The sequence below is a fragment of the uncultured Roseobacter sp. genome (assembly GCF_947501835.1).
In the GTDB taxonomy this organism is placed as follows: Bacteria; Pseudomonadota; Alphaproteobacteria; order Rhodobacterales; family Rhodobacteraceae; genus Roseobacter.
Map to the genome: position 1 here is coordinate 55082 of NZ_CANMXR010000006.1, position 230686 is coordinate 285767.

The 230686-nt window shown below is 57.8% G+C and carries 210 protein-coding genes, 1 tRNA gene and 1 pseudogene (2 of these 212 cut by a window edge); 120 read left to right on the forward strand and 92 right to left on the reverse strand.

The genetic code is table 11. The features are described from left to right. On the forward strand, positions 1–129 hold the final stretch of the coding sequence (locus Q1A20_RS13565) for an undecaprenyl-diphosphate phosphatase (RefSeq protein ID WP_299917119.1). The gene continues 675 nt to the left of window position 1, outside the view; 129 of the gene's 804 nt are visible here — the last part of the coding sequence; the start codon falls outside the window, past its left edge; it ends in the stop codon at positions 127–129. Here Q1A20_RS13565 and Q1A20_RS13570 read toward each other — a convergent pair. Next, on the reverse strand, positions 126–1109 hold the full coding sequence (locus Q1A20_RS13570; protein ID WP_299917121.1) for a complex I NDUFA9 subunit family protein: 984 nt from the start codon (positions 1107–1109) through the stop codon (positions 126–128). The two genes, Q1A20_RS13565 and Q1A20_RS13570, sit on opposite strands and share 4 nt — an antisense overlap. 218 nt (positions 1110–1327) lie before the next feature. Here Q1A20_RS13570 and Q1A20_RS13575 point away from each other — a divergent pair. Next, positions 1328–1413: transfer RNA gene (locus tag Q1A20_RS13575), tRNA-Leu, on the forward strand. 492 nt (positions 1414–1905) lie between these two features. Here the strand turns inward: Q1A20_RS13575 and Q1A20_RS13580 are convergent. Both Q1A20_RS13580 and Q1A20_RS13585 read right to left on the reverse strand, forming a co-directional pair. Beyond that, positions 1906–2343: a response regulator gene (locus Q1A20_RS13580; protein WP_298969223.1), complete on the reverse strand. Its 438-nt coding sequence runs from the start codon at positions 2341–2343 to the stop codon at positions 1906–1908. 10 nt (positions 2344–2353) lie between these two features. Continuing rightward, positions 2354–4156 (reverse strand): CHASE domain-containing protein, encoded by a 1803-nt coding sequence (locus Q1A20_RS13585; RefSeq protein ID WP_299401900.1) that lies wholly within the window; start codon positions 4154–4156, stop codon positions 2354–2356. A gap of 589 nt (positions 4157–4745) precedes the next feature. Here Q1A20_RS13585 and Q1A20_RS13590 point away from each other — a divergent pair. The 11 genes from Q1A20_RS13590 to Q1A20_RS13640 all read left to right on the forward strand — a co-directional run bounded on the left by Q1A20_RS13590 (position 4746) and on the right by Q1A20_RS13640 (position 17658). Further along, positions 4746–5072, forward strand: coding sequence for a hypothetical protein (locus tag Q1A20_RS13590; protein WP_299917123.1), 327 nt, complete (start codon positions 4746–4748; stop codon positions 5070–5072). 264 nt (positions 5073–5336) lie between these two features. After that, positions 5337–6815, forward strand: a complete 1479-nt coding sequence (locus Q1A20_RS13595) for a LuxR C-terminal-related transcriptional regulator (protein ID WP_299401902.1) — start codon at positions 5337–5339, stop codon at positions 6813–6815. An 89-nt stretch (positions 6816–6904) separates the two neighbouring features. Next, entirely contained in the window at positions 6905–7927 is a 1023-nt protein-coding gene (locus Q1A20_RS13600) for an ABC transporter permease (protein WP_299401903.1), read from the forward strand. Further along, the gene (locus Q1A20_RS13605; protein ID WP_299401904.1) at positions 7924–8805 is read left to right on the forward strand and encodes an ABC transporter permease; all 882 of its coding nucleotides are present in this window, start codon (positions 7924–7926) and stop codon (positions 8803–8805) included. The genes Q1A20_RS13600 and Q1A20_RS13605 overlap by 4 nt, the downstream gene beginning before the upstream one ends. Next, positions 8802–10502 (forward strand): ABC transporter ATP-binding protein, encoded by a 1701-nt coding sequence (locus Q1A20_RS13610; protein ID WP_299401905.1) that lies wholly within the window; start codon positions 8802–8804, stop codon positions 10500–10502. The genes Q1A20_RS13605 and Q1A20_RS13610 overlap by 4 nt, the downstream gene beginning before the upstream one ends. Then, positions 10503–12047 carry a hydantoinase/oxoprolinase family protein gene (locus Q1A20_RS13615; protein ID WP_299401906.1) on the forward strand — a complete coding sequence of 515 codons (1545 nt, stop codon included), beginning with the start codon at positions 10503–10505 and terminating at the stop codon, positions 12045–12047. Further along, entirely contained in the window at positions 12040–13131 is a 1092-nt protein-coding gene (locus Q1A20_RS13620; protein WP_299401907.1) for a DUF917 domain-containing protein, read from the forward strand. The genes Q1A20_RS13615 and Q1A20_RS13620 overlap by 8 nt, the downstream gene beginning before the upstream one ends. After that, positions 13131–14225, forward strand: coding sequence for a DUF917 domain-containing protein (locus Q1A20_RS13625; protein ID WP_299917126.1), 1095 nt, complete (start codon positions 13131–13133; stop codon positions 14223–14225). Before Q1A20_RS13620 ends, Q1A20_RS13625 begins: the two co-directional genes overlap by 1 nt. Before the next feature lie 19 nt (positions 14226–14244). Continuing rightward, on the forward strand, positions 14245–15816 hold the full coding sequence (locus Q1A20_RS13630; protein ID WP_299401909.1) for an ABC transporter substrate-binding protein: 1572 nt from the start codon (positions 14245–14247) through the stop codon (positions 15814–15816). Positions 15817–16374: 558 nt separating this feature from the next. Continuing rightward, positions 16375–17082 carry a hypothetical protein gene (locus Q1A20_RS13635; RefSeq protein ID WP_298969231.1) on the forward strand — a complete coding sequence of 236 codons (708 nt, stop codon included), beginning with the start codon at positions 16375–16377 and terminating at the stop codon, positions 17080–17082. A 267-nt stretch (positions 17083–17349) separates the two neighbouring features. Next, entirely contained in the window at positions 17350–17658 is a 309-nt protein-coding gene (locus tag Q1A20_RS13640; RefSeq protein ID WP_299401911.1) for a hypothetical protein, read from the forward strand. Here Q1A20_RS13640 and nagA read toward each other — a convergent pair. From nagA to Q1A20_RS13660, 4 genes are read right to left on the reverse strand one after another with little or no spacing between them, the layout of a single operon-like run. Next, positions 17601–18752, reverse strand: coding sequence for an N-acetylglucosamine-6-phosphate deacetylase (nagA, locus tag Q1A20_RS13645; protein WP_299917129.1), 1152 nt, complete (start codon positions 18750–18752; stop codon positions 17601–17603). The genes Q1A20_RS13640 and nagA overlap by 58 nt on opposite strands. Continuing rightward, positions 18749–19780: an SIS domain-containing protein gene (locus Q1A20_RS13650; RefSeq protein WP_299917131.1), complete on the reverse strand. Its 1032-nt coding sequence runs from the start codon at positions 19778–19780 to the stop codon at positions 18749–18751. The genes nagA and Q1A20_RS13650 overlap by 4 nt, the downstream gene beginning before the upstream one ends. A 9-nt stretch (positions 19781–19789) precedes the next feature. Then, positions 19790–20548 (reverse strand): GntR family transcriptional regulator, encoded by a 759-nt coding sequence (locus Q1A20_RS13655; protein ID WP_298969236.1) that lies wholly within the window; start codon positions 20546–20548, stop codon positions 19790–19792. After that, positions 20545–21441: a BadF/BadG/BcrA/BcrD ATPase family protein gene (locus Q1A20_RS13660; RefSeq protein WP_299401914.1), complete on the reverse strand. Its 897-nt coding sequence runs from the start codon at positions 21439–21441 to the stop codon at positions 20545–20547. The genes Q1A20_RS13655 and Q1A20_RS13660 overlap by 4 nt, the downstream gene beginning before the upstream one ends. 152 nt (positions 21442–21593) lie before the next feature. On the opposite strand from Q1A20_RS13660, the gene Q1A20_RS13665 reads away from it, so the two are divergent. The 9 genes and pseudogenes from Q1A20_RS13665 (at position 21594) to Q1A20_RS13705 (ending at position 30198) form a co-directional block, all read left to right on the forward strand. Further along, the gene (locus Q1A20_RS13665; protein ID WP_299401915.1) at positions 21594–22490 is read left to right on the forward strand and encodes an N-acetylmuramic acid 6-phosphate etherase; all 897 of its coding nucleotides are present in this window, start codon (positions 21594–21596) and stop codon (positions 22488–22490) included. A 14-nt stretch (positions 22491–22504) separates the two neighbouring features. Beyond that, positions 22505–23758 carry an ABC transporter substrate-binding protein gene (locus tag Q1A20_RS13670; protein WP_299917133.1) on the forward strand — a complete coding sequence of 418 codons (1254 nt, stop codon included), beginning with the start codon at positions 22505–22507 and terminating at the stop codon, positions 23756–23758. A 197-nt stretch (positions 23759–23955) separates the two neighbouring features. Next, positions 23956–24882 carry a carbohydrate ABC transporter permease gene (locus Q1A20_RS13675; RefSeq protein ID WP_299401917.1) on the forward strand — a complete coding sequence of 309 codons (927 nt, stop codon included), beginning with the start codon at positions 23956–23958 and terminating at the stop codon, positions 24880–24882. Positions 24883–24892: 10 nt separating this feature from the next. Further along, complete coding sequence (locus Q1A20_RS13680) at positions 24893–25732, forward strand: carbohydrate ABC transporter permease (RefSeq protein ID WP_299917135.1); 840 nt, start codon at positions 24893–24895, stop codon at positions 25730–25732. Next, positions 25729–26754 (forward strand): Gfo/Idh/MocA family oxidoreductase, encoded by a 1026-nt coding sequence (locus Q1A20_RS13685; RefSeq protein WP_299917138.1) that lies wholly within the window; start codon positions 25729–25731, stop codon positions 26752–26754. Before Q1A20_RS13680 ends, Q1A20_RS13685 begins: the two co-directional genes overlap by 4 nt. Beyond that, on the forward strand, positions 26751–27752 hold the full coding sequence (locus Q1A20_RS13690; protein WP_299401920.1) for an ABC transporter ATP-binding protein: 1002 nt from the start codon (positions 26751–26753) through the stop codon (positions 27750–27752). Before Q1A20_RS13685 ends, Q1A20_RS13690 begins: the two co-directional genes overlap by 4 nt. Before the next feature lie 176 nt (positions 27753–27928). Beyond that, a pseudogene (locus Q1A20_RS13695) lies at positions 27929–28017 on the forward strand (transposase); the annotation flags it as partial. 346 nt (positions 28018–28363) lie between these two features. Then, on the forward strand, positions 28364–28738 hold the full coding sequence (locus tag Q1A20_RS13700) for a c-type cytochrome (RefSeq protein ID WP_299917140.1): 375 nt from the start codon (positions 28364–28366) through the stop codon (positions 28736–28738). 167 nt (positions 28739–28905) lie between these two features. Continuing rightward, on the forward strand, positions 28906–30198 hold the full coding sequence (locus Q1A20_RS13705; protein WP_299917142.1) for a PQQ-dependent sugar dehydrogenase: 1293 nt from the start codon (positions 28906–28908) through the stop codon (positions 30196–30198). A gap of 34 nt (positions 30199–30232) precedes the next feature. On the opposite strand, the gene Q1A20_RS13710 is transcribed toward Q1A20_RS13705, so the two are convergent. Together Q1A20_RS13710 and Q1A20_RS13715 are read right to left on the reverse strand one after the other, a co-directional pair. Further along, complete coding sequence (locus Q1A20_RS13710; RefSeq protein WP_299917144.1) at positions 30233–30619, reverse strand: hypothetical protein; 387 nt, start codon at positions 30617–30619, stop codon at positions 30233–30235. A 567-nt stretch (positions 30620–31186) separates the two neighbouring features. Next, positions 31187–32098, reverse strand: coding sequence for an AraC family transcriptional regulator (locus tag Q1A20_RS13715; RefSeq protein WP_299917146.1), 912 nt, complete (start codon positions 32096–32098; stop codon positions 31187–31189). 202 nt (positions 32099–32300) lie between these two features. On the opposite strand from Q1A20_RS13715, the gene Q1A20_RS13720 reads away from it, so the two are divergent. The 4 genes from Q1A20_RS13720 to Q1A20_RS13735 all read left to right on the forward strand — a co-directional run bounded on the left by Q1A20_RS13720 (position 32301) and on the right by Q1A20_RS13735 (position 34665). Then, entirely contained in the window at positions 32301–33155 is an 855-nt protein-coding gene (locus tag Q1A20_RS13720) for an SDR family NAD(P)-dependent oxidoreductase (RefSeq protein ID WP_299917147.1), read from the forward strand. 73 nt (positions 33156–33228) lie between these two features. After that, positions 33229–33726, forward strand: coding sequence for a carboxymuconolactone decarboxylase family protein (locus tag Q1A20_RS13725; protein WP_299401925.1), 498 nt, complete (start codon positions 33229–33231; stop codon positions 33724–33726). A 53-nt stretch (positions 33727–33779) separates the two neighbouring features. Further along, positions 33780–34097, forward strand: a complete 318-nt coding sequence (locus Q1A20_RS13730; RefSeq protein WP_299401926.1) for an Atu4866 domain-containing protein — start codon at positions 33780–33782, stop codon at positions 34095–34097. Positions 34098–34146: 49 nt separating this feature from the next. After that, positions 34147–34665: a nuclear transport factor 2 family protein gene (locus Q1A20_RS13735; protein WP_299401927.1), complete on the forward strand. Its 519-nt coding sequence runs from the start codon at positions 34147–34149 to the stop codon at positions 34663–34665. Between the two features lie 25 nt (positions 34666–34690). Here the strand turns inward: Q1A20_RS13735 and Q1A20_RS13740 are convergent, their stop codons facing one another. After that, the gene (locus tag Q1A20_RS13740; RefSeq protein WP_367180902.1) at positions 34691–35221 is read right to left on the reverse strand and encodes an Rrf2 family transcriptional regulator; all 531 of its coding nucleotides are present in this window, start codon (positions 35219–35221) and stop codon (positions 34691–34693) included. Here Q1A20_RS13740 and Q1A20_RS13745 point away from each other — a divergent pair. Both Q1A20_RS13745 and Q1A20_RS13750 read left to right on the forward strand, forming a co-directional pair. Further along, on the forward strand, positions 35209–36672 hold the full coding sequence (locus tag Q1A20_RS13745) for an MFS transporter (RefSeq protein ID WP_299401929.1): 1464 nt from the start codon (positions 35209–35211) through the stop codon (positions 36670–36672). The two genes, Q1A20_RS13740 and Q1A20_RS13745, sit on opposite strands and share 13 nt — an antisense overlap. Continuing rightward, a complete protein-coding gene (locus Q1A20_RS13750; protein WP_299401930.1) occupies positions 36669–37229 on the forward strand; it encodes a bifunctional 2-polyprenyl-6-hydroxyphenol methylase/3-demethylubiquinol 3-O-methyltransferase UbiG in 561 nt (186 codons plus the stop codon). The genes Q1A20_RS13745 and Q1A20_RS13750 overlap by 4 nt, the downstream gene beginning before the upstream one ends. Positions 37230–37637: 408 nt before the next feature. Here the strand turns inward: Q1A20_RS13750 and Q1A20_RS13755 are convergent, their stop codons facing one another. Continuing rightward, positions 37638–38561 (reverse strand): LysR family transcriptional regulator, encoded by a 924-nt coding sequence (locus Q1A20_RS13755; RefSeq protein WP_299917150.1) that lies wholly within the window; start codon positions 38559–38561, stop codon positions 37638–37640. A gap of 92 nt (positions 38562–38653) precedes the next feature. On the opposite strand from Q1A20_RS13755, the gene Q1A20_RS13760 reads away from it, so the two are divergent. From Q1A20_RS13760 to Q1A20_RS13780, 5 genes are all read left to right on the forward strand, one after another. Further along, positions 38654–39061, forward strand: a complete 408-nt coding sequence (locus Q1A20_RS13760; RefSeq protein WP_299401932.1) for a RidA family protein — start codon at positions 38654–38656, stop codon at positions 39059–39061. 162 nt (positions 39062–39223) lie between these two features. Beyond that, positions 39224–40054 carry an alpha/beta hydrolase gene (locus Q1A20_RS13765; protein ID WP_299401933.1) on the forward strand — a complete coding sequence of 277 codons (831 nt, stop codon included), beginning with the start codon at positions 39224–39226 and terminating at the stop codon, positions 40052–40054. Between the two features lie 444 nt (positions 40055–40498). Then, the gene (locus tag Q1A20_RS13770) at positions 40499–40978 is read left to right on the forward strand and encodes a hypothetical protein (RefSeq protein ID WP_299401934.1); all 480 of its coding nucleotides are present in this window, start codon (positions 40499–40501) and stop codon (positions 40976–40978) included. Between the two features lie 217 nt (positions 40979–41195). After that, on the forward strand, positions 41196–41519 hold the full coding sequence (locus Q1A20_RS13775) for a hypothetical protein (protein WP_299401935.1): 324 nt from the start codon (positions 41196–41198) through the stop codon (positions 41517–41519). Between the two features lie 373 nt (positions 41520–41892). Then, positions 41893–42663: a class I SAM-dependent methyltransferase gene (locus Q1A20_RS13780; protein WP_299401936.1), complete on the forward strand. Its 771-nt coding sequence runs from the start codon at positions 41893–41895 to the stop codon at positions 42661–42663. Between the two features lie 508 nt (positions 42664–43171). Here the strand turns inward: Q1A20_RS13780 and Q1A20_RS13785 are convergent. The 4 genes from Q1A20_RS13785 to Q1A20_RS13800 all read right to left on the reverse strand — a co-directional run bounded on the left by Q1A20_RS13785 (position 43172) and on the right by Q1A20_RS13800 (position 47285). Then, positions 43172–44317, reverse strand: a complete 1146-nt coding sequence (locus Q1A20_RS13785; protein WP_299401937.1) for an aldo/keto reductase — start codon at positions 44315–44317, stop codon at positions 43172–43174. A gap of 153 nt (positions 44318–44470) precedes the next feature. Beyond that, positions 44471–44989 (reverse strand): nuclear transport factor 2 family protein, encoded by a 519-nt coding sequence (locus Q1A20_RS13790; protein ID WP_299401938.1) that lies wholly within the window; start codon positions 44987–44989, stop codon positions 44471–44473. Between the two features lie 241 nt (positions 44990–45230). After that, positions 45231–46130: a helix-turn-helix transcriptional regulator gene (locus Q1A20_RS13795; protein ID WP_299917156.1), complete on the reverse strand. Its 900-nt coding sequence runs from the start codon at positions 46128–46130 to the stop codon at positions 45231–45233. A gap of 249 nt (positions 46131–46379) precedes the next feature. Next, positions 46380–47285, reverse strand: coding sequence for a LysR family transcriptional regulator (locus Q1A20_RS13800; protein ID WP_298969283.1), 906 nt, complete (start codon positions 47283–47285; stop codon positions 46380–46382). Between the two features lie 124 nt (positions 47286–47409). On the opposite strand from Q1A20_RS13800, the gene Q1A20_RS13805 reads away from it, so the two are divergent. The 11 genes from Q1A20_RS13805 to Q1A20_RS13855 all read left to right on the forward strand — a co-directional run bounded on the left by Q1A20_RS13805 (position 47410) and on the right by Q1A20_RS13855 (position 59289). After that, positions 47410–48372, forward strand: coding sequence for a tripartite tricarboxylate transporter substrate binding protein (locus Q1A20_RS13805; protein ID WP_298969284.1), 963 nt, complete (start codon positions 47410–47412; stop codon positions 48370–48372). Between the two features lie 44 nt (positions 48373–48416). Further along, a complete protein-coding gene (locus tag Q1A20_RS13810) occupies positions 48417–48848 on the forward strand; it encodes a tripartite tricarboxylate transporter TctB family protein (RefSeq protein WP_298969285.1) in 432 nt (143 codons plus the stop codon). 4 nt (positions 48849–48852) lie between these two features. Beyond that, positions 48853–50358, forward strand: a complete 1506-nt coding sequence (locus Q1A20_RS13815; protein ID WP_298969287.1) for a tripartite tricarboxylate transporter permease — start codon at positions 48853–48855, stop codon at positions 50356–50358. After that, the gene (locus Q1A20_RS13820) at positions 50358–51554 is read left to right on the forward strand and encodes a CoA transferase (protein WP_299917159.1); all 1197 of its coding nucleotides are present in this window, start codon (positions 50358–50360) and stop codon (positions 51552–51554) included. Before Q1A20_RS13815 ends, Q1A20_RS13820 begins: the two co-directional genes overlap by 1 nt. Before the next feature lie 342 nt (positions 51555–51896). Beyond that, entirely contained in the window at positions 51897–52991 is a 1095-nt protein-coding gene (locus tag Q1A20_RS13825) for an SMP-30/gluconolactonase/LRE family protein (protein ID WP_299917161.1), read from the forward strand. Between the two features lie 261 nt (positions 52992–53252). Beyond that, positions 53253–53693 (forward strand): hypothetical protein, encoded by a 441-nt coding sequence (locus Q1A20_RS13830; protein WP_299401946.1) that lies wholly within the window; start codon positions 53253–53255, stop codon positions 53691–53693. Positions 53694–53804: 111 nt separating this feature from the next. After that, complete coding sequence (locus Q1A20_RS13835; RefSeq protein ID WP_299401947.1) at positions 53805–55349, forward strand: alpha/beta hydrolase; 1545 nt, start codon at positions 53805–53807, stop codon at positions 55347–55349. A gap of 160 nt (positions 55350–55509) precedes the next feature. Next, positions 55510–55695 carry a hypothetical protein gene (locus tag Q1A20_RS13840; protein ID WP_299401948.1) on the forward strand — a complete coding sequence of 62 codons (186 nt, stop codon included), beginning with the start codon at positions 55510–55512 and terminating at the stop codon, positions 55693–55695. Between the two features lie 417 nt (positions 55696–56112). Next, entirely contained in the window at positions 56113–56676 is a 564-nt protein-coding gene (locus Q1A20_RS13845) for a hypothetical protein (RefSeq protein WP_299401949.1), read from the forward strand. Between the two features lie 350 nt (positions 56677–57026). Then, complete coding sequence (locus Q1A20_RS13850; RefSeq protein WP_299401950.1) at positions 57027–58685, forward strand: hypothetical protein; 1659 nt, start codon at positions 57027–57029, stop codon at positions 58683–58685. 241 nt (positions 58686–58926) lie between these two features. Beyond that, positions 58927–59289: a RidA family protein gene (locus Q1A20_RS13855; RefSeq protein ID WP_299401951.1), complete on the forward strand. Its 363-nt coding sequence runs from the start codon at positions 58927–58929 to the stop codon at positions 59287–59289. A gap of 115 nt (positions 59290–59404) precedes the next feature. Here Q1A20_RS13855 and Q1A20_RS13860 read toward each other — a convergent pair whose 3' ends face one another. From Q1A20_RS13860 to Q1A20_RS13880, 5 genes are all read right to left on the reverse strand, one after another. Then, positions 59405–59890, reverse strand: a complete 486-nt coding sequence (locus tag Q1A20_RS13860) for a hypothetical protein (RefSeq protein ID WP_299401952.1) — start codon at positions 59888–59890, stop codon at positions 59405–59407. A gap of 25 nt (positions 59891–59915) precedes the next feature. After that, positions 59916–60707 (reverse strand): endonuclease/exonuclease/phosphatase family protein, encoded by a 792-nt coding sequence (locus Q1A20_RS13865; RefSeq protein WP_299401953.1) that lies wholly within the window; start codon positions 60705–60707, stop codon positions 59916–59918. Positions 60708–61311: 604 nt separating this feature from the next. Next, the gene (locus Q1A20_RS13870; protein WP_299401954.1) at positions 61312–61836 is read right to left on the reverse strand and encodes a DinB family protein; all 525 of its coding nucleotides are present in this window, start codon (positions 61834–61836) and stop codon (positions 61312–61314) included. 161 nt (positions 61837–61997) lie between these two features. Beyond that, complete coding sequence (locus Q1A20_RS13875; protein ID WP_299401955.1) at positions 61998–62486, reverse strand: GNAT family N-acetyltransferase; 489 nt, start codon at positions 62484–62486, stop codon at positions 61998–62000. 177 nt (positions 62487–62663) lie between these two features. Beyond that, on the reverse strand, positions 62664–62963 hold the full coding sequence (locus Q1A20_RS13880; RefSeq protein ID WP_299401956.1) for a hypothetical protein: 300 nt from the start codon (positions 62961–62963) through the stop codon (positions 62664–62666). A 91-nt stretch (positions 62964–63054) separates the two neighbouring features. On the opposite strand from Q1A20_RS13880, the gene Q1A20_RS13885 reads away from it, so the two are divergent. Next, positions 63055–63954, forward strand: coding sequence for a LysR family transcriptional regulator (locus tag Q1A20_RS13885; protein ID WP_299401957.1), 900 nt, complete (start codon positions 63055–63057; stop codon positions 63952–63954). A 254-nt stretch (positions 63955–64208) separates the two neighbouring features. Here the strand turns inward: Q1A20_RS13885 and Q1A20_RS13890 are convergent, their stop codons facing one another. Then, complete coding sequence (locus Q1A20_RS13890) at positions 64209–64505, reverse strand: AzlD domain-containing protein (protein ID WP_299401958.1); 297 nt, start codon at positions 64503–64505, stop codon at positions 64209–64211. Further along, the gene (locus tag Q1A20_RS13895; RefSeq protein WP_299917165.1) at positions 64502–65326 is read right to left on the reverse strand and encodes an AzlC family ABC transporter permease; all 825 of its coding nucleotides are present in this window, start codon (positions 65324–65326) and stop codon (positions 64502–64504) included. Before Q1A20_RS13895 ends, Q1A20_RS13890 begins: the two co-directional genes overlap by 4 nt. On the opposite strand from Q1A20_RS13895, the gene Q1A20_RS13900 reads away from it, so the two are divergent. Continuing rightward, the gene (locus Q1A20_RS13900; RefSeq protein WP_299917166.1) at positions 65285–65737 is read left to right on the forward strand and encodes an Lrp/AsnC family transcriptional regulator; all 453 of its coding nucleotides are present in this window, start codon (positions 65285–65287) and stop codon (positions 65735–65737) included. The two genes, Q1A20_RS13895 and Q1A20_RS13900, sit on opposite strands and share 42 nt — an antisense overlap. 351 nt (positions 65738–66088) lie before the next feature. Here the strand turns inward: Q1A20_RS13900 and Q1A20_RS13905 are convergent, their stop codons facing one another. Beyond that, positions 66089–66730: a helix-turn-helix domain-containing protein gene (locus Q1A20_RS13905; RefSeq protein ID WP_299917167.1), complete on the reverse strand. Its 642-nt coding sequence runs from the start codon at positions 66728–66730 to the stop codon at positions 66089–66091. 122 nt (positions 66731–66852) lie between these two features. Here Q1A20_RS13905 and Q1A20_RS13910 point away from each other — a divergent pair, with 122 nt between their 5' ends. The 3 genes from Q1A20_RS13910 (at position 66853) to Q1A20_RS13920 (ending at position 69200) form a co-directional block, all read left to right on the forward strand. After that, on the forward strand, positions 66853–67743 hold the full coding sequence (locus tag Q1A20_RS13910) for an SRPBCC family protein (RefSeq protein ID WP_299917168.1): 891 nt from the start codon (positions 66853–66855) through the stop codon (positions 67741–67743). A gap of 76 nt (positions 67744–67819) precedes the next feature. Further along, the gene (locus Q1A20_RS13915) at positions 67820–68278 is read left to right on the forward strand and encodes a DUF2267 domain-containing protein (protein WP_299917169.1); all 459 of its coding nucleotides are present in this window, start codon (positions 67820–67822) and stop codon (positions 68276–68278) included. 433 nt (positions 68279–68711) lie between these two features. After that, the gene (locus Q1A20_RS13920) at positions 68712–69200 is read left to right on the forward strand and encodes a GNAT family N-acetyltransferase (protein WP_299917170.1); all 489 of its coding nucleotides are present in this window, start codon (positions 68712–68714) and stop codon (positions 69198–69200) included. 118 nt (positions 69201–69318) lie between these two features. On the opposite strand, the gene Q1A20_RS13925 is transcribed toward Q1A20_RS13920, so the two are convergent. From Q1A20_RS13925 to Q1A20_RS13935, 3 genes are read right to left on the reverse strand one after another with little or no spacing between them, the layout of a single operon-like run. Further along, positions 69319–70113, reverse strand: coding sequence for a metal ABC transporter permease (locus Q1A20_RS13925; RefSeq protein WP_299401965.1), 795 nt, complete (start codon positions 70111–70113; stop codon positions 69319–69321). Then, positions 70113–70862 carry a metal ABC transporter ATP-binding protein gene (locus Q1A20_RS13930; RefSeq protein ID WP_299917172.1) on the reverse strand — a complete coding sequence of 250 codons (750 nt, stop codon included), beginning with the start codon at positions 70860–70862 and terminating at the stop codon, positions 70113–70115. The genes Q1A20_RS13925 and Q1A20_RS13930 overlap by 1 nt, the downstream gene beginning before the upstream one ends. Next, positions 70859–71374 carry a Fur family transcriptional regulator gene (locus Q1A20_RS13935; protein WP_299401967.1) on the reverse strand — a complete coding sequence of 172 codons (516 nt, stop codon included), beginning with the start codon at positions 71372–71374 and terminating at the stop codon, positions 70859–70861. The genes Q1A20_RS13930 and Q1A20_RS13935 overlap by 4 nt, the downstream gene beginning before the upstream one ends. Positions 71375–71430: 56 nt before the next feature. On the opposite strand from Q1A20_RS13935, the gene Q1A20_RS13940 reads away from it, so the two are divergent. Beyond that, entirely contained in the window at positions 71431–72501 is a 1071-nt protein-coding gene (locus Q1A20_RS13940) for a zinc ABC transporter substrate-binding protein (protein ID WP_299401968.1), read from the forward strand. 292 nt (positions 72502–72793) lie between these two features. Here the strand turns inward: Q1A20_RS13940 and Q1A20_RS13945 are convergent, their stop codons facing one another. Then, positions 72794–73522 carry a TetR family transcriptional regulator gene (locus tag Q1A20_RS13945; RefSeq protein ID WP_299401969.1) on the reverse strand — a complete coding sequence of 243 codons (729 nt, stop codon included), beginning with the start codon at positions 73520–73522 and terminating at the stop codon, positions 72794–72796. 19 nt (positions 73523–73541) lie between these two features. Between Q1A20_RS13945 and Q1A20_RS13950 the strand changes: the two genes are divergently transcribed. Continuing rightward, positions 73542–74750: an acyltransferase family protein gene (locus Q1A20_RS13950; RefSeq protein WP_299401970.1), complete on the forward strand. Its 1209-nt coding sequence runs from the start codon at positions 73542–73544 to the stop codon at positions 74748–74750. Positions 74751–75014: 264 nt separating this feature from the next. On the opposite strand, the gene Q1A20_RS13955 is transcribed toward Q1A20_RS13950, so the two are convergent. Next, complete coding sequence (locus Q1A20_RS13955; protein WP_299917175.1) at positions 75015–76037, reverse strand: permease; 1023 nt, start codon at positions 76035–76037, stop codon at positions 75015–75017. Between the two features lie 85 nt (positions 76038–76122). Between Q1A20_RS13955 and Q1A20_RS13960 the strand changes: the two genes are divergently transcribed. Beyond that, positions 76123–76980 (forward strand): LysR substrate-binding domain-containing protein, encoded by an 858-nt coding sequence (locus Q1A20_RS13960; RefSeq protein ID WP_299401972.1) that lies wholly within the window; start codon positions 76123–76125, stop codon positions 76978–76980. A 241-nt stretch (positions 76981–77221) separates the two neighbouring features. On the opposite strand, the gene Q1A20_RS13965 is transcribed toward Q1A20_RS13960, so the two are convergent. The 4 genes from Q1A20_RS13965 to Q1A20_RS13980 form a co-directional block, all read right to left on the reverse strand. Next, positions 77222–77800, reverse strand: coding sequence for a dihydrofolate reductase family protein (locus tag Q1A20_RS13965; RefSeq protein WP_299401973.1), 579 nt, complete (start codon positions 77798–77800; stop codon positions 77222–77224). 1 nt (position 77801) lies between these two features. After that, complete coding sequence (locus tag Q1A20_RS13970; protein WP_299401974.1) at positions 77802–78299, reverse strand: SRPBCC domain-containing protein; 498 nt, start codon at positions 78297–78299, stop codon at positions 77802–77804. Continuing rightward, entirely contained in the window at positions 78299–78631 is a 333-nt protein-coding gene (locus tag Q1A20_RS13975) for a helix-turn-helix transcriptional regulator (RefSeq protein ID WP_299401975.1), read from the reverse strand. The genes Q1A20_RS13970 and Q1A20_RS13975 overlap by 1 nt, the downstream gene beginning before the upstream one ends. A gap of 198 nt (positions 78632–78829) precedes the next feature. Then, positions 78830–79738 (reverse strand): hydrogen peroxide-inducible genes activator, encoded by a 909-nt coding sequence (locus Q1A20_RS13980; protein WP_299401976.1) that lies wholly within the window; start codon positions 79736–79738, stop codon positions 78830–78832. Between the two features lie 103 nt (positions 79739–79841). Here Q1A20_RS13980 and katG point away from each other — a divergent pair, with 103 nt between their 5' ends. Next, the gene (katG, locus tag Q1A20_RS13985) at positions 79842–82019 is read left to right on the forward strand and encodes a catalase/peroxidase HPI (protein WP_299917179.1); all 2178 of its coding nucleotides are present in this window, start codon (positions 79842–79844) and stop codon (positions 82017–82019) included. Between the two features lie 155 nt (positions 82020–82174). Here the strand turns inward: katG and Q1A20_RS13990 are convergent, their stop codons facing one another. Next, positions 82175–83752: an ABC-F family ATP-binding cassette domain-containing protein gene (locus tag Q1A20_RS13990; RefSeq protein ID WP_299917181.1), complete on the reverse strand. Its 1578-nt coding sequence runs from the start codon at positions 83750–83752 to the stop codon at positions 82175–82177. Between the two features lie 408 nt (positions 83753–84160). After that, positions 84161–85009: a phytanoyl-CoA dioxygenase family protein gene (locus tag Q1A20_RS13995; protein ID WP_299401979.1), complete on the reverse strand. Its 849-nt coding sequence runs from the start codon at positions 85007–85009 to the stop codon at positions 84161–84163. Between the two features lie 110 nt (positions 85010–85119). On the opposite strand from Q1A20_RS13995, the gene Q1A20_RS14000 reads away from it, so the two are divergent. Further along, complete coding sequence (locus Q1A20_RS14000; RefSeq protein WP_299917183.1) at positions 85120–86013, forward strand: LysR family transcriptional regulator; 894 nt, start codon at positions 85120–85122, stop codon at positions 86011–86013. On the opposite strand, the gene Q1A20_RS14005 is transcribed toward Q1A20_RS14000, so the two are convergent. Together Q1A20_RS14005 and Q1A20_RS14010 are read right to left on the reverse strand one after the other, a co-directional pair. Continuing rightward, positions 86002–86850, reverse strand: coding sequence for an IclR family transcriptional regulator (locus tag Q1A20_RS14005; RefSeq protein WP_367180912.1), 849 nt, complete (start codon positions 86848–86850; stop codon positions 86002–86004). The genes Q1A20_RS14000 and Q1A20_RS14005 overlap by 12 nt on opposite strands. Before the next feature lie 21 nt (positions 86851–86871). Beyond that, positions 86872–87708 carry an amidohydrolase gene (locus Q1A20_RS14010; protein WP_299917185.1) on the reverse strand — a complete coding sequence of 279 codons (837 nt, stop codon included), beginning with the start codon at positions 87706–87708 and terminating at the stop codon, positions 86872–86874. Positions 87709–87841: 133 nt separating this feature from the next. Between Q1A20_RS14010 and Q1A20_RS14015 the strand changes: the two genes are divergently transcribed. The 7 genes from Q1A20_RS14015 to Q1A20_RS14045 all read left to right on the forward strand — a co-directional run bounded on the left by Q1A20_RS14015 (position 87842) and on the right by Q1A20_RS14045 (position 94606). Beyond that, positions 87842–89155, forward strand: coding sequence for a sugar ABC transporter substrate-binding protein (locus Q1A20_RS14015; protein WP_299917186.1), 1314 nt, complete (start codon positions 87842–87844; stop codon positions 89153–89155). Positions 89156–89230: 75 nt separating this feature from the next. After that, entirely contained in the window at positions 89231–90127 is an 897-nt protein-coding gene (locus Q1A20_RS14020; RefSeq protein WP_299401983.1) for a carbohydrate ABC transporter permease, read from the forward strand. Positions 90128–90132: 5 nt separating this feature from the next. Beyond that, positions 90133–90999 (forward strand): carbohydrate ABC transporter permease, encoded by an 867-nt coding sequence (locus tag Q1A20_RS14025; protein ID WP_299917187.1) that lies wholly within the window; start codon positions 90133–90135, stop codon positions 90997–90999. Positions 91000–91001: 2 nt separating this feature from the next. Next, positions 91002–92093: an ABC transporter ATP-binding protein gene (locus tag Q1A20_RS14030; RefSeq protein WP_299401984.1), complete on the forward strand. Its 1092-nt coding sequence runs from the start codon at positions 91002–91004 to the stop codon at positions 92091–92093. A gap of 5 nt (positions 92094–92098) precedes the next feature. Continuing rightward, on the forward strand, positions 92099–93208 hold the full coding sequence (locus Q1A20_RS14035; protein ID WP_299917188.1) for a mandelate racemase/muconate lactonizing enzyme family protein: 1110 nt from the start codon (positions 92099–92101) through the stop codon (positions 93206–93208). A gap of 11 nt (positions 93209–93219) precedes the next feature. Further along, positions 93220–93549: an L-rhamnose mutarotase gene (locus tag Q1A20_RS14040; RefSeq protein WP_299401986.1), complete on the forward strand. Its 330-nt coding sequence runs from the start codon at positions 93220–93222 to the stop codon at positions 93547–93549. 4 nt (positions 93550–93553) lie between these two features. Then, positions 93554–94606: a Gfo/Idh/MocA family oxidoreductase gene (locus Q1A20_RS14045; protein WP_299917189.1), complete on the forward strand. Its 1053-nt coding sequence runs from the start codon at positions 93554–93556 to the stop codon at positions 94604–94606. 103 nt (positions 94607–94709) lie between these two features. Here Q1A20_RS14045 and Q1A20_RS14050 read toward each other — a convergent pair whose 3' ends face one another. From Q1A20_RS14050 to Q1A20_RS14085, 8 genes are all read right to left on the reverse strand, one after another. Next, the gene (locus tag Q1A20_RS14050) at positions 94710–95717 is read right to left on the reverse strand and encodes a LacI family DNA-binding transcriptional regulator (RefSeq protein WP_299917190.1); all 1008 of its coding nucleotides are present in this window, start codon (positions 95715–95717) and stop codon (positions 94710–94712) included. Positions 95718–95754: 37 nt separating this feature from the next. Beyond that, positions 95755–96705: a ribokinase gene (locus Q1A20_RS14055; RefSeq protein WP_299917191.1), complete on the reverse strand. Its 951-nt coding sequence runs from the start codon at positions 96703–96705 to the stop codon at positions 95755–95757. Further along, positions 96702–97112 (reverse strand): D-ribose pyranase, encoded by a 411-nt coding sequence (gene rbsD, locus Q1A20_RS14060; RefSeq protein ID WP_299401990.1) that lies wholly within the window; start codon positions 97110–97112, stop codon positions 96702–96704. The genes Q1A20_RS14055 and rbsD overlap by 4 nt, the downstream gene beginning before the upstream one ends. Then, on the reverse strand, positions 97109–98062 hold the full coding sequence (locus Q1A20_RS14065) for an ABC transporter permease (protein WP_299401991.1): 954 nt from the start codon (positions 98060–98062) through the stop codon (positions 97109–97111). Before Q1A20_RS14065 ends, rbsD begins: the two co-directional genes overlap by 4 nt. A gap of 41 nt (positions 98063–98103) precedes the next feature. Continuing rightward, positions 98104–99645 (reverse strand): sugar ABC transporter ATP-binding protein, encoded by a 1542-nt coding sequence (locus Q1A20_RS14070; protein WP_299401992.1) that lies wholly within the window; start codon positions 99643–99645, stop codon positions 98104–98106. A gap of 70 nt (positions 99646–99715) precedes the next feature. After that, positions 99716–100636, reverse strand: coding sequence for a sugar ABC transporter substrate-binding protein (locus Q1A20_RS14075; protein WP_299401993.1), 921 nt, complete (start codon positions 100634–100636; stop codon positions 99716–99718). Positions 100637–101169: 533 nt separating this feature from the next. After that, positions 101170–102357 carry a glycosyltransferase family 4 protein gene (locus Q1A20_RS14080; protein WP_299917194.1) on the reverse strand — a complete coding sequence of 396 codons (1188 nt, stop codon included), beginning with the start codon at positions 102355–102357 and terminating at the stop codon, positions 101170–101172. Positions 102358–103102: 745 nt separating this feature from the next. After that, positions 103103–104551, reverse strand: coding sequence for an FAD-dependent oxidoreductase (locus Q1A20_RS14085; protein ID WP_299917196.1), 1449 nt, complete (start codon positions 104549–104551; stop codon positions 103103–103105). 121 nt (positions 104552–104672) lie between these two features. Here Q1A20_RS14085 and Q1A20_RS14090 point away from each other — a divergent pair, with 121 nt between their 5' ends. Both Q1A20_RS14090 and Q1A20_RS14095 read left to right on the forward strand, forming a co-directional pair. After that, the gene (locus tag Q1A20_RS14090; RefSeq protein ID WP_299917198.1) at positions 104673–105695 is read left to right on the forward strand and encodes a polysaccharide deacetylase family protein; all 1023 of its coding nucleotides are present in this window, start codon (positions 104673–104675) and stop codon (positions 105693–105695) included. Continuing rightward, complete coding sequence (locus tag Q1A20_RS14095; RefSeq protein ID WP_299401998.1) at positions 105695–106939, forward strand: glycosyltransferase family 4 protein; 1245 nt, start codon at positions 105695–105697, stop codon at positions 106937–106939. The genes Q1A20_RS14090 and Q1A20_RS14095 overlap by 1 nt, the downstream gene beginning before the upstream one ends. Positions 106940–107202: 263 nt before the next feature. On the opposite strand, the gene Q1A20_RS14100 is transcribed toward Q1A20_RS14095, so the two are convergent. Both Q1A20_RS14100 and Q1A20_RS14105 read right to left on the reverse strand, forming a co-directional pair. Beyond that, on the reverse strand, positions 107203–108114 hold the full coding sequence (locus Q1A20_RS14100) for a bifunctional 2-polyprenyl-6-hydroxyphenol methylase/3-demethylubiquinol 3-O-methyltransferase UbiG (protein ID WP_299401999.1): 912 nt from the start codon (positions 108112–108114) through the stop codon (positions 107203–107205). Between the two features lie 1287 nt (positions 108115–109401). After that, the gene (locus Q1A20_RS14105; RefSeq protein ID WP_367180905.1) at positions 109402–111348 is read right to left on the reverse strand and encodes a putative bifunctional diguanylate cyclase/phosphodiesterase; all 1947 of its coding nucleotides are present in this window, start codon (positions 111346–111348) and stop codon (positions 109402–109404) included. 706 nt (positions 111349–112054) lie between these two features. Between Q1A20_RS14105 and Q1A20_RS14110 the strand changes: the two genes are divergently transcribed. Next, positions 112055–112675 (forward strand): DUF2268 domain-containing putative Zn-dependent protease, encoded by a 621-nt coding sequence (locus Q1A20_RS14110; protein WP_299917202.1) that lies wholly within the window; start codon positions 112055–112057, stop codon positions 112673–112675. A 146-nt stretch (positions 112676–112821) separates the two neighbouring features. Here Q1A20_RS14110 and Q1A20_RS14115 read toward each other — a convergent pair whose 3' ends face one another. Further along, the gene (locus Q1A20_RS14115) at positions 112822–116919 is read right to left on the reverse strand and encodes an AMP-binding protein (RefSeq protein ID WP_299917204.1); all 4098 of its coding nucleotides are present in this window, start codon (positions 116917–116919) and stop codon (positions 112822–112824) included. Between the two features lie 241 nt (positions 116920–117160). After that, positions 117161–118627 (reverse strand): aldo/keto reductase, encoded by a 1467-nt coding sequence (locus Q1A20_RS14120; RefSeq protein WP_299402003.1) that lies wholly within the window; start codon positions 118625–118627, stop codon positions 117161–117163. 110 nt (positions 118628–118737) lie between these two features. Between Q1A20_RS14120 and Q1A20_RS14125 the strand changes: the two genes are divergently transcribed. From Q1A20_RS14125 to Q1A20_RS14155, 7 genes are read left to right on the forward strand one after another with little or no spacing between them, the layout of a single operon-like run. Beyond that, entirely contained in the window at positions 118738–119121 is a 384-nt protein-coding gene (locus Q1A20_RS14125; RefSeq protein ID WP_299402004.1) for a TIGR04076 family protein, read from the forward strand. Continuing rightward, positions 119118–120200: an aldo/keto reductase gene (locus tag Q1A20_RS14130; protein ID WP_299402005.1), complete on the forward strand. Its 1083-nt coding sequence runs from the start codon at positions 119118–119120 to the stop codon at positions 120198–120200. The genes Q1A20_RS14125 and Q1A20_RS14130 overlap by 4 nt, the downstream gene beginning before the upstream one ends. Then, on the forward strand, positions 120193–120966 hold the full coding sequence (locus tag Q1A20_RS14135) for an ABC transporter ATP-binding protein (RefSeq protein ID WP_299402006.1): 774 nt from the start codon (positions 120193–120195) through the stop codon (positions 120964–120966). The genes Q1A20_RS14130 and Q1A20_RS14135 overlap by 8 nt, the downstream gene beginning before the upstream one ends. After that, positions 120959–121690 (forward strand): ABC transporter ATP-binding protein, encoded by a 732-nt coding sequence (locus tag Q1A20_RS14140; protein WP_299402007.1) that lies wholly within the window; start codon positions 120959–120961, stop codon positions 121688–121690. The genes Q1A20_RS14135 and Q1A20_RS14140 overlap by 8 nt, the downstream gene beginning before the upstream one ends. After that, positions 121687–122601, forward strand: a complete 915-nt coding sequence (locus tag Q1A20_RS14145; protein WP_299402008.1) for a branched-chain amino acid ABC transporter permease — start codon at positions 121687–121689, stop codon at positions 122599–122601. The genes Q1A20_RS14140 and Q1A20_RS14145 overlap by 4 nt, the downstream gene beginning before the upstream one ends. Further along, positions 122598–123566, forward strand: a complete 969-nt coding sequence (locus Q1A20_RS14150; protein WP_299402009.1) for a branched-chain amino acid ABC transporter permease — start codon at positions 122598–122600, stop codon at positions 123564–123566. The genes Q1A20_RS14145 and Q1A20_RS14150 overlap by 4 nt, the downstream gene beginning before the upstream one ends. Before the next feature lies 1 nt (position 123567). After that, positions 123568–124830 carry an ABC transporter substrate-binding protein gene (locus Q1A20_RS14155; RefSeq protein WP_299402010.1) on the forward strand — a complete coding sequence of 421 codons (1263 nt, stop codon included), beginning with the start codon at positions 123568–123570 and terminating at the stop codon, positions 124828–124830. A 117-nt stretch (positions 124831–124947) separates the two neighbouring features. Here the strand turns inward: Q1A20_RS14155 and Q1A20_RS14160 are convergent, their stop codons facing one another. The 4 genes from Q1A20_RS14160 to Q1A20_RS14175 are packed head-to-tail and all read right to left on the reverse strand — an operon-like array spanning position 124948 to position 128446. Continuing rightward, positions 124948–126111, reverse strand: a complete 1164-nt coding sequence (locus Q1A20_RS14160; RefSeq protein ID WP_299402011.1) for a DegT/DnrJ/EryC1/StrS aminotransferase family protein — start codon at positions 126109–126111, stop codon at positions 124948–124950. A gap of 13 nt (positions 126112–126124) precedes the next feature. Next, entirely contained in the window at positions 126125–126823 is a 699-nt protein-coding gene (locus tag Q1A20_RS14165; RefSeq protein WP_299917209.1) for a PIG-L deacetylase family protein, read from the reverse strand. Continuing rightward, entirely contained in the window at positions 126813–127736 is a 924-nt protein-coding gene (locus Q1A20_RS14170) for a formyltransferase family protein (RefSeq protein ID WP_299917211.1), read from the reverse strand. The genes Q1A20_RS14165 and Q1A20_RS14170 overlap by 11 nt, the downstream gene beginning before the upstream one ends. Further along, positions 127733–128446, reverse strand: a complete 714-nt coding sequence (locus tag Q1A20_RS14175; protein WP_299917213.1) for a sugar transferase — start codon at positions 128444–128446, stop codon at positions 127733–127735. The genes Q1A20_RS14170 and Q1A20_RS14175 overlap by 4 nt, the downstream gene beginning before the upstream one ends. Positions 128447–128726: 280 nt before the next feature. Here Q1A20_RS14175 and Q1A20_RS14180 point away from each other — a divergent pair, with 280 nt between their 5' ends. The 16 genes from Q1A20_RS14180 (at position 128727) to Q1A20_RS14255 (ending at position 149497) form a co-directional block, all read left to right on the forward strand. Further along, complete coding sequence (locus tag Q1A20_RS14180) at positions 128727–129845, forward strand: glycosyltransferase (RefSeq protein ID WP_299917215.1); 1119 nt, start codon at positions 128727–128729, stop codon at positions 129843–129845. Between the two features lie 101 nt (positions 129846–129946). Next, complete coding sequence (locus tag Q1A20_RS14185; RefSeq protein ID WP_299917217.1) at positions 129947–131818, forward strand: AAA family ATPase; 1872 nt, start codon at positions 129947–129949, stop codon at positions 131816–131818. Then, positions 131818–133206 (forward strand): hypothetical protein, encoded by a 1389-nt coding sequence (locus tag Q1A20_RS14190; protein WP_299402021.1) that lies wholly within the window; start codon positions 131818–131820, stop codon positions 133204–133206. The genes Q1A20_RS14185 and Q1A20_RS14190 overlap by 1 nt, the downstream gene beginning before the upstream one ends. A 296-nt stretch (positions 133207–133502) precedes the next feature. Beyond that, positions 133503–134723, forward strand: coding sequence for a polysaccharide biosynthesis/export family protein (locus tag Q1A20_RS14195; RefSeq protein WP_299917218.1), 1221 nt, complete (start codon positions 133503–133505; stop codon positions 134721–134723). Positions 134724–134796: 73 nt separating this feature from the next. Beyond that, positions 134797–135738 (forward strand): sulfotransferase, encoded by a 942-nt coding sequence (locus Q1A20_RS14200; protein ID WP_299402025.1) that lies wholly within the window; start codon positions 134797–134799, stop codon positions 135736–135738. A gap of 593 nt (positions 135739–136331) precedes the next feature. Continuing rightward, positions 136332–138443 carry a nucleoside-diphosphate sugar epimerase/dehydratase gene (locus tag Q1A20_RS14205; protein ID WP_299402027.1) on the forward strand — a complete coding sequence of 704 codons (2112 nt, stop codon included), beginning with the start codon at positions 136332–136334 and terminating at the stop codon, positions 138441–138443. After that, positions 138440–139708: a glycosyltransferase family 4 protein gene (locus Q1A20_RS14210; RefSeq protein ID WP_299402029.1), complete on the forward strand. Its 1269-nt coding sequence runs from the start codon at positions 138440–138442 to the stop codon at positions 139706–139708. Before Q1A20_RS14205 ends, Q1A20_RS14210 begins: the two co-directional genes overlap by 4 nt. A 23-nt stretch (positions 139709–139731) precedes the next feature. Beyond that, positions 139732–140142, forward strand: a complete 411-nt coding sequence (locus tag Q1A20_RS14215) for a GtrA family protein (RefSeq protein WP_299917221.1) — start codon at positions 139732–139734, stop codon at positions 140140–140142. Further along, positions 140129–141778 carry a hypothetical protein gene (locus tag Q1A20_RS14220; RefSeq protein WP_299402032.1) on the forward strand — a complete coding sequence of 550 codons (1650 nt, stop codon included), beginning with the start codon at positions 140129–140131 and terminating at the stop codon, positions 141776–141778. The genes Q1A20_RS14215 and Q1A20_RS14220 overlap by 14 nt, the downstream gene beginning before the upstream one ends. Positions 141779–141887: 109 nt before the next feature. Then, positions 141888–142694 carry a glucose-1-phosphate cytidylyltransferase gene (rfbF, locus tag Q1A20_RS14225; RefSeq protein ID WP_298969407.1) on the forward strand — a complete coding sequence of 269 codons (807 nt, stop codon included), beginning with the start codon at positions 141888–141890 and terminating at the stop codon, positions 142692–142694. Positions 142695–142704: 10 nt separating this feature from the next. Continuing rightward, positions 142705–143841: a CDP-glucose 4,6-dehydratase gene (gene rfbG, locus Q1A20_RS14230; RefSeq protein ID WP_299402034.1), complete on the forward strand. Its 1137-nt coding sequence runs from the start codon at positions 142705–142707 to the stop codon at positions 143839–143841. 30 nt (positions 143842–143871) lie between these two features. Further along, positions 143872–145080: an aminotransferase class I/II-fold pyridoxal phosphate-dependent enzyme gene (locus tag Q1A20_RS14235; protein WP_299402036.1), complete on the forward strand. Its 1209-nt coding sequence runs from the start codon at positions 143872–143874 to the stop codon at positions 145078–145080. Between the two features lie 59 nt (positions 145081–145139). Beyond that, positions 145140–146384, forward strand: coding sequence for a class I SAM-dependent methyltransferase (locus Q1A20_RS14240; RefSeq protein WP_299917224.1), 1245 nt, complete (start codon positions 145140–145142; stop codon positions 146382–146384). 9 nt (positions 146385–146393) lie between these two features. Beyond that, positions 146394–147365: an NAD(P)-dependent oxidoreductase gene (locus tag Q1A20_RS14245; RefSeq protein WP_299917226.1), complete on the forward strand. Its 972-nt coding sequence runs from the start codon at positions 146394–146396 to the stop codon at positions 147363–147365. After that, positions 147305–148339 (forward strand): glycosyltransferase, encoded by a 1035-nt coding sequence (locus Q1A20_RS14250; RefSeq protein ID WP_299402043.1) that lies wholly within the window; start codon positions 147305–147307, stop codon positions 148337–148339. Before Q1A20_RS14245 ends, Q1A20_RS14250 begins: the two co-directional genes overlap by 61 nt. A 15-nt stretch (positions 148340–148354) precedes the next feature. After that, positions 148355–149497 carry a glycosyltransferase family 4 protein gene (locus tag Q1A20_RS14255; RefSeq protein WP_299917228.1) on the forward strand — a complete coding sequence of 381 codons (1143 nt, stop codon included), beginning with the start codon at positions 148355–148357 and terminating at the stop codon, positions 149495–149497. Here the strand turns inward: Q1A20_RS14255 and Q1A20_RS14260 are convergent. The 3 genes from Q1A20_RS14260 to Q1A20_RS14270 form a co-directional block, all read right to left on the reverse strand. Next, a complete protein-coding gene (locus Q1A20_RS14260) occupies positions 149458–150117 on the reverse strand; it encodes an HAD family hydrolase (RefSeq protein WP_299917229.1) in 660 nt (219 codons plus the stop codon). The two genes, Q1A20_RS14255 and Q1A20_RS14260, sit on opposite strands and share 40 nt — an antisense overlap. Next, positions 150117–151088, reverse strand: coding sequence for an ATP-grasp domain-containing protein (locus Q1A20_RS14265; protein WP_299917230.1), 972 nt, complete (start codon positions 151086–151088; stop codon positions 150117–150119). Before Q1A20_RS14265 ends, Q1A20_RS14260 begins: the two co-directional genes overlap by 1 nt. 291 nt (positions 151089–151379) lie before the next feature. Further along, entirely contained in the window at positions 151380–153035 is a 1656-nt protein-coding gene (locus Q1A20_RS14270; RefSeq protein WP_299917231.1) for a hypothetical protein, read from the reverse strand. Between the two features lie 879 nt (positions 153036–153914). On the opposite strand from Q1A20_RS14270, the gene Q1A20_RS14275 reads away from it, so the two are divergent. Beyond that, on the forward strand, positions 153915–155240 hold the full coding sequence (locus Q1A20_RS14275) for a lipopolysaccharide biosynthesis protein (RefSeq protein ID WP_299402053.1): 1326 nt from the start codon (positions 153915–153917) through the stop codon (positions 155238–155240). A 155-nt stretch (positions 155241–155395) separates the two neighbouring features. On the opposite strand, the gene Q1A20_RS14280 is transcribed toward Q1A20_RS14275, so the two are convergent. Both Q1A20_RS14280 and Q1A20_RS14285 read right to left on the reverse strand, forming a co-directional pair. Then, on the reverse strand, positions 155396–156460 hold the full coding sequence (locus Q1A20_RS14280) for an O-antigen ligase (RefSeq protein WP_299403189.1): 1065 nt from the start codon (positions 156458–156460) through the stop codon (positions 155396–155398). Positions 156461–157025: 565 nt separating this feature from the next. Further along, a complete protein-coding gene (locus Q1A20_RS14285; protein WP_298969418.1) occupies positions 157026–158402 on the reverse strand; it encodes a S8 family serine peptidase in 1377 nt (458 codons plus the stop codon). A gap of 314 nt (positions 158403–158716) precedes the next feature. Between Q1A20_RS14285 and Q1A20_RS14290 the strand changes: the two genes are divergently transcribed. From Q1A20_RS14290 to Q1A20_RS14300, 3 genes are read left to right on the forward strand one after another with little or no spacing between them, the layout of a single operon-like run. Beyond that, positions 158717–160471, forward strand: a complete 1755-nt coding sequence (locus Q1A20_RS14290) for a tetratricopeptide repeat protein (protein WP_299917232.1) — start codon at positions 158717–158719, stop codon at positions 160469–160471. 30 nt (positions 160472–160501) lie between these two features. After that, entirely contained in the window at positions 160502–161602 is a 1101-nt protein-coding gene (locus Q1A20_RS14295; protein ID WP_299917233.1) for a hypothetical protein, read from the forward strand. 4 nt (positions 161603–161606) lie between these two features. Further along, the gene (locus Q1A20_RS14300) at positions 161607–162206 is read left to right on the forward strand and encodes a TetR/AcrR family transcriptional regulator (RefSeq protein ID WP_299917235.1); all 600 of its coding nucleotides are present in this window, start codon (positions 161607–161609) and stop codon (positions 162204–162206) included. Between the two features lie 66 nt (positions 162207–162272). On the opposite strand, the gene Q1A20_RS14305 is transcribed toward Q1A20_RS14300, so the two are convergent. Further along, positions 162273–163433: a hypothetical protein gene (locus Q1A20_RS14305; RefSeq protein ID WP_299917237.1), complete on the reverse strand. Its 1161-nt coding sequence runs from the start codon at positions 163431–163433 to the stop codon at positions 162273–162275. Positions 163434–163578: 145 nt separating this feature from the next. On the opposite strand from Q1A20_RS14305, the gene Q1A20_RS14310 reads away from it, so the two are divergent. The 6 genes from Q1A20_RS14310 to Q1A20_RS14335 are packed head-to-tail and all read left to right on the forward strand — an operon-like array spanning position 163579 to position 170125. Beyond that, the gene (locus tag Q1A20_RS14310) at positions 163579–164760 is read left to right on the forward strand and encodes a thiolase family protein (protein ID WP_299917239.1); all 1182 of its coding nucleotides are present in this window, start codon (positions 163579–163581) and stop codon (positions 164758–164760) included. Further along, positions 164757–165137, forward strand: a complete 381-nt coding sequence (locus Q1A20_RS14315) for a hypothetical protein (protein ID WP_299402066.1) — start codon at positions 164757–164759, stop codon at positions 165135–165137. Before Q1A20_RS14310 ends, Q1A20_RS14315 begins: the two co-directional genes overlap by 4 nt. Continuing rightward, positions 165134–166804: an AMP-binding protein gene (locus Q1A20_RS14320; protein WP_299917241.1), complete on the forward strand. Its 1671-nt coding sequence runs from the start codon at positions 165134–165136 to the stop codon at positions 166802–166804. Before Q1A20_RS14315 ends, Q1A20_RS14320 begins: the two co-directional genes overlap by 4 nt. Then, on the forward strand, positions 166801–168273 hold the full coding sequence (locus Q1A20_RS14325; RefSeq protein WP_299917243.1) for an aldehyde dehydrogenase family protein: 1473 nt from the start codon (positions 166801–166803) through the stop codon (positions 168271–168273). The genes Q1A20_RS14320 and Q1A20_RS14325 overlap by 4 nt, the downstream gene beginning before the upstream one ends. Positions 168274–168286: 13 nt before the next feature. Beyond that, entirely contained in the window at positions 168287–169033 is a 747-nt protein-coding gene (locus Q1A20_RS14330) for a GntR family transcriptional regulator (RefSeq protein ID WP_298969427.1), read from the forward strand. Between the two features lie 12 nt (positions 169034–169045). Next, positions 169046–170125: a nucleoside hydrolase gene (locus Q1A20_RS14335; RefSeq protein ID WP_299402072.1), complete on the forward strand. Its 1080-nt coding sequence runs from the start codon at positions 169046–169048 to the stop codon at positions 170123–170125. Here Q1A20_RS14335 and Q1A20_RS14340 read toward each other — a convergent pair. The 17 genes from Q1A20_RS14340 to Q1A20_RS14420 form a co-directional block, all read right to left on the reverse strand. After that, a complete protein-coding gene (locus Q1A20_RS14340) occupies positions 170118–171539 on the reverse strand; it encodes a hypothetical protein (RefSeq protein WP_299917244.1) in 1422 nt (473 codons plus the stop codon). The two genes, Q1A20_RS14335 and Q1A20_RS14340, sit on opposite strands and share 8 nt — an antisense overlap. 10 nt (positions 171540–171549) lie before the next feature. Beyond that, the gene (locus tag Q1A20_RS14345) at positions 171550–172314 is read right to left on the reverse strand and encodes an SDR family oxidoreductase (protein ID WP_299917246.1); all 765 of its coding nucleotides are present in this window, start codon (positions 172312–172314) and stop codon (positions 171550–171552) included. Next, positions 172315–173220, reverse strand: coding sequence for a tagatose 1,6-diphosphate aldolase (locus tag Q1A20_RS14350; RefSeq protein ID WP_299917248.1), 906 nt, complete (start codon positions 173218–173220; stop codon positions 172315–172317). A gap of 3 nt (positions 173221–173223) precedes the next feature. Then, a complete protein-coding gene (locus tag Q1A20_RS14355) occupies positions 173224–174240 on the reverse strand; it encodes a dihydroxyacetone kinase subunit DhaK (protein ID WP_299917249.1) in 1017 nt (338 codons plus the stop codon). Continuing rightward, entirely contained in the window at positions 174237–174758 is a 522-nt protein-coding gene (locus Q1A20_RS14360) for a DAK2 domain-containing protein (RefSeq protein WP_299917250.1), read from the reverse strand. Before Q1A20_RS14360 ends, Q1A20_RS14355 begins: the two co-directional genes overlap by 4 nt. Beyond that, entirely contained in the window at positions 174755–175591 is an 837-nt protein-coding gene (locus Q1A20_RS14365) for a sugar phosphate isomerase/epimerase (protein WP_299917252.1), read from the reverse strand. The genes Q1A20_RS14360 and Q1A20_RS14365 overlap by 4 nt, the downstream gene beginning before the upstream one ends. Beyond that, positions 175588–176349 (reverse strand): hypothetical protein, encoded by a 762-nt coding sequence (locus tag Q1A20_RS14370; protein ID WP_299917254.1) that lies wholly within the window; start codon positions 176347–176349, stop codon positions 175588–175590. Before Q1A20_RS14370 ends, Q1A20_RS14365 begins: the two co-directional genes overlap by 4 nt. Further along, positions 176349–177386 carry an ABC transporter ATP-binding protein gene (locus Q1A20_RS14375; RefSeq protein ID WP_299917255.1) on the reverse strand — a complete coding sequence of 346 codons (1038 nt, stop codon included), beginning with the start codon at positions 177384–177386 and terminating at the stop codon, positions 176349–176351. Before Q1A20_RS14375 ends, Q1A20_RS14370 begins: the two co-directional genes overlap by 1 nt. After that, positions 177383–178207 carry an ABC transporter permease gene (locus tag Q1A20_RS14380; protein ID WP_299402085.1) on the reverse strand — a complete coding sequence of 275 codons (825 nt, stop codon included), beginning with the start codon at positions 178205–178207 and terminating at the stop codon, positions 177383–177385. Before Q1A20_RS14380 ends, Q1A20_RS14375 begins: the two co-directional genes overlap by 4 nt. 3 nt (positions 178208–178210) lie before the next feature. Continuing rightward, on the reverse strand, positions 178211–179068 hold the full coding sequence (locus Q1A20_RS14385; RefSeq protein ID WP_299917256.1) for an ABC transporter permease: 858 nt from the start codon (positions 179066–179068) through the stop codon (positions 178211–178213). An 80-nt stretch (positions 179069–179148) separates the two neighbouring features. Beyond that, positions 179149–180381 (reverse strand): ABC transporter substrate-binding protein, encoded by a 1233-nt coding sequence (locus Q1A20_RS14390; RefSeq protein ID WP_299917257.1) that lies wholly within the window; start codon positions 180379–180381, stop codon positions 179149–179151. 319 nt (positions 180382–180700) lie between these two features. Further along, positions 180701–180868, reverse strand: a complete 168-nt coding sequence (locus Q1A20_RS14395) for a hypothetical protein (protein ID WP_299402088.1) — start codon at positions 180866–180868, stop codon at positions 180701–180703. 132 nt (positions 180869–181000) lie between these two features. Then, complete coding sequence (locus Q1A20_RS14400; RefSeq protein WP_299402089.1) at positions 181001–182371, reverse strand: HlyD family type I secretion periplasmic adaptor subunit; 1371 nt, start codon at positions 182369–182371, stop codon at positions 181001–181003. Beyond that, positions 182368–184113 (reverse strand): type I secretion system permease/ATPase, encoded by a 1746-nt coding sequence (locus Q1A20_RS14405; protein ID WP_299402090.1) that lies wholly within the window; start codon positions 184111–184113, stop codon positions 182368–182370. The genes Q1A20_RS14400 and Q1A20_RS14405 overlap by 4 nt, the downstream gene beginning before the upstream one ends. A gap of 61 nt (positions 184114–184174) precedes the next feature. Next, positions 184175–187369 carry a CHRD domain-containing protein gene (locus Q1A20_RS14410; RefSeq protein WP_299402092.1) on the reverse strand — a complete coding sequence of 1065 codons (3195 nt, stop codon included), beginning with the start codon at positions 187367–187369 and terminating at the stop codon, positions 184175–184177. A gap of 402 nt (positions 187370–187771) precedes the next feature. Beyond that, the gene (locus Q1A20_RS14415; RefSeq protein ID WP_299917259.1) at positions 187772–188863 is read right to left on the reverse strand and encodes a LysR family transcriptional regulator; all 1092 of its coding nucleotides are present in this window, start codon (positions 188861–188863) and stop codon (positions 187772–187774) included. 161 nt (positions 188864–189024) lie between these two features. Then, positions 189025–191583 (reverse strand): GGDEF and EAL domain-containing protein, encoded by a 2559-nt coding sequence (locus tag Q1A20_RS14420; protein WP_299917261.1) that lies wholly within the window; start codon positions 191581–191583, stop codon positions 189025–189027. Positions 191584–191971: 388 nt separating this feature from the next. Between Q1A20_RS14420 and Q1A20_RS14425 the strand changes: the two genes are divergently transcribed. Then, positions 191972–192592 carry a GNAT family protein gene (locus tag Q1A20_RS14425; RefSeq protein WP_298969446.1) on the forward strand — a complete coding sequence of 207 codons (621 nt, stop codon included), beginning with the start codon at positions 191972–191974 and terminating at the stop codon, positions 192590–192592. Then, complete coding sequence (locus Q1A20_RS14430) at positions 192585–194375, forward strand: tetratricopeptide repeat protein (protein WP_298969447.1); 1791 nt, start codon at positions 192585–192587, stop codon at positions 194373–194375. Before Q1A20_RS14425 ends, Q1A20_RS14430 begins: the two co-directional genes overlap by 8 nt. Positions 194376–194396: 21 nt before the next feature. Here the strand turns inward: Q1A20_RS14430 and Q1A20_RS14435 are convergent, their stop codons facing one another. The 4 genes from Q1A20_RS14435 to Q1A20_RS14450 all read right to left on the reverse strand — a co-directional run bounded on the left by Q1A20_RS14435 (position 194397) and on the right by Q1A20_RS14450 (position 198290). Beyond that, entirely contained in the window at positions 194397–194885 is a 489-nt protein-coding gene (locus Q1A20_RS14435) for a pentapeptide repeat-containing protein (RefSeq protein WP_298969448.1), read from the reverse strand. Between the two features lie 75 nt (positions 194886–194960). Continuing rightward, entirely contained in the window at positions 194961–196217 is a 1257-nt protein-coding gene (locus Q1A20_RS14440; RefSeq protein WP_299402100.1) for a hypothetical protein, read from the reverse strand. Positions 196218–196278: 61 nt separating this feature from the next. Further along, positions 196279–197067, reverse strand: a complete 789-nt coding sequence (locus tag Q1A20_RS14445; RefSeq protein WP_299402102.1) for a TfuA-like protein — start codon at positions 197065–197067, stop codon at positions 196279–196281. Beyond that, a complete protein-coding gene (locus Q1A20_RS14450) occupies positions 197064–198290 on the reverse strand; it encodes a YcaO-like family protein (RefSeq protein ID WP_299402104.1) in 1227 nt (408 codons plus the stop codon). The genes Q1A20_RS14445 and Q1A20_RS14450 overlap by 4 nt, the downstream gene beginning before the upstream one ends. 194 nt (positions 198291–198484) lie before the next feature. Between Q1A20_RS14450 and Q1A20_RS14455 the strand changes: the two genes are divergently transcribed. The 8 genes from Q1A20_RS14455 (at position 198485) to Q1A20_RS14490 (ending at position 207252) form a co-directional block, all read left to right on the forward strand. Beyond that, on the forward strand, positions 198485–199318 hold the full coding sequence (locus tag Q1A20_RS14455) for a LysR family transcriptional regulator (RefSeq protein WP_299917263.1): 834 nt from the start codon (positions 198485–198487) through the stop codon (positions 199316–199318). Positions 199319–199417: 99 nt separating this feature from the next. Beyond that, positions 199418–200668: a 3-sulfinopropanoyl-CoA desulfinase gene (gene acdA / locus Q1A20_RS14460; RefSeq protein WP_299917264.1), complete on the forward strand. Its 1251-nt coding sequence runs from the start codon at positions 199418–199420 to the stop codon at positions 200666–200668. Positions 200669–200785: 117 nt separating this feature from the next. Further along, positions 200786–202201: a tetratricopeptide repeat protein gene (locus Q1A20_RS14465; RefSeq protein WP_299402109.1), complete on the forward strand. Its 1416-nt coding sequence runs from the start codon at positions 200786–200788 to the stop codon at positions 202199–202201. Positions 202202–202323: 122 nt separating this feature from the next. Beyond that, a complete protein-coding gene (locus Q1A20_RS14470) occupies positions 202324–203001 on the forward strand; it encodes a GntR family transcriptional regulator (protein ID WP_298969455.1) in 678 nt (225 codons plus the stop codon). Between the two features lie 85 nt (positions 203002–203086). Next, on the forward strand, positions 203087–203956 hold the full coding sequence (locus Q1A20_RS14475) for a glycosyltransferase family 2 protein (protein ID WP_299402111.1): 870 nt from the start codon (positions 203087–203089) through the stop codon (positions 203954–203956). Between the two features lie 77 nt (positions 203957–204033). Continuing rightward, the gene (locus Q1A20_RS14480) at positions 204034–204399 is read left to right on the forward strand and encodes a 2OG-Fe(II) oxygenase family protein (RefSeq protein ID WP_299402112.1); all 366 of its coding nucleotides are present in this window, start codon (positions 204034–204036) and stop codon (positions 204397–204399) included. Positions 204400–204698: 299 nt separating this feature from the next. Then, positions 204699–206474 (forward strand): aspartate--tRNA ligase, encoded by a 1776-nt coding sequence (aspS, locus tag Q1A20_RS14485; RefSeq protein WP_299402113.1) that lies wholly within the window; start codon positions 204699–204701, stop codon positions 206472–206474. A 52-nt stretch (positions 206475–206526) separates the two neighbouring features. After that, positions 206527–207252, forward strand: coding sequence for a GNAT family protein (locus tag Q1A20_RS14490; RefSeq protein WP_299917267.1), 726 nt, complete (start codon positions 206527–206529; stop codon positions 207250–207252). On the opposite strand, the gene Q1A20_RS14495 is transcribed toward Q1A20_RS14490, so the two are convergent. After that, complete coding sequence (locus tag Q1A20_RS14495) at positions 207249–207968, reverse strand: response regulator (protein WP_299402115.1); 720 nt, start codon at positions 207966–207968, stop codon at positions 207249–207251. The two genes, Q1A20_RS14490 and Q1A20_RS14495, sit on opposite strands and share 4 nt — an antisense overlap. Before the next feature lie 149 nt (positions 207969–208117). Here Q1A20_RS14495 and mce point away from each other — a divergent pair, with 149 nt between their 5' ends. Further along, positions 208118–208522: a methylmalonyl-CoA epimerase gene (mce, locus tag Q1A20_RS14500; RefSeq protein WP_299402116.1), complete on the forward strand. Its 405-nt coding sequence runs from the start codon at positions 208118–208120 to the stop codon at positions 208520–208522. A gap of 22 nt (positions 208523–208544) precedes the next feature. Then, positions 208545–208841, forward strand: a complete 297-nt coding sequence (locus tag Q1A20_RS14505) for a DUF1467 family protein (protein WP_298969461.1) — start codon at positions 208545–208547, stop codon at positions 208839–208841. On the opposite strand, the gene Q1A20_RS14510 is transcribed toward Q1A20_RS14505, so the two are convergent. The 4 genes from Q1A20_RS14510 to Q1A20_RS14525 all read right to left on the reverse strand — a co-directional run bounded on the left by Q1A20_RS14510 (position 208795) and on the right by Q1A20_RS14525 (position 211768). Further along, positions 208795–209496 carry an EI24 domain-containing protein gene (locus tag Q1A20_RS14510; RefSeq protein ID WP_299402117.1) on the reverse strand — a complete coding sequence of 234 codons (702 nt, stop codon included), beginning with the start codon at positions 209494–209496 and terminating at the stop codon, positions 208795–208797. The genes Q1A20_RS14505 and Q1A20_RS14510 overlap by 47 nt on opposite strands. Further along, positions 209493–210071 (reverse strand): nitroreductase, encoded by a 579-nt coding sequence (locus tag Q1A20_RS14515; RefSeq protein WP_299402119.1) that lies wholly within the window; start codon positions 210069–210071, stop codon positions 209493–209495. Before Q1A20_RS14515 ends, Q1A20_RS14510 begins: the two co-directional genes overlap by 4 nt. 18 nt (positions 210072–210089) lie before the next feature. Continuing rightward, a complete protein-coding gene (locus Q1A20_RS14520; RefSeq protein WP_299402120.1) occupies positions 210090–211190 on the reverse strand; it encodes a class II histone deacetylase in 1101 nt (366 codons plus the stop codon). Between the two features lie 98 nt (positions 211191–211288). Further along, complete coding sequence (locus tag Q1A20_RS14525) at positions 211289–211768, reverse strand: VOC family protein (protein WP_299402121.1); 480 nt, start codon at positions 211766–211768, stop codon at positions 211289–211291. A 193-nt stretch (positions 211769–211961) separates the two neighbouring features. On the opposite strand from Q1A20_RS14525, the gene Q1A20_RS14530 reads away from it, so the two are divergent. Continuing rightward, the gene (locus tag Q1A20_RS14530) at positions 211962–212483 is read left to right on the forward strand and encodes a hypothetical protein (protein ID WP_299402122.1); all 522 of its coding nucleotides are present in this window, start codon (positions 211962–211964) and stop codon (positions 212481–212483) included. A gap of 5 nt (positions 212484–212488) precedes the next feature. Here Q1A20_RS14530 and trpS read toward each other — a convergent pair whose 3' ends face one another. Further along, positions 212489–213505 (reverse strand): tryptophan--tRNA ligase, encoded by a 1017-nt coding sequence (trpS, locus tag Q1A20_RS14535; protein ID WP_299402124.1) that lies wholly within the window; start codon positions 213503–213505, stop codon positions 212489–212491. Positions 213506–213582: 77 nt separating this feature from the next. On the opposite strand from trpS, the gene Q1A20_RS14540 reads away from it, so the two are divergent. Next, positions 213583–214269, forward strand: coding sequence for a rhomboid family intramembrane serine protease (locus tag Q1A20_RS14540; RefSeq protein ID WP_299402126.1), 687 nt, complete (start codon positions 213583–213585; stop codon positions 214267–214269). A 9-nt stretch (positions 214270–214278) separates the two neighbouring features. On the opposite strand, the gene murJ is transcribed toward Q1A20_RS14540, so the two are convergent. Genes murJ through Q1A20_RS14555 form a run of 3 tightly spaced genes read right to left on the reverse strand, consistent with a single transcriptional unit; the run spans position 214279 to position 219788 of the window. Further along, a complete protein-coding gene (murJ, locus tag Q1A20_RS14545; RefSeq protein ID WP_299402127.1) occupies positions 214279–215823 on the reverse strand; it encodes a murein biosynthesis integral membrane protein MurJ in 1545 nt (514 codons plus the stop codon). Further along, positions 215820–218597 carry a [protein-PII] uridylyltransferase gene (locus Q1A20_RS14550; protein WP_299402129.1) on the reverse strand — a complete coding sequence of 926 codons (2778 nt, stop codon included), beginning with the start codon at positions 218595–218597 and terminating at the stop codon, positions 215820–215822. The genes murJ and Q1A20_RS14550 overlap by 4 nt, the downstream gene beginning before the upstream one ends. 9 nt (positions 218598–218606) lie before the next feature. Further along, positions 218607–219788, reverse strand: a complete 1182-nt coding sequence (locus Q1A20_RS14555; RefSeq protein WP_299402131.1) for a penicillin-binding protein activator — start codon at positions 219786–219788, stop codon at positions 218607–218609. Positions 219789–219872: 84 nt separating this feature from the next. Here Q1A20_RS14555 and rsmI point away from each other — a divergent pair, with 84 nt between their 5' ends. The 3 genes from rsmI (at position 219873) to gshB (ending at position 222122) form a co-directional block, all read left to right on the forward strand. Next, a complete protein-coding gene (gene rsmI, locus Q1A20_RS14560; protein WP_299917272.1) occupies positions 219873–220730 on the forward strand; it encodes a 16S rRNA (cytidine(1402)-2'-O)-methyltransferase in 858 nt (285 codons plus the stop codon). Between the two features lie 4 nt (positions 220731–220734). Next, positions 220735–221115 (forward strand): YraN family protein, encoded by a 381-nt coding sequence (locus Q1A20_RS14565; protein WP_299917275.1) that lies wholly within the window; start codon positions 220735–220737, stop codon positions 221113–221115. A gap of 71 nt (positions 221116–221186) precedes the next feature. Next, positions 221187–222122, forward strand: a complete 936-nt coding sequence (gshB, locus tag Q1A20_RS14570; protein ID WP_298969473.1) for a glutathione synthase — start codon at positions 221187–221189, stop codon at positions 222120–222122. Here gshB and Q1A20_RS14575 read toward each other — a convergent pair. The 4 genes from Q1A20_RS14575 to cobU form a co-directional block, all read right to left on the reverse strand. Further along, positions 222119–223633: a YifB family Mg chelatase-like AAA ATPase gene (locus Q1A20_RS14575; protein ID WP_299402136.1), complete on the reverse strand. Its 1515-nt coding sequence runs from the start codon at positions 223631–223633 to the stop codon at positions 222119–222121. The two genes, gshB and Q1A20_RS14575, sit on opposite strands and share 4 nt — an antisense overlap. A 69-nt stretch (positions 223634–223702) precedes the next feature. Continuing rightward, positions 223703–224383 carry a glutathione S-transferase gene (locus Q1A20_RS14580; protein WP_299917277.1) on the reverse strand — a complete coding sequence of 227 codons (681 nt, stop codon included), beginning with the start codon at positions 224381–224383 and terminating at the stop codon, positions 223703–223705. A 59-nt stretch (positions 224384–224442) separates the two neighbouring features. After that, complete coding sequence (locus Q1A20_RS14585) at positions 224443–225024, reverse strand: histidine phosphatase family protein (RefSeq protein WP_299917280.1); 582 nt, start codon at positions 225022–225024, stop codon at positions 224443–224445. Continuing rightward, positions 225021–225542, reverse strand: a complete 522-nt coding sequence (gene cobU / locus Q1A20_RS14590) for a bifunctional adenosylcobinamide kinase/adenosylcobinamide-phosphate guanylyltransferase (RefSeq protein ID WP_299917371.1) — start codon at positions 225540–225542, stop codon at positions 225021–225023. The genes Q1A20_RS14585 and cobU overlap by 4 nt, the downstream gene beginning before the upstream one ends. Positions 225543–225639: 97 nt before the next feature. Between cobU and Q1A20_RS14595 the strand changes: the two genes are divergently transcribed. The 6 genes from Q1A20_RS14595 to Q1A20_RS14620 form a co-directional block, all read left to right on the forward strand. Further along, positions 225640–226518: an RNA polymerase factor sigma-32 gene (locus Q1A20_RS14595; RefSeq protein WP_298969478.1), complete on the forward strand. Its 879-nt coding sequence runs from the start codon at positions 225640–225642 to the stop codon at positions 226516–226518. Next, positions 226515–227327 carry a ChaN family lipoprotein gene (locus Q1A20_RS14600; RefSeq protein ID WP_299917282.1) on the forward strand — a complete coding sequence of 271 codons (813 nt, stop codon included), beginning with the start codon at positions 226515–226517 and terminating at the stop codon, positions 227325–227327. Before Q1A20_RS14595 ends, Q1A20_RS14600 begins: the two co-directional genes overlap by 4 nt. Positions 227328–227399: 72 nt before the next feature. Then, entirely contained in the window at positions 227400–228593 is a 1194-nt protein-coding gene (gene coaBC, locus Q1A20_RS14605; protein ID WP_299402145.1) for a bifunctional phosphopantothenoylcysteine decarboxylase/phosphopantothenate--cysteine ligase CoaBC, read from the forward strand. 29 nt (positions 228594–228622) lie between these two features. After that, positions 228623–229075, forward strand: coding sequence for a dUTP diphosphatase (gene dut, locus Q1A20_RS14610; RefSeq protein ID WP_299402147.1), 453 nt, complete (start codon positions 228623–228625; stop codon positions 229073–229075). After that, complete coding sequence (locus Q1A20_RS14615) at positions 229075–230136, forward strand: molybdopterin-synthase adenylyltransferase MoeB (protein ID WP_299402149.1); 1062 nt, start codon at positions 229075–229077, stop codon at positions 230134–230136. Before dut ends, Q1A20_RS14615 begins: the two co-directional genes overlap by 1 nt. An 84-nt stretch (positions 230137–230220) precedes the next feature. Next, positions 230221–230686: the beginning of a M3 family metallopeptidase gene (locus tag Q1A20_RS14620; RefSeq protein WP_299402151.1), read on the forward strand. 1550 nt of this gene lie beyond the right edge of the window; the window shows 466 of its 2016 coding nt (coding positions 1–466); the start codon lies at positions 230221–230223; its stop codon lies off the right edge, out of view.

Genomic DNA, 230686 nt, shown 5'->3' on the forward strand with positions numbered 1-230686 from the left:
TTTGCTTTTTTCGCAGCATTGCTCGCGCTGATCCTGATGATGCGATTGCTGCGCAGCGTCAGCTTCACACCCTATGTGATCTACCGCGTCATTCTTGGCATTGTACTATTGTTTTACGCTTATGCCTAAGTGCGCAGGTTCTTGGCCGATTCCTTGATCGCATCGTATTGGCCCGACGGTCTGAAACGCCACAGATAATCCGGCAGAACCGATGCCATGGAAACCGGCGTGATACCGAGATCGGCAAAGCTTTTTGCATCATCACTTACGACATTGTCCTTGGCCAGATTACGCACCTGATCCCGTGTGATCATCGAATTTGTGAAAAGACCGACCGTCAGTGTCTGCAGCATATCAAAGCCAAACGCCATGATCCGCGCAATGAAGAACGGGATATTCAGCACCAGCCGACGCCGGTGAATAACAGCGAGCATTTGCTGCATCAACGACCTGAAGCTTGCGACATCCGGCCCACCCAGCTCGTAAACTCCTGGAGCGGCTTTGCCGGTCACTGCAAGCTCCGCCGCTTTTGCGACATCATCTACGAAAACGGGCTGGAAACGCGTATCGGCCCCCACCACCGGGAGCACAGGCCCCAAGCGGCTCATGGATGCAAAACGATTGAAGAATTGGTCTTCGGGGCCAAAAATGATCGATGGACGCAAGATCACGGCCTGCGGCATATGCTCCAAAACACCCGCCTCGCCCTCGGCCTTGGTGCGGGCATAGTCGCTCTCGGACCCTGCATCGGCACCAATGGCGGAGATATGGACAAGGCGCGCGACCTGCTCCTCGGCTGCGATGCGCGCCACCCGCGCAGCACCCTCTGCCTGCACACTGTCAAAACCGTTCTTGCCACTTTCCGCGAGAATACCGACGCAGTTCACCACGGCATCTGCACCCGCCATGACCGCACGCACAGATGCGTCATCACGAATGTTGCACAACACCGGCTCCACCTGACCCACGACACCATAGGGCTTTACGAAAATCGCCTCGTTTGGGCGTCGCACAGCCACTCGCACGCGCCAGCCCGCCTTGGCCATACGCCGCGCTATATAACGCCCGACAAAGCCGGAACCCCCATAAATCGTGATCAGTTTCGACATGATAGGCCTCATTTAACGATGTCTTACTGGATGTACCTCTGCGCATCCCATGAGACAAGGCGCAAATCGGCGCATGGTCAGTGACGAAATCGACCAAGCTTGCGCATTTCGCTGCTTGTTTCCGGCCTTTCGCGGTTGATCGAGATACGTCGGTCATTTCGACAATTTCCGTTTGACACCTACACAGCTTGGGCTTAAACGCGAGCTCCACGACACCTGCCCAGGTGGCGGAATGGTAGACGCGCTAGCTTCAGGTGCTAGTGTCCGTATGGACGTGGAGGTTCGAGTCCTCTCCTGGGCACCAATTCCCTGAAATATTTTTTTTATATAAATATATTAGGAGATTTGGATTGATTTCGATCCACCTCGTCATCCGCCTTTTGTTGTGAAAATCAGAGCTTTTCGATTTGGCGGGACATATGGGGACAAAGCGCTAAGTTTTGACCTGATTTAGGGTAACATGAATTCACGTCCGCTGGTTGCCGTACACGCTGAGCCGTTACAGACGCTTCAATCGGTGGTCGGGCAGGTTAATGAGCTCAGAGAGTAAGTCGAGCGATTTTGTAAGACGCCCGTAGTCGTCATGGGGTGGTCTTGGGGCACGTGGCTCGGGTGTTTATTTGCAGCGCAAAACGAGACTTTGGTTCGCAAGCTATTCTTGGTGAGGAGCGGACCCTTCGAGGCGAGCTGCGCCTTGGATATCCGCACAACAAAGAGTTCTCGTCTTTTGAACAAAGAGCGCGACGAATTGAAGACACTCAGTCTTAAGAATGGTGACCCGGTTGTTGTCGCGCGCTCATGGAGCTTGCAAAGCGATCGGTCGGACAGGATGTTCACAGATGTCCCAATACTGTTGCAGAGACTTGATGACCTCGGTCATTTCAGCAGATCCTCCAGGCTTGACAACATAACCACTCGCATAGTTGCCGTATGCCAGCTCAATGTCTCTCGGATCGTCAGATGTTGTCACAACGACAACTCTTGACGAAGCCAGATGCTCACTTGCCCGCAGTTCCTTCAGGAACTCATGGCCGTTCATGCGTGGCATGTTAATATCAAGGAGGATCACATATGGATCCTGAACTCGCCTGTCTGCATTTTGTTCGTTTAGGATTTCCAGTGCTTCAACGCCATCCTTTGCGCGAACGACCGAGCTGCTGGTTCCAGTAGTCCGCAGGGCGCGTTGAAACAACAAAACATCCACGTCATCATCTTCGACCAAGAGTATGTTCATTTTTTGCCCCTCACGCCGCGACCCTGGCGCCCTGGACCACATCGGATTTCGGGTCCTTTGGCCACTGGAAAAAGAACCTCGCGCCTGCACCAATATTCGAGATAAGCTTCACCTCGCCACCGTGTACCTCAACGGCTTTTTTGACGACGGCCAGCCCGACTCCAGTGCTCTCAGGCGCGTCTCCAGTTCGGAGGGTCTGAAACATCTCGAAAATACGATCATGGTATTTTTGATCGATACCAGGGCCGTTGTCGGCGACTGAAAATTGCAAGAAATCTGATGTTTTTTGGCACGTGATGAAGATTCTTAAATCGGCCACCGCCTCGTGGTACTTCACTGCATTTCCCACAAGATTTTCGATAACCCGCCTTAGCCCGACTGGATCGACACTGACCGTGTTCACAGAACTGTTGAGCTCAACCTGATGTGATGCAAGCCCGAAATCGGACGCAAGAGACGTTATCAATTCGCTCAGGTCGAGGGGGCTGCAGTCTTCCGATTGCGCGCCAACCCTTGAAAATTCAATAATGCCGTTTGTCAGGTCGGTCATGCGCTGCACTCGGTCCAGGATGAGGTCAAGGCTCATTGCGATTTCCGGGTTTGCACTCGGTGAGGAAAGATAGTCTTCCAGATCCTCTTTCAGCATCTCCGTCAGTCCACCGATGCCGCGTATGGGTGTCTTCAGATCATGAGATGCAGCATATGCGTACCGTTCCAGCTCCTCGTTGCTTCTCACCAGTTTCTGCTGCTCAATTCGCAAATCTTCTGTCACCTTGTCGGCGTAGGCGACAGCATTGCGGTTTGCGCGCGCCATCATGATCAGAAGCGAGAGAATAAGCGCTTCGATGACAATCCCTCCAACCAGGATCACGGTTGGTTGCACGTAGCTGTTGTTCTCTCGAAAAGCGAGGTTTGACCGGATGTCCAGAGTCCAGGAGCGTCCGTAAAAATTGAGCTGTACCTCTTCGGTAAACATCGGCGCCGGGTCGTGAAGGTCTTCGGCGGACGAGTGTTCATCATAGATTGTCTGGCCTGCATCGCTGATGCTTATGCTGGTATGGCGCAAGTCCTTGGCCAGCAGCCCGTCCAGCAGTTTGCGGACCACAAATGGCGCGTAGACGACGCCGTCGATCTGGTTCTGCCGGTCGCCAAGTTCGGTGGGCACACCGCCTCTGTAGAAGGGCGCGTAGAACAGGAAACCTGGCATGGCACCGGCATCCTGCACAAGTACGATAGGCCCGGTGATCTGGGCATCACCCGTGTCGCGGCTCGCGAGGGCTGCCGTTCGTCTATTCAGTTCATGTGCCACATCCAGACCCACCGCCGCCGCGTTGATTTCCTCTGGCTCAATAAACGAAATTGGCATGTACGTAGGATGATCGTGCGGCGGGAAGATATTGAAATTCGGCTGTTCGGAGCGACGCTGGTCAAGATATGTGTTGAGCGATTGATCTGAAAGAAAGTGGATCACACCAATACCATTGATGCCAGGGTACTTCTCATCGATACGCAGATGTGTCGCAAAGGTTCGCCATTGCGCACGTGTCATGTCGCCATCGTGAGACTCCATGGCGGCGACACCGGCCCAGAGGGCATCTTCGTACTTCAGCATCCTGTCCCGGAGCAGGCCGACAATGTGATCGCGCGAGGCATCAAATCTCTGCTCGATCCGGCTTTCAGCCTGCTTCTTTGAGAAGTGCCAAGCACTGAACGTCAGGGCCATCGACAATGCTACGACGAGAACGTGCAGGATCGAGATCCGAATGTTGACAAGGGGCGGTATCGTCATCTGCTGCCACTGTGTTCTTTTCATCGGACATTCATGATCGAAAACATATAATTTCAGATAAACGTCTGGTCAGAGAGTGGAATTTGTATCGCCGTCGCCGAATTGTTTTCACAGGGTCGGTCTTTGCCCTCGCATTGAATGATCGGTCTGACGAAATGGGCTGCATCGTTGCAATGCGTGCGCTGCGTCGGCGAATGGATGCTGCGTCAGCAATAGCTGTAACTGCACAAATCCGGTTTGCCCAGCACAGCAGCCATTAACGCGTCGTTAATGTCGGAGTCGGCAGGACGCCCAAATGAATGTTTGGAAAGTCTGCATCCGCCAGATCCGCAACTAACTAACAAACGGCAAGGGTACGTCCGCGTTGATAACGAGGCCGAAGCGCAAGCGTTGGTTGGCATGGACCACGCCCACTTGTTCCCGAAGCAATGCATGTGGCCTTGAAGCCCAGATAAGTGGGTTTGCTGGAGTAACTAGGCGGCACAGCAGTGTTGATGTTGTGATTGTTGTTAATGTCCGTTTCGAGCCAACCCGCCACCGAAATCAAATCGCCTTGACCCACAACTAAAGTATCTATCGGCTTGGCTTCGAAACTCTGTCGAGGGCTTGGAAGATGGCGAAAGAGAAGAAATCCTATGACCTGGTGGTGAGTATCACCGAAGAAGTGACAAAGGAAAAAATCATGGGCGTGGTCGAACGCGCGGCTGTGGCGACCGGACTCTACATCTCGCGCATAGGGGGCTACTCGCGCGTAAAGTATCCCAATTCCGTGCATTGGCACTTCAAGAGGGACAAGAAGGAACCCGGTTTGATCGACGCCACTTTCTGGAAGGAAGGGACGAAATTCTGGCTTATTGTCAGAAACAATGAACCTCAATGGGTTCATGATACCGCACCGCTGCTTCAGAAGGCGCTCGAAGGCGAGTTGGCAGAACTCTAGCCAATGTCCGCTGCGAGCCCAAAGAAACGCATGCTTCACAACTCGCGAGTGTCCGTTGTGGGGCACCCGCCAATTCCACGACTAACGTTTCAAACCAATATTTTGAAATCACTTCGACCCATCGGCGCACTCGCGGCAATTCTTCGATCAGCCGACGACGCACATAGGTTCAAGATCGATACCTCTTGATGGACATAGTCTTGCGGTTTGCGGCCAGTGTCCGATCACCTTGAAAAACCCTACCACTCCGAGTCTACTGCCAGAATGCCGGTAGCTGACGCATCAGAGGCTCGTAAAGAGTTCATCAGGGGTGGCGGGCTTATTTACCCGTTTCGCCACGGATACGCCAAGCTTGCGCATCTCCTCGACAAGTTGCAGCCTGATGAGTGGCGTCAGGACGAGGCAGTGCTGGGTGGTCTGGTCATGCACCTCTTGAAGTCCGGTCAGGCCTCCCGCGCGAAATCCTATTTGCATGCTGTCAACTTGGAGTTTGAGAAGACCTATCAGTTCGAGTTGCTGGATCTGTTGCTGGCCCTTCATCTTGGTGAACCTGTCAGCGACAACAAACTCGCGTCATGGCGCAGGCTGGAACGCGCCCTGCCGATCTCAAACGCATTGCTGCAGGGGCTCTATTACAACGCCATGATGGCGATGCTTGTGCGCCTGCTGCGGCTGGAGGACGCTCGGGTGGCCGGTCAGCAGGCGATCTCGTGCTACCGCGAGGATGGTCATTCCTATCTGGAGCACTTCATTCATATCCATCTGGCTGATCTCGATGTCGTGGACGGCCGATTGCGGCGCGCGGCGCGCGGGCTGCGGACGGCGGAGCGGTGTCTGGAAGTGTCGCGCACCCGATACGGAAACGAAGAAGAGGTCATTGAGGTCATCCGCCTGGCAATCGAGTATGAGCGCGGAAATCTGGAACGCGTCCGGCAACGCGCGCCCGATCTGCGCAACAGCCTGTTGATCGGCGACAGTTGGTCAGAGCTTTTCTACCAGCTGGCGCGCATCGGTGTTATGAGCACTTACTTCCTGAAGGGCCGACAGGCCGCGCAGATTGAGCTCGAGACATATCAAGCCGACTATGCGCGGCGTCACAGCGGCGCCCCGCTCACCATTGATGTGCTGCAGGCGCAGGTATCGCATCTTGAATGGCATCCCAACGAAGCTGAGCGGCAGCTTGAGGCACTTGATGCCGCCCCGATCCACAGTTCGATTGGTCAAATTGTTCGGGATGAGCTGCAAACAGCATTGCGTCTCAAGGAGCTTACCCCCTCCGCCACGCCAAGAGGCGCCATTGTGACTGCGCTTCAACATGCGCAACGCGTGCGCGGGAAACTTCGACGACAGCATATCGAACACGCGATGAGGCTGGCGCTGGAGGAACGGCAGATCGCGCCGTTTATCGAACACAGGGACGTTTTTCTGGGCGCAAGTGCGCGCTTGACCTCCGGCCAATTCCTGCGCGGCAACATCCCCCTGTCTCGTCTGGCCAGACAAATTGTACGGGCCGTCGAGCAAAGCTATGTGATACCTGAAGAACTAAAGGCTCTAGGCTTTAACAGCCGGCAATACCGAGTCGCCGCAGCACTGCAATCGGGCTTATCTAACAAGCAGGTTGCCCGACAACTGGGCATTTCAGAGGCAACGGTGAAGTATCATCTGACATCCGTCTACCGACTGGCGGGTGTTTCGAATAGAATTCAACTTATTGATTTAATGTCAAATTTAGAAGTTTTTTAATATTCCTAGACTTTTTAGATCAGTATTCGACTAAATTCAGGATGCCTGCGTTGGTATCCGTCGTCCAAGGTTTCCCTGGGGAAATCTTGATGTTTGCTTATCTTTTCAGACGCACATTTACGCTTCTTTTTGTCCTCTTGGGACTCGCCGTTCTGATTTTCGTGATCGCGCGGATTGTTCCGGGCGATCCTGCGCGTATCGCGCTGGGGCCTTTGGCGACCGCTGAACAGGTCTCTCAGTTGCAAGAGGAAATGGGCCTCAATGATCCCTATCCGGTGCAGCTGTGGACCTATCTGAGCGGGCTGGTCCAAGGCGATCTGGGCAAGTCGCTTTTGACGTCGCGCCCGGTGATGGATGACATCATGGGTGCTTTGCCCGCCACGTTCGAGCTCGTGCTTTTCACGGTCGTTCTGCAGGTTCTGATTTCGATCCCGCTTGGGGTTATCGCCGCCATTTACCGCAATACATGGATTGATGGCGTTCTACGGGTGATTTCCCTTTTGGGTGTGGTCACCCCGGGGTTCGTCCTGGCGATTATTCTGCAACTGATTGCAGCGCATTACTTGGGATTCTTCCCTGTGACGGGACGCCTCGACCCGGGTATCGGTTTTTCCGCAGATGTGACGGGGCTTCTGACCATTGATGGGCTGATTGCTGGACGCTTCGACGTCGTTGTCGACGCGCTGCGGCATTTGTTCCTGCCGACGATTGCTTTGGCTGCTGCTGGCATCGGGCAAGTGATGCGTATCACCCGCACAGCGATGATCGAGGTCGCCTCGCGCGATTTCGTCGAGGCATCGCGGGCTTACGGCATACCAGAACGCGTGGTGACGTTCCGCTACATGCTACGCGTTGCCTCGGTGGCACCGTTGACCATTCTCGGGCTGGAATTCGCCTCACTTATCGGCAATGCCTTCATTGTCGAGTTCGTCTTCTCCTGGCCCGGCATTGCCAGCTACGGTGTGCGCACGATCCTGCAGAAAGATCTCAATGCGGTGATCGGGGTTGTTCTCGTCTCCGGCGTATTCTTCGTCGTCGCCAACCTGACCATCGATCTGCTGCTTGGCATCCTCGATCCCCGACACCGCATTCGGGCGGCGCGTGGGTCATGAGCGCGATGAACGACCCCGACGCCCCGGCCCACGGACTGACTGCGCGCCAGATGGCTCTATATCGGTTCCGCCGCAACCCTTTGGCGGTTATCGGAGCGCTGATCGTGTTCAGCGTTATCCTTGCGGCGGTTTTCGCGCCCTGGATCGCCCCGTCGCCGGAAAGTGCGGGGTCCTTTGTCGATTTTCGCAACCGGCACAGCCCACCGAACTGGGATAACCTCATGGGTACCGACAACGTCGGGCGCGACGTGTTCAGCCGGGTCATCTTTGGCTACCGGGTCTCGCTCGGACTGGTCGTGGGTGTTCTGGGGGTTGCGGTGCCGTTCGGCGTTGTACTCGGCCTCTGCGCTGGGTATTTCGGTGGCTGGACGGAAACCATCATCATGCGGTTCACCGACATCATGCTGGCCCTGCCGCCGCTTGCTATGGCGCTGGCAATCACCGCGGTTCTGTCGCCAAATCTGATCAATGCGATGATCGCGATCACGCTTCTCTGGTGGACCTGGCACACCCGGCTGATCTACCGGATCGTGAAAGGCCAGATGAACGAAGACTACGTCGAGGCCGCGCGCGTCGCCGGGGCGTCTCACACCCATATCCTGTTCCGGGAATTGCTCCCCAACTGCTTTTCTGCGGTGGCCGTCAAAATCTCGCTTGATGCGGGTTTTGTCATCCTCTTTGGCGCAGCACTCTCATTTCTCGGGCTGGGCGTGCAACCTCCGACCCCGGACCTTGGCACGATGGTCGCCACCGGGTCCGAGTATCTGCCCGAGATGTGGTGGCAAGCGGTGATGCCTGGCCTGGCAATTCTCTACGCGATCCTCGGTTTCAACCTCTTGGGCGACGGGTTGCGCGACATGCTGGATGTCGAACTATGAACCCGCTTCTGGATATCCGCGACCTGTGCATCGGGTTCGACGCCTACGGCCAGCACCGGCGTGTGCTGCACAACGTCGATTTGCATGTGAACGAAGGCGAGCGGGTTTCGCTGATCGGGCAGTCCGGCTCGGGCAAGACCGTGACCATGCGCACGATCATCGGGACCCTGCCGATGCCGCCGGGCAAGGTCGAACAGGGCAGCATCCACTACAACGGTCAATCCCTGCTCGATCTGAACAAGCAGGACCGTAATCGGCTGAAAGGCACAGGCATCTCGATTGTCCTGCAGGACCCGATGCTGTCGTTCAACCCGGTGCTGACCATCGGGCGGCAGATGGACGATGTCATCCGCTACGGCGACCTGCGCCTTGGAGCCTCGCGCTCTCGGGCAGACCGTAGGGCCCATATGATCGAGACACTGAAAAAGGTGCAGCTCAGGGATGGCGGCCGTGTCCTCGACAGCTATCCGATGATGCTGTCGGGCGGGATGCGCCAACGTGTGTTGATCGGGATGGCCCTGTTGAACAAGCCGCGCCTGCTGATCGCGGATGAGCCGGGTACCGCGCTCGACGTGACCACACAGGACGAAATTCTCGCGCTACTCAACCGGCTGGTGGCGGAAGAGGGGCTGTCGCTCCTGTTGATCACCCACAACCTCGGCGTGGTGCGCGAGATGGCTGACCGGGTCTACGTGATGGAGCGCGGGCATATCGTCGAAACCGGCACGCGCGACGAGATCTTTGACGCGCCGAAGCACGCCTACACCCGCGAATTGATGGCCGCAGTGCCGCCGCTTTATGGCGATGGCGTCAAGACCACCGAACATGAGGGTACTCAGCCGATTGTCGATGTTGCATCCGTGTCAAAGGACTTCGAGACGCGCAGCGGCTGGCTCAATCGGGTCACCGGCAGTTTCCGCGCGGTGAACGACGTGTCACTGACCGTCCGGCAGGGCGACATCTTCGGGATCGCTGGTGAAAGCGGCTCCGGCAAGACGACGCTGGCCAAGATCATCATGGGGCTGACCGCCCCCACTAGGGGCGCGGTGCAGATCGACGGACGATCGCTGGACGGGTTCGCGGGCACGCAGGAGTTTCGCAAGCTCATACAGATCGTCTATCAAAATCCGGGCTCGTCGCTGAACCCGCGCCGAACGGTGGGCGATCAACTGGCGGTCCCGCTGAAGTTCACCGGCTTTGACAAGCCGTCAATCAATCGCCGCATTTCAGAACTGCTCGACCTCGTGGAACTGCCGCAGAACTATTCGGCCATGTATCCGCATGAATTGTCCGGCGGGCAAAAGCAGCGGGTCGCCATCGCGCGCGCGCTGTCGGTGAACCCAAAGATCCTTGTGCTGGACGAACCAACCTCGGCGCTTGACGTTCTTGTGCAATCCACGGTGATCGACCTATTGCATGATCTGCGGCGCGAATTTGATCTGACCTATATCTTCATCAGCCACGACCTCAGCCTTATGCGCAATTTCTGCAACCGCGTCGCTGTCATGTTGCGCGGTGAGGTCGTCGAAACCGGTCCGGTCGCGGATATTTTCGACACGCCGGGCCATCCTTACACGCGCGCACTGCTGTCGGCGATTCCTGTGATCTCGCCTGAAGAAGACGCGCTCAAACCCATTGTCAGCAAAGAGGAGCGGGCCGCTGTGCTTGCCACCTCAACAGAACTGGAGGACACCTAGATGTTTCGAATTGGCGTCGATGTTGGCGGCACGAATACGGATGCTGTCGTGATGCAGGGCGACAGGATTCTGTCCGGTGTGAAATCCCCCACGACCGAAGACGTGATGGGGGGCGTGGTCGATGCGGTCGAACGCGCGATAGCCGACGCTGGCATCGAAAAGTCAGGTGTCACAGCGGTGATGATTGGCACAACCCACTTCACCAACGCCGTGGTCGAGCGCCGTCATATTGCGCGGACAGCCGCCGTCCGTCTTTGCCTGCCCGCCGCGCAGTGCCTGCCGCCGATGGTGGACTGGCCCGATGACATGCGCGAGGCCGTCGGTGGCCACTTCTGGATGGCAAAAGGTGGCAACGAATTCGACGGGCGAACGATTTCCGAGTTGGACATGGCCGAGCTTGACACCATCGCCGCCGAGATCGGCGAAGCGGGGATCGACACCATTGCCATCACATCCGTGTTTTCGCCGGTCAGCGACGAGATGGAGCGCGCAGCGATGGCGCGTCTTGCCGAGCGCCTGCCAGATGCCAGCTTCACTTTGTCGAGTGAGATCGGACGTCTGGGCATTCTGGAACGCGAGAATGCAGCAATCATGAATGCATCGCTGCGCGCCCTTTCAGAACGGACCGTGGATGCCTTTGGTCGGGCGCTGGAAAAGGTGGGCGTGACCTGCCCCTATTTCATCACCCAGAATGACGGCACGCTGATGAACCGCAGTTTCGTGCAATCGTACCCCGTGCTGACCTTTGCGTCCGGCCCCACCAACTCTATGCGCGGCGCTGCCTTCCTGTCCGGCAAGACCGAGGCCATCGTTGTGGATGTGGGCGGAACAACCACCGACGTCGGCGCTTTGGTCAAAGGCTTCCCGCGCCCGGCCAGCACCACGGTTGATGTGGGCGGGGTCCGCACGAATTTCCGCATGCCCGATGTCTTTGCCATTGGACTGGGCGGCGGTACGATTGTCAGCGCCGAGGGAGAACCTCTGAGCGTTGGCCCGAAATCCGTCGGCTACCGATTGACGCAAGAGGCCCTGATCTTTGGCGGCAAAACCTTGACCACCTCCGATATCGCCGTGGGCCTTGGTCTGGCGGACTTCGGCGACACATCTGCGCTCTCTGGCGTGTCACCGGATCACATGATGGCCGTCAAGGCGCATACGGACACCATGCTGCTGAACGCGGTCGAACGGATGCGCGTGTCGCCCGACCCGATCCCGGTGCTGGCGGTGGGGGGCGGGTCCATCCTTGTGCCGGAACAGGTGGGCGACTTGCCGGTGATCCGCCCTGAACATTTTTCTGTCGCGAATGCGGTTGGTGCAGCTATTGGCCAGATTTCAGGCGAGGTGGATCGCATTTTCTCGCTGGAAAGCAAATCACGCGAGGAGGCTCTGAAAGACGCCCGCAAGGAAGCGACTGACAAGGCCATTGCCGCCGGTGCCAAGCCCGACAGCATCGAGCTTTTGGATCAGGAGGACGTGCCGCTTGCCTATCTTCCCGGTAATGCCACGCGGATCCGTCTCAAAGTCGTCGGTGACATGAATGGCTGAGCGGTTAAGAGAAGTCACCGATGCCGATCTCGATGCGATCGAGATCGGAGCGGCCATCCTTGGAACGGGGGGTGGCGGCAACCCCTATATCGGCAAGCTGCGCTGCCGTGAGGAGTTGAGAAAGGGGAGACGCATTCCGGTGATCCCGCTGGAGGAACTGCCAGACGACGCGCTGGTCGTGTCGCTGGGCGGCATCGGCGCGCCGGTGGTGGGCGTCGAAAAGATCGAGGAAGGCGAGGAGTGCCTGCGCGCCCTGCGCGCGGTCGAACGCGAAGTGGGAAAACCGGTGGATGCGCTGATTTCGGTCGAGATTGGCGGCGCCAACTCGATGGAGCCGATGTTGACAGCGGCGCAAGCTGGATTGCCAGTGGTAGACGGCGACGGCATGGGCCGGGCCTTTCCCGAGATGCAGATGTGCACTTGGTCGATCTACGGACACCGCGAGGCCCCGGCCGCCATGGCTGACGAAAAGGGGTCCATCGTGGTGATCCGTGACACGCCCGACGACATCTGGCTGGAACGCATCGCGCGCGCGGTTGTGGTAACCATGGGGGCTGCGGCGGGTCTTGCCACGCGACCCATGCGCGGCGATTTCGTCAAACGCGCCGCCATTCCGGGGACAATCACGCAGGCGCTCAACCTGGGCCGCGCCGTGCTGAAAGCGCATCGGACCAACGCCGACCCGGTTCAGACGGTCATCAATCAGGAGCGTGGCCGGTTGCTGATGACGGCCAAAATCGTCGATCTTGAACGGCACCTCAAAGGGGGCTTTGCGGTGGGCCATCTCGCGCTGGAAGGGTTTGGTGCTTTTGCGGGCGACACCGGATGGATCGATCTGCAGAACGAGTTTCTGGTCTTTCGACGCAATGGAAATGTCGAGGTCTGCACACCCGATCTGGTTGTCGTGCTCGACAGTGACACCGGGCTGCCGATCACCACCGAAATGCTGCGCTACGGACAGCGGGTCGCCGTGCTGGGCCTTCCGGCCCACCCGCTCATGCGCTCACCCGAAGCACTGGCCGTCGTGGGGCCTGCGGCCTTTGGATATGACGACATCACGTTCACGCCCATGGAGACGTCGTAATGGAAAAAATCAAGACGATCACACGCGCGGACATGGCGGATGTTGCCCTGGGTGGAGCCTTTCTCGGCACCGGAGGCGGTGGAGACCCCTACATTGGCAAGCTTATGGCAGAGCAGGCCATTGGCGAAAACGGCCCGGTCCCGGTCATCGGTATCGATGCGCTTGACGATGATGCTCTGATTGTGCCGGTCGCAATGATGGGGGCGCCAACAGTCATGCTCGAAAAGCTCCCGCGCGGCGACGAGGCGATCTCAGCCCTACGCTCGCTGGAGGCGGTGCTTGGCCGCAAGGCAGATGCCATTTTTTGCATCGAGGCCGGTGGATTGAATTCGACCATTCCCATCGCGGTCGCAGCTGCGGCAGGTTTGCCCATCGTGGACGGTGATGGCATGGGGCGTGCCTTTCCTGAACTGCAGATGGTGTCGATGACGATGTTTGATGTCCACGCTTGCCCGATGGCCATGGCAGACGAGAAGGGCAACGCGCTGGTGCTCAACACCGTCGATAATCTGTCGACGGAGAAGTTCGCCCGCGTCATTACCGTTGAAATGGGGGGCGCCGGGCTAATCGCACTTTACCCGATGACAGGGGCGCAGGCGAAACGCGCAATCCTGCGGGACTCCCTGTCGCTGATCGCCTGCATCGGGCGGATCATCACAGCTGAACAAAGCGCCAATCGCAACCCTGCCGACAGGCTGGCCGCCGATCTGGGCGGCATGCGCCTCTTCGAGGGACGCGTCACAGATGTGGACCGGCGCACCGAAGGTGGCTTTGCCCGCGGTCAGGCGGTGATCGAAGGGCTGGAAGCCTATCAAGGCCGCAGCCTGACACTGAAATTCCAGAACGAGTTCCTGTTGGCGGAGGAAGACGGCACGCCTGCCGCGATTACGCCTGATCTGATTTGCCTTCTCGATCTGGAAACCGGGCAACCGATCACGACAGAACAGATGGCCTATGGCTACCGCGTGATCGTGTTCGGCCTGCCCAGCGATCCGAAATGGCGCACGGATCACGGGCTGGAATTGGTTGGGCCAAAATACTTTGGTTACGACATTTCCTACCAACCCATCGAAGAAATTAACGCAAAAAACTGACAGAACGGAGGTAACTACAATGCAAACCCTGAGATCAAAAGGCATAAGTGCGGTGGCCGCATCGGCCTTACTGCTTGGCGCAGGCATGGCTTCGGCTGATAATGTCATCACGGTCAATGCGACCCAGATTTTCGGCACCGTCGATCCGGCAAAGATCAACGACTACACCGAATACATGGCCGGCGTGAACCTCTACGAGGCGCTGACAACGCTGGATGGAAGCGGCGCGATTCAGCCGCTTCTGGCCGAAAGCTGGACGGCGTCCGAGGACGGGCTGACATGGACCTTTACGCTGAAAGAAGACGCTACCTTTCAAGACGGCAGCACCATCGAAGCCAAGGACGTCGTGTGGAGTGTCGACCGCTTGCTTTCCATCAACGAGGGGCCTGCCTATCTGTTCGAGGGGATCCTCAGTGTCGGGTCCGTCACCGAGGTTGACGCGCGCACGGTGCAGTTCCAGTTGGAAAAAACCTATGCGCCCTTCTTGACGACAACCCCTATTCTATTCGTCGTGAACGCTGACCTTGCATCGGAGAATGCAACCGACGACGACCTGTGGGCGCAGGACTTTGTCGCCAGCAACTCGGTCGGGGCCGGAGCCTACATGCTCGACAGCTGGGAACGCGGTGCCGGCATGACGATCAAGGCCTACGAGGGGTATCATCTGGGCTGGGATGAACAGAGGATCGACGAAGTACGCTTTGTCATTACCAATGAAGAGGCAACCGTGAAGGCGCTCGCTGCTGCCGGTACGCTGTCGATGTCCGCCGACAGCCAGGCGCAGGAAACATTTGACAGCATCGGCGCGCTCGAAGACTACCGGATCGAGGAATACGCGACGGCCGTGAATTTCTACTTCAAGCTCAACAACAACCGGGCCCCCACGGATGATGTAAACATCCGCAAGGCGATCGCCTATGCCACGGATTACGAAACCATTCGCGAGTTGATCCTGCCGGGTGAGCCGCTGTCCGGCCCCATGGCGCCAATCTTTGCCGACGCCTTTGCGGATGACATTCCAATGCCGGAGTTCAACCTCGAAAAGGCGCGCGAATATGTCGAGGCATCCAGCTACGCTGGGCAAGGTCCGATTGATGTGGAAATCATGTATGTTGCCGGCCTTGCTTTCGAAGAAGAGATTGGCCTGCTGATGAAATCGATCCTCGACACCATCGGCTTCAACACCATTCTTCGCCCCGAACCGTGGAACCGGATGACGGAACTTGCGGGCGATGTGGCCACGACGCCTGCGATCAACCAAGTGTTCTATGGCGCCACCTATCCGTCGCCTGACACATTCTTCTTTCCTCAATACCACAGCCGCGCGGCGGGGACCTGGGCGTCTATGGAATGGGTGCTGAGCGACGAGGTTGACGCGATGATCGATGCCGCGCGCGCCACGGCGGACGTAGAAGAGCAAAACGCGATCTACAAGGACTTGCAGCGCAGGCTGGTCAAAGATCAGGTGGGGGTCTTCCTGCTGACCCAGCGCAGCCAGCAAGCGTTCCACAACTGCCTGCAGGGCTTCACATGGGTGCCGATGCAGAGTTTTGAGTATAACTTCCACACCATGAAGTGGGTCTGCGAATAACACCATCTCCCCATTCAGGCGCTTCATTCACTGGGCGCCCGAATGGACAACTCCAAACAGACGACGGAAAGAGGCTGGGAGATAGGCTGTGCTCTCGACATTAAATACCGCCGCACGCGTCGCTGGCGCATTCGGATGCAGACCTTGAACGATGAATTCCGAAAGGCAGGTCAGTCCTGCGCTGCTGCCCCCAAAGCTCGTGTATGGTATTCGCTAGGGGTGTCTTTTCTAATTGGCGACCAATTTTTACGAGGCCATTCTTGACGGACGATGCAGGAATCTCAAGCACATCTCTTTCAACCCCCGCCAAGCGTGCGTTGGCTAAGAATGACATTCACACCATGACTGAGTTGCGACTGCTGTTAGACGAGCATGGGCGGGAGTACATAAGGACCAGGATGTTTGGCATTGGGGTGGTTATCGCACGCGAAATCCTGCGGTTTCTGAACGAATGCTGGGGCAACGTAAGGTCCGCGTTGAGGAAGGTTTCCGACTTTCTGGCACTGCAACACATTTTGAATTACGTGTCTCAGAGCGAATAACTGATCGGGTCTTACAATGGTGTTCAAAATCACAATCGGCGAGCACGCATCAAAAGCTGTCGCCGATGCGGATCTGCGCATTGATGGGAAGCTCATGCAGAGTTGGTCACCACCGGTCCGCAATGAGGCACAACTTCTTACAGAGGTGCAGTTTGATAAAAAGACACTCGACGCTCACCGTCTTGAAATGGAGCTTAAGAAAGTAGTGGTTTCAGACATTGAGGTCCACAGCTCGCTGCAAGGTACATTTTCACTCTCTGCTGTTGGAACCGTGATCAACCACTTCAGGCACAGAGGAATACGGACCGCTCTAGTAATACACAGAGACCTCGGCGATATAGCTGGAAAACAGGGAAGTACGACTTCTATACGAGTTTTGGGGGATGACCTAGCTAATCTAAGCTGGCCCAACCCGACGAAATACCCGGACAGTTTCGACATCCTCAGGCAGTTAGAGGACGCAGTTGATCATCTTCGGCGCGAAATAAGGTCGATAAACGACCCGGCACTAGCAAATGCTCGTGTAAGATCAGCAAGGGCACACTTGGATTCACTCTCAGCTTTCTTGAATGACGACGCAGGAATGAGCCCTGACGAGGTGCCTGCAGAAGTTCCAAGGAATCTCAAAGACCGCCTTGCCGAGGTTAACTGGGCGAACATATCGACACATTCCCAAAAATGGGCTGATACAATTGTCAGATTAATCGACAAGCTCTTCTCATAGTGTTCGCGGGTTGAACGAACTAGGCAAATCCCACTGAGAAGCGAACGTACCAGGATTGGTGCGGACGCGTAATAGCGTGTTTCAATCTTTGTGCGCCAAACTATGGACATTCGCCAACCAACTCGAAAGCTGGGTAAGAAGTCGCGTTCCAGCTAGCCATAGCGAAGCGTTGGAAGGGATGCTGGTTCAGGCTTCTCAAGGAAACCGACATGTGTCTGACTCTCGCGTCCTAGTCGGCGAGGTCAGTCAGAAAGCGAAACGTCAAACATGCTTCGAATTGCATTCCTCGCAGCCGCAACTGCTATGCCCCTGTCGGCACCAGCACACGCCCACCACAGTGGCCTCTACGAATACAGGGCCAAGATAGTCCGCGTCTATGATGCGGATGCGGTCTGGGCCAATATCGACCTTGGCTTCAATGTCACACTGAACAACCAGCCGCTGCGCCTCCATCGTGTCGATACGCCAGAGGTGATCCGCAATCACGTTGTCGACGCGGTTAGGATCAACTACGCCGCCTATATGCCATTCAGCAGCTTCAATCGTTTGCTGGTTGCAAAATTATCCCTGGAATAAATAGCTAAACCTTCGGCATGCTTTAACTGCCCAAGGGCTCCGGGATCTCGCAGCAACGAGGTGGGTGCTGATGTTGCCCGGCGAACCGCCTGTTCCTCGGACTCTCCCGCCTGAGCGATCATGACGGATATCGCGCGTGGCAGATCGAGGTCCGCGCCTGCCAGGGTCCCGTCTTCTAATGTCAGGCGGTGATCCTTTCGGAAAACGTCACGGTCATTGAGCGAGAACTGTTTGATGTCGGACCCGGCTGTGGCCATTGCATCGCTCACAAGAAAAACGCCGTCTGAATTCTTGCTGGCGGCCAGAGCAATACGAATAGCTGCGGGATGCACGTGGATTCCATCGGCAATCAAACCCGCATACACGTCATCGCGCGACAGTGTGGCACCGACCAGCCCCGGTTCGCGATTTCCGATCTGGCTCATTGCGTTAAACAGATGCGTCACACAGCGCGCGCCCGCATCGAAGGCATGCATGCACGTCGCATAATCAGCGTTTGTATGGCCGAGGGAAACGACTATTCCCGCATTCGACAGTTCTTTGATCTGGGCGCAGGAGGTGCTTTCGGGCGCGACCGTCACCATCACATTGGCGAGCCGGTCCGCGGCATCTAACAAAAGCGACATATCTTCGTCCGTCATTACGCGGATCAGATTTGGATCATGAGCCCCTTTTCGAGCGACAGACAAGTGCGGGCCCTCAAGGTGAATGCCGATGATGCCCCTCACTTTCTGGGCGATGAATTGCTCCACAGCATCAATCGCCGCGGAGGTGCGTTCTGGCGTATCCGTAATCAGGGTCGGCAGCAGAGCGATGGCGCCGGTTGTCGCGTGGGCTTCCGCGATAGTGTTCAGGGCGTCGACGGTTTGGTGATCATTGAACATCACCCCGCCACCACCGTTGACCTGCAAGTCGACAAAACCAGGGGTTATGATCCCGCCCTGCAAATGTTCGGTCGGACAATCCTGCGGAAGACTGTCTCGGGGGCAGGTGGTCAGAGCGCCGTCTCTGTCAACCACCAGAGCGTGATTGTCATAAAGCGTCTGTCCGTCGTGGATCCTGGCGCCGACAAAGGCCTTGGCAATGCCGTTCATACCGTTTCAGTCACTTTCTTGAGGTGACGTGGTGCGTCCGGGTTGATCCCGCGCGCGGCGGCCGTCTGTTCCACCATGGCGTAGAAGCTGGCGATCAGCGCGATGGGGTCGGTCAATGCGTGACCGGTGCGTGTTGCGGGGAGGGCGGTGGCGGCGCGCACCTTAGAACTGGTTGCGAAGACATTTGCACCTTTGGCGGCGACTTCATCCGCGACCGAGGCAAGGGCATCTTCGGCCTGGTCATTCGATGCCAGGGCAATCACCGGGAAACCGCCATCGATGATAGAAACGGGGCCATGCAGCACCTCGGCGGAAGAATAGGACTCGGCGTGGATTTGACAGGTTTCCTTAAACTTCAACGCCGCTTCGTTGGAAATGGCATAAGAGGGGCCACGCCCCAGACAATAGATCGAGCTGCGCCCCCCCAAGGCGGCCCGCACCTCGGGCCAGTCATTGTTGACCGCTTTTTCCAAGGCATCGGGGAGGCCCCGGATGGCGGAGCGCAAGGCGTCGTCTCTGGCCCATTCGGCGAGCAGCCAGATGCCTGCAACGGCAGAGTTTACAAAGGTTTTGGTGGCGGCCACGCTGAGTTCAGGGCCTGCGTGCAAATCTAACGTATGATCGGCGACTTGCGCCAGGGGGCTGTCCGGCTGATTGGTCATCGCGATAGACAAGGCCCCGCCCGCGCGCGCCATCTTTGCCATCTGTACGATGTCCGGGCTTTTGCCGGATTGCGATACCGACAAGCAAACAGAGCCATCAAGGGCCAGCTTGCGATTATAAATGGATGCGACGGAGGGTCCGATGGAGGCGATCGGTGTTCCCATAAGCAGCTCAGAGCAATATTTGAGATAGGTCGCCACATGGTCCGAAGAACCTCGAGCAACGCTCACCATAAAGGCAGGCTTGCGGGTGCGCACCGCGTCTGCGGCGCGGGAAATGGCGTCCTCGCCGTTTTGCAGAAGTCGATCTACTGCCAGCGGGATTTCCAGAACTTCACGGCGCATTTGGGTCTGGGGGATAGACATCTTGCTGTCCTACTCTTTTGCTAGTCGGAGCTCGGCCACAAAATTGTAGGCATCTCCGCGGTAAATGGATTGGGTGAATTCAACGATGCGCCCATCCGAGAGGTAAGAGGTCCGCTCGATCCGCAGACCAGCCATGCCCGGTTCGACCTCAAGCAGTGTTGCGTTTTCTGCCTCCAGATTAATGGCCGAAATTTTTTGAAGCGCGCGCACAGGGCGTAACCCCATTTCTGCAAGGACTTCGTAGAGAGACGTCTTGACCAACACCGGGTTGGGCAGGATGTCGGTCGAGAGGGAGGCGCGTTCGATTGCCATGGGCTTATTGTCAGCCGTCCGAAGTCGCGCAATACGAGACACAGATGCGTCGGGCGACAATGCGAGGGCCAGCACTTCGTCCGGAGAGGGCATAAAAACGCCCCGTTCAAGCCAAATGCTTGCTGATGCCATACCGCGCCGGGACATGTCTTCGCTGAACGAGGTCAGCCGTGACAGTGATTGTTCGATTTGCGGCGTGTCCGAAGCGACGAAAGATCCAGAGCCCTGTTTCTGGACGATAATGCCCTCTTCGGCGAGCTCGTGAATGGCCTTTCGAACCGTGACGCGCGACAGCTCCGTGATGCTGGCGATCTCACGCTCGGGCGGCAGTGAGTTGCCAGCTTTAAGCACGCCCTGATCCACGCCATCGCTGAGCCGCTGGCGTAATTGCACGTAACGCGGCCCGCCATCCGGGCGCAGCCAATTACTCGGTGCGAGGAATTCGGCAATACTCATGTGGTGCTGCTCCGGGTTTCGGTGAGGGATGATTTGGCGAGATAATAGGCGCCGTCCAGCGCCGTGCCGCGTGACTGGATTTGTCCGCTCAGGGCGTCCGGCGGCAGGTAACGCGCATAACGGGGGCCGACGCCGCCGGTCAGGCATAAGGCGTTTCCGGGTTGAAAGCCCAGGGCCAACAACCCGCGCAACAGGTAGTCTGCACCACGCGCCATCAACTCCTGCGCCCATGTATCGCCTTGTTCCGCAGCGGTGACGATGGCAGGCGCCAAGGCGCCAAAATCGCCGGGCATTGCGGACATGCTAAAGGACACGATCGCATTCGGGTCATCATCGAACCTGGCAAACAACGCCCGGGTCAGGTCGCTGTGGTCTGCGAGCCCATCATGGCACAGCAACACCTGCTCCAACCCGGCACGGCCCAGCCATGCACCCGATCCCTGGTCCGCCACGTGAAACCCCCAGCCGCCCACATACCCAAAGGTGCCGCCTTTGCTGGCTGCAACTATGGTGCCGGTTCCGACAGAGAGCAGAAACCCATCGTTGCCACCAAGCGCGCCGGTGACAGTCGTCGGGCGGTCATCTGTGACGACGCTGCTTTTGTAGGGCAAAGCAGAGGCAATCCGCCGGCTATCCTCGGCGGTCATGACCCCAGCCAGTCCCAGATGAGCGACCGCATTCTCCAATGCGCTTTCATCAAGGTTTGCTTTTGCGGCGGCAGCTTTGACTGTCATGACGATGTTCTCGACCGCCAAGTCCGGATCAGAGGCAGCATTTGCGCGCCCGCCCTCAGCCCGCGCGGCAATGCCGCCCGACAGGGTACCAATGGCGGCCCGGCACCCCGTGCCACCCCCGTCAACGCCTATGAGAAGCATTTGTGCTGAATCAGACATGAGATACCTTTATAATACCTATTTGGCAAAAGAAAGACCTATTGTGTGATTTGGGGTCTTAATTGGCCTTACTTTTGTGCACAGAGACAAAGAAAAAATAAATGGTAGACAAAAGGTATTTAAAAGGTATTAGATTAGTTAAGGAGATTCGGATGCTGCTGCCAACAACTGAACAACTGCCCCAAAGCGACGCAATTGACGCGCTCTCGCCGCATGTGGCTGCCGAGACGATGCTGGATGGGCATCAGGCAGCACTCGACGCGATCAGGGCGGTATTGCCAGCCATTGTGGCGGGCGCCAAGGCGATGGCAGCCACCATTCGGGCGGAACGCTCGCTTATATATATCGCAGCAGGAAGCTCAGGCTTGATGGCGCTTGCCGATGCATGTGAGCTGCGCGGCACTTTCGGCATCCCGGCGGGACGCATTCAGATCCACATGGCAGGCGGCATCCCAACGGATGGCACCATGCCGGGCAACACAGAAGATGACACGCAGGCCGCAGAAGTCGCCGTCCAAAATATCCACAAAGGCGATGCGGTCATCGTGCTGAGCGCAAGTGGATCAACGCCCTACGCGGTGGCTGCGGCCCTGTCCGCAAAGGCCAAAGGGGCCAGCATCATCGCGATTGCCAACAATCCCAACACGGAACTGCTCAATCTGGCCGACATTGCGATTTGTCTGCAAACACCGCCGGAAGTCATCGCCGGGTCTACGCGTCTGGGGGCGGGGTCTGCGCAGAAGGTTGCCCTGAATATGATGTCGTCGCTGATGGGCATCGCCCTGGGCCATGTGTACAAAGGTCAGATGGTCAACGTCGTCGCAGATAACGCGAAATTGCAAAAGCGCGCTGCAGGCATGATCAAGAGCATAACGGGCGCGTCGGACAGTGTGGCAGAGGCCGCTTTGGCGCAATCCGGTGGAGAAATCAAATCTGCGATTCTGGTGGCCTCAGGCTGCCCGCTTGACGCTGCGACCGACTTGCTCGCGGCGCATGACGGGCATCTGGGGCCCTGCATCAACTCATTAAACCAAGACGTAAATGTCTGACTAGGGAGACGACCATGAAAAAATCACATCTGATCGGTGCCATGCTGGCTTCAACATTCATCGTGGGGGCTGCTGTGGCGCAGGACGTGACGCTGACGATCGAAAGCTGGCGCAACGATGACCTGGCGATTTGGCAGGACAAAATCATACCGGCCTTCGAGGCTGAGCACCCCGGGATTAAGCTGAACTTCAAGCCCTCTGCACCGGCAGAGTATAATGCGGTGCTCAATTCCAAGCTCGACGCAGGTTCTGCCGGTGACATCATCACGTGCCGCCCCTTTGACGCGTCTCTCGCGCTCTATGAAGCAGGCCACCTGGCCGATATCAGTGACCTTGAGGGCATGGCGAACTTCTCGCCCGTGGCCAAGTCGGGCTGGAGCACGGATGACGCATCTGTCCAGTTCTGTGTGCCGATGGCCTCGGTCATCCACGGCTTTATCTACAACAAAGACGCGTTTGCTGAATTGGGCATTGAAGAGCCAACAACCGAGGCTGAATTCTTTGCGGCGCTCGACACGATCAAGGAAGACGGCAGCTATATTCCAATGGCGATGGGCACCAATGATCAGTGGGAAGCCGCGACCATGGGCTACAACAACATCGGCCCGAACTACTGGAAAGGCGAAGACGGCCGTCTTGCGCTGTTGGCGGGCGAGCAGAAACTGACCGACGAAGCCTGGGTCGCGCCCTATCGCCAATTGGCGAAATGGGGTGACTATCTGGGCGATGGATACGAGGCGCAAACCTACCCGGACAGCCAGAACATCTTTACGCTGGGGCGTGCCGCGATTTATCCAACCGGGTCTTGGGAAATTTCTGGTTTCAACGGTCTGGCTGATTTCGAAATGGGGGCCTTTTACCCCCCCGTCCAGAACGCAGGCGATACCTGCTATATCTCGGATCACACGGATATCGGCATCGGCATGAACGCTGCCACACCCAACAAGGAAGCGGCTCAAACCTTCCTGAACTGGGTCGGCTCTTCTGAATTCGCGACGATCTTTGCGAATGCATTGCCGGGTTTTTTCCCGCTGTCTTCGGCGCCTGTCACGCTGGAAGACCCCCTGGCGCAAGAGTTTATTTCCTGGCGCGGCGAGTGTGAAAGCACGATCCGGTCGACCTATCAGGTGTTGTCCCGTGGCACCCCAAACCTTGAGAACGAAACCTGGAACGCATCTGTGGCCGTGATCAAGGGAGAGGAAAGCCCCGAAGACGCAGGCAAGCGTCTGCAGGAGGGTCTGGCCAGCTGGTACGAGCCGCAAAAGTAGAGCTCAAACCAGGTTGCTGCCTTGCCCCGACGCCCTCCCAGTTGGGGCAAGGCCCGCCCCACAGACCGACCATGAGGCCGCAACCACCGAAAGCGGAGTGATGTCTGACCGGGCGCCAGCATTTTCTGGCGCAGGCCGTCGCGACACACCCTGCGGTTCCATAATCCCCACCACCGACATTGTGTCCGGAGAAAGCCATGTCAGATCAACATACACGCCCTAAGACGCGCTGGCACATCGCGGTGTTTCTCGCGCCTGCGGTGCTGGTCTACACCGCTGTGATGGTCTACCCGCTGTTTAATACCCTGCGGCTGTCGCTCTTTACCGAGATCGATCAGGAGCGTGTCTATGTTGGCCTCCAGAACTTCAAAACGCTATTCAATGAGAGTGTCTGGTCAACCCAATTCTGGAACGCGCTGGGCAATAATTTCTGGTTCTTCATCATCCATATGCTCGTGCAAAACCCCATCGGCATTGCACTGGCGGCCATCCTGAGCCATCCGAAGTTGCGCTTTGCAAGCTTTTACCGCTCCGCCATCTTCATTCCCACGATCCTGAGCTTTGTGATCGTCGGTTTTGCCTGGAAGCTGATCCTGTCGCCCATCTGGGGCATCGCGCCCGGAATGTTGGACGCGGTCGGCCTGAAATCGCTTTATGCCCCCTGGCTTGGCAAAGAGGCCTATGCGCTGACGACGCTGTCGCTGGTTTCAGTCTGGCAGTTCGTCGGCATCCCGATGATGCTGATTTACGCCGCTCTGCTTTCGATCCCCGATGAAATTCTCGAAGCCGCAGAGGTCGAAGGCATCACTGGCCTGTCCGCCTTCTGGAAGATCAAACTGCCGCTGATCCTGCCCTCCATCGGGATCATCTCGATTCTGACCTTCGTGGCCAATTTCAACGCCTTCGACCTGATCTATGCCGCCCAAGGCGCGTTGGCGGGGCCTGATTTCTCGACCGATATCCTCGGCACATTCATGTATCGCACGTTCTTCGGCTTCCAGCTGCAACTGGGCGATCCACATATGGGATCGACCATCGCGTCGGCGATGTTCGCCATCATCCTGGTCGGTGTGTGCCTGTACCTCTTCGGTATCCAGTCGCGCATGCGCCGCTACCAGTTCTGAGGAAACAGCCATGAGCGTCGCCCGCCAGAACCGCTTTAACCTCTTCGCCGCACATGCTGCGCTGATCCTCTATACGCTGATCGCACTGTTCCCGGTCTTCGTGATCGTCATCAACAGCTTCAAAACGCGAAAAGCGATCTTTCGCGAACCTTTGGCCTTGCCGGATGCAGACAGCTTTTCGCTGATCGGGTATCAAACGGTGCTCAAGCAGGGGGATTTTTTCCTCTACTTTCAGAACTCGATGATCGTCACCGTCGGGTCGCTTTTCTTTATCCTGCTTTTTGGCGCCATGGCCGCCTTCGCGCTGGCCGAGTACCGCTTTAAGGGCAACACGCTGATGGGGCTCTATCTGGCGCTTGGCATCATGATCCCGATCCGCATCGGGACCGTCGCCATTCTGGAAATGATGGTCCAAACCGGCCTGGTGAACACGCTCTGGGCTCTGATCTTTGTGTATACCGCGCAGGGGCTGCCCCTGGCCGTGTTCATCCTGTCTGAATTCATGCGACAGGTCAGTGACGATCTCAAGAATGCGGGTCGCATCGACGGCTTGTCAGAATATCGCATCTTTTTCCGCCTTGTCTTGCCGCTGGTGCGGCCTGCAATGGCGACCGTCGCGGTCTTCAACATGATCCCCATCTGGAACGATTTGTGGTTTCCGCTGATCCTTGCTCCGGCAGAGGAGGTCAAAACCCTTACTCTCGGCAGCCAGGTCTTCATCGGTCAGTTTGTCACCGACTGGAACGCTGTGCTGTCGGCGCTGTCCCTGGCGATCTTACCCGTCATGGCGCTCTATGTGATTTTCTCGCGCCAGCTCATTCGCGGCATCACCTCGGGTGCTGTCAAATGAGGGTCATCGTCGCAGGCTTGGGCAATATGGGGCGCAGCCATGCGCTGGCCTATCATGTCCATCCGGATGCCCAGATCGTCGGGCTGGTAAACCGATCCGCCACAGAATTGCCAGATGCATTGGCCGGCTACCCAACCTTCAAAACCTTTGAGGAAGGGCTTGGCTTGAACCCGGATCTGGTCTGCATCGCGACCTATTCCGACAGCCATGCCGACTATGCCATCGCGGCAATGGAAGCGGGCGCGGATGTCTTTATCGAAAAACCACTCGCCACAACGGTCGAGGACGCCAGACGCGTTGTCGCTACCGCCACGCGCCTGGACCGCAAGCTGGTCGTAGGCTACATCCTGCGCCACCATCCAAGCTGGCGGCGCCTCATCGCAGAAGCGCGCGCTTTGGGCGGGCCTTACGTATTTCGGATGAACCTGAACCAGCAATCCGATGGCCCGACATGGGACACCCACAAAGCGTTGATGCAAACCACCAGCCCGATTGTAGATTGCGGGGTGCATTATGTGGACGTTATGTGCCAGATCACGGACGCCAAACCGGTCCGCGTCAGCGGCATGGGCCTGCGCCTGTCGGACGAAATCGCGCCCGACATGTACAATTATGGTCAGTTGCAGGTTTGGTTCGACGACGGATCAATCGGCTGGTACGAGGCAGGCTGGGGGCCGATGATGTCGGAAACCGCGTTCTTCGTAAAGGACGTGGTGTCCCCAAACGGGGCGGTGTCGATCACCGATGGTAATAAAGGTGCTTCTGACAATGTGGATGGCCACACCAAGGTGGGCGGCCTTCTGGTGCATCGCCCATCTGGCGACAAGCTGATCGACCTGCCCGATGAGCCCGACCATCAAGCGCTTTGCGACGCCGAGCAAGCCTTTGTGATCGACGCAATCTCGAACAATTCAGACCTGTCGCGGCACATGAATGATGCCGTGCAATCTTTGGCGATCTGCCTCGCCGCTGATGAAAGCATCCGCATGGGCCACCCCATCGACCTAGGAGACCAGCAATGACCGCTCTCACCCTGACCAATGTCTGCAAGTCCTTTGGCGCTGTCGAGGTCTTGAAGGACATCAACCTTACCGTTGAAGACGGCGAGTTTGTTGTCTTTGTTGGCCCCTCGGGTTGCGGAAAATCCACTCTGCTGCGTGTCATCGCCGGGCTGGAAGATGCCACCAGCGGAACCGTCGAAATTGGGGGTGATGTGGTCAACACCGTCCCGCCTGCCAAGCGCGGCATTGCCATGGTGTTCCAATCCTATGCGCTCTATCCGCATCTGACGGTGCGCGACAACATGGCACTTGGGCTCAAACAGGAAAAGCAGCCCAGATCGGTGATCGATGAGCGCGTGAACAAAGCTGTGAGCATGCTCGACCTTGGCGCTTATGTCGACCGCCGACCATCTGATCTGTCAGGGGGCCAGCGCCAGCGCGTGGCCATCGGCCGCGCCATTGTGCGTGAGCCAAAGCTGTTCTTGTTTGACGAGCCGTTGTCCAATCTGGATGCGGCCTTGCGTATGAACACCCGGATCGAAATCGCTGAACTGCATCGCACCCTCAGCGCCTCGATGATCTATGTCACCCATGATCAGACCGAAGCGATGACCTTGGCCGACAAAATCGTCGTGCTGCGCGACGGGCGCGTTGAACAGGTGGGCTCGCCGATGGAACTCTATAACAATCCTGCAAACCAATTCGTTGCAGGTTTTCTGGGCTCTCCGGCCATGAATTTCCTCAAAAAGGCTCCGCTTACAATTCCCAAAGGTGGGACATTGGGCATTCGCCCCGAACACCTGCGCCCGGCCAAAGGCGGGCGGATCAAAGGTACGGTAACCCATGTCGAACGACTTGGCGGGGACACCAACCTGCTTGTCTCAACCGCCGAGCAGGAACCTCTGACGGTTCGCATATTCGGTCAGGATGATACCCAGGTCGGCGCAGCGATCGAACTCGATTTCAACGACACGCAGTCGTTCGCCTTTGACAAGAGCCTGCAAAGAGTTGCGATCTAGCTACACGTCATGGTTTCCGCGCATTTATGACTAATACCTTTGCATTCGTCCGCCCTTTGAGTGCGCGTTCACCAACCAGATCATTCACGCTTCGGTTGAAAATTTCGGCAGCGTTATTTGGTGAGGTGTGACTGATCTTACAAAGAGCAGAATTGCATCATTCACTTGATCGCGGGCGAGACTTTACCGCCTGGATTGGCCTCGTGCCAAGGCAATACAGTACGGGCGGCCGGAAGGTTTGGGGCGCATGTCTAACTGCGGAAATTGACATCTGCGGATACATTTCGTTCAGGCTGCGAACAGTGGCCGGTCCATACATTCGGGAGGTGGGCGACAACGGTTTTTTCGGGGGAGGCGCATACATGCTGCACTGCATACGACGGCAGCTATGAGCCCCAACGCAGCTTTTATAATGCGAGTAAACGCGGTTGATCACTACGCCCAGCATGATCGTTATTTGAGCGCCTGTTTTTAACATTCATTGTTGCTTGCTCTGCGAAGTGGCGAGTTGCAATTAAAACGATCTGGTATCTGATCTTTGCGAAACATTGGACTTGTCGTGAAGACCGCTTAGAACGGTTTGAGCTGATCGAGTAATGGAGACTGTCCTGATGTTGAAAAACTGCATTCTAGCAATGCTGATGATCACTTGTGGTTTTGCAGCGCGGGCAGATAATCATGCAACTGACGCCACAAAGGCCGAAGATATCGAAACGTCACCAATAGAACATGTGGTGGATTTGGAAGCGGCGGAGAAAATCTTTCGCAAATCCTGCCGGGCCTGTCATGGAAACAAAGCGCAGGGTGCGGCCAGCTATCCAAAGCTCTCCGACAAGACGCCGGAATATATCGCTGAGAAGCTGAAGATCTACAGGTCCGGAGAGAAGATTGGCCCGAACTCCATTCTGATGATCAGTCACGCCAAAAAGCTCTCTGACGAGGATATCGTCAATATATCGGCTTACGTAGCAACGGCCTTCGACTAATACGGTAATCAGAAACTACCGCTGCGCCAAGGGACTCTCGTCAAACGAGAAATTCGTTGACCGTTCGATGGACCGAGACCTATGGTTAACGTCTTGGTCGGCGGGGACAGACGATAAGCCGGAAGGCCTTCCCGGTCGACTTTTGAAGCGACTTCTGGGAGGAAAACATGTTTCACGTCACGTCTTTTTCTGCGCTGCCGATCGGTGCCGCGCTTCTGGCTGGTGCGGCTGTATTGTCATCGCCAGCTTTTGCACAAAATGGGATGAACACCACCAGCCTGCAACATGAGGTTGTGCTCGACGGTTTGGAAAATCCGTGGGACATGGCCTTTCTGGAGGACGGCACAATGCTGTTCACCGAGAAGTGCTCAGGCCTTTCTGTGCGTATGCCAGACGGTACGGTGAACGCCCTCTACGGCGTCGGTGAGATGGCGGGTTACGCCTCGAATGGCTCGGATTTGTTTTGCGAAGGTCAGGCGGGCATGATGGGTGTCGCGTTTGATCCAGACTTCGCGAGCAATCGCCGCATCTATGTTTATTCGACCTCTAACATGTCGGACCCGCACACCAACCGGTTGATGCGTTTCACGCTCAGTGAGGACTTTACCGGGGTTTCTGACAGGACCGATATTGTCGATGATGTGCCCTACAAGATGGCGGCATCGAACCACCCCTTCGGTGGCCCCGGTGCCCACAACGGCGGACGCGTGCGGTTTGACGCAAACGGTCACCTTTTTCTGACCACGGGAGACACGCATAATGGGGAGGTGCCGCAAAGCCCGACGATGATGGGGTCGAAAGTTCTGCGCATTGATACCGATGGCAACGCCATTGCTGAAAACAGTCCACCTGAGGGTTTCGATGCCAGAACCTACACTTATGGGCACCGCAACGTCCAAGGGATTGCCTTCCACCCGGAAACAGGTGCTGCAATCACGGCGGAACATGGGCCCTGGCACTCCGATGAAATCACGATTCTGCAAAATGGCGGCAACGCCGGATGGGATCCTCGTCCAAACATGGCAGGGCGTGGCGACTGCCCGGACGACTACTGTGGATACAGTCCGAACCAAGAAGACGGCATGAACCGATATGAGCGGGCGGCCTTCATGTCGATGACGGACTTCGACACCTATCCTGACGCGATGCCACCGATCTGGAACAACAACGGCTGGTCGCAGGGCACCTCATCAGCGGCATTCCTTGAAGGTGACGCCTGGGGTGACTGGAACGGCGCGATGGTCGTCGGGATCATGGGCATTGGCTTTGGCGGAACCCCGATCGGCCAACGGATCGACGTGATACAGTTCAATGACGACAATACGGACGTCGAAGACGTGACGGAAATGACCCTTCCCATGGAGTCCGGACGCTTCCGCTCTGTGGTCATGGGCCCGGATGGTAGTCTTTACACATCCATCGACGAAGGCACGATCTACAAGCTGACCCCCGGCGGTTGATTGGCTTTGTGGCCGCGCGCTGATATCGCGCGGTCTAGTCTCCGATGACCAGCGCATAGGGTACTTCGAAGCGCTGGTCATCAACCCTCACGTGGTAGACGCCTCCGGACAGTCGCCAGTCCATGTCGGTACCCACACCGGACATGGTCGCATTGCCGCGCAGAAACTCTCCTTCCGAGAACAGCAGAGTCCGTGCAAAGCCGTTTTTGAAGGTCACCACCACCGCCGCCGATCCAGCAGCTCGGGCGACAGAGGCGCTGCATACACCCAGCGATTGCCCGACCTCTTGCGCGCAGCGGACCTCGCCCGTCGCGTCAAAACTGCCCGATCTGGCGCGATCTTTTGCCGCCACGGTGTCTCCAATAACCGTGCCCGGCAAAGCCACTGTAAAGATCAATGCGAGGGGTCGTACAATGCGCATCGCGATGCTCCTCGGTTCGAATAGTAGTATCGCTATCGATCAATCCTGCGGCAAGACCTTGAACCCAGGCCCTAAAGACCGTTGAATCTGCATCTGAGACATCTGACACCCGCGTCGCGCGTGGCTGGTCTGGTATGCGGCCATTTGCCGTTGATGAATGACCGATCCGGGGAAGGACGTGCCGAGCCGTCGCGAAGCGTTCGCAATCTGGAATGAGCTGTTGTGCCGGCACTCGCAGCACCTACATCAGGTGGCTTGGTCCCGCGTAGTGTGAGTTCCCGAAGTCGGTTGTTCGCAGGCACTCGGAATGTCTTCCATGAAGGGTCGCGCCGAAGCATCGAAACACCTAATTCAACGGTGGCTTTGGGTCGCCTGAAACAGCCAGATTTTGGCATAAGGGGCATTTCTGTGGTGCTATTGATGATCGGTAAGAGCCCACTCTAACCGGTGCTTCAGTTGAGATTAACGGCAGCTTTGTTTGCTTGGTGTCTCTCTAAGTGCCGTTGGGTCAGAGATGGTAGAATTTGGTTCTCAATGCGCCGCTACCGAAATTACGGTGCTGCCGGCTCACTCCACTGCCTGAGGTTCGGTTGCCAGGATCGAACCTGTCAGCGCCTCAATGTCTTTCATGGGGGGCTGCCCGAATTGCCTGCGATACTCGCGGCTGAACTGTGATGGGCTTTCGTAGCCGACAGAAAAGGCAGCCTGCGCGGCAGATCTGGTCTCAAAAAGCATCAGTCGCCGCGCCTCCTGAAGGCGCAATCGCTTGTGGTACTGCAAGGGCGACATCAAGGTCACAGATTTGAAGTGATGGTGCAGAGCGGAAGGCTGCAGGTGCGCTTCTTCGGCAAGACGGGCCAGCTCAAACGGCTCGCGGTAGTTTTTCTTGATCAGGGCGATGGCCCGCGCGATCTGTCGCCCTTGCCCTGGTCCATACACGCTGCGCAGAACGGCCTGTCCTCCTGGCGCTCTGATGACCCGATACAGTAGCTCACGCTCATATAGCTTTGCCAAAGCCGGGATGTCATCCGGGCTTTCCACCAACGCCACAAGACGTGTCGCAGCATCCACGATGCTCGATGTAGTTTCTCCAAGAAACAGTCCCGGGCCGGTTTCTGGAGCCACCTGGTCCAATGGCATATCGACGGCAAGATCGGAGAGGACCGCGGGGTCAATGCCGAAGCGAAGGCAAAGATATGGTGCCGCCGGTGTTGCTTGTGTGATCTGCCCAATGATCGGCAAATCGAATGACACAACGAGGTATTTGGCCGCGTCATAATCATAGATGTGATCTGCAATCATGACCCGTTTTGCACCCTGCACCACGATACAAAGCGCCGGTTCGTGAACCGCGTGAAGGTCCTGAGTTTGCTTTGTGCTGCGGATAAGGTCCAGCTTGGGCACAGGCGTTGCGTGAATGCCATCCTTTTCGACTAATCGGGCAATCATCTGTGCAAGGCTGTCAACGGAACTTTCCATGCGCATTCCCTCTCATTCTGGTGAATTTTGGAGAGCTTTCTTAGAAGAGATATCTAGATGTGGGCAACGGGTTTTTGTAGTCCCGCGGAGAAATAGGCAATCATTCCGGGAGATTGTTCTACCGTCAGCAACATCGACATTCACATATCAACTGCAGAAGGCGCACCCCGGAATTGGGCGTGCCAGATGTCAGGAGGTTGATATGGCGAAGGATAGAAAAGTGTGGTTCATAACCGGCGCGTCGCGCGGCATTGGATTGGAAATTGCAAAAGCCGCGCTGAGCGCCGGTGACCGGGTTGTGGCGACAGGGCGTGACGCCGGCGCGGTCAAAACAGCGTTGCCGGACACGGATGATGCCATCGCGCTGCAACTGGATGTGACCGATCCTATGCAGGCCACGACAGCGGTTGCAGAGGCCGTGGAGCAGTTTGGGCGGATCGATGTCCTGGTCAATAACGCCGGATATGGCCAGCTTGGGGTGTTCGAGGAGATCGGGCACGACACCATTCTTCGGCAGTTTGACACCAATGTGCACGGCACCTTGCACGTCACCCGCGCCGTGCTGCCGGTGATGCGCCGCAACACATCGGGTCATATCTTCAACCTCTCCTCCATTGGCGGTGCACTGGGGTTCGACATCGCATCGATCTACTGCGCGACCAAATTCGCGGTGGAGGGCTTTTCGGAATGTCTCGCGCTTGAGGTGAAGCCGTTCAATATCAGTGTGACCATCGTGCAGCCGGGCTTCTTTCGCACCGATTTCCTCGATGACAGCTCAATCCGGTTTTCGGATAAAGCGATCAGCGACTATGCCGATTATGCCAAGGCGACGCAGGGGTTCTATACCTCGCAGAACCATGTGCAGGCAGGGGACCCGGCAAAGCTTGGCGCCGCGCTTGTGCGGCTCTCCCGCGAAAAGACGCCGCCGCTCCGTTACGCTGCCGGGTCAGACGCTCACGACTATCTGAGCGGGGCTTATGACGCGCGAATGGCCGAGTTGTCGGAGTGGCAAGAGCTGTCCAAATCGACGGATGGCAAGGCTGCATCCGCCGCCTGATCGCGGAGATCCCAACGTTTCTATGGCCCCGGGCCGGGCAAAGTCACCTCACAGCACTCAAGAAGGACGGACCATGACCATTCAGAACACCACGTTTTCGGCTGTCGCCCTCACGATTGGACTGACCATGTCACCCGCGACTGCGCAGACCGACGAAGGAGGTACAATGTCTGACACGACACAAGAACGTCTTCAGCAGGGGGCAGATGTCATCCTGAAACTGAACAACGGCGTGCCCCAGACAACGCTGGAAAACATGCGGCAGGAGTTCCCTTTCCTCGCAGACGCGACCCAGGCCTACGCGCTTGGTGATGTCTGGACGCGGCCCGGTCTCGATGATCGCACGCGCCAGCTCGCAGCTGTCGCCGCCTTTGCCGCCATGGGGGAACGCGGCCTGATGAAGATCCATGCGGGCTATGCCCTCAACGTCGGCGTCACGGAAGATGAGTTGAAGGAAATCGTCTACATGATCACCGTGCCCGCGGGCTTCCCGAAAGCAATTCTGGCCTCGCAAACCATGGCGGACCTCTTCGAAGAGCGACGCGCGGTTGGCGGCGGAGCGGAGCAGTGAGGAGGTCGGAACGTGGGCTGCACGCACGCATTCTCGCAACCTTGGCTGTCGCCATGACTGGATCCGTCGCGCAGGGGCAATTCGTCACCACCGACTTCCCGCAATCTCCCCGACCGGAGGCTGCGACGGAGCCTCAGACCCACGCGTTCGTCGGCATGTGGGTGACGGAAGACGGGCATATCCGCCACGGTCTTTTGCCGAACGGGCGCTACGACGAAGCGCGCGGCAGCCGGGAAAGTGCCTATCAGGGGCGGTACCATGTCACCGGCGACATCATCCAATACTGGGATGACACCGGGTTTTACGCGGACGGACAGTTCCGCGACGGGATCCTATATCATGGTGGCTACATCTTCTACCGCAAGGAGTGATGGCGCGTCCCAGCCGCAACATCCCCTGATGCCATTCAAGGAGCCGCCCATGCCTTTGGATAATATCCGACCTATCGCACTGACCTTGGGTCTTGCTGTCTGCTTGCCAGCGCTGACCAATGGTCCGGCCAACGCCGCAGACCCTTTGGTCGAAGAGACCAACCGCCAGGTTGTCCGTGACGCCTTCGAAGGATGGGAAGCGGGGACATTCAACGTCTTCGACTTACTTGATGCGGATGTCGTCTGGACCATCACGGGCTTTGATCCGGTTGTCTCTGGCACGTATCGCGGCAAGGAAGACCTCCTGTCGCGCACGGTGGCGCCTTTCAGCGCACGCATGAGCGAAGGGCTCAGTCCGACGCTGTACGAGGTCTGGGCGGATGGCGAAGATGTTCTGGTGCGTTTCGATGGCCAAGGGCGCACGGCGGCCGGAGACATCTACAAGAACCACTATCTTTGGATATTCACGATTGAAGAAGGTGTCGTAACCGAAGTCACCGCATTTCTCGATACCGCAGCCTTTGCCGCGCTTCTGTCACGTGATCCGGGCATGGATGCGATTGAATAGCGTGACCGCGGTGCTCCGCGCTCGGTCAGGTATCCTTGTGGCTCTCCGCTTGGTTTCGCCAGCCATCTGCAAGCTGTGCAACGGTGATTACGTCCAGTGAGTGTTCAAACTGCCGCCGGGCTGCTGCGAGTGCTTCGTTAGTGGCCGCGTAGGCAGACTTCGCCAGCAGGCAGCTCGGATCGTCGTCATCGTTGCCAATGGCAAAGAGCTGCGGGGATCCAAGCGCCTGATAGATGACCAGAAGCGTGATCTGGTCCAGAGGCTTTGCCAGAGACCAGCCGCCACCATGCCCCTTTACCGATGTAACAATGCCCGCATCGCGCAAACCCGACATGGTTCGCCGTACCACAGCGGCGTTTGTCTGAAGCATCTGAGCGATCTGCGCAGATGTGGCAGGGGCGTCCATCCCGTCCAGATGGAGGAGGGCGTGAAGCACGCGGGAAAGTCGATTGTCCTGTCGCATGAGGTATTTTATCAAACTCACGCAACATTTGAAAGCACAAGAGGTTGACTCTTTCTCTATCATGATACATACGAAGTTACATGAGTATCGCATCTAAAACTGATCACAGCCCCGACCGCGCTGCCACGAAGCGATGGGCGGCACTGTCGGTTCTGTTCATCGCGAGTTTCATGAACCTGATCGACGTCAGCATCGTGAACGTGGCCCTCCCGCAGATAGAAGCCGATACCGGTGCCACCCCGACGCAGCTTGAATGGGTCGCGGCGATCTATGTGCTGGCTCTGGCGGTCGGTCTGCTGCCTTGTGGCCGCTTTGGAGATGTCTTCGGGCGGCGGCGCATGTTCATCTGGGGGGTGATCGGGTTTACGGTGTCGTCTGCCGTTTGTGGTCTTGCACCGGATGTGGTCGATCTGATCATCGCGCGGGCGGCCAAGGGCATCGCGGCGGCGATGATGGTGCCGCAGGTACTTGCGATCGCGCATGTGATCTTTCCACCCGAGGAAAAGTCTCGCGTCTTTGGCCTGTTCGGCACCGTGTCCAGTCTCGCCGTTGTGGCGGGCCCCATTATCGGTGGGGCGTTGATTTCGGCGGACATTGCGGGTCTTGGCTGGCGCTTGGCTTTCCTGATCAACATACCGCTTGGCATTGCGGCACTCATCGGCACACGCACGTTCGTTCCTGCTTTGGAAGCGGAAACAGATAGCCGACCCGACTGGATCGGCACGACGCTGTTCACGGTTGCGGCCATTCTGCTTGTCTTGCCGCTGATCGAAGGCCGTGCCCTCGGCTGGCCGTGGTGGACCTTTGCCGCGATCACTGCGTCTATCCCCGTTACCCTCGCCTTCATGGCATATGAACAGAAACACAGTGCGGCAGGCCATTCGACCCTGATGCCGCCGAGTCTTCTGGCGAACATGCCATATCTGCGACGTCTCGGGCTGGTGATACTCTTCTTCAGTGGCGTGCCGGGTCTGTTCCTCGTCCTTGCCATTTTCCTGCAATCTGGCTTTGGCCTGACGGCGCTGCAAAGCGGCCTCGTTACCACGCCCTTCCCTGTCGGCGTCATGCTGGCCTCAATGACAACGGAACGGTTTGCGAACCGTTATCTGTCACTGCGCATTGCGATTGGTGCAGCGCTGCTTTTGATCGGCATGATCAGTTTGCGGAGCGTCATTCTATCCACGGGCGCAGAGCTGAACCCTTATGCGTTCACACCGCCGCTGCTGATCTGTGGCTTTGGCATGGGCACGGCAATCATGTCGCTCTTCCAGGTGACCATGTCGAGCGTCGAGGCACAGGATGCCGGTGCAGGCTCTGGGGCCATGCAGGCCTTTCAACAGATCGGTGCGGCGCTTGGTATCGCCATTGCCGGGTCCATCTTCTTCGGGTCGCTCGGTGAAGGCGGAATGGAGACAGAGGCCGACATCGCCTCGCGTTTCGTGGACGCTGCTGCGACAGCCACGCTTTACTCAATCGCCGTCTTTGGAACACTGATGCTGCTTGTGGGCGCGTCCGCATGGAAAAAGGGAGAAACTACCGCATGACACGCGCCCAACCTCAAGACGACCCCGCTGCCTTCTGGGAAGGCCACTACGCGAAAATGACCAAACCCTCCGGCGGGCGTCCATCTGCCGTCTTAGTGCGCTTCACAGCGGGCCGCCCACCCGGTCGCGCGCTCGATCTTGGTTGCGCGCGGGGTGACGATGCGATCTGGCTTGCCAAGCAGGGATGGACCGTCACGGGCGTTGATGTTGCGGAGGCTGCGCTGAACGCAGCACGGCGGGCGGCGGAAACCGCCGGCGTCGCAGGCGAAACTCGATTTGAGCGGCACGATCTTGGCGTATCAATCCCGGACGGAGAATTTGACCTCGTGACGGCCATGTTCCTGCATTCACCGGGTAAGTTCGACCGGGTGTCGGCGCTGCAACGCGCCGCAAACGCTGTGGCGCCGGGTGGTTTGCTGCTGATCGGCGCGCACGGCTCACGTGCACCCTGGTCATGGGCTGATCCGGATACGGTCTACCCAACCGCCGCCGACGCGTTGACCGATCTCGATCTCAATCCGTCCGAATGGGATGAGGTTTTTGTCGACCCCATTTAGCGGACTGCAAACGGACCAAATGGGCAGACAGCCGTGGTCATTGATACCGTGATTGCGATCGAGCGACGGTAGAGTCGACATAGGCTTTGATGAACCGGAGAGCGGGCTTGCCCGTGATGTGAGAGTTCGATCCATCATAGATTTTGCGTGTGCGGCGAAAGTCGGAAAGGCTGTCGCACGCGAGGCATCAAAGTGTCGCATCGAACCGCGGGAATGCGTCGCAATCGTCAGGATGGATGCCAGCCACCCAATGGCCTCAATCCAGCTCATATCTGCCAGGTTATGCACCTTTATCCCTTCCAGTACGCGCCGGATGCCAAAGCGCACTCGCCAAGTATCGCACGTCTGGACTGATCGTGGTGATCAAGCGCGGCGAATGTCTGCTCTGACGAACCGCACCGCAGGTGGTCAAATTACTTTGCTGGAACGAAGTTTTCTGAGGTCTTCACTTAACATATCGATGAAGCGGCGGACCCGCGGCTCGAGCAGACGCTTGTGGGGGTAGAGCGCAAGGATCGGGACCTGCCCATGGTTGAGCCGGGGGAGCACCCGTTCCAGGCGGCCCTCATCAATGTCGACGCCGACCAGAAGTTGCGGCAACAGGGCGATGCCGAGCCCTTCCAAAGCGGTTGTGCGCAAAGCTTCGGCGCTGTCGAGCCGCAGGCGGACCTGACCCTGGGCGCGGACCCAGGTGCCGTCTTCCTCTTGCAGATGCCAGCCCTGCCGTTCACTGCGGCTTGCGAACTGGAGCAGATCGTGGCGCGTGAGCTGTTCGATGTTCAGGGGTCTGTCGCGCCGCTCAAAATACGCCGGGGCCGCGCATAACACCGCTTCATTCCGCAGAAGTGTCCGTGCGATGAAACCCTGATCGGGCGGGGTCACACCGACACGGATCGAAAGGTCGAAGCCCTTCTCGATGATGTTGTCAATGCGGTCTGACAGCGACAGCTCGATCTGTGTCTCAGGCCAGGTTTCCAGATATCGGCGCACGGTTGGCAGCAGTAACCTGCGTCCCAGGGCGTCTGGCGCAGTGATACGCAAGACACCACGCGGGACGCCGCTGTCACTGGCAATACTGTCATCAGCGGCCTCGATTGCCTGACGAATGGCCTGCCCGTATTCGAAAAGGCGTTTTCCCTCCTGGGTCAGATCCAGAGCACGTGTGGTCCTGTTCAAAAGTCGCGCTCCATAGCCGTCCTCTAGCCGTGCGACGGCCTTCCCGGCGGTTGAGCGCGACAGCCCGAACATCTTGCCAGCAGCAACGAAGCTCCCGGTCTCAACGACTGAGAGAAACAACAGGATGTCGTTCACCTTCGACCCGATCATGTGCATTTGTAGCACATAGATCGAGACTGAAGCGAATATAATTCGCCATCTGCTAGGACTAAGTCTTTCGGCATGACAGTCAATGAAAGGAGAAAGACATGTCCGCTTCAATTGATCGTATGAACCCTCCAGCTCTGCCGGATGCCGGCAAGGTCGGTTATTCGCAAATCTCGATTGCGCACCCAGGCCCGTTGGCTTTTGTGTCCGGCCAGGTGGCATGGCGCCCCGATGGCACCACTGCACCCGGATCGCTGGCAGAACAGACCGCAATTGTGGTCACGAACCTGCAAGGCGCCCTCGATGCGCTTCAGGCGTCGACAGATGACATCGTTCAGATGCGCATCTACATGACCGACCTGCGGCCTGAGACGCAGGAGATTGCCATGGCCGAACTCATGCGCTTCCTCGATGGCGCGCAGCCGAGCCTGACCGGCATCGGCGTGGCCGCCCTCGCAGGCCCGGAGCTTCAGATTGAGGTGGAAATGGTGGTGCAAGTCGCCGCCTGATTAAAGCCAAGGAAACGCACACCCATGACACCCATGATCCCCTACCAACCCGGGCCGAACCGGCGCGCGGTATTGTTGACAGCTGCTGCCACTTCCACCGTTGCCCTACTGCCGCGCGTCGCATCCGCCCAAGCACAACCCGAATTCAAAGGACCAAAAGAAATGTCTACTTTCACAACTTCAGACGGGACCGAGATCTTTTATAAAGACTGGGGCCCAAGAACCGCACAACCCATCGTTTTCCATCACGGCTGGCCGCTGTCCGGCGATGACTGGGACAACCAAATGCTCTTCTTCGCCTCCAAGGGCTTTCGCGTCATCGCTCATGATCGTCGCGGGCATGGTCGTTCTGAACAGACCGACATTGGTCATAACATGGACACCTACGCCGCGGATGTCGCTGAACTGGTCGAAGAACTGGATCTGACAAATGCGGTCCATATCGGCCACTCCACGGGCGGCGGCGAAGCGGCACGATATGTCGCGCGCGCTGAACCCGGACGGGTTGCCAAGGCAGCACTACTTGCGGCAATTCCACCCCTGATGGTGCAGACGGATGCAAACCCCGATGGCATTCCAATGGAGGTTTTCGACGGGTTCCGTTCCGCCCTGGCGGCCAATCGGGCGCAGTTCTATCTTGATGTCCCCTCTGGCCCCTTCTTTGGTTTCAACCGCGAGGGCGCCGAGGTCAGCCAAGGTCAGATCCGGAATTGGTGGCGGCAAGGCATGATGGGCAGTGCATCGGCGCACTACCAGTGTATCAAGGTCTTTTCGGAGACTGATCAGACCGAGGACCTCAATGCAATTGATGTCCCTGTGCTCATCATGCATGGCGCTGACGACCAGGTGGTACCGATTGCCAACTCAGCGGAGAAAGCAGTGAAACTTCTCAAGAACAGCACGCTGAAAGTCTATGAGGGCCTCTCCCACGGTTTCTTCGCGACGCATCCTGATCTCGTGAATGCCGATCTTCTGGCGTTCATCGATGCGTGACCAAAGCAAGCGACGGGGGTCAGCAGACCGCCGTCGCTATCAAGACCTCTTTGGCTGCCTGTCATCCGGACCCGCTGGTACCTTCTTCTGAAAGGCTGCAAGTTCGTCGCGCGGTTGCTCTATGAGACCGGCAACACTTTGACCGGCCGCGGAGCCCAAGAACGGGTCGCGCGCCGCATCAAGCGTGCCTTCTGTCGCTGCATTCGCGACCTGACAGCGATACACCTGAACCATTTCAAGGCGCTGTCACCGGACAGGCGTCACAGAGCTCAAGTTAGAAGGGTATATCTCGGCATAAGAGCGCACGCGCTATTGCGGTTGCCGATCAGCGGTATTTGACTGAAACGAGGATGGCTTCCAGAGCGTCCCTTGACACATCAAGAGACACCCTGCGACGCTTCTGATCGAAGATCGTCAATTGTCCAAATGATGGAACCATTCTCTATGCGATTTCTCCTTTTTCTTCCCCTTGTCAGCCTATTCCCACTCTCGGCTTTTGCTGATGAAATCGTGCCTCAAGACGGTGCTTGGACAACACAGATGACAGAGGTGACGCTCACTGAAGCCTGTCCCGCCGAGACCACGGCGGCGGTGCTGCCTCAGTTTGAGCAAAGCCTGGAGCAGCCAAGTACAAGGGAGGTTGAGTTCGGCGGTCGTTTTGACCCCAACCTTCTGGAAGAGGGAGAGAGGCCTTACGGCTGGTCTCAAACGGGCGACAACACCTGGGAAGGTGCGATGTTGAGCGATGGTGATCAGAAAATAGGCATCGCGACCCTCACAGTTCAGAGCGATGCGCTGATTTCTGTCCTCGGTGAAGTTGAGTTGGCCCCGATGCTGAATCCCGCGGAAGATCCGGATTTCACCGCCATGTTTCCGCCTGGCTGCTCAGCCCAGATGACTTTTCAAATAAACCATGACGGTTAGTCAATTTCTTGCTGGTCACGGTGATTAGAGCAACCACGCAAATCTCGCGCGTCTCTTTGTTTGGTCAGTTTCGGCAGTGTCACCGCCTGCCAATAGCGGGCCCGTCAGGTCGGGGTCAGAGAACATTTGCGATACCCTGTGCATCCTGCCGTCAAAGGCCAAATTCTTGAGGCGTTCCGCTGTTACTGTTTCATGTGCAACTAAAAGAGGAGCCAAAATGAAGTTCAGATTTCCTGCCTTAGCAGTGGTCTTTTGTCTTTTCGCCTCCAGCGTGTTGGCAGAAATGATTGTAATCAACGGCAGATATATCGTCCCAAAAGACTCAATTCGCGGGTATTTCTACCGCCAAAGCGATCAACAGACAGTATTTGATATCCGTTGGAGCGATTGGTCTACGCAGTACAGGTGCCAAGATCTATACGACCGGACCAGAGTTCAGGCAGCATCCCTCAATTTCGTTCTCCAGATAAGCGAGGCCAGCGCTTTAGACTTTGAAGACTTTCTGGACAGTGAAGGTTTTGTAGAGTGCTCAAAATTCTAAAGCGCAGCGATGCCTGGCGAAGAAGTCATGATATCAAAATAGCCATGTATTGAGCTTCCCATCGTGATATTCGCGAGCAGTCATAGAAAGTCGGCTGGTCCGCGTCGTCGTCCTTCATGACAACAAATTGCTGCGCGCTGCACGAGCAGCTTGGTCTAGGGATGCGGCGAGATTTTTTTGTGACGTGAACGGTGGTTTTGGGCCGTGAACTCCCTCGGATTTTCGGGAAACTGGGCCAAATGCTGCATGACTGTAAGGCAGCCTCGGGCCCACAACAGACCTGCATTGCACCGTGGGTCCAACGTGTCTTGGCAGTGCATTGCAGCGAGTTTTTATGATAAAGAAAATCTCACGGAAAACGGAGATGGCATCGATGACGCGCGATTACCTTTCGATCAACAAAGATATCTGGAATGCCGATGCCACCAATTGGGTGGAATTTGCCAAAAGTCGTTGGAGCCTTGAAGTACCGGCATGGGGCAATTGGGGAAACTCCGATGCGGGTTTACAACTGCTGCCCATGGACATGACCGATATGGATGCAATCGAACTCGGATGTGGCACGGGATACGTTGCGGGCTGGATGAATCGACGAGGTGCGCGTGTCACGGCAATCGACCTCTCCACCGAGCAATTGAGCACAGCGCGGCAAATGTCGGAAAAACACGGCGCAGATATCACTTTCATCGAGGGGAACGCCGAACAAATCGGCCTTCCGGATGCGTCCTTCGACTTTGCGATCTCGGAATATGGCGCATCGATCTGGTGTCCACCTGACAAATGGCTTCGGGAGGCATGGCGATTGTTGCGCCCGGGTGGGCGGTTGGTTTTCCTAGGAAACCATCCGCTATCGCTGATCTGCTCACCCCTTGATGGCGCGCCTGCCGACCGGACGCTGCATCGACCTTACCGCGAGATGTGGGGGGCGGATTGGACAGAGGTCGAATACGAGCCAACCGGTGTATGCTTCAATCTGACGATTTCGTCTTGGATCGACCTTTTCACGGACATCGGTTTTGCTGTCTCGAAGTATCAGGAGCTTTACGCTCCCGAAAGCGCGATGGGCACACGTGCAGCGATCCCGGCAGACTGGGCAAAGAGCTACCCTGTGGAACAAGTCTGGCATTTACTGAAGCATGAATGACCGTTTGGTCACGCTATGGGCGTGCCAAAGCAATGCAGGGATATTTGTCAACGTCGCGATACGCCTTAGCCGAGAACAAGATAAAAAGAACAAGCCGCAACAGTTTTCCGCATGAGGAGGTTGGGAGCACAATTGGCCTGGACTGTGATCCATGTGTTTTACCCGGTCTGTGTGACACCAATTTGCACGGGCGTCGCCGCGTAGTTTAAATCACTCAGATGGCTGGAGTGCTGGGCACATTTTTGCCTGCTCCTTTGCTGCGACCACACCGATGCCCCGACTTGTAAAGGCATGGGGTGGCAAACGATATTGACTGCGAGACAGCCCTCAAGGTGAAGTCGACGGCATCGGCGCTCAAAGGGGAACGACGAGGTGGATCAGATGGGTTTGTCTTGGAATTACTCTATGAAATCTAAAGTTGTGCTCAGGTGTTGCGGCTACATGAGAACGGCTGATGTCAAAGCCGCATGACTCTGACATCAGTGATATACTTTATTTTCCTGGTGTTTCAGGCCCTGGGTGGTGCCTCCACTTCTGACCAGGCTTCGACCATTGGTGGCATGCGCGCGCCCTGAACATCAATCGCGGCAACCTGGCTGTTCAGTTCGGCCAACTCGTCTGGCGTGAAGTTGATGGCTGCGGCTCCGGCATTTTCCAGCATGTGCGGCATCTGGGTTGTGCCAGGGATGGGAACGATGGACGGCCCCTGGGCGAGCAGCCATGCCAGGGCGATCTGACCGGGGGCCGCGTTCTTGCGATCCGCCCAGGATTTGACCAGATCGACCAAAGCGAGGTTCGCTTGTCTGTTTTCGGTATCCATACGGGAAGTACCAGCGCGGAAGTCGCCCGGCGCAAAGCTCGTTCCCATATCGATGGCCCCGGTGAGAAAGCCATACCCCAAGGGGCTGAACGGTACAAAGCCGATGCCAAGCTCGGCACAGAGGGCCAGTAAACCGTCTTCCGGCCCCCGCCACAGCATCGAATACTCGTTTTGCACGGCGCTGACGGGCAGCGCAGCATGCGCCCGGCGCAGGGTATTTGGTCCCATCTCGGAAAGCCCCCAATGCAAGACCTTGCCCTCATCCATCAGGTCCTTGACCGCGCCCGCGACGTCCTCGATGGGCACCTCAGGGTCAACGCGGTGTTGATAAAGAAGGTCGATCCGGTCCGTGCCCAGCCGTTGCAATGACCCCTCCACAGCTTGTTTGATGTGGGACGGTCGGCTGATCAGGCCCGGGGCCCATGCGCCGGTTTCAAGATCGACGTTGAAGCCGAACTTGGTCGCGATCTGGATCTGGTCACGAAACGCACCGGAGGCTTCGCCCAAGATACGTTCAGATTCGTGGGGGCCATAGACCTCGGCGGTGTCGAAGAAGGTGATACCCTGATCAAACGCGGTCCTGATAATGTTATGCATCTCGGATCTGTTGGGAATGGTCGTCTGAAAGGTCCGACTGTGGTTCTGCACGCCAAGGCCGATCGCGGATACCTCAAGCGCGCCCAGCATGCGCCGGCCTTGCGGCGCCGTTGAGTTGCCCGCGGGCGCGTTTGCTGACTGGGCGGCCCCGCGCGTCGCTGCGAAACTGCCCAAAGCGACGGCGGCAGCACCTGCGGTGAGGATGGAACGGCGGGTAGGGTCAGTTGGGGTAGTCATGGGGTAACTCCTTGTGTTTGTTGATAGGGTCTGGGTACTTTTCCGAACGGTCAGGCTTAGGCGGTGAACCGAGCTTTCGCATCACTGGCGACCTCGATGGCCCCGACCATGCCGAGGCCCGCCGGTTTCCTAGAGAGGGGCCGAACATGAAGTCTAAGAGAGTGGGGTTTCTGGTGCAGTTTCAGAAAGCAGATCCGTCAGGGCACCGCTTTCCCATGCCGGCACTGTTTCAAGGGCCGTAACCTGCCACCCCTTTTCGGTCAGTTTCAGGACATAGTTGAGCCGACCGGTCTGCTCCCAACGCATGGAATTCAGATGGTAGGTCGCGTGATAGCGGGCCGTGACGCGCGCGATCAGGGAAGAGGATGCCAGCACTTCGATGTCGGTAACGGCGTGATGGGTTTCATCAAACTTTGGCAAAAGCGCGGCCCAGGTTGCGATCAAAGTCTGTTCATCGACCCGGGCACCGGATTGAGTGGCGAGAGACAGTTGGTTCAGAATGATGTGGTCCGTGAATTTCAGGTTCAGTCTGTCCCAGGCGTGATCATCGGCAGCTTTTGCGATGCCTTCCAACAGGGTTGTGATCTCGGTTTCCAAGGTCGTTTCGGCTTGAGTGATCGTTGAGGTTGAAACCATCAAGATCGCAGCGGTTGCAATAGCTGCTACTTTCATTGGTCATTCTCCTGTCAAATCCGTCGAGCGTCTTGCCCGATGACACAGAAGATACGGTGGCAGGGACCCGATGAATTGAAGAGACTGCCAGAGTTTTTGAATATTCTTGCTCGGAAATGGGTGGATGTCAGAGCCGCCAATTGCCCAAATTAGAGTTCCGCGCGGTTAATCGGCGCGGGCCCTTTGTCTGGTCAATCCGCTGCGTTATCCAAGGATTTTGTCCGTTGCGTTGGAAAACGGTTTAGTTTGGCGCGGCAGGCTGACGTGTCGAGCGGTGTGCAGACGGTGTTTGACCGGTCAGTTGCTTGAAGGTGCGCGTAAAATGCGCTTGATCCGCAAAGCCGCAGTCAAGCGCGATCTCTCCCAGGGAGAGGGTCTGATCTTCCATGCGGCGCATGGCTTGCTCGACGCGGTATGACAGCACGAACTGCATGGGCGACTTGCCCATCACTTCTTTGAACACCCGGCTGAAATGCGACGTCGACATGCCAACTTCTGATGCAAGGTCATCAAGCACGATCGTGCGGTCGATGTTTGTGCGCACGTGCCCCAGCACCCTTTGATAATGCGCGGACGTAAAGCGTGAGGACAGGGCTATTTCTTCTGGTCGACGCTGACCGTATTTCTGCAAGAGTTTGACCAGAAAGACGCGCGCCATCGCTTCGAACATGACGGCGGAGGACATGTCGTTTGCTGCGATGCTGTCGCGGAGCATCACACCCGCAGCACATAGATCCGCATCCGAGAACTGTGGGAGATCCTCGAATTGCTTGTCAGAAAGCAGCATCCCCAACTCACGTTCGGCAAAGTGCTGGACGGCCACGGGTTCCAATGTGACGACGATGACATCCGATTGTTCAAACCAGCGCCAGCCCGACCGGACCCCGGCTGGGGTAAAGATGATCTCATTTTTGCAGAACTGGAAATCCCGTAATACGCCGTTGCGACGGTTCTGCACTCGATGAGGTTCTTCCTTGAGATTGAGCAAAAGATGATGCTCTGAGAAAATATCTTCTGGCATTGAATCAGGCGGGGCCTGAAAATACTGCACCGACATCAGACGCGCCGCGGAGACATGCTCGATCCCTTCGCTATCGATCAGCGGTAGCGATGGATAGATTTCTCTGTAGCGCCGCGGCATTCGAACCCCTCTCCTTGGCAATATCCCTTCAATACTAGCCTCTTCGGGCATCGCGGCTATGCAATATCCGATCATTTTTCGAGGAAATATCGATCATTCTTGGGATGTCTGACCGGCAGACGTGTGTTTGAAAATACCCTGCGTATAGGATGGTAGCGCAGCATGGGTCGTATCGCTGAAGCGATACACCGCGTTTGATACTGCCCAAGTGCCGTTATCAGAAACGATCCACGGCCCGTATGTCGGAGCCTATGCGCCTGGCTTTCGCGCGCAACGTTCCAAGTATATGAGGCGTAGCGCGTCCTCGAAAGCGCGTATCAACTCTGTTTTTCGCTCCGGGTTTGGGATGAAATAGCCAAATTCGATGTCCATGCGCGGCTCCCAATCGATCAGCCTGACCTCTTTTTCCAATTCGGGGTCCAGCGCGATTGGGTCAGCAAAGGTGAAGCCCAGACCGCGTTGAACAAGCCGGTAAGCAGCCGAGCCGAGCGAGACCTCATGTGCAACGTCAAGCTTTGCACCAATCGTCGCCATTTCCTGATCCGCGATACGCCGAATGACCGTTGTTTCGTCCAGCGCGATGTAGGGAATCCCGGTCATATCGCCCGGCCGCAACACCGCGCGATCTGCCAACGGGTGGTCCTTGCGAATAGCAACCTTCAGAGGCGCCGCGCCAAGGCGGACCGGCGTCGGCTGGTCGATGGGCAACGGCAGTGCCGAGACGCCAATGTCATAGCGGTCGTTCATCATGCGCCGCCCCAGATCGCGGCGCAGGTGAATTTCCAGCTTGATCGGTTGGTCGGCAAATACGTCCCTGAGGCGTTCGATTGCGGGAACGATAAGGCCATTCACGATCCGCGTTTGCGCGATGATCCGAAAGGGGTCTTGCGTGCCGGTCTGGATTTGCTGGACGAATTGCGGCAGGGCCTCGATCTGAGACAGGATGCGCAGCGCTTCGGGCAGGAAGCGTTCCGCCTCTGCTGTGGGGATCAGGCGACGCTTGTCGCGCCGGAAGAGCTCTATCGCGAATTCTTCTTCCAGCAGGTGCAGCAGTCGGCTGGCCGCGGATTGGCTGAGGTTCATGGCGTCGGACGCACGGGCCAGCGTGCCCTCTTGCATCACAAGGGTGAAAACCTTCAGGCTGCGCAAATTCACTGTTCGAATTTCTCGATTTATAGTTCTGATAATTGCGTTTTTTATACATGATCGATTAGGCTACCGTCTAGCCTTGATTGCAGTGGCGCCGCCTGAACGCGTCAACGCCTAAAGGGAGGACATCATGAAACGACGTGACTTCATCACCACCGGTCTAACCGCAACCGCAGTACTTACGGCGGGCCGGGGGCTGGCCGAATGGGCACCGCGACGGCCGATCAATGCTATTCTGCCCTACTCGGCAGGCGGGGGCACGGATGCGCTTGCGCGGGCGGCGGCCGCCGCAGCTGACGGAATTCTGCCGGTGCCGCTTGTCGTCGTGAACAAGCCCGGATCATCGGGCATCACAGGGGCAACCGAGGCCGCAGCCGCGCGTCCCGACGGCAACACGGTCATGGTCACCTCTGCCGGGTCGTTCCTGCTGACATCCATGCTGCGCGAAACGGATGTGAACCCCTTCGATAGCTTCGACATCATTGCCCAGATCGGCAACCTGACACCTGCGATCATCGTGCCCGCCAACAGCCCGTTCCAGTCGGTTCAGGACTTCGTTGATGCCGCCCGCGCAAACCCTGGCAGCCTGCGGTGGGCCCACAACGGGCGTGGCGGGTTTCATCAGGTGGCGGGCCAGAGCTTTCTGAACCGCAACGCGCTTGAGGCTCAGGACGTGCCGTTCAAAGGCGGCGGGCCGACCCGCGCCGCCGTGATCGGAGAGCAGGTCGATTTCGCCTTTGTCGGCATTCAGCAGGCCGCAGGATTCGAGAATGAGTTACGCGTGCTGGCGCTGGTGGCACCCGAGCGTGACCCGATCCGCGACGACGTGCCGACGCTGGAAGAGCTTGGTTTTGACTATGTCGCGGTGTCCTCGCCCATCGTGTTCTTTGCGCCCAAAGGCACCGATCCAGAGATCATCCAAGGCATGGAGGCGGCATTGCAACAGATCACCGAGACGCAGCAGTTCGCCGACCTCATGCGCGAGCGCGGCAATGTGCCGGCCTTTCTGAACGGCGCCGAGACCGAAGCCCGCCTGCGGCAGATGCAGGCAGACACGCGGCCCGTCATCGACGTGCTGAAAAGCCAGGGCTGAAACCAGTGACCCTAGGGTCTTCTCCTGCCCCTCGGGTGGTCGGTATGGCGCTGATCCTCATCGGGATCGGCGCCATGGCGACATCCATGGGCATACCGCTGGATCAACAGGGCCGATGGGGTGCCCGGTTCTTTCCGCTGGCCGGATCGATCACGCTGGTCGTACTGGGCGCGGCCGAACTGCGCAAAACCGCTTCTGCCAGCCAGATGGACCCGCGACATCTGCCCGCCATAGCTGCGTTGCTCGCGCTGGCGGTCGTTTATGTCTGGTTGATCTCTGCTGTTGGATACCTGATCAGCACCGCTCTCGCAGCGCCCGTGGCGCTCTGGATCTTCGGCCTGCGCACCCCCCTTGGTCTGGGCGCGGCGACACTCCTTTGCCCGGCAGCCTACCACCTTGTGTTCTTCAAACTCCTGGGCGTTTTTCCACCCCTTGGTCGATATTTCGACCTGCTGGACGTTCTAGGGGGGTATTGAACGCATGGATATCTTCCCCGCTCTGATCAGCGTCCTGACCGACCCGGTGCTGCTGGGCTGGGTTTTGCTGGCGGCGGTGGTCGGGATGGTCGTTGGTGCGATCCCCGGTTTGACGGCCTCTGCGGCCATTGCCATGCTGTTGCCGCTGACCTTCTACATGGAGCCGCTGCCCGCGCTCGCGTTTCTCTATGTCATCGGCAAATCGGGTCGCTATGGCGGGTCCATCGCCGCGATCCTGTTCAACACGCCCGGTACGGCGGCCTCCGCCGCAACCCAGATCGACGGCTATCCGCTGGCGCGGCAGGGCAAGGCCAGCAAGGCGATGAAGGTTGCCACGATTTCCTCCATCATCGGTGATTTCACGGGTGAGATTCTGCTGATCGTTGGGGTCGCGTGGATCGCAGCCCTTGCGCTCAAGCTTGGCCCGCCGGAGCTGTTTGCCGTTTATTTCGCGGCCTTCATCGTGATCGGGTCGGTCATTGGCAAGTCGGTGACACGTGGTCTGGCGTCTGCGGCGTTTGGCATTCTGGTGGCCATGATCGGCCTTGATCCGATCAGTTCGACTGAGCGGTTCACCTTTGGCAGTTTCGATCTGACCAACGGCATTGGACTTGTGCCGCTGATGATCGGGATTTTTGTGCTGGGCGAGGTATTTGCCCAGATAGAGGCGCGGGGCAAGCCCTCCTTGATGGGCGACGGCGGTGATGACGCCGCGCGCAACGGGCTGATCTGGGCCGAGTACAAGCCGTGCCTCCCCCACGTGGTGCGATCATCGTTCATCGGCGCTTTCATCGGCATGTTGCCCGGACTGGGATCGGCCATCGCCGCCTTTGTCGCCTACGGTGAAGGCAAGCGCCGAGCCAGCAACCCTGATGCCTGGGGCAGGGGGGCATTGGAGGGCGTCGCGGCCCCAGAGGCGGCTAACAATGCGGTCAGTGGCCCGTCGATGGCCCCGCTTTTGACCCTGGGAATTCCCGGATCGACCATCGGCGCGATTCTGATCGGAGTGTTCCTGATTCACGGCATCCAGATCGGACCAACCCTGTTCCTCACCAGCCGCGATCTGATCTACGCCCTGTTCGCCTGCGGATTGATCGGCATCGTCATGTACGGCGTGATCGGCTATTTCGGAGCCGCCTTTGTGGGCCGGTTCATCATCCGGCTGCCGACGCATGTGCTCTACCCGATTATCTTTCTGACGTCTTTTGTCGTTGCCTACACGTCCCGTGGCAATCTGTTCGATGTCTACGTCATGGTCGCGGCGGGGTTTGCGGGTTGGGCGATGCGCAAGCTCGATTTTAACCCGGCTGCCTTCGTCATCTCCTTCGTTTTGGCAGGTGGCGCAGAGGAGGCGTTCCGTCAGGCGCTGTTGCTCTCTGACAATGGGTTGATGATCTTTGTAACCCGACCTGTCGCATTGCTGTTCCTGCTGATTGGGGCCGCGGCGCTTTTCATGCGGGTCCGGAGCTTGAACCGACAGGCGCGCGACAATGCTTTGGGGTCTGCGTAATGGTGGCCCCGCTCAACGGTATCCGGGTCATTGACTGGACCCATGTTCTGGCGGGACCGGCTTGCGCCTACTACCTTGGCCTTTTGGGGGCAGAGGTGATCAAGGTCGAACGGCCCGGGCGCGGCGATGCGATGCGCCACCGGGGCGGGACGGACAAAGCGCGCGCGGCGGAGGGCATGAGCACGACCTACATGACGCAAGGCGCGGGCAAGCAATCGCTGGCGCTTGATCTGTCGAGGGAAGCAGGGCGAGACGTCTTTCATCGGCTCTTGAAAACCGCTGACGTGCTGGTCGAAAACCATCGCCCGGACACGCTGGCTCGCCTGGGCCTGACCGAAGACGCCACGCGCGCAGTCAATCCCCACCTCATCCATTGCGCGATGACCGGTTACGGACGTGGCAATGACATGGAAGGCGCCCCGGCCTACGACCTGAATATCCAGGCAATCAGCGGGCTGATGGCCTTGACCGGTACCGAAGAGACCGGCCCCCTGCGCACGGGCGCGCCGATCGTCGACTATGCGACCGGCCTCGCTGCGGCGCTTGCAACCACATCCGCCCTTATGCAGCGCGAGAAGACCGGGACAGGGTCGTTCGTCGATGTTTCCATGCTCGAAACCGCTTTCAGTCTCATGAGCTCGACCATCACGGATTACCATTTGACCGGAAACGCCCCCGGACCGCGCGGGAATGCGGCCAACAGTCGGTCGCCATCATCAGGCGTGTTCGCCTGCGCTGAGGGCAAGATCAGCCTGGGCGTGAACGAGGAGGCGCAGTTCCGCGCATTGGCAAGCGCGCTGAAGCGTCCAAACTGGCTGACCGATCCGCGGTTCGCTGACCCCGTGACCCGCGACGTTCATAGAGCCGACCTTGGCCAGGCGATCTCGGATATTCTGTGTACACGCGCTGCGCACGAATGGGAGCGCATCCTGATGGCTGCCGGTGTGCCCTGCGCACGATTGCGGAGCCTGCCGGAAGCGCTCGATCTGCCGCCAGCGACGCAACGCGACTTCGCCCGGCGCGGCGCGGCCGGTTTCTGTGGCCTGCCGTTCTCAATGGCGCATGCGCCTGACCTCGCTGACAGGCTGTCGCCGCAGAGGCTTGGCTCTGGGACGCAAGATTTACTGCATGGGCTTGGTTACGATGAGACCGAGATCGAGACCTTCGCAGAGCAGGGGGTCATTGGACTCACTTAAGCAGCGTAAAGACGGTAGATCGCGGATCAGCAGGAAGGCATTGCCCTCTCTGATTTATCCCAAAGTTGATGGTAGTCCTCATCTTCAATTCAAGCACATGTGGGAGGTCTGTGCACTGTGGCTCGCCCCTCTTCAAAGCAAAGTGGATACCTGGCCTGAGTTTAAAGTATCCGCTGCTTCCCTGCTGCCCCGTGGCAGCCCTGGATGGCAGACACCCATCTTCGGATTAGCGTCATTGTGAACGCTGCCTTTCGTCTTTGGTCAGCCTCATGCGCTTGTCATTGCATGACCAAATCAATAGGGCGATCATCGTCGCCGGATAAGCAGCTTATTAGGGAATGCATGGTGAAACTCTTTTGGCGCAGTCTATTCCTTTTCTCAGCCTTTGGCGTAGCCTACCTTCTGTTCTGGCCGATACCGATCGATCCCGAAGCCTATGAACCCGCCCCTGATCCTGGGTTGTCGGGGGCCTTTGCGCCAAATAATCTGCTGGGCAATGCGCAACGCCTGATCTTGCCCGAGGGTGCCGATGGGCCGGAGGACTTTGCGGTTCTCCCCGATGGTCTCTACACAGCTGATGTCAACGGCGGTCTTTTTCGGCTTGAAGGCGAAAATTTCATAAAAGTCGCGGATCTTGGGGGGCGGCCTCTTGGTTTGGACGAAGGGCCAGATGGCGCGCTCTATATCGCGGACAGTTTCCGTGGATTGATGCGCTGGACCAAGGACGAGGGCCTGACCTCACTGGTCACCGAAATCAATGGCGATCCTGTGGTCTATGCAAACCAATTGGACGTGGCGCAGGACGGAACCATATATTTCTCAAACTCCACAGATCGTTTTGATCCCGAAACGCTGGGCGGCACCAAGCCAACCTCGATCATGACGATTTTTGAACAATCACGCACCGGCTATGTCGCCCGCCGAACACCTGACGGTACCGTGGAAAAGATCGCCTCGGGTTTTGTGTACACCAATGGTGTCGTTCTTTCGCCGGACGAAAGCTATCTCTTGATCGCGGAAAGCGGTCGCGCGGCGATCCACAAGCTCTGGCTGACGGGAAATCGGGAAGGTCAGCTCGAGCCGTTCCTGACTGGCTTGCCGGCATATCCAGACAATCTGGAGCCAGGTGAAGACGGCACATTCTGGGTCGCCTTCGCTTCTCCGCGGGTCCCTGCAGAAGCTCTGATGCCGTACCCGTTCCTTCGTAAGGTGGTCTGGCGCTTGGGGCCCTATGTGCGACCCGCGCCGATCGAGCATGGTATGGTCGCGCAATACGATAGCGACGGAAAGGTTCTCCGCGTCTTGCAGGACGCAAACGGCACATTGGGTATCACCACGGGTGCGCGAGTGATTGGGGATCATCTCTATGTCACGATGCTCGAAGGTCCGTTTGCCGCACGTGTGCTGTTGGACAGCCCCCGCCGAGATCTAGATTAATTAAGGAAAGTCTTGGCTTTCAGGACTTTCAGCTTGCTGCACTTTGCTAATCTCCTTTCTTAGCAGGCGGCTCTCCTTCGGTAGGCCGCACCGCGGCATCAGGACACGTCGCTGGGTGTCTCATGTAGGCTGCCACCTGACAATCGACCAGAGCGGTCAGATGTCAGCCTAGGAACCCTGCTATCCCATTTGACGAACCGCAGCGAAGGACCGCATTATGAGCACATCAATCGTGGCTCCCGGACCTGAACAGGCGTATTCATGAAGCATGCTGGCTGCTGTCACTGTGGAGCAATCCGCATCGAACTCGAAACGTCTCGTGCTCCCCAAGATCACGTCTTGGGGGCTTGTCAGTGCTCATTTTGTCGCAAACACAACACCAGAGCCTTCTCCGACCCATCGGCAGCGGTGGTGATCACGGCGGAAAATCCGCACGCCTTGCAACTCTATGAGTTTGGCCTGAAAACGTCAAAACAGGTTATCTGCAATCGCTGCGGTGTCTACGTTGCCATGATCTTGATCGAAGGCGAAAGGGTTTTCAGCGTTCTGAACATCGATACGCTTGATGACCGCGCATTGTTTAAGCGCGAGAGCCGCTATCCGGAAGCTCCTCTTGGCGGTCGCCACGCGGCGGCGAAAACTCGCCTGAACTCAAACCTCACCGGCGAAACCAGAGTTTTTGGCTATACTAACGTTGCGTAAGGTCTCTTCGGGGACCACCTAGTGTTGATCATCTTTCAAGTTTAATCAGTTTCACGGATAATCCTTTTGTCAACAAAACCAGCAAATTCAGACCCGCCCCTGCAGGTGGTCATGCCAGCAGGTCTTGAAATCTCCTTCTTCGGCGACCTGCGGGTGGCTCGGAACGGGACGGAGGTCCCACTTCCGGCGTCACGCAAGGCCCGTGCCCTATTGGCCTTTCTGGTCGAAACCGGCCGCCCCCATCGACGGGAACGCCTGTGCGAGCTTTTCTGGGATCTGCCGGATGATCCCAAAGCGGCCCTGCGCTGGTCGCTGAGCAAACTGCGCAAGGTGGTGGATGCGCCCGACCGCGTTCGGATCCTTGCGGACCGCGAACGGGTTGCCATCGACGGTGAAGGGCTATCGATTGACATTCTGGAGGTTCGCGCACAACTGCGCGGCGGCGGAGAGAACTTGTCGGTTGTCGAATTAGAAGGTCTGGCCCGGCGTCTTGATGCGGTTCTCCTGGACGGCCTTGATGAAGCAGGAGACGGTGCTTTCCGGTCATGGCTTGCAGCAATGCGGGAGGATGCCAGCGCCGCGCGGAAAAAGGTTCTTCAGCTGCTGGCCATGCGTACTGGCGACACGTCCAAATGGATGCGTCTCTGGCGCGATGCAGCGCCAGAGGATGCAAGGGCCATCGACCAAACTCAGCACAATCCAGGCTTTGGTGAGGAACAGGATGCGCTTGAAGCGCCCGCCGGGCAAACGTCTGACCCGCTTGCGCCATCAGACCGCCGCTTGTCTCGACCGGGAAACGCCGAAGCGCTGCGCGCGCAACGCATCGGGTTTTGCGATGCCGCCGATGGGACCAAGATTGCCTATGCGTCGATTGGATCGGGCCGCCCCATCCTGAAAGCCGCCAATTGGCTCAACCACCTAGAATTCGACTGGACGACACCGATCTGGGGCGAGTGTTTCGCGGAGGTCGCGCGGGATCGGACCCTGATCCGCTACGATGAACGGGGGTGCGGCCTGTCGGATTGGGAGGTCGAAACCCTCAGCTTCGACGCATTCGTGGAAGACCTCGAAGCCGTTGCCGACAAGTTGGAGCTGGAGCGTTTTCCACTGCTTGGCATCTCGCAGGGCGCGGCGGTCGCCATCGAATACGCGGTGCGTCATCCCGAACGGGTGTCAGGGCTTATCCTTGTGGGCAGCTATGCTGCAGGTTGGCGGCACCTTGCCAGCCCCGAGGAGCAAGCGCGTCGCGAAGCGGTACGCAACCTGACCGAGGTGGGGTGGGGCACGGAAAACCCTGCGTATCGGCACATCTTTTCCAAGACGTTCATGCCCGATGCAGAGGTTGACGATCTCGCATGGTTTGATGAATTCCAGCGCCAGACCACCTCGCCGCAGAATGCCGCGCGCTTTCAGGACGCCTTCGGCGAGATTGACGTGCGCCACAGGCTGGATCAGGTCAAGGCGCCCACGATCGTGCTGCATTCCAAGGGGGATCAGCGCATTCCTCTGGCGCAGGGGCGTGCGGTCGCGTCGGGTATCCCGGATGCGCGCTTTGTGCCGTTGGAGAGCCGCAATCATGTTCTGGTCGATTATGAACCTGCGTGGCGCACCGGCATGGATGCGATCCGGGACTTCATGCGGACGCATGGCTTGTGATCATTCATATCGTTTGCGGCACGCTTCAACAGCGGCGCAAACAAAGAGGTCCTATCAAAACCACAGCGACCGTGCTGACCTCAGCCGCATCAGGCTGAGGGTTCTCGCTAACCAAGACGAGGCGATTGATCGTAAGGTGCCCTTTGTCGGCGTCTTTTGTGTGAGCGCAGCCGGGCAGGCCACCTTTCTGCTCGGCACCGGCGTCTGGCATCTTGATTTCGTCCTGACCGAACGCGGCGCCGATGGCTGGATGCCCCATTTGATCGGCAGGCGCGGTACAGCGGTGGGGCACGACGTGATCACAGACGCTGGTGGCGAGGATTTTCCTGAACTGACGGCCACCTGATTAGTTCAGGCCAGAACTGCCTGTGAGCATCTGAAAGGGCGCCCACCTGATCCAGCTATCCCGACGTCCAAGGTGCAAATTACAACGCTGCCGGGCGCGAATACAACGACACTACAACGGTAACGACAACGCTTTGGCCAAGGCGCTTCGCCTATAAGAGCCCGGGGATAGATTCGCCCCACCGGTACCCTCTCCCTCAACACGGGTGCCGGGCCGAACAGGATTTAGGGTGACCCGTTTGTCACCCGTAATAGTAGTTAACGAGTACGCAAAGTTATTTTTGACCAAAAGGCCCGGTGCCGGATTTTTTGAAAGGCACCGGGCATTACTTTCCCCTTCCGCCAACCAGCTTTGCCCCGGCTCTTGCTTTCGCGAGGGCCGGGTTCCCGCGCAGTCACTCTTTTAGGAGCATCACAGATGAAAACAATTCTCTCTCTTAGCGCCGCGGCATTTTTCGCCGCCTCCACGGCGCAGGCTGCCCTTGTCGCCAATATCTCGGGCACCCCAAGCAGCGGACAAACCACATGGACCTTCAGCGGGGTGGCCATTGCAGTCGGATCGGGGTTTTTTGAAGACGGAAACGATTTGGCCAATAACGACACATGGCGGAACTTTGGCGAGTACACTTCAATCAACGATTTCGAGAACTTTAATGTCTTGGGTGATGCCGGATTGACGATCGACGGAATGACCCGTTTGATTGACTTGGCCTATATCGACGATGGCGCCGACGGCGCTCCTGACGACCGGGGCGTTGGGGTCGAAGGCGACACGGACTTTGAGTTTTTCGCGGGATCCGAGATCAACTGGACGGATAGCCTGACAGTCATTGGCTTCGACATCAAAGATCTGAACAACAGCGGTCGGCCGATCGCGTTCCTGACCTCAAACTATGGTTCCAATGGCGACGGAACGCGCGACCTGGAACTGACCATCGCAGCAGCCGACATCGCGCCCGTTCCAATGCCCGCAACCACCTGAGCCAGACCGACGCAGTCATCAGTGTCGCACCGGGCGGAGAGGTTGTCACAACGCAGGCTGAAGAGTTGGGCGACGTGGTGATCGACGATGGCGCGGGCCTGCGGATCATCCTCAAAGGGGTCGACATCGCCGATCTGAGCGCCGGCAACTTCATCTTCTGAGAGCACGGCCTGCGGTGTCTTCCGCCGTCCGCAGGATAAGGCAAAAACCCACGCCAAAACCAAAAGGACCACTGCTTCGGACAACGGTCGTGACAACGGCCGCCCCTTAAACAGCGCGCAGAACGGTCAACCCACCGGCAGACCCCCGTGACCGCGCCATACTCCTGCAACGCAAAAAGGAAATTTCAAATGACCACCCCCCAAGTTCTCGTCGCCCCTATCCTGACCAATACGACCGCTATCGTGGCCAAGTCGAAAGTCGTTGAATTGTCGAACGGCAACATCCTTGTGACCTACATCTCCGAGCGGGGCGGTGACCCTGACAAGGACGGGTTCTTTATCCACGGCCAGCAGTTCGATGCCCTTGGCAACAAGATCGGCGGCGAAATGCTGTTCGAGTTTCCAAAGGAAACGGATACCGAAAACTTCGACATCGTCGCGCTGCCCGAGGGTCGCGTTGCGATCCTGGCGGATCAGGACAGCCGCCGTGGAGCTAATCCCAACAATGACGACCCTTTCCTCGGTGTTTTTCAGGTCAATGGGTCCGGAACGGCCACCTTCCTGCCAGGAGAAAGTGAGGATGCCTCGGGAACCGGAACCAGAAATTTTGATTTTGCGCTGACAGAGCGGGGGGACGACGGGTGGATGGCGCACAGTCTCGCAAGCGATTTTGGCGCTGATAGAATTTTTCAGGACTCCGATATTCAGGGCGTTGAACTTGTTGAAAGGACGGGCTTTCGCGGCACCCGCAACGGCGAGCTTGAATCGACCACATTGGAAAATGGCACCCAGGTTCTGCTGCTTGATCGGGATGCCCGGGACAATAGAGACGGCGATCTCGAATTCAGGATCATCGGGCTCAGTAGCAATGTGGTGAAGAGCGGCCTTGTCGGCGGTAACGCTGACGACCGGAACAATGAAGGGACGGTGCAGGCGTTGAAAGGCGGCGGGTTTGTCATCGCCTGGACCGAGCGGGATGCGGACACGGACGTCGTTTTCAAGATGTTCGACGCAAGCGGCAACCCCCTCAGCGCGTCCGTCACATTCGTGGGCAGTAAGAGTGGAACCACGGACAACAACAACGAGCCCGCGATTGCGGCGCTGCAGGACGGCGGTTTCATCATCTTCTTCGACGACGACACCTCCGGGGGCGGAATCAAGGGGCAGCGATACGATGACCAGGGGGGTGCGGTCGGTGAGATTTTCACTGTGTTCCCTTCCACCTTCCCCGAAGAGATCGACGCGACGCTCCTGTCGAACGGCAATGTCGCGGTCTCCTTCACCATCTTCAATACCATCCATACCACCATCGTAAGTGTGGATGGCGACCTGCCCGATGGCGCGATCGTCGGCACCGGTGGCAATGACACGCTAACCGGCACGCGCGATGATGACGTGATCTTTGGACTTGATGGCGATGATACGATGAGCGGTGAGAACGGTGATGATACGCTCGACGGTGGCGCGGGTGACGATCGCGTGATCGGCAATCGCGGGAATGATATCCTGCGCGGCGGGGCGGGCAACGACAGGCTGCAGGGCTTTGGGCAACGTGACACGCTCGACGGCGGTACCGGAAATGACAGCCTCAGCGGCGGGACATCCGCCGACACCTTCATCTTTCGTGATGGGGATGGCCGTGATGAGATCACCGACTTCAACCCATTTGATACAAACGAAAAGATCGATCTGTCGGATGTTACCGCGATCACAAGCTTTGCCGACCTGCAGGCCAATCACCTCGTGCAGGGCGATCAGGGTGCGGAGATCGACGACGGTAGAGACCTGACGATTATTCTGACAGGTGTGGACATCGCCGACCTTGACGAGAACAGTTTCATCTTCTGAAGGGCAATGTCTCCGCGATCTCCACAAAGGTGGCGGGGTGTAGGTGGCGCGCCCATGTCCCGTTTCCACTATGATGTACCCTTCAACTTGAATCGAGCGGAGGAGCTAGAAACCAATCGGTAAATCGTCAGCACGTTCGACGCGCAAGACTTTTCCATCAGCGTTTCATTCTTGATCATCAGATAAGGTTGATCGAAGGTCTGAGAGTAACAGTGATCTCAAATGGGCAAGCCAAACGCACATGGTACCGAGTAACATCCAGCGAATTCACGGCCCGGCCAAAGGTCGCAGCACAGTTTCGATCTTTTCCGGTCTTGTATTCGCAGTTGCTTATGACCCGGATATGGCAGCCGACATTGTCGATCAGACCAAAAATACTCTCGCTTTCCTAGACAAGCACCTTGTCGACGCCGGCAGCGACAAGAGTGCCATCCTGCAGGCGACGGTTTATCTTTGCGATATGTCGATGAAACCCAAGATGGACACTGTCTGGGAGGAGTGGATTGGTCCGCCAGAGAACTGGCCTCAGAGAGCGTGTGTAGGCGCGGATCTCGGCGAGGGGAGTTTGATCGAAGTCGTTGTGACGGCCGTGCAAATCACATGACGGCCGTACCAAAGTATGAAACGTCGTGTCGTTTCATCCGCGACGTGGGCTTTGATCAAGTAGTATCGGGAAGCTTCGACGGCGGAGAGGGTTTGATTTTCGAAAGGCCAAATAGCTAGGTGCGCGGTGACCCCGCCAGTTCTCCGAGGTAGGCCGTCAGAGTTTCTTGGTTGCCGCCCTCCGCACCAAGCATGATTGTCTGCCACGCCCAAGTCTCATACTTGACGATATTGAGCTCCCAGATGCAGCCCACGACCTCCTGAACGCCATCCTTGAAGGTCGTTGGATCGTCATAGCCTGCTCGCATTTGGCCCATTTGCGCCAGAACGCTGCCCCATTGCCAGTAGAATACAGGTGAGACGACGGCGACCTCTGCGAAGTGGATGATCTGGAAGCCGATGCCATGGTTTCCGGCAGAGTTCTCAAGAGGCCCGGCATCAGGAAGTCGGCGCATTGCCTCCTCGGTCGCTGCTGAAACAACGCCCTCGGCAAAGGCTCTGCCGTCAGCAACAATTGCATAACGCTTTAGACGCCAACCGCGATCCTGCGCCAAGCTCAACGGTCGGACGGTGCGGGGTGCGAAAGGTTTCAGATGGTCCATTGATACCTCTCTTTTGAGGGCTGCATCATAGCTCAAGGATCAGCGGGCAGTGGTCCGAAACCTCTGGATCATGGATGACGTCGAACGTCTTCACGGCCTCCACGTCGCTCACGAGCAGATAGTCGGCAAACCTGCCTGGCTTTTTATATTGCGTATTCCGGGTGCTTTCGAAACCGCGCGATGTGACCATTTCGATCAGACCGGCGCCTTTGAGTATATTCAACGTTTCGCTGTCCGGTTCCACGTTAAAGTCGCCACAGATGATGCGGAGATCGCCCTGTTCCGATACGGCATCCGAAAGCGCGATCAGCCGACGCGCCTGCGCTGTGCGTTCTGGTGTGTCCATCTTACCGTTCAAGTCCCGAAGACCATGCATATGTGTGATGCTGACGGCACGATTAGACCTATAGTCGAAGACCCGAACTCCATGTGCGCTGCGGGATCTGGGGTGATTGCCATAGCCAACCGGCGAAAAATCTTTGTGCACGAAACCCTGCACCTGACCAATCACCGGCAAGGACTGATGAACGAATGTGGCAAGGCCCCATTGCGAAGGAACTTCCGTTTCCTCGTCCCACAAGACGCCTTGGGCGGCTGGGCAAAAGGTCGGGACATGATCAGGTAGGGCGCGGCAGACATCGCGAAAGAAGTTGGCTCTCTGAGGAAGAATATGGTCGCCATCCCGGTAAGTCAGCCAGTCTAAATTCGTGGCTGGACTATGAACGACTTCCTGCAGGCAGAGGATATCGGGCGCCATCCGGGAAACGTAGGGCAGAAGCTCCTGATAGAGCTTGCCGCCCCAGCCATTCAGGCACATGACTCTCATTGGTTCGCCTCCTGCAATACCGATACTCCCGCAGCAATGATGGGCGCGGTCTCCGCCCTTGCCAATAGATGAGGCCCGATCTTGTGCAAATTTGGACTGCCAATTCTGGGTACTTCATTCGTTGTAATCCACTCGTGTCTGGGAGAAATGCCAACTCCCTTATATTCGTACATCTAGGTGGTACGAGTTACGGGCCTTCAGCAGGGTTCTTGCTTCTTTTAGCTCACGTTTGATGTGGTCGCGTACTACCAGCATGCGGTCAATCGGGTTTTGACTTCGATTTACCCATAGCACTTTGAACCGATACGCCTTGGCAGCAATGGTGTCCCAACCCTTTGATAAGGCAAAAGGACTTCAGTCCCGTCAGATTGCAAAAAGCTTTCGAAAAGATAACATGCACGGGTATCTGGCTTGAAGACACCCGTGCCTTTAACATTCACGATTGCATCCAAAGCTGTTGTGGACTTTCGCTCGCCCTTGCCGAGAAGTCAGCAACTGCGCTCGGGTGGGGACTAATGGCCCCATTTGCCAATGGTGACTGGAATGATGCATCGCGTTTGAAGGACTGCTTTGTGCTTTAGTTGTCAGGTTAAGCTCAGCTAGGGCTTTCGCCTTCAATGATCTTCAGCATTTGCAGGTCTGTTGCCTCGGGGTGCACCCCCGCTGCTGTCAGCATGGCATGCACTTGCCCCCGGTGGTGCGTTTGATGATTGATCATATGGGCCAAGTTGAAGCCAAAATTGGTGACGACGTCCTCGTCGCCTCTCATCCATGACACATCGCTTGTCAGTTCTGCATCGGTCAGTGCGTTTGCCCAAACTACGATTTCATCATCCAATGCGGCACGATCAGCAACAAAGACTGACCAATCGTTTGGGTCGTCGGTGTATGGATGGTGAACACCTATCCTTGCTTCATTGTCTCTGTCGCGACGAAGCCTCGCCAACCAGATGCGGTCGTCCCAAAGGATATGGTTCAAGGTCTGTGCAATCGATCCAAAGAATGCCCCGCGATTTTTCCACCTTTCTTCATCAGAAAGGCTGTCGGCGGCGGTCACCAAAGAACGGTTTTGCCAACGATTGTAGCGCGCCATGGTGCGAGCGAACTCAAGGGTGATCATTGCGAGGCCTCCGATAGTCCCAAGACAGAATATGGGACAAACCGAAACCCGTCATTCGTGTTTTGCGTAGCGTCGGTTGAGAACGGCGCGCTCTCGACCCACGCCGCGCGGTAGTCTGACGGTTGGCTCGCCAGATGGAGCTGTCGTTGCATCGGTTCAGCCTAACGCCTCGCAGCCATGGGCAAGATCAAACCCCATCTGGTCTGCTGGGTCGGTCCCAGCGGTTCGAAGCCCAATTTCTTGTAGACCGCTATCGCGCGTTCATTTTCTGGATGCGGATCGGTCGCGATGACGGGCGCGCCGTTATCGAAAAGTGTTTGCATTCTCATGCCGATAAACGCTGATCCATGCCCAACGCCGACCATTTCGGGATCTCCGATGTATTGATCGATTCCCCGCGACCCTTTGGGCAGACTGGCGAAATGGTGCTCTTTCCATCCATGCACTGTATAGTCCTGCATAAACGCAAAGGGCCGTTCTGCGATTGAAACGATCCAGCGAGTCACCCGCGGATCGGCCAAACTCGCTTCGTCATACGGCTCATCTGAGTCCCACCATTCGCGAACATGTGGGTTCGACTGCCATGCTGCGAGCAAAGCGAGATCATTCAGGGCCGCTTTGCGAAAACTGTACTGATTTGTCGCGAACATTTGACGAGTCTAGCACATCATGCTCGGGCAGGGATGGGCCCTCCTACGTCGTTCACTGCGTTCGCAGGGAATGACGGCTTTGGGGTGGGCGAGTTTCTGTTGCCGTTAGAGGGGCCGGCCGCTGAGCGGGACGCAGCCGACTTTGTTCCCATTGCTATGATTGACCGTTTCGGAACTTCAGAGATATTTCGTCGTAGCCCAATGACCTTGCCACACCGGCTCCGAGACACGCGTGACGGTTTTGTCCTGTACTCTATGCTGAGAAGAGCGAGATCGCAGATGCCACCAGGCTGCCGCGCGCTGCCAGAGGGTTCGACTATCAGGGTATTGAAGGATGATGACGCTGCCCTCTTGCCTTTCGCCCCGCGCCCTTTCCTTCAGGTCGAGGTTTCTGAAGACAATTGCTTCGATCTCCTCATTGGCCATCCCGGGAACCGGCATGTCTGACAGGTGGGGTTCAATCTTTTGATGCTTCATGGCTTGTCTCCCGACATCTGCCGACAGATTGACATACTGATATTTAAATTGAAAACTCAGAATCTTAATAGGCTGTATTGGAAATACTCATATGCTCACACATCGGCAGGTCAGATACTTCTTGGCTGTTGTCGATGCAGGGCAGGTTTCGGCGGCGGCGCGCGCTTTAAATGTCTCACAGTCAGCGGTGTCCCTTTCGATAAAGGATATGGAATGTATGCTTGGAACGGATTTGTTCGAGCGCTTGCCAACCGGCTTAAGGTTGACCAAAGCCGGGCAGCAATTCCGGCACCATGCACACGACATCGCTGCGTCCTTCGAAGCAGCCGTCAAGAGCGTAGAGACCGGAAGCGATCAGGCCACGGGTAAAGTCCGCCTCGGGATGAGTTGGACGCTGTCCAGCTACTTTGCCTTTCCGGTTATCGAACATTTTGCGCGCCAGCACCCCCAGATCGAGGTTCAGCTTGTCGAAGAAACCCGCGAGACACTTGAGCAGGCGCTGGTTAAAGGTCAGCTCGATCTGGCGTTGGTTCTGACATCGAACCTGACTGGCGGGTTTGGTCTGAAGAGCAAAACCCTGCACCGGTCGCACCGCAGGCTCTGGACAAGTCTCGACCATCCGCTGACCGGACAGAAAAACGTATCTCTCGCGGACGTGGCGCAATATCCCTACGCGGTGCTGCGATCCGACGATGCCGAGAAACAGGGGTTGGCATATTGGACAGATCAAACAGGCCAGCCGGAGATCAAGCTGACCTCGACCTCCATCGAAGCCGTACGCAGCCTTGTGGCCTCGGGTCAGGCCGTGACGATCCTGAGCGATGTTGTTTATCGCCCCTGGACACTCGACGGTCGGCGGGTCGAAAAAATTGATCTGGTTGAGGCGATTCCGACCATGGACGTAGGCATCGCCTGGTCTTCGCAAGCCGTACTCGATCCTGCCGCGAAACTGCTGCGCGAAACGTTTGATCGATCAATACCAAGGAGTTAACATTTTCGATGTGTTGGCCAATGCTTCACTGATGCGCGCGCACGGGCAGAAGCGAACCGATCGCAGTTCCCGACACATTCTATCAGACGCAGCGAAGTCACGATTTACGTTTTCTAGATGATCAGGTGTCTTGCATTCTTCATCGGCACTACAGTCGCGCCGCGTGAACCGAACTTTATGTCTTTCAGCTGCTTTTTTTTATCGAAATGCTACGCGCTTCGCCGGTGATCCCAAAACGAGTTTGAGACACCTTACTAACCCAATATTAGTGACAACCCTACAAATGCAGCCACGCCAAGGCACATTGTCGCAATGACGTGGTTTGTTGCGATGGCCACGCCAAGAGCAACTGCTGCTGCCATCCACATGTGCAAGGGTTCTCCCGCCAGGGATGCAGCAATTAGACTGACGATGATCAAACCGGGCAGGTCATCCAGCATCCATACATGTCGGGAAGCCTTTATCCTGTTCCCCGCAAGAAGTCCTGTGACCCTGATGGCAAAAGCGGCTACGGCCAGAACGAGAATGAGAAGCCAATGAGAACTGGTCATTGCAGAACACCCTTGGCCTGCCGGATCAGGTGTGCAGCAAGCAGCCCACACAAGGTACCGGCAACAATGGCATAGGCCTTGGGAAGCCCACAAGCTATCGCGGTGACTGCCGCGCCAAACGCGACCACCCACGGCAATGCATTTGCTTGCCCCGGCCACAATCCTCTCGCCATGGCGATGAAGGCTGCGGTGAAAGCAAATCCTAGACCAAACCTTTCCAGATCGGGTAGGAGCATCCCGACCAAGGCACCGGAGGCTGTGGAAACTGTCCAGACACTGATCATGACCAGACCTGATCCGATCAGGAACGACGCTCCGATATCTTTTGACTTCACCCGTTCTGACATCGTGAGCGCCCAATTCTCATCACCGGTGATATGGATCGCGATCAGCTTTGCCCGAAGGGGCAGAGAGGCTAGAACATCCGACAAGGATGCAACGATCCCAATATAACGCAGGTTGAGGGCAGCGCCGGCAAGCGCAGCTCCAAACACCGCTGATGCATCGGCATATTGTTCGACGGCGACGATCTGCGACGAACCGGCGTGAACCGCCGCGCTCATCAAACCAATGCTCCACCAGGAGAAGCCTACCTGGGCTGCCAGCAAGCCAAATGCGAAGCCATAGATCGCGGCCCCGGCGGCAAGCGGAATGATTGCGATCGCCCCGTGTTTCATGAAGCCGAAGATAGACAGCTCTGGCAATATGAAATAGTGACAATATGATGTATTTATGATCGGGTTGGATCGAAAAATAAGCAAATGTGATACGTACACATCATGGATGCGATTGACAAGAATTTGCTCAGAGCCGTACAGCAAAATGTGAAGCTCTCGATTCAAGAACTATCGGAAAAATCCGGGATTTCTACCGCATCCGTGCAGCGACGCTTGAAAGCGCTACGCGACACCGAAGTGATTCAGCAGGAAGTTGCGGTTCTTGATCCCAAGAAGGTTGGTCTGGGTGTGACCGCAATTGTTGCTGTGGAATTGGAACGAGATAGGCTTGACCATATTGACGCATTCAAACGGAAGGCCCGCCACGATCAGCAGGTTACGCATTTCTACTGCATCGCCGGGGATGCAGATTTTCTGATGATAGTGATGGCCAAGGATATTGAAGACTACGAGGCCTTTACCCACCGTTTCTTCTTTGCCGACAAGAATGTACGCAAATTCAGGACTTCTATTGTGGTCTCAACGGAGAAAGCCACGCTTGAGATCCCCATCTGACGACGCATTACAGACAGCCGCTGTACCGCAAAAATTCATGCAGGGCGATGTTTGCACCATTGAGGCAATGATGAAATCGCAATTCTCCAGCAATTCCGCTTGCAAAACTAAGCTAACGATATCTCGCTGCGGACCGCCTGGGAAATCCCCTGGCGTTCCAAGCGATGTTCTAACGGTCCTTCAGCGGTCGGCGTCTCCCTCGAAAACTATATCAGTCGGAGCTCTCAAACCAGCGACGTGTTGCCTCATCAGCTGGTAACAGCGTCTCGATCCGAAGATCATCAAGCATGGCATCCATGCTCATCCCTATGGTCGCGATCAGCGAGAACAGGCGCAAACGCGCCCCACCGATCAGGAACTCGATAGAGAGCACCGGGGCCGGATGCTCACTCGGGCGGTGCGCAATTGCGTCGGCCACCCGGGAAGTGACTTGAGTTGCTCTACCAAGGCTTTGCCTTCGCTGTCATGCGGGCGGCGTGCGACCTCGAGGTCTAGGAGCCGGAACAATGACCTTGTGACGCCCTCCCAGTTCACAATGTTGTCACGCAGCCTCCCGGGTGACATGACATCCAGGAGGACATTCGGCTGACCGGTTCCCCCCGCGACCGCAAAGAACTTCAGCGCACTCTTGTTGGCCTTTTGCAGAGTCCAAATGCGGTCGATGGAGATCGCCGGATAGGGGTCATGCCCTTTGAGCACGTGGTCAATCGAGATGTCCACGGCCATCCGTACCTCGGCATTCCAGCTTGCATCAGCACCCTGTGGCGCAAAGCCCGCGGATACCAACATGACGTCGTGCTCAGCAGCAGGCATCTCAAGGGCTTCGCATATCTGCCGCACCGCGTAGCGGCTGGGCTTTGACCGGCCCGTCTCAAGAAAGCTGATATGGCGTTGCGACAGGCCAGCCTCCATGGCCAAATCCAGTTGGCTGATGTGTCGCCTGCTGCGCCAGGATTTCAGCAGAGCGCCGAACCCGTCCTGGGGTCTGTTCATTGTGAAGGTCATTCCCCGTTATCGCATCTCGCAGCCCGTCATTCTATTACATCCGGCGTAATTGAGATGAATCCGGACGCGTGAGATGGATGCCGCGAACACACATGTGAGGAGCAACCATTATGACCGCAACATCAACCGCGCGACTTTTTCTAAAGCTCAACAGCCAATACTCCGCGCTATGCGGGGTCGTTTTGGTTTTTGCCGCGGGGGTGCTCGCGCCGCATTTATTCGCTAATCCCGTCGACTGGGCACCTTTGGGACTGCGTAGCTTGGGTGTCGGTTTGCTTGGTTTCGCGGCGGTGCTGTATCTGCTGGCCAAGAACAAGTTCATCACGAAGGGCGCGGTCATTGAAATCGCTGTGCTCGACGGCCTTTGGGTCTTGGGCAGCGTCGTTCTGGTCGCATTCTTCGCAAACATCTTCACGACCACGGGGATCGCGGTTGTCACCCTTGTCGCGATGGTTGTAGCCTTTTTCGCTGTGATGCAGCACGCCGCAAGTTCAAAAATAGAAAAGCCCATTCCCGTGGTCGATATACGCCTACAGGATGGAAACCTCGTTGCGACGGTCAAACGCACCGTGAATGCGCCGACCAAGGCCGTTTGGGACGTGATGACGGATCACCCTGCTTATGCCGAGGTCGCCGATAACATCTCAAAAGTCGAAGTCCTGTCAGGCGAGGGTTTGGGCATGAAGCGCCGGTGCTACGGGCCAAAAGGCGAGAGCTGGGAGGAGACATGCGACCTTTTTGAGCCCGGACAATCCTATGGCTTCGTCATTCATACAGAGGCAGAGGATTACCCCTATCCCTTCGCAGAATTGTCCGGTCGATGGCGCGTTGAGCCACGTCAATCGGGATCTGAATTCGACATTAGAATTACCGCCAAACCGAAGGGAAATGCCTTGGTAAGATGGTTGTTTGTCGTGATGGCGAAACAACAGTTCAAAACCATTCTGATCGACCTTGCGGATGCCTGGGCAGCGCGCATGGAAAACGAGCGCCGGAGCTAATATAAAAGTGCATGTGGGCGCACTCGTGCGCGCCGCCACCCAGAACCCGCGTCACACAAAATGATGAGATCGCTGCATGCCGATGCCCTGGACATATCACCATGCGACAAAGGAATTCAGGTCCTTCCTATCGGATGCCAAGGAGCAGATGAGCCTTGTGTCCGACAACAGTACCTACACCGCCGTCGACGCTGTGTTTCAGGTCTTCCGACGGCGCTTGACGCCCAAGCAGGTGATCGCCTTTGCCGACATCCTGCCATCCGTCCTGCGCGCCATCTTTGTCTACCGTTGGGATCCGGAAGCGCGCCAGGTTTCCTTTGCCAGCGTGGAAGAACACACGCGCGAGGCGCAGGCCATTCGCAAAGATCATAATCTCACCCCAGACAACGCCATCGAAGCCACCGCCTGGGCTCTGCGCAGGCATGTGAATCAACGTGACCTGGATCGTGTTCTGGCTCAGTTACCGCAGGGTGCTATTCGCTTTTGGGAGGTTGACGTCTCAGACCCCAGAGAATTGGAGCAACGCATTGTCTGAAGCCATCGCTAGCGTTTCAAACACGCGCAGAAACAAGGGGGCACTTGCATGATTGGCACCACCACCGTGGGATCCAATGATCTTTTCATCGCGATAAAATTCTATGATGCGCTATTGGGATCCACTAACATTCGCCCTCTCTGGCGGTGCGGATCGATGGCTGCTAGGGGCCAATCTCGGGATGAAGTGGCACTCTGTGTGGCACAACCTTTAACGGCGAGTTGGCGATCGCAGGAAACGGGGCGATGGTCGTATTGAAGAGGCTCTCAACAGAGGGCGTGAGTGTTTTGCACGCCAAATGCCTGGAACCCAGTGGGATGGATGCAAGACCACCGGGAGCCCGGGCAGATCAGAGGTTCTATGGCGCTTATTTTCATGATCTGAATGCGAATAAGCTCAACGCTTGCGTGCTTGTGACATGACGGAAACCACCATGAAGGCAAAACGTATGAAGCCACACATCGTCTTTGCGCGGTTGAACAGAATATCGCCTCGCGAGATTGCCGCGCATATGTCTGACCCATGCGTCGCCGAACACATGCCTCTTCTCACATCGGCATGGGATGAGACAGCAGCCAATGAATTTATAACCATGAAGGAACAGCATTGGCGCCGCGACGGGCTGGGGCATTGGGCGATATTGGTGGATGACGCGTATGCGGGCTGGGGAGGGTTTCAGAAAGAAGGCGACGAATGGGACTTTGGCCTGGTGTTGAAGCCCAGCTTCTTCGGTCTCGGTATGCGCATTACCGCTAAGGCGATCACTTTCGCGCAAGAAGATGAACGTATCCCCTTCGTAACTTTCCTGCTGCCTCCGTCCCGAACAAATTTGAGCGCCTTGAAGCGGCTTGGGGCCGAGTATGTCGGTCGGGCGACGCATGCAGGTGCTGATTTTCTGAAGTACCGGCTTGAGACCGAATGAATGGTTTTCCGCAAGATCAATAGTTGAGCGAAGAGGAAGCTGTCGAGGAGCAAGCCCGTACCGGCGACGCGTGACGCAACCGCAGTCAGATGAAGATCGGCTGGGCTATGCCTCTGCTCTACCGCGCGGGTTTGAAACTCTTGATCATGCTGGATGCGAGGAAAATCAATGCCGCGACGCAGACGATGGATGGCCCCGCTGGAGTGTCAAACACATAGGCCGCGCGTAGACCAGTAACAGCAGCCAGCGTGCCGATGACACCCGCAGCGATGGCCATGCCCTCAGGGGTCCTTGACAGGGGGCGGGCAGCGGCTGCGGGAATGATCAGCATGGCGGCGATCAGCAGAACCCCAACGACTTTAATCGCCACCGCGACGGTGATGGCCAGTGCCAGGGTCAATACGAGTTGTTCGCGTTTGGGATCGATCCCGCTTGCATGGGCCAGATCTTCGTTCAGTGTTGAGGTCAACAGCGCCGACCAGCGCCAGCCGACCAAAGCAACGACAAGGGCAGCGCCGCCCCATATGACCGCGAGGTCCCCGCGCGAGACCGCCAGGATATCGCCGAAGAGATAGGCCATCAGGTCGATCCGCACGCCGGAGATGAAGGACACTGCGACAAGCCCGAAGGCGAGTGCCGAATGTGCGAGCACCCCCAGCAATGTGTCCATTGCGTACCCCCGACCGGATAAGACACTGACCGTTAGCGCCATCAGCAAGGCGACAGCCATCGTCCCGATGAAGATCGACATCGAAAACGCTAGCGACAGCGCAACGCCCAGAATTGCGGCATGGGCAGTAGCATCGCCAAAGTAGGCCATGCGCCGCCAGACCACGAAACATCCCAAAGGCGCGGCCGCTATTGCCACGCCAATCCCGGCCAGAGCGGCACGCACCATAAAGTCATCAAGCATTACTCAGCGGCCTCAGTGTGGTCGTGGGTGTGACCGCCATGATCATGCCCATGGTCGTGTTCATGCCTGTAGAGAGCCAATGCGCCGCCGGTGCCGGTCCCGAACAGGGCGCGATACTCCGGGGCGGATGCGACAACCGCCGGTGTGCCTTCACAGCAAACGTGGCCGTTGAGGCAAATCACCCGGTCAGAAGCGCTCATCACCACGTGTAGCTCATGGCTGATCATGAGGACGGCGCAGCCTGTATCCTGCCGCACGCTCTCGATCTGTTGGTAAAAGGAGGCCGAGCCGCGCTGATCCAACCCCTGCGTCGCTTCATCCAGCAGCAACAGATCAGGCTTTCCAATCAATGCACGTGCCAGCAATACCCGCTGAAACTGTCCGCCAGATAGCTGCGACAGCTGCGCACCGGACAGATCCGGCACCCCTGCCTGTGTCAGCGCCTGTTGGATGTCTGCGGCTGCGACGCCCCCTGGCAACTTCAAGAACCTCGAAACGGTAATTGGCAGCGTTTCATCAATATGCAGCTTTTGCGGGACGTAGCCGACTTTCACCTCACTGCCGCGCGTGACCTGGCCCCGGAACGGCTTCACCGCACCGATAATCGCGCGCAACAGGCTGGTTTTGCCTGATCCGTTCGGGCCGACAATTGTGACGATTTCACCGGGTTCGACACAGAGCGATACATGGGACAAGACGGTCCGCGTGCCATAACGGACGCTGAGGTCTTCCGCCCGAACAAGGCTCATGCGTCGGCCTTATCGACACAGGCAGGGCAAACGCCCTCGGCCTCAACAACCGTGCGCTCTATACGAAAGCCGGTGGCGCGGGCGGCATCGCCCAACGCCCCGCGTGCTGGGGATGATTGCGTTTCTGCGACGGCATCGCATAACCGGCAAATCATAAACGCAGGCGCATGAGAGTGACTTGGATGGGCACAGGCGATAAATGCATTCAGCCGCTCAATCTTGTGGGCCAGCCCGTTCACGACAAGAAAGTCAAGCGCGCGATAAGCCACGGGCGGCTGTGATCCAAATCCTTCCTCCCGTAGTCGATCCAGAATCGCATAGGCCCCAAGTGCGCGGTGCTCCTGCAACAAAATCTCCAACACCTTGCGACGCACAGGCGTAAAGCGGAGCCCCTCAGCGGCACATCGGGCCTCAGCCGCGGCAAGCGTGTCACTCACACATGCCGCGTGATCATGATGCGCAAACCCAAGCGGGCCGTCGTCAGTATCGCCGTTTTTGGAGTCACTTGTCATGTTATCACATTTTGTCTATCCAGTGCGAAATGTTATACAATCACATGGAGACTTCGATGTCCAGAAAGCGTCTTGCCCTCTCTCTGACGGCCACATTGATGGGAGGGGCCGCTTTTGCAGAGGTGCCTCAGGTCGCCGTTGATATTGCTCCCGTGCACTCATTGGTCGCACGGGTCATGGAGGGTGTCGGAACGCCAGATCTGATCGTTCAACCGGGTGCCAGCCCGCATGAATATAGTCTGCGCCCCTCTGAAGCGAGGGCGCTGCAGGACGCCGATCTGGTATTTTGGATTGGCTCCGGTCTGACGCCATGGCTGACGGATACGATTGCAACGCTGGCGCCAGATGCTGCCGTGACCGCATTGCTGGAAGCGGACGGCACGATTGAATTGGAGTTCCGGGAAAACGCATTGTTCGAGGCCCATGACCACGAAGAGCATGGTGATGAAGATCACGCGGACCATGAGGACGACCACAAAGACCATGACGATCACGCTGACGAAGCGCATAATGACCACGATGAAAAAGAACACGGCGATCATGCAGGCGAAGAGGCCGGACATGACGACCATGATCATGAAGATGAGGTAGCCGGGCACGAAGGACATGACCACGGCGCGCATGATCCACATGCATGGCTTTCACCGAAAAATGCGATGACCTGGCTGAATGTGATTGCCGGTCAGCTATCTGCCGCTGACCCTGACAATGCCGGTGCCTATTTTGCGAATGCCGCCGCAGGCCGTACCGAGATCGAAACCTTGATTGACCAAGTGAAGGCAACTCTGGAGCCGGTACGCAAAGGACAGTTCATCGTTTTTCACGACGCCTACCAATACTTTGAAACGGATTTCGACTTTCCCGCCGCCGGTGCAATCTCTTTGAGCGACGCGTCCGATCCGAGCCCGGCACGGATTGCCGAAATTCAAGCGCGGATCGCTGAGCAGAGCATCGACTGCGTTCTGGCAGAGCCACAGTTCAACGCTGGTCTCGTGGCTACAGTCCTGGATGGGACAGACGCTAAAACGGGGATACTTGATCCTCTGGGCTCTGATCTGGAACCAGGATCAGCGCTTTACCCCCAACTTATCGGGAATCTTTCAACGGCCCTCGCGGATTGTATGTGATCGCATAAGCCTTCCAGAAGCCTTGAAGCCAAATCTGGAGCGTATTGGCGGCGTATCACGTATCTAATGGAGTGTGTGCTTGCTTGCGGTGTTTTGTGAGGCGGCCAGTACACATCCACGTGCGGGGAGGTTCGGTAAAAGACCGGCATTCATAAAGATATGTGACACTCTCTCCCCTCACGTTAAGAGCGTCGGCATCCATCATCTCGTCTCTTGTAGTGTCGGCCTTGGCTAAACCCACCGCATATCCAGACGTATGCCATGGCGGCGTCCGTTGCCTTCATGCTTTTCCTCAGTTTTTCAGCCCGGCAATGGCAAGCCCAATGCTCGCGGTGCGGGCAGCTTCTTCATCGCAGCGTGGTGGATCGGGGTCGCCGGGTCTGCGCATTGCCATCCAGACCAGCATTTCTAGTGCCGCGCGCGAAGCCGCAGGAATATCGAGATCACGCCGGACATGACCTGACCTGGCGAGACGATCAATGCAGGCTTCGAAATCTCTGAAAAACAATCTGCGCTGACCCTTTGTATAGAGCCGTTCAAGTATCGCAGTCTCCTTGGAACACTTGTCTAGCAAGGCGATAAGCTGGTGCTCGCGCCTGAGCATGTCATAGGTTTCGGACAAGACTGCCGACAGCACGTCAGGGCTCGGCGGTGCGTGCAGCGCGGCCTTCAGCGCCGGCCAATCCAGTCTTTCGTTAAGGGCGCGAGTCGCAGCTTTCTTCAACCGCGCCGCACTGAACTTCACGGGCTTTCCAGCGTCCGGTAGATCGAACCGCGCCGCATAGAGAAGCGCGAGTTCGATCAGCGCCTCTTTCTCGGCGACATAGACATAAATCGTCCCCGCCGCGACATCAGCGGCGCGCGCGACATCAGCGACCTGGGTCAACCGCGGCCCGTTGGTCGCCAGCACATGGCGCGCCGCGCGGGCGATGGCCTTAAGCTTGGCCGGGCTTCGCTGGGGCCCCCGGCGACTTGAAGATTTTTTTAATTTCTGCTTATTATGAATGAATGATTCGCTCATTATTTAGGAGTGCCTGAAAGTGATCGCGCTGTCCAGTCCCCCGCGTCGAAATGATGTCGATACGCTGCGCGCCGTGGTGGTATTGCTTCTGGTCCCCTTTCATACAGCCCGGCTTTTTGATGCTGAGGTCTGGCATATGAAAGACATGAACGCGCCATACTGGGCCGCAGACTTTCTGATCCGATCTCTCAATGTCGCGCAAATGTCGCTTCTTTTCCTGCTTGCAGGCATGAGCGCGGCTTGGGCCTTGGAGCGCCGCAGTCGGGTGCCATTTTTGAAAGAACGTTTCGCCCGGCTCATTGTGCCACTGCTGATCGGCACTATGGTGTTGGTTGCGCCGCAGGTTTGGGTGGAACGGATCACGCCCGATGTGCCACTTCGGATGAGCCCGATCGACCACGAAGGTGGCCTTTGGCCTTTCATGACTACCTATTTTCGCTGCTGTTATCCCGAGGCCAATTTCTCGTGGCATCACTTGTGGTTCCTGCCCTACCTCTTCACCTATTGCCTGCCGCTGGTTTTTCTCGGCAATGCCGCTGTTGCTCAGCGACTTGCCCGGTGGATGAACAAAGCGCCTTGGCGGCTGTTCCTGCCGGGCTTGATACTGATTGGAATCGAGGCCGCGCTGCGCCCATCCTTCCCCAGTACGCACAACCTTGTCTGGGACTGGGCCAACCATGCGCATTACGGTTTTCTGGTGCTCTTCGGATGGTGGCTCGGGCGCAATCCGGATGTGGAGGCATCGATCTGCGACATCCGGCAGATCGCGCTGTTCTTGGCGGCGGGGTTGGTTGCACTTTGGTTTGCGACCCTGCCAGTGGACGCCGGTGGGTTCGGTATGATTGAAACGTCGCACACCATTCGCCATATGATCCGGTTTGCCGCAGAATGGTGTCTGCTGCTGACCCTGCTGGGTTACGGGAGGATCTTGTTCAGCCGCCCAATTCCAATCCTGAAAGCCTTCGTGCCAATTGCGCTGCCCTTCTATCTCTTTCATCAGACAATCATTGTGCTCCTTGGTTGGCTCTGGCTGGATTGGACTGGAATGCCGCTGCTGAAAGCAACCGCTGCGGCAGTCCTGACTACCATCTTGAGTATCCTGCTTGCCTGGGGCGCGGCGCATTCTTCGGTGACGCGATTGGCAACAGGTTTGCCGTTTCGCCGCAAACCTCGCTTCCCACTGAGGTCCACAGAGGCGATCTGCATACGTTGGCTGGCAAGATGGTAGGTGTCGGTGATCAGTCCCGCGTTCTCAGTGCAGCTAAAGAGGGAAAGGGCCAAATCGCCGGATGCTGTGTCTTGCCCAAAGGCTTGCTTCCAGGTGTTTTTTGCCGCCATTGGCTTTGAGCTGATTTGCACGTGATTTTGGCTAGAACTGCGCAGCAAGGGTCCGCAGCGGTGCCATTCTGTCTCTCGTCCCAGACTGTGCCATGACAAGCTAATGGACAAAGCCGACCTTGCCCGATATCAGCTTTGCGTTTCATATGTTATTTCAGACCACCCAACCGAAAATGTATCCCGCCGAGAGTGATCCCAGAACCGCAAGCGCGAGATAGAGCAAAAATGGTTTCAGTCTGAGAACCGGCGCAATCGCCATCGCGCCCCAGATGCTGACCACACCACCCGAGACCAAGAACGCCATCGCGGCACCTTCGGACATGCCATTGTCAATCAGGCCGCGTGTAAGCGGAAGTGCTGCATAACCGTCGATGTAGGCCGGAGCGCCAACAAAAACGGCGGCTGGTATGGCCCACCATCGATCTTCGCCAACATATGCTGCAAGCGCGCCTGGAGTCAGCGCGGCATTGAGAGCATATTCTGCGGCGAATGCAGGGATCAGGCAGATCAGGATGAGCCGCGCGGTTGCCCTGAATTGTGTGCCAAAAGACCGCCGACGCGCTTGCGTTCGCCAGACCCATGGATCGAAAGTCTGAACTGCGCCACATCTTGCAGCGCTCAGTTGGCGCGCCAATCCGTTGTCGCGCAGCGCATTCAATGCCCAGGGTGTCTTGGCAAACAGTCCAGTGACCGCGCCCCCGAATAGTCCCAAGCCGAAGGCTGCGAGAGTTTTGCCAATTGCGAAGCTGAGGCCGAGAGTTGCAGCCGTTGTCGCGAGCATTGCAGGGTCCGTGATCGGGGATGACAACCAGAACGCCATAATCGGCGCAAGCGGCACACCTGCCGCCAACAGCCCTGCCATCAAGGGCAGAACAGTGACACCGCAGACTGGCGTAATGGCCCCGATCAATGATGCGGCGGCCACTGTGCGGAGCGTCCTGCCCTCGAACGCGCCAGCGATATGCGTGTCGGCTCCGCTGGCGATGATCCATGCCGCAAGAAGAATACCCGGAATGACGATGGGGGCGACAACAACCAATCCCCATATCACGAATTTGGCAGCATTCATGGCATGTCCCGGCCACGCAAGACCAATGCCTATGAGCGTGAGAAGACAAACGCCCCACAGCACCGATTTCTTGTTTGATCGCTGGCGGGAAACTGTCTGATCCGTCATGGTCTACTCCTCTGGCCTTGAAAAATAGCGACTGGATGGGCATGTGTGAAACGAATAGTATCAATCTCTGGTATTGGAAAACCGAATGGAAAGCCTTGACAGCGACTTGCTTCGTACCTTTGTCGCCGTGGCAGAGGCGGGGAGCGTCACGGATGGCGCCGCGCGCATTTACAGATCGCAGTCCGCCACCAGCCTTCAGATCAAACGCCTCGAAACCCTCCTCGGCCGACCCGTTTTTGAAAGGCACGGGCGCGGCGTTGTCTTAAGCGATACGGGCCGTCGGTTGCTGCCCGTCGCGCAAGATGTAACCGCCCGCCTAGACGCAGTGTTGCGGGATATTTCCCAAGACGTCGTGACAGGCAAACTACGCCTGGGCATCCCAGACGATCACGGACAAGCGAAGCTGACGGAAATCATCGCTGCTTTCACTCGTCATCACCCAAAGGTCGAATTGGATGTGACCTGCGCTTTGAGCACGGGGTTTCCTAACGCGCTCGACAAAGGGTCGCTGGACCTTGCGATCTATGAGGTGGAACGTCCAAAGAAAAATGAAGAAGTGCTCTTCGAGGACCCTACATGCTGGATGTCATCTGTACATCGGGACTTCTCAGCCGAAGAGACCCTGCCGGTGGCTGTGTTCGATCATGCCTGCTGGTGGCGCGACGTCGCAATCGCCGCTCTCAAGGCCCGTAGAAAGCCCTATCGGATCGTTTATTCCAGTCAAAGCGTGTCCGGCGTAATCGCGGCAGTTGATGCCGGGATCGCAATCGGCTTGCTGGGCCGCTCATCGCTTCATCCAGGCCTGTCAATTGTAGGTAAGAGTTTGGGCTTCAAAAGTACGCCGGCCTCAAAGCTTGTAATGGCTGAAAATGGAACGCTGGAGACCGGACCACAGAACGCCATGAAAGCAGCTATCCGCGCCGCGTTTCTCGCGAAGGTCTAGGCGTGTAGCCGTTCGAACAGTCCCAGCGCATTGCGTGGCTGGGCATTGTTCGAGACAGTTGCCGCACAGGTAGCGAATGACTGCTTCTCTCTCTTATTGCGCAGATCCGATCTCGAACGATCAAGCATCTCTCGTGGATGGATGAATCGGACTATTGCAAAGCAGCATGTTTCGGACGCCAGCAATTTACTAACCCGGTCATGGTCATTGCTGCTTGGAATAGAGATCTGCCTGGGGTGGCTCACGCTCGTCTGAACATCTGTTGTGTGACACCATTGTCTAGAACCCGGGAATCATGCAGCGCGTAACTCATGAACGCTGAATTCTCCCCAAAGAGCCGCTTTCCTGATCCCACCACAACCGGAAATGTCCAGATACGAAACTCATCGATCAGGTCATTGGCCTGCAGTGTCTGGATCAACCCTGCGCTGCCGTGAACCTGCAAAAGCGGCCCGGCGTCGGCTTTTAGGTTTCGGACCCCCTCCACGATATCGCCTGTGAGCGCATAAGAGTTTTCCCAACTCAACGCATCTGGCGAGGACGTCGCCACATGTTTTCGCGCAGAATTCAGAATCTCGGCGACATCAGATTTTGGCGCGGTTGGCCAATGGCTTGCAAAGATGTCGTAGGTCTTGCGACCGAACAGAATATCATAGGGCGCCGACATTGCTGTTCGTTCTACTTCGGGCATCACCTCTTCCCAATATGGCGCGGCCCATCCGCCACGCGCGAAGCCGCCGGATGTGTCCTCCTCCGGTGCGCTTGGCGCCTGCATGACCCCGTCGAGGGTCACAAATGAAAGAACTGCAAGCTCGCGCATTTCAACCCCGCGCGCTGGTCATAGACCGGGCCAGTGCGTCCAATTTATCAAAGGCCTGGTTCCATCCACCTGCGCCAGCCGTGCCTTCGGCGACGCCAACGTGGACGATGACCATCCGCGTTTTCTCACCAATTTCGCTTAGCTCAACGATGACCTCGGTAATGTCAGGAAAGTTGTCAGGCATTCCCATGGTTTGGGGTGGGATCAGCGTGCCATCCGCGTCACACATGCTTTCGGTGTAGACGAGACGTTGGGGCGCGCTGACTTCCTTGTAGACGCCGGTAAACCACATTTCCATCTGTCGTTCTGGCGTTTGCATCGACATGCAGATTTTGCGCGTGCCACCAACGGTTACATCCATCTCGGCAGTTGGGATAGACATGCCATTTGGTCCGTACCATTGCTTGAACAAGACCGGGTCGGTCCACATCCGCCACACCATATCGATTGTGGCGTCAAATTCCCGTTCAATCCGAACCCATTCTTGTACATCGTTCATTACTTCGTTCCCTTCGTATCTTTGAGCAGCGTCTCCATTACGTCAAAGCGCGCTTCCCAGATGTGTCTGTATTGATCTGTCCAACGCGCGATGTCCTGGAGCGGTCGCGTGTCAATCGTGCAGGGGCGGAATTGAGCGTCTTTCCCGCGTGTGATCAACCCGGCGTCCTCCAACACACGAATGTGCTTGGAGATCGCTGGGAGCGACATGTCAAAGGGCTCAGCCAGGTCATTTACTGTGGCTGTGCCTTTGACCAACTGCGCCAAAATCGCCCGCCTTGCGGGGTGTGCTAAAGCGGAGAACACCGCATCCAGCTTATCACTTTCATCCATACGATCATTATTAAACTAGTACGTTAATTAATCAAGAAGTTTAATATCAGTAATAAGAATATAGTCAGTGGTAGCCATAGATGATGCCATTGGGATAAGTGCGCCTTGCGTTTGGGTCGGGCCTGTCGCCCGGTCGCTTTGACGGAGCAATCAAGCGTTTGTTTTCAGCATCGGTGTAGCTGAAAAATTTAGGCGGCTTTATGCCCCAACGCTGCTTTTTTGCTTTGCCAGGTTTTGAATGAGGGCCCCAACGGTCATGAACTGATCGCTCAGCGGGCTTGCTTTTCGCCAGATCATGCCAATTGTGCGCGACGGCACCGGCTTTGAGAAGCGCGCGACACAAACGTCCGCCGATCGGGTTTCATAGGGCAACGCCATCTCCGGGATCAGCGTGGCACCTATCCCGGCACCCACCAGTTGGACAAGCGTGGAGAGCGAGCTGCCCTCCATAATGTGTTTGGGTTTGGCGCCCGAGAGTTCGCAAAAAGACAGGGCCTGATCACGAAAGCAATGGCCTTCTTCGAGAAGCAGCAGTTGCATCGTTTTAAGTGTGGCCGCGCTGGGAACCGGCATGTCTGCCTCAATGCTGGGTCGAACCAGATAGAATTCCTCATTGAACAACGCAAACTCGCGTAGGGAAGGCTCGGATATTGGCAATGCTACGATCGCCACATCAAGGTTGGAGGACATCAGGTTTTCAAGCAATGATTGTGTCACGGACTCGCGCGGTTGAAGCTCAAGATCGGGAAAGTACGTGTTGAGGGTCTGAATAATGCCGGGGAGCAAATAGGGGGCCGCGGTTGGAATGATGCCGAGCCGCAGGCGACCGGTCAGCCCGTCTTTGGAGGAGCGCACGAGCTCTTCTAAATCATCCACACGGACGAGGATGTCCTGTATTCGGCCTAGGAAATCTTCGCCAAGCGTGGTCAGGTGCATCTTGCGCCCGGTGCGTTCAACCAATTGCCCACCAAGCATCGCCTCCAGCTCTTTCATCTGAAGAGACAACGCGGGCTGCGAAATTGCACAGGCTTCCGCCGCCCGCCCAAAATGCAAATGCGTCGCTAGCGATTTGAAGTAACGCATGTGCTTGAGCGTCAGACCTATCATAAGCCTTACTTATCGTTTTGTTTTGGAGATTCAATTGGAATAAATGTTCCTGCCAGCGTAAATGTGTCCCATCGGAAATCACCCAAAAATACAGGAGAGCACAATGGACGGAAGCCACGTACCCCCCGGAACCGGCTGCCCAGTGATGCACGGCGGCAATACCGGCATGGATAACGCAGTGACCAAATGGTGGCCTGATGCGTTGAACCTCGACATTTTGCACCAGCACGACACGCGCACCAATCCCATGGACGCGGACTATGATCATCGCGAGGCGGTCAAGGCGCTGGAGCATGCGGCCGTTAAGGCAGACGTTCACGCCCTGATGCGTGACAGCCAGGACTGGTGGCCTGCGGATTGGGGCCACTATGGTGGCTTGATGATCCGTTTGGCATGGCATGCCGCCGGGTCCTACCGGATGGGCGATGGTCGCGGCGGGGCAGGCTCTGGCAACATTCGTTTTGCGCCGCTGAACTCCTGGCCGGATAATGCCAGCCTCGACAAGGCGCGGCGTCTCTTGTGGCCCGCGAAGAAGAAATACGGCAACGCGCTCTCCTGGGCCGATCTGATCATCCTGTCCGGCAATATTGCCTATGAATCCATGGGGCTGAAAACCTTTGGTTTTGGTTTTGGTCGTCAGGACATCTGGGGCCCGGAGAAGGACGTCTACTGGGGGTCCGAGAACGAATGGCTTGCGCCGTCCGAGAAGCGGTACGGGGATCTGGAAACACCATCGACGATGGAGAACCCGCTGGCCGCCGTTCACATGGGGCTGATCTACGTCAATCCCGAGGGTGTCAACGGCAACCCTGATCCGGCCCGGACCGCGCTGCACGTGCGGGAAACCTTCGCACGGATGGCGATGAACGATGAGGAAACAGCGGCACTGACATGCGGCGGTCACACTGTTGGCAAGGCTCACGGCGGCGGTGCACACGATCAGATCGGAGCGGAGCCGGAAGGCTGCCCAGTGCACGCGCAAGGCCTTGGCTGGTCGAACCCCGGCCATGGCGGCAAAGCGACAAATGCGTTCACATCCGGCATCGAGGGCGCTTGGACCAAAGAGCCAACGAAGTGGGACATGGGGTACTTCGACTACCTGTTTGACTATGAATGGGAGCTGACAAAATCCGCCGCAGGTGCCAATCAGTGGCAGCCCGTGAACATGCCGGAAAACGAAATGCCCGTTGATGCGACCGATCTTTCGAAGCATGTGAAGCCGATGATGACGGACGCCGACATGGCCATGAAGGTGGATCCGATCTACAACGAAATCTGCCAGCGTTTCCGTGCGGATCCTGAGTATTTTGCCGATGCCTTTGGCCGGGCGTGGTTCAAACTGACCCACCGCGACATGGGCCCACGCGCTAACTATCTTGGCCCGGACGTCCCCGCGGAAGACCTGATCTGGCAGGATCCAATCCCGGCTGGGTCTACCTCTTATGACGTGGACGCGGTCAAAGCGAAAATCGCGGAAACTGGCCTGTCGGCATCCGATATGATCGCAACCGCATGGGACAGCGCACGCACGTTCCGTGGCTCGGACAAACGCGGCGGTGCAAACGGTGCACGTATCCGTTTGGCCCCACAGAAAGACTGGGCAGGCAATGAGCCGGAGCGTCTGGCGACAGTGCTTGGCGCGCTGGAACCCATCGCGGCCAACAGCGGCGCGTCGATCGCGGATGTGATCGTGCTGGCGGGCAACGTTGGTTTGGAGCACTCGATCAAAGCAGCAGGTTTTGATGTGGCCGTGCCCTTCACCGCCGGGCGTGGCGATGCCACCGATGCACAGACAGACGCGGACAGCTTCTCGGTGCTTGAGCCCTTGGCGGATGGGTTCCGCAACTGGCAGAAAGAAACCTATGCGGTATCTCCGGAAGCCATGATGCTGGACCGGGCGCAACTCTTGGGCCTGACGGCTGCTGAAATGACCGTTTTGGTTGGCGGCATGCGTGTTCTTGGCGCAAACCATGGTGGTTCGTCGCATGGTGTGTTCACTGACCGGCCCGGCACGCTGAGCACCGACTTCTTTGTCAACCTGACGGATATGGCCCTGTCCTGGAGCCCTGCCGAGGATGGCACCTATACGCTAAATGATCGCGCAACGGGTGATGTGAAGTTCACAGCAACAAGCGCGGATCTGGTGTTCGGATCCAATTCTATCCTGCGCGGATATGCGGAAGTCTATGCACAAGATGACAATGCGGAAAAGTTCGTACGTGATTTTGTAGCCGCCTGGACCAAAGTGATGATGAACGATCGCTTTGATCTGTTGAGCTAAACAGGATCGGGCACAGCACTTGGGGTGCTGTGCCCATCACACCTCCAAAAATCGGGGAAGCCCAACGTCCCGCCTGCGGTGGGCTCTCTTCCCTATTTGTCTGCAACAGCCTGCGCGGGTGGACATGTCACAATCGCGCAGGAGCTATCCCATCTTCACAGCTTGATGACACGATCAAGACCTATGCGGTCAATGAATGCACTGTCATGGCTAACGACAAGCAGCGCCCCGTCGTAGCCACGTAAGGCGGCTTCCAAGGTCTCCGTCGCCTCTATGTCGAGATGATTGCTTGGTTCATCCAGGAGAAGAAGTTGGGGCGGCTCATTACGCCCTAATACGCATGCAAGGCCGACACGCAGCCGCTGGCCACCGCTGAGCGTTCCGACGATCTGGTTTACCGCTCCTCCCCGGAACAGGAAACGGGCAAGAACGGCGCGATGCTCGTTCTCACTGGCGTCGGGATCCAGTCGTGCGAAATTATCAAGGACGGTCTCGTTGGGGTCGAGTATGCCGATGTCCTGGTCAAGCAGTTCCGCCGAGACGTGAAGGGAAACCGATCCATGCCACGGCTTCAACGCGCCCATGATGCAGGAAAGAAGTGTCGATTTGCCTGCGCCATTGGCACCTTTGACAAGCAGGCGCTCCGGGCCACGGACCCTCAGTGATACGCCGTTCAGAACGGGGTAGCGCGGGTCATAGCCGACTGACAAATCCACCACGTCCAAAACATGTCGGCGCGACACAAGCCCGCAGGTTGGTACATCGATGCGCAGCGGTTCCAGGGCCTCGATCTTTTCCCGCGCTTCTTCCATCGCTTTGGCCGCATCGGCCACACGGCTGTCTTGCATACGCGCCGTAGCGCCACCTGAGTTCTCGCTGCGCTCTTTGCCCGCGTCGAGAAGGGTTTTTGGTTGTCCGCCAGATGCCCGCAGTTTCCGCCCCTGACGATCTGTCCGTGCCTTGCGCTCGGCAACCACTTGCGCTTGCTTCCTGCTTTCAGTCCAGACGCGTTCCGCATGGGCAAGCTCATGTTCCGCCGCCGCGAGTTCGATGTTCTTCTGTTCACGGTAAGCGTCATAGTTTCCGCCATAACGTTTAGCACCAAGGCCCGTCAGTTCGACGATCACATCCATTTCGGCGAGCAGGGTGCGGTCATGGCTGGCGACGACCAAACCACCTCGCCACGCCCGCAGCGCACCGATCACCTGCTGGCGGCCATTGCGGTCCAGGTGATTGGTCGGCTCGTCAAGCAGAAGCATGTCAGGATCACAGAAGAAAAGCGCCGCGAGGCTCGCACGTGTTCGCTGGCCACCGGACAACTCGCTGACCGGCACATTGATGTCGATGTGGTCGAGACCGACACTGACCAAAGCACGCTTCAGGCGATCTTCCAATGTCCAGTCGGCCGCTGCAAGATCATCCTCAGTTGCCTCGCCGTCGGCTGCACGTGTCAGGATCGCAAGCTGGGCGCCTACGCCGAACAGGTCTGCGATCCTGTCATCTGGGCGATGTTCCGGGTTCTGACGAAGAAGCCCGACGACGGCCGGCCGCGTGATCGATCCTGAAGCTGGTTCGGCCTCGCCCGCCATCAGGCGCAGCAGGGCCGTTTTTCCGATCCCATTACGCCCGACGAGACCCGTGCGTTCGGGGCCAAAAGTGGCATCAATATCGGAAAGGATCAGGTTACCGGCGGGAGTGGCCCAACTGAGGTTGGCCAAGACGATGGAAGACATGGGTACAGCTCGACATTAGAGAAACCTTGAGGGTTCAAGCGGCGAGCGTGTGATCCATTATTCCAATCCTTGGCCTGTGGGTCTCAAAGAAATAGTAATTTTCGACGAATGTCGCAACCATATGGAACAAATGCAGCGAACCTTTGCGTGAGCACGGCAAGGGTCGACTTTAGCCCCACGACCTTGTGGCCCACAGTACGGGCCTCTTCGACGCGCTAGCATATGTCGATGTGCCGAAAACATGGAACCGCAGCTTATCGTATCGATCGCAGATCGAAATCTTTCCTTGGGTGCTTTCAAAAAGGTCAAATGGCGGGCGGCAAGGCACCTTAACTCAATCTGTTGGGAGGTTGGGGGCTTTACCGCAATCGGATGTTTCAAAGATGCAGGGCATTGCAGCGCAGGCGATTACAGCGCGACATCTACGCCCTCGAACAACAAGGCTTTCTTCAGTTTTGCGTCTCGGCGACACAGGGTGAAATCTTCTTCGGTGAGGCGTCCCTCGGGCGCACCCGCAATTTCAAAGTGACCAAATTTGTCATCGCCGCTGACCAACGCCACCAGAGGCCGGCCGCCTGATCGCTGCTTCATTGACGGCTTGATGTAGCGAATGGCGGCTCCGATACGTCGATCATCCGTGACGTTGGGGCCGGAACTGTGAAACAAATGTCCATGATGCATGGAGGCCTGCCCGGGCTGCAGTTCGGCGGCGACGGCCTCATCCTCATTCACGTCCACTGCGATTTCCTGACCGCGCGACAACAGATTGTCATCGGCGAAGGTGTCCACATGCGGAACGATCTGTTCGTGGTGGCTGCCGGGCACAAATTTCATACACCCGCTTTCGACCGTCGCTGGCGACAAGGCAAACCACAGCGTTGTTTCTTCGGCGTCATCGAGCCCCCAATACGTCAGATCCTGATGCCAGGATACGATTTTGGGCGAGCGCGCCTCTTTGATGAACAGGGCGGCACTCCACACCATGAGATCAGGACCCAGTGCAGCAGAGGCTGCTGAAATCAGAGCGTCGTGACGGATCAGCCGGTCAAATGACGGCAGCACTCGATCTGGATAGCTGTAGAGCAGCGCCAGTTTTTCGGGGTCACCCGACAGCTCAGCTTCGGCCTTTTCCAAATCGAGGCGCAAGACATGTGCCGCGTCGGGGTCCACAATATCGATCGGGGCGATGAAGCCGTCCCGCTCATAGGTTTCAGCCATGCTTTGAGCGTCGGTCGGCATCACGTGAGCCTGTGTCATTTTATCGATCCCTGTGTTGAGCCACTGTCTCCTGCCAGTTTCGCCAGATTGTATAAATCTGTAAAATGGGTTTTATTTGCCTTCAGTCATCGATTTCATGGATACTTGAAATGCGCCTGAACGGGTTCGATCTGAACCAGATTATCTGCCTCGATGCGCTGCTGAGTGAGCGAAACGTCACCCGCGCCGCGGAACGGGTGTATCTCAGCCAGTCGGCTCTCAGCACGGTGTTGGCCCAGTTGCGCAAACACTTCGACGACCCTTTGCTGGTGCGCTCGGGTCGGTCGCTGGTCCTGACGCCCTTCGCCAAAACGCTGGTGGCGCCGCTGCGGGAGGTGCTGGGAAAGGCGCAGGTCTTTTCAGCGATGCGGCCCAACGCAACTACAGATGTCATCGACCGCGAGCTCAAGATCGTGGCGTCAGATTATTCCATGTCCAGTTTTCTGGCCGATGCGATTAGGGACAGCGCGGCCAACCAGCCCAAGCTGCGCTTTGACATCCTTCCGCTATCGGAACGTTCGGCTCAACTGCTCAGTGCTGGAGAAATTGACCTGATGTTCGCGGGTCAGGTGCTGGATGTTGGTGTGCCGCCAAATACATCCCTGTTCGAGGATCATTTTGTCTGTCTGGCGTGTAGCGAGGCCTTTGCCGCAACAGAGCAGATGTCTCAGGCCGAGTATCTGGCACAAACCCATGTGGTCGTCCGCTATTTTGATCATCAGCTGGCCTTTGAAGACGAAGATGCGTTGCGCAAGGCAGGCCTCAGGCGCGCGCGGCATATTTCAGTGTGGTCCCATTCCATGGTGCCGTCATTGGTTTGTGGAACATCGATGATCGCGACGGTTCCGTCGCGCATCGCCCACCAGATTGCCCAGCGTTGGCCCGTCAGGATATTCCCATTCCCGGTAGAGAGTGAGCCCATTCGCGTTTTCGCTTACTGGCATCCCAGTCGCGACGAAGACATGGTGTTGAAACGGTTTGTTGCGTCGATATCAGAGCGCTGAGCCATCTTCGGAGGCGCCCGCGCCCAATTGCCGCGAGATGTCTTGTCCCGCCTGGATCAACAACCCGATGGACGCCTTGATGTCCGGGCTGGTCGATCTGGTTAGCCGTTTCACAAACGGGATTGTCAGCGCTGCAATCGCCTCGCCCGAATAGTTGAAGATCGGTGTCGCGATATTGTGGACCCCGACGATCACCTGCGAGGGGCTGTCGCAATAGTTCTGCGCGACGACCTGATCGACCAATGTCTCAAAGAAAGCGATCCTTTCGTCGGTTGCCTCAGGTGAGCGCGCGTAGATGTCCGCGCGACGCCTTTTGCTGGTTTGCGCCAACAAAACGGCGCCCGAGGCCGTATAGACAATGGGAATGCGCGCGCCGAGGCGAACAGAGGTATTGTTGTTACAGGGCGCGTCGGTCTGGGCGATCACGAGGATCTCTGCACCGTGAATGATGGCAAGATGCACGGACTGGTCCAGATCGCTGGCCAGCTTGTCCATCACATGTACCGCAACGGAGTTCAGCCGCTTGATCGGCGGGTGACGATGCGCCAGTTCGAACATTTTTTGTGTCAGCGAAAACCGCTCTGTAACGGGGTCGTAGGCCACATAGTTCCGGTCGGTTAGCACCGCCAGCATCCGAAAAATCTCGCTCAGAGACCGATCCAATGCATTTGCAACCTCGGTTTTCTTCATGCCGGTGCTGCGAGAGGCCAAAAGCTCCAGAATATCGAGCCCCTTGGACAGGGCAGGGGCGCTGTATTTTTCTGTCTTGGGGCCACTTTCCGATATGTTGGGTGATGTGGGAATTGGTCCGCCTCCTGGGTCGTTTATCCTGGCGATGCCGCGCTCATGACAGCGCGCTTAGATGCGCCAGAGCCGTTTGGCGTTGCCCCGATACAGGGCATCACGCTCTGAGTGTGACCAGTCATGTGTCAAGGCGTGCGTCACTGCAACCCATGTCTCCAACCCACCGCCCAAATCGCACACCGGATTGTCGCTGCCCCAGATAATCCGTTCGGGGCCAAATGCGCTGACGGTATGATCAACCCAGGGCCTGATGTGATCCAGCGACCAGTTCTCTGCATCTGCATAGGCGATGACACCTGATATTTTGCCAACGACATTTGGGCGTTGCGCGATATCGGACAGGTGTTCGCGCCAGGGGGACATCTCCCCTTGGGCAATCGCGGGCACCCCGCAGTGATCAAGGATGAACTGAACGTCGGGGCAGTGATCGATCAGGTCGGCCATGAGCGGCAGCTGATGGGGCAGCGCGCACAGATCAAAGGTTAACCCCGTCCCCGACAAGCGTTTGATATTGTCACGAAACAGGCTGTTTTGGCTGACCTCGTCCGGCACCACATGCAGGACACGACGAAACCCCAGTATCACCGATTTCTCGCGCGCCCAATCGAGGAATTCAGGGAAATCGGGGGCTTCCGGACGGCAGCTCGAAATGGCACCCAGCATCAGGCTATCGGCCCCGCCCGCGAGTCCTTCAATCAGCTCCGATTCTGCTTTGATCAGGTCCGGCGCGACATCCACCTCCATATGCAGGCAGCCGCTTATGCCCAGCCGTTTCGCCCGACGGGTGTATTCGTCGAACCGGCTGGGTTTGTTCAACGCCTCAAACCCGTCAAGCCAGGGGTAAGACAGCTTTTCCGGGTAGATCAGATGGAGATGCGTATCAATGAACATGATCGATTTCCGAAGGTTGCATCGTGAATTGACTCTCTGACTATTATATATGAAAGTCAAGTTCACATCCAAAACATCAACGCGGGTAACCCGCGCGGCCAGACGCGACAACAACGTTCCTTGGGAGGACATCATGAGACTATCGGTTCAAATGGCGCTGAAGGGCGCGACGGCCGGGGCGGCCTTGTTTGCGGCCCTGCCTGTATCAGCGGGCGAATTCGACGGCATCACGCTGCAGGCCAAGCTGATCGGCGGCCAGCAATACGAGGCGCTTTATGCGCGCATCGCCGAATGGGAGGCTGACACCGGCGCCACCGTTGAGGTGATTTCGAAAAAGAACCACTTCGAACTGGATAAGGAATTCAAATCCGACCTTGCGGCGGGCACGCTGGGCTGGTGCGTTGGGTCGAACCACAGTTCCTTTGCCTCGCAATATCCAAGCCTTTACACGGATCTCACACCCTATCTGACGCCGGAGTTCATTGCAGAATACGTGCCCTCCAACGTAGCTGCGTCAAAGATCGGCGATGCCCTGGTCATGCTGCCGCGCGCCCAATTTGATGTCTCGGCCCTGTATTATCTGAAATCGCTTTACGAAGACGAGGGCAACAAGTCCGCGTTCAAAGCCGAATACGGCTATGATCTGGCCCCGCCCGACACTTGGGACCAATACAAGGATCAAGCGATATTCTTCACGGATGCGCCCAACTTCTATGGCACCCAATATGCGGGCAAAGACGAAGCGATTGTCGGCCGCTTTTATGAGATGGTGATTGCCGAAGGCGGCCAGTTGTTCAACGATGACTGGTCGCCCGCTTTCAACTCCGACGCGGGCAAACGCGCGCTGAGCTGGTTTGTGGATCTCTACAAAGCCGGTGCGGTGCCTCCGGGCACAACCTCATATCTTTGGGATGATCTGGGGCAGGGCTTTGCCTCTGGCACAATCGCGCTGAACCTCGATTGGCCCGGCTGGGCGGGTTTCTTCAACGGGGAAGACAGCTCAAAAGCCGCCGGGGATGTGGGGGTCATCGTGCAGCCACAGGGCAGTGCTGGGATTCGCACCGGGTGGTCCGGGCACCACGGGTTCTCGGTCACAGAATCCTGTGATCACAAGGACGCTGCCGCGTCACTGGTCGCCTTTTTGACCAATGAAGACAGCCAAAAGCTGGAATCCTCTGCCGGGCCGCTCCCAACCCGCACCGCCGTCTGGGATCACGTGGTCGAACAATCGAGCTCGGATCCCTATCGCTCGGAAGTTTTGGTGGCCTTTCAACAAGCAGCCACTCATGCGTTTCCCGCCCCGCAAACACCCTATTGGATCGAAGCGACCAACGTGATCTTTCCTGAACTTCAAGCCGCGATCTTGGGGGACAAGACCGTCGATGAGGCGCTCGAAACGGCGGCGGAGGCCGTTGATGAGATGATGCAAGAAAACGGGGTCTACTGACCACGTTCTCCCCGGGCAAGGGCGGCTTCGACTGTCCTTGCCCACCTTTGGGCTGTAATGGAAAATCCATACTCTATGTCTCGTCTGAAATTGCCCCAGTGGTTTGTGTTGTTGCTGCCGGCGATCATCATTTTGTCCGCTGTGGTGCTGATCCCGTTGCTGCTGTCGCTTTACTCAAGCTTCACGCCTTACCGGCTGACGCGTCCGGAAACGCTCTACAAGTGGATCGGGACCTTCAACTATGAAAAAGCCATCACAAACGCCAACTTCTGGGCGGCTTTCGGGCGCACGGTTCTGCTTTTGACGATTGCCTTGAATGTCGAGATGCTGCTTGGCCTTGGGCTTGCGCTTTTGGTCAACAGGGTCACCTGGGGCCAGCGCGGGTTGCGCACGCTGATGATGTTTCCAATGATGTTCTCGCCCGTGCTTGTGGGCTTCCAGTTCAAGTTCATCTTCAACGACAATGTCGGCCTGGTGAACAACGCGCTGCAATCGCTGGGCTTTTCGGATGTTGCGATCCCATGGCTTGTCGATGCAAATCTGGCGATGTTCTCGATCATCTTCGCCGAGGTCTGGACCTCCACCAGTGTCTTTGCCATCCTCATCCTTGCGGGTCTATTCGCCATTCCGCGTGACCCGCTGGAGGCCGCCAAGGTCGACGGGTGCACACCCTGGCAGACTTTCCGCCATATCACGCTCCCCTATCTGATGCCCTTTATCTACATCGCGCTCGCGATCCGCAGTCTCGACGTGGCGCGCGCCTATGACATCGTGCAGATCATGACCAATGGCGGCCCCGCGCGCCGGACCGAGCTGATCTGGACCATGATCGGACGCACAGGTTATGTCGATGCCAAGATGGGCTACGCCAATGCCATGGGGTACATCTCCATCTTCCTTGCGATCTTCTTCACCATCTATTTCTTCAAAAAGCTCAATGCCGCGCGCACTGAGCTTGGGATGGGCGGGTAAGCGATATGGATATCAACCTGCGCCACCGCATCCGGGCCCGCTTTTTGAAGGCGGCACAGATGGTCACCCTGTTCATCGCCATGTCGATCATCTGCATTCCAGGGCTTTGGGTCGTGCTCAACAGTTTCCGTCCCACGGTCGAGATCATGGCAAAGCCGCCGGTCTGGATCCCCAATGAACTGAACCTCGATCACTACCGCGCCATGTTTGGTGGGGTCGGTCAGGGCGGGGTGCCCGTGCTGCAGTATTTCACCAACTCGCTGATCATCTCGATCACCTCGACCCTCATTGCGATCCTTGTCGGCATGGCAGGCGGCTATGCTTTCGCGCGCTATCGGTTCAAGGGCAAGGGAGCGATCTTTATCGGCCTTATGCTGACCCGCGCCGTGCCGGGCGTGGCCTTGTCCCTGCCGCTCTTTATCGTGATGGCCCGGACCGGGCTGATCGACACGCATATCGGGTTGATCATCGTCTATGTCGCCATGAATGTGCCCTTCACGATCTGGCTCATCGACGGTTTCTTCCGACAGGTTCCGCGTGAGCTGGCTGAGGCGGCAGAGATTGACGGGTGCACGCGCTGGCAGGCCTTCTGGAAGGTTGAATTTCCCGTGGCGCGTGCCGGTGTCGCATCGGCCGGTATCTTTGCCTTTCTGACGTCCTGGAACGAATACGCGCTGGCCAGCCAGCTGACGCGCTCGACATTCTCCAAGACCATGCCCGTGGGTCTGCGCGACTTCACGTCTGAATTCACCATCAACTGGGGCGGGATGTGCGCACTTGCCGTGCTTATGATCATCCCCGCGCTCATCCTGACATTCCTCGTACAAAAACACCTGATTGCCGGACTGACCTTCGGCGGGGTGAAAGGGTAGCCATGGCGCAAGTCCATCTGAAAAACGTGTCCAAGAGCTATGGGGCGCTGGAGGTGGTGCATGGCATCAACCTCGACATCGATCACAATGAATTTGTGGTGCTTGTCGGCCCCTCAGGTTGCGGCAAATCCACAACGCTGCGTATGATCGCCGGGCTGGAAAGCATCACGGGCGGCGATGTTCTGATCGGTGAAAACATCGTCAACGACCTGCCGCCGCGCGACCGGAACATCTCCATGGTGTTTCAGAATTATGCGCTCTATCCGCATATGACCGTGGGCGAGAACCTGGGCTTTTCGCTGAAAATCGCAGGCAAGTCGCAAGATCAGATCGACGCAGCGGTGGCCGAAGCGGCTGCAATCCTCAGCCTTACCGAATATCTTGAGCGCAAGCCCGGCGCGCTGTCGGGCGGGCAGCGTCAGCGGGTCGCCATGGGACGCGCCATTGTGCGCCACCCGGACGTTTTCTTGTTCGACGAGCCGCTGTCCAATCTTGATGCCAAACTGCGCGCGCAGATGCGGGTGGAGATCAAGAAACTGCACCAGAAGATCCAGACAACCATCGTCTATGTGACCCATGATCAGGTCGAAGCCATGACCTTGGCAGACCGGATCGTGATCATGCGCGACGGGCATATCGAACAGCAGGGAACCCCGCTTGAGGTCTTCGAAGCCCCTGCCAATACCTTTGTTGCGACCTTTATTGGATCGCCGCCGATGAACCTGCTGGACGGGATCGTTCAACAGGATGGAACGCTGCAGTTGGGAGGGGGCGTGACCCTGAACGTGCCCCGGCAATACGCCGCGAAAACGCGCCCCGGACAAAAGGTGGTGCTGGGCTTTCGGGCCGACAACCTGATGCCGCGTGGACATTCCCTGCCGATGGAAGGTGAAAGCGCCGAGATCGAGATGACCGTCGTTCTGTCTGAACCATTGGGCACCGAGACATTGCTTTTTGGCGCCCTTGCTGGCCAGGAGGTGCAGGCTAAAATGCTCAACCCCCGCCCGGTGAGCAATGGTGAACGCATGATGTTCAACCTGGACCTGACCCGCGTGCATCTTTTCGATGGCGAAAGTCAGAAGAGCCTGAGGTAGCAGCCATGGCCCGTATCGTTTCAGCCGAAATCCTGATGGTTGATCTTGAACCCAAGGTCAAACGCACGGATGCGATCCAGTCTTTTGAAAGCCAGGAAACCCCGATCGTACGGATTGTCGACAGCGATGGTGCGGAAGGCGTCGGTTACGCCTATACGATTGGGCAAGGCGGGCCCGCGGTCATGTCGTTGTTGCGTGATACGATGGTCCCCCGGTTGATTGGACGCGAAGCCGAGGACATCGGGCGCATCTGGCGGGATCTGTTGTTTGCCACCCATGCGACGGCGGTTGGCGCGATCACCTCGCTGGCCCTTGCGGCCATTGACACCGCCTTGTGGGATTTGCGCTGCCGAAAGGCCGGTTTGCCGCTGTTCCGCATGTTGGGCGGTGCGAAGGACAGCGTGCCGATGTACACCACCGAAGGCGGCTGGCTGCACATTTCGACCGAAGACCTTGTGGCGGATGCGCTGGCCGCACAGGCCAAGGGGTTTGCCGGCTCCAAGATCAAGATCGGTCGACCGCATTTGTCTGAGGACCGCGAAAGGCTGAGAGCGGTGCGCGCGGCTGTGGGGTCGGGCTATGAGATCATGGTCGACGCCAATCAAAGCATGTCACGTGCCGAGGCCACGCGCCGCGCGCGCATGCTCGAAGAGTTCGACATTGCCTGGTTCGAGGAGCCGATGCCCGCCGATGATGTGATGGAACATGCGGGCCTTGCGGCCAGCACCTCTGTACCGATTGCGGTGGGCGAAAGCATGTATTCGCTCAGCCAGTTCAAGGACTATCTGGTCACCGGTGGCGCCAGCATCGTGCAGGTTGACGTCGCCCGGATTGGTGGCATTACCCCCTGGATGAAAGTCGCGCATCTGGCCGAAGCGCATAATGTGCCAGTCTGCCCGCATTTCCTGATGGAACTTCATGTGAGCCTTGTCTGCGCCATCCCGAATGCGCCATGGTTGGAATACATCCCGCAATTGGACGGTCTGACGCGCACCCAGATGAAAGTCTCCGACGGGCGCGCTTACCCGTCGACCGCGCCCGGTTTGGGGATCGACTGGAACTGGGGCGCGATCGATGCGGCTCGGATTGATGGTTTGACCGCAAAGTTTGGCTAGGGAGGTCTAAAATGCAACGTATGGGCATGGTGATTGGTCTGAATGCTGAAAAGCTCGAGGAATACAAACGCCTGCACGCCGATGTCTGGCCCGGCGTGCTCTCCATGATCACGGCCTGCAACATCCGCAACTACTCGATTTTTCTGCGTGAGCCGGAAAACCTGTTGTTTGGCTATTGGGAATACCATGGGATCGATTTCGAGGCGGATGCCGCCAAGATGGCCGCCGATCCGGAAACCCAGAAATGGTGGGATGTTTGCATGCCCTGTCAGGTGCCGCTGGAAAGCAGACGTGAAGGCGAATGGTGGGCCATGATGGACGAAGTGTTTCACTTGGAGTGAGGATGTGATCGAGCTTCAGCAGCATTGGCCCAAAGCCACCACCCCCAAGCCCATCGTGATCTTTGGCGCGGGTTCCATCGTCCGGGATGCACATCTGCCTGCCTATGCACGGGCAGGCTACACCGTGCGGGGGATCTACGATCCTGACATCGCACGGGCGCATGAGCTGTCGCATAATCATGGGTTTGCTGTCTACGAAACCCTGCAGGACGCGGTCGCGCAGGACGATGTTGTCTTTGACCTTGCAACACCCCCCGACGCCCATGCCGAGGTATTGCGGGCTCTGCCGCGGGGGGCGCCGGTGCTGATACAAAAACCCATGGGCAGCGATCTGGACGGTGCGACCGAGATTTTGCGGATTTGCGAGGAGCGCGCATTGCGCGCTGCGGTGAATTTTCAGCTGCGGTTTGCGCCGATGATGCTGGCGCTTCAGGATGCGATCGCGCAGGGGATGTTGGGCGAGGTGGTGGATTTTGACGCCTGGCTGGCGCTCGATACGCCCTGGGGTCTGTGGAAGTTTCTGGAACCCCTGCCGCGCGTGGAGTTGTCACTGCACTCCATTCACTATCTCGACATGGTGCGCGCGCTTTTGGGGGAACCGCTGGGCATTCATGCCAAGACAATCGGCCATCCCGACAGCAAGATCGCCCAGACGCGCACGGCGGCCATTCTGGACTATGGCGCACGGGTGCGCTGTGCGCTGTCGATCAACCACAACCACAGCTTTGGCCGACGCCATCAGGCTTGCGAATTCCGCATCTGCGGCACCGAAGGCGCGGCCTATGTTCAACTCGGCGTGAACCTTGATTACCCGAAGGGCGAGGCTGACATTCTTGAGATCAAGACCGGCGATGCGCCATGGCATACCGTTAACCTGACTGGGGCCTGGTTTCCGGAGGCCTTTGCCAGCCGCATGTCGCAGCTGCAGCGGTTTGCATCGGGCGAAGAGGATCAGTTGATCAGTTCGGTTGCTGACGCATGGAAAACAATGGCCGTCGTCGAAGCCGCATTTCAAAGCAGCGCAGCACCGGCAACACCGATAAGATCCATGTCCTAACCCCTTCGGTCAAAAGGTTTCGGTTACCGACCCCCAGCGCCAAACGCGGTACTTTGAAAGCAAGTCAAGATATCCCCGTCTGACGGTAACTTGGTGGTCGAAGTTAAGAGCTGTGTCCCGCTGGCAGTATCCGTGCAGTGGACTCGCGGATCACCAAACTACCCTCCAAAAGCACGTCCTCCAGGGTGGAGGAGCTTTCGTCCAGCACGCGTTCCACTGCTTTTTTTGCCAGTTTCTCGGTCGGTTGGGCAACGGTCGTCAAGCGGGGGACGACCAGAGACGCAAGGGTCGTGTCATCAAATCCGGCAACAGAGACGGATTGCGGGACCGAGATGCCCATATCACGCGCTGCGCGCAACACCCCGATTGCCATCTGATCGCTCGCCGCAGCAATTGCAGTGGGGCGTTCTGCCTCCGATTGCAGCAACAGCTTTCGCGCAAGGATCTCACCACTGTGAAAGTCGAATTGACCATTGTGGATCTCAAGCTGCAGCGCAGCGTTCTGCGCATTGTGGACTTCAAATTGTCGGACAAACCCAGCCAGGCGTTGCCGTCCAACCTCGGTATCCTGTGGTCCTGCCAGATATGCCAGCCGTTGGTGCCCAAGGCTGACGAGATACGTCGCGATCTTGGCTGAGCCATCAGCATGGTCGGTGCTGACCAATGGAAAGGAATGAAAGCGGCGATCCAAAGAAAGAACGCGAACTTCGGAGCTTTCCAGCTTTGCGCTGGTGTCATTGCAGGCCGCAACGATCAAACCGCGGGGTGACCTGTCCAGCAAGGCCGCGATCTGTCGCCCTTCAGTCACCGTGTCGTCATGCGAATTCGTCAGCATAACCGTGTGACCGCGCCGCGCGGCCTCCGTTTCGATGTTCAAGGCGAGTTGTGCAAAAAACGGGTTGGTTATGTCAGGCACAACAAGTCCAATGATGTTGAATTTGTTGGTTCGAAGGGCGCGTGCGGCCATATTCGGTCGGTAGTTCAGATCTGTAACGGCCTGCAAAACACGCTCACGCAGCGCGACCTTAACGGTTTGGTCTTCGGAAAGTACCTTGGAGACGGTTCCGACTGATACGCCAGCGTGACGTGCAACATCTTTTACTGTTGGCATATTGGACCTAACGGGCTGTGCAGTTACTCAAGCGAACTCATACGCGACCGGATTCTAGAGGGTTCGATCCCAAAGTTGTACCGAATTCGTGAAGCTCGTTTGCTGTTGGCGTTGCTTCCGCCGCCCCATGCCGCGTGGTGGCGAGCGCAGCCGCGTAGACGGCGCGCTGAATAGCGTCACATGTTTCGGCGCCTTGTGCCAAAAACGTTGCCAACGCGCCGTTAAAGCAATCTCCGGCGGCCACTGTGTCGACGGTTGGCACGGTCGGTGCGGCCATTGAGCCGCGTGACGTTCCGATGCTCCAACCCACGCCTAGACCGCCCATGGTTACGATTGCGCCGCGTGGTCCGAAATCGCGCAGTTCTTCAGCCGCCCTTTGTGCTTCGCAGAGGGTTTGGGGAAGCGCGCCGAAGATCAGATGTGCTTCATGGGCATTGGGGGTAATGACGTCAAAAGCCTGCAAGACATCTTTGGACCAGAAGGGCACCGGGGCTGGTGCAGGATCCATAATGACACGTACGTCATGTGCTCGCGCAATTTCCGCCGCGCGCAGAGAGGTTTCAATCGGCACCTCGTTTTGCAAAAGCAATATTTTTGCCTTCGCAATTGTCTTGGCATTAGTGTCGATGTGTTCGGGAGAGAGGGTCTGGTTTGCGCCTTCCGCCAACCGGATGATGTTGCCTCCCCCCGGGCCTACGTCAATGAATGCCATGCCGGTCGCTTCGGTCTGTGCAGGCGCCGGTATGAGATGCACATTGGCCCGCCGCAACCGGTTGAGAGCGTCCTGTCCGAAGCTGTCTGAGCCAATGGCCCCAATCAAAGCGACCGAACTGTCCAATCGGACAGCTGCGATGGCCTGATTGGCCCCTTTGCCGCCCAACCCTATGCGCGTATCGATCGCGGTGACCGTTTCACCGACCCCGGGCCATCGCGCCAGATAGCTCGTCATGTCGACATTAATGCTTCCTACGACGACGACATCGGTCAAAACGGCACTCCGCTTACAAGGATCAGATTGGAATATGGGGTGAAGTCGCCGGTTCGGATGATGGCCTTCACAGTCTGGCATCGGGTCTTGAAATCCGCATGCGCCAGCGTGCCGAAGTTGACCTGCTTGTCTTGCGCGGTCTCCCAGGCTTCTAGCGTTTCAGCCATACGAGCTGCGAGGTCTGCGGCACATTCCTCGGCGCGATGCGCCGCTTGCACAACCATTTCGCTTTTGAGGGCATCCATCACCTGAAAGAGAGTGGGCAGGCCTGGCCGCACAGCGAGATCGATCACCGGAACGCCGCAGGGTGCAGGCAACCCTGCATCTGCCACCACAATTTCATCCAGATGCCCAAGCTCTGCAACCAACGCGCTCAGATCGCGGTTGAGAAGGTGGGTCCTTTTCATGTTGCCGAGTACTTTGCACGATAGTGATCAAGGATGACGGCCACTACAATGACGACGCCTGTGATCATCTGGCGGACAAAATCGCTCAACCCGATCAGGATGAGCCCGTTTGCAAGCACCCCGATGATGAAGGCGCCCAGCAACGTGCCGATGACGGATCCGCGCCCGCCGCTCAGGCTGGTGCCACCGATGATCACTGCGGCAATCGCGTTCAGTTCAAATCCGATCCCAGCGATGGGCGAGGAAATGTTCAATCGCGCCATATAGATGATCGCAGCAATTCCAGCCGTCAGCCCACAGATCGAAAAAGCGGCGACTTTGTACCAAAACACCGGATGCCCGGCGAGTCGCACAGCCTCTTCATTGTTTCCGATACCATAGATCAGACGCCCAAAAACTGTCCGGTTCAGGATAAACCACGCCACCACAACGAGGCTCAGGGCCACCAGGAAGACGACGGGCACGCCAAAGATGAGCTTTGAGCCGAATTCCTCGAAAGCGAAGGGGAAGGAGTAGATCGTCTGGGCACCCGATATCTGCAAACCTGCCCCGCGCGCAATGTTGAGCATCCCTAGAGTGATGATGAAGGATGGAAGCGACCAGTAGGCACTGACGGCACCATTGATAAAACCACAGATCATTCCGGCCATGAGGCCAGCCAGGATCGCGAGAATAATCAATTCCGTAGCACCCATCCCCGGAAGCGTGATGGCTTTGCCCGCAACAACGGCTGCAAAGGCCATGACAGACCCCACGGACAGATCGATGCCACCGATCAGGATGACAAATGTCATACCAACAGCGAGGACCAGGTTAATCGTGATCTGCGTCAGAATATTGGTGATGTTGTTTGCAGACAGGAAGTGCTCGCTCGCGACCGAAAAGAAGATGATCATGAGCAAAAGCGCGAGTCCGATACCTGCGTTATTGATGATGGATCGAATGGACAAAGGGCGTCTCCCTGATGCGGCTGGAAGGTTCTCAGCGGTGCTCATGCCGATTTTCTTTCTGATGATTTCTCTTGCCCGTAGGCGAGTTGAAGGATGCGTTCTTGCGAATAATCCGCACGGTTCAACATGCCTTGGATCTGATGCCCGGCCATGACCAGAACACGGTCGGTCAGCGTGATCAGTTCCGGCAGCTCAGACGATACGACGATCATCGAGACGCCTTGAGCCGCTAAATCGCGCAAAATGCTGTAGATTTCGGCCTTGGCCCCTACATCCACGCCCCGTGTGGGCTCGTCTAACAGCAGGACATCCGGTTGGCAGGCCAGCCATTTGGCCAATACGACCTTTTGTTGGTTTCCACCCGAAAGACTGGATACCGCGTCTGACAATTTTCCGTACTTCAATCTCAGGCGCGTCCCACCCTGCGTGGCCAGCTTGCGTTCGGAGGAAAAGTCCAGCAGGCCGCGCCGCGAAATGGATGCGATATCGACCAATGAGGTATTCGCGGCAATGGGCATGTCGAGGATGAGGCCCTCTTCCTTGCGGTCTTCGGTGACAAATCCAATGCCTGCGGCGATCGCATCCCTTGGGGTGCTGATTTTCAGTTCGGCAGCGTCTTTTGTGATGCGCCCCGCGATCTTGGGGTCGGCACCGAAAATGGCCCGCAGGACCTCTGTGCGCCCCGCTCCAACCAACCCGGCAATGCCCAGAATTTCGCCTTTGCGCAAATCAAAATCGATGCCCTGTGCAGTTGCGTTGGCAGTCGTGACCAGACCCTGAACAGATAGGGCAATGGCGACATTATCCTTTAATCCAGCACCCGCATCCGATCGTTCTTCGAGGGTGCGTCCTACCATGTAGCGCACGACATCGGGGGGCGTTACATCCTTGATATTCTCGGTAATGATGGTTTTGCCGTTCCGAAAAACTGTAACGCGATCACAGATGCCGAACACCTCGTCCAGGTGATGCGATACAAATACGACGGTCACGCCCTTGGTCTTTATCGATGTCACGATTTCAAAAAGACGGTCCGTTTCGCGTTCCGTCAGCGTAGCAGTGGGCTCATCAAGGATCAGAATCCGGCTATCGCTTTGCAAGGCACGTGCAATTTCCACCAACTGTCTGTGTGCGATGCCCAAGCTGCGCACGGGCGCGGTCACGTCCACATCGCTGAGCCCGATGGCATCAAGCGCGGTGCGCGCCCGGCGGTTCATTTCGCGTCGGTCCAACAGACCAAAACGGGTGCGGGGAAGCGCTTCGATGGAAATGTTCTCGGCGACGCTCAGGTCATTCAGCAGGTTGAATTCTTGATGCACAACCTGAATGCCGGCCAATTTAGCGGCGTGGGGTGATGCGGGTTGATAGGCTGCGCCCTCGATTTTGAGCGCCCCGTCGTCGAACATGTGGACACCGGACAACACTTTGATCAAGGTGGATTTCCCAGCCCCATTCTCGCCAACCAGCGCGTGAACTTCTCCGGACACCAAATCAAAGCTGACCCCGTCGAGTGCATGGATCCCGCCGAAGGATTTGCGTAGGCCGCTCACAGAGAGAAGGGGAGAGGTGCGTGAACTCGACATGATCGTCATTCTCCGGTGGTCAGGTTCGCGGGGCATCCAAAGTGTTTTACCGGATGCCCCCCGGGGAGGATTATTTCCCGCTGACGAGCTCAATTGGTGTTTTGACCCAACCTTCAAGCGCCGGTCCGCCGGCAACGACTTCCAATGCAAGGTCGATGGAATTGGCGGCCATCTCTTTGCCGAACTGATCAACGGAGGCGAGCAAACGACCGTCTTCGATCATCGGAAGTACCGCCGGGATTGCGTCAAAACCCACAACCTTGATGTCCGTCCGACCTGCCGCTTCAAGCGCTTTGACAGCACCAATTGCCATTGAGTCATTGGCCGCCATCACACCCTGAATGTCCGGATTGGCGGTCAGCATGTTTGCCAGCAACTGGTTTGCCTCTTCGGTTTCCCAATGGGCCGTGCGGCTGTCCAGAAGCTCCAGTTTGTATTCAGCGACCGAGTCTTCGAATCCCATGCGGCGCTGGGTAGCGTTGTCCGCGCCGGGGTTGCCCTCGATGATGACTACCTTGGCACCTTCACCCAGAGCCTGCCCCAGGGCGTCCCCTGCCAATTTGGCACCCCCGCGGTTGTCGGGACCGACGAAGGCCAGCTCGACCCCCTGTTGTTTCTTCGCGCCTTCATCGAGTGCAACGTCGAAGTTCACGACGACAATGCCAGCCTCCATGGCCCTCTTAAGCGGGCGCACCATCGCTTTGGAGTCGGCTGGTGCAACGACGATGGCGTCCACCCCTTGGGTAATGAAGTTTTCCACCGCGTTGATTTGGGATTCAAAGTCGGTTTCGTTTTGCATGCCAACAGCGCGCAATTCGTAGTCCCCGCGCTCTTCAGCGTGGGCTTCGGCCCCCTCCAACATGTTCTGAAAGAACTCGTTCGCCAATGACTTCATGATCAACCCGACAACGGGCTTCTCCTCGGCGATTGCGATTCCAGTAGACAAAAGAATTCCGGTCGCTGCCGCAGCAACGAATTTGATGAGCTTCATGAGAGCCTCCCTGATAACTTTGTTGGCCTTATCTGCGCAGAAGTGCGGCTGTTTTCCGGCCTGCTTTCAGTGGGTCATGGATCATGATTCGTGTCAATATGAAACGTTTCATAAATGAGAAGGGTAAATCTCTGAACTACATGGATAGGCGAGATATCGACTTATACCTCTGTTAAATATGATAAAAAATTTGGATCGAGGTGTTTCTGGAATGGCGATTTGAAGCTGGTCATGGAGTTAATTCATCTCATAATGAACCGAATATTGATCCGTTCATTCGATTTGCCATTCCTCGTGCGCTACCGGGATCGCGCTTTGGCGAAGCCATCAAAGAGCGGATCATGCTCAGTTTGGCGCCAAAAAAGCGCACATTGAAGTACGAGCACCGACGCGCCAAGCTGCGTCGGCCGGTTAACCGGCTTCAGATCCAGCAGGCCAAGAGTTCCTCGCCATAACGAAGCTGTTTCGCGCTCCCAACCGTCGCGACAAGGGCAGGTGCCGTAATCGGCCCAGCACCCCGGCATTTCTGTCTCTTATGGCGCGCGCGCGATCAATCCTTCGTAGATAGCGCTGATTTTCGAAACATGTTTGTCCGTGCCGTAGTTTTCCAACACATCCGCCTTTGCCGCAGACACAATCCGTGACTTGAGGTCCGGGTTTTCTTTTAGCTTCAATACGGGCTCGACGAATGCTTCTGGATCATCCTTGTCGACGAGAAAGCCGGTTTTACCGTCTGTAATCGCCTCAGGGTTGCCGCCGTGATTGGTCGCGATAACAGGTGTGCCAAGGTACATTGCTTCTATCAATGTGCGCCCGAAGGGCTCGTTAAGCGCAGGCACCAGCATAGCATCAATGCCCGCCATATACGCATGTATCGGACTGCGAAAACCCATCAGCTTGACACGCGCCCCAATCCCCAATTGGTTTGCCAGCGCCGGAACGGTTTCGTCCAGACGGGATTCCGGGCGCTCTACTTCTCCGAAAATGAGGCCGTAGACAGGTGTGTCCGGCACCTGGGCCTGAATGGCGGCCACTGAGCGCACGAAGTGGTCAGGTCGCTTTCGGACGATGATCGTGCCGAAATATCCCAGAATGAGTGCATTCTCTTCGATACCCAACTCCGCGCACAAGGCAGCGCGTGCAGCTTTTGGGTCGGGGGGGGCCATATCAAAATCGAAGGGGCTATGGACGACGTCACATCGCTTTTCGATGCTGCGAAGTGGGTTGTTCGGTTTGGCATATTCGGACACGGTTACGATCCTGTTTGCTAGCAGTGGCGCAATTTTGTTGATGCCAAAGCCGTCCGGATCCTGCCGGTGGTGCCAGAGATGCGCCCGTCCGGAAAGACGGGTCGGCAGTGACCAGTTGGAGTGCATCCGCCCGTCGTTCGTGTGGACAATGTCTGCGTCAATGCGCTTCAGGACAGCGCGCAGGGCTGGCAAGGATCGGCGCAGATACCCCACCGCGCCTGTGGAATTGCTGGAGGCCAGCGTTCTTTTGGAGCCGAGAATTGGAATGTCCGGAATGGCATCGAACGTATCTCCATTCTGGGTCAGCATATCAGCGAAAGGCCCGGCAGGATGGTGGATCAGGATACGCGGTTCAAACCGATTGGGGTCAAGGTTGCGGATGAGCATCATGGCAGAGATATGACTGCCGCCGATCTCGTTTCCGCCAACGAACGGAAAAAGAACGCGAATGCGATTGTTTGTTTTGCTCATCGGTCTGATTGTCCTGCTCATTCGGTCGGGGGGGCGTTGTGGGTTGGGTAACTGTCAGCAGATCGCCTGGATTGTCGGTGAAGCTGGCTTTGCGATTTCCTTGCTGTCGCCACTCTGTCTTGTCATGCGATAGGCGGGCGGGGGTAAGGGCGGAGGTCCAGCAGGGGAGGAGGCAGCCATAGCTAAGTAGCCGTGATAGCGGGTTCCGCCGGGCGCAAGATGGACCACAGCAACCGGACCATGCGCGATAGCTTCTACTATTGGTCGACCAGTTCGCGGCAACGCAAATTTTACTCTGGTCCGTTGTGACACAATAAAAACCCTAATTCCGAAACAGCAAAACCGCGGCGCACAACGTGCAAAAAATTTCCAACCAAATATAAAGACCGTCGTGTTCAAAAATGCAAACATATCCGTCGTTTCATGAGTTTGCGACTCAAAGCTACTGGCCGGAATGCTGAGACATGTCCCATCCGTAAGAAATAGGAGCACGTATCATGCTTTGGTGCTGGCGGGGCGGCTGAAATCATCAAGCGTGTATCGGTTAAAAAATAGCGATGCAGTATTCGGATCGCCAACGAATTGGTAATAGGTCAAGCCGCGCGGGTGGAGCTGCGCGTTTTGCATTCCCTCGGCAAGCTCCGCAGACCCTGTGGGCGTTTCGGGTTCGGTTCTACTCGGCCCTTCGCTTAGGTCACACCGGTCGTTTCGGCGCGTGAACTAGGGCGCGCACTTCTCTATCTCGTCACACCTTGCTGCGCGCGTTTTCGGGAATACTGTCTTCTTGTCGGCGCGTCGGATCGGCGGCATCGTCAAAGGATGCGCGGTCCTCATTCAGGATTGCCCGTGCCGCTTGAATTCCGGAAAGACTGGCCCAGTCAGCGCCTGGCCGATTGACGTGATAAATCGATTTGAGTTTTGAAACTTCGCCGAACAAGGCGGTTCTGTAGGCAGTTTGTTGTTCTCGCCAGCTGGCCGCAGCGTTCGTGCGTGGAAAATGCAAAACCTGTGACCCGATCAAATCGCGTGGGTTCAATATCCCGGCAGTTTCCAGCTCTGAAATCGCAAGTTTTACCTGCTCTTCTTCCGTGTAACCAAGGATGTCCGCTTGACCGGAGCAAAAGAACTCCACACAGTATGCAGCCTTTCCGTCGGGCACCATTCGCCCGCCAAAAGCCCCGAAATTCGTGATCCTACCGCACTGCAAATCTGGATCGTTCACTTCTAGCCACGCATGCGGGAATTGGTGTGGAACACCCAGAAACAAGTAGACAAGAAGAACTGACCGGTCCGCTTCCGCCCCCGGTTTCGGCATGTTGACCGATGCCGTATTGCGTTTGGGTAGCCTGTCCCAAAGCTGCTCAATCGACATGCTTGAAACAACCTGGCGAGCTGTTTGGATGGTTGTTTCGCCGTCAACGGCATAGGTGACCTTCACGCTACCGCATGTTTCGGGCTGCAGGTCGGTAACATTCGCTCCAAAGACAGTTCTTCCACCCAGGGCCGAGTATTCATCTGCAAGCTGTTCGAAAAGCTGCCCTGTTCCCGCTTTCGGATGCCGCCACGCAACCTGACGCGACACGCCGCCTCGCGATGCCATCGCAATGGCGTTTTTCGCGGTCGCCATTAAACCGGTACCCCTGGCTTGACCAACCGGGTTGTCGTCAGGCGGTGGCAAATCAGACCAACGTACGCCGCGAAATTTTTCCCAATAGCCCTGCGCGAGGATGCCGGCGAACGTTTGCCCGACCCGGAACTGCCAGAAGTCTTCGTAGGTTTTGGGAGATCTGAAGGCGCTGGTCATCCAGCCGCGCAGAAGATCGATGCCACCTAGTGCGAGCCAGCCAAGTGGCATGGCCCGCATAGGCCCGTGATACTTGCCGGACATCTCGACGATGCGCCCTTTGTACAGGCTGCCGACCCGATGCGGATATTCCGCATAGTCATCGCCCACGGCATTGCGCCACAAAGCATCGATTTCAGGAAACCGCGCGTAGAGCTCCTTACGCCCAAGATCCAAAGTGAAATCCTGCCAGCGCGGAGACCGCATCATCCCGCCAACTTCTTGCCCTTGTTCGAGCAAAAGGGGAGTGTGGCCACCCCTTTGCAGCTCCAGAGCAGCACTAAGGCCCGATGGTCCGGCACCGATTACAATTGTCTCGGTGGCATCTGAATTAAAGTTTTGAGAATCCATGTTTCACACACCAAATAAACTTTTCGTTACAATAATCAGTTACAAGAAGACTGCGATTTGCTAGGATTTACAAAGTTAAATTACATAATAGTTCTAGTTACTCGAAATTGCACTAAAATCAATGGTATATGCGCAAGATGATAGTCGATTTTCCAGCGGTGGATTTGTTCTTTCCCTCGATCTGGAACTCATGTGGGGCGTCTACGGCACACATTCCATAGACTCATATGGCCGGAATATTCTGGGCGTGCGTGAGGCTGTTCCCGCATTGCTTGATTTGTTTGACACCAACTGGCTGCATGCAACTTGGGCGACCGTCGGCATGTTGATGTTCGACAATCGCGATGAACTTTTGGCCGCACTGCCGCACCGAAGGGCGCAATTTCGGAACCAGCGAGACAATAACTACGCTTTCATTGATACGGTGGGTGAGGATGAGGCGTCAGACCCCTATCATTTCGGACTGTCAATTGTTCAGGACATTGCCGCTCGGTCGACCCAGGAGCTGGGGACACATACGTTCTCGCATTATTATTGCCTCGAAGAACCGCTGGACATCCCCGCTTTCACAGCGGACATCGACGCAGCCATTGCCGCGTTTCAGCGCCTTGGCATGCGACCTCGGAGCATTGTTTTTCCAAGAAATCAGGTGACACCTGGCGCTTTGGACGTATGTGTGGCGCGTGGCGTCGATGTCTACCGCGGGCCAGGTCCATTTCGTGTGGATCGCCCTGCGGCGCGCGCGCAACAGTCCAAGGCGCAGCGCGGTCTGCGGCTGGCCAACAGTTACGTTCCGCTATGCGGCAGCGCAGTCGTTGATGCCAGTTGGCGTGATGGGATTGGGAATGTGCCCGCGAGCCGGTTTTTGCGGTCCTATGCCGGTGGCTCGGCGGCGGGCGCTAGGCTTCAGCTTGGGCTGATCAGGCGGGAGATGCGGCAGGCGGCCCAGCAGAACCGTATTTTTCATCTATGGTTCCATCCGCATAATTTTGGAATTTATACCAAGGAAAACATATCTGTTCTGAGCGAGATCGTCGCATTTTCCGGTGAGTTGAGGGACACGTTTGGGTGGCCATCTCTGACGATGTCCGAAGCGGCAGATGCAGCCAAAAAAGCCTCTGCTCAGATGCATGGGGCGGCTTAATGCTGCGTTCAGCCACATATCGTCAGACCGTCGGTTCCGAGAGTAGGCGAACTTTGCATGGGCTTGAAGGAAACGAAACGGTCATCGAGCATCGGCGAAAACGTGTCATCGTTTTGGCAAGCCTGACCGCATCTCTTGTCGGGTTCCGCTATGATTTATTGAAATCGATGGCGAAATACGCGGATGTTTTGGCATGTGGCCCGAATTCTGACCCTGTGTCAGAGGCGCGGCTTGCAGAGATTGGTGTTGCATTTAAAATTGTCCCGATGGACCGGACGGGGCAAAACCCCTGGCAAGATTTGAGGACATTTTTTGCATTGGTTCGCGTCTTCCGCGACTTCTCTCCGGACATCGTCTTTCCTTACACCATGAAGCCGATCATTTATGGCGGCCTTGCTGCGCGGTGGGTCGGTGTCGAAAAGGTGCTGCCAATGTGCACCGGTCTTGGTTATGTGTTTGTCGATGAGCACTGCAGCCTGCGGAAACGGTTGCTGCGCAGAGGATCGATACAGCTTTATCGGCACGCGTTAAAAAAGGTCGATGAAGTGATTGTCTATAATGAAGCGGACGCCGCTGAGTTTCGCAGGCATCGGTTGGTCGGACAAGAATGCCCGGTCAGTGTTATTCCTGGGTCAGGGGTAAATTTGGATCGATTTGCCCAGCACCCTGTGCCAACAGGTCCGCCGGTTTTTCTGATGGTTGCACGCCTTTTGAAGGACAAGGGAATTTGTGAGTACGTGGAAGCCGCCCGTCGCCTGAAAGCGCGTTATCCCGACGTACGATGTCAACTCTTGGGCCCATTGGATGCCAATCCCTCGTCGATCAACGCTGAAGAGGTCGAGGCGTGGGGAGCTGAGGGCGTAATTGAGTATTTGGGGGAGACGCCGGATGTGCGTCCATATTTGGCGGCCTGCAGCGTTTTTGTTCTTCCCTCCTATCGTGAAGGCGTGTCGCGAACCGTGCTTGAGGCGATGTCGACCGGACGCGCGATTATCACGTCTGATGCGCCGGGCTGTGCTGAGCCTGTAGTCGATGGCACCACAGGTTTTGTGGTTTCCGTTCGCAATGTCGACGAGTTGGCGGACGCGATGGAACGGTTTGTGACCGATGGCAAGCTGGCTATGACACTGGGCGCCGCGGGGCGTGATCTTGCGACGGCGCGGTTTGACGTCAGGAAAGTGAATAAAATCCTCTTGGCCAAGCTCGGTCTCTCCGCTGAAAAGCCATGCGAAAAAGCGGACTAACATTTGAGAATGCCATTGAGGCTCCTGATAATTCAAAACGGGTGGCTTTGATTGGGTTCGAGTGTGTTGGCCCTGGCATGCTCGCATGAACAAATTCGCGGACGGGCGAGCGCCCATCGCTAGCCAGGTCTGTAAAATCGCCGGACTAAAGCTTCTACAGGTTTTAAAATGCTGTTCAGTTTACTTTGCAGATCCGCTGACGCGACCTTTTATAGGTCATAAGTCGAATAGATTCCTTGATTTGCACAACGGGACGATATCGCTCACTGGGCGCCACGATAGTCGGCAATAATCTCTTTGGCGGAGACCGTGTTTGAGGCCTTCCTGCCCAAAAAGAACACGCCACTTGCGCCATCGACGGCGTAGCTTTCCGGAATGAGGTGATCCAGATAACGCAGCCAGAAGAATGCGAGCTTGGCAAGGCTGCCCGCTTTACGGGATCGAAACAGTCCCCGGAATAGGTAGTCGATCGACCAAATCATCTGCGTACCAGGCCCCCCGCTTGAACCGGACTTCACGCGATGGAAGCGGCGGAACAGATAGCGGTGACCGCTCTCCGTAAACCGTGTGAAGTCGTAGGGGCCCTCGTGCACCTGCTGCATGAAAGGCGTTTCGGCATAGACCAGCCCTTCTGGTTTCAATACGCGCCAGATTTCTTCAACCACAACCTCGGGTCTCAGGACATGCTCCAGGACCGCTTGAACGACGACGCCATCAAAGGTGTCGCTTTGGATCGGGATATTGTGCGCGTCCGCAACGAAGTGGATGTTCGACGAGGGATAGATATCAAAGGCAACCAGCTTGATTGCTGGATCTTCATATACTACGTCCATCCCTTGTCCGACCGTGCCGCCGCCGATGACTAATACAACCGGCTCCGGGTTAAGGGCTTTGAGCGCTTCTATGAAGTTTTCAGAATTCTCCACCGTTGATTTTTTGATGGGGGAAACCAGGCGTTTCAAACGGCTGATGATCCCAGAGTAGGAACGACGCTCGATCTGCCCCGCGTCCTCTCCCCTTAGATCTTCGATGTCGATCACCGAATTTGCGAAATCGACATAGATCGGTAACCCGTCGGTGTGTGTTGCTGAGGTGGTGCTTTTGCCTGCGACATTCGTCCGTGCGTCTGGCCATTCAATGAGGTCTTCTACAAATTTACGATCTACTAGTGGCATCTCTTTCTCCAACAGGGCGATTAATTTACGCGGCTGTATCCATTAATTTTTCGGTCCGTCCACAATCCTGGAACTGAGGGGAAAACCTGAGTTTATTTGTGTATGTGACATTGGGGTCTTAAGCCATTCGCGGCAAGCTAAGAGAAGATCGTCATACATTTCGGGCTTCTCAAAGGAATTTTGCAGCTTGGCGCGCGCGAACGATATGCTGCCCCGCAGCGTCCGTGAGAATGACGGCCCGCCCCTACGCGACCCTGGTAGTTCGTGCGACGGGAAAGGACAGTCCTCGTATCGGCTAAAAAGCTCGAAACGGCCGGCAAAGTTCTTGTCCGGTGCCGAAATGGTGTAGTCTAGGTTGGCGATTTGGAACGTCATTTCGGGACTTCTGTAGCCTTGTTCACCTGAATCTGAAGCTTTACTTGCCCGCGCGATGAGTGGCATCGCATGTCGTCACCGCTCGGACTTGAAACAGACCCAGTCGCGACGGTGTTAGAAATAGCCAAAGGATAATCGGCGCAGAGAGCGCGCAAAAGGCGGGTTGCAAGGGTCAAGTGAACACCGATCCGTATGCTGCTTTTGCCCTGACCAGATGGCAGCTGGTCGTCGTGTCACTACAATTACTCATATCCAAATACCTTATAAACAGAATGCTAGCACCCTATTCAGGCTGCCAACACTATACAAATGACATGCGCCTACATCGAAAAACCGGAACCTGCTGATACCTGCGCAGAAAACACTCGGTTGTGCTTTGTCTTTTTCAATTCGTGCAAAATATGTCCAAAAGCGCTTTGATCTTCAAATTTTGGGCTCACCATCCTATCGTTATTCAAAAGTGTTGAATGATTTCGGCTCCACGCGTCCAAGCAGGCTCCAGCGACCACTTCGCCAAACTCGCCTGGGTAAAGGAAATCTCACTTTGGCCAAGCGCGGCCGGGGACGAAATCTTTGCCGTGAACTATATGTGGGATGTTCGACGAAGGAAGTGGTTTATTGGCGTATTTCCGTGTTCTGCGTGAACTTGCGGGCTTTTGTATTATTTTTCAATATCTTAGTAAGAGATCACATTTGATGGGTGAATGCCCTCTTAATTGGGAAGTGAGAGGCGTTCTCTTTGAAGTTGCATAGTTTTTTCTTGGATTCCCTTATGGAGGGTAGCTTTCGACTCCGACCTTGCCTTCCAAGGCTTAATGCGAATCGCTAAAGCTATGTTTTGGCGTGTTAAAAATTTACCTGTATATATTCCTAAACATTGTTTGCTTTGTCAGAACCTATCAAACTTGTGCTTCATGATTGCGCTTGGATCGCGCGGACCGCTGCGTCAGGGCAGACAAACTCTTGAACGTCTTGCAGGCTCATTGGCTTGCCGAACAAAAAGCCTTGTACAAAATCACAGTTCTCCGCTTGCAGAAAGGAGAGTTCCTGCTCATTTTCAACGCCTTCCGCAAGAACAGGGATACCCAAGGCTTCGCCGAGAAGTAGCGTTGATCGGACAATTGCCGTACGATATCGATCCTGGTTCACGTCCTGGATGAAGCTTCGGTCGATCTTAATCTTGTCAAACGGGAAAGCTTGCAGCGCAGCCAAGGACGAATACCCGGTCCCAAAATCATCCATTGCAATCCGCACTCCCATCGCCTTGATCTTGTGCATTACCTTGAGCGTATAGGCCTGGTCGTCGATAATACTGGACTCCGTAACCTCTAATTCCAGGCGCCCAGGCGGCAATCTGCTCTCGATCAAAATGTCGGACAGCTCCTCAATAAACGAGGGCTGAGCGAGCTGTTGAGGCGCTACATTGACCGCTACGCTCAACGGTTTTGACCATTTCGCGGCTTCAAAACATGCGGCACGCAAGACCCACATACCGATCTCTCGGATCAAACCGGTTTCTTCGGCAATTGGAATAAACTCAGCAGGCGAGACTATGCCACGCGTTGGATGGTTCCACCGCAACAAAACCTCAAAACCGATTGGTTCCAGCGTTTTCAGATCGTTCTGAAGTTGAAATGCAAGCTCAAGCTGACTACTGGATGTCACTTGCCTGAGGTCATTTATCAAAAGCAGCCGATCCCTGCTTTGCCTGTCCATTTCCGCGTCGTAGATGCAAATATTGGCCTCCGTTTGCAGTTTGGCACGGTACATCGCCAGGTCAGAGTTGTGCTGCAGGTCGTCAAGATCAGAGCCATCACTGATGCTGGTCGCAATCCCAATGGAGGACCCTATGGATAGCGAGTATTCTTCGGTATCAACAGGCTCTGACGTCAGCGCATGCAACCTTTCCGCGAATGAAACAACTTCCTCCATCGATTGAAAGCCCACTTTCAGGGCAACAAATTCATCCCCTCCCGTGCGCGCAACAAATTCATGTTCTTGGCATGCGGTTTTTAGTCGGTTTGAAATTTCCTTTAGAAAGCGATCTCCCACGGCATGCCCGCGAAGATCATTCACTTCCTTAAATAGGTCGAGGTCAATCGTCAGAACTGCAACCTTCAGGTTTTGATCTCGCGACATCAACTCCTTGCACTCGTCCATTTTCCGGCTGAGCTGCAACCTGTTTGGTAGTTTGGTCAGATGATCATGCGTCGCCGTATACTCCAATTTCTCCAAGGCTTCTCGTTCGAGGTTGGTCTCGATGCTCAGCGCAGCAAAACCCACAACCAAAATCAAAATCGTCACAGCGAATATGAGCAGACCAAGCGTTGCGTCTGGCATGAACTGCTGCGGGACCTCATGGTAGGGGCTCAACTCCACGGAAAATGCTGCCATCCCGGTGAAGTGCATCGAACAGATGGCCAAGACCATCAGAACGGCACCGCCGAGCCAGCAATACCGTGTGATCGGATAAGCAATTCTGTGATAGGCAGCAGCCCCGAGAAGGCAGCCCAGCAGCAGCGACATCAATACCATCGATGGGTCCCAACGGATCACACCAGGTAAGAGGTACGCCGACATTCCGATATAGTGCATCATCGATACTGAGAGACCGAAGCCTGCCCCTGCCGCGATAAAATGAAACTTTCCGTCTCCGTAGGCCAGCAGCGCGTTGGCTGCGAGCATCCCGAAAACGGCAACGCCCAGTGAGACACCTGTCAGAACCGGTTCATATCCATGTTCGAAACCGGGCTCATACGCCAGCATCGCAATGAAATGCGTCGACCAAACCGTTGCGCCGCTGATGAGGCTGCTGAGAAACAGCTGTATCCGTCTGCGCAATCCGGTTGCAGAGAACAATCGCCTTGAAACGAGGACAGAGATACATGATCCAATAACGCACACGATCGCAGCCACGGCGACAAGCCAATGGTCATGTTCTTGAGACAAACACTCTATTACGCGATACAATTGATTAGTCGTCCTTGGGCCATTCTATTCGCGGGATATCACGACAGTCGTTAATGATGCGTCCCGTTTGGCTGGAGGATCTGTCCCATATTCATGCAATTTTCAGGAAATTAGAGCGATCTCACGATCTGACCTGGGGCCGGCTTTGCTTCTTAAGGATCTGAATATTATAGAATTTTAGTCGTACTGCTCACTTTGGTTTTCGGCGCTTATGCTCAAAGGGTTTTTGATCAGGTAGCGTGTCATGAATTGAAGCTTGTGGGTAGTTGGCCGCGTTTCGACCATTGGACTTTTTACGGAATAAACACGCGCCAGGAGTGTAAGCTGTGGGTCTTATTTGGCGAGAGACTTCGCTCTTCCGACGGCTTTCTTTGTTCGGTCCAACTCGCGCTCAGAATCCTGGTGTGGCATTGAAAAGTCGCGTTCGAGGCGCGGACGTGCCATTCTGATCGTGCCGCATCACACAGGGCGCCCCGATCATCGAAATCATACGTGATGACTTCCTAGAAAGGGCGTGGGGGGAGCAGGCTCCCATCTACCAACCGCACAGTGCTTCTGATACTTTCTCAGCATGAGTGCTTGGCATATTCACATCATGAACGCCCGCAAACAGCTGACCGAGTTGCTCGAAACGCTCACCTCTGCAGTTTCAGATGCTCAGAACGGCTGCATAAATGTTCACGACCCCGTTGCTCTCGACCTCACGGTTCGGGGCACGAATTGGCCGATGCCCAAGGCACTTCGCGTGAGCGGGTCGGCATATGGTCCGGGTCGAATTGACATTGTGATTGATACGTCGGCAGGGTTCAGCGGCGAAGAACTCCGTCAAGCGATGCTGCGCACGATTTATCACGAGTTTCATCATGTATTGAGATGGGATGGTCCCGGATATGGGCAAACACTTGGCGAAGCACTCGTTTCCGAAGGGCTCGCACAACACTTTGTGCATGAAATGATGAGCTGTCCGGCTGAGCCCTGGGAAAACGCTGTTGATGGCGCTGAATTGCTGGAGGCGCAAAGCCTCGCCGCGCAGGAATTCGACGCGAAGCCCTATGACCACTCAAAATGGTTTTTTGGCAGCGGCAAGCTTTCGCGATGGGCGGGCTACACCGTGGGGTTTGAAATGGTCGCAAAATACCTTGCTGAACATTCGGATACGACGGCGCTCCATAACGCAACAACTCCAGCTTCAGAGTTTGCGCGATTTCTGAGGTGAATTTGAAAGCCAGTTCCCGTGCGACGCTTCGGAGGGGAGCCGATATGACTTGCAATCAGGTGCCGTCTTTCAAAAATGCATCCTTTCGGCATGAACATTGCGCCGAGTAGTCTCTGTTGACGTTTGACCGCAGCTTTGCACCGTTTCTACATGCGATCACCTGTTGAAGTTCCGCGCTCTGCCGTGGGTTTTGTATCGGCGGGGCGGTTGATGCCAAGCCAATCGTTTAGCGGGCGCATCAGCATGCCAAGCACGACGCCGCAGCAGATCTGGAACACGATATTTGCCAGTTTTGCAGCCGTGGAATCACCTGCCAGACTGCTGAAAACAAAGTCAGCGGCAGAATGGGTCAAATAGATCATCAGCGAAAAGGCAGCCACGGTGACCACAATTTTTGCCAGCAAGCGTGGCAGTGGGACATATGGAAATACCGCGCACAGAAACAGGGCCAGGATCCACCAGAGTTCCGAGTGATTGGTCAGCAGGGAATGCGTGAGCGCCAGATGGCATAGGACAAACCCGAAGCTGATCACCTGGCGGCGGAAGGTGTCTGCTGCTGCGACCAGCGCGCCGAGGGCGAGAAACGGCAGCAGCGTCGTTGGCGATCTGAAGAGCAGGCGCGCGCTGGCCAATATCTCTCCGTGATGGAGCGCTGCGACCAGAATTGTGCCGATCGCCACCACCTCGGTCAGCACAAAGAAAATGGCCAGGCTACGCCATGGGTTTGCTGATAGCTGCCGCCGTATGCCGGGAAAACAGAGCAACACCCCGATGGCCAGGAACATTTGCAAATAGACATGCAAAAACCATAGCCATTCCAGACGATAGGGGATCCACCTCTGGCCCAGGAAAACAACATCAAAGAAATTGACCAGGTTTCGATAAAACAGCAGGGAGGATAGCTCGACGTTGTTGCCGATATAGAAATGCCAACTGAAATACAGCAGCGAAACTGGCACCAAGGGCACAAGGAGCCGCCCTAGCAAAGCCCAAACGCGCCGGGCGTGGCCGTCTTTTAGCACGGCAGGCAGTTGCAGGTGCCCAAATGAAAACCCGGCGAGTACGAAGAGCACAATCGACATCCCGCCTGTCAGCTTGAAACCTGCATGAAAGGCCACGATCTCGACGATGGCGAGGCACCTGAGCAGCACGAAGGTTTCGACCCTGCTGATCTCAAAATGCGGCGTCGCCGCCGGAGTTTCTGTTGACGTTGAGGGGGCGAGCGCGGCCAATTCGGCAATGGTCATCCACGGCCAGTTGGTTGGCAGGTTCAGACCAAGCGCCTCAAGATCGAGGCGGGTTTCGATTGTTGACAGGCTATCGGCGCCCAGATCAAAGAGCGACTGATCCCGTGTGGCAAACGTGCGACCGGAGTGTTTGACGAGTATCTCGGCAATCGATGTCTCGGCAGCCCCTTCTGGCGCATCGGATGGCGCAGCGGCATCGGATGTTTCGATGTCCTGCGCCAACTCCGCAAGGGCATCCTTGTCGATCTTGCCGTTCGGTGTGAACGGAAAGTGATCCATGACCACGATCCGGGCCGGCATCATGTAGGTCGGCAGATTGCTGAACAGCGCCGCCCGGATTTTCTTTTCCGTGACCTCGGCGACCTCTGACAGCACAAACAGCAGCAGCCTGTCGTCTGAGACAAGCGCACAGGCCCGTTCGACGCCCGACACCGCTTCGGTGGTGGTTTCGACCTCGCCCAATTCCACGCGGAAGCCGTTGATCTTGATCTGCCCGTCCCGGCGCCCAGCGAAGTAAATCAGCCCATCCGGCATCTGGTACCCGATGTCGCCGGTGAAATGTCGGCAGGCCGCGCCGGTTTCGGGCGGGATCCGTTGATTGACCCCCGCCACGGGGTCCGCCAGATCGGCGACAATTTCGCCAACTTCCCCAACCGAAACGGGGGAGCCGTCGTCGGCGACCAGTCGGACACCGGTCCAGGGCAGCGTGCGGCCGATGGCAATGTCGCGGGTGCGTGCAGCCCCTTCCTCGATTTCATTGATCACAAAGGCCTGGGGCGTTTCTGTCGTGCCAAAAACGTTGAACTGGCGCACGCCTGGCACCAGATCGTGCCACTGTTCGACCACCCGCGGTGGGAGCCTTTCGCCGCCCCAGAAAATCGCTTTCAGGCCATCGAACCCGTCCGCTGATGCCATATCCGTTGTCAAAAGGCGCGCCGATGTCGGGCTCAGGCGCAACACATTGCAGTGCGCTTTCGCGATCAGGGCACGGAGGCGTTTGGGGTCCATCATCTCGCACGGACTTGGGATGGCGATAGTGCCGCCATGGGACAAAGGCAAAAAGATGTCGCGCGGCGTTGGATCATGCGAGAGCCCGGCCATCATGGTTGTTGTGATGCGGCCTGGCAGCGCAAGCGTGCGCGACTGCCACGAGATGAACCGTTGCAAGGTCTTGTCGGGATGCGTCGTCAGCTTTGGCTGGCCGGTCGTGCCCGAGGTAAAGAGGTGATAGGCCGCATCCCGTGGCGCGCCGTTCACGATGTCGGGAAGCCGATCCGTTTCGCGCATCGGCGTGATGCGGGTCACTTGCCCGGCGATCTCAGCGGGCAGATCGACACCTGCCTCAATGACATAGTGTGTTCCGAGCTGGTCCAGCATCCTTTCGATCCGCGACACGGGATAGGTCGCATCCACCAGCGCAAAGGAGGCGCCGCTGGCGGATACCCCCAAAACGGATGCAACCAGATCAGAATTGCGTTGCGCAAAAATGACAACCCGGTCGCTTGGCGTGACCCCCGCGGCGTGTAATCCACCGGTTATGGACCCCGCGCGGTTGGCGAGAGCGCGGTAGGTGAGCGTCTCTTTTGAGGTGATGATGGCTGCAGCATCGGGCTGCCGTTCCGCCCACTCAAAAAAAGCTTCGTGAATCCGCCGGGTCGGTTCAGGCTCCAGCGTGGATTGCGGCACGACGACCTCATGGCCTTTGCGCGCACGCTTGAGGATCTCCCGACAGGTTTGGTGCGGGTTTTCAAGGGCGGCCTCAAGGATCCTGCCTTGCAGATTAAGGAAGAGTTCCGCGCGTGTCTCTGACAGTTGTGCGGCGTTGTAAAATGCCCGCGCCTTCAGAACGCTCCGGTCCGTCGACCATATGAGGTTCAGATCATATTCCGTCCGCCTGTCAAGAAACTCGCGCGGTCCGACGTCAAGCTCACCTGCCGTGATCCGGGCTGCGGGCGGGAACATATTGATGGAAACGCTGGGTGCCTTTTGCTCGGAGATCACAAGGTCCAGAACCGGCTCGTTTTCCAGAGCAACAGTGTCGCGCGTCTGCGCCGATACCGCAGTCGAAAAAGAGGCGAATTCCTGATCGAGATCCACGCTAAGGTTCAGGGGCAAGGTGTTGGAAAACGGGCCAATGACCGAATTCGGCGCGCCGAGCGCCTTGCGGCCTTCGGTCTGGAAAAAGCTTGAGACTGCTTCTTCTCCGGAATAGCCGTGCAGCCCGAGGGCGTAGGCGGCTGCAAGCACGCCGAACTGCGTGGCACCGATTGATTTGCCCAGTGCGCGAATGGGTTTTTGCACATCCTCGAAACTAAGTTCGACGTAACGGCCTGCCGCAGCAGCCTCTTCGTTATGGACGCCGTCACCCACCAGCCGCACCGGTTTTGGCAAGGAGCGCACCAGATCCTTTACTTCGGTTGGCGCGCGGGCATCGTCCATCCCCGTTGCGGCAAATTCGTAGTAGGATCTGGCAGGCGGCAATGTCTCCCCCGCGTAGAGCTTCAGCAATTCCTTGGTCATGACGCCTCGGGAAAAACCATCCGTGACCGCATGGTGCGCCGCAATTGTAAAGCGCCAGCGTTCCCCCAGATCTGCCACAAGAAACCGGATCAAAGAGCCGCTTTTAAGGGGATCAACATCGTCAAACACAAGAGGCAAGGCCCAGCTCCGAAAGGCAGACAAGCTCTGATCGGCCATGTCGCAATGGTGAAGCTGAAGGCTGGGTACTTGTGAGACCACGGCGCTGACATGGCCGCCGGAAATTTCAAATCGCGTCCGTAGCGACTCGTGGCGTTGCACCAGGTTTCTGGCCGCTGCTGAAAAGGTATTTCTGTCAAACGGTCCATCGACCAGATGACCCAGCGGGATCATATATGACCCTGCGCCCGCGAGTTCGGCTTTTACATATCGGCTCTGATTGTCGCTTGCCGGAACGCGAAGCTCTGTCGCGCTTTCCACGCGCTGTGACGTGCCATCGGAAACTAAATACTGTCGCATGTGACCATGCCTTATGAGTTACGAAAAAAATCAGCGTATCGAGAAAAGAAGAAAAATATGTCAATTCTGAGGGACTTATGTAGCAATATCCCAAAAATCTAGGGCGTGTCATCGAATATGGTTTAATTTCAACTCTGACGTGAGAAATACGCGGAATCAGTGCGAAAATTGTTGATCAGGACCGCGATGGCTTCAGATCGTCGGCCTTCGATCCCGCGTCAAATGCGCGTGATTTGATCGGTTATCGGCGCAGCACGGCCTCGGCTTCTATTTCCACGCGGTACCCGCCAATCAACCCGGCAACGACAACCAGTGTGTTCGCGGGCTTGATCTCGCCAAAGACACGCCCATGCGCCCGTGAGATCGCCTCAACATCCGCCGCGTCGACGATGTAGATCCGGGTGCGTATCACGTCTTCGGCGCAGGCGCCCAGGGCTTCCAGCGCCGCCAATATCTTGTCGATGACAAAGGTCGTTTGCGCCCCTGCATCGGCTTCGGCGACAATGCGATCTGCCCCCGCTGTCGCCGTCGTGCCCGAGACGAGAATGCGGTTGTCGATGCGCTGGGCGCGGGCGTAGCCGGCGATATCTTCCCACTTTGACCCGCTCAGGACGCGTTGCTGACCGTCTCTGCCCGCCACATCTTTGGCCGTGAAGGGCAACGGCATCGTATCCAGGTGATGGCTGAGATCGCCGGAGGCTGTCAGGAAGGGCGGACGCCGGTATTCGTCGCCACAATCGCCGGGCACCGGGCGGGTGTTTGAAAAAGCCGCCTCAAGGCGCCCGTGATCTTCCCTGTCGAGCTGAAATGAGAAGAGCCGAAGATTGTCCCCGGCATGCATCCGCTCGCCCAATCTTGCGCCAACAATGACACCGGCAACGGCGGAATGCTCCAGCACCCAGCGGGTCGCGACGTTTGCAATCGACAGTTCATGCTTTCGGGCAACTTTATCGGCAGCAGCAAGGATGCCCTGAAAGGCTTGCCATCCGCCGGTCGCGTCAATGAAACGTTTGTATTTCATCTTCGACCAGTCGTTGATGTCCTCCGGCTCGGGCTGTCCCATCCAGCGTTCGGATAAAAATCCGCCGCAGAGGGTGCCATAGGCCAGAAGCTTTGTCCCTCTGCGATGGCACAGATCGGAAAGCGCCCCCGCAGCACGCCGGTCGACCAGCGAAAATGAGACCTGATTGGTCAAGAGCGGCACGCCGTCGGCCAATGCCAGATCCAGATGGGCGGCATCAAAGTTGGTCACTCCGATCTCGGAAATCAGACCCTCGGCACGCAGTTGCGTCAATTCATGCAGCGCATCGAGCCAGGCTGGATGCTGAAAGCCCCACCAGTGAAACTGCAGCAGATCGACACGGTCCACCCCAAGACGCTCCAGCCGCGCCTCGACGCCTGCGCGCACCACATCGCGCGTCATCGGACCGGGCGGTGGGCACCATTTGGTGAAAGCGAGCGGGCGGGGTGTGTCGGATCGGGCCAGCAGATGGCCCGTAATGATCTCCGCGCTGCCATAGTGGTCTGCCATATCAAAGGTGTCGAAGCCCTGATCGGCATAGGCGGCCAGCCACGCAGCCCCGGTCTCAGGGTCGATGGTGGTGCCGTCTTTCTCAATATCCGCAACCTGCCACAGGCCCGTCAGGACACGGGAGATCTCCAGATGGTCAGAGAGCCGCAAACGATCCGGTCGTGTCGGGGAGGTCATGTCAGGGCGCATCCTTTTGTCCGGGCGATTGGTCCTTGAGAGCCGCGCCACTTCCGTTAACATGTCCCAGATACTAAGGGCGGCGGCATCCGTCCAGCGGAAGGGACGCAATGGGAACCAGGGAAGGTGATCGGGGCTTCTGGCTTTACGATCTGAAGGTCGAGACGGTTCTGGACGGGCGCACGCCGGTGTGCCGCCATATCGAAGGCGACAGTTTCCGGGTTGAAGGCGAAACACTGGTTTTTGAACCGGGGACGCGGGTGTCGATGTATGCGCTGGCGGGTTTGCTGCCCTTGTTGCCGGTGAAACAGCGCGATACCGACCCGGAAGATTGGGTCAGCACCGATGCCGAGGTCGCCTGTCCTGACCCGCATTGCGGCGGGCGGTTTCGGATCACGCGGCTGAAGGAACGGCGCTGGTTCACGCATGCGGCCACGACGGGGCTGCCTGGTGAGCGCGGCACGCCGTACTGGCAGGAAGGTGGTCGCGAATGATCGCCGAAACGGTTCCCCTGCGCCCGGGCTACGACATTTCCCGCGTGATCAAGGGCGGCTGGCAGCTTGCTGGTGACCACGGCGCGGTTGACCGCAAGGATGCCGTGCGCGACATGGAAGCCTTTCTGGATGCAGGGATCACCAGCTTCGATTGCGCCGACATCTACACGGGCGTCGAGGAAATGATCGGCGATTTCATCGCAGACATGCGGCGGCGGCGCGGTGCGGAGGTGGCCAACCGGGTGCAGGTGCACACAAAGCTGGTGCCGGATCTTGGGCTGCTGGCCAATATCAAGCCCGAAGATGTCGAGGCGATCATCGATCGCTCGCTGAAACGGTTGCAAATCGATCGCCTGCATCTGGTACAATTCTATTGGTGGGATCTGTCGATGGGTGACCCGCAGGTCGGGCTCGACGTTCTGAAAAGATGCCAGGAAAAGGGTAAAATCGCCTATCTCGGCACAACCAACTGGGATGTGGCGGAAACCCAGCCCTTTATCGATGCCGGGTTCGATCTGGTCTCAACCCAGGTGCAGTATTCTCTGCTGGACCGGCGCGCGGCGCATGGATTGGCGCAATGGACCGCCACAAGCGACATGCAATTGCTGTGCTACGGGACGCTGGCGGGGGGATTCCTGACGGAAAAATGGCTGGGTCAGCACGACCCGGGGTTTTCTTTTGAAAACCGCAGCCTGGTCAAATATCGCCTGATCATCGATGAATTCGGGTCCTGGGGGCGTTTTCAACAGCTGCTTGGCGTGTTGCAATCGATTGGGGCGAAACACGGGGTCTCCTTGTCCTCGGTCGCCACGCGCTGGGTGCTGGACCAACCACAGGTCGCCGCCGCCATTGTCGGCGCGCGCTACGCACGGCATCTGCCGCAGACGCTTGAGGTCTTCAGCTTCGCGCTGGATGCGGATGATCAGGCCGCCATCGGGTCGGTTCTGGAGGCAGCACCGGGGCCCGCCGGTCCGGTTTTCGCCTTGGAGCGGGACCGTAACGGGCGGCACGGTCGGATCATGAAATACAATCTCAATACACGCCCCGATGATCAGGTGTTGGGGGCAACGGGTGGCTGAAGCGATCCTGACGACGCAGGGCCTGAGCCGCAGCTTTGGGCCGCTCAAAGCGGTGGATGCCGTATCGTTGCAGATTGCCCGGGGGTCCATTACCGGCCTGATTGGTCCAAATGGCGCGGGTAAGTCGACATTCTTCAACCTGCTGACGGGGGCATTGCACCCCGACGGCGGGGCCGTGCATCTGGAGAGGCGGGACATCACAGGCCTGTCCCCTTCCAAGCTCTTTGCGCTGGGATTGGGCCGGACGTTTCAGATCCCCCGCCCCTTTGCACGGATGAGTGTTCTAGAAAATGTCATGCTGGCCCCGACCGAGCAAGTCGGCGAGACGGTGTCAGGACCGTTTATGTTCCGCAAGCGGATGCAGGAACAGGAGACGCGCATCCGAAAACGGGCGATGGAGGTGTTGGATTTCGTGACACTGGGTGCTTTGGCGGACCATCCGGCGGGCAAGATATCCGGCGGTCAGATGAAGCTTCTGGAGCTTGCGCGCGTCTTGATGGGCGATCCTGACCTGATCCTGCTGGACGAGCCGGCTGCCGGGGTGAACCCGGTCCTGACCGAAACGCTGATCGGGAAAATCGAGGAGCTGAACCGTCAGGGCAAAACTTTCGTGATCATCGAGCACGATATGGACTTTGTGATGCGCCATTGCGATCCGGTGATCGCGCTGGCCGAAGGGCGCGTGGTTTTTCAGGGCAGCGCAGAGCAGGCGCTCGCCGATCCGGTATTGCTGGACGCCTATCTCGGGACAGCAGTTGATGCCTGATCCGGTGCTGACCGCTTCTGATATCACGGCGGGCTATGTGCCTGACCTGCCGATTTTGCGAGAGGTTTCGATCACCGCGCGCGCGGGTCAGATCACGCTGATCATCGGCCCGAACGGCGCCGGTAAATCGACGTTGATCAAGGCGATTGCCGGGCTGATCCCGGTCAGTGCAGGCCGGGTTGCGTTTGAAACGGACGACATCACGAACATCCGTCCCGATCAACTGACCGCCCAGGGCATCGCCTATGTCCCCCAGACCGACAACATCTTTCGCAGTCTGACGATCCGCCAGAACCTCGATCTGGCGCTGCGCCGGGCCGGCGGTGACGCCAGTGCGCGGCTGGCGCGTCTTTTCCAACAATTTCCCGCGCTTGCCGAGAAACACCGCGATAAAGCAGGCACCCTGTCCGGCGGGCAGCGTCAGTTCCTCGCCATCGCGATGGCGCTTGCGACCGATCCGCGGTTGATCCTGATGGATGAACCCTCCGCAGGGCTGTCGCCGAAAGCCACTCAGGAGGTGTTGGAACACGCCCAAGCGCTGGCCGCACATGGCGTTTCCATTCTGCTGGTGGAGCAAAACGTCAATCAGGCGCTGCGTCTGGCTGATCATTGCTACATCCTGGCGGAAGGGCACAACCAACTGGATGGGGCGGCGCAGGACCTGCTGGGTAACAAGGTGGTGGGCGAGATCTATCTTGGCGGGCGACGGGTCGGGGCGGCATGATCCAGAATCTGATCGACGGCATTCTCACCGGGTCCTATCTGTCGCTTGGCGCTATCGGGCTGACGTTGGTCATGCATATCCTGCGCTTCGCCAATTTCTCACATGCGGAGCTTTTGTCGCTCGGGGCCTATTGTGCGCTGGTCTTTGACGCGCTTGTCACGGCCATGGTCCCAGGTCTGGCAGCGAAACTGGGCCCCTTGTCGCTGACCTGGGCGTTGATCCTGGCAACCCTGATATCGATGGTGCTGACCGGGCTATCGGCTGCGCTGATCGACCGGCTGGTCTTCAAGCGCGTCCGGGAAAAGGGGCAGGAGCTTTCCATGGTCTTCGCCAGCTTCGGCATGGCGCTGGTGATCCGCAACGTGATCGGCTTGATCTTTGGTCTGTCGCCAGAGCTCTATTCCAAGGACATCGCCTTTGCGACCATCCTCAGCCGGGACCCGCTGATCCTGGTCAAACCCGATCAGGTTTTCGTTCTGGTGGCAGCTCTTTTGCTGATGCTGATCCTGCATCTCATCCTGTCGCGCACGACCTTTGGCTACGCGTTGCGAGCCGTCGCAGAAAACCCGTCGCTGGCGCAGGTCAATGGCGTCAACCTTGCCCGGACGATCATGGCCGTCTGGCTCATCGGAGGTGGGCTGGCCGCTGTGGCGGGCGTCTTTTACGGGCTTAGTCACCAGATCATTCCGGTCATGGGCCGCGATCTGGTGCTGCCGATCTTTGCTGCAACCATCGTCGGCGGTATCGGCAGCGTCTATGGCGCGGTGCTGGGCGGTTTCATCGTCGGGATCGCGGGCAATCTGGCGCTGGTGATCCTGCCGTCGGGCTATACGCCATCGGTTCCCTTCCTGCTGATCCTGGTTGTTCTGCTGATCCGACCGCACGGGCTTTTTGGCGAGGCGCGGGCATGATCGGTGTGATTTCCTATCTGGTGTTTTTCGCCACCACCGCTGCGATCCTGTCAATTGCTGTGCTGGGGCTGAACCTGCAATGGGGCAACACCGGGCTTTTCAATGGCGGTGTCGTCGCTTTCTTCGGGGCGGGTGCTTACGGGACGCTGATTTTGGGCGGTACACCGCAGGACGGGCATCTGGGCGGTTTCGGGCTGATCTACCCGGCGGCCCTGCTGGGCGGCATGGCGCTGGCCGGGCTGATGGCCTGGATTGTTGGACTGCTGACGCTCAGGCTCCGCCATGACTACCTCGCCATCGCCACCTTCGGTGTCGCAGTCGCCTTTGAAAACCTGATGCGCAATGCGGAATGGCTGGCGGGCGGCGCCAAAGGCGTGCGCGGTTTTGAGCGGCCCCTGCGCGCCGCCCTTGGGGATGGGTTTCTTTATAATCTGCTCTTTTTCATTGTTGTTCTGTTGCTGCTGATCGCGGTTTACCTGTTTTTGGAACGTCTTGTGGCCTCGCCGTTCGGGCGGTTGCTCCGTGCGATCCGCGAAGACGAAGAGGCCGCACAATCGCTGGGTAAAAGCCCTGCGCGCATCCGTCTGACCGCCTTTGTCACCGGTTCAGTCATCCTCGGCCTCGCAGGTGGGCTTTACGGTACATTCTACGCTTTTGTCAGCCCGCAGGACGTGTTGCCCACGCTCACTTTTCAGATCTGGGCGATGCTGATCGTGGGCGGTGCCGGCAACAATCGCGGTGCGATCTTTGGCGCTTTTCTCATTTGGGGCGCCTGGACGGCGTCCGGTTGGGCACTTTCGCGTTTCGCGCCGATCGAGGCGCAACTCTACACCGGTTCGATGCAGTTTGTGTTGATCGGGGTCGTGATCGTCGGCATGCTCATGTGGCGGCCTCAGGGGCTTTTGCCGGAGCGGCTGGTCGTATCACAGAGGGGAGCAACCCCTTTGGCTAAACAGGGAGAATAACATGTCCATCATGAAACGTATCAGGGCCGTGGTTGGCCTGGCCCTTGGGCTATCTGCGCTGGCGGGTGCCGTTCACGCGCAGGAATGCACCACCAAGATCGGTGCGGTTCTGCCAACCTCGGTGGATTGGGGTCGCCCGATTGCGGAGACGGCGCAATTTGCTGTCGATCAGGTGAACGCCGCCGGGGGGGCCGCAGGCTGTGCCATCGAGATGGTGCTCCGGGATACGCAGGTGGACCCCAAGGTGGGCGTGGATGCCGCCAAGGCGCTGGTCGATCTGGAGGGGGTGAAACTGCTGTTGGGCGCGGTCTCTTCGGGGGTGTCGATGCCGATCCTCACTTCTGTGACGGTGCCAAGCGGCGTGGTGCAGATGTCGTGCTGCTCCTCCTCGACCGCCTTCACCAAACTGTCTGAAGAGGGCAAGACAAGTGGTCTGTGGTTCCGCACCTTCGCCACGACGGGCGTACAATCTGCAATCGGGGCCAAAGTCGCCAAGGACAAGGGCTATGGGTCGGTGGCGATCCTCTACAAGAACGACGACTGGGGGCAGGATATGGCGCGGCTGATTGCAGCTGATTTTGCCGCCGTCGGCGTTGAGGTCACAGCATCGGTTGCCCTGAATGACGGCCAACCCTCCTACCGCGCTGAGGTGACGGAAGCGCTGACCAGCCAGCCGGATGCGCTCTACCTGGCACTTTACCCCGCCGAAGGCACCGCAGCGGTCCGGGAATGGATTTCGCTGGGGGGCAGCCAGAACATGATCCTCGCCAACTCGCTGAAATCGGATGAATTCCGCGACAATGTCGGCATGCAATATCTTGGTGCGGCGGTTGGCACCGACACGGCCTCACCCCGCTCGGAAAGTGCCGATGCTTTCCGCGCGGCTTATGTGGAGCGTTTCGGGTCTGAGCCCAACGGTCCGGGCCTTGCCAACAGCTATGACGCGACCATGATCGCGCTTCTGGCGATGGAAGCGGCGGGCAAAGACGCCTCAGGCGCAGATATCGCCGCCGCCATTGCCAAGGTGACCGACGCGGATGGCACACCGGTCAGCGCCGATACGGCGGGTTTCCAGCAGGCTAGGGAGGTCCTCGCGGGCGGTGGTACGGTGATGTATCAGGGCGGCACGGGTGACGTCCGCTTTGACGCCAATGGGGACGTGTCGGCGCCCGCGGTGGTCTGGTCCTTCACGGACGCGGGCACAGAAGAGGTTGAATACCTGTCCCTGAACGAGGTCGACGCCTTCATCGCATCGCTCAACTAGGCGAAAACCGGACACCTGAAAGATCGGCCGCCACGATAAGGGGGTCGATCTTTTCGTTTTAAGGAGATCAGCGTTCCATCGGGCGCGATCCGCCGAGCACATGATTGACTGACGCCGCTATCTCAGGGCGCGGTTCGCAATGTCCCGTACGGTGTCGGCCAGTTTGGCGGTGCGTTCGGCGTCCCACGTCGTGTCGACAAGGAACGCCAGGCTGGTTTCTCCCAACGCTTGTGCGACAGGTAACGGTGCCTCTGGCGCCAGTCCCCGGCTGGTGAAGGTCTCTTCGCGGTAAATCTCTGAGCAGCTTCCGGAAAAGGCCGGGAACCCCGCCTTTGATATCTCTGCCAACATCCGATCGCGCGACCAATCCGTGGCCAGCGCCTCGGGACGCACAAAGGCATAAAACCGATACCAGGCGTGCGTGATATCCGAGGGTGGCATCGGCACGCGCAACGCGTCACACCCCGAAAGCGCGCCGCTGAGAATGCGGGCATTCCGCTCCCTGTGCGCCCGCCAGTCGTCAAGGTGCGACAGTTGTATGCGCCCGATGACGGCGGCGGGCCCGGCCATCCTCAGATTGGTGCCCGGCCCGGCATTGTGCAACCATCGGAATCCCGGGGGGTGATCGGTGTCAAAGACATTGGCATGGCCCTTGCCATGATCCTTGTGGCTCCAGGCGCGGCGCCACAGATCATCGTCGTTGCAAAGCAGCATGCCGCCTTCGCCGCCTGTGCTGATGATCTTGTCCTGACAAAAGGAGAACGACCCGAAAGTGCCGATGGTACCGACATGCCGGTCACCCAGTTGCGCCCCATGCGCTTGTGCGCAATCTTCGATGACCCACAGGTTATTGGCCTGCGCCAGATCCATGAAACCGTCCATGTCGCAGGGCCACCCGGCGAGGTGCACGGGCAGGATGCCGCGCGTCTTGGGCCCGATCAGAGGGGCCACGGTGTCCGGCGTGATGTTCCCGGTGTCGGGATCGACATCGGCAAACACCGGCACGCCACCGGCCAGCAGAACGCAGCTGGCAGAGGCCATGAAGCTCCGGGGGGCCACGATCACCTCGTCGCCCGGTTGCAGATCAAGCACATGCAGGGCCGTATCCAGCGTCACCGACCCGTTGGCCATGGCGATGGCATGGCGGGCGCCTGTGTAGTGACAATAGGCTTTTTCAAAGTCGCCGACATCCGGGCCGGTCCAGGCATTCACCTTGCCGGAGCGCAGCACGGCGGCGACGGCTTCAATCTGTTCGGTATCGTAAACGGGCCACTGGCTCATGGTAGTTCCTTTTTCAGACGACGGTTCTGACGAGGACAAATCCTTCTGCCGCAGGTCTGTGCACGGTAGCCCCCCGCAGCGTGGCCAGCGCGCGCAGCGCTTCAACCGATCTTTCGTGCGGGGAAGGGAAGACCTGGCTGGCAAATTTCCTAAATGCCGCGATTTTCTGATCCACGGTGTCCGAGATATCGATGAAGACATTCGGCACAAAGGCTGGGGTCAGATAGGGCGCGTTCCAATTGGTTTCCGACAGGGTTTCATAGGCCAGAATTGTGGCAGGATAATCCGCTTGGTGCGGCCTGCTGGCGACCAGTGTCGACAGGAAACTGAGTTGATGGTCGAGGTGGATGTCGCCCGGATGCGGCGCCAGGATCAGCGCAGGCGCCACCTCGCGCACCAATTTCCCCAAACCTGCATTGAGGGCGCCATGCGGTTCTTCGGCCAGCGCGGCAGCGGGAAAATCCAGCCAATGTGTCTTTGTCACGCCCAGCAGCTCATGCGCCGCGGCAGCTTCGGCCTTTACCGTGCGGATCTGTTCGGCATCGAATTTTGGCGGCTGACCACTGGTGACAATGCCGATGTGAACCTCCCGACCTTCACCGGCAAAGCGCGCAATTGTGCCGCCCGCCCCCAGGACCTCGTCGTCCGGGTGCGGTGCAATGACCAGAACAGGGCCCGTCGAGGGCACGAGGTCGCTGGGGTTATGGGGCATGGCCAAAGTCTTTCAGTTTGCTGTGAAGGGGCGGTGGTTTGTCAGAGCCGGACCACTCAAGAATATCGAGGCATTTCCCATCACCACAGGCCACGGTGAAGGATCGTCCGTTGATGTCCTGAATTTGCCCCGGCAGGCCAATAAACCGCCCCGCTTCAGGTGTGTGCCGGACAGCAGTCAGCGTGATCTGCGCGCCGTCCCCTGCATAGGTGAATGCACCGGGGTAGGGGGGACCAACCGCCCGGATCAGGCGGTGAATTTCCGCTGCCGGACGGGTCCAGTCGATGCGCCCGTCTTCGGGCCTGCGACGGGCGCAGATGCTGATGCCATCGTCTGGTTGCGGTGTGGAGGGAATGTCACCCGCAGCAATGGACGTCAACAACGGCGGCAACATTCCGGCAAGCGCCTCCAGCACCCTGTCATAAAGTTCACGCGCGGTCACCGTGTCGGGGTCGATTTGAAACCTGGCCTGCGCGGCGATGGGGCCGTCATCGGCACCCGCGCCCAGCCAGAACAGGCTGGCGCCGACATCCCGTTCACCAAGCAGGATGGTCCAGGGGAGTACGCCACGCCCGCGCAGTTTCGGCAGGGCGGTGGGGTGAAATCCGATGCATCCCAGTTTCGGAATTGCCCTGAATTCCGGGCCGCAGATTTGCGACCAGCCAATGACCAACGCCAGATCTGGTTCGACCCCCTTGATGGCTGCCAGCGCCTCCGGCGCGTTGATCTGCGATGCGTAAAGCACCGGTATGTCATGGGCGGCAGCCACTGGGTCCAGATCGGCGAAATCCGAGTGGCGTCGGGCAAGATCCGGGGGCAGGGTGACGATCAGCGCCGGTATATGTCCTGCGGCGCACATGCTTTCCAAGGCTCTGCGTGATCCTTCCACAGCACCCACAAATACCGTTCTCATGCTGATACTCCGGCGGAGTTTTTCGGCAGGTGCGCATTAAGCCAACGCGTTGCGTCCTCCAGACGCTCTGGCCGACGTTTTTCGCCGAAAAGAGCGACGCCAAGCGTTTCCCACAGAATGCGCAGATCCAGTGCCGTGGACCGGTGGGACACATACCACAGATCCAGCCGCAGCTTTTCTTCGTTCGACAGAGTGGTATTGCCGCTGACCTGCGACCAGCCTGTCAACCCGGGTCTGACCGCACTACGCAAACGTCCCGTTTCGCCAAATTCATCGATGGTTTCCGGCAGCAGCGGTCTGGGCCCGACAAGCGCCATGCGACCGCGCAGGATGAGCCAGAGTTGTGGGATTTCATCCAGACGTAGCCTACGCACCAGCACGCTTATCCGTGTCTGTCGTTCGGCGTCCGGAAGCAATGTACCGCTTGCATCCCGTTCTTCCCGCATCGTCCTCAGTTTGGCGATGTCGAAGGTTTTACCGGATTTGCCCGATCTGGTCTGCCAAAACAGAATAGGACGACCGAGATCGACCCAGACCAAACAGCACGCAAGGAGGAGGACCGGGAACGCAAAAATGCCAACGAAAAGGCAGATCAAGATTTCAAACAGGCGATTCATAACACACAGCGAATACTTTACCCTAAAAACCGCCGAACTCTCAGCCCGGCGCGTCCAAAAAAAGACGATCAAGGCTGTTTCAACGGCAAACAAAAATGCCAAAATATTAAGCAGCTTTCGCCGCAGAACTTAAGAATTACGTCCGAATCTGATGCGAAATTACACGTAATTCCGCAATTTCCAAATAGATTCTCGGCATCGGTCAAGTTGGAATTCAATCGGGAATTGCAATAAGTTAGGCGATTTCCCGGAATGGTATGCATTCCTCTTTGTCTCAGGAAAGTTTACTTGTAATGCCAAAAAAAGTAAGAACACTAACATTATGATTATTGTTCATTTTATCACCAGCACGGGAGTGGGTGGTGCTCAAATTATGTTAAAGAGGTACTTGGCTGCGCTCGGACCGGAGGTCAAAAACCACAGTGTGGTTTCCCTGACCGGCATTGGATCGATTGGGCGAGATATCCAGAATATGGGCGTTCATGTTGAGTCGCTTGGGCTGAAGCCCGGGCGCGTGAGCCTGTCAGCCATCGCGAAAATGCGAAAGATGCTACGGCAGCAGCCGGTCAGCGTCGTTCATGCCTGGATGTATCACGGGTGTCTTGCTTCGATCATCGGATTGGCGGGCAGGTTCGGCAAAAAACCGGGACTGGTTTGGGGTGTGCATCACTCTTTGCAGGACATCAAAAAGGAAAAGCTTTCCAGCCGGATGATCATCCGGATCATGGCGGCCTTGTCGGGGAGTGTCGGGCGCATCACCTATTGTTCAGACGTGTCCCGAAATCAGCATGAGGCAATTGGCTTTAATGCAAAGAAATCAGCGCTCATTCCCAACGCCGTCGATACCTCGGAATTCAAACCTGACCCCGCCGCGCGTGAGCGGCTGATCGGGGTTCTTGATATTCCGGGTGATCGACTGATGGTGGGGAATGTATCGCGCAGCCATCCGATGAAAGACCATGTCTCCATGGTGCGGGCCACCGCAAAGATGCTGGAGGAGGGCCACAACGTTCAGGCTGTTCTGATCGGCGAGGGCCATACAGGCAGTGCCGCTGCGGTAGAAGCGCAGTCTCTGGGAATTGCCGATCGCGTGAGCTTTCTGGAGATGCGCCACGACATCGCCAAGCTGGTGCCAGGTCTGGATGTTTTTCTGCTGTCGTCTGCCTGGGGTGAGGCATTTCCCCTCGCGGTGACCGAGGCGATGTCGGCAGAGGTGCCCTGCGTGGTCACGGATGTCGGCGATTGCGCAAAACTCGTCGGGGATACCGGCACTGTGGTGCCGCCATCCGACGCAAATGCACAGGCATCAGCTGTGGGCGCATTATTGTCCGCGGGTGAAGAAGAACGGGCGCGTCTGGGCAGGGCCGCGCGCCTGCGTGTTCAAGATAACTTTTCGATGAATCAATACGTACAACTTCATAGAGAGGCCTACCATTCGGTGCAGTCAGGCCGACCGCAGGCGGCGCATAATATCCGCTCGATGTCTGCCTGAACAAGAATTGTGTTAAGCGCGGCTCAGGCCGCCGTTTGGAATTAGTTTAAGCAAGGGAGCCCTGTGCGTGCGCATCGGGAACCGATGCGGGAGTGATGAATATGACAGCACAAGGGCCGATTTCGCAATTGGGTCAGACGGAGCCGGAGGGCAGGGTCGGGCTTGATGGCGCCTGGAGCATCGTTCGCCGCCATCTGCTGATGGTCATCTTGATTGTCACCGCTTTTGTCGGGCTTGCCTATGCCGCCGTCAGCTATTTGCCGGAGGAGTACAAGACCCGGTCGACGGTGATCTTGACCTTGCTGGAGACGAGGGTCAGCGCCACGGAAGTGGAATTGGAGACATTCGAGCTTTCGCGCCTTGTGATCGAGACCGAGCTGGATATTCTGCGCTCTCGTGACTTCGCCGTGGAAGTCGCGGAAGCGCTGCAATTCTTTGACGAACCGACGTTTGCGGGCGAGCCGGGCGTTGTCGAGGATCCAAACGATCCGGTTTGGCGTGAAAAAGTCATCGATAAGACGCTGAAATCCTACACTGTTTTCCGCCAGGGGGAGAGTCTGGCGGTTGAAATCGTGGCGGAATCGACCGATCCTCGCATGGCCGCGAACATCGCAAATCAGGTTGCCAGATCGTATATTGAAAAATCCGTTCTCAAACGCCGCGAAGGCATTGTGCAATCCATTGAGTTTCTGCGCGGGCGCGTCGATCAATTGGGCGAAGAGCTTTCGCAATCTGAGCTGAGCCTTGCGGCTTTCATCCGCGAGAACGATCTGGATGATGAGAACCTTTCCGATCAGCTGCGCGCCGATGTGGACCGGCTTGTTTCCATCGAGAGCATTTTGTCCAAGGACCCGACCGCGCAAGACGAATTCGAAGCGACGACACAGGACCTGCGGGCTGCCGAAGCTGCGCTGCATGATCGCACGCGGTCGCAGCTGTCGCTGATGCGGATGGAGCGCTCGATGGAACTGCTGCGCGCGCGCTATCAAACCGCCATCGAGAAACTGAATGAGCTTGAAAACCAATTGCAATTTGTGTCCCAGGGTGCCCGGCAGGTGTCTGTGGCGCGGGTTCCGATTGACCCATTTTGGCCCAACAAACGCACGACGCTTGCGGTCAGTGTGGTGGCGGGTCTGGCGCTGGCCTTCATCGCGGCCCTGCTGCTGGAAGGTCTCAACAACAAGCTTTGGAACGAAGATCAGACGATCGCAGCCTCCGGCGTTCCGAATTTCGGGTTTGTGCCCAAAATCAAGAAAAAGGGCCTGTTTTCCCGAGAATACTCGCCCATCTGGTTTCTCCACGCAAACCCCAATTCGGGATTTGCAGAGGCGCTGCGCAGCCTGATCACCCTGTGGTTCAACCTGGCTGCCGGAGGGAAAGTGGTGATGGTCACCTCTGGTCTGCCAAACGAAGGAAAGTCGACATTGACCGTGGCGCTGGCGGCTGCTGCGGCCAATGACGGGATGAATGTACTGGTTCTCGACCTCGACAGCCACCGCCGCGGGGCATCGAAGATGCTGGGCTCAACCGAAAAACTGGCAACATTTCAGGACGTTCTGTCCGGGAAAACCGTTGGCGTGCCCGCCTATGTAGATGGCGAGGAAGTGGAGGGCGTGCAGGTTCTTGGCCTGCAAACGCGGCACAAAACGTCACCTCAGGATCTGAAACAGGATCTGCAGGCTCTGAACAAGAAGTTGAGCGCGGACTATGATCTCGTGTTGGTGGATACACCGCCGGTGCTTGTCGTGGACGAACCCTGCCGTTTTGGTGCGCTGGTTGAATCGACGCTGCTGGTCGTGAGGTGGGCGCGCACGACCGACGAGGTGCTGCGGGATACCGTTGGGAAACTCGCCAGCAACGGTATCGAAGTTTCCGGGACCGTCATCAACAACGTCGACCCGCGCAAACAGCGCAGATACGGATACGGCGGATATGCGCATTACTACAGTTACGGCGCATCAGGGTATCACTGATGTTACGCGCCGCCGCTGTTTTATCGGTTCTCTTGCTGATGCCCGAAGCGTCGGGCGCAGGTCCTTCTGACGGGATTGCGTTCCCGGGTGCCGATGGGTTTGGCGCGGTCGCAACCGGCTGGAAAGGTGGCGAAATTCACAGGGTTTCGTCTTTGGCCGATGACGGCCCCGGCTCTTTGCGCACCTGTGCGGCGAGCAGCGGGCAGCCGCGAATTTGTGTGTTTTCGGTGAGCGGCACCATCGAGTTGCGCGGCCCGATCAAACTGCCATCCAATATATATGTCGCCGGGCAAACCGCACCGGGGGATGGTATTCAGTTGCGACTGGTTGGTGGCAAGCACGGGCCGCTGATCCTGAAGAATGTGAATGATGTTGTGGTGCGCCACCTCAAGGTGCGCCCCGGGCCAAGCCCAACGCCGTCGCCGTCCGTGGATGCGATCACGGTGGAGAATGGGCAGCGGATCTATCTGGGCAACCTGTCGATGGCCTTTGCCACGGATGAAACATTTAACGTCCACGTCTCGGGCGCGACGGCGGCAGACATTACCCTTGCCGACAGCATTCTGGCCTATAGTTTGGATCGCTCCAATCACCCGAAGGGACGACACTCGAAGGGCGCGTTGATCTGCTCAACCGAGAACGTGAACAATGGCTGCGGAAGGATTTCGCTGCACCGCAACCTGTTTGCCCACCACAGGGATCGGCAACCTGACGTCAAGGGCACCTCCATCGGTCCGGTGGAGGTGATCAACAACGTCTTTTACAACCCGGTCAGCCAGTTCGGCGAGTTCTACGATCTGATCGGGGATGCGAAAATTGCCTATCTCGGCAATGTCGCGTTGTCCGGACCAAACACCATTCGGAAAACGCCCGAAGCCGTGCAGGTTTTTGAATGGGAGGATGCGTTTCAAGTTGAGCTTTTGGCCGAGGACAATATCGCGACATCTGCGCAGGGATGTCGCGTGCGGCAAATGCGCGTGCTCGACCCCATTGCGCAGCAGCAACAAGTCGCCGCACCGGGATGGCAGACGAACATTGTGGCGCGGCCCGCAGCGCAGACCCTCAGTGATGTTCTGGCGATAGCCGGAGACCAGATCCCGGGCAGACGGGCTCCCGACGCGCTGGATCAGCGGGTGGTGTCAGATGTCCGAAACTGTGGCGGCGCGATCATTAACGAGGTCACGCAAGTCGGTGGCTGGCCGTCGATTGCATCAGCTGATCCGGCGTCGCAAACAGACAGCGACGGTGACGGCTTTCCGGACCTCTGGGAGGCCGGTCAAAACGGACTGGACCCAAACGAAGCGAACGATCCCTGGGAAGCCAATCCCCAGACGGGACTGAGCCATGTCGAAACCTGGCTGGCGGCGCTCGCCGGGGATGGGAGTTAGGTGATGATCAGGGTGTATCCGCTGCTGAGTGAAATTACCGGTCGGAACGGCGGTTTAGGCTTGCGCGCCGGTCCCAAGCTTTACGGAGGTTTCGGAGCGGATAGGTCGCGCCGTCAGACAATCAGTAGGCCATTGCATCTGTGTTACGATGCACAACTCAATGCCCCAAGAGCGGTATCTGCCGGAAACAAAATCCCCGCATCCCAAGTCTTGTCTTCCAAAGTTACAGGGGAGCCATCGGTAGTGTCGATCGTCTCCCAGTTGTTCAATGTGTTTGATTTCCGGAGGAAATACCCGTGAAACGTCCTGTGTTGGTACCCTTTCTTATCGCGGTTTTTGTTTGGCTCTCTGCGCCATTTGCGATCGCACAGACATACACGTTGACGGGACAGGACCGTGTCCTGATACGGGCCATGCAATGGGACAGAACCACCGGCTCCTATTCACAATGGCCCGGCGTTTCCGGTGAATACGTCGTGTCAACAGAGGGGCTGATACATGTCCCGCTGGCTGGCCAGCTTGAGGCCAAGGGAAAGACGGTCGGGGCCTTGTCCGAGCAATTGCAACTCAGGCTGCACCGCCTGATCGGCACGTCGGAGCCGCCGCAGGTCGCGATGGAAATCATTGGGCATCTGCCGGTGTACGTTTTGGGAGACGTGCAAAACCCGGGGGCTTACCCCTATCGGCCCGGTCTCACGTCACAACAAGCGCTTGCGGTGTCGGGCGGCCTGCTCCGGGTCATCGATGCAGGCGCTCCTGGCAACGCCTCGGAACAGTTGAGGCTGGCAGGCCAGATACGGGTTGCTGAAGATCGTATCAGAGCCCTTCAGGAGGAGCGCAACCGCCTCAACTGGGATCTTGGCGCATTGGGTCGGCAGCTCGAAACGGGTTCGGATGCAGCGTTGCCGACGGGGAGAGAAGGCGAAATCCTTGCTGCTGTACAAACCGCGCGGGCTGCTCAAAATGCGCGGATTCTCGATCTGCAGGCCGTGCTGAAAGAGCAGATTACCCGCCTCAGCTCTCAGATCGCGCTCCGGGATGAGCAGATCGCCCTGACAAAAGCGGAGCTCGAAAACGTCAGTTCTCTGAAAGAGCGGGGGTTGACCGTGAACACACGGGTATCAAGCCTGAACAACGCGCTCAACGATCTGGAGGCGAAGCGCCTGCAGTTGGAGATCGGCCTGCTGACCGCGCAACAACAGCTCAATCTGGCAGAGCGGGAAGAGCTGACATTGCTGGACGATGCAAAATCGGGCGGCCTGTCGCGGTTGAACAACGTCGAGCAGGAAATCGCAGCCCAGCAGATCGGCCTGACAACCCTTCGCTCATTGTATGAAGAGGCGGTTGCAGCCAACCCCTCCGCCGTGGTTGATCCGCTGACCGAGCGGGCGACGAAGTATTTTGTTACGCGCGGATCGGACCAGACCGTTCTCGAATTGACCGCGACGGGTGAATTGCTACCGGGTGACACAATCGAAATCCGCCGCGTCTCGATAGGTGAAAAAGCAGCCAATTAGATATGAGCGAAATGAAAATCGAATGCATTGGAGACCGCGACAAACAGCCGTTACACACCGCTGAAATGATAGTTTGGAGATTACGTTTTTAAGCCACCGACCTTTGCGGGAACTTCGGTATTTCAATGCCCCGATCCGCATAGTCGCCCGGAATTTAATGCCAGTACGAACAGATGAGGTTTTAATGCCGACCCCAGATTTAAATGTTGATTTTTTGATAATCGGTGCCGCCAAATGTGCCACAACCTGGCTGCAGCAATCGCTTTCTGCCAACAAATCCATTTATTTACCCGAACCGGAGCTGCACTTCTTCTCACGTGAGTATGACCGCGGGATCGCCTGGTATCAGGACCAGTTTTCCGGGTTCGGACGCGATGTCACAATCGGCGAAAAATCCAATTCCTACCTCACCGAACCGCAGGCCGCCGACCGCATTGCCAAACACTATCCGGATGTTCGCCTTATCGCTCAACTGCGCGACCCGGTGAAACGCGCCTATTCCGACTACTGCATGCTACTGCGCCGCGGCAGTGTATCGACCGACATCTGGCGGCACCTGGATCCCGAAAAAGCTGCCGATGAAAGGTTCCTTATCGACAGCCGGTACGGGCATCACCTGACGCGTTTCAGGAATACCTTTCCCGAAGAAAACCTTCTGATCCTCGACTTTGATGACGTCACGCGGGAGCCTGAAAAGCAGCTGCGTCGTGTCGCGGATCATCTTGGGGTAAAGGGCGCGCTACATCCGCCCGTGCAGGAGCGTGTCAAAGACAAAAATGCGCCCACCGTGCCGCATAGATTTCGACGTGCGCTGGCCCCCTTGCGGCCCATGCTCGATCCTTTGAGAGACAAATGGCCGGTCCGTGCCATCCGTGACCAGATTGCCCGACCGGTGAAATATCCGCCTTTGCATCCCGATCTCGCCAAAAAGATGAGGGATCACTTCCTGCCAGATATCGAGTTGCTGCAAAAATTTGAGCCAACAATATCAGCGCATTGGCTTGGAGAGAGGTGATGGATCGCAGCGGTATCACGCGCAAGGAGAGAGCGGAAACCGGCGAATCGCCGCCGATTCGGGCTCGAATTCCGGCGAGAATCATCACTGAGACGCTGTTTGCACGAATTATGTTGCTAAAAAAATCATCACAATTCGTTTTTTTGCGCATTCAATTTATGCGAGAGGTCTGGCTAACTATCTGATTTTAAATTAATAAATCTGAAGTTATGTATCTTTTGTGACATCTTCCCGCATAGGTAGACCGCATTATGATGGAAATCAGCGCGGTCATGCATATAATTATTAACAATAGGTTAACACGTCTTAGTTGTAACGATTGCAAAAGTTTTTTTATCCCGGGCGACACTGGGAAAGACGCAATTCAAGCGTTTTTTGAGTACGAAAATGAAGTTTGGTGAAGTGGTGTTAGGAGGCTTTGAATTGAATTTTTTTGAATGTTGCCGGGGTTTGTTCATCCCGTGACAAAATTAGCTTTAGCCGGGGTTGCGCTGGCTGGCTGAGCACAAGGGGCGGTGATCCAAGATTTCCTGGGCGCTCCAACTCTAAAATTTAAGACGTACCGACGAACCAACGAACGTGGAGCGTTGCGCATGACTGATTATATTTCGACCGGTGACGATGACCGGGATGGTATTCATTCGACACCTAGTTTCCGACAAAGCGTTTTGTCAGATTTTGAGTACTGGTTCAAACAGACGATTGCTGAGATCAAGGCCAATTGCCGGTTGGTTGTTGGCGACATTCTGTCTTCCGCTTTATCGGGTGCTTTGGCGCTTTTACTGGCGTTTGGCGTCGTCGCCCAACCTCATCTGCTCAATGCGCTGTGGCCCGTGGTCCTGATGTCCTGCGTCACCGGTATTCTGGTTTATCCGCTTGCCGGGTTTTACCGTCGTCACACGCGGTCCACGTCTCTGCGAGATGTGACGGTGATTGTGCGCGGCGCGGTTTCCATGGTCGCGGTGTTGGCCATTCTCTCCACGTTCCATGCAACCACCGCGGCGGTGCCGGTTGCGGTATTTGTCATTCAATTCTTCCTTCTCGTGCCCGCGCTGGGGGCATTGCGCGTGGTGGCGCGGGGCCGCGAGATGTCCCGCCGCGCGCAGCGGCTTGGCGATGTCGCGACCGACAGGGTGCCGGTGTTGATCGTGGGCACGGGCACTTCCAGTGATCTGTTCGTGCGTTCCCTGCGCAACACGCAGACGAAGTACCGGCCCATCGGCATCATCGATGATGCGCGCAATACCAACGGCTTGTATTTCCACGATGTGAAAATCATCGGGTCGCTGCGGGATCCGGAGCCGATCATCGCCCATTTTAAGACGTCGGATGAATTGCCCCAGCGGTTGCTGCTGACGGAACCGGTGACCCATTTTGACGCGGACGGGATCCGCAAGCTGACGGATTGGGCCGAAGCCTACGGCATCAAAGTGTCGCGTCTTGCCGGTCTTGATGAAATGAAATCGGGCGGGACGACCGAGACCACGGAACTGAAAACCGTCGACCCCGAGGACATTCTCAGCCGCCCGCAAAAAATCGTAGAAAGGTCTTTGCTGCGCAAGCTCTTCGAAGGCCGCCGGGTTCTGGTCACCGGCGCTGGCGGATCAATCGGCAGCGAGTTGGCACGGCAGATCGCCTCCTTTGAGCCAGCAGAACTGGTGTTGGTCGATAACTGCGAATTCAACGCCTATTCGATCGATATGGACCTGTCCCGGCACTTTCCCGACGTGTTGCGCCGGGTCTATGTGGCCAGCATTCGCGATGAAATGCGTGTTAGGTCCATCTTTGGCAAGCACCGCCCTGAAATTGTGTTCAATGCGGCGGCGCTGAAACATGTTCCGATGGTTGAATTGAACCCGTGCGAGGGTGTTTTGACCAATGTGGTTGGCACCCGAAATGTCGCCGATGCGGCGCGTGATGTCGGCGCGATTGCGATGGTGCAGGTGTCCACAGACAAGGCGGTGAACACCACCAATGTCATGGGCGCAACAAAGCGGGTCGCGGAATTCTATGCTCAGGCGCAGGACCGCATCACCAATGAAACCGATGAGATGACTCGGTTTTTCTCGGTGCGTTTCGGCAATGTGCTGGGGTCCTCCGGCTCTCTTATCCCGCTGTTTCAACAGCAGATTTCCAAGGGGGGGCCGCTGACCATCACCGATCCGCAGATGGAGCGGTATTTCATGACGATCCGCGAAGCGGTCCAACTTACGCTGGTTGCGGCGGCGAGCGGGCTTGAGTTGGAGACGAGCCATGGCGAGATCTTTGTTCTCGACATGGGTCGCCCGATCAAAATCTTGGACCTTGCGGAACGCATGATCGAATTGGCGGGGCTGAAACCCTCCAAGGATATTGCCATCGAATTCATTGGCAAACGCCCTGGTGAAAAGCTGTTCGAGGAGTTGTTCGACGCCACCGAAGAGCGCAAGCAATGCGGCATTCCGGGCGTGAGCTCGGCCCAGCCTGAAGGTGTTCCGATTGCGCGGTTGCGCGCCGCGATACTGAAGCTGGAACATGCCGCGCGCCGTGGTGATGAGCTGACGGTCAAACGTCTGCTCAAGAATCTGGTGCCGGGATACGGGATCAACGGTCTGCGATCGGTCGAAATTCCGGAGGGCGACGTCGGCGTGCCAAAAGGCCAGGTTCCCGTAGTGCCTGCCAACCAGAACCCAGATGCCGATGAGCTGTTAAGGACCGGTGTATGACAGCCATGCCGACAATTGTGGATGACGCATTTGTGCAGCCTGCGGATGATCGCAAGCTGCACAAACGTCGTGCGATTGTCATCGGCAGTCTGGGGTATTCCCTGGTGAATTTTCGGCTCGACCTGATGCGGCGGTTCCAGGAAAACGGGTACGAGGTGCTGGCCCTGGCGGCGGAGATTGACCCTGCGACGGCACAGATCCTTGACCGGCATGGCATTCGGCATCGCGAGATCCCAATGCAAAGAACGGGCACGAACCCGTTCCAAGATCTGAAAACGCTGCGGGCCCTGGTGTCTGAGCTGCGATCCGAAAAACCGGACATCGTTCTCACCTACACGATGAAGCCGATCATCTACGGATCGTTGGCGGCACGGATCGTCGGTGTGGGCGCCTGCTTTGCCATGTTCACCGGTCTTGGGTACGCCTTCATGGAAGATGCGCCGCGCGGGCGCCGTCGTCTGGTACGCGACATTTCGATCCGACTTCACCGTCCTGCGCTCAAGCGGATCAAAGCAGCCTTCTGCTACAACGCCGCGGATCGGCGCGACATTCGCCGTTTTCGCATGATCGATGATGCCACGCCGCTTTATGACGTGCCCGGATCAGGCGTGGATACGGTGCGCTTTGCCCCCAAACCGATCCCTAAGGACAAGATGCGGTTTTTGTTCGTCGGACGCCTGCTGCGCTCCAAAGGCCTTGAGGTGTTGGCAGCGGCGGCCGCGCTCTTGCGTGCTGAAGACCTTGAATTCGATGTTCAGGTTCTCGGACCACGCGACAGCAACCCCGATGCGATAAGTGATGCGCAATTGGCCGATTGGCAGGCGCGCGGGCTGCTGACCTACGCCGGTGAAACGGATGATGTTGTTCCGTTCCTGCAGTCCTGCGGCGTCTTTGTTCTGCCCACGCAATTGCGCGAAGGTATCCCGCGCTCGATCCTCGAAGCGATGTCCTGTGGGCGCGCGGTGATCACAACGGATGCGCCCGGATGCGGTGAAAACGTGGCCCATGATGAGTGCGGTCTGGTTGTGCCACGCGGGGATGCGGCCTCTCTGGCGGCGGCCATGCGGCGCTTCATTCAAGCACCGGAACTGGCGGTTTCGATGGGCAAAGCAGCGCGTGCGCGTGTCTGCCTGCACAATGACGTCCATGCTGTGAATGGCCGCCTCATGCGCCTGATGGGCATCGAGGATCCCCTTCATGCGGAATTCAAGCCCGACATTGTCGAGCATAAGTTTCGCGGCGAAGTCGAGTGTGTGTCGACATGATGTGCGATGAAACATCCACGGCGATGCCCCAGGCATCCAACACGCGGACCCGCGCAATCCGGTTCCTGGGAACGGGCGTGGTCAATACAATGTTTGGCTATGGCGTTTACGCCTTGCTGGTCAGTCTTGGCGCCCATGTTCAGGTCGCACTGGTGGCGCAGTTTGCGCTGGGCGTGATTTGGAATTACGCGCTCCACGCCAGATTTGTTTTTGGCGTCAGCGGCTACGACAAGTTGCCAAGATATTGCCTGGCCTATGTCAGCACCTACCTGTTCAACGCCGTTCTGCTCCAGATCCTATCGAACGCCGGGATGAACCCCTACGCAGCGCAGCTCTTGGCGCTGGTGCCAACCGTGATTTTGTCCTTCGTTCTGGTTTCTTACGCGCTCGGCGCCTCGCTTGATGTCAAGGGAGGCCGCAATGAGCGTCTCTGACATGCACGGCCCTGCCGTCAAAAGACGGAACATGGCGGGTGCTGATGCCCCGCACCAGCTGTCGCGGATGCTGATCACGGGGGCCGTGGCGTTTTGCGGGATCATGCTGTTGGCGGGCATCTACGGTCGGCTGATGAACTACGGGCTGCGTCGTGACGAGATGATGTTTGTACCGCCAGCTGCCTTTTTGCCCGGCTGGGACCTTTACCGGGATTTCTTCTATAACCACGTGCCGAACTCAGCCTGGTACTTCAAGGGGATCAACCTGTTCTTCGGCGAGGCAGGGTTGCTTTTCGCCGCCCGTTTCGGTGTGTTTCTGGGCTGGCTGGGCCTTGTGGGCAGCGTTTTCTGGGTGACGCTGCGCATCTCGAAAAATCGCATCTTCGCGTTTTTCTGTGCCGTTGCGATGCTGACCGCCGATCCTTTGCTGGGTGAGGCGGGAATGGCCGCTTCCAACAACCTGCTGCCGCTTCCTTTTGCCGTATTGGGTCTTGGGCTCTTCATCATGGAGACCCTGAAACAACAGGTGAATGCGCGCTTTCTGTTTTGCGCCGGTGTCTGCCTTTCCATTGCTGCCGGTATGAAAATCAGTGCGGTCATTTTCATCCCACCGGTGGCAATTGCCGCCTTCCTTCTGCCTCTGCACATGGGGTTGGCGGATCGCTTCAAACGTGTCGTTTTCCCGTTGCTCGTTGGCGGGCTGATCGGTGCCTTGCCGCTCTTTTGGTATCTGATTTCCGATCCTGAGCTTTTCCTGGCGCATGTCATTGGATTTCACCTCGGCCCACACATCGCCTATTGGGACGCTAACGCCTATACGGAACCGAACCTGGCCATGGGGCTCGGCGGTAAACTTCTGCTTGCCTATGGCGGCTGGTTGGCAGGTGTGCCGCTGATCATGGGCGTGGTTGCCACCTATCTCGTCTGGGTCGCGCTGCGCGATAAAAGCACCGGGCACGTCCGCGAAGAAGGATACTTCGGCCAGCTGCTGGTGTGTTTTGGCGCGATTTGTCTCGCCATTCTGATGAGCTTCTCTCCGACACCGGGGTTCCCACAATACTACGTTCTGCCACTGGCGTGCCTGCCCATCTTTTGCGCCGTGGTGTTCCGCCGCATCTCTCCGGACTCGCAGCGCGCGATCGTGCCGCTTCTGGGGGCCAGCATGCTTGTCATGATGGTTCTGGCGGCACCGCGCCTAGGCGCTGGCGTTCTTGCGCTGACCCAGCCCGACAAGTTGACCGTGTCGCGCATCTCCACCGATGCTCAGCGGCTCAACCAGATCATTGTGCAGGATCATGGCCTCAGCGGGCCTGTCGCGACCTTTTTGCCAATCTATCCACTTGAGGCTGATCTGCCTGTCTATGCGGAATTTGCCTCGGGGCAGTTTGCCTATCGCATTGTCCCCTACACCGCCCCTGAGCTTGCGGCGCAGTACACGATGGTAGGGGAAGATGGGCTTGATGCGCTTTTTGCGCAGACGCCTCCGGCGGCATTCCTGCTCGGATATGCCGAGGCCCTCGAAGGCCCGATGCTCCGCTACGCGCAAGCCAACGGGTATCAGCTTCTCGAAGGGGAGCGTTTCGAGAACCGTTACGGTCCGGGTCAGCTCTATATTCGAACGCGGGGAGGGGAGTGATGATCCATCCTTACCATACCGCCCGGCACGATGTGCCAATTCGGTCAATTCTTTCGACCGGTCACCAGTTAAGCGTTTGTAAACATTAGTTACTACGAGGGAGTTTGATATGAAGACGATACTGCTTGCAGGGGGACTTGGGTCCCGCCTTGCCGAGGAAACAGTAAAGATCCCAAAGCCCATGGTCGAGGTGGGCGGGCGCCCGATCATCGCCCGCGTCATGGATATCTACAGCCATTTTGGGCACCGCGATTTTGTGGTCGCGGCGGGGTATAAGGCGCTCTTGCTCAAGCAATTCTTCGCCAATTATCACCTGATTGCGAATAACATCTCGGTCTCTGTCGATACCGGCAAGATGAAGCTGGTGCCGACCACGCCCGGCGGCTGGAACGTCGCAGTTGTCGACACCGGCGCGGATACGATGACCAGCGGGCGCATTCGCAGATTGCGCGACTGGCTGCAGCCGGAAACATTCATGTGCACCTATTCCGATGGTCTGGGGAACATCAATGTTGACGCGCTGCTTGATTTCCACCGGTCCCACGGCAAGCTTGCAACGGTTACCGCCGTGCAGCCACCGGCGCGGTTCGGCAACATCGAGCTGAAGGGCGACCGGGTAGATGCGTTCACCGAAAAAGTCCGCTCAGGCGATACCTGGATCAACGGCGGATACTTTGTATTCGAACCGGGCGTTCTGGACTACATGGTGGATGATACCGAACCGCTGGAGCAATCACCGCTGACGCAGATGGCCCGCGATGGCGAGCTCATGGCCTATCGTCACCACGGTTTCTGGCATCCGATGGATACGATCCGGGACCGCAACACACTAAACGCACTTTGTGACGAAGACGTGCCGCCGTGGCTCAACTTCGACGAAGAGCTGCCCGCAAGCATGCCGGCGCTGGCAATCTGAAGTTAAGCTAATGGATAGTTTTTCCTCAGTGGATTTCGGCCAGGTATTTGCCGGGCGCCGCGTGCTGGTCACCGGGCATACAGGCTTCAAGGGAGGCTGGCTGTCGGTATGGCTGCAGCGGCTTGGCGCGCATGTTACGGGTCTTTCGCTCCCACCCGACGACGGCCCGGGGTTCTTTGACCTATGTGGTGTGGAAGGCCTTGTTGACAGCCGCATTGCAGACATTCGCGATGCGGACGCCGTGCATGAGACGCTGCGCGACGTGGATGCAGAAATCGTATTCCATTTAGCCGCGCAACCACTGGTGCGTTATTCCTACCGGCATCCGGCGGAAACCTTTGCGACCAATGTATCGGGCACAGCCCATGTGCTCGACGCGGCAAAATCGATGGGCTCTCTGCGCACGGTTGTCGTGATCACCAGCGACAAGTGCTATGACAACCGCGAATGGACATGGGGGTATCGCGAGAACGATCCTCTGGGCGGCGCGGATCCATACAGCGCGTCAAAGGGCTGCACCGAATTGGTGGCGAACGCTTACGCCAACGCCTTCTTCTCCGAACCCGACGGGCCACGCTTGGCCACGGCGCGGGCCGGAAACGTCTTTGGCGGTGGCGACTGGGGCGAGGACCGTCTGGTCCCGGATATTGTGCGCTCTGCGTTTTCCGGAACGCCACTGGACATTCGCAGCCCCAGCAGCATCCGGCCCTGGCAGCATGTGATGGAGCCGCTTTCGGGATATCTGATGCTGGCCGCCGCACTGACCTCGCAAGGTCGGGACTATGCCGGGGCGTGGAACTTCGGGCCCGATGTATCGGGCACGGTCAACGTGCGCGAACTTGCCGGAATGATCCAGAAATTCTGGGGTCCGGAAGCGCCCAAACTGATCTTTCAGAATGAAGACCCCTCCGCAGAGCCCAAGCTGCACGAAGCTGGCATTCTGCGTCTGGACAGCACCAAGGCGCAAACGGGGTTGGGGTGGAAACCACGCCTGAACCTGCCCGAAGCCATCAATCTGACCACCGAATGGTACAAGGCGCAGTTGGACGGCGCTGACATGCTGAGCATCACCCGGTCGCAGATCGACCATTACAACAGTCTAATTTCCGAAACGCTTTTGAGTAATCAAGTTACCGCGGCCCAATAGCCGCATTTATCGAATAGGGAGAATACCATCATGAGAGTCAACTACGGCCAGACGGTTCATGGACAAGAAGAAATTGATGCGGTCGTCGAAGTTCTGCAGACCTCGACGCAAATGGGGCCGCGCGTGCGCAAAATGCAGGAGCGTGTTTCCTCCCTGTTTTCAAAAGATCACGGCATCATGGTCAACTCAGGATCTTCGGCGAATTATCTGGCCGTTGAGATACTGGACCTGCCCAAGGGCAGCGAGGTCATCACCCCGGCCTTGACCTTTGCCACCACGGTTGCGCCGCTGGTGCGTCACGGATTGGTCCCAACCTTCGTAGATGCAGCCGAAGGCACCTATAACATCGACGTAGACGCCATTGAACGGATGATTTCGTCATCGACCTCGGCGGTGATGATCCCCTCGCTGATCGGGAACCTGCCGGATTGGAAGCAGATCCGCGAATTGGCCGATGCGCATAACCTGAAGGTGATCGAAGACAGTGCGGACACGCTGGGTGCGACCATGTCCGGCACCAGCACCGGGGTCTATTCCGACGTGTCGACAACCAGCTTTTACGGCAGCCATGTCATCAACGGCGCGGGCAACGGCGGCATGTTGTGTGTCAATGACCCCGATCTTGCACGCCGCGCGCTGCTCTTGCGGTCCTGGGGACGCAGCTCGTCGCTGTTTGTGGAATCCGAGTCGATTGAGAACCGGTTCAACGTGCACCTCGATGGGATCGAATATGATGCCAAGTTCCTCTTTGAGGATCTGGGATACAACCTTGAGCCATCTGAAATCAGCGCGGCGTTTGGCCTGGTTCAGCTTGGAAAACTCGATCACAACATCGCTGAGCGGGAAAAGAACTTCGACGCACATGTTGCGTTCTTCTCAGCCTATGAGGACTGGTTCATCCTGCCAAAACAGCTGGAAAACTCGCGCACCGGCTGGCTGGCTTTCCCGCTGACCATCCGTCCCGATGCGCCGTTCACCCGCCGTGAATTGCAGATTTTCCTGGAAAAGGCGGACATTCAGACGCGCCCGGTCTTTACCGGCAACATCCTGCGCCAGCCCGCAATGAAGAAGGTCACCTACCGTGCGGATGACGCAGGCTATCCGGTGTCGGATCACGTGATGCGCGGCGGTATCCTCTTGGCCTGTCATCATGGTCTGACCGATGCGCATGTCGACTACATGCACCGGACCTTCGAAGATTTCGCGCAACAGTTCGGCAGCCGGAAAAAGTCAGCATGATTTTGACCCGCCGGTAACCCGGCGCACTCTGGTCTTGTTTTACAAAGGAGTTTGTTTCCATGAATTTGCCTTTTAACCCACCGTCATCGCGCACGCAGTGTCGCACCTGCAAATCTGAAAACCTGATGATGGTTCTGAGGATGGGGGATCATCCTCCCGCCAACATGTTTGCGCGCAAGGAAGACGTTGGAAAGCCGCAGACGGCGTTCCCGCTGAACTGTCAGGCGTGCCTGGACTGTGGCCTCATTCAGGTCGCGGATCAGGTGCCACCGGATTTCTTCACCGATTACCTATATGTTCCGTCGGGCGCTGCCACGATGCACACCCATTTTGCCGAACTCGCTGAGGTTGCCGTGGCTCAGGCGGATGGTGAATTGATCGTGGACATCGGCTGCAACGACGGGCTCATGCTGTCGCATGCCAATCGTCTGGGGGGCCGCACGCTGGGTGTCGATCCGGCGGCCAACCTGGCGAAAATCGCCGAAGAGCGGGGCGTGCGTGTCCATGTCGGTTTCTTCAACGCCGAAACGGCGAAGGGTCTGCGGGAAACTGAAGGTCCCGCACGCGTCATCACCACGACCAACACGTTCAACCATATTGATGACCTGCACGGGTTTACCCGTGGCGTGCTCTCGCTTTTGGCCGAGGATGGCGTGTTCGTGATTGAGGTCCCCTGGGGCAAGGAAATCCTGGAAACCAACGAATTCGACAATGTGTATCATGAACACCTGTCCGAACTCAGCTTGCTGTCCATCGTCCGTCTGGGCGAAGGCGTCGGCCTGGATGTGGTCGACGTGACCAAGCTGCCGGTGCACGGCGGATCAATGCGCGTCTTCATGAAGCCTGCAGCGGCAAATGCACCAAAGGCACCGATCGTTGCGCAAATGCTGGCCGAAGAGGCCGCTGCCGGGGTGACGGATCGGGACAGCTATGAGCAGTTTTCGCATCGCGTTCAGAATCTGGGGGAAGACCTCGTCAAGCTGTTGGCTTCGCTCAAGGCAGATGGCAAGACCATCGCGGGCTACGGGGCGCCGGCGAAGGGCAACACGCTGCTCAACTACTTCCGGATCGGAACAGAGACGCTGGATTTCCTGGTGGATCGTAACCCGCTGAAACAGGGGCTCTATTCCCCGGGCATGAATATCCCGGTGCTGTCGCCCGATGCGGTGGCCGAGCATAAGCCCGACTATCTGTTGGTGCTGGCCTGGAACTTCTTCGACGAGATTCGGGAACAAATGGCGGATTTCGAAGCGCGCGGCGGCAAGTTCATCGTACCACTACCAACGCCGAAGATCATTCCATAGGGAACACTCATGGCGCGCGTTCTCATCACAGGAGCCACTGGCTTCATCGGATCACATCTCGCCCGGGCTTGTCTGGCGCGGGGGGATGATGTGACCGTGATGGCGCGCCCATCTTCATCATTGGAGCGGCTCGAAAGTCTGGCCGGGCGGCTTGACGTGCGTCGGCTGGACCTTGCGGATGCGCCTGCGGTGACCGCCTGTCTGAACGCATCCCGGCCGGAGATCATTTTCCACGCCGGTGCCCGCACACGCTACGCGGCCCCTGCCGATCTGACGGACATGGCGGAAAGCGTTGATGACAACCTCACGCCATTGTTTTCCTTGCTGTTCGCAGCAGCAAATGCGTCGGAACCCCCGCGGGTTCTGGTCCGCACAGGCACAATTGCGGAGTATGGTGACACCGAGCTTCCCTACACCGAAACCCAATGTGCATTCCCCCGGAACGCTTATGGGGCATCGCTGCTCGCCGGGACGCAATTTATGTCCATGGCCAGATCCCGCCTGCCCTTTGATGCGGTCACTGCCCGCCTGGCATTGACCTATGGGCCCGGGCAGTCACGCGATTTTCTGATACCGCATTTGGTGGACCAGTTGCTCAAGAATGAAACCGTCACCATCGCGCGCCCGGATGATAGGCGTGACCTTATCTATGTGGAGGATGTGGTGGCGGCGCTTCTGCAAATTGCGGACCGGCCCGGGGCCGTGGGGCCCGTGGTCAATGTCTGTTCGAGTGAGGCCCCAAGAATGAGCGAGGTTGCTTTGATGTTGCTGCGCGCGACCAAGGCGGCACGTGACCTTGTGGAGATTTCGCACCAGACATCCCAGCCCGTGGAACTCGTTTGTGATGGTGGGCACATGGCCGAAACCCTCGGCTGGTCCGCTGGCGTGCCTCTCTTCGACGGTCTTGAAAGGACAGTGCAATGGGCAAAACACGAATCTCAACTGCTGCAGCCCTCAGAACAGCGTTTGGCGGCGATATGACGACGGTTTCGATCCTGATCCCGGCCCTCAACGAAGAGGACAACGTTCGCGATGTTTATCAGCGGGTGCTGCGTGTCTTTGATGGCCTGGAGGAGTATGAGCCGGAGATCATTTTTACGGACAATCACTCTGACGATCGCACCTTCGAGATCCTGTCAGAGATTGCGGCCGACGACACCCGCGTGCGGGTCATTCGGTTTTCGCGCAACGTCGGATATCAGGCCTCTGTGCTGACGGCCTATCGCTCTGCCAAGGGTGCCTGCGCCATCCAACTCGATTGCGATCTGCAGGATCCCCCAGAGCTCATTCCACAGATGCTCGACACTTGGAAACAGGGGTATCACGTTGTCTACGGCGTGCGTCGCAGCCTACCGGATGGGCCGATCATTGCCGGGTTGCGCCGGGCGTTTTATGCGCTGATCGACAAGATCAGCAACGATGATCTGCCCCGCAATGCCGGTGAATTCCGCCTGACGGATCGGCGTATACTGGATGAGTTGAAGCGGGTTGATGACCGATCACCCTATGTGCGCGGATTGATCAGCGGGATGGGTTTCAACCAGATCGGATTTGAATACGACCGGCAGGCCCGTACCGCAGGCAGTTCCAAGTTTCCAATGCGGGCGATGATTTCGCTTGCCGTGGATGGGCTGATCAACCACTCGCTGATCCCCTTGCGGCTGGCTTCCATGATCAGTCTTGCGGTTGGACTGATGACATTTCTTCTGCTGATTGGATATGTGGTCGGGAAGGTCGTTTTTGGTCAGGATTGGCCAGCCGGGTTTGCAACCACCACCATTCTTTTGCTGTTGTCGATGACCTTGAACGCCATGTTTCTTGGTATCCTCGGAGAGTACATTGGGCGCATTTTTCTTCAATCGAAAGATCTGCATAGGCCACTCATTGAGCATGATTTGAACCGACCGGATGATGTCGAGGGCACTCCAACGGTGCGTTCGCATGCCGCTGAGTAGGGAAAGGAAATTCAATTGCGACTTCTACTGATCCAGGGTGGTTTTGGTGCTGGCGGCGCTGAAAAGAACGTCGCCGCCATTGCGGCAGATCGCGCCCGACAAGGGGATGAGGTTCATGTCGCCGGCCTGACAATGCCTGAAAGTGGCCCGTTCTTTTCCTATCCGGATACCGTGACGCTTCATCCGATCATAAACCCGGACACTGCGCCGGGATATGGCGCGCAGCACAAGCGGTTGCTGCACATCCGCCGCACCATCAAGAAAGTGCGGCCCGACGTGATTGTCTCGTTCCTGACCAAGGTGAATGTGCTGACACTCATTGCGACGATCGGTCAGCGTGTGCCGGTTGTCATTTCCGAACGCAACAATCCGCGGGTTCAAGGTGGTCACCCGCTTTGGTACCATGGACAAAACTGGCTTGGACGACATGCGACCGCAATAACCGTCCTGACGGAGCGTGCCAGCGAAGATATGCCCAAAGCCTTGCAAAGAAAGGCGGTTGTCATCCCCAACGGCTGCTCGCCTTATCCGGTCAGTGCAGCCTCCAATACAGAGGATGGCATAAATCTTGTCGCGGTCGGTCGCCTTGACCGGCAAAAGGGTTTTGACTTGCTGCTGCAGGCAATGGCCAAGGTGCATGACAAGGTGCAAGGTGCGCATCTCACCATTTGGGGCGAGGGCCCGGAGCGCGCAAGTTTGGAAGCCCAACGAGAGGAACTCGGTTTGACGGATTGCGTCACCATGCCTGGTAATTGCCCGCCCGGAACCTGGATGAGCGATGCGGATATGTTGGTGTTTTCTTCGCGATACGAAGGTTTTTCCAATGTGGTCGCAGAGGCCACGGTGAGCGGGCTGCCTGTTGTATCCTTTGATTGCCCCTATGGGCCGCGCGAGATGATCCGTGACGGTGACAACGGCATTCTGGTGCCACTTGAAGACATGGATGCGCTTGCCGCTTCCGTGATATCTCTGTGTCACGACGACGCATTGCGCGGCCAGATGCGCTTGCGTTCAAAGCAATGCCGCGAATGGCTTGATCCCACGCGTGTCCTTCAACAGTGGAGTGAGGTCATCGATCGGGCAGCGCTGAGCGCGAATATCCCGGTGGGACGAAAGGCTCAGCTCGGCAAAGCTGCGTCCAACTCCTCCATACTCTGAATTTCGATCTGAGCGGCATGGTCTAGATCCGGCGCGAGAGGCGAATGAATGGCGCCGGTGCGTCGGATCTGAATGGTCAACCATCCCCGTGCTTTTGGCGTGATGAAATCCTTGGCCGGATTGTCCGCGATATACACCATATGGGACTTCGGTGGCGCCAGTTGTTCCATTTCTTCGAACGCCCGGGGATGCGGTTTTCCGAAGCCTTGGGGCCAACTGCCCGTCGCACGAATGTGCTGAATGCGTTGATCCAGCGCCAAGGCTCGGACTTTGGCCATCTGTGTATGTTCAGGGCCGTCGGTGATTAGTCCGAAAGGTGCCGCATTTTCTGTTCGCGCCAAAAATTGATCGGCGTCCGGACATAAAGAAATCTGAGGGGCATGTCCGCGGTACTCCGCCACCAATGCCCCAATCAGATCGGGTGTCGCGGATATCCCATGTGATGCGCAGGCCCGATCAAAAATATTGCGCCGCTCGCCGGAGGCAAAGAGCTCTCGACATGTGGCGCCAAAGCCGGGGATGCCGTGGTTGTTCGCCACCCAGGCATCGACATGCCGGTAGCCACTGAAAGCGAAATCTCTTTCCAGGTAGAGTGTATCGTCCAGATCAAATACGATCATCAATCAACGTAGACGGCGCTGTCATACCGCATCATGCGAACGCCTTCCCTCCAGTCATCGTGGGCTGTGCAGGGGCGCCCAATCGTCTCTTCCAACAGCCACTGCGCAAAGGTTGCACCGGCGTGGTCGGCAAGGGGATAGCCGCCACCGAAGCGAGCATTGATCTCAATGACGCAAGGGCCGTGGACCCCATCCTCAAGGGTTTGGAAACAGGCAACGCCCCGCAGATCTGGTAGGGCTGAGACGATGCCTTCGGCAATGTCACGCAGGTCCTGTCGACGCCGCGTGACACCTTTTTCAACCTCACCGGCTCGAATACTCTTGCGCAGGTGCGGGATAACGGTGCGTAAAACGCCATCCGCCTCCACAAAGATGTTAACCGTGAACTCCGGACCCCTGACCAGGTTTTGAAAGATCATCGGCTCGGGGAATTCGGTCGGAACGTCCTCCATCCTGTCAAAAACCTGAAGACCACGGCTCGCGCTGCCGCCGCTGGGTTTGGCGAAAACGGGCCAATTGAGCCTGTCAGGAGTTGCGCGCAGTTCGTCCAATGAAAGCGTGCTTGGTACCGGAACGCCTGCTGCGGCCAAAACTTCCGCCGTGAGTCCTTTGTCGCGCACGATGTCGATGACATGGGCAGGTGATACATGCAAACGGGCGCCCGCTCGCGCGAATTCTTCATGGGCCAAAGCCAAAGGCTTCAAATCCGGATCAATTGTCGGGACGACCAGATCAATTGCGTTTTCCTTCACCGCCTGCAGGACCGCCGCCGCATATTCGGGCGCATCTGATCTTGGCATTCTCAATGCAACGTCAGCGATGGCGCAGGCCGCAGCTTCGTCCGGGACCAGGTCGCTGGCGTAGACCTTGAGATCAATGTTCAATTGTTCGGCTGCAGATCGAAAACACTGGATCAACCCGACCCGCCGTCCTGCAGAACAGACAAGGATACGCATGCTGTTCTGTGACATAAAACTCTCCCGAAACCATACATTAACCAATGCTTCAGACTAACATGGTTTCACAAGAATGCGTTCGAAAATAAGGTCTTGTGAGTAAATTTTTCCAACAGCCTTCACCGCGGATTTTGCTCACTGATAGGCTGTGCGATGTCTTGGGAGTGTGATCAGCGGCGCTTGGGTCGCCTCAAATTGGCACCGCACAAAAGTGCGAAGAGGATGGCGGCGCCCAAGGACCTATCGTTCCCAAGCGTATCTGCCGCCATCCCGACCGTAAGAGTTACGGCGATTTTTGCACGCTCATCACGCGATCAGCGTTCCATCGTTCAGGTCATCCGCCAATAGATCATTCATCCATTCGGCGACTTCGTAGATGGACCGATTGCCGTTACCATCTTCGTCTGCGAGGCGACTACGCCCAAGCATCTCGAACCCCAGATGATAAATGCCGTCCGCCACCCGATCGACAGCATTTGAACCGTATAAAAGTGTTCTGTTGCCGTTGCCCTGAACAAGGTGGAACCCGGTTTCGACACCGGTCTCGTCGTCACCATGCAACTCCGACCACTCATCAGCATAGTTTCCCAATAGGAACCGATTGAGGGTCACAATATCAGACGATTGAATGGCGCCATCCTCAGCCACGCCGGTTGAAAGAATACCCTCGACAATCAGCGCATTCATCGCGGCCGCAGCTTCTGCACCTTCCTCGATGTTGTCCAGCGGCGTCCCCTGTGCGAGCTTCTTGTCGTTCAGAATAATATCAACGAGAGTGTCGAGACCGGTACCCGTCAGCGCAATATCGTCTGGCACCTGCGGCGGTTCCGGTTCAGGACGAGGGTTATCAACCGCGGGCATTTCGGCAACCGTAGTATATTCGCCGTAGTGCGCTTTGGAGTCGTTGTATATCTCGTCGCCCACCAAAACGGCATTCAAAACCGTGATTGTCCCAAGAACATCTCCGTCATGTGCGCCGTTTGGGCTGCCGGTGAAATTACCATCACGATCTACGCTATAGCCGCCCTGATCCGACCAGACGTTGATGATGGTGTCTTCTTTGCCATTGTTGTCCACGTCATCATAAGACAGCCAGAAGTTGGTGGTATGGCCAACGACCTCGATTGTGTCTCCCTCGTAGGCTTTGAAATCAAGGACGGTATCGTCACCGCCATTGGTGACCCAGTGATCGTGCACATTCCCGTTTTCACCCGCAACATCATGCCAGGCGATGGTGCCGTCAGCCTTCAGGTTTCGGGCCGCTATTTCCGGCGTTGTGTTTATGTTAAACTGGAAACGGAACACATCTGCGCCATCGCTGCCGGAGACGAGATCATCACCCAAATCGAGATCATCGTCATAGTAGGGCACGAAACTCGGATCCTGATAGGGGATCGGTTCTCCGGAATTGGACACGGTGAGAACCACTTGGCTGCCACCTTGCTTGTCACTTTGCAGCGAACCATCCGCCAGATCGTCAGCAAGCAACTTGTTCAACCAACCTGCCACCTTCTTGGTTGATTGATTGGCCACGCCGTCTTCATTTCCGAGCCGGGACCGACCGATCATTTCAAACCCAAGGTGGTAGATGGAGTCCGCAACCCGATCGACCGCGTTTACACCATAAAGCAGTGTCCTGTTCCCGTCGGATTGAACCAGATGAAACCCTGTTTCGACGTCGTCTTCGTCATCACCGTGGAGATCAGCCCAGGTATCGGCGTGATTTGTGACAAGGTAATCGTTGATCGCAACGACATCGCGTTTTGAAAATTTGCCGTCATCGGCAACGCCGGTCGATTTGATGGCTTCGATGATGAGAGCGTTCATCGCGGAGGCTGCTTCCATTCCGACCGTAATATCGGCTGTCGAAGTCCCCTGCGCCAGTTTGGCGTCACTTCCGATTATTTCAATCAGTTTATCAAGCCCGGTCCCGGTCGGGGCGGGTATGGAGATGTTAGTCAATTTCTTAGTCCTTCAGTTGTATTTCCAGTTTCTTGTCGCGGCGATACTGGCACCTCCTTGAAACAATCATCTGCCACGCATACGTCATACACGCTTAGCGTGTTGTGGCCATTGGGGCGGGGGCGGCGAAATTCCTCTTGTTTTCAGCGTGCAACCATACGTAAGCGAATTGTCGCTCGCCAAAACGTCCGCATCGGCGGAAAAAATTCGAATCTCGTGAATTGGTGAAGTGATTTGTTTTCGGTAACCAATTGTTAACCATTTATTAGTGGCCGTTTTTTAGTTTGTGTTCTGTGCTGAATTTGAGACTTCAGCTGTTTTTGAGAAGCTGTCCGGCGGCAATCGCCGCGTCATCTCGGCAAAAAGGTAGACCTATTGGTCGGATCAGGCACACCGGCCCGGCCAATTCGATGCCAAGATCGATGGGGGTGGGCGGGCTTGCGCTAAAATGTCGATGTCAAGTATCGACCACTAAGCTTCACCGTCACCAGGGCTTCGGCGTGATTTGCTCTTGTGAGGGGAGACCCACTTTGAAAGCGCAGCGCGCCAGTTTGAAAGTCTGAACGCAACAATCTGGGATTGATATGATCTTGGCGGTTCTATCAGGCGTTGCTTCAGCGCAGTGTTTAACGTCCAATTCCCAGAAAACCATCGGTTTGTGTGATTTCACGCTACGCACATTTCGCAAAAGCCGATAGGATATAAATCATTGTCAAGAACGCCATTTCTGTCGCGCCCAATTTAGTTGATGAGTAAAAATGACTTTGTTTCGTCCCAAGCCCGACCGAGTGAAATGCTAATGTATCGCACGAAAACAACCGTTTTTTCGTCAGAGACAGGCTGTTTATCCATGGCGCCAGTTCACACGGGATCGGTCCAGTGATCGCACGGTTTGTCACGAAACTCCGCGACGAGCCTATTTCCGGGCGGCTGTTTAAAAACCTCAAATGGATTTTCTCGTCCCAGATTATCATTGGTTTGCTGGGCCTTGTTTATTTGACGATTGCGGCACGTGCCCTCGGGGCGGCGGGATTGGGCATGTTGGCCATTCTGGAAGCATACGCTCGTATTGTGGCGCGACTGACGCATCTGGAGCCCTGGCAAGCTGTTATCCGTCATGGCAGCGACGCATTGGAACAGCAGGATTCACATCGATTTGGTCGGCTGATCGGATTGTCGGTCAAGCTAGATCTGGTCGGCGGTCTCCTCGCCGCCGCGGTTGTTTTGCTGCTGGCCCCTTTGGTCAAAACGCACTTCGGCGTCAATGCGGACTGGATGCCATATGCCGCTGCACTGGCTGTTTTATTCTCGCTGCATGCCACTGGGATTTCATTACTTCGTCTCTTCGACCGATTTGATATTTTAGCCAAAGTGGACTCAGGGATGGCGGCGTTACGCACAGCCCTGGCCGGTGCGGTGCTGTTTCTGGGGTTGGGTCTGCCTGGGTTCGTGGCGATTTTTATAGGCATCAGCCTCATGCAAGGGGCACTGACCTATGCCGCCGGTGTTTGGGAGATGCGGCGCAAGGGGCATCGCATCGAGATGCATGGCACAAGCACCTCGCTCTCGGAAAACCCCGGCTTTCTTAGGCTCATGATCAACAGCAATCTGGCAGTTATTCTACGGCAGACGACGCAGCGTCTGGATGTATTGATCTTGGCGGTGCTGGTGACCCCGACCGCGGTGGGATATTACCACCTCGCACGTCGGTGCGGCGAGGCTGCCTTGCGCATTGGCCGTCCGATCAATCAGGCCGTCTACCCGGAACTGACCAAACTTGCGGTCCGCCGTGAATTCGACCGTCTCGCGCGACTTGTAAAGGGCATCGGACTGGGGTTTGCGGGGGTTCTGGCGGTGGTCTTGTCGGGTGTCATCTGGTTCATCGATGCGATCGTCATCGGTCTTTTTGGAGCCGAATTTGCGCCTGCTGTACCGGTGGTGACGATTCAGGCGGTGGCGGTTGGGCTCTACCTGATTGGCATTGTGCTGGGACCAACTCTCCTGAGCCTTGGCGAAGACAAGGCGCTTGTGCGGGTCGGAGCACTCACGTCCGCATTGTTTTTTGCGTTAATCATTCCACTAACCACGCTCTTGGGCGTGTCCGGTGCCGCGCTCTCGCACCTGATATGTAACGGCGTGTGGTTGCTGCTTTGTGTTTTCCTCGTTCGCCGATCCTTACGCGCCTTGAAAGACCAGACGACATGAAGATTCTGAACTATGAGTGTTCGCAAACTTCGCGGGGCGAAAAACCACCCCAGCAAGTCGTGACTTAATGTTTGGGTGCCGCGCAATTGTCGCGGTCGGTCCATTGCGTCAGCAGACCCTAAATCTCGGAAACATCTTTCGCGTAGATTCTTCGGCTACCTGGGTCGCGACGCCGCGACTAACTGGGATAGGCTCACGCTCATTGCCAAAAGCAAGGGGATCGCCCAAAAGCGTGCATAGATATGCGCGAACCCGTTCAGCGAAAGAGCAAACAAGCAGACATAAGTGATGGTGAGCGCACCTGATAAATGCGTATGTCGGCCAAAGAACGCGCGCCACCCGATGTAAAAAGCTATTGCCGGTAGGCAAATCAGTCCGATAAGCGATATCAACCCACCTTCGGTTAACGTGAGCAGATAGGTGTTGTGGACCGGGGCACCATGCGCGCTCACAACGCGATACTGTTCAATGCCTAAACCGATCCAAATGGTCTCGCGCGCCATTTCCAATGCTTCTTGGTTGAGCGCAAATCGGTCCTCAAAGGTCCCTGCTTGACTGGTGTCGCCGCTTTGTAACGCACCGTATACGCGTTTAACGAAAATTTCTGGCAGGAAGTATTCGCCCCAAAGTGCCACAACTGCCAAAACTGCGAAGGCCACCACGATGGAGGCAGCAAGCAACCGCATCGATCCGCTCAGGAAAATCAATAAAAAACTGCCGATTAGCGCGAGAAAGAACCCCGTGTTGGAGCCGGTGAGCAGAATGCCATAAGCGATTGGCGCGCTGAGCAGCAGCAAGACAGCTACGGATATTTTTCGGGAGAAATACAGCCATTGGCAAAAGACAAGTGCCACCGCTCCCAGCGCACCGGTTGCATTTTCCCGTTCCACAAGACCGTACATGCGACCGCTTCGGCTGACAAACCTCACGTCCTCGGGGTTGAAGGCCATCATGAAAGCGCCGTGCAGCATGATCAACGCGACCGAGACGACGAAGATCTTCACCAGAAAGATGATCTCGCTTTGCGGGCGGGCGCAAATGGCCATCGGAAGCAAAACGAATGAAAAGATATATTGAGCGAAAACGGTTGTCGCCGTTGTCGGATTTCCCTTTACCAGCGAGCCTAGCATCAATCCGAATAGAAAGAGCGCCACCGCCGCGTACCAGCTTGGCGTTTGTCTGCCGAAGGGCTGCGTTGCCAGTCTTCGGGTTGCCAGCATCAAGAGCACGGTTGCCAGCGCAAAAAGGTCGCTCAGGGTAAAATAAATCAGATCTGTGCGCAGATAATTCATCGGCGAAAGAAAGACTGTGGCCGAGATCAGAAACATTTCCAGCCTACCGGATGTGGTGTGGGTAGAGCGGGGTTTTGCTCTTCTGGCGGCGCGCGGAGGCTTGCCAAACACAGCGGAGGCTTTCCCGAATGGGGCTTTCGCGGATGCCATTGAACCTCCTTTAAATTGTCCTAAAACCGCACATGAACCTGCGGCCTGTCACCATTAAATAGTCGTTGTCGTTGAAGCGATCTGTTCTGAACGCGATTTTAGATAATAAAATGAGACCATTGGTAAATTAGGGCGCTGGTGTGTTGATGAGTCAATGACATTATCACGTTTTGGATCAAATATTTAGATGGTCCAAGCAGAGGTTGTATGAACTTCGCCTGCAGCGGGCAGAAAACCTCCCATTTACTTTTTCAGACCGCTGGCCGAAGCCGCTGTTCAGCATCCTCGAACACACAAAACGGTCCTGCGCCTGCCCGCGCGGTGGTCAACCATCCGACGGCCATCACGGCAATTGAGCGATGGTCCCGGCAAGGTTCAAGATACCGTCCCCGTAACGCGCATTCCAGCCCTTGCCCGCGCTGCTATGTGACCCGTCGCGTAGGGCCTTGCGCATCTCGGCGGGCGAGACCGCGTTCATGGACCAGCCCTGGCGCAACGCCGCGACGGCCCCTGCTACCACAGCCGAGGCCCCGGAGGTGCCCGCACTTCTGAGATGCGCATTGGCGTTCTCAACGAACCAGCTTGGCGCGCATACATCCGGTTTTTCAGGTCGGCCAGCCCCGGTGTCAAAGCCGCCTGGTCCCGGGCCTTGCGACGCCGCACCAACCCAAATGCCATCGCCGCGTACGGCACCGACACAGGTTACATCGGGCAACCCGTTGGCGCCCCAAATACTGCGGCCGGGGCCGCGGTCATACCCGCTTGATCGCGGATCGCCACAGAATTGCCCGCTGTTGCCAGCCGCAAAAATCACGTCGTGATGGCACCCAAGCTCGCTCAGATAGCTGTTCAGCGCGTGGTTTGGATCGTCGGTGTAAAAGCCGCGCAGTTTCTCTGAAAATCGGTCAACGATGCCCCAGGCGTTGAGGATGACCCAGGGGCCGTTGCAGGACAAAAAGAAGTAGTTCAGGAATGCGAAGGCAAAAAGCGCGCGCAGCGAAAAGTTTTCAACCTCTGTAATGCGTTGCGGCAAAAGCGGCAGATCGAAATATGTCGCGTCGGGCGCAATATCAACGAGTGATCGTAACAGCATTGCGCCATGCCCCTGGGGGACTGGCGCATGGGGTAGCTGCATTTCCCCCGGCACTTGGGATTTGCCATCAGCTGTCCAGTACATGCCCCCGCCATAGGTGCCCCCGAGGGTTTCGAGGTAGTGCCTGTTGATGCCCTGATCGACGACAAACACATTGACGCCAGCACCGGTGAGTTTGCAGGCCTGTAGGCTTTCCACCTCGATCAACCTGTTTGCTTGTGCGCGTCCAGCAAAGTGACGGCCCATGCCATCACCTGCACACCAATGTTGATTGGGTTTCGCCGATGTCATCGACAGCGGGGTCAGATCGATCCCGAGAATGCGGGCAATATCGGGTCGATCACTGCCAAAGGCGCGCTCGCGGAAGCGCCCCAGAAATTCGCGTGCGACTTTTTCGTTCTCGGCCTCCAGGGGAATGCCGTACCCAAGGCCGGGTTGTCCGGGTTGCGAGAGCCGCTCGCCATACCGGTCTCTGGCTTGCCAGGGGTTGTTGCTCGGTCCCGGGGGAAGCTGATAGTCCTGAGGGCCAAATTCAGCGACCAACCTCTCCAGATCAAAACCAACCGCTTTGAGGTTTTCTTCAAGCCTGCGCTTGCTTGTGTCAAAGAGATAGAGCTTCACTCGCATGTGTATCCGCCTTTCATCACCCACCATTCAAAAAGCACGTCACAGGTTTCTCTGTATCGGGGACGATGTACTGACACCACTTCAGTTCTGAACGCGTATTGGCACAATGATATGTCTCACGTTAACTTTTAGTCCGAATCGCTCAATAATGCACCTGAAAGGTCAGTTAGTGGTGAGATCATTTTGATTGGGGGCGCACCTATGGCGGGACAACCGCCCTGGCAATCGACAATCGATAGTTGCAGTCAATGATGCGTGGTACGACAGCCCGGCTCTCTGAGAGCGGCGGTGCTCTGCCACCGGGCGCGGGACCGGTGGGACATAAAGAGCGCGGTGATCAGGAGAACGCAAATCATCTGTGCGTCGCTTTTGCAGATGTCGTCGGGTTTTCCGCGATGATGCATGAAGACGAACAGGGGACTTTCCAGCGTTGGACGGGCCTGCGGGAAAAAGTCATCCTGCCCCTTCTGGAAAAATTCGACGGCAAGCTGGTGAAATCAACCGGCGACGGCATTCTTGCGACCTTTGATGACGCTGTTGCGGGCGTGAAATGGAGCCTTGAGTTGCAATCGCAGGCGCGCAAGCGGCGCCAGGGCCTGTCGCTGCGCGTCTCGCTGAACTATTGCAGCGTGCTGCGGGACGGAAACGATTTGCTCGGCGACGGCGTAAATGTCGCGGCCCGTTTGCAGGAGCACACATCGCCGGGTGGAGTGATCCTGACGCAATCCGTGCAGGATGAAATCGAAGGCCTCGCCACCTATGAAACGACGTCTGTCGGCCCCCTGAAGCTGCGAAAACTTGGGAAGCTATTTTCGGCGTTTCAATTGAAAACGGATGGGCGTCACCTGCAGGACCCGACGCCCGGGGTTACCGATTTGCCATCGCTTGCGGTGATGCCCTTCGTGAACCTAGGCGGAAATCAGGAGGATGATTATCTGGCGGCAGGCATTGTGGAAGACATCGTGGTATCCCTGTCAAGTCACAGGGATCTCACGGTAATTTCGCGATCCTCGACGCTTGCGTTTGCACGGCAACCGATAAACCCGAAAGAGGTGGGAGAGGTGCTGGGCGTTCGCTATCTGATCACCGGCACGCTGCGTCGGAGCAACGACCGCATTCGGATTTCAGCGCAACTGCTCGACACCGCGATTGGCAAACAGCTCGCCAGCCTCCGACGGGACTTCAAGGCGCGGGACATGTTCTCTGTGCAGGATGAAATTGTTGAGACGGCTCTGGTCTTGTTGCTGCCTGAAATGCATTCCGAAGAACGCCGCCGGGCGTTGCGCAAATGGCCTTCGTCATGGTCCGGGTATGACAATTATCTGAAGGCGCTGGATCTGATCGGGAGCCTGAAACCAAAGTCTTTTGAACTGGCGCGCACCCACCTCAATCGTGCGATTGACACCGATCCGGGGTTTTCATCGCCGCTGGCCTGGGCCGCCCGTTGGTACAGTTTGCGGATCGGTCAGGGGTGGTCCAAGGATCCCAGACAGGATTCCTCAACCGCCGCCGATCTGGCCTTGCAGGCCATCAGGATCGACGAAAACAATGCGTTGGCGCATGCCACTTACGGGCATGTGCGCTCATATTTGTTTGGGGATTTCGACACGGCGATCGAACATCTGGATCGGGCGCGCAAGATCAACCCAAACAGTTCCACCGCGTCGCTATTGTCCAGTGTCACACTGTCGAGCATGGGCCGCTGCGACGAAGCGGTCACCGCTGCCGAACGCGCCTTGCGGCTGTCTCCTTTTGATCAGTGGCTGTTTATGCATTATGTTTTTCTGGGTATCGTTCACTATGACGCGGGCAATTATGAACAGGCACTTTCTTGGCTGTCGCGCGGTATTGCGGAGAATGATCGTTACACAACTGCGTTTCGCGTTCTGGCCGTCACCCAGGTCGCTCTTGGCGATGAACTTGAGGCGCGCCGTACCACGCAGCGGTTGATGCAACGCGAACCGAATTTTCGGTTATCAGACTACAAACACACTCACAAACTCTATCAAGACCCGCATAGAGCTGAGCAATTTAGAATGCGCCTCCGGCAGGCGGGTGTGCCGGATTGATGATGAAACCTATTTGACAGGAGATTTCCCATGGCTGGATCCAACGGACCGATAGGCACTTTTGACGCGCGGGACGCCAGAGATGCGCGCGATGCACGGGACGCGAGAGATGCCCGCGATGCGAGGGGCAGTGCGCAATATGGCGGTGGCCCAAGTTATTTGGGGATCGGCATATCACCCGACACCAAATATGAAGGTGAAGCTCAGGTGCCCCCCAATCCAGCCATATCCGTAGAAGACCGCTGGTGGCCCGGCAATCAGTGGCCAGCGACGTCGCCGGAGGCTTTGGACGCAACGGGCGACCCGCAGCGTTTGCACAGTATCTACAAGTATTACAAATCCGCGACGTTCAAGAATTGGTCCCCGGGGAATGAGGCGATTGCCTTTCTGTCCGAGTTCTCCGCCTTGGACAGCACCGCATCGGGCAAACCGGATTGGACTGACATAAGCGTGCCGACCCCGGCCCGGACGCTCACCAACAATACCGACATCACGACATTTCCGTCCGGCGCCTTGTGGGATCTGGATGACGAATTGACGGAGCTTGTTGGACTGATCGAATACCGTCCCGGCGCGATGAGCGAAGCCTTGCAACAGCGCGACACAGTGATTGGGTATTATCAGGCAATCCTGTCGTTCACCTATCTATCGCATCCGCATACTTTCAGGCTCTGCCATGTCGCGCTGGTGGTTGGCCAGTTCCTGGCCATGCATTTCAAAGCGCGGTTCAATCGCCCCAGACCCTCGCAATTGCACCCGGCGCTGTTGCCGCCGATTGATGTGCCCCAACATGCCGCTTACCCCAGTGGCCATGCGACCGAAGCCTGGATGATCGCCTATTGCCTCGATGAGGTGATGCGGGATGGCGATGGCGGTGACAGCAAGATCATGGAATTTACCCACCCCAATGGTCAGCTGCGCAATCCGCTGCATGATATGGCGAAACGCATCGCCCGAAACAGGGAAGTGCTCGGCTTGCATTATCCGTCCGACAGCGAGGCCGGCAAAACTCTGGCGCTGGATGGCTTTGACGTTCTGAAGCTGTGCCCGTCAATCGGTATGCTTGGCGGCAGCGGCCTTCTGGAAAGAGCGCGCCAGGAGTGGATCGAAACAAAGATTTCCGTGCCTTAAAGCCGTGGCGCGCCCCAGGACAGGCGATAAGCCGAAAGACATCCGGGAGGCCACCGTCAGCGAGATTGCGGCGACCGGATCGACCGCGGTGTCCGTCAACAAGATCGCTGCGCGCGCGGGCCTCTCGGTTGGCACCCTTTACCGGTATCACGAAACCAAGGATGATCTGCTGTTCTGGGTGTTCCTCGAAGTGAAACGGGACATTCATCGGAGCATGATGGATGCCGCGCGTGAGTGTGTGGGGCCCGCGGCGCGCCTGCGTGCAATGTGGTTCGCGCTGGTGGCCTACGGGTTCAAGGCGCCGCAGGAATTCCTGATGGCCGAGATGATGAGCGCCGAAATCCGCGAGAATATTCGCCAAAGCGGCCAATTGCGAGACATGCAGGACGCCGTTTTGGCGGAGATCCAGGCGGGTATCGATCAGAAGGTGCTGGTGCAAACCTCGGTCCGAACCATCGAAACGATTCTGGGATCAACGGCGATCACGCTTGCGCGGCGCGCGTCCTTGAGCGGGTCGCCAACAGGGCAGGAAGAACTCGACCGGATTTTCACGCTGATCTGGCGCGGGATCGCGCGGGCTGATGAACTGCCAGAGCAGATTTAGGAGTGGTGACCGGGCGTGTGGACGGTTGGTTCCGACACGCGCACCCCCCCAATGTCCCGAGATTTGTCATGTATCACTTTGTGCCATTTGGCGCCCCAGTTGCCAGGTCATCAAGCAACAGAAAACTGCGGCAAGGGCGGATATCAGTAAGGGCAGCTTGAAACTACCGCTCGCGTCGAACATTGCGCCACCCGCCCAGGGCGCGAAAAACCCGGCAACCCCCCAGGCGGTAAAGATGAAGGAGAAACGGCTCTGAAAACCAGCTGCGCCAAACACGGATCTGGTTACGACGGGCACCGTCGATGCAACGATCCCATATCCCGTGGCGATCAGGATCAGGGCGACGCATAGCATCGCGGGTCCGGCGGGAAACGCGGCGGACAAAAGACCGCAAAGGGTCATCGCCATTGCCAGAAATAGGCATTGCTCAAGCCGCAGGTGGCTGGAAAGAAAGGCAACAGACAATCGTCCTGAGGTGTTGCCAATGGCGATGCCTGCGAGGCCAAAGCTGGCCAACGTCAAACTGGTTTGCGCGGCATCCATCATCTTGGAGGCGAGCCCCAATACCATCAACCCGCCGAAGGAGCCGAATGCGAATACCGCCCAAATCACCACCAGATCCTTGCTGGAATGACTTTCGCTGGGGTGTGCCGCTGAGGGGCCAGCGGGCGGCTGTGCCTTTTCCGATATCGCCGGGGCTGCGGCAAATGCGGCGCAGGCTGAGGACATCAGCAGCCCGACGGCCAACACAGACAACCCGCCCATTCCAACCCCATGTGCATCCATCACGCGCCACACCGGCCCGAAAACCGCGCCGCCGGTCCCAAAAGCGGCAACCATGGCGGGGGTCGCGATCCTATGCGCCGGTGTCAAAGCCGCGACACCCAGTGCCGCGATGTAGATGCCACCGCTCGCGGCGCCAAAGCCGCCACTGAACCAAAGCAAAAAGGGCACATATCCCTGGGCCCGAACCGCTGCAAAAACACATATCGCCCCAAGGAGACCAAAACAGGCGACAGTGCGCGGTGTCGATGTCTGCCAAGGCAGCTGCGGTGTCAGGATAACCGCCAGCGTAAAGCTCGCTATGGCCAGTGAGAAGACAAGGCCGGTTTGCGCGGTTGAAACACCATATGCCGCTTGCAGGGGCGCGATGAGCGCGCTCCAGCCGTAAAGACCGCCCGCGCAGAAACATACCAGGCCAGAGGTCAAAAGAGCGCGCCAGGTCAAAGTGATTTCCTTGCTTGAACATCACTGCGGCACCGCGAAAACCCACACAGGTCGCAATAGCGCAGCGGTAAAATCAACTTGTATCTACAAATATGTTAGGTCAAAGTGAGGGAGCGATCCAGCCAAATGTGGGTGCTCCAGCAAGATGCAGACCAGCGACGTCATGGTGACAGGTGCCGCACTTACGCCATTTAACCGGCGCAGGGACGGGACCGGCTTTCGCGATTGGGTGGTGTCCGCATTTGAAACTGCGCTGGGACAGTCCGGGTTGGACCGATCCGATATTCAGGCGCTCTACGTCGCCTCGGAAAGCGATTTCTTTCATTTGCAACTGAACCCAGCCTCTATTCTGGCGACGGAGCTCGGCTTGACGGGCGTTGCAGCCACCCGCTGCGAAGGGGGCGGCGCGTCCGGTCAGATTGCTGTGCACACCGCCGCGCGCGCCATTCAGGCCGGGGCGGCCCGGCATGTGGCTGTGGTTGGGGTGGACCCATCTGCGTCCAGCCTGTCGGGGGACGCGATCCGTGAACTCTACGGGTTTTCATTCGATGCCTGGACAGACGGTGTGACAGGTCTGACCTCGACCGCGCTTTATGCCCTGTCCTATCAGGTATTCGCCGCTGAACATGGAACAACCGAGGCTGATCTGGCCACTGTCACCTGCCAGAACCGGTCGAATGCCTGCCACAATCCCGGCGCGCATTTGCACCGCAGGGATGTTCCGCAGGAGATCGCAGACAGCCCACCCATTGCGGCACCCTATCGGCGGCTGCATTGCTCGCCGCTGTCAGATGGTGCCGCCGCCCTCATTTTATCGCGGCGGGATGCGATGCCTGCTACTCGCGCGACGGCCCCAAAGCTTGCGGGTATGGGGGCGGCCACTGATCACATGCATCTGGGCGTGCGCGAAAATGCGGGCAATTTCGCTGCCAAGACCAAAGCGATGCAGCGCGCCAGCGCGGAGGTCGGGATTGGCCCCGATGAAATTGGTATTGCAGAAATCTATGACGCCTATGCCGGGGCGCAATTGCAGGCAATAGTGGCATTAGGGTTAAGCGCGGAGGTATCGCGGGATCTTGAGGCCGGTGCTTTTGCACCCAAGGGGCGTTGCGCGATCAACCTGTCCGGCGGATTGATGGGGCAGGGGGCGCCGGTTGGCGCAACCGGTGTCGGGCAAACTGCAACCTGCGCCTTGATCCTTGAGGGGCGATATCATCCAGAGCTACAGCCGCAAACCCTACCTCGCTATGCGCTTGCCGATACCCATGGCGGTGTCTGCACCTTGGCGGCGGTGACGATCCTTGAACGCGGGAGCAGCGCATCATGATTTCCCATCAGCTTACCCTTGAGTATACGCTGCACCCTGGGTGGCTGGCCCCGTTTGTCGGAGGGATTGCAAGCGGCACTGCTATGGCGCGACACTGCAAGAGTTGTGCCAGCACCAGCTTTCCGCCGCTGCGCGTCTGTCTCTGCGGTGAAACGGCGGGCGAATGGGTAGAGCTTTCCGGTATGGCGCATATCCTCTTTCGCACCACAGGGCAGGATGGCGATTTTGGTCTTGTGCAATTCGATGGCGCCACAACCAAAACCACGCTCCGCCTGATTGACATCGCTGACGAAGACACCCGCGGCGTGATTGCAGCGCCGAAAAACAACCTGCCGATGTTATGCCTGACCGGCCTCCCCTCCGGACGCGCGAAATGACTGCCAGGCTCGATATCCCACCAGAGCTGCTGCCGCAGTTGAACCTGCATCGTGATGGGAAAGGATACCGGATCAGCTGGCCGGATGACGTTAATATTTTCCATATGACGCTTGGCAAACATCTTGGGGCCGAGACCCGCGATCATCCTGCCCTGATATTTGAGGACAATGCAGGCGAAACCCATGTGCAAAGCTTCGCCGAGGTGGATCGCGCCGCAACAAATCTGGCCGCTAGGCTGAAAGACCTGGGGTATGGGCGCGGCAGCCTCATCGGACTTCATACCGGGCAGCATCCCGATACGGCGGTGGCCCATATGGCCATATGCAAGCTTGGGGGTGTCGCTGTGACCCTTTCACAGCTTTATGGCCCCGATACGCTGCGTCATGCCATGAACGATTGCCAGTTGCCGGTGATCCTGACATCGGTTGCTGCCTGGGAGCCCATGCGCTCAACCGCGCGTGCCGATTTCCCACACCTCAAACACGTGCTTTGGCGTGATCCGCAGGCAGGTGACCTCGATCTTGCCGCCGCCTTTGAAACGGACGCTGGCAGCTTTGTCCCCGACTATATGGGGAGCGATGATCCCGCGTTGCTGATGTATACCTCCGGATCGACGGGCAAGCCCAAGGGCATCCTGCACGGGCACCGTATTCTGGCCGCCTACACCCCATCGATCAATCTGTTTTTCAACCTCGCGATGGAAGACGAGGACGCCGTCTATTGGTCCCCGTCGGATTGGGCCTGGGTTGGCGGGCTTTTGGACATGTTGTTTCCGGCCTGGATGGCAGGACGACCGATTGCCACCTCTTTGGACCGGTTCACCACCGAGCATGCCTATGGGTTCATGAGCCGTCACAAGGTGACGCATAGCTTTCTGGCGCCCACCGCAATCAAACGTCTCGCGCAAACGCCCGATCCACATGCGGCCTTCGATCTGTCCCTCAAAGTGATCTGCACCGGTGGTGAGGCTTTGGCCTCTGAAACCCTGAATTGGGCTGAACAGAAGCTACGGGTCGTTTGCAACGAGTTTTACGGCATGACGGAGGTAAACCATCTGATTGGCAATTGCGCAGCACTTTATCCTCGGCGGCCTGGGTCCATGGGGCGGGCCTATCCCGGACATGATGTCCATCTGGTGGATGCCGAAGGGCATGATGTGGCGGACGGTGAACCAGGAGAGATCGTTACGCTGAACGCTTCGCCAACCCGGTTTCTGGGGTATCTCAGCAATCCTGAAAAGACAGCGGAGATGGCACTGGGCCCATACCTGCGCACTCATGACCTAGCGGTGCGCGATGCGGATGGGTATTTCTGGTACAAAGGCCGGTCTGATGATCTGATCAAGTCATCGGGGTTCCGCATTGGTCCGGCAGAGATCGAGGAGTGCCTGCTGGCGCACCCCAGCGTCGCCGAGGTTGCGGTGATTGGCAAACCGGACGTTGAACGGGGATCGATTGTCAAAGCAGTGATCAAGCTGAAGGCCGGGGTGACAGGCGATGACGGTTTGTCCGAGCAATTGCGCGATCATGTGAAGACCCGGCTGGCAGGCTACAAGGCCCCGCGCGAATTTGCCTATGTCGATGGATTTGAAATGACGTCTTCCGGTAAGATCAACCGCCGGGCGCTGCGTGAAGCAGAAGAGAAGGCACAGGGAGGCATCGCATGAAAATGATCCCGCTGTTGCCGGAAGTCGCCGCATTCATTGACGCCAGACAAGCCTTGCGGATCGGGGGGCAAACCTCTGATGCGCCCGAGAACCTGACTGTGGTCAACCCGTCGACCGGTCGGTCGCTGGCAGTGGTGGCTTGCGCTGGCCACGCAGAGCTAGATCTCGCGGTGCAAGCGGCGACAATGGCGTTTCAGCAAGGGGATTGGGGCCGCATGTTGCCGCAAGACCGGGGCCGTATTTTGTGGCGGTTGGCGGATCTTATCGAAGAACGGGCACCTATTTTCGGGCAGCTCGATGCTCTCGACAATGGCAAACCATACGCTATCGCACGGGATGTCGATGCGCATTGGTCTGCCCGGCACTTCAGGTATTTTGCCGGATGGCCAGACAAAATCGAAGGGGCAACCATCCCGGTCGGGACACCGGACCGGTTGAACTACACCCGTGTGGAACCCGTGGGGGTCTGCGGCCTGATCACGCCCTGGAACTATCCGCTGCTGATGGCCTCGTGGAAGCTCGCGCCGGCGCTTGCGGCGGGCAACACAATCGTTCTGAAACCTTCTGAGGAAACGCCGCTCTCGGCCCTCTATCTGGCGGATTTGGCGCTGGAGGCTGGCATCCCTGCGGGCGTTCTGAACGTAGTTCCAGGATATGGTCATGATGCGGGGGATGCGCTTGCGTCGCATGCGGGCGTGGCCAAGATCGGCTTTACTGGCAGCACGCGAACCGGACGGGAAATCGTGAAAGCCTCCGCGGGGAACCTCAAGAAGCTCTCTTTGGAATTGGGAGGAAAAGCGGCGAATATCATCTTCCCGGACGCGGATTTGTCCCGTGCCATTCCTGGTGCCTTCTGGGCCAATTTTGGCAATAATGGCCAAAGCTGCACCGCCGGGTCGCGGCTCTATGTGCATGCGGATGTATATGATCAGGTGCTTGACGGTCTGACCGGTTTGGCCGCCGGGATCCGTGTCGGTCCGGGCCTCGAAGATCCCGGGCATGATCTGGGGCCGGTAATCAGTGAAAAGCAGATGCAGATGATCCTTGGTCATGTCGAGACCAGCCAGAAAGAAGGCGCGACGGTTCTGGCCGGGGGCGTTCGGGCGCCAGGCGATGGCTGGTTCATACCGCCGACAATCATAAGCGCGGTCACGGATGAGATGACCATCGCGCGGGAAGAAGTGTTTGGCCCGGTTTTGTCGGTGTTGAAATTCGATGATGAGGCGGATGTCTTGGCGCGGGCCAATCATTCAGACTACGGGTTGGCGGCTGGTTTGTGGTCTCAGGATGTCACCCGTGTCCGACGGTTCGCTGACGCGCTGGAGGCTGGAACCGTCTGGGTGAACTGTTGGGGCGAAACCGATGCGGCATCCCCTTTTGGGGGCGTCAAACAGTCAGGCTACGGGCGCGAAATGGGCAAAGACGCCATCGGGCTATATACTCAGACCAAAAGCGTTTGGGTCGGATAAGGGGACCGTATCTATGCAAGCGGAAACGCAACCGAAATACGAACATGCATACCGGGTGATCCTGCAACGGCTCAAGGCTGGCCGCTATCCTGTCGGGGGCCGGATGCCCACCGAAAGCGAGCTTGCCACGCATTTCGCGGTCAGCCGGGTCACGATCCGTCGGGCGCTCGATATGCTGGTGCAGGACGGATATGTGGAGAGCAAGCAGGGCAGCGGCTACAGGGTCCTGACACTATCGCCTGCCTCTGACACCTGTCTGACGTCTTTCACCGATGCGATGCTGCGCGCGGGTCATGATCCGTCATCCCGGTTCATATCACTGCACCATTTCGCTCCTGGGGCTGCCGAAACAGCGGGTCTCCCACCGGAAATGCAGAACACCGAAGTCAGCCGTGTGGTTCGGCTCCGGCTGGTTGATGACAAACCCAGCATGCTGGTGATGACCTATGCCCCGCGCGCCCTGCTCAAAGATGCCAAGCCGGAAGATTTTCCGGAAAGAGGGCCGGAGCAATCCATTCTGCGCATCCTCAGCGCGCGTTTCGGGCTGGACTGGTCCGCAGCTTGCGAAGATATCAGTCCCATTCTGGCGGATGACAGGCTGGCCGAAACCTTTGAGATCGCACCGGGGCAGCCGCTTTTGAAACAAGCCTGCTCGGCCTTCGATGACACGGGCCGTATGGTGTTTCACGAGGATGTATTTCGCTCTGGTTCCGTTAGTTTCAATTTGTCCCAATCGGCCCGCACGCCGCGTCACGTTTAAGGATTTCCGCTCATGACCTTCACGCCGCTTTCGCCCGACCTGATGCAAGACCGTTTGTCCCTACCGCAGGGTGGTCCGGTCCGGCTCCTGATCGACACCGACGCGGCAAATGAAATCGACGATCAGTTTGCGATCGCATGGGCGCTCTTGTCGCCAGAGCATATGACCGTTGAAGCGGTGACGGCCGTTACGTTTTCCTTCGCGCATCACCAGCCGGAATTGCTTGCGGCGGAGCGCGCGCTGGAAGAGGGTGCCGCCCGCGCCGAGCATCTGGTCGGTGGGTTTCAGGGGTGGCTGGACCGGTTGCATGCTCAGGGGCGCCGCGCGGCGGATCTGAAATTCGTGGGGACAGCGGAGGGGATGGAGCTGAGCTACCGCGAAATCTGCACCATTTATGACAAGCTTGGGATGCCATCGGATGAGAAGGTCTTCAAAGGCGCACCCCGATATATGCAAACCCCGGATGATATCGTGGAGTCCGAGGCTGTCGAGACCATCATCCGTCTGGCCAAGTCAGGTGATGCACCACTCTATATCGCGGCGATGGGCTGTGTCACGAACATCGCAAGCGCCTTGCTGAAGGCGCCTGAGATACGTGAGCGTATTGTCGTGATCTGGACATCGGCCTATCCCTCAACGGCGCCGCATTGCAACCGCCCATCGCTCAATCTTGTGCAGGATGTCCACGCCTCGCGCACCATCTTTGACAGCGGCGTGCCGCATATCTATCTGCCAGGCTACCATGTCGGTGCGCAGCTCAAAATTTCGCGGCCCGAAATGGCGCAGTTTGTCAAAGGACACGGGGCCATTGGCGACTACCTCTACCACCTTTACACGCACAACCCGTTGCATGACATGTTCGCGATTTCGGATGCCGAGCGACGCACCTGGGTCATCTGGGACATCATCAATATTGCTTGGCTGATAGACCCTGACTGGGTCCCGACGCATCTGACAACCTCGCCCCTCCTGGATGAAAACCTCTTTTGGGAGAAACACGCGGAGAGGCACCAGATGCGCGAGGCACATGATGTCCAGCGCGATGAGATTTTTCTCGACTTTTATGACAAGCTGGCCGCCGCGGCTAAGTGAAGTCGCGCCTGTCCAGATGCCCGCGCATCGGGACCCGCCCCAGAATATCCATGGCGGTCCAGGACGTGAATTCCGTCAGAACTCCCGCGATATCTCCGGGTACCAGGACGAAATGATGCTCAAGCCCATGCGCCATGATGCTGGCCACGACCTCTTCGAGGTCAGCGCGCTGCCCGTCGATCTCGAAGTCTTCCAGCCAGCCACGGCATCCGGTGAACCCGCTTGGATTGCGCCCGGAAACCCGCGCGGTCATACCAAAGAATGCGCCAGCGTTGCGGGCGACCCGAAATACCGTGACAGGCCCATCGCGAAACACCAGATCGCTGATCGCCCCGTAGATCGGACCCGCCTCGGTGCCGCGCCCGATCATCGGATGGTTGATCCACTTCGCGCCTTTTTGATCTGCCAGATACAGGGGCCCGCCGCCGCCATGCCACATCAGCAGTTGACCGGCTTCCAGATCGGGTTCGGTCATGTCCAGCAGGTATCCGACCCGGCCCGTAAGTGATGTTGCAATGAGTTGCGTAACGGCGCCCAGCACATCGCCCTCTGACGCGATGGGTAGGGTGTGACGCTCTTCCAGCCAGGTGAATGCAGCACCAGGGTGCATGCCGGGATCGTCCTGTAGTGCGGGCCAGTCGCTGACTGCAAGCGCCGCATACTCGCCCGCTTTTGCGATGTCCAAAAGCGCCAAGGCCGCGCGTGCCGTCAGCGCCATTTGATCGTCCGACACGCCGGACACCTCCGCAGCGCTTGCCATCTGGGTCACCTCAGCGGCCACCAGATCTGCGTCCAGCGCCGCCATCCGCCCGGTCAGCTCATGTATGTCGTGATGCGCGACCTCAACGCCAAGCCGCGCGCGCAAATCCGAGGTCGACACCTCCATGTTGTAGAAGGTCATGGCCAATCCGCCGACAACACCGATCCGGGCACCGTTCAGGGATTTGGCAGCCTTCAGCGCGCGCAGGGTACAGCGGAGCTTGTTTTGCAGGTCAGCGCTCTCTGGCGCGCCGTGATACCATTGCGCCGGGTGTTTGGAGAGATCGCGTACCTGACGTGCGATCGACATGGACATGTTCAAGGAGACGAAATTATTCAACTGCACATCGCCGATGCGCACCGGTTCCGGCACCGACCAGAAACCAAATCGAAACTCTGACGCCGCAACGGTGCGGGCCACGTCGCCCATGGTAAAGCCACCGTGCAGGAGTAAAATAAAATCAACGCCTTGCGCTCTGCACGCCGCAAGCGCCGTTTCGGTTTGCCGTGCATCCATCGGGATGTCCGCGTGCACATAAAGCGCCACATCTTCAGCGTCACAAAGGGACCCCAAGGCAGCCTCAGCCGCATCCCAAACCCCGTGCTTTTCCGGGAAGTAACTGGGCAGCGATGCGCGCATCAGTCCTAGTTTCATCGTATCATCCTCAGATCCGCAGATAGCCGCCGTCGACAACCAGCGACGTTCCCATCACATATTTCGCCAAATCGGACGCCAGGTAAACACAGGCATCTGCCACCTCTTCAGGCTCGCCCCACCGCCGAGCCGGGATCATGTCCAGATACCCCTCGCCGGTCTCGGTGCCGATCACAGGATCGTCTTCGATGTTCATTTGGGTGCGCATGATGCCGGGGTTCACATTGTTGACGCGGATGCCCATCGGCCCCAATTCATCGGCCAGCGAATAGGTCAAGAGGCGTACGGCGCCCTTGGACATGTTGTAATGCGAAAACCCGCCAGTGCCGCGCATTCCGGCGATTGAGCACATGTTGATGATGACGCCGCTGTTGCGTTTTACCATGGCGCGTGCGGCCATTTGGGATCCGAAAAATACGCTTTTGACGTTGACGTCTTGCATGCGGTGAAAGGTTTTCTCGGTCGCTTCCAGAATGGGTTCCTTCTGCAAGATACCGGCGTTGTTGACCATGATATCCAGCCCGCCCCAGGCCTCGGCCGTGGCAACCAATGCTTCCAGTTCATCGATCTTGCTGACATCACAAGAAACGAACTGCGCCGCGCCTGGGGACTTTGCGTTTATGACATCTGCCGTGGGGGTGCCGCCTTCGCGACCGACTTCCTTCAGATCCGCGACGATCACCTTGGCGCCTTGCGCGACGAAAGCCTCCGCAATGGCCCGACCGTTGCCGCTTGATCCACCGGTGACGATCGCGATTTTGTCTTTCAGAAGCATTCAGACCTTCCTTTCCAGTGCAGCAATCAACCGGTGCAGACGATCCCGCCCGGTTTGGTCCAGCCAATTGCGCAGCGCGCGCTCCCCCTCTGCGCCGAAGACTGCGACCCCATCAGACCAGATCGCGCGCCCGCACATGAAGCCTGCAAAGTCGACTTCGGCTTCCACAGCCAGCTTCAAGGAGGCTTCGAACCGGTCAAACGTGACACCGGCGCTGAGATAGACGAGGTCGATGCCATTTGCCGCTTCCGCCGCTTGCTGGAACGCTTCCAGCGCTTGTGTTCGAGACATTTGCGCGGTCCCAAACCCTTCGACGAAATTCAGATCGACGGGAACCTCAACTTTCAACACATCCACCTGAAATTTGGGGTCGCCGAACGCTGCCGTCGCGCGCCGCACCAGATCAGGCTTCAGCGCTGCGAAATCCGCGCCACCGGGTGTGACGTCGGGGTGATAAACCAAAGGCTCCATGAGGTACCGGATGCCTGCCTCGCGGCAGCGCTGACCGATATCCGCGACCAGATCATGCTTGCGTTGGTTCAGATCGGGATCATCATCCGGTGCGTAATACATGAAGAATTTCAGCTGCTTGACGCCCATACCGGGATAGTCCGAAACCTGAAAGCTATCCGGCAACACCGTGATCCGGTCTGCATCCGAGATGTGATAAACGTCAGCTTCAAACGCGAGCATGCGGTCACAGCCCGTGGGGTAGTTCTGTAACAGGTCGGGACCGCATGTTGCGTCAACAAGAACCGTGCTCGCGTCGGGTCCAAGCGTTTCCAGTACCGTGCGTTTGAACGTCAGCAGATCATCGGATTTGGCATCGCTCCCCCGCGCCGCGCGAATGCTGGCCTCCAATCCGCTACCGGCATCGACAGCCACACCATGAATCCTGTCCGGCATGGCTCAGCCTCCCTGCGCACTGATGTGCGGAAAGTGAGGCGCCTTATGCGGCGCGCGCCACAGCCCCAGCATCTGCGGTGTTGGCGTAAAGAGCGAGATGGAAAACCCGCCCATTTCCTGCGTGGTGGAATAGGAACCAATCATGGGCGAGACAGGTTCAATCCCCTTCTCGCCCAACTGCCTGTGCACCTCGCCATAGATCGTCAGCAGTTCCATCATCGTGGTGCCACCCGCGCCGTTGACCAGAACCACCGTCGGCGTGCCTGCCTTGATCGCGCGATCCTCCAGCAGTTCGCCCAGCATATAGACCACAAGGTCCTTCACTGGCCCGACCTTCCGGCGACCGACGCCAGGTTCGCCATGCACCCCCATACCGATGAAAACCTCATCCTTGGGCAGGGTGAACATCAACTCGCCAGTCAGCGGCGATACACCGGGCGAGACAGCGGCACCCAATGTCCGCGTGGCGGCGCGAACTTCCGCGCCAAGGGTCATCAGATCCTCGATCTGCATCCCCTCTTCCGCCGCAGCCCCAAGGATTTTATAGATGAACATAGTGCCAGCAGCGCCGCGACGCTCCTCCTCCTGCCCTTCGGGTGCGGAGGAAATGTCGTCATACATCAACAGGGGTTGCACGTTCAGCCCATCATCCTGCGCCATCAGGGCGGCGGCATTGCCGTTGATCACATCGCCTTCGTGACGTGAGATCAGCAGGACGGCGCCCGCATCGCCGCAGACCTCTTCAATGCCCTCGAGGATCGCATCCGGCGAGGGGGCTGCGAAAACATCGCCGACAATATTGGCGTCCAGAACGCCCTCTCCCACGAACCCCATGGCGATCGGTTCATGGCCACTGCCATTACCGATGAGCAGCGCGACCTTACACTCTTTCGTGTGGAGCGTCTTGCGGCGTACCACCCGTGGATCAACCCCGCGACAGACAATATCCGGATAGGCGGCGACGAAACCGTCGATCATATCGTCCGGCATCCGCTCTTTGGTGTTGAAAAGCTTTTTCACATGCGCCTCCATTCGGCAAAAATCGCCAACAGTTCCGCCACCGATGCGGCACCGGCATCGATATGACCGACGCCCGCGCCCTCCACATGTTTGGCGCGGCCGCGCTTGGCCGCCATGTCCTGTGTTGCATCCCGGCCCGTCGCCGCAGCCTGCGCGGCTGCGTCCGGCGTTGTCGCGGCGGCGGCGGGCGTCAGGGCATCCAGCATCGTTTTGTCACCCGGTTGTGCCTGTCCAAGCATCGTGATCCGTTCCGCCGCCTGCGTCAGTGCCTCTCCGATTGGCGCGCCATTGGCCACCTTTTCCAGCGCCGCAACGATCTGCGCAAAAAGCGAGCCGGACGCGCCGCCTGCAGCCTTGCGAAACGCCTTTTCCGGAGCGGCATCCGCGGTCGCAGCGGCGCGCAGTCCCTTCAGGATCGTTGACCCATGATCGCCATCGCCCGTTGCTGCATCGAGCTGGTTCAGCCCTTGTTCGAGAGCTTCAAACCGGGTGACACAAAGCGCGAGGAAATCCTTCATCCGAAGGTACCCCTCATGAAGGCCAGCGCACGGCGGGCCGCGTCGGTTGCATCCGGTTCAATATGCCGCCAGATGTTCAGATCCGCACTGGCGGGGTTGCCGGCGATCACGAACATTTCCGCGACGATCCAGTCCTCATAGCCCGCATCCTCCAGACCGGCTTTGACCTGATCCCAGGGGATGTGCCCCGATCCCGGCACGCCACGGTCGTTGTCGGACACATGGAAATGCGCCAGCTTTCCCTTGGCACTGGCGATGGCCGTGCGAATATCCTTTTCCTCGATGTTGAGGTGAAACGTATCCAGCAGAACGCCAACACGGTCGGACCCGGACGCCTTGGCGATGTTAACGGCCTCATCCGCTGTGTTCACTAGATCCGTCTCGAACCGGTTGAGCATTTCGATCCCAAGCGTGACATCGTGGGCCACCAACGTCTCGTGCAATGACCCCAGCGCCTCTGCGGAGCGGGCTGCGCGCACGGGCTTGTTCAGCGGGTCGAACTGTCCCCAGGGCGCAAACACCACGCCCGCCAATCCACGCGATCCGATCCGTGCCGTGGTTTCAATGGCCCATTTCAAATAGGCGACGCCCGCCGCGCGGACGTCAGCATCATCAGAGGTGATATCCTTGTCCGGGGCCAACCCGTCCGAACAGGTGACCTGCAATCCGTGATCCCGTACCGCCTTGCCGAGCGCTGTGGCCTTTTCGTCGCTCATCCCCAGAAGCGACACCTCAACGCCGTCAAACCCGAGATCGGCCACGGTTTTCAGGATCGGGGTAATCTCATCCGTCCATCGGGCCTGCCAGAGACCGGCGTGAATACCGTATTTCATGTCACCTCCTCCGTCAGCGTAAGGGCCGCGGCAAATACCGCTTCATTGCTGATATCCAACTGGGCCAGATCCTCCGGTGTCATCGGGTCCATGAACCGGCGGCCCGCTGTCAGCTCGTCCCAGACCACGACCATCGAGACACCGGGCACGCCGTATTTGGCCGCTGCGGCCAGCGTTGTTGCGGTCTCCATCTCAACGCTGAGCAGACCGTCCCTGTGCCAGGCTTCATACATCTCGACGCTTTCCGCAAAGAGCGAGGAGAAGGTCACATGCGGGCCGACGTGAACTCTGCGGTCTTGGGCGTCCAATGCCGATTTGGCGCGTGTGACCCAATATGGGTCCGCCGCAATTGTCGGGCCGTCCACATAGTGTTCGGCAACACCATCCTCGCATCGGATGACGTCTGGAATGATGATATCGCCGGGGGCCAGATGGGATTGCAGGCCGCCACAGGTACCGATCTGAATGACCAGTTTGCACCCCAGGCAGGCAAAAATCTGACTGACCTCCACCGCGCGTGGCGCGCCGTATGCCATACAAAACACGACCTTCTTGTCTCCGTAGCGCCCCCAAAAGATATCGGGGAAGCCAAGTTCGCGCGCGTCGGTCAAATGTGCCAAACGCATCGCTTGGCGTTCGGCCCGCCACCAGGAGCCTTCGAGGATGACCACGTCAGGGATATCCTCTGCGGCAAGGCCGAGCCCGGTGAGCCATTCGTCCCGTGTGACTTCGAACATGGATCTGAAAACCACGGTCATCAAATCACCCAAAGCGTTGAATGAGGCAGGTGAATCGGTAGCGTATCCCCGATGGCGTAGCTTTCGATTTCATTGGGGTTCACCACGGCGTCTAAGTTGGTGTCGCCCACCCGCAGCTTGAGCCGGGTTTGCGTGCCAAGATAGATGACATCAGCGATGGTCGAAGTCAGAGAGTTTTGTCCATCCACCGCAGTACCGATCCGCACGTTTTCGGGCCGGAAGGTGAGCTTGCCGACGCCGGTTGTGGCTCCCTCCGGCAACGACAGCTTGCCAAGCGCACAGTCAAAAACATGGCCGTCTGACGTGCCGGGAATGAAATTATGCCCGCCAAAGAACCGCGCCGTCGCCTCGTCGATGGGGCGTTTGTAGAAGACATCGGCCCGGTCATATTGCTTCATCTGCCCGTCGAGGATCAGCGCCACGCGGTCGGCCAGAACCACCGCCTCTTCCTGATCATGGGTCACGAAAATCGTGGTGATGCCTATTTCCTGCTGTAGCGACCGGATCAGGTCGCGCATTTCAAACCGCAGATGCGCATCAAGGTTCGACAGCGGCTCATCCAGCAAGAGCACATTGGGTTGCACGATCAGCGCGCGCGCCAAAGCGACACGTTGCTGCTGCCCGCCGGAGAGAGCACTTGGTTTGCGATCTCCCAAATCTGGCAGTTTGACCAGCTCCAGCATCTCGCCCACGCGGCGTTTGATCTCTGCAGGATCCTTTTTACGCATCTTGAGACCAAACCCGACGTTGTCCGCGACGCTCATATAGGGGAAAAGCAGGTAGTTCTGAAACACCATGACCACGCCCCGATCTTCTGGCTTGTCGCGCAGGACGGAGCGGCCATCAAAGGTAACGTCGCCTGAAGTCGGCTCCAGCAGCCCGGCGATCATCTTCATCGTCGTGGTCTTGCCGCAGCCGGACGGGCCCAGCAACGCCGTCAACTCGCCGGTCGGGATTTCCAGCGACAAGCGGTCCAGCGACGGGGTGGTGGCACCGGGATAGACCTTTGTCAGCTCTTTAATCGAAACATGGGTCAAATCTGTCCGAAGCCTCCGACAGCGCCGCTGCGACCCGAGAGGTGCTTGGCAGTGAGCAACAGGATGATGATGCCGGGCAGGATGTAGATCATGCCGATAGCACCGGTGATGTCATTGCGGCCTGCGGTCGCGAAGTTGAAGAGCAGGAGCGGCAGGGTTTCGACCCGCCCGCCGCCGATCAGCAGGGTCAGGATGTATTGGCTCCACGACACGAGGAAGGCAAAGAGCCCACCTACGATGATGCCGGGGCGGATCGCGGGCAGGGTGACGTACCAGAAAGTCTTGAGCGGCGAGGCCCCGAGGCTGCGCGCCTGCGCCTCGAACGCCGGATCGTAGTTGGCGAAGATGCCCGACATGACCAGCACCATGTAGGGCAGCGTCGGGATCAGATGCACGAGGATCACGCCCCAGACGGTGTTGTTCAGCCCCATCGAGATAAAGACCGAATGGATGCCCAGCACGACGGCGATACCGGGGACAATCGTGGGTGCGAGGATCATCAACTCAACGATCTCCTTGCCCCGGAATTTATACATCCCCAGCGCACGTCCGGCGGGCACACCGACCAGAATGGATAGGATCGTCGCGGCCAGCGAAATACCGATGGTCAGCCACAGGCTGTCCAGCACCCCGGCGGTGTCGGACATGGCATACTCCCAGGCCCGCAGCGTCCAGGTTTTGGGTAGGAGGTCAGGGTAAAACCAGCCGCGCGCGAAGGACCAGATGGCCAGCGGAATTAGGGGCAGGACAAGCCATGTGATCAGAACAACCCCGGTCAGAACCCGGAAGCTGCGCATTGGGATGCTCTCGGCGTTGCTCATGCGCTACCCCCTGATCCGGCGGCGCGAATAGCGCACGTAGAAATAGATCATCACCGCAGAGAGCAGTGCGATGACAATGGCCATTGCCATGGCTTCAGGGCGTGCGGCGAGATCCACATCGGTGTATTTGCGGTAGGCCAGCACTGGCAATGCGGCGGGGAAATTCGCGCCCAGAATGGCCGGTATTTCATAAGCGCCGAAGGTGAAGGCAAAGACCATGACGCTTGCGGACAAAACGCCCGGGAAAATCAGCGGCAGCAACACGTAGCGAAAGGTCTGCCATTTGCTGGCGCCCAGCGAGCGGGCAACGCTTTCATAATCCTCGCCGATGGATTGCATATTTGCCAGAACGATGACCCCGATGAAGGGGATTTCCTTCCACACGTATTGCAGAATGATCCCAATGGCATAGGGGTCAAAAACAAGCGCTGGAAAGTCGCTGGGCCGGGCGATCATACCAAACTCATGCGCGAGGCGCGCGAAGCTGCCGGATTGCGAAAAGAGGTAGAGCATCCCGATGGCACCCACCAGATGCGGTACCGTCAGGTTGAGCTGGAACAGGAAGTTCACAACGCTGCGGCCCACGAAGCTGCGGCGCAGGAGCAGGGCGGCGCCGATGGCGAGGATTGAGGAGATCACCGTGGAGGTGAAGGCGATATGGAAGGTCAGCAGGAAGGAGAGGTAGAATTCCCGGTCCGTGAAGACGGAGATATAGGCGCTCAGGTCCGGTTCGGTCAGACCGATCACCGGCATATAATTGAAACTGCGCATCAGCCCGATCATCAGTCCGCCAAAGAACAGCACGACAATGATGAACATGGCGGGCAGCAGCAGCAAAAAGATTTTCGTTCGGTCTGACAAATGCCCGACTTCCATTTGGATCGTTTCGGTGGCGAGGGCCCCACGACGCAGACTGCGTCGTGGGAAGGGTCAGCGGGAGACTACTGGCCGACGTTTTCCAGCCATCCCTTCTCGATGGCGGAAATCCAGGAGGCTTGCAGCTCGGGCAGGGCCGCTTTGGCCAGTTCATCCGCCGGAACCACGTTGGGGTGTGCCACGATGGTGCCGAAATCCGCCTGCACCGCCTCGCTGGTGCGCGACACCTCAATGGCCGGTGCTGCGCCCCAGACATCCGGGCGGGCCTTTTGATATTGCGCCTCGCCGGACAGCAACAGGTTTTGCAAGACCAATGCGGCTGCCTTGTTGGGCGAGTTGAACGGGATAATTGTATAGTTGGTGTTCCCGATTGTCCCATCCGTCAGGCCATAGCCCTGTGTGGTCGGCGGAAAGACCCCGTTTTCAATGTTCAGCCCCACGCCCGACGGTTCATAGTTGAACGTCAGATCCACCTCGGAGTTTGCATAAAGCTGCTCCATTGCGGAAATGGAGGCCGGATAGGTTTTTCCTTCGCGCCAGAGGTAGGGTTCCATGTCGTTGAGAATGTCCCATGTCTTGGCCGCGACCTCATCGAACTTGGCCTGGTCGAAGTCTCCCAGCAGAGTGTCCACGCCACCTGCCGCGTGATAGAACACATGGCGCACAAAGACAGAGCCGTTAAAATCCGGTGGTGCGGGATAGGTGAAACGGCCCGGGTTTTCCTGCACCCAGTCGATCAGTTCACCGATGGATCGCGGCGGGTCGTCAAAGCGGGCTGTGTCATAAGCGAAGGCGAATTGTGCTTTTGACCAGGGTACTTCGCAGCCCTCGACAGGCACACCGAAGTCATTGGCAATCGCCGGGTTGTTCCAATCCACAAAGGCATTGTTGGGCAGAATGTCGGTATAGCCGCAATAGGCCAGCCCACCCTGTTTCATGGTGCGGAAATTCTCGCCGTTGATCCAGATCATGTCGACGGACCCGGCATCTATGACACCGGATTCCTTTTCGCCCAGAACGATGTTCACCGCCTCGACCGTATCGCTCAAGCCCACACGGTTCAGCGTGATGCCGTACTCATCTTGCAGGCGACCGCCGATATATTCCGAGACGTATTGGTTGATGTTGTCGGACCCGCCCCAGAGGAACCAGTTCACCTCGCCACCCTTGGCCAGGTCGACAACTTCCTCCCAGGACATGCTGTTCAGCGCCTCGCCGTCTGCTGTGTCCGAAAAGCCAACTGTCGGTGCGAGCAAAAGGCTCGTGGCCAGCAGCGCCATTTTCAATTTCTGTCTCATTCTCACTCCCTTGGTAGTGTCAGCGTTTTCTGATCTGTCGCATTTTTGGAGGTCATCAGCTGATGGTTTTAGCGGGCTTTTACAGATGCCATTTCTGATCAGGTCGCTGTGCCGCTCTTCGATGTATCGCATGTACTCGGGTCCTGAGCTCTTCCTCCCACCCAAATTTGTATGTACAACTTGATAGTAATGACTCTGATGTGTCAAGGATGACTTTGGACGGGACAACCTAGTGTTATGATGCGTCCATCTGATTGTCGGGGTTTGCCGCCCATTCCTGTAAGAATGCCGCGTAGAAACCGACATCCGGGCTCCCCAATTACACCAGAGCGAGTGCGTTGATCGATGCCAGAATACCCGCGCCGCAATAGGTGACCTGCCTTTTTCCCTGATCGTCTTCGACAGCGCTTACGGTACAATCGATCCCCAAAAGATCCGGATCGCGCAGGCGCGCTTTAAGCCATTCCGCAGTAACCGAGCCATCCATGTCCGAGATCGTTTCCTTGTGACTGTGCCGACGGTACCACAGATCGCGCAAACCCAGGAGTAATCCAAAACAAATCCTGGTGATTGGAACAGTAGGGCGAGGCCATCCGATGCCCCGCCCCGCTGTCTTTGTCTACTCGATAAAGGTCCGGGCAAGCCGTTCCTTCAAAGGTTGCGTCAGATAACTCAACACGGTTTTTTCCCCTGTGTTTACAAAGAGATCGGCAGGCATACCGGGAAGCAGCTCCAGATCGGCGACCGTATCAGGCTGTTCGGTGTCGAGCTTTACACGTGCAACGAAATAAGGATCCCCGGTGCGGTCGTCCTCCAGACTGTCGGCCGAGATATCAACAATCCTGCCATTCGCCTCGGGGATGTCACCCTGGTCAAAGGCCGAAAGGCGCACGCGTGTTTTCTGACCGATATGCAGTTTTTCGATGTCGGTGGTGTTCACGCGGGCCTCGATCACCAGAGGGTCGTCTTTCGGGACAATTTCAAGAATAGGCGTGCCGGGCCGAACAACGCCGCCTGTGGTGAAAACGGTCATCCCCACCACATGGCCACTGGCGGGGGCGATCACCACCACACGTTTGAGCCGTTCCGAGGCGCCCAGAAATTGCGGCTCGACCAGCGCCAACTGAGCTTCGACCGCGGCAAGTTCCACGGCAATGGCCTCTTCGCGCAACTTCTGTTGGCTCAGACCTGTAAGCTGCAGCTCACCAATCTGATTGGTCGCCTGAGCTTGCTGCGTCCTAAGCGATGCATCGAGGCCGCTGAGCCTTTCGATCTCGATGCGCCGGGCGTTGACCCGCGCCGCGGCGACCAGACCTTTTTCCTGCAGGGACTGTAAATTGCCCAACTCCATCCGCGTGATGTCAAGCTGCCGCGCATTGGATGCGCGCTGTTCTTCCAACCCCGCGACCTGGTCTTTCAGGCTGGTGATGCGCTGGCTGAGGATTTCGGCCTCCGTCGTCCGGGCGCGTTTTTCCGCATCAAACAATTGTCTTTGCGTCAGGTAGGCAGCAGCCCACTCCTGTTGCGGCAAATCGATCAGGCGCATCTCCGACGTCTCGTTGACCACAAAGCTATCCGCGCCATTGATTTGCGCCAGCAAACGCGCCCGGCGCACCAATAGGTCCCCCAGCTGATTTCCCAAAACGTTCACATCGACGTCCAGATCGGTGCTGTCGAGTTCCAGAAGCGTCTGCCCGGCCTCGACAAAATCACCATCTGCCACAAGGATTGAGCGTATGATGCCGCCATCAAGATGCTCGACAGTCTTCCGGTTGCCTTCCACCACAAGGGAGGCGGGTGCCACGACGGCACCATCGAGTTTTGAGGATTGCGCCCAGAAAACGGAGCCGCCGATAAAGCAGGCCATCACAAGCATGCCGAAGATCACGAAGCGACCGATGCCGGTGTCTGCTGGCTGATCCAGAACCCGGTTATAATCTTCGAGCCGCAGAATATCCGGTGTCGGGCGGTTTGGGATCAGGCGGGTCATTGCGCCGTTCCTTCCTTAATTTTGGGATTTGGTTGATTTGCGATGGAGGGTTGTCGCTGCGCATCCAGAACGTTCTCGCCGTTTGGCCGCAGCACATCATGCTTGTCGCCGAATTTGGTCTGTGTGCCCTTGTCGAGGATCAACACCTTGTTCACCGCCTGCAGCGTGCTGGGACGGTGGGTCATGACAAAGGTGATGGCACCCCGCCCCCGTGCGGTCTGGATTGCCTTGCGCAGGGCCAGTTCGCCAATGTTGTCCAGATCAGAATTGGGTTCATCCAGCACCAGCAGAAATGGATCGTTATAGAGCGCACGGGCCAATGCGATGCGTTGCCGTTGTCCGCCGGAGAGGAAAAACCCGTTGCCGATTTCTGTTTCATACCCATCAGGAAAACTGCTGATTAGCTGGTGCACATCCGCTGCCAGCGCGGCCTGTAGCACCTGATTGTCATCGATGTTGGTCGAGAACCGCGCAATGTTTTCGCGCAGGGTGCCATCAAAGAGCTCAACGTCCTGCGGCAGATACCCGATCAGCCGACCGAGGTCTTCGGCGTCCCATTTTGACATTGGTGTTCCATCGAGCCGGATCGCGCCGCGTTGCGGGTTCCAGATGCCCGCAAGCATTTTTGCGAGGGTGGATTTTCCGGATCCGCTGGCACCGATGACCGCCACAACATCGCCCGCAGCCAGCGTAAAGTTGATCCCACCGATCGTTGCATTTCGGGCCAGCGGCGGCCCCGCCTGTGCGATACTGGCGTCCAGAGACAGCGCAGGGCGCGGCAAATGCAACCGCACCGGATCCTGCGGAAAATCCGCGGTAAGGGCGCTGATGTTTCTATAAGAGCCGCGCGCGGCGAGGAACGTGCGCCATTGTCCGATTAGCTGATCGATCGGGGCCAATGCACGCGCCAGAACGATGGTGGCAGCGATCATCACACCGGCGGTTGCCTCGCCCGTGATCGCAAGCGCGGCCCCGAGGCCCAGCGTCGCGGATTGCAGCCCCATGCGGATTGTCTTTGACAGGACCGAAAACCCGGCGACCCGGTCGCTGGTGCGTGTTTTGAGCTGATGTGCATCCTGTTGCAGAGCCGTCCAGCGCCGGGCGAGATCACCTTTCATACCCATGGCCTGGACAAGCTCTGCATTTCGCTCACCCGTCGTGAACAAGGCATCGGATCGGCTGCGCGCGCGTGCGGCCTCCTGCATTACACCTGAGGCGCGGGCGTTGTTGATCAGCGCGAGCGCGGTCAGCGTGACGGCACCCGCCAAACCCAATGCGCCCAAAAGCGGGTGCAGAATGTAAAGAACGCCCAGATAGATCGGGATCCAGGGTGCGTCGAAAAAAGCGGTCAGAGTGCTGCCGGAAATGAAATCCCGAAAGCCGGTGATATCCGCAGCCGGGGTTTCGCCCGGCACCGTTTTGCCATTGACGCGTCGGCGCATGGCGGCCTGCAGGATGGGCGCGCCGACTTTGAGTTCGAACTGCGCGCCGAGCCGATTGAGGATCCGCATCCGCATCAGATCAAGGCTGCCGGTGACGACAAAAACACCGGCCAATAGCACGCTTAGCGCGATGAGGGTATCGATGTTCTGGCTGGTCAACACGCGGTCATAGACCTGCAGCATATAGAGCGGCCCGGCGAGCATCAGGAAATTCAGCACGAGGCTGAAAAAGGCAACGGCCCAGAAGCCACCTCTGAGAGAGGCCCAGGCCTGTTTTACGGGGGATTTTCTCTGAAACATGGTGTGATCTCTTTTCAGGAAGGGTAAGGTGGCGACAGATGCCGCCACCCGCTGTTTCGGATTAGGCGATGAAGTCGTCTTCGCTCAGCTGGGTGCTGTCGATCCCTTCGAAACGCACGGAGGCGTCTGAGGAGAAGGACAGAACCGCGTCTGAGCCATCCTGCGTGATCGCACTTGCAAGATCGAAATCCGACCCGAAATCCGACAACCGGATTTTGTCCACGCCCAACTGGAAGTCTGCGATGACATCGATGCCGTCACCGGGGGCGAAGGTGAAGGTATCGCTGCCGTCCCCGCCGATAAGCAGGTCGTTGCCGCCCTGACCTTCGATCAGGTCATCGCCGTCCCCTCCACTCAGCCGGTTGGACAGATCGCTGCCGATGATCACATCACCGTCGTCGGAGCCGATGACGTTCTCGATGGAACTCAGAACATCGGTTTCGATCTGGTTTTCGATCACATCCAGCCCGGTGATGCCCGAAGGCACATCGCCGTCGATGTTGGCGCCTGCGTCCACCAGCGTGTCCTGAACCACAGGCCCGTTGGCACCGGCGGGCGCATTGTGCAGGTGGATCGCCGAGACAACGCCCGGGATCGGGGTCTGCAGGTCGGCCTCGTTCAGCCCCACCACGCTCAGTGCGCTGGAGTAGCTCACTTCACCTGTCACCAGGTTCTGCGTGATCACGACAGAGCTTTCGCCCGTGGCTTCACTGTCCGAGGTCGGCCCCGGTTCCTGGCTTGCATCCAGGCCTCCCGAGAGCGTGACCGTCCGGATATCGCCCACGGTTTCATCGGTATCCACCAGCAGCTGCCCGCGAATTTCACCACCGATGAAGTCCGATGTGTGGATGTTGAAGTAGAGGTTGCCCGCCACCGCCTGCTCCACAAACTGCGCACCATCTGCAATGGCAGATCCGAACTGACCCGGTGCGGAGACCACTTGATCGGTCACACGAACGGTAAAACCGGTGTCCCGCGTCGCGGTGCCATTACCGTTTGGTCCGAGGTTCACCGTCACGCCAACATCGAGGTCGGAGAAATCTGCCGTATCGATGCCGTCGCCACCGTCGATGAAATCGTCACCAAGGCCGCCAACGATCACATTGTCGCCTTCGCCGGCAATCAGAACGTCATCGCCTGCGCCGCCGTTGACGACACCCCTGATCTGACCAAGGTCTACAAAGATGTCGTCTCCGTCACTCAGCACCACATTACCATTTACAACACCTGTATCGTCATTGACGAAGGTAACTGAGCCCGCTTGCGCGGCGTCGATGGCGTTCACACGACCTGTGATTTCACCTTCGTTCACGATGGCGCCGAGGATGTTCAGCCCACCATCAATGCGGATACCCGCAGCAGCGTCGCTGTCTTCCGATCCGGCAATCAGCCCATCGTTCTGCACCAGACCAGCGAAACTGGCCTCTTCGACATTGCTGAAGAGACGCAGGCCGTCGCCAACCTGATTGCCCTCTGTTGCATCGCCGCGTCCCTGAAAGGTGCCTTCATTGAAGATCGCGGCCGAGACCACGTCCCCCGCGACATCACCTGTTTGCAGCGAGACGGCAGAGCCGTTGTTGCCAAGCCCGGCGTCGACTGTGCCTGTGTTGGTGAAGGTATAGCCGTCGGCAGTGCCATCGGCGTAAACCGTGCCATTGCGCTGGTTGCCCGTACCCAGGATCGTGCCTTCGTTGCGCACATCAAGACCCTCGCCATCGATGTTCAGCGCACGGCTGTCTGATGTGACCAGGCCTCGGTTTACAAAAGAGCCGCCGGTATGATCGCCGGTGCCAAAGTAAACACCGTTCTGACCGCCCGCGAAGACACCGCTCGCTTCATTGATCAACTCGCCCTTGAAGTTGACGCCGTTAACCGACCGGAACGCGCCCGTGGTGCCCACGAGGCTTTCCGAGGTGACTTCGCCGGAGTTGGTGATTGTGCCGTCAAAAAGTGCTGGCGCGAAACCTGCCTCACCCCGCAGGCCCTCCAGGCGGATACCGTCGCCTGCCGTGCCCGCCGCGGCGGAGGCCTGCCCGCGCCCTGCAATGGTGCCTGCGTTGGTGATCTCCACATCGCCGTTGCCATCTTCGGCCAGCGACAGCGAGATACCTGCGCCATCATTGTGCTCGCCTGCATCGATTGTGCCATTGGCGAGGTTGTTGATGGAGAAATCGCGCGCGGTATCGTCCGCATAAACAGTGCCGTTGCGCTGATCGCCCGTCCCGAGAATGTCGCCGCCGTTGATCAGATCAACACCCGAGCCATCGATGTTTACAGCGCGACTGCCAGACTGAATGGTGCCGAAATTCAGGATGTCGAGGTCGTGCTCGGCCTCACCGATGTAGACACCGTTGCGCGCACCCTCGATGGTGCCGGTGGCGGTGTTGAGGATGCGGCCTTCTGCCGCCACGCCATCGGCCACGCGGATGCCGCCCGCAGTGCCCTGATTGCTTTCCGAGGAAATCAGACCAGAGTTGACGATGTCGGTCTCGGACACTGTGCCTTCGGCGCCATTGTTGATACGGATACCGTCGCCCGCGCCGGGGGTATTTGACGCTTCTTGTCCACGCCCTTGAATGGTCGCGCCCAAGCCGTTGAAGAGTGTGTTGGAGACACGGTCACCGGCCTCATCCCCCACTTGCAGCGAAATGCCTGCGCCGTTGTTGCCGGTGCCTGCATCGATGGTCGCACCAGTGAAGTTGCTGATCGAGACGTCTTCGGCGCCAGCATCGCTGTAGATGGTGCCATTGCGCTGATCGCCGGTACCAAGGATGTCGCCAAAGTTGCGCAGGCTGACGCCTTCTCCCTGGATGTCCACAGCGCGGCTGTCGGAAGAGATCACGCCGCCCCGGAAGTTATCGAGCGTACCGGAACTTCCGGTGCCTGCGAATTGCACGCCGTTAAATTCACCAGCAATTTCACCAAAGTTGCGAATGGACGCGCTGCCGCTGACCTGAATGCCGGTCGCCAATGCGTCAGGGCCGGAATTGGCCTCAATGCTGCCTGAGCGAAAGTTGAAGACCTGCGCGTCTTCGCCTTCAACAGATACCGCCGCCACCGCATTATTGGCTTCAACCTGACCAAAGTTCAGGAAGCGGGCAAAATCGTTGTCGAGCAAAAAGGCCGGCGTGTTATCGACGATAGTGCTTTGAAAAAAGCCGTTGGTCAGGGTCTGACCGTCACGGACGGTTTCCTGTGCCAGCGACGAGGAGGTCAATAATCTGGCGCGCAAACCTGCGAGAAATTCGGATAGCATTTGAAAGCTCCATACTTGAGTTCAGTTGTGCGGACGTCTGATCGGGGAGTGGTTCGATCCGCCTCTCAAGGATTAGGATGCCGTTCCGGGGCACTGAAATTTCTGCTTTGAATAGGGTTCATAACCAGCGCGAATACTCACGCAGGGCGTGAGGCGGATATTTTCGAAAGTCATTAAAAACAGTTACTTACGCGTGGTTCTGGCATATATATTTTTATTCGATTACGCGCAGTCACAAGAAAGTAACCCTGGGTGATCGGAAGGCGATGCGTTTTGGGCGCCAGCTGCCGCATGCATTTGGCCAAAGCCTTGCAAGAATTGGGCCATCGCCGACGCTTGGCGCTGTTCCAGCACCAAATTCAGATCGGTCCTGTTTCCGGATCGTGAGCTTGTGGCGCTTGCTCAAACGGTATCTTGAACGGTCAGCGGTGCAGGGCGCAGCACATTCTTTGTTGTGCGGGATGCGACCGTCCCGATAGGAGGCGCTTTCAATATGTGATCGCGCATCACTTTGATGACCTCCGGTCGTGGATATTCCGGGCGGGTGAGCACGCCGAGTTCTCTCATATTGCCCTCGTCATCGAATGGGACAAATTCCAAACCGAAACCATCGCGTTTGAATTGTTCTGCGGCAATGGCATTGATCATGGTGCAGGCATCGCTTTGAGCGACATGTCGGCAAACCGTTTCAAATCTGGCGGAGCGCACATCGATCCCAGTCACATCTGATGTCGCCGCCGAGGCCTCAGGCAGTCTTGCCTCCAAATCATACCCGAAGGAAGTATCAAATCGGATCAATATGTTTGCCGGGACTTCATGAGCCCAGATGCTATTCTTCCGCGCCAACGGATGGCCAAGCCGGACACCCAGGTACAGCGGCTCAAGCCAGAGGGATGCGAAATCCATAGGTTGGCGCGATCCCTCATATATTGCGTCAAAGCTCTTGCGCGCGATAAACGCCATATCGATCGATTTGTCCTCGACCATCCTGGCCAAGGGAATAGGATATTCTTCGACAATAACCATACGCACATTCGGAAACGCCGCGGCGAACAGGTCGTTAAAGTAGCGCGACAAATAGGCCGCCAGTGTTGGCGTCATGCCCAACCTCAAAGGCAAATCTTCGACCGCGCGGTGTTTGTGTGCGAGATCTCTGATGCCATCGACCATGGCCGAGACCTCTTGCGCTTTGACGACAAGTTCGGCGCCGAAATCGGTCAGCCGGACCTCGTTCCTCCCCCGTTCAAAAATGGCCATGCCCAATTCGGCCTCAAGTTTCTTGATCTGATTGGAGAGTGCGGGTTGGCTGACGGCAACAACCTGCGACGCCCGCGTGAAGTTCCGATGTTCAGCGACGGCGATCACATATAGCAAATCTCTTAGGTTCATGGTGTCGAACATCCAAACGGTTTGGTTTGTTGCGAGCGCTGTGGTCCATCGAGCGTCGGCGCTGCCATATAATTCGGGCAGCAGCAGTCCAGGGTCGTCAAGCACCTCGCGAGCCTAATCGTGTCCAAACCAAAGACCAGCGACAATAACTTTCGTCTTCCATCGCCAATTCGTGAAGGCGCGCGAGGTCAGCTGTACGAAGCTGTACAACCCGTCGCGGGCGATTTCGCAAGTTCAAATCTGTGCAAGCAAGCAGAAAATTACAGCTATTGGCCGATCACCAGACGACCATCCGTCGCGCTGATCTCCTGCATGAATTTGGTGACTGCATCCGTGTCCATCGGGCGCGCCAGGCCAAAACCCTGCAGGTAACAGCATCCGAGCTCCTGCAGTACCGAGACATGGTCAAACGTCTCCACGCCTTCGGCGACGACGCTGACATCCAACATCTTGCCAATCCCAATGATCGTTTTGATCAGGTCGCGCTGACGCTTGGACACAACAATCGGTTCGATCAGCAGTCGGTCGATCTTGAGCCGTTTGGGGGCAATCTGCAGCAGGCTCACGATGGAGGCGTGCCCGCTTCCGAAATCATCGATTTCAATCTCAATACCCAGTTGTTCGATTTGTTTCAGGTTGCGTTCGATGACGTCGTTTTTTGAATCGAGAAAGGCCGATTCCAATAGCTCGAACGATATCTTTCCGTGGGGCAGGTTCAGGGGTTGCAAGCGTTCGCCCAACGTCGGGTCATTGAGCCGATGCGAGGAGACATTGACTGAAATTCTTGGAATATCAAAGCCTTGAGATTTCCACTGTTCCAAATCGTAGAGTGTTTTGCGCAACACCAACTCGTCAAAATGTGCGACAAGTCCCATATCCTCGGCAGTGCTCAGGAACTCTTCCGGCATGATCAGGCCAAAGGCTTTGCTTTCCCACCTGACCAGAGCCTCCAATCCGGTCAGTTCAAGTGTCTTTGCATCGAACTGCGGCTGATAGTGACAGGTAATCTCACCCTGATCGAAACCGGCCAAGAGCGCATCAAACGAATTTTTCCGTCGCCGTGCGTCCTGCTTCATTTCGGTGGTGAAAAACCGGAACCGACCGCGGCCCGCCTGTTTGGCTGCGTAAAGCGCGAGGTCGGCATTGATGAAAAGACTGCTGTTCAGCGGCTCGCCATCCTCTGACACCGCGATTCCGATGCTTGTGCCGATATTGCACTGCTGCGAGCCGTAAAAGAACGGTTGCGACATGTCATTGATGATGTTTTTTGCAATGTCTTCAAGGATCTCGGTGCCCGGAACATCCAAGAGCAACGCCGCAAACTCGTCACCGCCGACGCGGGAGACCAACGCGCTCTCCGGCACATTCTTGCGCAGGATTTCGGCCGCATGTTTCAGAGTGGCATCACCGGCGTCATGGCCCAGCGTGTCATTGATCTGTTTGAAGTGATCGATGTCGAAATGTAGGACGGCCAGTTTAAGGGCGGCGGCGTCGGATCGCTCCACCAATTCTGTGAACATGTCGTCCAGATAGCGCCGATTTGCCAATCCGGTGAGCGCGTCGTGTCGGCTTTCATGTTCCAGTCTGGCGCGCGCAAGTTCAAGTTCCTCCGCGCGTTCATAATCGTGTGTGACGTCGAAATTGACGCCGTAATACCGTGCGCCATGCTCAGCATCCTGCACATACTTCCCGCGGGTCCGGATGTGCCGCACCGTCCCGTCGCGCTTCAAAAGACGATAGTCACAAGCAATGTCCTTGCCTTGCTTCAGGCATTCCTCGGAGAGCGCCAGTGTTGCTGCCTTGTCATCGGGATGAATGAATTCAGACCAGGCTGTTGCTCCCATATGGTTGCTGCTGCCTTCCAGTCCGAACATTTTCAGCAATCGGTCATCCCAGTACGCATAATTTGCGCCCACATCGAATTCCCAACGGCCCATTTCCGCCGCCTCCATCGCCGTGTCCAAACGCTCGGCCATGCGGTGCCGCTCCAACTCGACCGTCTTGATGTCGGTGATGTCGGTGTCGGTGCCAATGATCCGGGCCGGGAGACCATCCTTGTCGCGCCGCACGACACGTCCGCTGCTCAAGAACCAGACCCAGTGACCAGCTGTGTGTTTCTGTCTGAATTTGTAGTTGATCACATCCGTTTCAGCACACTCCAGGCGTCGGAGCTCCTCCTTGATGTGATCAATATCCTTTGGATGAATCGTCTCCAGCCAGGCCTCGTTGGTTGTCGGTATGGTGTCGTTTTCGGTCAGGCCGCGCAATGCGCGCCACGTCTTGGAAACAAAATGACGGTCACGCTCAAAGTCATGATCCCAGACTGCCTGATTTGCGCTCAAAACAGCGGTCTTCCAGCGCCATTCGCTTTCGGCCAGGCTCAGCCCTTCCAGGCGAGCCTCGGGATCTGACCCATCTTGGTTCTCCAGCCGAAAATCACTTGGTGTTTCCGTCGGCGTGGCACTAAAATCGGCGTCAAATAGTGCCCCTGGCTCATCACTGTCGATCGCTTCGCTTGAGGCCTGGAAGAGATATCCAAGAGTTGCGTGCTGAGGATCGCTCAACGCCGATACGTGCCATGTTTGGCTTTTGGAATAACCATCCAGCCTCAAGCAGACGTTCGCGATGGGCGCATCGTCGGGCAGTCGAACAACCAGCTGCTCGAAGAGGTTTCTCGCCTCCGTGCCATCCATCACATTTCGTACGTCCTGCCCGGTGATGGTGTTCTCTTCTCCACCGAACAAAACAGAGATCGCGCGTCGATTGGTGCAAAGAATAGAGTAGTCCAATCCCACGAAAAACGTGGGTAGCGCCAGTGAGTTCACCAGCGACTCCACAGAAAAGCCCAAACTAATGTTGTTCTTATGGTGCATTGGTACTCTCGAAACACTGGTTAAACGGTTAGCAATGGGCACTTAAAGCCGCGTTATCATATAAAAGTCGAACTGTTTTGACACCTTTGGTGGCTGGAAAGGTCTTTCGCCCACGCAGCGTGATGGCACCCAAGGCATCAAAAATTCGACCACTGGCAAACATGCAGTGGCGCAGGCCTGGGGTGATGGCCGTGGTTAATACGTTGCAATACACACAAGTACGGTACTATTTTGAGTTGTTAACATGTTGAACGTAATTTCTTTTTATGGAGATCGATACCCAAAGTTGCAGTGCCACAGGTGGCGATCATTTTTCGAAAATTTTGATGGGACGTGAGCTATGTCAATTGAGAATCCTGCCGTCATCACGTGGCGCCCGCTAGGGCTCGACGACATTTCGAAAATCGCCAATTGGTTTTGGGACTTTCAGGATGTGGCCTTGTTTGACCGCACGTTGCCCGTGCCGACCAGCGTGGATGCGCTGCGCGAAAGCTGGTCCAAGTCGATCGAATATTCGAAGTCGCCTTGTGGCTATTGGTTCATTGCCGAGGATGAACAGGGACAGCCTTTGGGGATCGCCGGGCTTGAATCGATTAACTATATTCAGGGGGATGCTGTCCTGCCGTTTTTCGTTGCGGAGGAATTTCGGAAAAGAGGGCTTGCCTCGGCGATGGCGGTTGCTGTTCTGGACCTGGCGTTCAAACGCCTGCGACTGCACAGGGTCACCACCTTTTACCGGGATGACAACGCAGCAACACAACGGGCTCTGCACAAACTGGGGTTCACGGACGAGGGCAAGTTCCGGGAAGGCTGGTTTGTCGAAGGCGAACGCAAAGATATCGTAATTGCTGGTATTCTTGGTTCAGAATGGTTAGCCAGCAGGGATCAGGTCATTGATAAAGTGATGGAATCCTGCAAGCTGTCGTTTGCGCCAACCTGTTGGAAAGAAGGTCGTGGGTAGCACCGAACAAACATCTGGACCACGCGAGAACCTCAGACGGCGTCTGGTGGCGATTGCTTTTGCTGATGTGGCGAATTTCAGTACGATGATGAGTGTCGACGAAGTCGGGACGACGATTTCCGTCACCAACCGTCTGGAGAAATTCCGCGAGGCGATCCGCGCGTATTCCGGAGAATTCAAGGGGTCGGCGGGTGACAATGCCTTCATGGTGTTTGAAAGCGCCGTGGATGCCGTAACCTTCGCCATCGAGATGCAGAAAATTCTAGCAGCGGAAAACGAAGGTCTGCCGGAAGAAGAGAAGATCTGGTTCCGCTTTGGCATCAACCTTGGGGAAATCCTGGTCAGTGGTGACGAAATCACCGGTGAAAGCATCAACATTGCCGCGCGGATCGAGGCCTTTGCCTCGCCGGGTCAGGTCTGTATTTCCGGCGCTGCTTATGATCACGTCTGCAACAAGCTGAAATACGGCTACGAATATCTGGGCGGTCAGGATTTCAAAAACATCGGTCGCACGATCGACGTTTTTCAGGTGCATGAAAATCCGACAACCGCGGCTATGACGCCGGGGCTGCGCCGCAATCTTGAAAACTCCGCCGAGTTCAAGGAACGACCCATTGCGAACCAATCCATCGTCGTGCTTCCCTTCGGATTTCAGGGCAGCAACCGGGACGATCAGTGGTTTGCTGACGGTCTGACCGAAGATGTTACCACGAACCTGTCGCGGTTTCAGGAGTTCTTTGTCATCGCGCGTGGATCGGCGAACATGTACGCGGAGCGGTCGAAATCACCCGCACAGGCCGCACGCGAACTGGGCGTGCGCTACGCCGTCGATGGCACCGTGCGCAAAGCGGGGTCGCGGATCCGCATCACATTGCAACTGCTGGACGCCTTGCAGGACAGAACGATCTGGGGCGAACAGTACAACCGTGACGTTGAAGACATATTCGATTTGCAGGACGAGATTACGCAGATCATCGTCTCCGCGACTGCCGCGCGGATCGAGGCCACGGAACGCGACCGGATGCGTCTTTTGCCGCCGGCAAACCTCATGGCTTACGGGTTTGTCCTCAAAGGGCACCGGCATGTTTTGAAGTATACGCAGCCAGAGGTGCGTCAGGCGCGTGACCTCTATGAAAACGCAATTGGCAGCGATGCGCGCTATGCGCGTGCTTATGCCGCGAAGTCCAGAACCTTCAATCTGGACTGGCGCTATGACTGGGCGGAAAAGCCGGAAGTCGCGCTTGATGACGCGCTGATTTTTGCCCGCGAAGCCATCGATCTGGATGAGGCCGACGCGCGCGGATTTGGTGAGCTTGGGTTCGCCCATCTCTATCGCAAGGAGCATGAGCCCGCGATCAACGCCTATGACCGGGCGCTAAAGCTTAATCCGAACGATGCGGATTTGATGTCCGACATGGCGGACGCGCTGGCGCACATGGGCCGGTCAGAAGAAGCGGTCGATCTGTTGCTGAAGGCAATGCGGCTCAACCCGTTTTATCCTGATCAGTATATCTGGCACCTGGGCGGCGCGTATTTCAACCTCAAGCGCTACGAAGAGGCGATCAGCACCATCCAGACGATGCAGAACCCAACGGAAGGACGCCGCATTCTCGCGGCGAGTTACGCGCATTTGGGCAAGGTCAAAGAGGCCGAAACCCAGGCTGATCTTGTGCGCCAGGCGCACCCGAACTTTTCAGTGGATCGCTGGGCATCGGTGCAACCCGACTTGCATGAAGAAGACGTGCAGCACTTCCTGGATGGGTTGAAGCGCGCGGGCCTTTAACTGCCCGCGCCGCGCCTGTTGTTAGTCGTTGGCGCCGCTGATCCGCGCACCTGATACCCGCGCACCGGACACTCGGGCCCCGGAAACGCGGGCCCCTGAGACACGTGCACCCGACACGCGGGCGCCGGAAACGCCGGCTGCGCCGTCGCCGCCCACCATGCCCAACAGCACGTCTTCAAACTTGCCCTGATCGACGTCCAAACGCACGGTTTCTTCGGTCTGCTTCACTGTCCATGCCTTCAGACTGGCAAAGAATTTCGCGTTTTTCGGGTTTGGCCCCGGAACGGCCACAGTGTCCGCATCGACGCCGTCGTCTTTCACTGTGAACAACACAGGCGTTGGAATTTCGTAGTAGGCACCATCGTAGGTGAACCCGTAAATCCGGGCAAATTGCTTGCCTTCCTTGCTGACTGTTGAGTCCGTTTCCAGCCCCTTTTTGATGACGGCCAAGTCATCAACATTACGACCGAACAATACGATTGACTGGGAAGTATAGAGTGATTCTGACATAATTTGTGATCCTTTGAAGAGCGAAATCTACTCTTTTCAGCCTGTTGTTTCTGTGTGTTAACCTATTCTGCTTTTTCAGTCCATTGGAACCATCGTCCGCACAGAATTTGCATGGCTGTCCTTGCCCAACGGTTCGAGTTGCGGGCCAACATCGACAATCCCAATGTCGCGTATTCTGAAATTGCCGCGGATCAGACGTTCAAAGCGCCCGCCGGTGTGTTCCTGATCCACTTCGAGGAAGATATCGGCAATATCCACGAAATTCAGATCCCGCCGATCGATCTTTTGCCAGGTGTCCGCAAGATAGGTGCCCAGAATATCGCGTGCATCCAGCAGCGCCATTTTGAACTTGTCGGGATGATCGGCGTAGGCTGCGTCGAACATCTCCTGCATCACCGGGGCATAATCGGCGGTGGCGAGCAACGTGTCGGAAAGATCCTCCATCTCTGGTGAAATAGCCCCGTAGTCCAAGAGCATCTCGTGAAAAAGATCCACCAGAATGTCAAAGAACGCCCCGGTCAGCGGTTGCGACAAGTGATGCTCCTTGACCCAGCCTTTTGCGAATTCTCCCAGACGCTTATCGTTGGCGGCGATCCGGATCTGCTTGTTTTCCGACAATTCCGCCACGCGGTTCACGGCGTTGAGCATGTAGAGATTGCCGCTGGTGTTCTCCAACAACAGGTCGACCAGCGAATTGAAGTGCAGGGACGAAATCAGCGCAACCAGATCGGCGGCGCTTTCGTGGAACCCGAAATATTCGCCCGTTACGTTGTTGGGGTCAGGCACGCCAACCTCGGAATAGATGATCGCATGGCCCAATTCATGAGCGATGACATCGAAATTCAGGCTGAAGGGTTTCAGGCTGCCGGTGGACCGATCCCCGCCCATTTCGATGAATCCGTAGCCGGAATAGGCGTTTTCCAGCGATGGCAGGATGGTCAGTTCCAAACGATCATGGGTCTTGTCGCTTTGCCAGGGGATCACCCGACCGAAATAGTCCTCCCAGATGTCCATCACAAAACGCACGGTGCCAAAGAGATGCGCGGTCTCGAATTGCGGGGTCCCAGGCTCCAGGTAGTCGAAGTGGCCTTCGGCGTCCGGCATGGGCATCTCTTCGATCTCACCGGTCCAGGGCGGGGCCAGCACGTCGGAGCCATCGGGCGAGATGCCATAGGGCTGTTCCTTCCCGATCGGAAAGATTGTGTACATCCGGTCATCCGACGGGCCCGGCCCGAGGCTGCCAGCAGGAGATGAAACCTCGATGATTTCCGGCTCGCGGTAAGCGTCGAGAAATTGCGGTTGTGGGAAGAGTTTAAACCGCGTTCCTTGCATGTTGTCGTGGCCCCCGCCCAGTCATTCCTGCGATATGGCTACCGCATTCGCGCGCGCCCGTCTATTCATCCAGAAAACTGCAGTCGCCAAAAAGCTGGTATGCCTCGTCCGATGCCTCGGGAATGGCCGCGCGGGGTCGGCTCCAGGTTTTCGTGGCATTCAGCCATAGATTGGTTTCTTCGAAATGATAGTTGGGCTGGGGCGTTTCAAAATCGCCTTTTGCCAGACGCGTCAGAAGAGCATGGGCGTCAATGCGTTTCTGATCGACCTCGTTTTGGTCAATCCAGCCGCGCAACTCCTGGCGCAGGGGATCGGGTATTTCCTGCGGCGCCGTGGTGCCCAGGACGCTGTCCCATGTGCGGGTTTTGTAGAACTGAGACTTTGCATGGCCCGCGATCCATGCGGCCTGGTCTTGCGTGATCACCTGTGCGGATTGTGCCGCGTCAAGCGTGGCACGCACGTTCACCATCGCGAGGCTCAACTGCGGGTATCCCAACTCCTCAGGACCATGCAAAAGCGCGACTTCATCATCATCTTCAAGGGTTTCATCGCGGTAGGCTTCGAATATCTGCCCGATGCCGATCATGCCGAAGGCGTGCAATTCCGCCGCCCGAAGCGCACCCATGCTGGCGGCCCCAAACACCGGGATGCCTTGCGTCAGCGCCCAGAGAATTTCCTTGTGCCACACCGACGGGGCGCCTTCGAAATATCCGTCAATAATGCCGATGGCCTGTGGCCGGTCGCGCGTGGCCAGATATACATCCCCCTGTTGCACGGGCGGGCGCAGATCAAAATCCCCAATTGACCCAGGATCGAGACCTGCAATGGACGGGCCGGCAAAGACAATCACGGTGCATGTCCTCGGCGCGCGCGTTCGCCCATAACATAGGCGTCATCGTCATGGGGGGCTTCCAGTCCGGGGATGATGACGCGGACCACGGGAATGCCGAATTCCTCTCGCGTCAGATCAACGACGGCAATTTCGTCAATCCCCACCGCAGACAACCGCGCCTTGAGCCAGGTCAGATCCGCCTGCAAGGTCTCGTTTATCGCGCCGGGCAATATCTCGAAACGGCGCATCCCGGTCTGATCGGTCAACAGATCCGCAAAGGCGTCGATCTTCTGCTGGCGCCCCTCGCTGCTGAATTCGTCATGAAAAAGATCCTCGCGCGCGCCGGTGATGTAATTGAGCCGGGTCTGCGCCGCCTCATTCAAAGCGCGGTTCAGGGCGATGGCGGGATCCGGATGCGTACCGGAGCCGAGACCGAGATGCCCCTCTGGCGACCATGCTTCGTGGATGACGCAGAGCACGCTCGCCACGCCAACATCGGTGGTCACGTCCCACAGCGCGCAACTCAAACCAGCCTCCTGGAACTTGCGAAGGGTTTCGCGCGCGACGGCCTCGGTGACCGACGCAGGGTCAAGCCGCGTTGCGCGTTGCGCGTCCTGCGGCAAATGGTGCCAAACCGCCAGGGCATCGCGTTCAATCACCTCGCAGATCGCATGGCAGATCGCCTCCAGCGGATGGTTCCCGGAGGCCAGTCCATTGGTGCTCGCCGGGAAATATCCGGTGTCCTGTGACGCGGGATGGGTGTAATCCGCATGCACCATCTCTAGCGGTACCAGCTTTTGCGCATCGCTCATCAGATCGGTGGCCATCACCCAATGCATCCGCAGGGTTCGCCGCGGGGTTGGTCCGGGCGTTTGGGGCAAACGCGCTAGATCGATGAAGTCGTGCCTGGCCGAAAGATCAGCAGCGCTCGCGAAGAATACGGCGCGATCAAAATGCTCCGCATGCCAGATTTCAATCGCTTCCATGAGCGCCGATGCTTTGGCGTGATCGTATGTCGCCCCCTTGCCTTGCGAGATCGCAATGGAGCGTGCGTTGGGGCGGATGGCGATGGCAACCGGCACGGAGATCCGGTCCAGCCCGGTGACATTGGCGACGCGCGTGATCCCGAAGTCATGCATCATCGGAACGATGCGTGCGAGTGTTTCCTGAGCGGTGCAAATGCGATGCGATCCCTTCAGCAATTGTTTGTCACTGCTGTCCTGGAAATCCATATGTGGCATGCTCACTTTACCCTTTTTGATATTCAAACCACACTTGTCGAAGGACTGGAATGGCCTTGTTTCGCGATGATCTGACAGGTAGGGCAAGAATTCAGGCCGGATAGACCCCGCGCGCGCGATCCTCTAATATCGCCGCGCAAGGCCATGTCAGGCCGCTGAAAATACGGCTCAAATCGCCCATGAATATCCGGCAAATGCGCATTCTTATTGCGGTGATCGACACTGGCTCATTCGCAGCGGCAGGGGATGCCATCGGGCGGTCGCATTCCGCGATCAGCTTGCAGATCAAAGCGCTGGAGGAGGAGCTTGGCGTGGTCCTTTTTGACCGCGTCGCGCGGCCACCTCTTCCGACGCCCAAAGCCCGGGCACTCGCCGATCACGCGCGCAAGGTCATCGCCCTTTTCGATGCAGCCGAAGACGTCGTGACGGGTCAAATGGTGCGCGGGCGGCTGATCGTGGGCGCTGTGCCGACCGTATTGAGTAGTTTTCTGCCCCGGGCGTTGGCTGAATTGAAAACGCTGCATCCTGAATTATCCTTCGACGTGCGCAGTGGCAGTTCCGACAGTCTGGCGGATCAGTTGGGGCAGGGCTTGTTGGATGTGGTTGTCTGTACCAAACCGCCGCGCCCGATTGCGGGGTTGGAATGGCACCACATCGCGCAGGAGCCCCTCGCCGTGATTGCGCCAAAAGATGCAGAGGGGGATGAAAAGGCGCTGCTGACGACGCAACCCTTCATCTGGTTCAACCGCAAGACCTGGGCGGGTAGCGGCATCGAGGCCCGTTTGAAGGAACGTGGAATAGCCGTGAATGCCACAATGGAAATAGACTCGCTGGATGCCATTCAATCGATGGTACGCGAAGGGCTCGGGGTTGCGATTGTCCCCGTTTGCCGGGGCAGCTCCGGCGTGTGGCCCCGCCTCCGCTCCGTTCCCTTTGGTGACCCGCCCTATGTTCGGGATGTCGGTGTGCTTGTAACAGATGGTGTCTCCTCAGACCCCCTGATCCGGACATTCCTGCAAGCGCTCTGATCATTCAAAAAGCTCATGTAATTTGCAAGATAAACTCGATATCCTGCTAAATACTAATGTTGTAAGCTGTCCGTGATCCCGCCGCGCTGGAGCTTTGCGATGTTTGACAGATCCTTTCAGGACACCCCGTCGAGTTTTCTGACCGAAGAGCAATCTGCGTTGCGCGCGCGCGCCCGTGCTCTGGCCGAAGAGGTGGCGCGGCCCTTGGCGGCGGAGACGGATCGTTCCGAAACCTATCCCACCGAAGTGGTGCATCAGCTGACCGACGCGGGTTTCATGGGCATGTCCGTGCCGCAGGATCTTGGCGGGCCCGGAATGTCCTGCTTTGAGATCGCATTGGTCGTCGAAGAATTTGCCCGCTGTTGCGGCGTGTCCGGCCGCATCGTGGTTGAGGGCAATGTGGGTGCTGTGGGGGCGATCATCGCCTATGGCACTCCAGCGCAGCGTCAAAGTGCCGCCGAGTACGTGCTATCCGGCGACAAGCCAGCCATTTGCATCACCGAACCGGGGGCGGGCAGCGCGGCGACCGACATGACGACAACCGCTGTACGCGATGGCGACAGCTGGGTGCTGAACGGGGAAAAACACTGGATCACCGGCGGCGGAGTATCCCGGTTGCACCTGGTGTTCGCGCGTGTGGTGGAAGACGGTGTTTTCAAGGGCATCGGCGGGTTCATGGCCTACCTTGGAGAGCCCGGGTTGGAGGTCGGCGCCCGTGAGCCCACCATGGGATTGCGCGGCATTCCGGAAACGCAAATACGCTTTGCGAACATGCGCCTGCCACTGGATCGGCTGATCACCCCGCCCGAAGGGATCGAGCGCGGCTTTGCTGGATTGATGAATGCCTATAATGCTCAGCGGGTGGGGGCTGCGACGGTCGCCTTAGGCATCGCGCAGGATGCCTTTGAGGCTGCCTGCGCCCATGTCAAAACGCGCGAGCAATTCGGCCGCCCCATCTCCGAATTCCAGGGCTTGCAGTGGATGCTTGCGGATATGTCCATCCAAATCGAAGCGGCGCGCATGATGATTTGGCGTGCGGCAAAAAGTGCAGAAGTCGGAACCTCGGGTTTTCCGGACCCGATGCTTGCGGCCCAGGCCAAGGTTTTTGCCTCGGAAATGGCGGTCAAGGTCACGAATGATGCGCTGCAATTGCACGGGGCGGCCGGGTATTCTCGTAACAATCCGGTCGAACGTATGGTGCGGGATGCGCGCATGTTCACCATTGGCGGCGGGACCGCACAGATGCTGCGTAACCTGATTGCGGGTGGGGCTTTGGATATGAAAACCCCACAAACACGGGATGGCTACACCTGTTTGGCGGCGGAAAATCGCGGAAAACCGTCGGGCTGAAAATCCTCGCGCGCGTTGACAAAATGATAGATTTTTCGTGAACGCGGCGATCCTGAGTGCAATTTTTGCACAAGCGACTAGGTTACGCTCATCCGAAACCGCCAAGGGCAGCCTGCAATGCGCACACAGACCGTCATCGATACTCCCACGTCCTTCAAAGATTTGCGCGGCGTGCCGGTTTCTTACCGAGACCGCAACGCCATCGACGGGTTGGAACGTGCGATTTTGATGTCTCTGTCCTTTCGCGGGGACGCCATTGCCGAGATCGATGAGGTTCTTGCGGCGCATCCTGATTTCATGATGGGATGGCTCTTCAAAGCGGGCTGGCTGACGCAGGCGATGGAAACGCGCATCTACGATGTGATGGTCGAGAGCCTGGGTCAGGCGGAGCGTCTGCTGCCGGGCGCCAATGACCGGGAGCGCGGGCATTTTGAGGCGGTCCGGGCCTGGGTGCAGGGCGACTTTTTCGGTGCCGTGCAAAAGTGGGAAGCGGTTCTGACGCAATATCCGATGGACCTGCTGGCGTTGGAACTGATCCATTACACGATGGTGTTGCTGGGTGACGTGCCGGGGCAGCGTGACGTCGTCGCCCGCGTTTTCAACCTTTGGGATGAAAGCATTCCGGGGTATGAGTTCGTCTTGGGTTTTTATTCCTTCGGGCTCGAGGAAAACCGTGATTTCGCCCGTGCGGAGGAGCTTGCGCGGCAAGCCTTGGCCATTCGCCCAGACAACCCCTATGCGGTGCACACGGTCAGCCACGTGATGGAAATGCGCGGTCGTCAGGCGGGCGGTATCCGGTTCATGCAGGATCATGCGGGCATGTGGGGCACCTCAAATTTTGCCAACCACCTGTGGTGGCACACCGGCCTCTATCACCTTGATCTGGAACAATATGATCAGGTTTACGGCATCTTCGACACACATCTCGATTCCCGCAACAAAGACGGCCATAAATACGAAGAGCTGGATGCCGCAGCCCTGCTGTGGCGCATGAACCTGGTCGGTCAGGACGCAGGGGACCGCTGGACGCATCTGGCCAATAAATGGGAACCGGCGGCTCAGGACACGCTTTATGCCTTCAACGATGTGCATGCGATGCTGACGTTTGTATCCGATGACCGGGTGGATGCGCAAAAGGCGCTCCTGTCCGCGAACGAACGCTATCTGGAGAACGCGTCTGATGCGAATGTAGCGATGACCCGTGAAATCGGGCTGCCATTCTGTCTGGCGATGCAGGATTTCAAACAGGAAAACTACACCCGTTGTGTCGACCGTCTGCTGCCCATTCGCTATATGACGCACCGGCTGGGGGGCAGCTACGCGCAGCGTGATATCATTGGCTGGACCTTGCTGGAGGCAGCGTTGCGAGCCCGGCAATTCGATCTGGCGCTCGCGCTGGCCAACGAGCGGACGGGGATCAAGCCGACCTCGGCGCAAAACTGGCGCGCCGTTGCCCGCGCCTTCAAGGGGCTTGGGGACCACGGACAAGCGGACCGCGCCACCGCAAAAGCGCAATCCTTGATCGCCGCATGACCCTCCTGAACAGCGATGCCGTCGGGCGCATCTGTGGACGTCGCTTGCAATAGCGCGATGTTTCGGGCCTTCTTTGTGTATTGTGACGGTGCCTTGCGCCGGAATATTGCATTGGAGCGTCTTTGACCGACCCGAATACCAAATCCCCATCCAATGCGCAGCGCGCGCTGCAGGCTCTGCGTGAGATGATCTTTTCAGGCCAGTTGGCAGCAGGGTCAAACCATCTCGAATCCGAACTGGCGGAGCTCTTGAACATGTCGCGCACACCGGTTCGCGAGGCTGTCTTGATGCTTGAGGGGCAGGGATTGCTGGAGTTGCGACCGCGCAAAGGGGTCCGCATCCTTCCGGTTTCCCCCGATGACATGCGCGAGATCTACGATGTTCTGACCGAGCTGGAGAGCCTCGCAGCAGAGCAAGCCGCCCAAAAAGGGTATGGCATTTCGGAGTTAGCGGAACTGGCCCGCGCCATTGAGGATATGGAAGTCGCCGTCGCTTCGGAAGATCTGGAAAAATGGGCCGAAGCGGACGACCGGTTCCATACGGAACTGGTCCGGCTGGGGCGTAATCGGCGTATCGAAAACATCGTCATGATGATGCGGGATCAGGTGCGCCGCGCCCGCATCACGACCCTGTTCATGCGTCCGATGCCGCTGAAGTCCAACGAAGCGCACCGTCGGGTCTATCAGGCGATTGAACAGGGGGATGCGAATATCGCCCGCGCGGCCCACCGGGCGCACCGTCAGCAAGCCCGCGAAATGCTGGTGGATCTGCTGGAGCGGCACCGGCTGCGAGCGCTGTAACATCTAGGCAATCTGGGGGCTGGTATGGGAACCGCTTCCCCGCTAGTTTGCACGCCTTCGCAACCCTCCGATACAGCAGGAATTCATGCACGACCGTCTTAGAATTGTCTCCGTCACCTACAACAGTGCCGAGGTCATCGGAGCATTTCTGGCCTCTGTCCCTGAAGGCATTGAAGTGGTCGTTGTGGACAACAACAGCCAGGACACTTCGCGTGATATTGCAGCAGCGCATGGCGCCAGGGTCATCGCATTGCCAAAAAATGCGGGGTTTGGAACGGCGTGCAATCGTGGCGCGGAAGGGAACCAGAAGGAATTCGTCTTCTTTTGCAATCCGGATTCGACGCTCACACCCGACTGCTGCGCGCTCTTGATCGCGGCGGCAGAAAAACATCCCCAAGCGGGTGCGATGAACCCGGCCATCCTGAATGGTAAAGGGGATTTGCGGCTGGACCGTCGCTCAGCCCTGATTTCGCGCGCGGAATATACCGACCGGCGGTATGCGGCGCCGGGAAACAAAGACAGCGTGCAGGTCAATATTCTGACCGGGGCGGCGCTCTTTTGCAGGCAGGCGGCTTTTGACGAAGTTGGTGGTTTTGACGAGAAGATTTTCCTCTACCACGAAGACGATGATCTGGTGTACCGGATGCGGCAGGCGGGCTGGACGCTGCGGATCGAACATGGCGCCACGGTCACGCATCTGGGGGGGAAGTCTTCTGGCAGTGCGATCAAGGGCGCCGCGCTCAAGGCCTACTTCATTGCGCAATCGCGGATGTATGTGGAGCGGCAGCATGGCGTTTCCATGCCGGGCTTGCGGGCAGCTGTCCGGGCGGTTGCAAAGCTGCTTTCGCCTTTGACGCTTTTGTCCGCGCGCAAACGCGCTCAGGCGTTTGCCTATCTGAAGGGCACGCAGCGTTTCGATATGACCCGGTATCAAAATGGCGACTACATGCCCTAGGATGTCGAAGATCTATGGATCGAGCATGAGGAACACCGTCGATACATGCCGAGCGCGCCGCATATTGACAGCGGGTTGTGGCACTTTTGGCGCTGGATGGTTTTGAAGGGTCGCAGGCGCGGATGCGGACGGGGGATTGGGTGACTGTTCCCCCAAAAGAGGGTGCCCTAGCGGTGAATTTCGGAAAATTGCTGCAGCGCTGGACGGGTGGCGCCAATCAGACCCCGATCCACCGGGTCATCGGCGTCGGCACCGAGCGCTTTTCAATTCCGTTTTTTCGGGAGCCTTCGGTGAATGCGGTCATCTCGCATATTCCGGGATGCGGCGCACCGTTTGAGCAGGATATTTACGGCGATCATCTTTGGGAAGCGACCGTCGGTTTCGTGGAGCAGCGTGGCATTGCGCATTTGCGCCACCCGAAAGGGATTGGCGCGGCCTCCTGATGTGATGTTTCGAAGCTGGGCCGCCCCGGGTTTCTTGGGTGCGTCGATGGGATCCGTCCGCGCCTACTAAGCCAAGATGTTCGCGCCTTTCATGTGACAGCAAAAGTGCCGCGATGGATGCCAGATACCCTTGCCGATGACACGTGCCCCGATCCCTCCGACCCGTGAGAAAACGCCGTTGGGCAGAAAACACGTGACAACATGCTTGAATGCGCCCGGTTTCTGGCCTTCGGTGCCTTGACTTCCCGGTGCTCAAAAGGTGTATCTGGCGCGAAATTTGACCCCGAAGGGAAACATCCATGCATGCCTATCGCAGCCACTCCTGCGCCGATCTGACCGCTGATAATGTGGGCGAAAAAGTCCGCCTGTCGGGCTGGGTGCACCGTGTGCGAGATCACGGCGGCGTTCTGTTCATCGATTTGCGCGATCACTATGGCATGACGCAGGTTTTGTGTGACCCCGACAGCGCGGTTTTCGCGCAGGTGGAGAAGGTTCGCGCAGAGTGGTGCATCCGCATCGATGGCGAGGTCAAGGCACGGGACGCATCCCTTGTAAACGCGAAGATTCCGACCGGTGCCATTGAAGTCTATGTCCGCGACATCGAAGTGCTGGGCGCCGCCGGTGAATTACCGCTGCAGGTCTTCGGCGATCAGGAGTATCCCGAAGAGACGCGGTTGCGGTATCGGTACCTCGACCTGCGGCGCGAAAAAATGCAGGCCAATATGGTGCTGCGCTCTGACGTCGTATCATCGATCCGCCGTCGCATGTGGGACACAGGCTTTCGCGAATTTCAGACACCGATCATCACCGCGTCCAGCCCGGAAGGCGCGCGCGACTTTCTGGTGCCGTCGCGCTTGCACCCCGGCAAATTCTACGCGCTGCCACAGGCGCCGCAGCAGTTCAAACAGCTGTTGATGGTGTCCGGTTTCGACAAGTATTTCCAGATCGCGCCTTGCTTCCGTGACGAAGACCCGCGCGCGGACCGATCGCCGACCGACTTCTACCAGCTCGATCTGGAGATGAGTTTTGTCGAGCAGCAAGACGTTTTTGATGCGATCCAACCCGTCCTGACCGGTATTTTTGAGGAATTCGGCGGTGACAAAACGGTAGATCAGGAGTGGCCACAGATTTCCTATAAGGATGCCGCGCTTTGGTATGGATCGGACAAACCTGACTTGCGCAATCCGATCAAGATGCAGGTGGTCTCGGAACATTTCGCAGGTTCCGGATTTGCGATTTTTGCCAAGTTGCTGGAACAGGAAGGCACTGAGATTCGTGCTATTCCGGCCCCCACCGGCGGTAGCCGCAAATTCTGCGACCGGATGAATGCCTTCGCGCAAAAAGAAGGGTTGCCCGGCATGGGATACATCTTCTGGCGCGATCAGGGCAACGGCATGGAAGCCGCGGGTCCGTTGGCCAAAAACATCGGGCCGGAGCGCACCGAGGCCATCCGCCAGCAGCTTGGCCTTGAGGTCGGCGATGCCGCGTTTTTCCTGGGCGGTAAACCCAAGACCTTCGAGGTCATTGCCGGCAAGGCGCGCAATGTCATCGGTGCCGAGCTTGGCCTGACGGATGAAAACCGCTTTGCCTTTGCCTGGATTGTGGATTTCCCGATCTATGAAAAGGATGCCGAGTCCGGCAAGATCGATTTTGAGCACAACCCTTTCTCCATGCCACAGGGCGGGATGGCGGCGCTGGAGGGCGATCCGCTGGATGTGCTGGGCTATCAGTACGACCTCGCCTGCAACGGCTATGAGCTGGTGTCGGGGGCCATTCGGAACCACAAACCGGAGATCATGTTCAAAGCCTTTGAAATTGCAGGCTACGGTGAGGATGAGGTGCGCAAGCGTTTTGGCGGCATGGTCAACGCATTCCAATATGGCGCGCCGCCCCACGGTGGATGTGCGGCCGGGATCGACCGGATCGTGATGCTGCTCGCTGAAGAGAACAACATTCGTGAGGTTATCCTGTTCCCGATGAACCAACGGGCCGAAGATCTGATGATGGCGGCGCCGTCGGAACCAACGAGCGACCAGTTGATGGAGCTTGGGTTGCGCGTCATTCCACAGGACTAGAGGTGACTGAATTGTGGTTGGCCAATGGCCCGCCCCGTTCTAACGTCTGAGCATGACTGTGTCCGACCGCCCGCAACCCTTCCTCGGAACCCCGGTTCCTGATTGGACGCCGCCCGCAGCACCCGTGGGTGCGCCGATGGCCGGAAACTTTGTGGCGATGGAGAAGTTGGACGCGGACGCGCATGCCGAGTTGCTTTATCGGTCATACGAAGGGCAGGACCACGTCTGGGACTATTTGCCCTACGGCCCGTTTTCCGCCTCGGCACTCTATCATCGCTGGGTGCGTGAAACGGTGCAGGATCCGGCAACACTGTTCTATGCCATCCGCAATCTCGAAAGCGGGAATTGGGAAGGTGTCGCGAGTTTTCTGCGGATTGATCCAACGAACGGCTCCATCGAAGTCGGGCACATCAATTACAGCCCGGCCTTGCAACGCACGCGCGCTGCGACCGAGGCGATGTACCTGATGATGGATTGGGCGTTTTCGCAGGGCTACCGGCGTTATGAATGGAAATGCAATGCTTTGAACCTTGGCTCGCGCAGAGCGGCACAGCGCTATGGCTTCAGCTTTGAAGGTGTCTTTCGGCAAGCAACCATTGCAAAAGGCCACAATCGAGACACCGCGTGTTTCGCGATGATTGACAGTGAATGGCCAGCGCTGAAGGCAGCATTCGATGCCTGGCTGGCACCGTCGAATTTTGATGCGCAAGGCGTGCAACGCGAACGTCTGGGCGATTTGACCCGATTGGTCCGGGTGACGAGTGATCCTGCGCTCTAGATCGCGAGCTTTTGGGTCAGCCGTTCCTGAATGAGACCCGCAATCTTGGCGGTTTCCGTGCTGGCCGGTTCGCCTGCAGCACGTCGTTTCGCCAGTGCTTTGGCCGCTTTTTCCAGCACGTCATCCTGCGCCGACCGCGCGACACCCCCAAGAAATTGCGCAACATAGTCGAGCGCCTGATCATCGGCGGGGTCTTCCAGAACATCCGCGATATGGGCCATGTCGTCCTGGAACGCCATGCGGTCGGGATGAATGACCTCATCAGGCAATTGGCGCAGCCCGCTGGGTTGGCGATCTGCGGGCAGATTGGACAGCACCGCTTGTTGGAATGCCGCCAGTGACGTGATCGGTTTTTCCAGAAAACCGTCGGCGCCCGCGGCAAGGGCCTGTGTTTCGCCATCAAGATCGCCGGAGGTGCCCAGAACGACATCGACACGCGGTTCGGTTTGGGTCAGTTCGGCAATCAAATCCACGCCATTCCCATCCGGTAGGCCAAGATCAACAATGACCACCGAGGGGCGATAGACCTGCAGATGGCGGCGCGCAGAACGCAGGCAATCGGCGCGACGGATACGCGCCCCGCTGCGCAGGCAAAGCAACCGCATCGCCTCGCAAGCAAATCGACTGTCTTCGATCACCAATACCGTCAAGCCCAGTAAAGGACGCGTGGCAGTTGGCGCAGGTATTGTCGCGGCAAAGGGGTCAGTTTTTTCCATGATCGCCTCCGGGGTGACTCGGGTTTCGACTCAGCATGGCGCATATATGGCTAACAGCGCGTTAATGGGCCTGCGGCGGTGCGTCACTTGCATCGCGCAGGCCATAACAGCATAAGCGCAGTCAGAAACTTTGGGTGGGAGACTGTACCATGATTGGCCGTTTGAACCATGTCGCCATTGCTGTTCCTGACTTGGAGGCTGCGGCGGATCAATACCGCACTGCACTAGGCGCAAACGTCGGCGCACCCCAAGATGAGCCGGACCATGGTGTCACCGTCATTTTTATCGAACTGCCCAATACCAAGATCGAACTGCTATACCCCTTGGGCGAAAACAGCCCGATTCAGGGGTTTCTGGACAAGAACCCTTCGGGTGGCATCCACCATGTCTGCTACGAAGTGGACGACATTTTGACAGCGCGCGACCATCTGTTGGAAACCGGCGCGCGGGTTCTGGGGTCCGGCGAGCCGAAGATCGGGGCGCATGGCAAGCCGGTATTGTTCCTGCACCCCAAGGATTTCAACGGCTGTCTGGTGGAACTGGAACAGGTCTGACACCGGATAGGGAGGGGACGTAATGGGCATTACATCTGCAATGGTACTGTTTGCGGTGATCTGGTCGATGACCTTTCTCATCGTCCTGCCCATTCGTGTTCAAACCCAGGGTGACCTTGGTGAGATCGTGCCGGGCACACATGCGGGCGCGCCCGAAGTGCACAATCTGCGCAAAAAGGCCTGGATCACCACAGCGATCAGCGTGGTGCTCTGGATCATCATTACCTCAATTATCGTATTTGAAGTGATCACCGTGCGTGATCTGGACTGGTTCAACCGTGGGACGCCTGCCGCTGAAGCAAGTGAAACAAGTGGGTAAAGGTTGCCGCGCCCAGAATCGGAATGATCAGGTTCAAGAGCGGAATTGACAGCGGGATCGCCATTAGGAACCCCGCGATCCAGATCGTCGGCATGTGACGCGCGCGCAGCACCTTGGCCTCTGCCCGACCCACGCGCCTTATGGCTGCCAGCGTGAAATACTCACGACCCAGCAGGAAACCGTTCAGCGCCCAGAAGATCAGCGGCGCGGCCGGGGCGAAGATCAGATACAGAACAAGGGCCAGAATGTTGGCCCCGATCAAGACGCCGAGGAAATTCACAGTATCCCGAAGGGCGTCACCGATGGGCACCGGCGTGGCCTTGGGCAGCGTCGGGTAGTGTTCGTCTTCGACGGCCTGCGCCACGGTATCCAAAAACATCGACGTGATGGCCGAGGCGACCGGCACCATCAGGAAGGTCGACAAGATCGCCAGCAAAACCGCAGACCCCCACCCGACCAGATCATTGAGCCAGGTCACCTCGCCGATGAAGGGCAGGGATGTCTGATCTCCGACCAGACCGCCCAGAAACCAGATGAAAACCGCAGAAACCGCAATCAGCAACGCCAGCGTCAGAGCCACCCCGATGAGCAGCACACGGCGAAACCGCGGATCCGTCATCTGCCCCAGCGCTGCAAAGAAGGCGGTTAAAATCATTCGGGCATCCAGGTTGTAATGCTGTCCAGATCGGGTCTGGGCCGGTCCGGCGGGGTGGATGTTTCAGTGCCGATGTGGATCAAGCCTGCGATCCTTTCATGGTTGTCGAGACCCAGGGCCTCTTGCATGAAGCCCCGGTCATGGCTGGGCCAGCCACTGAGCCAGTTTGCGCCCCACCCCGATGTAAGTGCTGCATTCAAAAGCGCAAGGCAGACCGCCCCGGCGGAATAGGTCTGCTCCAGCGGCGGGATTTTCTCGGAGGGTTTCTGGACTTCGATTACAGCAACCGCCAGATGGCCCTGATCGAACTGACCCCGGCCTTTATCGACCTGTTCTTCTGCAAGGCCAAGCTGTTTCCCACGGGCTTCGGCGATATCGGCTAGCCGCGCCATGGCCGCTTTTTCGATGACGATGAAACGCCAGGGTTCGAGCTTGCCATGATCGGGCGTGCGCGCTGCGGCCTGCAGCAGGGGCGTGAGTTCTTCGGCGGTGGGCACCGGCGTGGTCAGCGTTTTGGCCGGGCGCGATCTGCGTGTGGTAAGAAAGTCAAAAGCTTGGGGGTTCGGTGTGGGCATGAGATCAGGTCCTCAAGATCAAAGAAGCGTTGCGAGATGGTCGATTTCACCCTTGAGAAAGGCGTCAAATCGAGGACCTGGCTGTCGAACGTCGAGGGCTGGGCCGAGCGGGTCGGGGGCGGTGATGGTACTGCCGGACAATGCTTCAAGCGTCGCATGACCGCAGAACGGCACATAGACCTCGGAATAGCCGCCCTCGTGCACCAGCACGAGGCGACCATCACATAAGGTCTCGGCGGCGTCTTTGACCCGCAGCGTCATTTGGCGAAAGGTTTCCGCCGTCGCCAGCATACGGGCCAGCGGGTCGATGGCGCTGGCGTCAAACCCGCAAGCCACGATGATGATGTCCGGCTGAAAGGCTTCGATCTGCGGCAGCACAATCGTGTCCATCGCATGCAGATAAGCGCTGTGCCCGGTCCCGGCGGGCAGGGGCAAGTTAATGTTATACCCTTCACCCGCACCTTTGCCACGGTCCGCGATGGCGCCGGTATCCAGCGGGTAGTTGCCTTCCTGATGCAGGGAGATCGTCAAGACATCATCGCGGTCGTAATAGATGGCCTCTGTGCCATTGCCGTGGTGCACATCCCAGTCCAGCACGACAACGCGTTGCGCCATGCGCTTGGATTGTGCCGCCTCAATCGCAATGGCGATATTGGCCAGCAGACAGAAGCCATTGGGGAAATCCGGCAGGCAATGGTGACCGGGGGGACGGGACAGCGCATAGGCGTTTTGCACCTCGCCCGTCAGGACCGCCTCCACGGCGGCCACGGCCAGACCCGCGGACAGGGCCGCGATCTCGTATCCGCCCGAAGCAAAGGGCGTCCGCCGCCCCAATTCGCCGCCGCCTGCGTCCGAGAGGCGTTTGAATTCATCAAGATAGCTTTCCGGATGCACGTGCAAAAGCGCCTCGCGACTGGCCTCAGGGGCGCTGCGCATGTCGAGTTCCATGGAAATCCCGGTGACATCCATCAGGTTTTTCAGGCGTCTTTTTGTCTCTGGATTCTCCGGCAGCCCGCCAGCGGCAAGGGGTTGCACGTGGCCGCCGATGGGCAGCGTGTAGGAATAGTTTCCGCCCGCGTGCCAGAAACATTTTTCGTCCCAGAAAAACCCGGTTGCCATGATCGCAGTCACCCCATGCTGTGTCGCGGGGAAGGTGCCGCAGCACCGCGCGATTGTCCATGCGGTGCTGTCATGAGGTGCCGCATCGGATGATGCGCCTAATCCGCCTCGGCCAATAACGCGGTTACGTCCAGCGGATCATTGACCATCGCCAGATTGTCCTGTCCATCGCGCGGCCAATCTTCGCGCACACGGTCGCGGTAAAGCTCGACGCCATTGCCATCGGGGTCGCGCAGGTAGACAGCCTCGCTGACCCCATGATCCGCGGCACCCTCGAGCGCGATACCGGCATCCGAGACGCGTTTCACCGCCGCAGCCAGGCTTTTGCGATCAGGATAGAGGAAAGCCGCATGATAAAGCCCGGTATGCCCATCCGGTGCCGGGGTGCCACCCTTGCTGTGCCAGGTGTTCAGCCCGATGTGATGGTGATACCCACCGGCACCCAAAAACGCGGCGCGATCACCGTACCGCTGTGTCACGTCAAAGCCGAGAATATCGCGGTAAAACGCAATGGCGCGATCAAGATCCGCGACCTTCAAGTGTACGTGCCCGATGCTGGCATGGGGAGGGTGAGACATGTCCTGTTCCTGTCATCAAAATGATAAAGAGAACATAATCTTGGGAACAGTTTCACGCCAGATGCGCATTTGCGCAGCAACTGTGCGCCATCTGCGAGCAACAGTCGGCGAAGTTTTGCCATTTTAGGACGGAAAACGAGACAAATTCCGCCACCTATGGTAGCATCTGCGTTGGGCTACGGGTGATAACTGCATGACACGCATTGCAAATTTTCTAACGTCGCAGGATTTCCTGCAAAGGCTGATTGTGTCGCCGCGTCACGCGCTGGCCGCGCTCTTTGGCTTGGTCATCGGACTTGTTGCGATCTTCTTTCCTAAGGAATTCTTCGTGATTCTGGCCGGATTGATCGGGACCGCAGCTGGATATGCGCTTTATAACTTTCCCAAATCTGACAATCCCGTTGCCACCTTGCGGCCGCTTTGGAAGATGCGCCGCCTGCATGCGGTGATGTTGGGCAGCCTGACGACGGCCTGTCTCGCTGTGCTGCTGTTTCTGCAAGGCATCGGCGCATTCGATGACCAATCCACCGGCAGCGCTGTTTATACCGCTTTGGCCTATGCATTCTTCGCGTTCAGCGTGTCATCGTATCTCTTTGGGCGCCAAAGCCTGTCACAGGCGCGGCGCAAAATGGCGAAGGCCAGCGTGGAGGAGGTGCACGCATGGCAAATGCGTGCGGATGCGGCGCGCAAAAGCTCCCTGCTGGACGTTTTCTAGACGCTTTAGCGGACCATCCCGACAATCTCGTAGGTCTTCTCCAGGATCGGCACAGTGATTTCGCGTGCCTGCCGCGCGCCTCGGGCCAGAATGCGGTCAATCTCTGCCGGATCCGCCATCAGACGCGCCATCTCGCTTGAAATCGGCGAGAGCTTTGAGACCGCCAGTTCCGCCAGCAGTGGTTTGAACGCACCAAACTGCTGACCGCCAACCTCGCGCAAAACGTCATCTACGGATTGTTCGCTGAGAGCGGCATAGATGTTGACCAGATTGCGCGCCTCGGGCCGCTCAGACAGGCCTGCAGCTTCGGATGGCAAGGCGTCGGAATCAGTTTTGGCCTTGCGGATCTTTTTGGCGATCGTATCGGCATCGTCAGTCATGTTGATCCGGGAGGCATCTGAGGGGTCCGATTTCGACATCTTCTTGGACCCGTCCCGCAGTGACATCACGCGTGTTGCCGCCCCTTCGATCACCGGTTCCGTGATCGGGAAGAAATCGACGCCGTAGTCGTGGTTGAACTTGGTCGCAATATCGCGGGTCAGCTCAAGATGCTGCTTCTGGTCCTCGCCCACCGGCACATGGGTGGCGTGATAGACCAGAATATCGGCCGCCATCAGCGCCGGATACCCAAAAAGGCCGAGCGAGACGTTTTGTGCATTCTTGCCCGCCTTATCCTTGAACTGCGTCATGCGCTGCATCCAGCCCATGCGCGCCACGCAGGAGAAAATCCACCCCAACTGCGCATGCTCCGGCACCTGGCTCTGGTTGATCAGGATCGATTTTTCCGGGCTGATCCCGCTGGCGATGAACCCCGCAGCCAACTCGCGCGTGTTGTGCTGCAGATCGCTCGGGTCCTGCCAGACGGTGATCGCATGCAGGTCGACCATGCAATAAACCGTGGGCATTCCAGCGTCCTGCATCTGCACGAAACGCTTGATCGCCCCCAGATAATTGCCCAGCGTCAGCCCGCCCGACGGCTGAATGCCGGAAAAGACACGTGGCGTAAAAGTCGGGGTTGTCATGTCGGTCTCCGTTCGTGCTGGAAAAGCGGTTTGCGCTGGCTTACCCATGGGTCAGAGCATCGTCAAGGAATGAGCCAATGCAGGACCACAAAGAAGCCTCGCCCGTCAATCCGCTGCCGCCCGTGGTGGTGATCCTGTTCCTGGCGATGGCCCTGCCGGAGGCCGCTTTCAGCCTTGGGGCCAACGGTCTGCTGGGCGGTGCCGAGGCGGTGGGCTGGCGGCTGTCTGCGGTGCAGACTTATGCCTTTTCAGGCGACATCTTCGATTGGATGGTGAGCAACGGGCGCTGGCTGCCCGAACATCTTTTGCGGTTTTTGACCTATTCGTTCGTGCACACAAGTTTCACCTCCACGCTCTTTGCCATCGTCTTCCTGCTCGCTTTGGGCAAGCTGGTGGGCGAGGTCATGGGGCAGGTTGCGGTGCTTGTGCTGTTTTTCGGCAGCGCGATTTTCGGCGCCCTGATCTATGGGCTGCTTTTGAACGACCAGACCTGGCTGGTGGGTGGCTTTCCCGCCGTCTACGGGCTGATCGGAGGCTATTCCTTTGTCATGTGGCAGAGCCTCGGGGCCAAGGGTGAGCAGCAATTGCGCGCTTTCACCCTGATCGCGATGTTGATGGGATTACAGCTGATCTGGGGCGTCTTCTTTGATGTTGGCAACGGCTGGGTCGCCGATCTCGCTGGGTTCACCTTCGGCTTCGGCGCGTCTGCTGCCTTGGTGCCGGGCGGGATTGCCCGCGTGCTGGCCGCCATGCGCCGCGATTGACCGCGCCGTTCAGCGTGACCGGCCCAAAGCCTGACGGACTTCTGAGATTTTGATCGCGCCAATCAGATGGGCGATCCCAAAATAGCTGATCATGCCGATGGCGATCAGCACGACCAGGGCCAGTGCGCGCCACCAATCCAACCCAAGAAACGGGCTGAGCGCGACATTGGCCCACCACAAGGCCAGCCCCATCACCGCAGAGGCGATCACCATGCGCCAGATGCGGCTGTGGAAACGCCCGTCGAAACGCGCAACGTCGCCATATTGCCGCGCGCCGACGCGCAGCAGCGCCACCATCAGCCAGGCGGCGACTGTGGTGGCAATGGCGGGCGCAATCCAGCCGATGACCGGGGCCAGACCAATCGCCAGCGCCGCATTCACCACCATGGACACAACCGCGTAGTGAAACGGGCGGCGGGTGTCCTCGCGGGCAAAAAACACCGGTTGCAGGATTTTTTGCAACACGAAGGCGGGCAGGCCAAGGCCGTAGATGGCGACCGCCACGGCGATGGCGGCTGTGTCATCCACCGTCGCGGCCCCACGTTCAAAAAGGACCGAGACCAGCGGGAAGGGTACGATCACCAAGGCCACAGCAGCCGGGATTGTCAGCGCGAGCGACACCTCGGCGGCGCGGCTCAGTGCGGTTTTTGCACCGGCGTCATCGCGGGCCTGGAGGCGCCGCGAGAGGTCTGGCAAGAGGACAACACCAACTGCAATGCCAACCACGCCAAGGGGCAATTGGTAGAGCCTGTCTGCGGCAAAAAGCCAGCCCACGGCCTTGTCGAAATAGCTGGCGACCTGTTGGCCGACCAGCAGATTGACCTGCACCACGCCACCGGCCAGGGCAGCCGGGATCGCGACCTTGATCAGTCGACGCATGTCAGGCGTCAGCCGAGGACGTTTGAGTTTCAGTGCAAACCCGGCCCGCCGCGCGGCGATCCACAGCAGCGCGAATTGCACGACGCCCGCCACCGGAATGGCCCAGACCAGCGCGCGCGCAATGTCCCCCCCGATCCAGGCGGCACCCGCCATGGCGCTGACCAGCAGGATGTTGAGCAGAACCGGCGCCGCCGCGGCGGCGGCAAACCGACCGGCGGCATTCAGCATCCCCGACAGGAGGGCCGCCAGCGAAATGAACAGGATGTAGGGAAAGGCGATGCGGCCAAATTCCACCGAAAGGCCAAATTGCTCCTGCCCGGCAAAGCCGGAGGCCAGCCCATAGATCAACCAGGGCATGGCGGCCATCGCCAGCAGGGTCAGTATGATCAGGATCGTGGCCAGCCCGGCGAAAGCGTCGGAGGCAAAGCCATCGGGGTCCTGCTCCCCTTCAAGGCGCTTGGAGAACATCGGCACAAAAGCCATGTTGAACGCGCCTTCGGCAAAGAACCGGCGGAACATATTGGGCAGGCGGAAGGCCACGACATAGGCCTGATAAAGTGGCCCGGTGCCAAGATAGGCGAGGATCATCGCGTCGCGGACAAAGCCAAGCACACGGCTCATCAAGGTCCAGCCACCCACGGTGAAAAAGCCGGACATCAGGCGGATGGGCGTCACTCTTTGGCCCTTTCGACACCTTCATCGATGGCTTGCCGCAGCTTCTTCTCCAGCGAGCGTTGTTTGCTCTCGGCGTAGTATTTCAGCCCGAACATGTCCTTGACGTAGAATGTGTCCACCACCTGCTCGCCATAGGTCGCGATGACGGCGTTGGCGATATAGACATTGGCCGCCGCCAATGTGCGCGCCAGATCATAGAGCAGTCCGGGTCGGTCGCGGGTATCGACCTCGATGATCGTGTAAATTTCGGAACCTTCGTTGTCGAAGGTGATATGCGTGGGCACCTTGAAAGCGCGTTCGCGTTTCTTGACCTTGTCGCGGGATTTCAGCGCGTCGCGGGCCACCACCTCGCCGCGCAGGGTCTTTTCGATCATCTGCCGCAGACGGGGCAGACGCGCGGCGTCATAGGGGTTTCCTTCGGCGTCCTGGATCCAATAGGCATCCGTGACCATGCCGTCCTTGGTGGTATAGCTGCGCGCGTCAACCACATTCGCGCCCACCAGTGCCAAGGCCCCGGCCAATCGGGCAAAGATACCCGGGTGATCGGCCATGACGAAGCAGGCGCGGGTGGCGTCGCGGTCTTCATCGGGATGCAGGTCGATCAGGATCTCATCATCCTTCACATCCCGCAGCATTTTGGCAAAGGTGACATGGGCGGTGACATGCAGCGCCTGCCAATAGGGATCGTAGTGGCGTGCGGTTTCTTTTTGCAATTCCTTGCGCGGCCAATCGCTGAGCGCATCGCGCAGCGCGCGTTTTGCCTCGGCACCGCGGTTTTCGCGGTTGAGATCTTCGAGCCCGGTCTCCAACGCGCGTTTGGTCTGGCGGTAGAGCGCGCGGATCAGCACCGCTTTCCAGTTGTTCCATGTATTGGGACCAACGCCGCGGATGTCACAAACCGTTAGCACGCAGAGCAGATCCAGCCGTTTCACGGTCTGCACCGCCTTGGCAAAATCGCGCACCGTGCGCGGGTCGGCGATGTCGCGTTTCTGCGCCATATCCGACATCAGCAGGTGATAGCGCACCAGCCATTCCACGGTATCGGTATCCGCCTGGTTCAGCCCGAGCCGGGGGGCGATCTTGCGCGCCATCTGCGCGCCGAGGATGGAATGATCCTCGGGCCGCCCTTTGGCGATGTCATGAATGAGCAGCGCGGTATAGAGCACCTTGCGGTCCACGCCACGTTTCAGGATCGATGAGGCAACGGGCAGGTCTTCTTCCAGTTCACCGCGTTCGATCTGGGCCAGGTTCTTGATGCACTGGATGATGTGCTCATCCACGGTGTAGCTGTGGTACATGTTGAACTGCATCATCGCGACGATCGGTTCGAACTCCGGCACGAAAGCGGAGAGCACGCCCAACTCGTTCATCCGGCGCAGCGCGCGTTCAGGATTGCCGTGTTTGAGCAGCAGGTCATAGAACAGGCGGCGGGCTTCGGGGTTGGTGCGCATCTCGTCATCGATCAGATGCAGGTTGGATTTGATCAGCCGCATCGCGTCGGGGTGGATCAACATACCCGTCCGCAGCGCTTCTTCAAAGAGGCGCAGAAGGTTCAGTTTGTCCGACAGAAATGCCTGATCATCCTGCACGCCGATCCGGTTGCGCACAACGACGTACCCCGGTTTCATCTTCGGGCGTCGACGGAAAATCCGCTCCAGAATGGGTTCGGCCTTGACGTGATCGGCCTCCAGCTTGGTCAGGAAGATGCGCGTCAGATCTCCGACTTCGGTGGCATGCAAAAAGAACTCCTGCATGAAAACCTCGACGGCGCGGCGCCCTTTCGTGTCCTCATACCCCATGGCCTCGGCGACCATGACCTGCATGTCGAAGGTCAGTTGTTCAGAGGCGCGGTTGTTGATCAGGTGCAGATGTCCGCGCACGGCCCAGAGGAAATCTTCGGCGGCGACAAACCCCCTGAATTCGTCTTCGGTGAAAACCCCCAGACCGACCAGATCCGCGGCATCGTTGACGCTGTGCACATATTTGGCGATCCAGAACAGCGACTGCAGATCGCGCAGCCCGCCCTTGCCTTCCTTCACATTGGGCTCAACCACATAGCGCTGCCCGTGTTTGATATGGCGGGTTTCGCGTTCGGCCAGTTTGGCTTCGATGAACTCGCGTCCCGAGCCGGAAAAGAGGTCCTTGCGCAGCTGGTGCGCCAGATTGTCTGCCAATGCGGCATCCCCAGCCAGAAAGCGTTGTTCCAGCATGGCGGTTCGGATCGTGAAATCCTCCGCACCCAGGCGCAGGCATTCCTTGATCGTCCGACTGGCATGCCCAACCTTCAGCTTCAGGTCCCACAGGATGTAGAGCATGGATTCGATGACGCTCTCCGCCCAGGCGGTGATCTTGTAGGGCGTCAGAAACAGCAGATCGACATCGGAAAACGGCGCCATCTCGCCGCGGCCATACCCGCCCACGGCGATGACGGCCAGATGTTCGCTGGCGGTTGGGTTGGGTTTCGGGTGCAGCACGTTTTGTGCGACGTGAAGGGCGGCCTTCACCAGATGATCCGTCAGATAGGTATATGCCCGCGTCATCGGACGGGCATCAAAGGGGTGTTCGGCAAATGCCTTGGCAATCTGCGCCCGCCCGTCCTTTTGCCGCTTCCGCAAAAGGGCGACGACCGCGGTGCGGATATCACCAGCTGTGCGCAGATCCGCAATTGCCTCGGTCAAGTCCCGGGCAAAACGCGCATGATCGAAGATCAACGATGGGGCGCAGATCAACGCCGCCGTTTGGGGGGCGTCAACCTGCTGAGCGGAAAGCGACATTCTTTTTCCTTAGGAACCGGCGCCGCCAAATGATTGCGGTGCAGGGCTGAGGATCGAGACCTGCGCATCGATGATTGTCGCCACGGCCAGACCCCGCTGGTTGGTGCCATTGGGCAGCAGTCGGAATATGCCACTGGCGCCGCGGAAACCGGCGCCTTGGGTCAGGGCCGCACCGCTGAGCGCGTTAGAATTGCCTTGGCTGACCAGTGCGCCGATGGCGGCGATCCCGTCGAACGCCAGCCCGCCAATGGGATGTGGAACGCCGCCGTAGGCACTCTGATATTTTGCGCTGAAGGTGGCGGAGGCGGAGGGGTCGGGTACCGCGAACCACCCCCCCTGGACGCCGGGCAGGCTGAGCGTTTGTGCCGGAATATCCCAGCGGGTCAGGCCGATAAACTGTGACGTATCCGTGGAAACCCCGGCCTCAGGCAGGAGTTGCGACAGGAGCGGCAGGGCGGATGCGGTATCGGTGGTCATGAACACCGCGTCCGCGGCATTGCTCTCCACGGCTGATTTGATTTGCGGGATCGCTGCGATCACATCCTGCTGCGACAGGGCATAACTTACGGAGGAGACAAGGAATCCCCCCTGCGACAGCACCGCGCTGCTGATGGCGTCCCGACCTGCGGTTCCAGCAGAATCCTGCCCATGTACCACGACGAAACGCTGTTTGCCCTGCGACCGCGCATAGCTCACCATGCGGTTGGCCGTGTTCTGGAACGTCGGCCCCAGAACGAAGACGTTGCCCCCTGCGATGGCCGCGTTGTTGGAGAAGGACAGGACACTGATGTTTTTCCCGGCCACAGCGTTTCCGACGGCATTTGCAGATGCGGCATAGACCGGACCAAGAATGATCTTGGCGCCTTCATCAACCGCCTTTGTGGCCTGCGCTGCAGCAGTGGAGGCATCGCCGCCGGTCTGATACACCCGCAGATCAATGGAGGCACCATTAAGGTCGCGCATGGCCAATCGTGCCGCATTCTCAAGGCTTTGCGCCAGAAGCTCGTCCGTGGTTTGGCCGGACCCGCCGGGCACCAGAAGGGCCACCGGCACTGCTTCGCCGGAATTGAGGTTCGGGCCGCCGCCAAAGCCCGCACCGGGCACGGCGTCACAGGCCGCCAGTGTCAACGCGATCAGGGGTAAGGCGAGGGCGCGCAGCACCTTGCGGGCGGATGGGAAAACGGCAAACATATGCGGGTACTCCAGCAATCAAAGTCAAAGCGCGGGTCGGCGCGGTTGCGGCAATCATAAACGTCACGAAAGGCGGGTCCAGCGTTGAATTTCCAAAAGGTGCCTCTTGATGCGGGCCTCTACTTTGTTGGCGTGCCCATTGGCACGGCGCGGGACATCACTTTGCGCGCGCTGGATATCCTTGCTTCCGTTGATGTTCTGGCGGCAGAAGACACGCGCAGTCTGCGCCGGTTGATGGATATTCATGGCGTGCCTTTGGCGGGCCGCGCGATGATCGCGCTGCATGATCATTCAGGCGAGGGTGTGACCAACCGGCTGCTGGCTGCTGTCGCCGAGGGTAAATCCGTTGCTTATGCGTCCGAGGCGGGGATGCCGCTGATCGCGGATCCGGGGTTTGAATTGAGCCGTGCCGCCGCAGCGGCGGGGTGCATGGCGACCTGTGCGCCGGGTCCCTCTGCCATTCTGACCGCCCTTGTTCTGGCGGGATTGCCGACAGATGCATTCCATTTCGCGGGATTTTTGCCGAGCGCCAAAGCGGCACGGCGCACAGCGCTTGAAGCGCTTCGGGACGTGCCGGGCACCCTGGTCTGTTACGAATCCCCCAAGCGATTGGGCGCCATGCTCGCAGATGCCAGCGCGGTATTGGGGACCGGGCGCAAGGCCGTGGTCTGTCGTGAGCTGACCAAGAAGTTCGAGGAAACCCGGCGGGGATCTCTGGAAGAATTGGCAAATGCCTATGCCGGGCAATCCGTCAAAGGGGAGATTGTGGTGCTGGTGGATCGGAACCGTTCAGAGTCTGTTAGCCAAGACAATCTAAAAGAGGATCTTGTAAAGGCCCTGAAGTCGACCACCATGCGCGATGCGGTGGATATGGTGTCCAAGGCCCACAATCTGCCCCGGCGCCAAGTTTATCAAATGGCCCTGGAGCTTGCCAAAGGATAATCACATGGCGGTTCAAGCACAGCGCGTGGCTCAGGGCCAAACATCATATCTGGCAGGAAGCGCTGCGGAGGATGCCGTTGCACGACACTACCGCGACCAAGGCTATGCCATATTGGAAAGCAGATGGCGTGGTGAAGGCGGCGAGATCGATCTGATTGTCCAAAACGAAGCATTTGTCGTCTTTGTCGAAGTGAAACAGAGCAAGAGGTTCGCGCAGGCCGCGACCCGCATCAGTGCGCGGCAAATGCAACGCATCCACAATGCCGCCGGGGAATACCTGGGGCAATTGCCGATGGGGCTTTTGACGGATGCGCGTTTTGATGCGGCGCTGGTGGATGGTCAGGGTGCCATTCAAATAATCGAGAACGCCTTCGTGGAAGGCTGATCTGGCGAGACCCGGCCATTGCACCTTTGGGGCGGCTGCGCCATTTAGGGGGGATCAAAGCAGGAGTGGCTATGAAAATCGCCTTTCAGATGGACCCGATCGGGGACGTGAACATCAACGCTGACAGTTCGTTCCGGCTCGCGGAAGAGGCACAGGCCCGTGGGCATGAGCTGTTTTTCTACTCACCCGACCATCTGGCCTATCAGGAAGGGCGGATCACGGCCCGTGGCCATGACCTTCGGGTGCAGCGGGTGCAAGGGGATCATGCTCAGCTCGGCCACGCGCGCGAAGTGGATCTGGCAGATTTCGACGTGGTCTGGTTGCGCCAAGATCCGCCTTTTGACATGCATTACATCACATCGACACACCTGTTGGACCGGCTGACACCAGAAACGCTGGTGGTCAATGACCCGTTTTGGGTGCGCAATTACCCCGAAAAGCTGCTGGTCCTGGATTTTCCCGATTTGACGCCGCCCACCAGTATTGCGCGCGACCTGATGACCATTAAGTCCTTCAAGGAAAAGCATGGGGACATCATCCTGAAACCACTTTACGGCAACGGTGGTGCCGGCGTTTTCAGGCTGGATGCCAATGATCGCAATCTCAGTTCTCTGCATGAGCTCTTTACCGGTTTTTCCAGAGAGCCGTTGATCGTGCAGAAATTCCTGCCTGCGGTGTCCAAAGGCGACAAGCGTGTGATCCTGGTGGATGGCGAAGCCGTTGGCGCAATCAACCGCGTGCCTGCTGCGGGCGAGACGCGGTCGAACATGCACGTGGGGGGGCGGCCGGAGAAAATTGGTCTGACGGATCGCGACCGGGAGATTTGCGCGGCCATCGGGCCCCTGCTGAAGGAAAAGGGGCAGATTTTTGTCGGCATTGATGTGATCGGCGACTATCTGACCGAGATCAACGTGACCTCGCCCACCGGTATCCAGGAATTGGAGCGGTTCGATGGTGTGAATATCGCCGCCAAGATCTGGGAAGCGATTGAGGCGCGCCGCGGTTAAGCATCCGTCGCACTGGCCAGGCGGAAACTGATGGCTTCTGCGACATGCGGGCGCTGCACCCGTTCTGATTGATCCAGATCGGCAATGGTACGGGCCACGCGCATGACGCGGTGGTACCCGCGCGCAGAGAGATTGAAGCGCTCTGCGGCACGCAGCAGCAGATCGCGCCCTTCGGCATCCGGGGTTGCGATCTCCTCCAGAGCCTCGCCTTCGGCATCGGCATTTGTGCGCATGTCTGACCAACCATCAAACCGCTGCTGTTGCACCGCTCGGGCTGCTGCGACCCGTGCGGCAATCGTTGCTGATTTCTCCCCATTGGCGGGCAGATCAAGATCGGTATAGGTCACGGGGGGAACATCCACCCGCAAATCAAAGCGGTCCATCAGGGGGCCGGAGATGCGACCGAGATAGTCCGCACCGCAGTGCGGGACCCTTGCGCAGGCGCGTTCCGGGTCCGACAGGTAGCCGCATTTGCAGGGATTGGCCGCCGCGACCAGCATGAAGCGACAAGGATATCTGACATGGGCGTTTGCGCGGGACACCATGACTTCGCCGGTTTCAACGGGTTGCCGCAGCGTTTCAAGCACATTGCGTTGGTACTCGGGGAACTCATCCATGAAGAGCACACCATTATGCGCCAATGAAACCTCACCCGGTTTTGCCATGCGCCCCCCGCCGATGATCGCGGCCATGGACGACGTGTGATGCGGATCGCGAAACGGGCGGTCGCGCGAAATGCCGCCCTCGTCCAATTCGCCTGCGATGGAGTGGATCATCGAGGTCTCCAGGGCCTCCATGGCGGTCATGGGCGGCAAGATGCCCGGAAGGCGCTGGGCGAGCATGGACTTGCCGGATCCGGGCGTGCCCACGAAAATGAGGTGATGGCGGCCTGCCGCAGCGATTTCCAAGGCACGTTTCGCCCGTTCCTGCCCTTTGACCTCGGAGAGATCCCTAGTCAGGGGCGACGCAGGAACCTCGCCGGGCTGTGCCGGAGAAATTGGCACCTGCCCACTGAAGTGGCGCACGACATCGCCCAGCGTTTTCGCTGCGATCACGCGCGCGTCACTGACCCAGGCGGCTTCTTTTCCGCAGGGTTCCGGACATAACAGGCCATACCCTTCTGCGGCCGCGGTCATGGCCGCGGGCAGCGCACCGGTGACCGGCACGATTGTCCCATCCAGCGACAATTCTCCCAGGGCCACGACCGATTGAGTGATGTCGCGCGGAATGATGTCCAGCGCGGCCAGCAGAGAAACGGCAATCGGCAGGTCAAAATGACTGCCTTCCTTGGGCAGGTCCGCCGGACTGAGATTGATGGTGACTTTTTTGGAGGGAAAGGCGATGGCCATGCAGGCCAAGGCGGCGCGCACGCGTTCCTTTGCCTCTGACACGGCTTTGTCCGGAAGTCCGACGATGCTGAAGCCGGGCAACCCCGGCGCGAGCGAGCATTGCACTTCGACCAGACAGGCTTCGACGCCGCGAAAAGCAACGGAATGTGCCAGTGATACCATGGTGACCCCTCCAACCAATAATGGTTAATCGGTACGTCACCGGTGTTTATGAAAGGTTAATGATCGCGATCAGACAGGCCAGTCGCGTGTCGTGCCCGTCATAGGATAGGGAAAGGGGTCATAGGTGATTTTGAGACCTTCGGCGCGCCAGGTCTTGAAGGTCGGATCCTCAATCGTTCTCATACAATACTGTCGCGCAGCTGCTGACACGGGCAAATCATACCCGATGATCCGCGCGGCCACAGGGGCATAGAATGCGTCGGCCAGAGAGTAACTCCCCAACAACCAGCCGGTCTCAGACACTGCAAACCGCCGGGCACTGTTCCAGATCTCTTCGATGCGATCGAGATCTGCCAGGACATCTGCCGCGGGTGCGAACCCTTCGTTCACATGCTGCAGCTGCATGGGGCACGCACCGCGCAAGGCGACAAATCCAGACGCCATTTCAGCGCAGAGCCACCTTGCCCGCGCGCGCAACGAGGCGTCTGTTGGCCAGAAACCGGCATCGGGATGCCGTTCCGCCAAGGTTTCCGCCATGGCCAGCGATTCCCCGATGACGTCGCCCTCGGGTGTCTTCAAAACCGGTACCAGGCGCGCAGGCGCAAGCTCGGCAAGGTCATCCGCCATTGTGCCGCTGTAAAGCCCGACCATATGGGTGCGATAGGGCAGGTTGAATTTTTCCATCATCAGCCAGCCGCGCAGGGACCAGCTGGAGAAGGTGCGATCACCGATGTACAAATCATATGTCATGCTCGCAGGCTAACGGGTGCTGATGTTGCCCATCAAACGATGATTTGTGACCGGATGGATCACGGACAATGATTGATCGTTTCGACCCTTGCCTGACCGCGTGACCAGATGATCCGCGTAGTCGAAAGATTGTCGATGGAATGTGACAGGGCGTCATATGCGGAGACGCCGAGACCGCGCTGTACCTGCGTCAGAATCACGCCGATATGGGCCACGGCGATGATGTCGGCGCTCGGATGTGCAGCATTGATGCGGTCCACGAAACTGTTGACGCGCTTGGCCGCCATGTTCCAGCTTTCGCCCTGCGGCGGGGCGACGTCACCCGGGGTTTCCCAATAGGCGCGGCTTAACTCGGGGTCGCGCTCAGCCACTTTGCTGAAATGCAGGCCATCCCAGACCCCGAAATTGAATTCCCGGATATCGGCGACATGTGGCAGGCGCGTATGGGCGGAGGCCTGCACCGCATCGGCGGTTGCCGAGGCTCGGATCAAATCGGATGACACCATCAGCGCAGTGTCTGGCAGATACGCGCGCAGCCGTGCGATCTGATCCTCGTCAGACAAATCTGCGGGCACGTCACGCCAGCCGACAAACGCCTTCTCATGTGTCGGACCGTGGCGCACCCAGTGCCAGATGGTCATGGCAGGTGCCCTTTCAACGCCATTGGCAGCCCCGCAGTGACCATGACCGCAAGGTCGGACTGTGCGGCCAGCGCAATATTGAGCCGCCCCTGCGCCTCGCGGAAACGGCGTGAAAGCGCATTGTCCGGGACAATGCCATGACCCACTTCATTGGAAACGATGACGATTGGCGCCTTGCAGGTGGTGAGCGCGGCAAGCAACTCATTCTGAGCTGCCGGCACATCGCGTCCATCGAGCATCTGATTGCTCAACCACATTGTAGCACAATCGACCAGAACGGCCTGCCCCGATTCCATTGCGGACAAGGGGGGGCTGAGGTCTAAATCTGCCTCAAAATTAAGCCACCGGTCACTTCTGCGCGATTTATGCACCGCGACGCGCATTTTTATTTCGTCGTCAAACACCCGGGAGGTGGCGAGGTAAACAGGCTCTAAACGACTGCTTAACAAATAGTTTTCCGCCCAAACGGATTTTCCCGAAGCGGCACCTCCTAGCACGAAGGTCAATTTTGGCAACATTTTGGTAACCTTTGAAGTGAACCAATCCGGTGTATGGTGCGTACCTATATCAATTGTACACGGCAAGGTGTGCTTCATCTGACTGGGAGATGTCGCTATGGCTTTGGATACGGCAAGAGATATGTCATTGTCTCGCAAGGCAATGAAGGCGGAACTGCTCGATGCAGAAACAGAGTTACGACTGGCTTACGCCTGGCGTGATGATCGCTGCGAGGAATCACTGCACCGACTGATCACCGCCTATATGCGCCTTGCGATTTCGATGGCATCCAAGTTCAAGCGCTACGGCGCGCCTATGAACGATTTAATTCAGGAAGCGGGTTTGGGGCTGATGAAAGCCGCAGACAAATTCGACCCGGATCGCGGTGTGCGATTTTCCACCTATGCCGTGTGGTGGATCAAAGCCTCCATCCAGGATTACGTGATGCGCAACTGGTCGATGGTGCGGACAGGGTCGACGTCGTCGCAAAAATCGCTGTTTTTCAACATGCGTCGCGTGCAGGCACGTCTTGAGCGGGAAAGTGCCGCGGCGGGTGAAACGCTGGACCGGCACCAGTTGCGCCAGATGATCTCGACCGAGATCGGCGTGCCACTGCATGATGTCGAGATGATGGAAGGGCGTCTGTCCGGGTCCGACTATTCGCTGAATGCAACGCAATCGACCGAGGATGAGGGGCGCGAATGGATTGATGCGCTGGAAGATGACAGCGAACAGGCCGCCGAAACGGTAGAACACCAGCATGATACCGAACAATTGCGGGCGTGGTTGCTGCAAGCGATGAATGACCTCAATGACCGGGAGCGGTTCATCGTGAGGGAACGCAAGCTGCGCGATCAGCCGCGCACATTGGAAAGCCTTGGACAGGAATTGTCCCTCAGCAAGGAACGTGTGCGCCAGCTGGAAGCCGCCGCTTTTGGCAAGATGCGCAAATCGCTTGAAAACCAATCGCGCGAAGTCCATCACTTCTTGATGTGACCCTAGGCATTCTAAAGTCCATCGTATGTTTTGGAGCGGTCCTTCTGGCCGCTCCATTTGCGTTTGCCGAAGCTTTGCCAGACGCGGCGCGTCGTGCGGACGTCGTTTTTCTGGGCGAGCAACATGACAACCCCGGACACCACGCGCGACAGGCTGACTGGACGGCGGCACTGGCACCCAAGGCGTTGGTATTCGAGATGCTGACGCCGGAGCAGGCAGAAGCCGTCACGCCGGACAATCGTAAAAGCGAAAGCGCGCTGGCAGAGGCGCTGGCCTGGGCGGACTCCGGTTGGCCGGATTTCGCGATGTACTACCCGATTTTTGCTGCGGCACCTGACGCATGGATCTATGGGGCCGGGGTTCCGCGAGATCAGGTCCGGGGTCTCATGGAGAAACCGCTGACCGAAGCTTTTGACGCAGCGGATGCCGCGCGTTTCGGATTGGATCAGCCGCTTCCGCCTGCACAGCAAACCGAGCGCGAAGCTTTGCAGCGCGCCGCCCATTGCGACGCTTTGCCCGAAGACCTGCTGCCAATGATGGTCTCTGTTCAGCGGTTGCGCGATGCAACATTGGCGCGCGCGGCGCTGTCGGCGTTTGAGCAAACCGGCGGGCCGGTGGTGGTGATCACTGGCAATGGCCACGCGCGTGCGGATTGGGGCGCGCCCTCCGTACTGCGCACGGCCCAGCCAGACATCAACCTCTTTTCGCTGGGGCAGGGCGAGGCGGGTCGCATGCCAGAGGGCGGTTTTGATGAGGCGGTGGATGGTCCCGCCGTAGACCGCGGCGACCCTTGTGATGCGTTCAACTGATACCGAGGGGCTGGCAGTCCCGCGACGAGCGGCATATGCTCTGCGCAAACATCGACCGGACAAGGGCGCATCATGCTGACCGGAAAACATATTTTGCTCATCATCGGGGGTGGTATTGCCGCCTTTAAATCGCTCGACCTGATCCGGCGCTTGCGGGAACGCGGTGCGACGGTGACACCGGTCCTGACAAAGGCGGGTGAAGAGTTCGTGACGCCGCTGTCTGTATCTGCTCTGGCCGGGCGCAAGGTCTATCGCGATCTCTTCGATCTGACTGATGAGGCCGAGATGGGCCACATCCAACTCAGTCGCGTTGCCGATCTGGTGGTCGTCGCCCCCGCCACCGCGGACCTGATGGCCAAAATGACCAGCGGTGCGGCGAATGATCTTGCCAGCACGCTTTTGCTCGCCACCGACACGCCGGTTCTGATCGCGCCCGCGATGAACGTGCGCATGTGGCAGCACCCCGCCACGCAGCGTAACCTCACTGTGCTGAAGGCCGATGGCATCATCGTGGTTGGGCCAAATGATGGTGACATGGCCTGCGGTGAGTTCGGGCCCGGGCGTATGGCGGAACCCCTCGAAATCGTCGCGGCCATTCAGGCGCATCTCGCTGCCGGGCCGTTGGCCGGAAAACGGATCCTTGTCACCTCCGGGCCGACGCATGAACCTATCGACCCTGTGCGCTACATCGCCAACCGATCCTCCGGCGCGCAGGGCACGGCAATCGCGCGCGCCCTGTCGGCGTCGGGTGCGACGGTGATTTTTGTGACCGGCCCGGCGGATGTGCCGCCCCCTGAGGGGGTAGAGGTTTTGCGGGTGCAGACCGCTCAGGAAATGCTCGACACGGTCATGGGGGCGCTGCCGGTGGATGCTGGTGTCTTCACGGCAGCCGTGGCCGATTGGCGGGTGGCCGAGGCCAGTGACCGTAAACTGAAGAAAACCAAGGATGGGCTGCCCAGTCTGGAATTTGCCGAAAACCCGGACATCTTGCAGCAGGTGGCCCAGATGAAAGAGGGCCGCCCGGAATTGGTTGTTGGCTTTGCGGCTGAAACGAACGATGTGATTGAGAACGCCACGGCCAAAAGGCAGCGCAAGGGGTGCGACTGGATCGTGGCCAATGATGTCTCCACCGCCAGCGGCGTCATGGGCGGCACCGACAATACTGTCGTGGTGATCGACAGCAAGGGCGCGGAGAACTGGCCGAAAATGGCCAAGGCAGAGGTTGCCAGACGGCTGGCGGCGCGTATCACGCGTGCGCTGGTCTGATACACCGCAGCGGTCAAAGGGGCGAGTGATTGGTTCAGATCAAGCTGACATGGCTCAAGGGTGCGGATCAATCGGTGTCCTTGCCGGACTATCAGACCGCGGGGGCGGCGGGGGCCGATGTGCGGGCCAATCTGCCGGACGGTGACGCGCAAATTGCGCCGGGCGACAGGGTCCTGATCCCGACCGGTCTGCAGATGGAGATCCCGGAAGGCTATGAGGTTCAGGTCCGTCCACGCTCCGGCTTGGCGCTGAAACACGGGATCATGCTGGTGAACAGCCCAGGCACGATCGACAGCGACTATCGTGGTCCCGTGGGCATCATCGTGATGAACGCCGGTCAGGAACCCTTTGTGGTGACACATGGGATGCGCATCGCACAGCTTGTTGTCGCCCCCGTTGTTCAAGGTGATTTTGCGATTGTCGGCAGCTTGAGTGAGACCGACCGGGGCGCAGGCGGCTTCGGGTCGACCGGGAGGGGCTGATGCTGCTGGTTTTCATTCTGGCGGCCGCGTTTTGGGCGCTTGGTGCGTCCATGGGGGTGCCACGGGCAACCCGCGCCGCCGTGATCGCGGTCCTCTATGTGGGTGTGCTGATCATCCAGGTGACCCTGCCGGCTGGCACCCCACTGCGCATGGCAACAGGGGAAAGCCCCGCCCCCTGGTTGATCCTTGGCGGCTTTGCCTTGCTCATCTTCGGGTACCGTCGTGGTTTGCGCGCCCTGCGCGCACGCGCAGATAAAAACGAGGCCGCTGCTGAGGCAGGCGTGCCAAAACCGGGGTTCAGCGAGACCGAATTGAACCGATATGCACGGCATATTGTGCTGCGCGAGATCGGCGGCCCCGGGCAGAAAAAGCTGAAAGAGGCGCGGGTTCTGGTGATCGGCGCGGGCGGTCTTGGCGCACCCGCCCTGCAATATCTGGCGGCCACGGGCGTCGGCACAATCGGGGTCATCGACGATGATCTGGTGGAGAACGCCAATCTGGCCCGGCAGGTGATCCATAAGGATAACGCCATCGGTACGCCAAAAGTGTTCTCTGCGCAGGCAGAAATGCTGGCGCAGAATCCGCATATTGTTGTGCGCCCTTATCATCGACGGCTGACAGATGAGATCGCGGCGGAGCTTTTTGCGGACTATGATCTGGTGCTGGACGGTACGGACAATTTCGACACCCGCTATCTGGTCAACCAAACAGCGGTGGCACAGGGCATCCCGCTGATCTCCGGGGCGCTCAGCCAGTGGGAAGGGCAATTGAGCGTCTTTGACCCGAGCGCAGATGCGCCCTGCTACCAATGCATTTTCCCGCAAGCACCAGCGCCGGAATTGGCCCCGTCCTGTGCGGAAGCAGGCGTTTTGAGCCCATTGCCCGGCGTTGTCGGGGCGATGATGGCCGCAGAGGCGGTCAAAATCATCACCGGCGCGGGCACGGCCTTGCGGGGCCAGATGGTGATTTATGATGCCCTCTACGGTGAAAGCCGGACCATTGCGATTACCCGCCGCGCGGACTGCCCGACCTGCGGCGGCGCCGAGGCGAAGACCGGATAAAGCGCGTTCATGGCCAGTGTGACACCACTGCGGGTTGTGCATCCCGCGGGGCAGACCTAGCTTGTCAGGCAAAGGAGAGCCGCCATGACCAACCCATTGCTCCAGGACTGGAACACCCCTTTTCAGATCGCGCCTTTTGATCAGATCAAGGACGAGGATTTCGCGCCCGCGATGGAGGAGGCGCTGGCACAGCACCGTGCAGAAGTTGATGCCATCGCAGGTGCGGATGAGCCCGCCAGCTTTGCCAATACGGTTGAGGCGCTGGAAGCAGCGGGCAAAGCGCTGGACAAGGTGTTGGGCGCGTTCTTCACCGTCGCGGGGGCCGACAGCAACCCCGCCCGTGAAGAGTTGCAACGGCAATTCTCTCCGAAACTGGCGGCGCATTTTTCCGAGATTTCGGGCAACAAGGCGCTTTTTGCGCGGGTGGCGCAGGTCTGGGAAGACAAAAGCACATTGAATCTCACGGATGAAGAAGAACGGGTTCTGATGCTGACACATCTGGGGTTTGTTCGAGCCGGGGCCGCGCTGACCGGCTCGGACGAGGCGCGGA

Coding starts and splice junctions, on each gene's coding strand:
- coaBC (WP_299402145.1), top strand. CDS start 227,400: ATGCTGACCGGAAAACATATTTTGCTCATCATCGGGGGTGGTATTGCC.
- rbsD (WP_299401990.1), bottom strand. CDS start 97,112: ATGAAAAGGACCCACCTTCTCAACCGCGATCTGAGCGCGTTGGTTGCA.
- Q1A20_RS13935 (WP_299401967.1), bottom strand. CDS start 71,374: ATGACAAGTGACTCCAAAAACGGCGATACTGACGACGGCCCGCTTGGG.
- Q1A20_RS14100 (WP_299401999.1), bottom strand. CDS start 108,114: ATGCCACTAGTAGATCGTAAATTTGTAGAAGACCTCATTGAATGGCCA.
- Q1A20_RS13820 (WP_299917159.1), top strand. CDS start 50,358: ATGGTGGCCCCGCTCAACGGTATCCGGGTCATTGACTGGACCCATGTT.
- rfbG (WP_299402034.1), top strand. CDS start 142,705: ATGGATAGTTTTTCCTCAGTGGATTTCGGCCAGGTATTTGCCGGGCGC.
- Q1A20_RS14010 (WP_299917185.1), bottom strand. CDS start 87,708: ATGTTCATTGATACGCATCTCCATCTGATCTACCCGGAAAAGCTGTCT.
- Q1A20_RS14350 (WP_299917248.1), bottom strand. CDS start 173,220: ATGCCGGACAGGATTCATGGTGTGGCTGTCGATGCCGGTAGCGGATTG.
- Q1A20_RS13605 (WP_299401904.1), top strand. CDS start 7,924: ATGAGCGCGATGAACGACCCCGACGCCCCGGCCCACGGACTGACTGCG.
- Q1A20_RS13650 (WP_299917131.1), bottom strand. CDS start 19,780: ATGTCTATCCCCCAGACCCAAATGCGCCGTGAAGTTCTGGAAATCCCG.
- Q1A20_RS13795 (WP_299917156.1), bottom strand. CDS start 46,130: ATGCCGCGGCGCTACAGAGAAATCTATCCATCGCTACCGCTGATCGAT.
- Q1A20_RS14495 (WP_299402115.1), bottom strand. CDS start 207,968: ATGGAAAAAACTGACCCCTTTGCCGCGACAATACCTGCGCCAACTGCC.
- Q1A20_RS13865 (WP_299401953.1), bottom strand. CDS start 60,707: ATGTGCCTGAATGGCTGGGGCGGCAAGCTCTATCAGGAGCTTCTGCCC.
- Q1A20_RS14035 (WP_299917188.1), top strand. CDS start 92,099: ATGGCCCGTATCGTTTCAGCCGAAATCCTGATGGTTGATCTTGAACCC.
- Q1A20_RS13850 (WP_299401950.1), top strand. CDS start 57,027: ATGACCACCCCCCAAGTTCTCGTCGCCCCTATCCTGACCAATACGACC.
- Q1A20_RS14490 (WP_299917267.1), top strand. CDS start 206,527: ATGACTGTGTCCGACCGCCCGCAACCCTTCCTCGGAACCCCGGTTCCT.
- Q1A20_RS13955 (WP_299917175.1), bottom strand. CDS start 76,037: ATGACGGATCAGACAGTTTCCCGCCAGCGATCAAACAAGAAATCGGTG.
- Q1A20_RS13815 (WP_298969287.1), top strand. CDS start 48,853: ATGGATATCTTCCCCGCTCTGATCAGCGTCCTGACCGACCCGGTGCTG.
- Q1A20_RS14285 (WP_298969418.1), bottom strand. CDS start 158,402: ATGCGAGTGAAGCTCTATCTCTTTGACACAAGCAAGCGCAGGCTTGAA.
- Q1A20_RS14310 (WP_299917239.1), top strand. CDS start 163,579: ATGCAGACCAGCGACGTCATGGTGACAGGTGCCGCACTTACGCCATTT.
- Q1A20_RS14465 (WP_299402109.1), top strand. CDS start 200,786: ATGCGCACACAGACCGTCATCGATACTCCCACGTCCTTCAAAGATTTG.
- Q1A20_RS13780 (WP_299401936.1), top strand. CDS start 41,893: ATGACGCGCGATTACCTTTCGATCAACAAAGATATCTGGAATGCCGAT.
- Q1A20_RS13570 (WP_299917121.1), bottom strand. CDS start 1,109: ATGTCGAAACTGATCACGATTTATGGGGGTTCCGGCTTTGTCGGGCGT.
- Q1A20_RS14180 (WP_299917215.1), top strand. CDS start 128,727: ATGTTAAAGAGGTACTTGGCTGCGCTCGGACCGGAGGTCAAAAACCAC.
- Q1A20_RS14395 (WP_299402088.1), bottom strand. CDS start 180,868: ATGGATGGCTCGGTTACTGCGGAATGGCTTAAAGCGCGCCTGCGCGAT.
- Q1A20_RS14325 (WP_299917243.1), top strand. CDS start 166,801: ATGAAAATGATCCCGCTGTTGCCGGAAGTCGCCGCATTCATTGACGCC.
- Q1A20_RS13705 (WP_299917142.1), top strand. CDS start 28,906: ATGTTTCACGTCACGTCTTTTTCTGCGCTGCCGATCGGTGCCGCGCTT.
- Q1A20_RS13640 (WP_299401911.1), top strand. CDS start 17,350: ATGCTTCGAATTGCATTCCTCGCAGCCGCAACTGCTATGCCCCTGTCG.
- Q1A20_RS14215 (WP_299917221.1), top strand. CDS start 139,732: ATGCCCCAGGCATCCAACACGCGGACCCGCGCAATCCGGTTCCTGGGA.
- Q1A20_RS14340 (WP_299917244.1), bottom strand. CDS start 171,539: ATGAAACTAGGACTGATGCGCGCATCGCTGCCCAGTTACTTCCCGGAA.
- Q1A20_RS14410 (WP_299402092.1), bottom strand. CDS start 187,369: ATGCTATCCGAATTTCTCGCAGGTTTGCGCGCCAGATTATTGACCTCC.
- Q1A20_RS13630 (WP_299401909.1), top strand. CDS start 14,245: ATGCAAACCCTGAGATCAAAAGGCATAAGTGCGGTGGCCGCATCGGCC.
- Q1A20_RS13720 (WP_299917147.1), top strand. CDS start 32,301: ATGGCGAAGGATAGAAAAGTGTGGTTCATAACCGGCGCGTCGCGCGGC.
- Q1A20_RS13670 (WP_299917133.1), top strand. CDS start 22,505: ATGAAAAAATCACATCTGATCGGTGCCATGCTGGCTTCAACATTCATC.
- Q1A20_RS13620 (WP_299401907.1), top strand. CDS start 12,040: ATGGCTGAGCGGTTAAGAGAAGTCACCGATGCCGATCTCGATGCGATC.
- Q1A20_RS14145 (WP_299402008.1), top strand. CDS start 121,687: ATGATCCAGAATCTGATCGACGGCATTCTCACCGGGTCCTATCTGTCG.
- Q1A20_RS13870 (WP_299401954.1), bottom strand. CDS start 61,836: ATGATCACCCTTGAGTTCGCTCGCACCATGGCGCGCTACAATCGTTGG.
- cobU (WP_299917371.1), bottom strand. CDS start 225,542: ATGTTGCCAAAATTGACCTTCGTGCTAGGAGGTGCCGCTTCGGGAAAA.
- Q1A20_RS14435 (WP_298969448.1), bottom strand. CDS start 194,885: ATGTCAGAATCACTCTATACTTCCCAGTCAATCGTATTGTTCGGTCGT.
- Q1A20_RS13860 (WP_299401952.1), bottom strand. CDS start 59,890: ATGGACCATCTGAAACCTTTCGCACCCCGCACCGTCCGACCGTTGAGC.
- Q1A20_RS14170 (WP_299917211.1), bottom strand. CDS start 127,736: ATGAGAACGGTATTTGTGGGTGCTGTGGAAGGATCACGCAGAGCCTTG.
- Q1A20_RS13900 (WP_299917166.1), top strand. CDS start 65,285: ATGGATGCGATTGACAAGAATTTGCTCAGAGCCGTACAGCAAAATGTG.
- Q1A20_RS14205 (WP_299402027.1), top strand. CDS start 136,332: ATGACTGATTATATTTCGACCGGTGACGATGACCGGGATGGTATTCAT.
- Q1A20_RS14370 (WP_299917254.1), bottom strand. CDS start 176,349: ATGACCGTGGTTTTCAGATCCATGTTCGAAGTCACACGGGACGAATGG.
- Q1A20_RS13590 (WP_299917123.1), top strand. CDS start 4,746: ATGGCGAAAGAGAAGAAATCCTATGACCTGGTGGTGAGTATCACCGAA.
- Q1A20_RS14380 (WP_299402085.1), bottom strand. CDS start 178,207: ATGAGCAACGCCGAGAGCATCCCAATGCGCAGCTTCCGGGTTCTGACC.
- Q1A20_RS13835 (WP_299401947.1), top strand. CDS start 53,805: ATGCCAGCAGGTCTTGAAATCTCCTTCTTCGGCGACCTGCGGGTGGCT.
- Q1A20_RS13825 (WP_299917161.1), top strand. CDS start 51,897: ATGGTGAAACTCTTTTGGCGCAGTCTATTCCTTTTCTCAGCCTTTGGC.
- Q1A20_RS13995 (WP_299401979.1), bottom strand. CDS start 85,009: ATGACACAGGCTCACGTGATGCCGACCGACGCTCAAAGCATGGCTGAA.
- Q1A20_RS13760 (WP_299401932.1), top strand. CDS start 38,654: ATGTCCGCTTCAATTGATCGTATGAACCCTCCAGCTCTGCCGGATGCC.
- Q1A20_RS14540 (WP_299402126.1), top strand. CDS start 213,583: ATGCAGGACCACAAAGAAGCCTCGCCCGTCAATCCGCTGCCGCCCGTG.
- Q1A20_RS14015 (WP_299917186.1), top strand. CDS start 87,842: ATGAGACTATCGGTTCAAATGGCGCTGAAGGGCGCGACGGCCGGGGCG.
- Q1A20_RS13745 (WP_299401929.1), top strand. CDS start 35,209: ATGAGTATCGCATCTAAAACTGATCACAGCCCCGACCGCGCTGCCACG.
- Q1A20_RS14315 (WP_299402066.1), top strand. CDS start 164,757: ATGATTTCCCATCAGCTTACCCTTGAGTATACGCTGCACCCTGGGTGG.
- Q1A20_RS14190 (WP_299402021.1), top strand. CDS start 131,818: ATGTTACGCGCCGCCGCTGTTTTATCGGTTCTCTTGCTGATGCCCGAA.
- Q1A20_RS13600 (WP_299401903.1), top strand. CDS start 6,905: ATGTTTGCTTATCTTTTCAGACGCACATTTACGCTTCTTTTTGTCCTC.
- Q1A20_RS14235 (WP_299402036.1), top strand. CDS start 143,872: ATGAGAGTCAACTACGGCCAGACGGTTCATGGACAAGAAGAAATTGAT.
- Q1A20_RS14335 (WP_299402072.1), top strand. CDS start 169,046: ATGACCTTCACGCCGCTTTCGCCCGACCTGATGCAAGACCGTTTGTCC.
- Q1A20_RS13715 (WP_299917146.1), bottom strand. CDS start 32,098: ATGGAAAGTTCCGTTGACAGCCTTGCACAGATGATTGCCCGATTAGTC.
- Q1A20_RS13770 (WP_299401934.1), top strand. CDS start 40,499: ATGCGATTTCTCCTTTTTCTTCCCCTTGTCAGCCTATTCCCACTCTCG.
- Q1A20_RS14095 (WP_299401998.1), top strand. CDS start 105,695: ATGCTGCGTTCAGCCACATATCGTCAGACCGTCGGTTCCGAGAGTAGG.
- Q1A20_RS14260 (WP_299917229.1), bottom strand. CDS start 150,117: ATGATCGTATTTGATCTGGACGATACACTCTACCTGGAAAGAGATTTC.
- Q1A20_RS14505 (WP_298969461.1), top strand. CDS start 208,545: ATGGGCATTACATCTGCAATGGTACTGTTTGCGGTGATCTGGTCGATG.
- Q1A20_RS13970 (WP_299401974.1), bottom strand. CDS start 78,299: ATGAACGATGTACAAGAATGGGTTCGGATTGAACGGGAATTTGACGCC.
- Q1A20_RS14240 (WP_299917224.1), top strand. CDS start 145,140: ATGAATTTGCCTTTTAACCCACCGTCATCGCGCACGCAGTGTCGCACC.
- acdA (WP_299917264.1), top strand. CDS start 199,418: ATGTTTGACAGATCCTTTCAGGACACCCCGTCGAGTTTTCTGACCGAA.
- Q1A20_RS13945 (WP_299401969.1), bottom strand. CDS start 73,522: ATGAGCGAATCATTCATTCATAATAAGCAGAAATTAAAAAAATCTTCA.
- Q1A20_RS14515 (WP_299402119.1), bottom strand. CDS start 210,071: ATGCCCACACCGAACCCCCAAGCTTTTGACTTTCTTACCACACGCAGA.
- Q1A20_RS13875 (WP_299401955.1), bottom strand. CDS start 62,486: ATGTTCGCGACAAATCAGTACAGTTTTCGCAAAGCGGCCCTGAATGAT.
- Q1A20_RS13675 (WP_299401917.1), top strand. CDS start 23,956: ATGTCAGATCAACATACACGCCCTAAGACGCGCTGGCACATCGCGGTG.
- Q1A20_RS13785 (WP_299401937.1), bottom strand. CDS start 44,317: ATGACTACCCCAACTGACCCTACCCGCCGTTCCATCCTCACCGCAGGT.
- mce (WP_299402116.1), top strand. CDS start 208,118: ATGATTGGCCGTTTGAACCATGTCGCCATTGCTGTTCCTGACTTGGAG.
- Q1A20_RS14025 (WP_299917187.1), top strand. CDS start 90,133: ATGGATATCAACCTGCGCCACCGCATCCGGGCCCGCTTTTTGAAGGCG.
- Q1A20_RS13960 (WP_299401972.1), top strand. CDS start 76,123: ATGGAAAGCCTTGACAGCGACTTGCTTCGTACCTTTGTCGCCGTGGCA.
- Q1A20_RS13940 (WP_299401968.1), top strand. CDS start 71,431: ATGTCCAGAAAGCGTCTTGCCCTCTCTCTGACGGCCACATTGATGGGA.
- Q1A20_RS14265 (WP_299917230.1), bottom strand. CDS start 151,088: ATGTCACAGAACAGCATGCGTATCCTTGTCTGTTCTGCAGGACGGCGG.
- Q1A20_RS13880 (WP_299401956.1), bottom strand. CDS start 62,963: ATGAAGCATCAAAAGATTGAACCCCACCTGTCAGACATGCCGGTTCCC.
- Q1A20_RS14595 (WP_298969478.1), top strand. CDS start 225,640: ATGGCTTTGGATACGGCAAGAGATATGTCATTGTCTCGCAAGGCAATG.
- Q1A20_RS13635 (WP_298969231.1), top strand. CDS start 16,375: ATGGTGTTCAAAATCACAATCGGCGAGCACGCATCAAAAGCTGTCGCC.
- Q1A20_RS14075 (WP_299401993.1), bottom strand. CDS start 100,636: ATGAAGCTCATCAAATTCGTTGCTGCGGCAGCGACCGGAATTCTTTTG.
- Q1A20_RS13625 (WP_299917126.1), top strand. CDS start 13,131: ATGGAAAAAATCAAGACGATCACACGCGCGGACATGGCGGATGTTGCC.
- rfbF (WP_298969407.1), top strand. CDS start 141,888: ATGAAGACGATACTGCTTGCAGGGGGACTTGGGTCCCGCCTTGCCGAG.
- Q1A20_RS13905 (WP_299917167.1), bottom strand. CDS start 66,730: ATGAACAGACCCCAGGACGGGTTCGGCGCTCTGCTGAAATCCTGGCGC.
- Q1A20_RS14280 (WP_299403189.1), bottom strand. CDS start 156,460: ATGCTGGCAACCCGAAGACTGGCAACGCAGCCCTTCGGCAGACAAACG.
- Q1A20_RS14565 (WP_299917275.1), top strand. CDS start 220,735: ATGGCGGTTCAAGCACAGCGCGTGGCTCAGGGCCAAACATCATATCTG.
- Q1A20_RS13805 (WP_298969284.1), top strand. CDS start 47,410: ATGAAACGACGTGACTTCATCACCACCGGTCTAACCGCAACCGCAGTA.
- Q1A20_RS13710 (WP_299917144.1), bottom strand. CDS start 30,619: ATGCGCATTGTACGACCCCTCGCATTGATCTTTACAGTGGCTTTGCCG.
- Q1A20_RS14000 (WP_299917183.1), top strand. CDS start 85,120: ATGCGCCTGAACGGGTTCGATCTGAACCAGATTATCTGCCTCGATGCG.
- Q1A20_RS14390 (WP_299917257.1), bottom strand. CDS start 180,381: ATGAGACAGAAATTGAAAATGGCGCTGCTGGCCACGAGCCTTTTGCTC.
- Q1A20_RS13765 (WP_299401933.1), top strand. CDS start 39,224: ATGTCTACTTTCACAACTTCAGACGGGACCGAGATCTTTTATAAAGAC.
- Q1A20_RS13755 (WP_299917150.1), bottom strand. CDS start 38,561: ATGCACATGATCGGGTCGAAGGTGAACGACATCCTGTTGTTTCTCTCA.
- Q1A20_RS13980 (WP_299401976.1), bottom strand. CDS start 79,738: ATGATAGGTCTGACGCTCAAGCACATGCGTTACTTCAAATCGCTAGCG.
- Q1A20_RS14115 (WP_299917204.1), bottom strand. CDS start 116,919: ATGCGACAGTATTTAGTTTCCGATGGCACGTCACAGCGCGTGGAAAGC.
- Q1A20_RS13990 (WP_299917181.1), bottom strand. CDS start 83,752: ATGTCTTCCATCGTCTTGGCCAACCTCAGTTGGGCCACTCCCGCCGGT.
- Q1A20_RS14345 (WP_299917246.1), bottom strand. CDS start 172,314: ATGCTTCTGAAAGACAAAATCGCGATCGTCACCGGTGGATCAAGCGGC.
- Q1A20_RS13730 (WP_299401926.1), top strand. CDS start 33,780: ATGACTGGATCCGTCGCGCAGGGGCAATTCGTCACCACCGACTTCCCG.
- Q1A20_RS13885 (WP_299401957.1), top strand. CDS start 63,055: ATGCTCACACATCGGCAGGTCAGATACTTCTTGGCTGTTGTCGATGCA.
- trpS (WP_299402124.1), bottom strand. CDS start 213,505: ATGACAACCCCGACTTTTACGCCACGTGTCTTTTCCGGCATTCAGCCG.
- Q1A20_RS13750 (WP_299401930.1), top strand. CDS start 36,669: ATGACACGCGCCCAACCTCAAGACGACCCCGCTGCCTTCTGGGAAGGC.
- Q1A20_RS14140 (WP_299402007.1), top strand. CDS start 120,959: ATGCCTGATCCGGTGCTGACCGCTTCTGATATCACGGCGGGCTATGTG.
- Q1A20_RS14040 (WP_299401986.1), top strand. CDS start 93,220: ATGCAACGTATGGGCATGGTGATTGGTCTGAATGCTGAAAAGCTCGAG.
- Q1A20_RS13725 (WP_299401925.1), top strand. CDS start 33,229: ATGACCATTCAGAACACCACGTTTTCGGCTGTCGCCCTCACGATTGGA.
- Q1A20_RS14130 (WP_299402005.1), top strand. CDS start 119,118: ATGATCGCCGAAACGGTTCCCCTGCGCCCGGGCTACGACATTTCCCGC.
- Q1A20_RS13665 (WP_299401915.1), top strand. CDS start 21,594: ATGCTGCTGCCAACAACTGAACAACTGCCCCAAAGCGACGCAATTGAC.
- Q1A20_RS13930 (WP_299917172.1), bottom strand. CDS start 70,862: ATGAGCCTTGTTCGGGCGGAAGACCTCAGCGTCCGTTATGGCACGCGG.
- Q1A20_RS13700 (WP_299917140.1), top strand. CDS start 28,364: ATGTTGAAAAACTGCATTCTAGCAATGCTGATGATCACTTGTGGTTTT.
- Q1A20_RS14030 (WP_299401984.1), top strand. CDS start 91,002: ATGGCGCAAGTCCATCTGAAAAACGTGTCCAAGAGCTATGGGGCGCTG.
- Q1A20_RS14455 (WP_299917263.1), top strand. CDS start 198,485: ATGCGCATTCTTATTGCGGTGATCGACACTGGCTCATTCGCAGCGGCA.
- Q1A20_RS14295 (WP_299917233.1), top strand. CDS start 160,502: ATGGCTGGATCCAACGGACCGATAGGCACTTTTGACGCGCGGGACGCC.
- Q1A20_RS14070 (WP_299401992.1), bottom strand. CDS start 99,645: ATGTCGAGTTCACGCACCTCTCCCCTTCTCTCTGTGAGCGGCCTACGC.
- Q1A20_RS14330 (WP_298969427.1), top strand. CDS start 168,287: ATGCAAGCGGAAACGCAACCGAAATACGAACATGCATACCGGGTGATC.
- Q1A20_RS14250 (WP_299402043.1), top strand. CDS start 147,305: ATGGGCAAAACACGAATCTCAACTGCTGCAGCCCTCAGAACAGCGTTT.
- Q1A20_RS14185 (WP_299917217.1), top strand. CDS start 129,947: ATGACAGCACAAGGGCCGATTTCGCAATTGGGTCAGACGGAGCCGGAG.
- Q1A20_RS13810 (WP_298969285.1), top strand. CDS start 48,417: ATGGCGCTGATCCTCATCGGGATCGGCGCCATGGCGACATCCATGGGC.
- Q1A20_RS14020 (WP_299401983.1), top strand. CDS start 89,231: ATGTCTCGTCTGAAATTGCCCCAGTGGTTTGTGTTGTTGCTGCCGGCG.
- Q1A20_RS14360 (WP_299917250.1), bottom strand. CDS start 174,758: ATGAAGGATTTCCTCGCGCTTTGTGTCACCCGGTTTGAAGCTCTCGAA.
- Q1A20_RS14320 (WP_299917241.1), top strand. CDS start 165,134: ATGACTGCCAGGCTCGATATCCCACCAGAGCTGCTGCCGCAGTTGAAC.
- Q1A20_RS14245 (WP_299917226.1), top strand. CDS start 146,394: ATGGCGCGCGTTCTCATCACAGGAGCCACTGGCTTCATCGGATCACAT.
- Q1A20_RS14365 (WP_299917252.1), bottom strand. CDS start 175,591: ATGAAATACGGTATTCACGCCGGTCTCTGGCAGGCCCGATGGACGGAT.
- Q1A20_RS13910 (WP_299917168.1), top strand. CDS start 66,853: ATGACCGCAACATCAACCGCGCGACTTTTTCTAAAGCTCAACAGCCAA.
- gshB (WP_298969473.1), top strand. CDS start 221,187: ATGAAAATCGCCTTTCAGATGGACCCGATCGGGGACGTGAACATCAAC.
- Q1A20_RS13595 (WP_299401902.1), top strand. CDS start 5,337: ATGCCGGTAGCTGACGCATCAGAGGCTCGTAAAGAGTTCATCAGGGGT.
- Q1A20_RS14550 (WP_299402129.1), bottom strand. CDS start 218,597: ATGTCGCTTTCCGCTCAGCAGGTTGACGCCCCCCAAACGGCGGCGTTG.
- aspS (WP_299402113.1), top strand. CDS start 204,699: ATGCATGCCTATCGCAGCCACTCCTGCGCCGATCTGACCGCTGATAAT.
- Q1A20_RS13965 (WP_299401973.1), bottom strand. CDS start 77,800: ATGCGCGAGCTTGCAGTTCTTTCATTTGTGACCCTCGACGGGGTCATG.
- Q1A20_RS14580 (WP_299917277.1), bottom strand. CDS start 224,383: ATGACATATGATTTGTACATCGGTGATCGCACCTTCTCCAGCTGGTCC.
- Q1A20_RS13680 (WP_299917135.1), top strand. CDS start 24,893: ATGAGCGTCGCCCGCCAGAACCGCTTTAACCTCTTCGCCGCACATGCT.
- Q1A20_RS14615 (WP_299402149.1), top strand. CDS start 229,075: ATGCTGCTGGTTTTCATTCTGGCGGCCGCGTTTTGGGCGCTTGGTGCG.
- Q1A20_RS13830 (WP_299401946.1), top strand. CDS start 53,253: ATGAAGCATGCTGGCTGCTGTCACTGTGGAGCAATCCGCATCGAACTC.
- Q1A20_RS13685 (WP_299917138.1), top strand. CDS start 25,729: ATGAGGGTCATCGTCGCAGGCTTGGGCAATATGGGGCGCAGCCATGCG.
- Q1A20_RS13790 (WP_299401938.1), bottom strand. CDS start 44,989: ATGAAAGTAGCAGCTATTGCAACCGCTGCGATCTTGATGGTTTCAACC.
- Q1A20_RS14150 (WP_299402009.1), top strand. CDS start 122,598: ATGATCGGTGTGATTTCCTATCTGGTGTTTTTCGCCACCACCGCTGCG.
- Q1A20_RS14210 (WP_299402029.1), top strand. CDS start 138,440: ATGACAGCCATGCCGACAATTGTGGATGACGCATTTGTGCAGCCTGCG.
- Q1A20_RS14120 (WP_299402003.1), bottom strand. CDS start 118,627: ATGACCTCCCCGACACGACCGGATCGTTTGCGGCTCTCTGACCATCTG.
- Q1A20_RS14165 (WP_299917209.1), bottom strand. CDS start 126,823: ATGCCCCATAACCCCAGCGACCTCGTGCCCTCGACGGGCCCTGTTCTG.
- Q1A20_RS14575 (WP_299402136.1), bottom strand. CDS start 223,633: ATGGTATCACTGGCACATTCCGTTGCTTTTCGCGGCGTCGAAGCCTGT.
- Q1A20_RS13585 (WP_299401900.1), bottom strand. CDS start 4,156: ATGAAAAGAACACAGTGGCAGCAGATGACGATACCGCCCCTTGTCAAC.
- Q1A20_RS13890 (WP_299401958.1), bottom strand. CDS start 64,505: ATGACCAGTTCTCATTGGCTTCTCATTCTCGTTCTGGCCGTAGCCGCT.
- Q1A20_RS14110 (WP_299917202.1), top strand. CDS start 112,055: ATGAACGCCCGCAAACAGCTGACCGAGTTGCTCGAAACGCTCACCTCT.
- Q1A20_RS13975 (WP_299401975.1), bottom strand. CDS start 78,631: ATGGATGAAAGTGATAAGCTGGATGCGGTGTTCTCCGCTTTAGCACAC.
- Q1A20_RS13660 (WP_299401914.1), bottom strand. CDS start 21,441: ATGTCTGATTCAGCACAAATGCTTCTCATAGGCGTTGACGGGGGTGGC.
- Q1A20_RS14125 (WP_299402004.1), top strand. CDS start 118,738: ATGGGAACCAGGGAAGGTGATCGGGGCTTCTGGCTTTACGATCTGAAG.
- Q1A20_RS14440 (WP_299402100.1), bottom strand. CDS start 196,217: ATGCAAGGAACGCGGTTTAAACTCTTCCCACAACCGCAATTTCTCGAC.
- Q1A20_RS13735 (WP_299401927.1), top strand. CDS start 34,147: ATGCCTTTGGATAATATCCGACCTATCGCACTGACCTTGGGTCTTGCT.
- Q1A20_RS13615 (WP_299401906.1), top strand. CDS start 10,503: ATGTTTCGAATTGGCGTCGATGTTGGCGGCACGAATACGGATGCTGTC.
- Q1A20_RS14080 (WP_299917194.1), bottom strand. CDS start 102,357: ATGAGCAAAACAAACAATCGCATTCGCGTTCTTTTTCCGTTCGTTGGC.
- Q1A20_RS14555 (WP_299402131.1), bottom strand. CDS start 219,788: ATGTTTGCCGTTTTCCCATCCGCCCGCAAGGTGCTGCGCGCCCTCGCC.
- Q1A20_RS14220 (WP_299402032.1), top strand. CDS start 140,129: ATGAGCGTCTCTGACATGCACGGCCCTGCCGTCAAAAGACGGAACATG.
- Q1A20_RS14530 (WP_299402122.1), top strand. CDS start 211,962: ATGACACGCATTGCAAATTTTCTAACGTCGCAGGATTTCCTGCAAAGG.
- Q1A20_RS14050 (WP_299917190.1), bottom strand. CDS start 95,717: ATGCCAACAGTAAAAGATGTTGCACGTCACGCTGGCGTATCAGTCGGA.
- Q1A20_RS14585 (WP_299917280.1), bottom strand. CDS start 225,024: ATGACCATCTGGCACTGGGTGCGCCACGGTCCGACACATGAGAAGGCG.
- Q1A20_RS14160 (WP_299402011.1), bottom strand. CDS start 126,111: ATGAGCCAGTGGCCCGTTTACGATACCGAACAGATTGAAGCCGTCGCC.
- Q1A20_RS14520 (WP_299402120.1), bottom strand. CDS start 211,190: ATGGCAACCGGGTTTTTCTGGGACGAAAAATGTTTCTGGCACGCGGGC.
- Q1A20_RS13740 (WP_367180902.1), bottom strand. CDS start 35,221: ATGCGATACTCATGTAACTTCGTATGTATCATGATAGAGAAAGAGTCA.
- Q1A20_RS13855 (WP_299401951.1), top strand. CDS start 58,927: ATGGTACCGAGTAACATCCAGCGAATTCACGGCCCGGCCAAAGGTCGC.
- Q1A20_RS14155 (WP_299402010.1), top strand. CDS start 123,568: ATGTCCATCATGAAACGTATCAGGGCCGTGGTTGGCCTGGCCCTTGGG.
- Q1A20_RS14405 (WP_299402090.1), bottom strand. CDS start 184,113: ATGTTTCAGAGAAAATCCCCCGTAAAACAGGCCTGGGCCTCTCTCAGA.
- Q1A20_RS14525 (WP_299402121.1), bottom strand. CDS start 211,768: ATGTCTCACCCTCCCCATGCCAGCATCGGGCACGTACACTTGAAGGTC.
- Q1A20_RS13655 (WP_298969236.1), bottom strand. CDS start 20,548: ATGAGTATTGCCGAATTCCTCGCACCGAGTAATTGGCTGCGCCCGGAT.
- Q1A20_RS13920 (WP_299917170.1), top strand. CDS start 68,712: ATGAAGGCAAAACGTATGAAGCCACACATCGTCTTTGCGCGGTTGAAC.
- Q1A20_RS13845 (WP_299401949.1), top strand. CDS start 56,113: ATGAAAACAATTCTCTCTCTTAGCGCCGCGGCATTTTTCGCCGCCTCC.
- Q1A20_RS13580 (WP_298969223.1), bottom strand. CDS start 2,343: ATGAACATACTCTTGGTCGAAGATGATGACGTGGATGTTTTGTTGTTT.
- Q1A20_RS13610 (WP_299401905.1), top strand. CDS start 8,802: ATGAACCCGCTTCTGGATATCCGCGACCTGTGCATCGGGTTCGACGCC.
- Q1A20_RS14085 (WP_299917196.1), bottom strand. CDS start 104,551: ATGGATTCTCAAAACTTTAATTCAGATGCCACCGAGACAATTGTAATC.
- nagA (WP_299917129.1), bottom strand. CDS start 18,752: ATGAACGGCATTGCCAAGGCCTTTGTCGGCGCCAGGATCCACGACGGA.
- Q1A20_RS13915 (WP_299917169.1), top strand. CDS start 67,820: ATGCCGATGCCCTGGACATATCACCATGCGACAAAGGAATTCAGGTCC.
- Q1A20_RS13690 (WP_299401920.1), top strand. CDS start 26,751: ATGACCGCTCTCACCCTGACCAATGTCTGCAAGTCCTTTGGCGCTGTC.
- Q1A20_RS13775 (WP_299401935.1), top strand. CDS start 41,196: ATGAAGTTCAGATTTCCTGCCTTAGCAGTGGTCTTTTGTCTTTTCGCC.
- Q1A20_RS14475 (WP_299402111.1), top strand. CDS start 203,087: ATGCACGACCGTCTTAGAATTGTCTCCGTCACCTACAACAGTGCCGAG.
- Q1A20_RS14425 (WP_298969446.1), top strand. CDS start 191,972: ATGTCAATTGAGAATCCTGCCGTCATCACGTGGCGCCCGCTAGGGCTC.
- Q1A20_RS14450 (WP_299402104.1), bottom strand. CDS start 198,290: ATGCCACATATGGATTTCCAGGACAGCAGTGACAAACAATTGCTGAAG.
- Q1A20_RS14400 (WP_299402089.1), bottom strand. CDS start 182,371: ATGACCCGCCTGATCCCAAACCGCCCGACACCGGATATTCTGCGGCTC.
- Q1A20_RS14510 (WP_299402117.1), bottom strand. CDS start 209,496: ATGATTTTAACCGCCTTCTTTGCAGCGCTGGGGCAGATGACGGATCCG.
- katG (WP_299917179.1), top strand. CDS start 79,842: ATGGACGGAAGCCACGTACCCCCCGGAACCGGCTGCCCAGTGATGCAC.
- Q1A20_RS14090 (WP_299917198.1), top strand. CDS start 104,673: ATGGTATATGCGCAAGATGATAGTCGATTTTCCAGCGGTGGATTTGTT.
- Q1A20_RS13925 (WP_299401965.1), bottom strand. CDS start 70,113: ATGCTTGATGACTTTATGGTGCGTGCCGCTCTGGCCGGGATTGGCGTG.